Here is a 230,686-nt window from a genome sequence, read left to right as displayed (position 1 = left end):
ATACGCGGCGATCACGAGGACACAGGCACCGGCCGTCCACGCGAGGATCTGTCTGCGCGACTTCGCAGAGAATGCCCGCTCGACCGCATCGGCCGGCGGCTCACCAGGGGCCACCCGGGGGCGCCCACCTTGCAGAGCAGCCGCGAGTGCGATCGCCGCGATCACGACTGCGAAAACAGCAATGACGATCAGTGCCCGAGTGGCACCCGTTCCCGGCTCGGGAGCGCTTCTCCCGGCATCCGAGGCGGGCACCACTCGTACGGCAAGCGTGACCGTCGCTACGGCCGCGAGCAGCGCGGCCGTGTAGATCGCTGCACCCGTCACACGGCGGTTCGACATACCCCATCACTCCCGAAGTACTTCCCATCGTCGCACGCAGGCGCCGGAACGGCAGGCATTCCTCCCGGATTCGGCGGGGCCGTGCGGCCGCTGGTCGAGTCGCAGAGATCGTCAACTTGCCGCGAGACGGTCACGTGGGAGAGACAATGACGTATGTCAGAACCAGCGGCCCTCGGCTCCCGGCCGAACCGCTGATCCTTCACCGCGAGGGCGTACTCCTGACCGTGATCTGTTGACCCTGCGACGCAAAGGATCGACTCATGATTCGATTTCTCCTCCGGGCCGTCATCTTCCTCGGCTCGGCAGCGATCGGCCTTCTCGCGGCGGTGTGGCTTCTGCCCGAGGTATCGATCACCGTCGCAGGATTCATCGGCACTGTGGTGCTCTTCGCGTTGGCGCAAAGCATCCTCGCGCCCTTCATCACCAAAGTGGCCGAACGAAACGCTCCTGCTTTCCTCGGGGGAATCGGTTTGGTATCCACCTTCGTCTCACTGGTGTTGGTCAACCTGTTCGGTGCCATGTCCATCTCCGGGTGGCAGTCGTGGGTTTTCGCCACACTGATCGTGTGGCTCGTCACCGCCATCGCCACGCTCGTCCTCCCGCTCATCTTCTTGCGCAACAGAGTCGAAGAAGCGAAACACTAGTCTTCGTGCGATTTCGAGCTGTGGGTGCGACCATGGGTCATGGCCCTTCACATGCTGCTCGCCAAAGCTGCCTCCACCGTGGTCACCGGCGCTGTCGGTGTCGCCGCGTACAACGCGGCCCGCAAAGCGGTCGCGAAGGCGCCCTTCCACGAGACTGCGGTCACCGTGACCGCGTGGGGACTGCGCGGGACCCGGAAGGCGGAGGAGGGCGCGGAGTCGGCAAGGCTGAAGGTGGCCGACGTCATCGCCGAGGCCAAGGGCAGGATCGGCGAGGAAGTTCCCCCGCCGGCGGAGCCGGACACCGGTCACGGTCACACACACTGACATGTCCGCCGAGCCGGCCACGCACATCTCGCACGATGTCGCAGTCCTGTCGGATGCGGCGGGCAGAATCCGCGTGCATCTGCCGTGGCTCCGCGCGAGTGTGGGACGGGCCGTCGCCCTGGAAGATTCGATAGAAAAGCTCGCCGGGGTGCGTGCCGTGCACGCCTATCCGCGGACCGCGTCGGTGGTGGTCTGGTATTCGCCGAAACGGCTCGATCGCACCGAGTTGCTCGACACCATCGCTGCAGGCGAGGAGACGCCCTGGGCGCTGGTCCCGGACCGTTCCCCTCGCTCGGCCGACGTCGGTAACGCCGACATCGTGCGGATGGCCATCGGCGGCGCCGCCCTGCTCGTGCTCGGAGTCCGCCGATACGGACTGCGCCGCGCACCTCTACTCGGCCCGACCAGCCGCGTGTTCGCCACCGGCGCGACCATCTTCACCGGCTACCCCTTCCTCAAAGGAGCACTCCGCACTCTGACCGGAAACCGCACGGCGGGCACCGACGCTCTGGTCTCCGCCGCGACGGTGGCCAGCCTGGTTCTCCGGGAGAACGTGGTGGCCCTGACGGTGCTGTGGTTGCTCAACATCGGTGAGTACCTCCAAGAACTCACCCTGCGCCGCACCCGGCGCGCCATCTCCGATCTCCTCAAGGGCACTCAGGACACCGCGTGGATTCGTCTGGCCGACCGCACCGAGGTTTCGGTGGACGTCGATTCGCTGCAGGTGGGGGACGAAGTCGTGGTCCACGATCACGTCGCGATACCCGTGGATGGTGTCGTGGTGGAGGGTGAGGCGATCGTCGACCAGTCCGCGATCACCGGTGAAACACTGCCGATCGCCACTTCGGCCGAACACCTCGTGCACGCGGGTTCGGTGGTGCTGCGCGGACGGCTCGTCATCCGGGCCACCGCGGTGGGCAACGAAACGACGATCGGACGCATCATTTCGCAGGTCGAGCAGGCTCAGGAGCACCGCGCCCCGATCCAGACCGTCGGTGAAAATTTCTCCCGCCGTTTCGTGCCGGCATCTTTCGCCTTGTCCGCGCTGACCCTCGTCCTGACCCGTGATGTCCGCCGCGCCATGACGATGCTGTTGATCGCGTGCCCGTGCGCGGTCGGTTTGTCGACGCCGACGGCGATCAGCGCCGCCATCGGCAACGGTGCCCGGCGCGGCATCCTGATCAAGGGCGGATCGCACCTCGAGCAGGCCGGATGCGTCGACGCGATGGTCTTCGACAAGACCGGCACTCTGACCATCGGTCGCCCCATCGTGACGAATGTGGTTGCCTTCGCCAAGGATTGGGAGCCGGAACGGGTCCTTGCCTATGCGGCGAGCTCGGAAATTCATTCCCGGCATCCACTCGCCGAGGCGGTGATCCGCTCGACCGAGGAACGGCACATCGTGATCCCGCCGCACGAAGAGTGCGAGGTCCTCGTCGGCCTCGGTATGCGCACGTGGGCGGACGGGCGGACGCTGCTCCTGGGCAGCGAAGGATTGCTGCGCGACGAGAATGTGCGCGTGTCGAAGCGCGCCGCCGACTGGGTACGCAAACTCCAGCAGCGGGCCGAGACGCCGCTGCTGTTGGCGGTCGACGGCAAGCTGGTGGGGCTGATCAGTCTCCGTGACGAGGTGCGGCCCGAGGCGCTCGAGGTGTTGTCACGGTTACGGGCGGACGGTATCCGAAGGATCGTGATGCTCACCGGCGACCATCCGATGACGGCCGCGGCGGTGGCTTCGGAACTGGGCATCGACGAGTGGCAGGCCGAGGTGATGCCGGAAGACAAACTCGACGCGGTTCGCCGTTTGCAGGACGACGGGTACACCGTCGCGATGGTCGGTGACGGCACCAACGACGCGCCGGCGCTCGCCGCCGCGAACATCGGGATCGCCATGGGCCTGGCCGGTACCGACGTCGCCGTCGAAACCGCCGATGTGGCGCTGGCGAGCGACGACCTGCGCCGCCTCCTCGATGTCCGCGACCTCGGTGCCCACGCGGTCGCATTGGTTCAGCAGAACTACGCGATGTCCATCGCGGTCAATGCGATCGGCCTACTCGTCAGCGCCGGCGGCGCCTTGTCTCCCGTCCTCGCCGCCATTCTGCACAACGCCTCCTCCGTCGCCGTCGTCGCCAACAGCTCCCGCCTGATCACCTACGAGCTGCAACCTACCCGCCCCGGAGTCGGCAGCAAGTCCGCTTCCTAGCCACCCGATCGACGAGGTCGGTCACCGTTCACCGTCCGATGCACCCTGCCGCACCGCATCCGTCATGTCGACCACGTCGTCGGCAATCGCGTCCACGACTGCCGCGTCGTGGCTGATGACCAGCAGAGAGAGGTCGTGTGATCGGGTGAGGCTCGTGAGAATGTCGAGCACCCGACGCTGTGCGACGGGGTCGAGTCCTGTCGTCACCTCGTCGCAGATCAGCACTGACGGCTCGGCAGCGAGGGCACGTGCGAGGGCGGCGCGCTGCGCTTCTCCACCGGAGAGTGCAGACGGACGTTCTCGGGCGATCTGCTCGTCGAGTCCCACCTGTTCCAGCGCGGCGTGCGCTGCCGCTGCTGCCGCAACTTCGGTGGCACCGCACAGCCGCACGGCCCCGCGCACGATCTGGTCCCACACGGTCCGGTACGGGTCGAAAGCCGATTTGGCGTCCTGGAACACATAGGCGATCGCGGCAGCGTGCTGCTGCGATCGCCGCTGCGTCGTTCCGGCCACCGGCCGGCCGTCGAGAAGTATCCGGCCGGCGGTCGGCGGGTGCAGTCCGGCCAGCACGCGGGCCACGGTGGTCTTACCGCACCCGGACGGGCCGACCAGCGCTACACACTCGCCCGAATCCACCGAGAGGCAAAAATTCCGCAGCACCGGTGTCCTGCGGTAGCCGGCCGAGACGTCATCCATCACCAATCGACTACCGGTCCGGACAACGGGCCGGTCGGCCGAGCTGTGCCGGTCCGTTCTCGAGTGCGCCTCGATCAGCGCCCGGGTCTGCCCGCGCGCCGGTGCCTGCAGTACCCCGATATCACCGGTCTCGACCACGGACCCGCCGGACATGACGACCACGTGCCGGGCCACCTGAGAGACGGCGTTCAGGTCGTGCGTCAGCAGGAGAATCGTCAGGCCCTCCGCGGCGAGCCGGGTGATCTCGCCCAGGACGGTCGCTCGATTGGCCGGATCCTGCCCCGTGGTCGGTTCGTCCATGATCAGGCAGGTGGGATCGGTCAGCAGGGCTTGCGCGATGACGAGGCGTTGCTGTTGCCCGCCCGACAGTTGGTGCGGGTAACGGCGAAGCAATAGCGGGTCGGTTGGGAACCCGGCGCGCCGCAACGCGTCGGTCACGGACACCTGATGTCCGGCACGGCGAGCGGCACGTTCGACGTCGCGGAGGACTGTGCCGATCCGGAGGGCGGGATCGAGTACCGAAGACGGCTGCTGCGGAACATAGCCGAACCGCACCCCCTCCGCTTGTCGCTGCTCCATCGTCAATGTCACCCCCGCGCGGGCTTCGCCCATCAGGGCCAGTGCCAACGTGGTCTTGCCGCTGCCGGAGCTACCGACGATCGCGGTGACCCCACCTTCCGGAATGTCGAGGTCGACGCTGTCGACGAGAATCCGATCCCCGGTTTCGGCGGTCACTCCCCGCACTCGAATGGCGCTTCGCCTGCCGGGTTCGACACGCGCTACCGGCATCGTCTCGGTCATCTCGAGCTCCTCGAAGCAAATTCCCGCGTCGCCGAACGAGCACCCGCGTCGAACAACACATTCACGCCTATCGCCAGCGCGACGATCATCACCGCCGGAACGAGCACACCCCAGGGCACCAGGGTGATACCGCTGCGATTGCGGTCGATCATGACGGCCCAGTCGGTTCCGGTGGAGTCCGCGGTGAGACCGAGAAAGCTCGCGGACGCGACCAGGTAGATGGCACCGACGAAGCGAAGTCCGGCGTCGGCGGCGAGTACCGGAAGCAACGACCGCCCCAGGTAGCCGATGTTCCGACGCCACCACGTTTCGCGCTGCAGCCGTAGCGCCTGCATGGCCGGAGTGTGCGCAGCGTGCAGGGCCGCGGCCCGCACCAGGCGAGCCGCGTCCGGGAACTGCAGCACCGCCACCGTCACCGTCAGGATGAACACGTTGGCTTCGCTGAGGGCGACCACCAGGAGCAGCAGCATCATCGACGGAATCGAGAGCAGTAGATCCAGAGGGCGCATCAATGTCTCATCCACCGCCCGACGTCGCGAGGCCGCCGCCGCCACACCCCACGGCACGGCGAGCAGGTACGTCAGCACTACCGCCGCGATGGCGACCAGTACCAGGGAGCGGCCGCCGAGCAGCAGCTGGGTCAGCACGTCACGGCCCTCGGAATCGGTGCCGAGGAGCCAGCGCTCGCCCTCGGTGAACGCGGGACCGCGGCCCTCCTCGCGGGCGAACAGCGGACCGAGGAGAGCGAGAAGGACAGGAATCGCGGTGAGCGCCGCACCGAGAAGTACTCGGAAGGAGACGAATCGAAAGAAGGACGTCTTCGCAGTGAAAATCACGCCGTTGCACCTGCCGTGCGATTGAGCCGGAAGGCCACGATGTCTGCGATCGTGTTCACGGTGACGGTGATCGAACCGAACAGCGCCACCAAGCCCATCAACAACGGAATGTCACGGCTACTGACCGCGCTGACCAGAACCTGTCCGAGGCCGCCGAGGGCGAAGACCGACTCGACGACGACAACCCCGCCGAGGAGCCAGTCCGTCACCCGGGCGAGATGCTGGGTGGCCGGGGTGAGCGAACCGGGCAGGGCGTGCCGCCACACGACGCGGCGCAGCGGCACACCGAGGCGCAGGGTGTGCCGGGTGGGCTCGGATTCGAGTGCGGTGATCATCGACGAGCGGACCAGCCGCGCCAGCGAGCACACCGGGCGGATCACCAACACCACCACGGGCAACACCCACAACTCCGGCTGCATCAGCAGTGGCCCGCTCGCCCCGACCGCGGTGGGTGCGAACAACCCCAGCCCCACCGCGAATACCGCCACCAGGATGATCGCCAGGGCGAACTCGGGCGCCGCGTAGAAGGCCACAGCCACGCCTGAGATCACGCGGTCCATTCGTCGTCCCCTGCCGACCGCGGCGGCCACGCCCAGCGCCACGGCCAGTGGAATCAGCACAAGCAAAGCAAGAATCGCCAACGTGAGCGTAGGTCCCAGTGCCGAGGCCAACATGTCCGCGACCGGGCGGCCGGAGATCGCGGACGTACCCAGGTCTCCGCGGATCAGCCCGGTCAGCCAGTCGCCGAACTGGGTGAGCAACGGTCGATCGAGCCCGAGAGTTTCGCGCAACTGCGCGATCCTTCCCGGGTCGGCGTCGTCCGCGGCGATCACCACCGCAGCGTCGCCGGGCAGCACCGAAGCGACAACGAAGACTATGCCGAGCACCCCGAGGACTTGAGCCAGTCCCAGGCCGACCCGCACCCCGGCGTACCGAATCAAGACAGCCAGGCCTTGTCGAAGCGGGCGTAACCCAGGGTGTTGCTGGGTGCGTTCTGTGCCATTCCGGCCACATTCGGCGCCAAGCCGTGCAGGCCGTCGGAAAAGCCCCACACCAGCAGGCCGCCTTCGGTGTACAGCTGTGACTGCATCTGCTTGTATGCGCGGGCGCGCAGCTCCTCATCGGTGGTTTCACTGGCGGTCGCGAACAAAGTGTCGAACTCGGGCCGCCGCCACTGGGTGTAGTTCTTCGACGAGGTCGACAGCATCCTCTGCGCGACGTGCGTTTCGATGGGCATGGCCCCCGACCGGAAACTGGACAGGACACCCTCGTCCAGGGTGCGGGTCCAATAGGTCGAACCCTCCCCGACTTTGACGTCGATGCGCAGTCCTGCGCGTCCGGCCTGTTCGGCGAAGATATTCGCCGCCTCGACGAACCCGTTGGTGGCGCCTGTGGTTTGCAGTTCGATGGTCAGGTTTTCGGCACCGGCCTTGCGAATCAGCGACTTCGCCTCGTCCAGGTCGAGGCGGCGCTGCGGCAGATCACCGGCGTAGTACTTGGCGTCCTTGCCGAAAAGGTCGTTACCCACCACACCCGAACTGCCCAGCACAGTGGAGACCAGCTCTTCGCGGTCGACCAGCGCGAACATCGCCCGGCGCAGATTCAGGTCGTCGAACGGTGGGCGATCCACCTTCATCGCGAAACCCGACATGGAGCTGCGAGGTGAGCGCAGAATCTGCACGCGCGCATCGGTTTCGTAGGTTCGGGCGGAGGTGACCCCGAGGTCGTCGGCGTACTGCACCTGCCCACCGAGTAGTGAGTTGATTCTGGCCGTCTCGTCCGGGGCAGTAAGGATTTCGAGCTCCGTCAGGTGCGGCGCGCCGTCCCAGTATTCGTCGAATCGTCCGGCGACAAAGGACCGGCCCGGCTCGAACGAGACGAAAGTGAACGGGCCGGAGCCGATCGGCGCAGTGAAGTCGGTGGTGCCCTCCGGAATGATGTAGGCGCCGAAAGCGGCCAGCACATTAGCCAGGTCGCCGCAGGGACGGGCGCACACGAACTCGATGGTGCGGTCCCCGACCGCCCTGGAGCGGGCAATGTCGATCACCTCCAGAGAGGCCCGGGGCCGCAGGGCGTTCTTCGGGTCGAGGATCCGTTGGTAGGAATACAGCACGTCCGCGGCCCGCACCGGCCGGCCGTCGTGGAACACCGCGGGGCGCAGCTCCACCGTCCAGATGGTGGCGTCTCCGTTCGGACGCCAGGCGGTCGCGAGCCGCGGGACCGGGCCGAGGTCGTCCCCGTACTCGACGAGCTTGTCGTACAGTGCATTCGAGCGCGCCACATCCGCGTACAGATTGGTCTTGTGGGGGTCGAGAACCTCCTGAGCGCCACCACCCGCGAAGACCGCCCGCAACCGGCCACCGTCGCGTGGAATCGAGGTCGCCGAGGTGGCGGTCTCCCCCGAACCGCAGGCTCCCAGCAGCATGACACCGGCGGCGGCAGCACCGAGGCCGAGGAAGGTCCGCCTGCTGAGGCCAGGTGTCGAGGACAGGATCGATCGGTGGACCGGATTCATCGGTACTTCTCCTTGGAATTCTGCTGAGGGTCTGGGTGTGGTGTGTTGGAGGGGTCAGATTGCTTGCGCGATCACATGCATCCGGTCACCGGACATCGCGCCCTCCCCGATTCGGGCCACGCCGTCACACCCCGATGGGGGTGGCCAGCCGCCGGCGGCACGCGGACCGGGGGTGTCGAACATCGCGCGGACCTCGAAGCCCGCACGGCGCAGATGCCCTCCAAGTTCGAGCGGAAAAAGCAACCGCCATGCCGACGTCTGGACGAGCTCTTCCCCGGAGTCGGGGAGGTGCCAATTCCTGCGGCGGCGCAGCAATTGGGCGGCGTGGTCGATCCAGAGGGTGGTCTCGGCCTGCCAGATGCGGCCCTCCCATTCAACGGACGAGTGGGTCGGGCCGTCGAGTAGTTCCTTGTTGCCCAGGAAGAAAGCGCCGTTGCGCATCTCCGCGACCAGTAGTCCCCCGTCGTGCAGGTGGGCGCGGCAGCACCGAAGGCACGATTCGAGTTCCTCGTCGGTGTGGCAGTACAGCAGGGAGCTGTCCAGGCAGATCACCGCGTCGAACCGCTCACCGACCTCGAAGTCCCGCAGGTCGCCCAGCGCAGCGCTCACCCCGGGATAGTGCCGGCGCGCGTAGTCGACCATCACCGTGGACCGATCCAGTCCGACACAGCGGTAGCCCTGGTCGGCCAGATAACCGAGGTCACGGCCCGTTCCGCAGCCGAGATCCAGCACTGCGGCAGTCTGCGCTCGACGAGGATCGAGACGGCGTGGCAGGTACGCGTGCAGGACGTCGTCGACGAATCGAGCGGCGATGTGGTCGGGGTCGGGGAACCGCGCCTCGTACAGTGCCGGGTTGTCGGTGAGCAGGTTGCTGGTCTCCGCAGCGGTCATGCCTTCACCCCCGTCGGATCGGCGAGCATGTGTCGACGCTGCAGCAGCCAGATACCGACCGCCGATCCCATCCCGAGTGCGATACACACCACTGCACCGGGCCAGCCGTTGCCGATCTCGATGCCGTAGCCGATGAGCGCGTTCCCGCCGGCGGCCGCGACACCGGACACGAGGTAGAACATTCCGAACAGGGTGCCCGAAATGCTGGAATTCCCATACGACGGAATCATTTCCATCACGAAAGGCTGTGCAATCATGATGCCGGCCTCGAGTACCAGGGCGGAAACCACCAGCGGCACCATCGCCAACGTCACCTGCGCCGCAGTGCTCCCGGGGTCGGCCCACAGAGCAGGGAGCATCACCACGAACGCGCCGCCCATCAGGGCCAGACCCGTGGTGATCGCGGTACCGCGGCTGGTTCTGGCACCGAACCACCGGGTGAACCGCACTTGGAACAGCAGGCTGAAAATGGTGGTGCTCAGAAAGAGCACCGCCACCACACCTTCCCAATCCGTGATCCGACCGGCCAGCACCGGATACACCAGATACATCTGGGTCTGCAGGGCGAACATGCCGAGCATGGCGAGTGTGAACAGTACGAATCGGCGGTTTGCCAAGACCGAACCCCCAGCCGCCGAGGACCGTCGTCGTAGACGGTTCGACGGTGTGGGGGGGGCAGGAACCGCAGCTGCGCCAGGGTGAGGGCGGCGAAGATCACCGCCGCAGCGATCGCGACGGTTCGGAAGTCCACTGCCAGCAGAGCACTGCCGATCAAGGGCCCGGAGAGGGCACCTGCCTGCGCGAAGACGTTGAACACCGCGAACGCCTCAGCGCGCCGGGTCGGCTCGGCGACCGCGATGTAGGAACGCACCGCCGGATTGAACAACGCGCCCGCCAGTCCCGACAGGATCGACGCGGCGAGAAGCGCCGGCACGCTTGTGCCGAACGCGAACACAGCGAAGCCCACCGACCGCAGGGCACAGCCCGCAATGATGACACGATGGGGTCCCAGCCGATCGGCGGCGGTGCCGCCGATCAGGAAGAGTCCCTGTTGGCTGAGGGTGCGGACACCGAGGACCAGACCGGTGATCGTCAAAGACAGGCCGAGGTTCCCGGTCAGGTGAAGTGACAGATACGGCACAAGCATGTAGAAGCCGGTGTTGACACCGTACTGGTTCAGCACCAGTAGCTGAACAGACAGCGGAAAGCTGCGCAGCAGCGCGAACGTTCCTGCGGATGATCGTTTTTCGCTCATCGATCGTTTCCTGTGCGGAGCTGTACGCCGAGGCCGGCGCCGTCGTGCGGGCGCAAGGTGCCGTCTGCACCACCCAGCCCGGTCCACGGATCCCATGCGAGTAACAGGTGCCCGTCCAGGTCGCACCACCGGGCGAGCGAGGCGAGATGGACTGCCGGCGCGATGCCCAGTGAGCTGCACACGAGGCACCCGAGCATCACGTCCATTCCGCGTTCGCGAGCCGCGTCCGCGATCTCGCGGGCGTGGTAGACCCCACCGCACTTGGCGAGTTTGATGTTCACGGCATCCGCGAGGCCGACGAGCTCGTCAAGATCGGCACGCGTATGGATGGCCTCGTCCGCGATCACCGGAATACCGGTGCGGCTGCGCAGTTCTCGAAGTCCGTGACGCTCGGACGTCGGCAGCGGCTGTTCGAGGCCCACCACCGGCAAATCCTGGGTGTCCTCGAGCACCTGCAAAGCCGTCGCCAGAGTCCACGATTCGTTCGGATCCACGATCATGTCGTTGTAGGGTGCAGCGCCTGCCACCGCAGCTAGTCGCCGGACCGACTCGGCCCCGTCGGCGTCGGTCTTGACCTTGAGAAGCCGGACACCGCGCCCGGCCACTTCGGCGGCCTCGGCGGCCATTGCCCGTGGCGTTCCGATGCCGAGGGTGCGCGAAATGGGAACTTCCGCTGGAAGCGGCAGACCGAGATGAGCGGCAACCGATCGCTCCTCCGTCAGTGCCCGGAGTTCGGCGACGGCTGACCACACCGCGGCAGCCACCGCCGGGTGTACGGCAGCGAGGACACGGGTCAGCGAAGCCTCGTCTCCGCAGCGCTCCCGGACCCTGCACAACTGTGCTTCGATACGTCCGGCGTCCAGTTCCGCGTACACCGAGCTGACAACCTCTCCGGAGCCGACGAGGTGAGGTGCTGAGCCTGTCACGGTGACCGTGACCGCATCGCGAGCGGACATTACCGAGCGGCTGATTCGGAACGGCCGTGCCAGCTCGAGCGTGCGCGTAGTCCACTGCAGTTTCATGTCGTGACCACCTCCGATCGGTCGCCGCCGCGTCCGCGCGGTGACCGCACCGACTGACATCGGGTCCAGCACAACGTGGGGTCTTCGCAGTCGTCGATCTCGTGCGGCCGCGTGTGCGGTGGGTCCAGCAAGTGATGCCGACGGCACCAGTCGTCGTCGAAGATTGTGCCTAGGTAGCGATCCGGTCCATCGGGAAAGATCGTGATCACGGTGCCCGGCCACGCGGCCGCCGCCCAGCCGGCCACTGTCGCGGCGGCGCCGGTAGACCATCCGCCGGTATGGAAGCCGTCCCGGGCCAGGCTGCGGCAGGCGTGCACGGCTTCGCGGGGACCGACCCAGTGCACTTCGTCGAACATGTCGTACTGAACGTTGCCGGGGTGCACACTGCTACCGAGACCGCGCATGACGCGGCGGGTCGCAGGCTGGCCGAAAATCTTCGACCCCAGCGCGTCGACGCCGATGATGCGCAAATCCGGCCACAGTTGCCGCAACCGGACGCCGACTCCACTGCTGTGCCCACCCGTGCCCACGCTGCACACCAGAACGTCGGCCCGGTCGATCCCTGCCGCAGAGAGCCCGGTGACGATCTCGTCGGCGAGACCGTGATAGCCCGCGGCGTTGTCGGGGTTGTCGTACTGATTGGGCCAATAGGTGTTTTCGTCGTTTGCCAGAATCTGGTGCAGGGCGTCGAGCCGAGCCTGTTGCCAGCCGCCTTCCGGGTGGGGGTCGTCCACGATCTCCAAGGTGGCCCCCAACGCCCGCAACAGGTTCCGCATCGCTGGTTCGAGTTCGCTGTCGACCACCAGCGTCAAAGGGTGCCCGAGCGATTGAGCCACGTACGCGAGCCCAACACCCAATGTGCCGCTGGTCGATTCGACGATTCGCGCACCGTCACGCAACTCCCCACGCCCGCGCGCTCCCACGAGCATAGAGAGTGCAGAACGGGCCTTGAGCCCGCCGAACCCCAGCGCCTCGATTTTCGCGAAGTACCCGGGATGCCGTTGCGGCACGGGCGCTTCGATGCGCACGAGTGGGCTGCGTCCGACTCGTGCGAGCGGCTCGATGACGGTCGTCACGGACACGCCCGATACAGGTGAAGGACGCTGGCGTCACCGGTGAGCCAGAAGAAGGGATACGGTTCGGCCGAGAGGGAATCGACCCCGCGGCCGAGCAGTTCCCGGGCCACCGCCGCTCCGCTCTGCGCGAACAGCGTGACCGGAACCGGCCGTCGTGTCTTCGCTGTCAGCTCGAGCAACCGGTCGAGGGAGCCGTTGCCGAGCATCATTCCGCTGGCCAGCACAGCATCGCAGTCATCGACCCAGGCAGTGAAGTCGGTGACGATCGACTCACCCCATTCGGTGAAGCCGCCCTTGAAGTCGCACGGTACATACTGCACACCGCGCTCGCGGAGGCACGCCAGCAACGAGTTGACCACCCCGATCACCAGCACACGTCCATCCAGAGGCGCATCGACCAGCCCGGTCACGAATCGGGCCCGGGCCATCGAACGCTGCAGCGAAGTCCCCGGTTCCAGCTGTACCGTCTCGGCGCGGGCGTCGGAGGCGTGCGGTCGACGATTGGTCAGGTAGGCATCGAGTGCAGCGACCCGAATGGCGAGTTCCTCATGCTCGAGCAACTCGGCCACATGCATTCCGGCGCAGGCGTACACGACCCTCGGATCAAGTGAATCCGGCTCGACCGCGCACGAGCCCGTCGCCGCACCCACCCGGAGGCTGACCACCTGATTTCGGTAGCCGCCGCTGCGTCCGCTGTGCCGAGCAGCCTGAGACGTGATGAAGGCCACCGAGACCGTGGCGCTGTCCGGAGAGGACAAGTCGGGATCGTTACGGTAGCGGTCGAGGAGCTCGCTGACGGGACCTGACTTGGCCGCGGGGGTCTGTGCAGTCACCGTCACGGCGACACCTCCTCGCCGTAGGTAACGCGGATCGACGACACCAGTCTCTCGGCCAGCGTCCGCGCACCGAACTGCTCGGGCGAGACGGTGATCACGCTGCCGAGGTAGCTGTTGTTGTCCATTCCGGCAGTCGCTCGATGCCCGGGCGACTTGAATGATGACGTAACCACCGAAGGATGGTCCGCGACCGCTTCTGCGCCGTCGATCCTGGCGAGGACACCCTCCTCGGCCGGAACCAACATGCTCACCGCCGCGCTCAGAGGTCGTCGCCCGTCCGGCAGCGTGTCCGTCCGCTGCGCAGAATGCGGAATCCGCCCGAGCGCGAGCTCTACCGCAATGGTCGGTAGGTCGACTCCGGTGACGTGCCTGATCAGCTCGGTGATCTGGTTACCCGCCGGCCGCGGATTGATTTCGATGATGCGCGGTCCTGCTGCCGTGAACCGGAGCTCGGTGTGCACCACACCATGGTCGAGCCCCACCGCACGGATCGCGGTTTCCGCGGTGGTGACCAGATGCGCGCGAGCTTCCCCCTCGAGAGCGGCAGGGAACATGTGCCCGGTTTCGACGAAACCCGATGCACCGCCCAGGCATTTGTCGGTCACTCCGACCGTGTGAATTTCTCCATCGCGAATCCAGCTCTCGACGCTGAACTCCGGTCCGTCGAGAAACTCCTCGAGCAGGACCACAGGATCACGCCGCTGCCCACGCGCATTGACAGCGAACCGACTCAGTTCGCCCGCAGCGGCTTCGAGAGTTTCCCAGTTGTCGGCGCGTCGCACGAACATCCCCGCGCAGAGATCAGTCGGTTTGACGACCAGCGGGTACCCCACTGCCTCCGCGGCAGCACGAAGTCGGGCCGGGTCATCGACCGGCGCAGTAGCGTGGCGAGGTTCCGCAAGACCGAAGCGATCCAGGGCAGCCCGGGTGAGCGCCTTGTTGCATGCGACCCCCACCGCTTCTGGCTCCGGACCCGGTAAGCCCAATGCACCGGCGATCTTCGCGGCGGTGGGAAGGTAGTAGTCACAGCTCGTGAGGACACCATCGATCGGCGTGTCGGCATGGATACGACGAGCTGCATCGAGTGCGGAGGCCAGGTCGTTGGTCTCGGCCTTCACGACCGCACGCCCGAGGCGCAGCGGGTGCGGCGACCCGTCGGGTGTGAACTCCGGGTAGTGCTCCGGTCGCCGGGTCAAGAAGGTGAATTCCGCCCCCAGTTCGGTAATCGACCTGGGCAGCAGAGTTCCCATCGCCCCGACCCAGCTCTCCACCAGCAGTAGGTGCGCCACGGTGACCTCTCCCTCCCTCCTCGGTTCGAACCAGGCCTCACTGATTCAAACCAGGCGAACAATAATGACAATCGTTATCAATAGCAAGAGGAGAACGAGACCGTTCGCTACACGAGAGTGAGATCCGCCGGGTCGATATCTGCCGCCGCACGATCGACGGCGAGCAGCCCGAGAAAAATCGCTGCCACAACCCCTTGCCGCACACTGGAGCGTTTGCTATAACGAACCTACAGCTTCTGCTGTAGGTAACCTGTCAGCAACGAGGGTTCCCGGAGGTCGACGCAATGCTGTGCAGCGAACGCCGATGGTGCGATATCGACTACGACCTGTCGATCGCCGACTCCGATCGACTTCTCGCCGAGGCGCTGACGCCACGCGCCGTGGTGTCGCTGGTACGAGTCGCGATCCGCGCCGAGCGCGTTCCCCCTGCAGGCCGAGTCCTCTCTACGCGAACGGAACTGGCTGCGCAGGCCACGGGAGCGGAAGTCGACGCGACGCAGCGCTCCCCTCCGCGCGGATGGTGACCGCTCGACGAAAAGGGAACACGGAGTCGAAAGGATGGTGATGCCCTAGCGTGAACTTACTTCCCGAGGGCGTTGCTGCCCCGCCCGCAATTTCTTCGCAACCGGCCGGCGCGTGGAGCGGCCCGAATGCCGCAAAAATCCGCCCTGCCACCACTGTGGCGACGACGAGAAGCGGGCCGGGCAGCAACTGACCCTCCTCTCCATATCCTTCACCGTCATCGAACCCCGGCCCGTTTCCCCTGGGCCGGGGTTCTTTCGGGGCAGGAGTTCGGGTCGGCCACTCCTCGCGATGCCGGCATTTCTGCCAAGATCGTGCTGTGAATCCCCAGTACCTCAGCCGGCTCCCGGACAGCGGCTTCGACCGCGTCGACGCCCTCCTCGGGTCCGTCGACACCTCCCTTGCACAACACTTTCCGGGTGATCGTCCGCAGTCTCAGCCCATCCACACCGTCTATGTGAGTGCGGCGGATGCGCGCCCCGACACCCCGCGGCGCTGGTCGGAACAGGCGGTTGCGCTGCTGGACCGCTATGCCGATGCGCTCGAATCCGTCGGAACCACCGGCGCTCTGCCCGATGTCCGCACGGTGTTGCAGAACCGTCCGGTCATGGACTTGCGCATCGACTTCGAGGACGGGTACGGATGGCGGAGCGATGACATCGAGGACGCCGCCGCGCTCGACGCGGGGCGCACACTGCGCCTGCTCTCGTCCGACCCCGACGGCCCGCGATTCCTCGGGATTCGCGCCAAAGGATTGGCGCCCCACGAACGCCGCCGCGGGATCCGCACTCTCGAACTCGTCCTCGAAGGTGCGGGCGGCGTTCCGAACGGTTTCGTATTCACCGTCCCGAAGCTGCGCGCCGCGGCGCAGGTCACCGCTGTCGTGGCACTGTGCGAGGAACTCGAACGCGCCTACGGGTTGCCGGACGGGTCACTGCACTTCGAATTGCAGATCGAGAGCCCCCAGGCCGTCATCGGCCCGGACGGCACCGTCACCGTCGCCAAGGCAATTCATCTCGCGGACGGGCGGTGCACCGGATTGCACTACGGCACTTACGACTACAGCGCGGCCTGCGGTATCGCGTCTCGCTTCCAATCGCTCGAGCATCCGGTGGCCGACCACGCGAAGTCCGTGATGCTGGTGGCGGCGGCCCAGACCGGGGTGTGGGTCTGCGACGGCTCCACCCAGGTCGTCCCGCAGGGCAGCGACGACGACGTCCGCGCCGCACTGTCCCGGCACTACCGGCTCGTCACCCGGTCGCTCGAGCGCGGTTACTACCAGGGCTGGGACATGCATCCCGGGCACCTGATCACCCGCTGGCTCGCCACCTTCGACTTCTACCGGGGTGCCTTGCCCGCCGCGGCCACGCGCCTGCAGGCCTACCTCGATCGGCAGGGCGGTGGCGTGGTGGACGAACCGGCCACGGCACAAGCCCTCGCCACCGTCGTTCTCCGCGGGCTCGCCTGCGGCGCGTTCGACGAGGACGTGGTACTGGCGCAAGCCCCCGGATGCACGGTCGACGTCCTCCACAACCTCGTCGCCCGCGCGGTAGTCCCGGGTACCTGAGCGGCCGGACCCGGTCCGCGACGCTCCGGCGGCATCGCCGACGCCCTACACTTGCTCCACGCCCGATCAGGAGGTACTCCATCGTGACTCCGAACACTCCTGCCCCGCCCAGCTTTCGCAGTCTCCCGGACTTGGCCGTCCGCACGCTCGGCGGCGCGGTCGTGTGGGCGAACGACGAATTGTTCGCCGAGCGTGAGAATCTGATCCGCCCGACAGCCGCCGTGTACCAGCCGGCCACGTTCGGGCACAAGGGCCAGATCTACGACGGCTGGGAGACGCGTCGGCGCCGGATCGCGGGCACCGACGAGGCCATCGTGCGCCTCGGGGTTCCCGGTGTGATTCGGGGCGTGGTGGTCGACACCGCATGGTTCACGGGCAACTATCCACCGGAGATTTCCGTCGAAGCCGCGGCGATCGACGGGTACCCGTCGGCCGACGAAGTGGTCGGCGCACAGTGGACCACCATCGTCGGCCGCAGCCCAGTTCGAGGGGACACCGAGAATCCCTTTCCGGTGGACTCCGAGCGGCGGTGGACGCACGTCAAACTGACCCTGTACCCGGACGGTGGGGTGGCCCGGTTGCGCGTGCACGGCGAAGGCCGTCCGGATCTTCACTTCCTCGACGCCGGACCGGTGGATCTCGCTGCCCTGGAGAACGGGGCGCGAGTGACGTGCTGCTCCAACATGTTCTACGGATCGCCACAGAACATGCTGCTCCCCGGATCGGCTCGCGTCATGGGCGACGGCTGGGAAACCTCTCGGCGCCGAGACGACAACAACGATTGGGTGGAGATTCTTCTCGCCGCTCAGGGCATCGTGTCGCTGGCCGAACTCGACACCTCGTACTTCCTCGGCAATGCTCCCGGTGAGGCGAGTATTCAGGGTCGCGACGGCGACGGCGACTGGGTGGAGCTCCTCCCCCGGACACGCCTGCAGCCGGACACCCGGCATCGGTTCGTCGTCGACAGCGATCAGCCGGTCACGCAGGCCCGGCTCGACATCTTTCCGGACGGTGGCATGGCACGGCTGCGGCTGTGGGGTTCCCTGACCGAAGCCGGTCGGGCAGGGTTGCGGTCATGACCCACGGATTCGACTCCGAATATCCCCGTGACCTGGTCGGGTACGGGCCGAAGCCCCCCGACCCGCAGTGGCCGGGCGGCGCGAAGATCGCCGTCCAGTTCGTCCTCAACTACGAGGAGGGCGCCGAGAGCAACGTCCTCCACGGAGACGGGGCGTCGGAGACGTTCCTGTCCGAGATGGTGGGGGCACAGCCGTTCCCGAACCGGCACATGAGCATGGAGTCGGTATACGAGTACGGTTCCCGCGCCGGACTGTGGCGTGTGCTTCGGGTGTTCGAGCGGCGAGGACTGCCGCTGACGATTTTCGCGGTGGCCAAGGCCATGCAGCGAAACCCCGAAGCCGTCAGCGCCTTTCGTGAACTCGGCCACGAGATCGCCAGCCACGGTCTGTGGTGGAAGTCGTATCAGCTTTCCGACGAGGACGCCGAACGCAAGGACATGGCGGAGGCGGTCGACATCCTGCGCGATCTGACCGGTGAGGCGCCGCTGGGCTGGTACACCGGCCGCGACTCCCCTCGCACCCGGGAACTTGTGGTCGAACACGGCGGCTTCCTCTACGACTCCGACTCGTACGCCGACGACCTGCCGTACTGGGTGAAGGTGGATTCGCCAGGCAAGGGGCTGGTCGACCACCTGGTGGTGCCGTACACCCTCGACACGAACGACATGCGGTTCGCCTCGCCGGGAGGTTTTCCCAGCGGTGAGCAGTTCTTCGCTCATCTACGGGACGCCTTCGACGTGCTCTACGCGGAGGGCGCCGAGGGGGCGCCGAAGATGCTGTCCGTGGGTCTGCACTGCCGCATCGTTGGCAGGCCCGCGCGCACCGCCGCGCTGGAACGATTCCTCGACCACGTGCAGTCCCACGAAAAAGTGTGGGTAGCCAGGCGGATCGAGATCGCCCGCCACTGGCGCAACACGCACCCGGTGGCTCCCAGACGGTGATTCAGTGTGGGTCGACACGGCGGCGGTGACGCGCGCGAGATCCGTTACCGCTCGAACTCCGTCCCTGATGCGCTCGAGCTTGACGTCGTTGCGGAGGTCTCTGCGAGCGGCACGGTCAGACGCCGGCGTAACTTCGCCTGCTGAGCGTCGTCCTTGTACCTGAGGGATTTGCCTGCCTTGGCCACCCGACGTCCGGCGACGGTCAGCATCGGGCGTGGAATCCCGATACCCATTACCGGCACGCCCGTCACATAATTCTCCTTGAAGAGGAACATCGAGGCGTCGGCCACTTCGTCGTTGGTGAGCTTCGTGGCCACCCAGCCGACTTCTGCTCCGATGGCATCCGCGTCCAGGATCGGACTCCGATATCCCTCCGTTGTCTTCGCGAGAAGCCAACGCAGAACAGCGTCACGAACCGCCCACTGACGATCGGTAGCTGCGTTCACATTTCGGTCCTCCAAGTAGATGCGACTAGTGCTGCCATGCACCATAGCCGTGGGTGAGGAATAAGCAAGTCACGTGAAATTTACTGCGCGCCTTGCACCTCGGAGTCACCGACGATCCGTCGTCACGAAGAGCTGAACTGGACTTAATTCTTGTGTTGGGTATGGTCGAGGTCAGTTCGCGGTTGCCGATTCGGAAAGGACCGACAATGGCTGACAAGTCCACCGTCAGAAGTTCGAAACAGTCCGCACGTGCCCTCAAAGAGCGTCGGGGCGGAGAAACGAGAGAAGGCGCTCGAGTCGACTCAGATCGTCCGAAAGCGGAAAAAATGAAGAGCTTGTGACGTCAGCACCGGCCGTCGCATCACCGCCCGGCGGGTCTTATCGGTCGATCTCCATTCTCGAAGCGTGATGCACGGCGTCGGCCAAGTGTGTGGCGAGGAGTGGGCCGATCACACTGACTGCGGAAGGTTCGGTCATCTGCCAATGATTCGCACTCACAGAATGATTCGTGATCCGCCCGTTCACCCAGGGACGCCAGGTGCCGACCGCACGCCGCAGCGTCGGATCGTCGTGCGCCGCCGTGAAGAACAGCACGTCGCCGTCGAACAACCCGGGCCGGTAGTCGCGCATGAGGGTGGCGTTGTGGTGCGCGGCCGCGGTCAGGCGATGCAGGTGCTCGGGGCTCAGGGCCGACAGCACGTCCGCCGTGTCCTCCTCGCGAACCGCCGCCTCACCGCTGCCCTGCGACTGCTGCGTTTCCGCGAAGCTGTCGAGCATGACGAGTGAACCCACCACCTGGCCGGTCTCCTGCAGTCGCACCGCCATCGCATGGGCAATGACGCCACCGATCGACCAGCCGGCCAGATCATAGGGGCCTTCGGGCTGGATCCGCTGCACCTCGGCGAGATACCGGTCGGCAAGTTCCTCGATCGAGCCGGGCAGCACCTCTCCCACGACGGCCGGGGTCTGAATGCCGAAGACGGGGCGGTTTTCGTCGATGTGTTCGGCGAATCCCGTGTAGCACCAGGACAATCCGCTGATCGGATGAATCCAGAACACCGGCGTCCCCGCCCCACCCGCGCGGATCGGGAAGACCACGTCGAGCGCGGGGTCCTCGGTGTCGGCGTCGGCCGCGTCCATGCGGGCCGCGATCGCGGCGGGTGTCGGCTCGGTCATCAGCCATTGCAGCGACACGGTCACGTCGCTGCCGGCCCGTAGACGGCTCACCGCCCGCATCGCGGACAGCGATGTGCCACCGAGGTCGAAGAAGTTGTCCTCGGCGCCGACCCTGTCGACTCCCAGGACTTCGGCGAACACCGCCGCGACCGTGCTCTCGTACCCCTCGTTCGGCCGACGATATTCGGCAGCAACGAAATCGGGGCGCGGCAGCGCATCTACGTCGAGCTTCCCGGTGTGGGTGAGCGGGACGGAATCGATGCACACCACCGCCGACGGCACCATGTGCGTCGGCAGAAACTCCGATACAAATGCGCGCACCCGAGCGGAGTCTGGCGCGGACCCCGCGGCGGGGACCACGTAGGACACCAGCACGGTGTCACCCGACGGGCCGCGACGGCCGAGAGTGATCGCGTAGTCGACGTCCGGGTGTTCCAGTACGGCGGCATCGATTTCACCGAGTTCGATGCGGTAACCCCGGATCTTGACCTGGTGATCCGAGCGGCCGCTGTACTCGAGTTCACCCGTTGCGGTCCAGCGGACGATGTCGCCGGTGCGGTACATGCGCTCGCCGGGTGCGCCGTAGGGGTTGGCGACGAACCGTTCGGCGGTGAGGCCGTGCCGGGCATGGTAGCCACGCGCCAATGCCGGTCCCGCGACATACAGCTCACCGGAAACACCGGCAGGAACAGGGCGCAAGCGGGTGTCGAGAACCATGACCTCGAATCCACGCACCGGATGCCCGATCGTGACAGGCGCACCAGCCACGAGGTCGCCGACGGTCGAGATATCGGTCGCCTCGGTCGGTCCATAACCGTTGAGCATGATGCGTCCCGGCTGCCAGCGGGCCACCAGTTCCGGAGTGCACGCCTCACCACCGACACCGAGGACGCGCAGTACCTCCAGCCCCTCAGGGTCGATCGAAGACAGCATCGCCGGGGTGATGAGCGCATGCGTCACGTGCTCGTCCCGGACGAAGGCGGCCAATTCGTCCCCGCCGATCACGCTCGGTGGAGTGATCACCAGGGTCGCTGCGGCGGAGAGGGCGGACATCATTTCGCCCACCGCCATGTCGAAGCTGGGCGAGGTGTTGTGCAGGAACCGGGACGACTGCTCGACGCGGTAGTGCTCACGGCGTTCGGCGGCGAGGTTCGCAAGGCCGCCATGGGTGACGACGACACCCTTCGGCCGTCCTGTCGAACCGGACGTGTAAATCATGTACGCGGGGTTCTCGATACGCACAGGCCGTGCGCGTTCCGCTTCGGTCACCGGGGTGGCCCGGGTGGCGTCGAGCGCGTCTGTGATCTCGTCGAGATGGAGCCAGGAGGTATTGTCCGGCAATCCATCCCGATCCGCAGCGACGGTGATGCCGATGCGGGCGCCGGAGTCGAACAGCATGTGGTCGATGCGCTCCATCGGATAGGTGGGATCGACGGGGAGGTAGGCGGCACCCGTTTTAGCCACCGCCCATACCGACAGCACCGATTCCACCGACCGCGACAACGCCACAGCGACGAACGTTTCGGGTCCGACACCCTGCGCGAGCAGCAACCGGGCCAGACGGTTCGACCAGGCATCGGCCTCGCGGTACGTCCAGTCTCGCCCCTTCCAGGACAGCGCGACCCGTTCCGGGGCGGTACGTGCGGCGGCGTCGATGATCCCGGCGAGGGTGGTCGGCGCCGCGGCCGGTAGACCGCACACAGGCGCGAGGGCCGCGTGCTCGTCGGGGTCGAGGATTTCGATCCGGCCGATCGGTGCGGCGGGGTCGGCCACCAGTGCGGAGAGAACCCTCAGCAGCCGTGTGCGGAGCGCGGTCACGTACGTCTCGTCGAACACATCGGCGCGATACCTGAGCGTGAACCGCAATCCGTCGTCGGCGAACACCGTGAGAGTGAGCGGGTAGTGGGTGGCTTCCTCGCCGGACACACCGAGGACGGTCAGGCCGTCGATCGACGTCACCTCGGCCAGTGCTTCGGTGTCCACGGGATACGACTCGAACACCGTCAGCGTGTCGAACAGGGCGCCGCTGCCGGCGGTCTGCTGGACATCGCTCAGGCCGAGGTAGTGGTGATCGAGCAAAGTCGCCTGTTCACGCTGCACTCGGATCAGGAGGCCGGCCGCCGATTCGTCCGGGTCGATGCGCACCCGCACGGGCAGGGTGTTGATGAACAGGCCGACCATCGACTCGACGCCCTCGAGTTCGGCGGGGCGGCCCGACACCGTCGCCCCGAACACCACGTCGTCGCGGCCGAGCATGCGGGACAGCAGAATTCCCCATGCGGTCTGGACGAGCGTGTTGAGCGTGACACCGAGTTCCGCCCCGAGTGCGGTAAGCCGGGTCGACAGTTCAGGTCCGGCGTCTGCGTCCACCGCCGTCACTGCGGTCGGTCCCGGCTGTCCGGAACCGTCGGAGGCGACGAGAGTCGGCTGCTCCATACCGGCGAGAGCCTCGGCCCACGCGTCCCGGGAGGCGGCACGGTCGCGCGATGCCAGCCACGACAGGAACGTGCGGTACGACGGCACCCGCGGCAACACGGACGCGTCACCTCGGGTGGCGTACAGAACGAGGAGTTCCTTCAACAGCAACGGCATGGACCAGCCGTCGACGAGGATGTGGTGCAGGGTCACGGCCAGGACGTGGTGCCCGTCGCCGCCGTCGAACAGCGTGAACCGCAGGAGCGGCGGCTCAGCGAGGTCGAACCGGCGCTCGCGGTCGGCGGTGAGCGCCGCGTCCCGCGCAGCGGCTCGAGCGGACTTGTCCACGGACCCGAGATCGATGGTGCGCCAGGGGATCTCCACGCTGTCGAGGACCACCTGCACGAGTTCTCCGGTACTCGCGCCGACGAACGCTGTGCGCAGGTTCGCGTGCCGGTCGAGCAGGGCGGAGATCGCTGCACGCATCCGGTCGGCGTCCACGACGCCACCGAGTTCGAGCACCGTCTGCGTCGTATAGACGTCCACCGTGTCCTGCGCGAGCTGCGCATGGAAGGCGAGCCCGTGCTGCAGCGGCGACAGCGACCAGACGTCGGACAGTGCCGGGTACTGCTCTTCCCACAGTTCGAGGTCCCGCTGCCCCACCGCGACGAGGGGCACGTCCGACGGCGTGAGCCCGCCCGCCGTTCCGCTGTCCACATGCGCCGCGACCGTGATGAGCGCACTGGTCCACAGGTCCGCAAGGTCCCGGACGTCGGCCGCCGACAGTAGTTCCCGGGGATACGAGAAGGTGGCCGTCAACCTGGACTCGCCGTCCACACCGGTGACGATCGCGTTGATGTCGAGAACGGCGGCGGCGGGCATGTCGTCGTTGCCGACGCCCCCGAGGTCGCCGAAGTCAGTGGTGGGCGTCCAGCCCAGGTGCGCGAACTCCTCCGGAATGTCCGCCTCCGATACCCGGCCCAAGTAGTTGAAGCTGACCTGAGGGGTGGGGAGGTTGTCCAGCGCCGCGGCGGTCTCGGAGTTGAGATGGCGCAGCAGCCCGAAGCTCAGCCCTCGGACAGGTAGTGCCAGCAGGTTTTCCTTGACGGCCTTGACGGCGCGGGACGTGTCGGCTGTCCCGGCCAGGGCGGCGACGGCGTCGATTCCACCGAGGTCGATCCGAACCGGATACACGCTGGTGAACCATCCGACCGTACGGGATAGGTCGGCGCCGGGCGCCGCCTCCGCCTCGCGTCCGTGGCCCTCCAGTTGCAGGAGAAGTGAAGACTCGTCGATTCCCCGGCGACGCCTCCAGGCGCTCACGGCCAGCGCGAACGCGGCGATCAGCCCGTCGCCGACGCCGCCCCGGAAGGCAGCGGGAACGGACGTCACCAGTGATCGCGTCACCGCCGCGTCGAGTTCGACACGCACGTGGTCGACCGTGGCCAGGACGTCGATGGCGGTGTCGAACGGCCGGGACCCGAGCGTCGGGTCCGGACCGTCGAGAATCCCCTGCCAGAGCGGCAATTCGGCAACACGCTCCGGGCTGTGCGCGTCCTCGGTCAGGGCGTGCGCCCACCGGCGCATCGACGTGCCGACCGGCGGGAGCGTCGCAGCCTCACCGGACGAAATCTGCGCCCACGCGGCGATCAGATCCGGAATCAGAATGCGCCAGGACACGCCGTCGACCACGAGGTGGTGGGCGGAGACGATCAGACGGCCGCTCCGTCCGGGCACGCCCACCGGGTCGAGCCAGACGCACTGCAGCATGATGCCGGCCCGCGGGTTCAGGCGGTCCAGCGCCGAATCCAGTTCACGCCGAGCCGGTTCGGTCGGATCCGTCCGCGGATCCCAGTCGATCCGGTGCACGAGAGAGGCGACATCGACGGCGCCTGCCGGTGCCACCTCGAGCGTGTCGTCACCGACGAGGCGGGCACGGAGGATGTCGTGGTGCTCGATCACGGCCGACAGGGTCGCGATCAGACCCGCCCGGTCGATGCCCACCGGCAACTCCAGTGCGACCGACTGCGAATAGCGGTCGAGAGTGCCACCGCGTTCGGTGACCAGACGCATCACCGGAGTGAGCGGCATCCGGCCGACACCGCCGCCCGGAAGTTCCTCCAGCACGACGGGTTCGGTGTCGGTGGCGTGGGCCGCCACCTGTGCGAGAGCCGCAACGGTCTTGTGCTCGAACACGTCCCGGGGCGAGATGATCAATCCGTGTGCCTTCGCCCTCGACGCGAGCTGGATCGACGCGATGCTGTCGCCACCCAGGCCGAAGAACGAATCGTCCACACCGACCGTCGGGACGCCCAGCAGCTCGGCAAACACGCCCGCCAGGACCTTCTCATTGTCGGTGACCGGCGCCCGGAAACGCGCGGTCGCGGTGACGAAGACCGGTTCGGGCAGGGCTTCTCGGTCGAGCTTCCCGTTCACCGTCACCGGCAGCGCCTCGATCACCATGTATGCGTCCGGGATCATGGGCGCAGGCAGGGCGTCCTCGAGGTGGCGCCGGATCGCGTCCGTGTCGAGTGTGTGACCGGGGGCTGGCACGAGGTAGGCCGCGAGACGCTGCCCCGACGGAGTGTCGTGGACGACGACGGCGGCCTGGCTCACCGTGTCGTGCCGGGTCGCCGCGGACTCGATCTCCCCCAGCTCGATCCGGTTGCCCCGAATCTTCACCTGACTGTCGCCGCGGCCGAAGTACTCGATTCCGTGCGTTCCGGTCCAGCGGACGATGTCGCCGGTGCGGTACATGCGCTCGCCGGGTGCGCCGTAGGGGTTGGCGACGAACCGTTCGGCGGTGAGGCCGTGCCGGGCATGGTAGCCACGCGCCAATGCCGGTCCCGCGACATACAGCTCACCGGAAACACCGGCAGGAACGGGCCGCAAGCGGGTGTCGAGAACCATGACCTCGAATCCACGCACCGGATGCCCGATCGTGACAGGCGCACCAGCCACGAGGTCGCCGACGGTCGAGATGTCGGTCGCCTCGGTCGGTCCATAACCGTTGAGCATGATGCGTCCCGGCTGCCAACGGGCCACCAGTTCCGGAGTGCACGCCTCACCACCGACACCGAGGAGCCGCAACTGCGGGTGTCCCGCCGGGTCCATCGTGGCCAGCACCGCCGGGGTGATCAACGCATGGGTGACCTGCTGACGGTCCAGAAGCTCGGACAGTTCGTCGCCGCCCACGATCTCGGTCGGCGTGATCACCAAGGTAGCGGCGGCGCTCAGCGCCGACACCATCTCGCCGACGGCCATGTCGAAGCTGGGCGACGCCTTGTGCAGGAAGCGTGACGACCGCTCGATTCGGTAATGCTCGCGACGTTCGGCGGCGAGGTTCGCAAGGCCGCCGTGCGTGACCACGACACCCTTGGGCAGACCCGTCGAGCCGGACGTATAGATCATGTATGCCGGATTCTCGACGCGGACCGGGCGGATCCGGTCTGCGTCGGTGATCGGCTCGGCGCTAGCCGACTGGTGTCGGGCGGTGACATCCTCGGTGTCGAGGGTCAGCCAGACGACGGTGTCCGGCAGCGCGCCCCGTTCACCGGACAGCGTGACACCGAGGGCGGCGCCGGAGTCGGTGAGGATGTGCGCGATGCGATCCGCGGGGTATGTCGGGTCCACGGGCACGTACGCCGCACCGGTCTTGGCGACCGCCCACACGGCCAGCACCGATTCGAGCGACCGCGGAAGGGCGAGGGCCACGAAGGATTCCGGTCCCACGCCGTGCTCGAGCAGTAGCCAGGCCAGGCGCGTGGACCACTCGTCCGCCTCGCGATATGTGTACTCGCGACCGTTCCAGCTCAGCGCGGGCGCGTTCGGGTCGGTCCGGACAGCGACATCGACCAGGCCGGCGAGGGTCGTCGCGCTCGCCGACGGCGCACCCCGTACGCACACCGCCGCCCACTCGCTCGGATCGAGGAGGTCGATGTCGCCGACGATCGCGCCCGAATCGGCCACCACTGCGTCGAGGACACGGACGAATCGCCGGGCGAGGTCCTCGGCGGTCGCCCGGTCGAAGAGGTCGGTAGCGAATCGCAACGCGCCCGACAATGCACTCGCCGAATCGCCTTCGGTCAGGACCAACGCCAGGTCGAACTGCGCGGTGTCCGCCTCGAACGGAACGGGTTCCACCGTCACTCCAGGCAATTCGAAGCGGGTGAGACCGCGGTGCTCGAACGACAGCGCCACCTGGAACAGGGGTGTGTGGGCCTGGGTGCGGACGGGAGTGAGGACGTCGACGAGCCGCTCGAACGGAATGTCCGCGTGCCCGTACGCACCGAGGTCGGTGTCGCGCACCCGTGTCAGGAGTTCAGTGAAGCTTTCGTGCGCAGCGACGTGCGTACGCAGGACCAGGGTGTTGACGAACATTCCGACCAGGTCGTCGAGGTGCTGCTCACCGCGACCGCTGACCGGGGTGCCGACGGCGATGTCGGACGTCGCCGACAACCGCGACAGCACGACCGCCAGCGCCGCGTGCAGCACCATGAACACGGAGGCTCCGTGATCGCGGGCCGTCTGCTCGAGCGCCAGAGCGGTGTCCACCGGAACGTCGAACCGCACGGTGTCGCCGCGCTGCGACGGCACGGCCGGGCGGGGCCGATCGGTGGGCAACTCGAGCACGTCCGGCAGCCCGGACAGCGTCTCGGTCCAGTACCGGATCTGCTGTGCGGCCAGTGATTCGGGATCGGACTCGGCGCCCAGTGCCGCGTGCTGCCAGATCGCGAAATCGGCGTACTGCATCGGAAGCGGTGACCAGTTCGGGGCGTGTCCCGCACTTCGGGCGGTATAGGCGACCATGACATCGCGAGCGAGCGGACCCATGGACACGGCGTCGCCGCTGATGTGGTGCACGACGATGACGAGGACATGCTTGTCGACGGCGGTGCGCAGAAGTCGCCCGCGAAGGGGTATTCCCGCGGTCACGTCGAAGCCGCCGTGCAGGACGCTGGTCACCTCGCCCACAAGTTCGTCGGGGGTCACGTCGACCGGGGTGAGATCGAGGTCGACCCGGTCGGCGGGCAGGATTACCTGCACGGGGCCGTCACCGTTGTCGGGGAAGACCGTGCGCAGCGACTCGTGCCGTTCCAGCACGTCGTGGACGGCGGTGTGGAGGGCCGCGACGTTCAGCGTCCCCGTCAGCCGGATCGCGAGCGGAAGGTTGTACGCCGCCGACTCCGGATCGAAGCGATTGAGGAACCACATCCGATTCTGCGCCGACGACAACGGGATTCGCTCAGGACGCGGAGCGGCCACGAGTGCCGTTCCGCCGCCCGTCCCAGCGAGGACGGCAACGCGCGCTGCGAGTGCCTCGACGGTAGGGGCGTCGAACAGCTCCCGCACGGGGACTCTGCTGTCGAGTGCACGGCCGAGTCGGGCGGCGACCTGGGTGGCGATCAGCGAGTTACCGCCGAGGGCGAAGAAGTCGTCGTCAAGGCCGACCCGCTCGACACCCAGGACGTCGGCGAACACTTCGGCGACAACGCTTTCGGCGGCAGTGGCCGGCGCCCGGAAAACACGGGCCTCGAAAATGGGTGCGGGCAGGGCTTTCCGGTCGAGTTTGCCGGACGTGCCGAGGGGGAAACTGTCGAGAATCAAGATAGTTTCGGGCAGCATGTAGCTGGGCAGCTTTCGTGCGATCGCGGTGCGCAATTCGTCGACGTCGACGTCCGAACCCGCGGTCGGAACGGCATAGCCCACGAGATGATCACCGGTGCTGGTCGGGACGACCAGCACCGCCGCCTGCGACACCTGAGCATGGGCGAGCAGCGCGGTCTCGATCTCACCGAGCTCGATGCGCTGGCCGCGGAACTTGACCTGGAAGTCGGTGCGCCCGATGTATACGAGTTCGCCGGTGGTGGTCCAGCGGACGAGGTCCCCGGTGCGGTACATCCGCTCCCCTGCCCTGGTGAAGGGGTCTGCGACGAAGCGGTCGGCGGTGAGGTCGACACGGCAGTGGTAACCACGCGCCAACTGCACACCGGCGAGATACAGCTCGCCCGGAACGCCCACGGGCACCGGGTGCAACCTCGAGTCGAGGACGTAGACGCGGCTGTTCCACTCGGGTGTACCGATCGACACCGCACCACCCTCAGGGGTGTCGGTGACATCGGCGTAGGTGATCGACACCGCGGCCTCGGTCGGCCCATACAGGTTGTGGACCCGGGCCGTCGAAATCTCGGTGAAGTCGCGAACGGTCGCAGCGGGCAGAGCCTCACCGATCACGAACACGTGCCGCAGCGTGGTCAGCACCTCACGTCCGACACCGTCGGCGAAGACAGACAACATGGACGGCACGAAGTCGGTGACCGTCACCCGGTGCTCTCGAATGGTGTCGGCGAGATACTGCGGGTCGCGGTGCCCATCGGGTGCCGCGACCACGAGGGTGGCACCGACCCGGAGCGGCAGGAAGAAGCCCCACAGGGACACGTCGAACGTGGTCGCGGTCTTCTGCAGATACACGTCACCGGGGCCCAGCGGATACTGGTTCGTCATCCAGGCGATCTGGTTCACGATCGCCCGGTGGGTGACCGCGACACCCTTGGGCTTTCCGGTCGAGCCGGACGTGAAGATCACATAGGCGACACCATCCGGGTGCACCGCCGAATTCGTCAGCGGTGCCGACGAAACGCCGTCGACGTCGAGGGTGTCGACAAGGATGACGGACCGATCACTCGCAAAAGCGTCGCGGGACGTCGACAGGACACAGATCGGGTCGGCCGCATCGAGGATGTACCCGATGCGATCGGCCGGATGGTCCGGATCCACGGGAACATAACCGCCGCCCGCGGTCAGGACCGCGTACATCCCGACGACCAGGTCGACGGATCGGCGCATCGCCAACGCCACCAACGTTTCCGGACCCACGCCCTCGGAGATCAGGACCCGCGCCAACCGGTTCACCCGACCCGCGAACTCCCGGTAGGTCAACGATTCACCCTCGAAGACGAGTGCCGGCGCATCCGGGGCCCGGCGTACCTGGTCCGCGAAGGCGTCGAGCAGCCGGGCCTCGGGCAGCGGATGGTCCGTCCGGTTGCGAATGTCGACCAGCTCTGTGCGTTCCGACGCGTCGAGCAGGGCAACGTCACCGACTGGTGTCGACGGGTCGGTGGCCACGGCCCGCAGGATGCGGGTGAATTGTTCGGCGAAAGCGGCGACGGTCGACGCGTCGAACAGGTCGGTGGCGTAGGTGAAGGACGCGTGGATTCCGCCGTCAGCCTGCTCGGTGAGGGTCAGATGGAGATCGAACTCGGCGGTCTGCAGCTCCGCCGGGACGGTTGAGACCACCAGTCCCGGCAGGTCGAACGTGGCGGGGGTCAGGTTCTGGAAGGACAGGGCGACCTGGAACAGAGGGTGCCGACCCTGGGAGCGAACCGGATCGAGAACTTCTACCAGCCGCTCGAACGGCACGTCGGCATGCGAGAACGCACCCAGGTCGGCTTCGCGGGTGCGCTCCACCAACTCGTCGAACGTGGCCTCCGGCGCGACGTGGACCCGCAGGACGAGGGTGTTGACGAACATGCCCACGAGGTCGTCGAGGGCCTGCTCGCCCCGGCCGGCAACGGGAGTTCCGACCACGATGTCGGCCGAGTTCGAGAGCCGGCTCAGAAACACCGCGTAGGCGGCGTGCACGGTCATGAACAGGCTGGCGTCGCGGGCAGCCGCGAGTTCACGCAGCAATTCGTGGGTGTGGGCGTCGACATCGAATGTCAGCTCGCTGCCGCGGTGTGACTGTCGGCGTGGACGCGGCCGATCGGTGGGCAGGGTGAGCTCGTCCGGCAACTCTGCGAGAGTGCGCACCCAGTACTCGGTTTGGCGGGATACCAGCGACGCGGGGTCGTCCTCGTTGCCGAGCAGTTCGCGGTGCCAGAGGCTGTAGTCGGCGTACTGGACCGGGAGCGGCGACCACCCGGGCTCGTCCTGTTGCGCACGTGCGGTGTACGCGAGCATCACGTCGCGGGCCAGCGGCGCGAGCGAGAAGCCGTCGGCGGCGATGTGATGGACCACGACGACGAGAAGGTGCTCGTTCTCGGAGACCGCGAACAGGCCTGCGCGCAGGGGTGGTTCCACGGTGAGGTCGAATCCCGTGGTCGCGAACTCCACGGCCCGCTGCAGCGCCTCGTTCTCGGTCACCTCGAGCACGGTGAGGTCCGGGAGCGCCGACTCGATGGAGACCAGGACCTGGTGTGGGCCGGTGGGTGAGTCGGGGTAGATCGTGCGCAGTGCCTCGTGCCGTTCGAGGACGTCGCTGAGCGCTGCCTGCAGAGCGGGGACGTCGAGCGTCCCGGTCAGGCGGAGGGCGAGCGGCAGGATGTCGACGGTGGAACCCGGGTCGAAACGGTTGAGGAACCACACCCGCGCCTGCGCCGGAGACAGCGGAATCCGATCCGGTCTCGGACGTGCCTCCAGGACCGGGCGGTCGGACCGTCCGGCGGTGTCCACGGCGGCGGCCAGCGCCGCGACTGTGGGTGCGTCGAACAGTGACCGGACTGACAGGGACGTGCCGCTGGCCGCGCGCAGGCGGGCGATCACCTGCGTGGCGGACAGAGAGTTGCCGCCGATCTCGAAGAAGCTGTCGTCGGCCCCCACCCTGTCGACGTCGAGAATCTCCGTGAACACCCGCGCGACAAGCAGTTCGGAGGGGGTCGACGGCGCCCGGAACACCGTCCGCGCCGCAAATGTCGGGGCGGGCAGCGCCGGGCGGTCGATCTTCCCGGCCGGGGTGAGCGGAAGGGCGTCGAGCAGTGTGACGGTTGCCGGCACGAGCGCGCGGGGCAGCAGTTCGCTCGCGGCCGACAGGATGTCGGAGACGTCGGGGCTGGTTCCCTGCGCAGGCACGACGTAGCCGACGAGCTGATCGCCGAGCCGGGGGTGGTGATGGACGGACGCTGCCGCGGCCACCACGTCGCCGTGCCGGGACAGCGCGGCCTCGACCTCACCGAGCTCGAGGCGCAGGCCCCGCAGTTTCACCTGGGAGTCGGCGCGGCCCAGATAGGTGAGCTGCCCGTCGGATCGCAGCCGCACCAGGTCACCGGTCCGGTACATCCGGCTGCCCTGGGATCCAGAGGGATTGGCGACGAACCGTTCCGATGTGAGTCCATATCGGGCGTGGTATCCGCGGGCGAGGCCGGGGCCGGACAGGTACAACTCACCCGTGACACCGCGCGGCACGGGCCGCAGCCGGGAGTCGAGGACCAGCGCCTGCGCGCCGTCGAGTGGGCTGCCGATGGTGATGTCGGCGCCCGGGGTGAGCGGTTCACCGATGGTGACGACGATGGTCGTTTCGGTGGGACCGTAACTGTTGAAGAAACGCCGCCCCGGGGAGAACTTATCGACCAGCTGCGGTGGGCACACCTCACCCCCGACGACGACGGTGCGCAGATCACCGAGTGCGCTCGCATCGACGGTGCTCAATGCGGCTGGCGCAGTGAGCACGTGGGTGACGCGCTGGTCGCGGAGAAGGGCGGTGAGGTCTTCGCCGCCGACCACCGACGGCGGTGCGATCACCAGGGTGGCCCCGGCGCTGAACGCCTGAATCATCTCGAAGACGGAGGCGTCGAAGCTTGCGGACGACAACCGGAGCACGCGGGAGCGCGACGTAGTGCCCAGTTCCGGGCGTGCCTCCGCCGTGAAGGCGCTCAATCCCGTATGAGTGACCGTGACGCCCTTGGGTGTTCCGGTGGAGCCGGACGTATAGATGAGATACGCCGGATGCTCGAGGCGCAACGGCATAGTGCGGTCGCGATCGGTGACCGGTGCGGCCGACGTGACGTGTGCGACGTCGTCCAGCAGCAGCCACTCGGTGCCGCCGGGCAGCCCCGCCGCGGTGGCGGTGTCGGTCAACCCGAGCGCCGCACCCGAGTCGGAGAGCATGTGCTCGATGCGTTCGCACGGATAGCTCGGATCGACGGGCACGAACGCGGCGCCCGTTTTGGTCACCGCCCACACGGCGAGGGCGGCCTGGGCGGTCCGCGGAAGTGCCAGCGCCACCACCCTTTCCGGACCCACACCGTGCGCGATGAGTACACGCGCCAACTGGTTCGATTCTGCGTCGAGGTCCGCGTAGGAGAGTTCCCCCTGCTCCGACACGAGTGCGATCCCGCCGCGCCCGGCACCGCTCGTGAAGATGTCCGGCAACGTGCGCGCCGCCACGGCAGACGCTTCGGGTGGCGCGGTCAGTGTGGCGTGTTCGTCGGCGGTCAGCAGGTCCAGGTCGCCGACCGCGCATCTCGGATCGGTGATCCCCTGCCGCAGAATTTTCTCGAAGCGGACGGAAAACGAGTCGATCGTGTCGCGGTCGAACAGATCGGTGGCGAAAATCCAGGACGCCGCCATTGCGGCACCGTCGGTGCGGAGGGTCAACTGCAGATCGAACTTCGCCGGCACCACACCGAGATCCAGTGCCGACACCGACAGACCGGGAAGCGTGAGTTGGTTGACGCTCTGATCCTCGAGCGACAGCGCAACCTGGAAGATCGGCGAATATGCCTGGGAGCGTCCCGGTTGCAGTAGGTCGATCAACCGCTCGAACGGCAGGTCCGCGTTGCCGTACGCCGCAAGATCGGTCTCCCGGACGTGCCCGAGCACCTCCGCGAACGAGGACGCCGGGTCGATGTGTGTCCGCAACGCGAGCGTGCCGACGAACATCCCCACCAGGTCGTCGAGGGCCTGCTCGCCGCGTCCCGCGACCGGAGTGCCCACCACCACGTCTGTGGTCGCGGCGAGGCGCGCGAGCAGTGTGGCCAGGGCCGCGTGCACCACCATGAAGAGGGTGGCGCCGTGGCTGCGTCCGAACGCCGTGGCTTGTTCGACGAGTGCGCTGTCGAGGCGGAACGTCGAGATCTCCCCGCGCAGTGACGCCACCGCCGGCCGACGCCGGTCGGTGGGCAGCTCGAGCAGGTCCGGGGCGCCGCGCAGTTGCTGACGCCAGTACGCAGCCTGGCGTGCGGCAACACTTCCCTCTTCGGACTCGGAGCCGAGGAGCTGCCGCTGCCAGACGCTGTAGTCGGCGTACTGGACGGCGAGCGGTGTCCAGTCCGGTACCCGGTTGCCGACGCGGCTGGTGTACGCCAACATCAGGTCACGGGCGAGCGGCCCCATCGACGCGCCGTCCGCACTGATGTGATGCACCACCACGACGAGAACGTGTTCGTCCGGTGACAGCTCGAATACGCTGCTGAGCAACGGGACCGATGCCATCACGTCGAAGCCGGTGGACAGCTCTGCGGTCAGCACTGCGAACAGCTGTTCTTCGTCGTCGACGCGGCGCGGTTCGAGGTCCAGCGCGAGGTCGTCGAGGGGGACGATCCGCTGATACGGGCCGTCGGCAGAGTCGGGATACACGGTCCGCAGCGCCTCGTGGCGCTCCAGGACGTCCCGCAGCGCCGCCCGGAGGGCAGCGGTGTCGAGGTCGCCGGACAGCCGCAGTACGAGCGGAATGTTGTAGGCCACCGACTCGGGGTTGTAGCGGTTGAGGATCCACATCCGGGACTGCGCAGCGGACAGGGGAATACGATCCGGTCGTTCGATTCCCACCAGCGCCGGGCGATCCCCGCGCTCGGCGGCGTCGACCACCGCGGCGAGCGCCGCGACGCCCGGTGCCTCGAAGATCACCCGCACGGCCAACGACTTGCCTGCCGACTCGTTGACCCGGCCGATCACCCGGGTGGCACTCAGCGAGTCGCCACCCAGATCGAAGAAATCGTCCTCGGCCCCGACCACGCCGGCACCGAGCACACCGGCGTAGGCGGCCGCGACCAGCCGTTCGGTGTCGGTGCGCGGGGCCACATACTCGCGGACCGCGTAAACCGGTTCGGGTAGGGCTTCGCGATCCACCTTGCCCGCCGGGGTGAGCGGAACCCGGTCGAGCTCCATCACGGTGGACGGCACCATGTAGCTGGGCAGGAGGCGGGCGGCGTGCGCGGCGAGCGCGGCGTGATCGAAACGCGAATCCGGCCGAATTCGCACGTAAGACACCAACACCGAGGTGCCGCCCTCACGTTCCCGCACGGCGGACACCGCGAAGTCCACCGACTCGTGCCCCGACAGCACCGCATCGATTTCACCGAGTTCGATGCGCAGTCCGTGCAGCTGTACCTGGAAGTCGCTGCGCCCCACATACTCGAGGACGGGTTCCTCGCCGCGGCTCCACCGCACGAGGTCGCCGGTGCGGTACAGGCGGTTACCGCCGCCTACGGGGAACGGGTCGGCGACGAATCGCGATGCCGTCAGTCCCGAACGGCCGTGATAGCCCTCGGCGAGCCCGGGGCCCCCGAGATACAGCTCCCCGGTCACCCCGCGCGGCACCGGCCGCAGCCAGCGGTCCAGGACGACAGCTCGTGCGCCCTGCATCGGGCCGCCGATCGTGATCCCGGCGGGGTCGGTCTGCGGACCCGTCATGGTGATCACGATGGTCGACTCGGTGGGGCCGTAGCTGTTGTAGAGGCGGCAGCGGCTGCCGAACCGCTCGACGAGATCCGGCGGGCACACGTCGCCACCGACGACCACGGCCTCGAGCGAGTCGAGGCCGGCGGCGTCCACGGTTCCCAATACCGCGGGTGCACTGATGATGTGGGTGACCCGCTGCGAACGAAGGAGAGCCGTGAGTTCGTCGCCGCCGTACACGCCCGGTGGCACGATCACCATCGTCGAGCCCGCGCTGAACGCCTGCACCATCTCGAACACGGACGCATCGAAGCTCGACGAGGAGAAGCGCAGCACCCGCGAGTCGCGCGTCACGCCGAGCTCGGGCAGGGCCCACGCGGCGAACGCGGCCAGGCCGGTGTGCGTGACCACCACACCTTTCGGCGTGCCCGTGGAACCCGAGGTGTAGATCATGTACGCCGGATAGCGGGGTGTCAGTGGTATCGGACGATCGGCGTCCGTCACCGGTGCGACTGACAGCTTCGCGCAGGCAGACGTGAGCGCGGAGTCGTCGAGGGCGAGCCATTCGACACCGGTTCCCTCGAGCAGGTCCCGGTGCGCGGTGGCCGTCAGACCGAGGGTCACGCCCGAATCGGACAACATGTGGGCGATGCGCTCGGCCGGGTAGGCCGGGTCGACGGGGACGAACGCCGCCCCCGACTTCGCCACGGCCCACACCGCCACGACGGAGTCGACGGACCGGGTGAACGACACCGCCACGAAGTCACCGGGTCCCACTCCGCGGGTCAGCAGCAGTCGTGCGATCGCGGTGCTGCGCTCGTCGAGTTCGCGGTAGCCGGTCGTTGCTCCATCGAGAATCAGTGCCGTGCCGTCGGGGTTCGCCCGGACCCCGGCTTCGAACAGGTCGACCAGCAGCAACGGGTCGGGTGCCGCCGGGCCGGCGGCAGGCACGAGTTGTGCGTGCTCGTCCGCCGTCAGCACGTCCAGGTGTGCAACCGGGGTGTCCGGGTCCGCGTCGGCGAACCGGGCCAGCAGGTCGAGGAACCGCGCGTGGTGTCCGGCAAGTTCCTCGGCCCCGTACAGGGCGGGGTTCGCCTCGAAATCGATGCGCGACGTACTTCCCGCCACGCTCGGGTACAGGTTGACGGAGAGGTCCTCGACGGGTCCGGTCGACAGGACGTGGAACCGACCGGTGAGCTCGGCGAGGGTGATTTCGGAATGGAAGTTCATGATGTTGATCGCGGGACCGAAGAAGCCCCGCTGATCCTGGGCGGCGCCGGAGTCGCGGCGGATGTCCTCGCTGCGGTAGCGCTGGTGGCGCAACGCACCGGTGAGCTCGAGCTGGACGGCGGAGACCAGCGCGGCGACCGTCGTGTCCGGGGTGATCGACACCCGCAACGGCACCACATTGGACACCATGCCGCCCGATCGACGCAGCACGGCGTTGGTGCGGGCCGACACGGGCAGACTGAGAACGACGTCGTCCGAACCCGTCATCCGGGCGACGAAAGCTGCGGTCGCGGCCACGGCGACAGCCGCGAAGGCAGAGTTGAGACGCGAGGTCGCCCCGTCCACCGACCGGGCGACGTCGGTGGGCACCTGTCCGCCGTGCCAGCGGGACCGAGCCTGCGCCGGGGCAGTGCGGCCCGCGAGGCTGACCGGGACGGGGAGGTTCCGGGATCGGGTCGCCCAGTAGTCGCGGTCGGTGAGGTACCGGGAAGAACCGATGTACGCGTCCTCGGCGGCCGAAACCTCTCGGAGGTCACCCGCCACCGACGGCGGCGGCTCCACAGCCCGGATCTCGGCCGTGTACAACTCGGCGGCGCGGCTCATGAACTTCATGGCGCCGTAGCCGTCGAGAGCGATGTGGTGGATGCGGCAGTACCAGAGATGGTGGTGATCGCCGATCTGCAGGGTGGCGGCCCGGATCAGCCGGTCCGAGAGCAGATCGAGCGGTGCGGTGTAGTCGGCGCGCATCCACTCGAGTGCGGCAGCGTGGGGGTCCGGTTCCGCCCGGAAGTCGTGGTGTCCCACCCCGTCGTCGAGAGTGAGGTCGACCGTCTGGAGTGGTTCGCCGTCGATCTCTACGATGCGGAGCATCCCGCTACCGATCTCGCGGGCAGCGACCTGACCTGCACGTCGAAAAGCATCGACATCCAGAGCGCCCTCGACGTCGATGTACTGCGCAATCGTGATCGGCACTTCGCCCATGAGGTGCTGGGCATACCAGATACCGCGCTGAGCGGCGGTGAGGGCGAAGTAGTGCGAATCATTCTCGTTGACACTCGTGTCAACGCGGGCGGACGTACCAGCCGCGAACTCTGCCGGTTCCACGAATCGTTCTCTTATCTACTAGGAGCGGCGAGAGACGACTCTTGCTCCGGTGACCGACTACTGTGCCCTGCGGTGGTTGCACCCCGTGGGACAACTTACGTAGGGTTGCATAACCTACATAAAGTCGTCAAATCGCTCGGGTGTAACTAGATCGGTAAGTCGACGCGCCACCTGTGCGCCTTTGTGGTAGCCAGATGTACCAGAAAGGCTCACGGGAGGAGCACCGATGACCGAACCGCCCGGCCTGAGCACAGTGAACGAGTGGAGCGACGAGCAGGCCGTCGCCTTACTGACCGAGTGTTGTTCGTCGACGGTGTGGGCGCGCCGGGTGGCCGCCGCGCGGCCGTTCCGCACGGCCGAAGAGCTCTATACCCGCGCCGACGAGGTTCTCGCCGAACTCACCGAAGCCGAGATCGACGAGGCCTTGGCCGGGCATCCGCGCATCGGCGACCGCCCCGACAACGCGTCGTCGGCGCGTGAGCAGTCCGCAGTCGCTTCCGCCGACCGCGAGTTGCGGGCGAAACTTCGCGCGGGAAACGAGGAGTACGAGACAAAGTTCGGGCACGTCTACCTCGTGTGCGCGTCCGGACGTTCCGCGCAGGAACTGCTCGACGTGCTACACCGACGCCTCGACAACGACAGCAGCACCGAGCGCAGGGTTCTACGGGCGGAACTCGCCGCGATCAACCGGCTGCGTCTCGTACGGTTGCTGAACCACTCCACCGAAGGAGGACGTTGATGACCAGAATCCTCAGCACGCACGTGCTGGACGCAACGACCGGTGACCCGGCAGCAGGACTGCACGTGCGGCTCGAATCCCTCGAGGGTGAACCGATCGCCTCAGCGATGACCGACGCCGACGGCCGCATCCCCGAGATCGCACCCGAGGGCCTGATCGCGGAGACGTATTGCCTCGTGTTCGACACCGGTGACTATTTCGGTCGGCGCGGCCAGGACACCTTCTACCCGGTGGTGACCGTCACCTTCGAGTTGAGATATCCCCAGCGTGGCTACCACGTTCCGTTGTTGTTGTCCCCCTACGGCTATTCCACCTATCGCGGGAGCTGAACGTGAGTAATCCGAACAACGGCCCCCACCTCGGGGGCAAGATCGTCCTGGGTAAGAACCAGTATGGGAAGGCCGAGAATCGGATCGTCCGGATCTACCGCGAGAGCCCGCGGCACGAGATCCGGGACGTGAGCGTCTCCACCTGTCTCCGAGGTGATTTCTCCGCCGCGCACCTCGAGGGTGATCAGAGCACCGTGCTGCCCACGGATAGTCAGAAGCAGACCGCCTTCTCCTACGCGAAGGAGAAGGGACTCGATGCCATCGAGGAATACGGGCTGGCGTTGGCGCGGCATTTCGTGAACGACGTCGAACCGGTCGAGGGCGCGCGCATCGAGATCGAGGAGTACTCGTGGGCGCGGGCCGTGGTCGAGGGTGCCGAGCACGATCACACCTGGGTGCGGAAGGGCGAGGAAGTGCGTACCGCGGCCGTCACGGTCGACGCCGACGGAACATGGGTGGTCGGGGGCCTGAAGGATCTGGTGATTCTGAAATCCACGGGCAGCGAGTTCTTCGGGTTCCTGAAGGACGAGTACACCGTCCTCGAAGAGACCCACGACCGGGTGATGGCCACGTCACTCGTCGTGCAATGGCGGTTCGTCACCACCGAGGTCGACTGGAACAGCGTGTACACCGACATCAAGGAACAGATCGTGTCCACATTCGCGACGGTGCATTCGTTGGCCCTGCAGCAGACACTCTACGAAATCGGAAAGGCAGTCCTCGAGCGCTGTCCTTTGCTCGCGGAGGTGCGTCTGTCTGCGCCCAACAAGCATCACTTCGCGCACGACCTCGGGCGCTTTGGTGTGGAGAACGACAACGAGGTGTTTCACGCCGCCGACCGCCCCTACGGCCTGATCCAGGCGACGGTTCAGCGTTCCGACGCTCCGGACCCCGGGCCGGCGTGGTCTGCCTACGCAGGTTGGCTGAGTTGACGCCGAACGGCCGCCCGAGGAACAGCTCGTCGACGGGCGCCCGGTGGTCGAGCGTGGGAGGGTGACACCGTGGACCTCTCGTTCGTCACCGACATCGCCACACCGCGCACGCGCGCGGAACTTCCCGTGCCGGAACCGGGATCGGCGTACCTGGCCGGCGGAACCTGGTTGTACTCGGAACCGCAACCGGGCCTCACCCACCTGGTAGATCTCACTACTCTGGGCTGGCAGGCAGTCACGGTGCACCCCGACGAGCTCGAGGTGGCCGCCACGTGCACCATCGAAACACTCTGCCACACCGCATATCCCGATCAATGGATCGGAACAAGCCTGTTCCGCCCGTGCGCCGAAGCGCTCGTCGCGTCGTGGAAGATCTGGCACACCGCCACCGTCGGGGGAAATCTCGCGCTCGGACTGCCGGCAGGCGCCATGATCACCGCATGCTGCGCACTCGACGCCGAGGTGCTGCTCTGGGCATCCGAGGGGCGCGAACGGCGAATCCCGGTGCTCGAGTTGGTTACCGGCGCCGGGTGCACCCTGCTGAATCCGGGCGAACTGATCCGCAGCATTCATTTCCCGGGATCGGCACTCCGGAGCCGCACGACGCTCCGCAAGATCGCCTATTCGCCGCTCGGCCGGTCCGGCGCACTCCTGGCGGGACGACTCGGACCGGACGGATTCACGCTCGTCGTCACCGCGTCGACCCTGCGCCCGTTCGTACTGCGCTTCCCCGACGTTCCCGACCCTCACGCACTCGACACTGCACTGACGGAACATATTCCACTCGAGGCGTACTTCACGGACGCACACGGTGTCGTCGACTGGCGGCGCCATGTCACCGCCGTCCTCGCGGAGGAGATCAGGGAGGGACTGACATGAAGTTCACCGTCGACGGGCAGCCGGTGAACGCCGACCCGCGGCCCGGTCAGTGCCTGCGCACGCTGTTGCGGGACCACGACGTTTTCGCGGTCAAGAAGGGGTGCGACGCCGGTGATTGCGGCGCCTGCACAGTGTTGCTCGACGGCCACCCCGTGCATTCGTGCGTCATTCCGGCGCACCGTGCCGAGGGCCTCGAGGTGACGACGGCCGCGGGGCTGGGGAGCCCCGAACGACTACATCCCGTCCAGGAGCAGTTCGTCGCTGCGGCCGGCTTCCAGTGCGGATTCTGCACTCCGGGAATGGTAGTCACTGCTTCTGCGCTCACCGCCGATCAACGGGCCGACCTTCCCCGCACCCTGAAGGGAAACTTGTGCCGCTGCACAGGTTACCGCGCGATCCGGGATGCAGTCGGCGGAATCTGCACCACCGAGGACGACTCGAGCGGTCACTCCTCCGGCCGTTCGATTCCTGCCCCCGCCGCCACCCGGGTGGTGTGCGGGGCCGAACCGTACACCCTCGATGTCAGGGTCCAGGGATTGCTCCACGTCCACGTCCTCGGCAGCCCGCACGCCCATGCGCGGATCACCCGCATCGACACCGCCGCAGCGGAGGGAGTGCCCGGCGTCCACGCGGTACTCACCCACCGAGACAGCCCGGACATCGCCTTCTCCACCGCACGCCACGAACTCCGCACCGACGACCCGGACGACACCTACGTCTTCGACACCGTGCTGCGGTTCGTCGGGCAGCGTGTCGCGGCGGTGGTCGCCGACTCGGTCGACATTGCCCGCCACGCAGCGGAATTGATCGACGTCGACTACGATATTCTGGAGCCTGTGTTCGACCCGGACCTGGCACACCGGGCAGGCGCGCCCCTCCTCCACTCCGACAAGGGCGCCGAGTCGCGCATCGCGGATCCCACCCGGAATCTGGTGGCAGAGTTACACGGTGAGGTCGGCGACGTCGACTCGGGACTCGAGGCGGCCCGGGCGTCGGGCGCGGTGGTCGAGGGGACGTGGCAGACGCAGCGCGTGCAACACGTCCATCTGGAGACGCATTCCGCCATCGGCTGGCTCGACGACGAGGGGCGACTGACCCTCCGGAGCAGCACTCAGGTTCCCTTTCTCATACGCGACGAACTGGCACGACTCTTCACGCTGGACCGTTCCGGGGTCCGGGTGTTCACCGCCCGAATCGGTGGTGGATTCGGTGCCAAACAAGAAATGCTCGTCGAGGACCTCGTCGCGCTTGCGGTCTTGCGCACCGGTAAGCCCGTGCAGTACGAATTCACCCGCTCGGACCAGTTCACCACCGCGCCGTGCCGCCATCCCATGCGGGTCGCGGTGCGGGCCGGGGCCGATGGAGACGGAAGGCTGACCGCGCTCGCCGTGGACGTGCTGTCGGACGCCGGAGCCTACGGGAATCATTCCGCGGGGGTGATGTTCCACAGCTGTGGAGAGTCCGTCGCACTGTACCGCTCCCCCAACAAGCGGGTCGATGCCCGCGCCGTGTACACCAACAACTTGCCGTCGGGCGCCTTCCGCGGATACGGGCTCGGACAGGTCATTTTCGGTATCGAGTCGGCGTTGGACGAGCTTGCCCGAAAGCTGGGCATCGACCCCTTCGACTTCCGCCGCCGCAACGTGATCGTTCCGGGGGACGACTTCGTCGAAGCCGAGGTGGCGCACGACGACCTCACCTACGGGAGCTACGGGCTCGACCAGTGCCTCGATCTCGCCGAGGCAGCCCTGCGCCGGGGCAATGGAGTTACCCCACCGAAGGGCCCGCGATGGAAAGTCGGCGAGGGCATGGCGGCGTCCATGATCGCAACCATTCCGCCGCGTGGGCACTTCGCGGAAGCGTCCTGCACTCTCGTCGCGGGCGGCCACTACGAAGTGCGGGTAGGAACCGCCGAATTCGGCAACGGAACCACGACCGTGCACGCGCAGCTCGCGGCAACCGCGCTCGGCACCACCACCGATCGAATCATCATCCGCCAGTCCGACACCGACTTCACGGGGCACGACACGGGAGCGTTCGGGTCGGCCGGAAGTGTGGTTGCCGGAAAGGCAGTCGATCAGGCGTGCAGCAGTCTGCGCGCACTTCTGTCCGGAACCGCGCGCCGCATCGCCGGTGTCGCCGAGGACGCGGAATGCTCGCTGACACCGGAGGGCGTCCGGATCGGCACCCAAGTGATCGAATGGGACAAGCTCGCGGCCGAGGGCGTGCTTCGAGCCGAGGGTCGGCACGACGGCACTCCCCGCTCGGTGGTCTTCAACGTGCATGCATTCCGGGTCGCCGTCGACACGGTCACCGGTGAGGTACGAATTCTGCAGTCGGTTCAATCCGCCGACGCAGGGACCGTCCTCAATCCGCAGCAGTGCCGTGGGCAGGTCGAGGGAGGCGTAGCTCAGGCGATCGGCAGTGCGCTGTATGAAGAGATCCGCCTCGACGGCGCCGGAACGGTTCTGGGACCTCAGCTGAGGAACTATCACATCCCCCAACTGGCCGATATCCCCGAGACCGAAGTGTATTTCGCGGACACCTACGACCAATTAGGTCCGCGGGGCGCCAAATCCATGAGCGAGTCGCCGTACAACCCGGTGGCCCCGGCCTTGGCCAACGCCATTGCCGACGCCACCGGCGTTCGCTTGCGACGGTTGCCGATGACTCCGGCACGGGTGTGGCGAGAGATGACCACGGCCCGTGTCGGTCACCTCGAGGCCCCGTAGCCCGTCCCGGTTGTGTACTTGCACCTGTTCGTACGGTCGAGTGCTCGGTCTGTTTCGCCACGATATGGGTCGGATCGGTGGCATTGTGAGTACTGGCCGCTACTGGACGGGAGTTCATCACATGGCAACGCACATCCACCTCGGGCACATCTTCCACATCGCCGGCGCACCGACAGTGACCGAAGCCGCGGCCGCTCTCGTATCGATTCCCGACGGCGCACTGGTCCTGGACGATTCCGGGCGAATCGCGTTCTGCGGCGACCGAACCGAGATTCCGTCGGAATATGAGTCCGGCACCGTGCACGACCACCGGCCCGGGTTCTTGTTGCCGGGGTTCGTGGACACCCACATCCATTTTCCGCAGACCTACGCCGGCGACTCCTACGGCGGCGGACAACTGCTGGAATGGCTGACCCTGTGCATGTTCCCGTCGGAAACGAAGTTCGCCGATCCGGAGTTCGCGCAGCAAGCGGCCGTCGAGTTCACCCACCGTCGCATCTCGGCGGGCACTACGGCCGCGATGGTGTTCGGGTCGGCGTTTCCGCATGCACAGGACGCCCTGTTCACCGAGACGAAGAAGGCCGGTCTGCGTATCGTCAGCGGTCGCGGCATTCAGACTGTCGGTGTCGGCACCGCCCAGCCACTGATGACATCCGAAGAGGACGCCATCCGGCTGACCCGCGAAGAGATCGACAAGTGGCACGGCGCGGATACCGGTGATGTCGCCACCGCGCTGTTGCATGTGGCTATCGTCCCTCGGTTCTCGTTGTCGGTGACGACCGAGACCCTGAAAAACCTCGGGGAACTGTACGACGAAGTGCGGGACCGCGGGGTGTATGTGCACTCGCATCTCAACGAGAACAATCGCCCGGGAACCGGAGAGGTGGACTCGACCAAAGAGGTGTACCAGGTGAATTCATACCTGGACACCTACGACGGGAAGTTCCTGCCCGGCTCCCAGGTGGGCGGGAAGAGCCTGCTGGGCCGACGAACCATCCTCGCGCACTGCGTGCACTGCCAGGACGTCGAGCTCGAACGGATGGCCGAGACCGGTACGTCCGTCTCGCACTGTCCGGTCTCGCAGCTGTTCCTGGGATCCGGAACGATGCCGTGGAAGCGGACGGTCGCCTCGGGTGTCAACATCTCCGCGGGCACAGATTTCGGCGGCGGCGACGAATGGTTGATCCCGCGGGTGCTCGGCGATGCGTTCAAAGTGCACATCAACGAACCCGGGGACGACGGAGTATCGATGCATCCGGCCGAAATGCTGTTCATCGGTACCCTCGGCGGTGCCAGAGCCTTGGACATGGAGAACCGATTCGGTAACTTCGACGTCGGTAAGGAAGCCGACTTCGTCGTCGTCGATCCGTCCGGCACCCCGGCGCTCGACGGACTACTGCGCCATGGCATCCGCGCCGCCGACCCCGACCTGGCCCGCGATCAGACCCTGTTCGCGCTCTTGATGGGGATACGCGATACCTCCATCGCCGAGGTCTATGTCGCGGGCCGGCGGGCCGGGGCGTCCTGAGTTCTAGGCCGCCCGGTCCAGCTCGTTCGAGTCGGCAGGTTCGATCTCCTGCGCGTAGTGGAAGTGCGGGCGCCGATGACCGAGGAACGATCCACACCACGACATCACTGCCACGTAGCGGTTCCGGAATCCGACCAGGTAGACGAGGTGGACGGCAAGCCATAGGAACCAGGCGAGTACACCGGTCAACTCGATCTTGCCGACGCGGGTGATCGCGCGGAACCGGTTGATGATCGCCATGCTGCCCTTGTCCCGATAGGTGAAGGGTGTTCCGGCCGCCCGCTTTCCGTTGATGATCGCCGCGACGTGACGGCCACCCTGCATCGCGAACGGCGACTGAGCCGGGAGGTTGTTCAGCGAAGCCATGTCGCCGATGGCATAGATGTCGTCGTAGCGGCCCACAGTGAGGTCCTCGTCGACCAGCAGTCGACCGCCGCGGCCGGTCTCACACCCGGTCCGTTCCGCGAGCACCGCCGCGAAGTCGTTGGCCTGAATGCCGGCCGACCAGATGATCGTCTCCGCCGTCAGTCGCTTCTCGAACCCGTTACCGGGCGACGACAAGGTGGCACCGTGCTCGTCGATATCGGTGACCATGGTGCCGAGGACCACCTCGACCCCTGCACGCTCGAGGGAGTCCTGCGTGTACTTGCTGAGCTTGCCGCCGAACACGGGCAGCGTCTCCCCCGCACCCTCGACGAGGGTCACGGTGACGTCCTCGGCGGTGACGTCCCGCAGCGACTTCTCGAAGTAACGTCCCGCCAGTTCCTTGATCTGACCTGCCAGTTCGACCCCGGTGGGCCCCGCGCCGATCACGATGAAGTGGAGCAGATCCCGACGACGTTCCGGGTCCGACGTGGTGTGCGCCTCTTCGAAGCAGCGGACGATCTGGCGGCGCAACCGGTCGGCGTCGGCGACCGTCTTGAGGGCGTACGTGACCTCGGCGAACTCGTCGCGGCCGAAGTACGCCTGACGAGCACCCGTCGCGGCGATCAGAGTGTCGTAGCCGAGGGTGTGGCGGATCCCGCCTGCCTCGTAGACCACCTCACGCTTGTCCGGGTCGACGTCGACGACACGGCCGAGCCGGACGTCACCACTGGGATACTTGGCGAGGATGGCGCGGATGGACGGCGCGATCTCGCCGGGCGAGAGCACACCCGTGGCCACCTGGTAGAGCAGTGGCTGGAAGAGGTGCTCGGTGGTCTCGGAAATCAGCACGAACGGCGTGCCTGCCTTGCCGAGCTTCTTCGCCGCCGCGAGGGCGCCGAAACCCGATCCCACGATGACGACCTGTGTGCGATCCACCGAAAACCTCCTCTGCCAGCGTTCCTGTGCTTAGCGTTGCGTATGAGCCCACCTTATGGATCCGATGAGCCTGATTGCCAATAACCTGGGGAAATCGAAATTGTGTTATCTCGATCGCTCATAAATGCTCGTCGGCGCGGTAGCCTGGGGTCATGGAGTTCCGGCAGTTGCGCTACTTCCTCGCGGTCGGTGAAGAAGGCAGTTTTTCCCGAGCGGCGGAGCGATGCTTCATCTCGCAGTCGGCGATCAGCCACCAGATAGCCAAGCTCGAGCACGAACTCGGCACGGCCCTACTCGAACGGTCCACCCGTGCGACGCGCCTGACCGCGGCCGGCGAACGCCTCATGCCGATCGCGGCAGAAATGATGAGCCTCGAGGCGCGCGCACTCTCGGTGGGACTCGACCCCCGCAATCGGCTGCGAATCAGCGCCAGCATGAGCTTCGCCACCCAAAGCCTGGAGGCGATATCCCTTGTGCGCGAGGAGTTCCCACAGCTCGACATCGAATTCGTCATCAAGGATTTCACCGACCGCATGACCGCGGTGGCGTCCGGTGATGCAGACCTGGCCCTGATCCGCGGCGGCGTCGACAGACCAGGACTCGAAACAATCGAATTCGGCCTCGAAGATCTGGTGATCGTCACCTCGGCTCAACATCCGCTGTCCAAGTTTTCGACCGTCGACCTCAGCGAACTGGCGCCCTATCCGCTACTGCTGCCGCCGCGCAGTAGTCAGGTGCTGATCCACACCGTGGTCGAGGACGCCTTCCGGCAGGTCGGGCAACGCGTAAAGCTCGGGCCCTCGATTCCCAGCGACCACACGGCCACCCTCGACGTCCTCACCACTCCCCTGTCGTGGACCGTGTTGTACGCCGACACCGCCGACGCGACTCCCCGGCGCGGGCTCAGTTTCATGCGCGAGTCGCACGACCTCCTGCGCATCCCGGTGTGCGGGGTAGTCCGCAGCGGAACGGCAACCCGCCCCGAACTCACTCATTTGTTCCGCGCCCTCGCGCAGTCGATCGCAGGATCACGGGGAGCTGCCGACGCCGAACCCCCAGCCGACAGTTAGGCCGCCAGGATCGGCGCGCGATCTACTGGCCGAGGAGGAATATTCCGGCGATCAGGAGGGCGAGCACCTTCACCGACTCCAATCCGACATACGCCCAGTGTGCGCGAGAGCGCGGAGCTTCTTCACCGGCAAGGATCCGGTCGGACCGACGCGTCAGCCTGGGCCGGACAACGGCCAACTGCACGACGAGCACCGCGACCGCCGCCATCGCCACGACTATGACATGGACGGGTGGGGCGTCGACGACGATCGCGGCCACCAGTGCTGCCGCCCAAAGCATTTCGATGGAATTGAGAGCGCGGAAGACGAGCCGCCCGATACCCAGTCCCACTCGCACCGTGACCCCGGGGTGCCCGGAACTTCAGCGGCGCCTCCACGAACGAGATCGCCACCACCATTCCGAGCCATACGAAGGTCACGGCGATTGCTACGGCGTGCGCGGTAGTCATCTGATGTCCTTTCCGGTGCAGTCGAACTCACCCGCCACGAGACGGCTGCGCACCCTGCTCGTGTACCGAGGCGTGCCGGTGAAGTGCTCATGCAGGGGCGGCCGCCCAGCTGTCCGGGCCGAAAACCTCGTAATGAATGTTCTCGGCCGCAACATCTTTCTCGAGCAAGGCTTCGCGCATGCCCAGCATGAAGGGCAGCGGCCCACAGAGATAGGCCCGGGTGCCGGGGGCGACGGTGATCTCCCCGAGGTCGGCTCGCCCCTTCCGCAGGTCCCCCTCGGGGGCGACGCGCGCCGAGGTCCTCGTACCAGCGGTGCATGACCGCGAACGGCAACCGCTCGACGAGTTCGGTCAACTCCGCCCGGTGGGCGTGGTTACTGGGCGAGCGGTCGGCGTGCAGCACCGAGATCGGGCGGGTGTCCTCGGTGTCGGCGAGGTGGCTGAGCATGCCCATCATCGGCGTGCACCCGATGCCGGCCGAAATCAGCAGCAGCGGCGCGTCGTCGTCCTGCAGAACCAGGTCACCGAACGGGGTGGTCACGTCCAGCAGGTCATGCTCGAAAACATTGCGGTACAGAAAGTTCGACACTTCTCCCGCAGGCGAGTGCGATCCATCGGACAGCATCTGCCCGTCTACCCGTTTGACGGTGATTCGCCAATCCTCGTGCGACGGAGCGGACGAGAGGCTGTACTGGCGGATCTGCCGGGCGCCGTCGGAAAGGTGAACCCCCACCGACAGATACTGCCCCGGCGCGAAGGCGGGCAGGGACACACCGTCCACCGAGGTAAGCACGAAGGAGACGGTGTCGGCGGACTCGTGGCGGCGCTCACGGACACGTACCTGCCGCCAGACGTCACCAGGCGCGACCCCTGCTGCGCGGTAGAGACCGGCTTCCATCGCGATCAGGGTCTCGGCCATCATCCAGTACACCTCGTCCCAGGCGGCGGCCACCTCCGGAGTGACGGCGTCACCGAGCACCTCGACGATGGCGTCGAACAGATGGGTGTGCACGATCGCGTACTGGGCGGGCTCGATTCCCAGCGAGGCATGTTTGTTCGCGATCCGCGAGAGGATCAAATCGACGCGAGCCTGATCGGGTTCCAGCTGCAGAGCCGCGAACGCGGCGATCGCCCCCGCCAACGCTTTCTGCTGACCACCCTGCTTCTGGTTGCCCCGGTTGAACAGGTCGCGTTCGAGGTCGGGGTGGGCGGCAAACATTCTGCGGTAGAACAGGCTAGTGATGTCGCCGATGGCGGCACCGACCACGGGCAGCGTGGCGCGGATGATTTCCGTGGAAGTGGGCGAGAGCATGTCATTCTCCGATCGCGGAAGAGAACTGGAAATTTGTGTCGGCCGGCCGGGGCAGTCCGAGCAGGACGGCGCGGGTCGGTGATTGAGTGAGGTCGTCGATGGTGACAGTGTCGAGCGACGCGAAAAACGCTTCCTGCGCACGGCGCAGCGCCGACCGCAGCCGGCAACCCGATCGCAGCGGACACGGCTGGGCGCCGTCGCATTCGACCACCTCCCCGTCTCCCTCGAGGCGGCGGGCGAGCCACCCGACCGAGGCGGTGCGGCCGAGTTCGGTAATGGCAAGGCCGCCCCCGCGGCCGCGGCGCGCGTCGACGATGCCGAGTTCAGCGAGCCGGGTGATCACTTTTGTCGCGTGCGTGTAGGACACCGCCAATTCCTCGGCGACCTGACGGCTCCCCGGACGGTCCCCCTCTGCCGCGACGGCCAGGCGCATGACGACCCGCAAGCCGAGGTCGGTGAACCGGGTGAGCTGCATGATCTGAAAATACGTTAATTCGCATTCGATATGCGAGTTATGTGAGTGAGGTTACGTGCCGGCTGCCGGCGACACCCGGACGGGAGCGACGACGCTAGACGAGCCCGTGCCGGTCGATCCAGGTCAGCACGTGGTCGAGTACCGCGTCCGGCATCTCGAGTTGTGGGGTGTGCCCGACTCCGGGCAGTACGACGGTGTCCCACCGCGGGTTGTCGGCAGCGACCTTGCGCGCCGCGGCGACCGGAACCAGGCGGTCGCGGTCACCGTGGAGCAGGAGAACCGGTTGTTCGAGGGCGCGCATGGCCTGCAGGTAACGCTGCGGACGCGCCATCACCCGCATCAGTGACCGGCTCGCCTGCAGGAACGCGGCATCTTGCGAGGGCTGCTCGCGCCGGTACTTCGCCAGCTCGGTCGCTGCCTCGAGGACGTCCTCGGAGGCCCGTGCGGGATCGGCGAAGCACAGGTCGATGACCCGCTCGACCAGCTGACGGTCGGTCATCCGCCGGCTCGAATACTGGAGGTAACGCTCCCCGACGAAGGGCGTCATGTACATCGCGAACTGCGCAGCGATCCGCGGATGCGGCATCCGCTGCGCCGCAGGAAGCGCCGGGTCGACGAGCACGAGTGCAGCAACAGTGTCGGGGTGGGCGGACGCCTCGAACATCGAAATCATGCCGCCCATGGAATTGCCCATCAGGATCACCGGTCCACCCACCACCTCGGTGAGGAAGCGGTGAAGTACGGCCACGTTGGCGGGGATCCCCGTCTGACGTTTCCCCGCCGGGCTGAGTCCGAAACCGGGGAGATCCACCGTCAGAACCCGCGTCCGTTCCGCCAACGCCGGGGCCACCCGAACCCAGTTGAGATGGGACCCACCGAGGCCGTGCACCATCACCACCGGCAGCGACCCTGCTTCCGGATCGCCGTACTCGACCCAGTGGACGGGTCCGTCGATGTCGATGACACTGCCCGAGCCACCCCACGACCGCGCGAACGTCCGACCGGCCGGCGAGCCGCCTCGTTTCGGATCGAGCATGCGTCCATCCCCTTCGATGCGTCGTCTCGGCGTCGCGCCTCTCACTGTGCGGAGGCCGGTGCCGGTCAGTCTACGACCGATGTTCCTCCAGGCCCCGGAGCCAACTTCTCGAAGGAGAAGTAGCGTGAACGCGTGCCGTACTTGCCTCCGAGTTCCGAGAACGCCGACAGCGAGCCGATCGCGGTGTCGACGGCCGAACGGGCCGCGGTCGTCCAGCCGTGACGATCGGGGGCATGCTGCTCGCCGCGGGAGGCGGCTCGCGGATGGGTATGCCCAAGGCGCTCGTCGTCGGCGTCGACGGAGAACCGTGGCTGGGGCGTGGCGTCCGCATTCTTGCGGAGGCCGGATGCCGTCCCGTCCTCGTAGTCCTCGGCGCCCGCGCCGACGAGGCAGAGAGTCTGCTACCCGACGGCGTACCGGTCGTCGTGGGTGTGGCGAAAGACTGGCAGCAGGGCATGTCGGCGTCGCTGCGACGAGGTTTGGAGGTTGCGGAGACGTTCGACAACGTCGACGCCATCGTCATCACCCTCGTCGATCTGCCCGACCTGGACGCCGACGCTGTACGCCGCATCGCCTCCGTTCCGCCGGGCAGCGCACGAGCGGCCTTGCGGCAAGCCCGTTACACCGACGCACCCGGACATCCCGTCCTCATCGGCCGCGACCACTGGGAAGCTCTACGTCACAGCCTCACCGGCGACACCGGCGCGAGGCAGTACCTCGCCGCTCACGGAGCCGAGATGGTCGACTGCTCCGACCTCGGAACCGGCCGGGACGTCGATTCCCGCGATTAATTGCAGCCCCGTGGCCCTTCCCCCTGTACGAACGGGACGTTCGTTCGATCCAACGCAACGAGCGTCCCGTTGATGCATCAGAGCAGCGACGGTCACCGGGAGCAGCGGCAGCCGGCGACACGTCAGCGGCTGACCGCCTTCTTGTAACGCCGGATCGCGAACGGAACGAAGATGACGAGCAGTACCGCCGTCCATGCCAGCGACGCGATCACGGGATTTTGCAATGGCCAGGCGTCGGGAACTGCCATGGCGGGGTTCGTGTTTCCGAACAATTCGCGCACGGCCTGGGTGAGTGCGGACACCGGGTTCCACTCCGCGATCACTTTGAGCGGTCCCGGCAGGTTGGTGGTTTCGACGAACGTGTTCGCGACGAAGGACAACGGGAAGATGACGATGAAGCTGGCATTGTTGAACACTTCGGGCGTGCGGATCCACAGCCCCACCACGGCCATCACCCACGACAGCGCATAGGCGAACAGCAGCAGAAGCAGGTAGCCCAGTACGGCCTCACCCACACTCGAGTGGATACGCCATCCGATGACGAGACCCGTCAGCGACATCACCACGAGACTGACGATGTTGATCAGCACGTCGGTGGACGTCCGTCCCAGGAGAACCGCTGAGGGCGCCATCGGAAGCGATCGAAACCGGTCGATGATCCCTTTCTGCACATCCTCGACCATGCCGAGTCCGGTCCACGTCGCCCCGAAGATGACCGTCTGGGTGAAGATTCCGGCGATCAGGAACTCGCGATACGACATCCCGGGAACTTCGATGGCACTTCCGAATACGTATGCGAACAGCAGCACGAACATGATCGGCGACAGCGTGGTGAAGACGATGAGGTCGGGCACGCGTTTGATCTTGATCATGTTGCGCTTGGCGATGGTGAGACCGTCGGCGAGTGCGGTGTGCATCGGGGCGGTGGTTGGTGGTGCGGTCATGAGACTTGCTCCTCCTCGGCCTCGTGCCCGGTGAGGGTGAGGAACACGTCGTCGAGCGTGGGCCGGCGCAACCCGACGTCGAATACCTTCACCCCACGATCGGACAGCCGGCCCAGGGCCTCGACCAGTGCGTCCGAACCCCCGGACACCGGGACGGTGACCCGGCGGACGTTGTCTTCGATGGTGATCGGGCCGGCGGCCAGGGGTGTGAGTTCGTTTCGCACCACCTCGAGATCGGCACCTTCCCGGACGGTCAGTTCGATGCGCTCACCACCGACGCGATCCTTCAGCTCGTCGGCGGTCCCACGTGCGATCACGCTGCCGCGGTCGATGACGGCGATCTGATCGGCGAGCCGCTCCGCCTCTTCCATGTACTGGGTGGTGAGCAGCAGGGTGGTGCCCTTGGCCACGAGGCCGTCGATGACGTCCCACAATCCGAGTCTGGCCCGGGGATCCAGTCCGGTGGTGGGTTCGTCGAGGAAAAGGACCTCCGGCTCTGCCACCAGGGCGCCCGCCAGGTCGAGGCGGCGTCTCATGCCGCCGGAGTACCCCTTCACGGGCCGGTCCCCGGCTTCCACCAGATCGAACTGTTCGAGCAACTCGCGGGCCCGGGCTTTGCTTCGCTTGGCACCGAGGTGGTAGAGCCTGCCCACCATCTCGAGGTTCTCGAAACCGGTGAGGTATTCGTCGACCGCTGCGTACTGGCCGGACGCACCGATCCGCGACCGAAGAGCCCGGGCGTCGTGGATGACGTCGAGACCCGCCACCCGGGCCCATCCTTCGTCCGGGACGAGAAGGGTAGTGAAGACGCGTACCGCGGTGGTCTTGCCTGCACCGTTCGGCCCAAGCAGGGCCATGACGCTTCCCGCGCGGACCGCGAGATCTACACCGCCGAGCGCGGTGACCTTTCCGTACCGTTTCACCAGCCCCTCGGCTGCGATCGCGTCGACCATCAGAACTCCCCGTTCCTCGGCGTGTGAACCCAGTGTGACTCGAGGCGCCGACAGGGTGCAGGGAATATAGGCCCCCGCCTCCTGGTCTGCGGACCAGAACCCGTCTTCAGGCGCGATGCAACGACTCCACAGCGACCACGCGAGGGCAGCGAGGGCAGCGAGGGCAGCGAGGGCAGCGAGGGCAGCGAGCGCGGCGGTAATCTGGATGCGAGCGCCTCCACAACACTGCGAAACCGGCAGGAGAAGGTGATGTCCGACGACACGTCGGCGCTCCGGACCGGCCGCGAGGCCTACACCCGGCAAGACTGGAGCGTCGCCTATACCCAACTGTCGAACGCCGATCGGCAGGAACCGCTCGGGGGTACGGATCTCGAGCGACTCGCGGTCGCTGCCTATCTGATCGGTGAGGACGACGCCGCTACCGAGTTCTGGACGCGGGCCGTGAACCAGTGGGGACGCAGCAGCGATCCCGTGAGCGCGGCGCGCTGCGCATTCTGGCTCGGACTCGCCCTGTCCCTCAGAGGTGAGCAGGTTCGCGGTGGCGGCTGGTTGGGCAGGGCACAGAAGCTACTGGACACCACGGGTGTCGACTGCCCCGAACGCGGCTACCTCCTGGTCCCCCTGGGACTCCAGCGCCTGGCCGAGGGAGACGGCGCCGCAGCGCGGGAGGTGTTCTCCACCGCAGCAGTCATCGGTGAACGGTTCGCCGATCCCGACCTCATCTCGCTGGGCGCGCTCGGGACGGGCCATGCGCTGATCGTGCTGGGGCGCCACCTCGACGGCGTTGCGGCCTTCGACGAGGCCATGATCCGGGTGACGTCCGAGGAGGTGTCTCCCATCGTCACCGGAATCGTGTATTGCGCTGTGATCGAGCAGTGCCAGCGCATTTTCGACCTCCGCCGCTCGCAGGAATGGACTGCCGCACTGACGCGGTGGTGTTCGGCGCAGCCGGACCTGGTGCCCTACCGCGGCCAATGCCTCGTCCACCGTGCCGAGATCCTGCAACTGCAGGGCGCGTGGGCGGAATCCATGGAGGCGGCCCGGCGTGCACACCGAAGACTCACCCAGCCGACGGTGCACGCCGCCGTGGGGTCCGCCAGCTATCTGATGGCTGAGCTCCATCGACTGCGCGGTGAGTTCGCGCAGGCCGAAAAGCTGTACACGGAAGCGAACAAGTGGGGTAGGCCGCCGCGGCCCGGGCTTGCCCTGCTGCGAATGATGCAGGGCCGGGTCGGCAGCGCGGTGGCCTGCATCCGGCGTGAGGTGGACGAGACGCTCGATCCACTCGAGCAGGCACGACTCCTCCCGGCATGCGTCGAGATCATGCTCGCCGCGCACGACGTCGCATCGGCCCGCGCCGCCGCAGCAGCACTCGAAACCCTCGCCGCACGCCTCGACATCCCTTACCTCCACGCCGTGGCCGCGCAGGCGTCGGGGTCGGTTCTGCTCGCGGAATCCCAGGCTCAGAACGCAGTGGCCGTCCTCCGCGAGGCGTGGGAACGGTGGAACCTGATCGGGGCGCCGTACGAGGCGGCACGCGTGCGGGAGCTGATCGGGCGGGCGTGCCGCGAGCTCGGCGACGTGGACACCGCGCGGATGGAGTTCGATCTCGCCGCCGCGACCTACCGCGACCTGGCCGCTGCTCCCGATCTGGAACGGGTACGGACGGAAGTCGGAACCGAATCCTCGGCTTCGCCCCTGACTCCCCGTGAGCTGAATGTGCTCCGCCTCGTGGCCGCGGGGAAGACGAATCGCGCCGTCGCCGAGGACCTGTTCCTCAGCGAGAAGACGGTGGCCCGGCATCTGAGCAACATCTTCCTCAAACTGGGAATCTCTTCCCGCTCCGCTGCGACCGCGTATGCCTACGAGCATCGTCTCGTGGAGCCGTCTGCATAGAACTACCCATGCCGGGTGGAGAATTCTGCATCATTCTCCCGAAGCCCCCCGGCCGGGTGCGGTCATAGCGTCGTAGCTGACGATTTCCACCCTCGACGAAGAGGCAATGACCATGACTACAGAACAGTTCGACACGATCGTGATCGGCGCCGGGCAGGCCGGTCTCGCGACCGGATACCACCTCGCCAGGCGCAAGCAACGGTTCGTCATTCTCGACGCCCACGACCGGGTGGGTGACGTGTGGCGGGAGCGGTTCGACTCGCTCCGTCTCTACAGCCCAGCCAAATACGACGGCCTGCCCGGTTGGGGCATTCCCGCACGTTCGTGGACATGGCCCGGCAAAGACGAGGTGGCCGACTACTTCGAGGCGTATGCGGGCAGGTTTTCCCTCCCCGTTCGCACCGGTGTCACGGTGGACGGACTTTCGCGGGGCGGCGACGGGTACGTCGTCACAGCCGGGGCCCAGACTTTCGAGGCCACCAATGTCGTGGTCGCGTCCGGCACCTGGCAGACACCTGTCATCCCGGATCTCGCCGAGCAACTCGACCCCCGGATCAGGCAACTGCACTCCAGCGACTACCGCAACCCCGCCCAGTTGCAGGACGGACCCGTGCTGGTGGTCGGGTGCAGCCACTCCGGCGCGGACATCGCGTTGGAGGTTTCTCGAGCACATCGGACCACGATCTGCGGCCCTGTCCGCGGCGAGGTGCCGTTCGACATCGAGGGACGCGCCGCGCACATCGCGATCCCGATCATGTGGTTCATGGCCAATCACATTCTCACGGAACGCACTCCGATGGGACGGAAGATGCGACCGCACGTCCGGTCCGGCGGCGGCCCACTCCTACGGGTCAAGCGAGCCGACCTTGCCGATGCCGGGGTAGAACACTTCCCCGCGAAAGTCACGGGCGTGCGCGATGGCAGGCCCGTCCTCGACGACGGAACCGAGTTGGACGTCCGAAACATTATCTGGTGCACGGGTTTCACCAAGGACACCTCGTGGATCCGGATCCCGGTGACCGGCGCCGACGGATGGCCCGAGCAATCCCGCGGGGTCTCGCCGGACCATCCCGGACTGTACTTCGTGGGTCTCCCGTTCCTCCGGGCGTTCGCCTCGATGCTCACCGGCGGTGTCGGCAGAGATGCCGAGTACGTCGCGAAACACATTGCGCGGCGGAGTAACAGGCCGGAGGTCAGGCCGTCAGCACCAGACCTGACGTCGGGACACCCGTCCCCGCGGTGACGAGCACGTGCTGCACGTCCTTCACCTGGTTCACCGACGTGCCGCGGATCTGCCGGACGCCCTCGGCGATGCCGTTCATCCCGTGGATGTAGGCCTCGCCGAGCTGGCCGCCGTGAGTGTTGAGGGGTAGCCGGCCGCCGATGTCGATGGCACCGTCGGCGATGAAGTCCTTGGCCTCTCCGCGACCGCAGAACCCGAGTTCCTCGAGCTGCATCAATACGTAGGGAGTGAAGTGGTCGTAGAGCACCGCCATATCGATGTCCTGCGGCCCGAGCCCCGCCTGTTCCCACAGCTGCCTGCCCACCAGTGCCATTTCCGGTAATCCCGCGAGTTCGGGCCGGTAATAGCTCGTCATGATGTACTGGTCGCTGCCGCTCCCCTGCGCTGCTGCCGCGATCACAGCGGGTTTCTGCCTCAAATTCCTGGCTCGCTCGGGCGAGGTGACGACAATCGCGATGCCGCCGTCGGACTCCTGACAGCAGTCGAGGAGGTGCAGGGGTTCGGCGATGAACCGGGAGTTCTGGTGATCCTCGAGGGTGATCGGTTTGCCGTAGAAGAAGGCCTGCGGGTTGTTGGCCGCGTGCTTCCGGTCGGTGACGGCGATCCGGCCGAAGTCGGCACTCGTCGCGCCGTACTCGTGCATGTAGCGCTGGGCCACCATCGCGACGAATGCGGCCGGAGTGGACAGGCCGTGCGGGTACGAGAACGCGTTGTCGGTCCCCGAGGAATTCACCTGCTGCACCAGACCCGAATTCACCTGGCCGAACCGCATTCCGGAACGCTCGTTGAATGCCCGGTACGCCACCACCACGTCGGCGACCCCGGTCGCCACGGCCATCGCAGCCTGCTGCACGGTCGCACACGCCGCTCCGCCGCCGTAGTGGATGCGGCTGAAGAATTTCAGGTCCGGGATCCCGACCGAACGGGCCACGGCCGCCTCGGTATTGGTGTCCATGGTGAACGAGGTGAGCCCGTCGACGTCGGCCGGTGTCAGGCCGGCGTCGTCCAGTGCCGCGAGCACGGCCTCGGCCGCCAACCGCAATTCGCTGCGTCCGGAATCCTTCGAGAAATCGGTGGCGCCGATGCCGGCGATGACAGCCTTCCCCGACAATCCCTTCATGCCCCGGCTCCGTTCGTGGTTCCGTTCAGCACGAGCGTCACCTGCGACGTGATGTGGTAACCGAGCGAGTTCCTGCCGAGCACGTCGAGGCTGACGACACCTTCGTCGATCGCGGCCACTGTTCCGCTGAGCGTCAAGGTGTCGTAGGCGTACCACGGAACTCCGAGCCGGAGCGCGATCGACTTGATGACGGCGGTCGGACCTGCCCAGTCGGTCACGAACCGCTGCACCAGACCGGTGTCGGTGAGGATGTTCACGAAGATGTCCTTCGACCCTCGCTTCTGCGCCAGATCGCGGTCGTGGTGGACGTCCTGAAAATCGCGGGTGGCCAGCGCGGACGACACCACGAACGTGGGATCGCCTGCAATCGCGAGCTCCGGCAGGGTGGTGCCGACCGTGACGTCGAGAGTAGAGGTCATCAGTGCTCCTTCGTCGCAGGCTGCCACGCGTACAGGGTCCACGGCGCCCCACCGGTGTCGTCGTCGCCGGGAAAGTCGAGGTAGATCGCCTCCACGGGCATTCCCACGCTCACCGCGGACGACTCCATGCCGCGCAGTTCACCGAGCATGCGGACACCCTCCTCGAGTTCGACGAGGGCCACCACGAAGGGCAGTGAGCGCCCCGGCACTTTCGGCCCGTGATGAACGACGAAACTGAACACGGTGCCGCGGCCGGAGGCCACGAGGTAGTCCGTCGACTCCGCCTTGTCCTTCCACAGCGCCGGTACCGGCGGATGCTGCAGGGACCCGTCCGCCCGCTTCTGGATACGCAATTCGTGCGCGGCGACACCGTCCCAGAAGAATTGGGTGTCCTGAGATGCGCTGGGCCGCATCATCTTCGATGGGTCCAGGTCGTCGAAGGACGCGCTCTGACCGTTCGCCGAAGGTGCCACCGGTTCAGCGGGTTTCGGGGCGAACTTCAGGATGCGGAAAAGCATCTCGGCCACGACCTCGTCGGCGCCCTCGTCGTCCGCGACCGTCCACCGGCTGCGGGTGGTGAAGAACCACCCCTCGCCGAGGCCCGTCTTCTTCGGTCCCACGACGTCTTCGAGCGTCGTGGAGATGGTGACCTCCTCACCGACCTTCAGGTAGCGGTGGTAGGTCTGATCGCAGTTGGTGGCGACGACGGACGTGTACCCGGCCTCGTCGAGGATGGTCGTCATGCGGCCCAGCGGGTCGTCGGGCTGGCGTTCGGCGTGCAGCCCCTGCATGGTCCATACCTGCGCCATCGCCGGTGGGGCGACGATACCGTCGTGACCTGCGGCCCGCGCGGCGTCCTCGTCGACGTAGATGGGGTTCCGGTCGCCGATCGCCTCTACCCAGTTGCGAATCATCGGTAGGTTGACCGGGTCCCGTCCGGGCCGCGGTGCGCTGGGACCGGCGGATCGGACCTTCTCGGCTGCAACGAGGATCTGTTCGGCACTCATGATGCGCGGCGCTCCTATCGCGGTACTCGGGGAAGCTTCAGGCCTGCCGTCGCGATCAGTTCGCGCATCACCTCGTTGACTCCCCCACCGAAGGTGATGACCAGGTTTCGCTTCGTCTGCATGTCGAGCCAGGTCATCAGGTGGGCCGTATCCGGGTCGGACGGGTCACCGTAGCGTCCGATGATCTCCTCCACGAGCCTTCCGATGCGCTGGATCCGCTCGGTGGCAAACACTTTCGTTGCCGAAGCATCGGCAATGTCGATCGCCTCCGCGTCACTCGAGGCGACCTGCCAGTTGAGCAGTTCGTTCAGCCGATACGTTGCGTGGATCTCTCCGAGCGCACGCCGCACGTCGGGCTCGGCGAGCAGACCGTGGGCGACCACCCAGTCGCGAATGCGGTCGTAGAGGCCACCCACGCGGCCCGCCGGCCCCAGCATGACCCGCTCGTGGTTGAGCTGGGTCGTGATCAGCCGCCACCCCTGGTTCTCCTCACCCACAAGCATATTCACCGGTACTCGAACATCGGAGTAGTAGGTGGCGTTGACGTGATGGGCTCCGTCGCAGGTGATGATCGGTGTCCAGCTGTAGCCCGGATCCTTCGTATCCATGATCAGGATCGAGATCCCGCGGTGACGCGAATCCGCCGAACCCGTCCGGACGGCGAGCCACAGGTAGTCGGCGTCGTGACCCCCCGTGGTGAAAATTTTCTGGCCGTTCACGATGTATTCGTCGCCCACCCGGACGGCCGTGGTCCGCAGAGCCGCGAGGTCGGTGCCGGCCTCGGGTTCGGTATAACCGATCGCGAAATGCACTTCGCCTGCGAGGATTGCCGGGAGGAACTTGCGCTTCTGCTCGTCCGTTCCGTACTTCTGGAGGGTCGGGCCCACTGTTTGCAAGGTGACCGCCGGAAGTGGAATGTCCGCGCGCGTAGCCTCGTTCACGAAAATCTGCTGTTCGATCTCGCCGAATCCCCGGCCGCCGAATTCCACCGGCCAGCCCACGCCGAGCCAGCCGTCCTTGCCCATCCGCCGGATCACCTCACGGTAGGTGGGGCCGTGCCGTTCGGTGCGCATGATCTCGGCCTCGGCAGGCGTGACGAGGCCCGAGAAGTAACGCCGTAGTTCCGCTTGCAACTCTCGTTGCTCGTCGGTCAGATCGATGAACACCGGGCCCCCACGAGGTCGAGTCGGTACGAGGCGCCGCCGACGAGACGCGCCAGATCTTTGGCAGTCGAGTAGTAGCGGTGCAGCGGATAGGTGACGTCGACGCCGATTCCGCCGTGGAGGTGGTGCAGCACCTGCATGGCTGCGGGAACCTCCGCGGCGATCCAGTACGCCATCACATCGAGGTCGTCCTGAGCGTCGAGCCCCTGCGACACCCGCCACGATGCCGACAGTGCGGACACGTGCAAGGTGCGGGAGGTGACATAGACGTCGGCGATCTGCTGGGCGACCGCCTGGAACGTCGCCAACGGCTTGCCGAACTGCTGCCGGGTGGCGAGATGCCCACCCGCCAGAAGTGTTGCTCCCGAGAGCAACCCGTCGGCCACGGCACCGATGGAGGCGAGGGCGATCCGATAGAGCTGCTGGACCGCTTCCGGTCCACCGGCGAGGAGTTCACCCCGCGCTCCGTCGAAGGTGACGGCGAATTCGGGACTGCCGGACGACGAGGGTGTGGGAGTCAACGACACCCCGTCCGACCCCGGCTGCACCAGCACGACGCCGACGTCGGTCGGCACGAGGATGCGGTGGGCACCTTCGGCATAGGGGACGGCCACGACGCATCCGGTGACGAGGTAGTCGCTCCCCTCCGCCACCGCGGTCACCGACGGCGGCGCCGGGAACGGCCTCCCGGGCTCGGCGAGCGCCGCGGTGAAGGTTCGTCCGTCCGCAAGCCCGCTCAGCAACTCGCCCTGTTGCCTCTCGTCACCGAGTGCAACGAGGGGCAGCACCCCGAAACCCAGCGTCGCGAGGGCGGGGATGACCGCCGCACTGCGCCCGACCTCGGTGAGCAGCGCACCGACGTCGGTGACCGAGAGGCCCTCCCCACCGAGACGTTCGGGTAACGCGAGTGTGAGCAGGTCGGCCTCGGCAAAGGCGCGCCACAGAGCGTCGCCCTCGAGGTCGCGGTCCAGAAGTCCCGTCGCAACCTGGGCGATCGCCTCCTGAGTCTCGTCTCGGGTGAAGTCCACCTGGCATTCCCACTTTCGATTTAGAACGTGTTCTAGTTGTATCACCATCGCGGAACTCGCGAAAGGCCATCGCGGGAGGTGCTCAGGATCGGGGCAGTCCGAGAATGCGTTCCGCCGCGACGGTCAGAAGAATCTGCGTCGTGCCGCCGGCGATGGACAAGCATCGTGTGTTGAGGAACTCGCGCGAGAGCGGACTTTCCACCCAGCCGTCGACGCCGCCGAGTTCCATGGCGAATTCCGCCACTTCCTGGCGCTGGCGGACACCCACCAGCTTGCGCACGCTCGACTCCGCTCCAGGATCCTGGCCGTCGAGCTGCCGAAGGGTGGTGCGCAGTTCGAGCACGGACCCGACGAGCGCGCCTGCGATCAATCGGCCGAGCCGATCGTCCGTCACCGGATCGCCTTCACCTGCGAGTGTCAGCAGCTCTTCCATTGCCGCGCCCAGCGACGACCCCCCGCCCATCGCGACTCGCTCGTTGGCCAGGGTGGTGCGGGCCAGCTTCCAGCCGTCACCGAGATTGCCGACCACGAGATCGTCGGGTACGAACACGTCTTCCAGATAGACCTCGTTGAACAGGGCGTCGCCGGTGATCTCGCGAAGCGGTGAAATCGTGATTCCCGGGCTTGTCATATCGACGAGAAAGTAAGTGATGCCCTTGTGTTTCGGCGCATCACGGTCGGTGCGGGCGAGGCAGATCGCCCAGTCCGCCTCGTGAGCCCGCGAGGTCCACACCTTCTGGCCCGACAGTGTCCATCCGCCGTCGACCTTCACGGCGGACGTGCGCAGGGCCGCCAGGTCCGAACCGGCCCCCGGCTCACTGAACAGCTGGCACCAGATGATGTCGCCGCGCAGAGTGGGCATCGCGAATCGCTCGATCTGCTCCGGACTTCCGTGCTCGAGAATGGTGGGCACCGCCCACCACCCGATCACCAGGTCCGGCCGTGTCACACCGACTGCGGCCAGCTCCTGCTCGATGAGGATCTGTTCGGCGGCCCGCGCTCCTCGCCCGTACGGTTCGGGCCAGTGCGGCGCAAGGTAGCCCGACTCGGCGAGTGCGGCGCGACGCTCGGAGTCGGGCAGCGCGACCAGTTCAGTCACCTCGGCCCGGATCCGGGCCCGCTCGTCGGCGAGTTCCGAGAGATCGAGGGACAGGTGCCTGCGGGCGCCGCCACGGGTGAGTTCGGCTACCCTCGCGCGCCACCTCGTCGACCCACCGAGCAACTGTCGCAGCGACGTCGACCGGCGCAGATAGAAGTGGGCGTCGTGTTCCCAGGTAAAGCCGATCCCGCCGAGCACCTGGATGCAGTCCTTGGCGGTCTCCACCGCGGCGTCGAGTGTGACCGCCGCAGCGACGGAAGCGGCGATGGGCAGTTCACCGCCGTCTGCGTCCCACGCGCCTTCGGCCGCCACCGCGGCGTCCCAGGCCGCGGCACTCGACGCTTCGACGCGGCACAGCATCTCGGCGCACAGGTGTTTGATCGCCTGAAACGAGCCGATGGGTTTACCGAACTGCTCGCGAATCTTGGCGTAGTCCACCGCGGTGCGCAGGCACCAGCGCGCGACCCCCGACGCCTCCGCCGCAGCCAGCGTGGCCGCGAGATCCCGGACCAGCCCCTCCCGCAGCCCGGTGATCACGCGGTCCGGTGCGACGGCAACGCCTGTGCACCGGATGCGGGCGAGCGGCCGGCTCTTGTCGATCGTGTCGGCGGGAGCCACCTCGAGTCCGGCGGACTCGCCGTCGACCAGGCACCACACGACGCCGTCGCCGGGGTCGGCCGCCAGCAGCACCGACATTCCAGAGTCGGCACCGATCGCGAAACCGGCGTCTCCGGTGATCACCAGCCCCCCGTCGTCGGCGAGGGTGGCGTTCACCGGCGGACTGCCGAGAGCGACCGCGCACGGAATCTTCCCGTCGGCGAGATTTTCGGACCAGGTCTTCGCGGCCGCGCCGGAGCTGCGCCCGACGACCAGAGCCGCCAGCGCGGTGGGCAGAACAGGACCCGGGACGAGTTCAGTTGCAGCCTGCTCGATCATCGCGGCGAGGTCGACGATCTCCGCGCCCGAGCCACCGACCGCATCGGGTACGGCAACGGAGAAGATCCCGAGCGACGCGAAGGACGACCAGGACGTGCGCCACGAATCCGCTGGTCCCTGGCGTACTGTGACGAGCGGGTCCGTGGACCGCGCCCACGCCTGGATCGAACCCGCTGCAGCCCTCTGTTCCTCGGTGGTGGCGATAGTCACAACGGGTTTCCGCCTCTCCTGAATGACACATTCGTCTAGAACGTGTTCTAATATGTCACCTGGCCATGAGTCAAGGCGCGAAGGAAAACAGGTATGACGACCAGCTCTCGATCCCGTCCCACGACAGTCGCTGCGGCGACGCTGGGCGAGGACGATCTCAGTTCCAACGCGCAGAAGGAACGGCGCAAGCGGATCCTCGACGCCACCCTGGCCCTCGCCTCCAAGGGCGGATACGAAGCCGTGCAGATGCGAGCGGTCGCGGAACGCGCGGACGTTGCGGTCGGGACCCTGTACCGCTACTTCCCATCCAAGGTGCACCTGCTGGTCTCGGCACTGGCGCGCGAGTTCGAGCGCATCGATTCGCGGGGCAAGAATCCGCCGGGCAGCAATCCGCTCGAGCGCATGCAGCTCATCCTCAGCCAGATCACTCGCGCGATGCAGCGTGACCCGCTGCTGACCGAGGCGATGACACGGGCGTTCATGTTCGCCGACGCCTCCGCCGCCGCCGAGGTCGATCAGGTGGGCAAGCTCATGGACCGGCTGTTCGCGCGGGCCATGACCGACACCGAGCCCACCGAGGACCAGCTGGCCGTCGCTCGCGTCATCTCCGACGTCTGGTTGTCGAATCTGGTGGCCTGGCTCACACGCCGTTCCTCTGCCACAGATGTGGCGAATCGGCTGGAACTCACCGTCGAACTGCTCCTCGGTGACGGAAGCCGCAGACCCGAATAAGGGACGAACCGCGCACATCCGGAAGCGACAATGCGCTCTCCGCCGCTGCATCACCTAGATTTGAACGCGTGAGCGCTCAAGATCTGCCCATCGAACTCCGTCGTGCCCTCTCCCGGGTCGCGAGGACGCCTCGCCTCCTCGTGGCCTCCGACTACGACGGCACGATGGCCCCCATCGTGTCCGACCCCGAAAGAGCATTTCCGCACGCCGAATCGGTGCGAGCCCTCCGAGGTCTCGCCGGCCTGGCAGGAACGACGGCGGCCGTCATCTCAGGTCGGGCGCTGAAGGATCTCGCGGCGCTGTCCCGCCTGCCCGCCGAGGTTCAGCTCGTCGGCAGTCACGGATCGGAATTCGATATCGGATTCATCCACGCCATCGACGCCGACGCGCGCCAATTGCTCGCCGAGATCACCGAGGATCTGCGACAGATCTCCCAACTGCATCCCGGCACCGGGGTGGAGACCAAGCCTGCCAGCGTGGCACTGCACGTCCGTAATGCCGACCCCGAGCACGGCGAGAAGGCACTGGCCGCCGTCCGCGCCGACGCCGCGCAGCGGGTGGGCGTGCAGGTGACCGAAGGCAAGTCGGTGATCGAACTGGCCGTGGTCGCCACCGACAAGGGGCACGCCCTCGACCTGATCCGCCATCAGGAAGGTGCCACCGCCGCCGTCTTCGTGGGCGACGACGTCACCGACGAGAAAGCGTTCTCGCGACTACAGGGCCCCGACGTCGGCGTCAAGGTCGGGGCGGGCGACAGCCTCGCCGAGTTCCGGGTAGACACCACCGAAGAGGTCGCGACCGCCCTCGCGTTCCTGCTCGAGGAGCGTCGCACCTGGCTGTCGGGCGCGCATGCCCCACCGATCGAGCGGCTCACCATGCTCGCCAGCCCACGGACCGTCGCCCTCGTCACCCCGGATGCGACCCTCACCTGGCTGTGCCACCCCGAACCCGACTCCGCCTCCGTTTTCGCGCATTTGCTCGGCGGACCGGAAGCCGGCCACTTCAGTGTCGGCCCGCACCGCAGCGCCCTGCCGCTGAGCCAGCGCTACGTCGACAGCACCATGACGGTGCAGACACGGTGGGCCAGCCTCTCGGTCACCGACTACCTGCCGCACGACGTGTGTCCCGGTCGCACCGATCTGACCCGGGTGATCAGTGGACAGGCGGCCGCAGTCGTCACATTCGCACCGCGGCCCGAGTTCGGCCAGGGTCAGGTGATCCTCGAGGCGGTCGCCGAAGGATTGCGCGTGCACGGCACCAACGAGCCGATCGTCCTGCGCTCGCCGGGCGTGCGGTGGAACGTGACCTCTGACGGGAATCAGCAGACGGCCCACGCCGTCGTCGACCCGTCCGAAGGTGACGTCGTTCTGGAACTGCGGTGTGGCACCGAGGACATCGGCCCGTCGCACACACCGGAAGAGGAACGCCGCGCCGCGTCAGAAGCGTACTGGTCGGACTGGGCGAAGGGGCTGACCCTGCCCACACTGAAGCCCGATCTGATGAAGCGCTCGGCGCTGACCCTGCGCGGTCTGGTCCACGTCGATTCGGGATCCATCATGGCTGCGGCCACCACCTCGTTGCCGGAGGAAATCGGTGGCGTCCGCAACTGGGACTACCGCTACTGCTGGCTCCGCGACGCCGCGCTCACCGCGTCCGCACTGGTCAGCCTCGGCTCGCTGAGCGAAGCCGAGGGTTTCCTGGACTGGGTGCACGACGTGCTGGAGACCATTCCCGGCCCCGAGCGTCTGCATCCGCTCTACACCCTCCACGGCACCGGACTTCCTCCCGAGGCCGTGATCGACTCACTGCCCGGGTATGCCGGGTCGCGGCCGGTGCGCATCGGCAACGCGGCCAATCAGCAGGTCCAGCTCGACGTGTTCGGTCCCATCGTCGAATTGATCGCCGATCTGTCGCATGCCCGCGAGAAGCAGGGCGTCGCGGTGGCGTTGAACGATCGCGACTGGGAACTGGTGTGCGCGATGGTCGCGGCCGTCGAGCGCCGATGGTTCGAACCGGACCACGGCATCTGGGAGATCCGCGACAACCCGCGCCATCACGTGTACTCGAAGGTGATGGGCTGGGTGACCGTCGACCGGGCGGTGGCGCTGGCGAAGCACTTCGGCCGCCCCATCGAACCGGGGTGGACGCCGTTGCGGGACAAGATCGCGGACGAGGTGCGCGAGAAGGGGTGGAAGGACGAGGTCCGCTCGTACACCGCCGCCTACGACGGCACCGACCTCGATGCCGCCACACTGCACATCGGGCTGTCCGGGCTGATCGACCCGCACGACGAGCGGTTCGCCGCCACCGTCACGGCCACCGAAGCGGAACTGCGCAGCGGTTCGACGGTGTACCGGTACCACCACGACGACGGCTTGCCGGGCACCGAGGGCGGGTTCCATCTCTGCGCGGCGTGGCTGGTGGAGGCCTACCTGCTGATCGGTCAGCGATCACAGGCGGAGGCCTTGTTCGCACAGCTCGTCGACGTGGCGGGACCGACGGGGCTTCTCAGCGAGGAGTACGACCCCGTCGCGGAACGCTCGCTCGGCAACCACCCGCAGGCATACAGCCACCTCGGTCTGCTCCGCTGCGCACAACTGTTGGCGTGAGCAGGCCGTAGGGCCGCCTCAGCGAGGTGCGGGGCCGGCGGTGGATCCGCGCGACAGCTCGGTGTAGAGCATTTCGACCGTTGCGACGCCGGAGTGCGACGGAGACATCAGCAGGGCGCCGGCGCGCCTGCCCTTGTCTTCCTGAGGCTGCCGCACGGTGGTGATTCCCTCGCGGAGCGCTTCGCCGACGCCGTCGAATCCGGTGATCGACAGTTGGCCGGGAACGTCGATACCTTGCCAGCGCGCCCAGTCCACGGCGCCGAGCGCCAGCACGTCGGTGGTGCAGACGAGGGCGGTGATGTTCGGATTCGCGCCGAGCGCTTGGGCGGCGGCTGCGTGACCGGATCGTCCGGTGTGCTCGAAACGCTCGACGACGGTGAGCGTCTCCGGGTTCAGGCCGGCATCGGACATCGCGTCGCGAACTCCACCGATGCGCTCGCGCTGCACATGGAAGTTCGGCGAGCGCAACCGTTCCGCATCGGCGATCCCATCCGAGCGGTCGCGGCCCAACCGCATGCTGAGCACCCCGAAGTCGCGGTGCCCGAGCCCGATGAGGTAGTCGGTGAGCGCCCGCATCGCGGCCCGATCGTCGATTCCCACGAGTGATGCTCCCGGTATCTCCCGGGGCTGATCGCAGATCACAACGGGGAGGTGCCTCTCGCACACCGCCGCGAGGTACGGATCGTCGTCCGCCACCGAGTAGACGACGAACCCGTCGACACCGGCCTGCTGCACGACGGCCGCGGCGTCGGCGTCGTCACGCCCCGGCCCGGCCGGGATCAGAAGCAGGCCTTGCCCCGCCGACTCACACGACTCCGCGAGCCCGGACAGGAAGCTCATCGCCGCCGGGTCACGGAAGGAATAGCTGAGCGCCTCGGTCAGCAGGAGCCCCACAGCACCCGCCTTACGTGTGCGCAATGAACGAGCCACCGGATCCGGCCCCGGATAGCCGCGGCGTTTCGCGGCTTGCAGTACCCGGTCGCGGAGTTCCGCGGAAAGTTGGTCCGGCCTGTTGTAGGCGTTGGACACCGTCGTTCGCGAGATATTGAGCTCGGCCGCGAGCGACGCCAGCGTGGCTTGGCGGCGCGGCTGTCGAGACCTGGGCATAGGGGGACGTTAGTACCCGAAGTGTTGGACGGTTCGGCGGGGCTCGGCCGAAAGTGCACTACCAGGGACGTATCCGCTAAAGTGCAACGGTAACGGTTTCCAATAGCATTTAGCTCGTCTTCTGTCAGGAGTTTTCTGTGCGCGCTTCCTCAGGCTTTCGTGTCGCAACGGTCGCCGTCGGGCTGTCCTTCGCCGCTGCCCTCACCCTCACTGCGTGCAGCTCCGAAACGTCGAGCGATGGCGCCTTGACAGTCGTCGCGTCGACGAACGTGTGGGGCAGCGTCGCGCAGGCAGTTGCCGGCGACAAGGTCGAGGTGAGCTCGATCATCACCGAGCCGTCCTCGGATCCGCATTCCTTCGAGGCGAGCCCCACCGACGCGGCCAAGCTCACCGACGCGTCCCTCATCGTCTACAACGGCGGCGGATACGACCACTTCGTCGATGACATCATCAACACCGGCAACGGCGAACAGCTCTCGGTCAACGCATTCGAACTCTTCGGAGCCGGTGCACACGCAGGCGAGACCGGACACGAAGGTGAAGAGGCCGGACACGAAGGTGAAGAGGCCGGACACGAAGGTGAAGAGGCCGGACACGCAGGCGAAGAGGCCGGACACGAAGGCGACGTTCACGAACACGGCGAGGTGAACGAGCACGTCTGGTACGACGTCGCGACCGTCGACGCGACCGCACATGCCATCGCGGAGAAGCTCGGCCAACTCGACCCCGACAACGCCGACGTCTACACGGCGAATGCCGAAACCTTCCACGGCCGGCTCGCGGAAATTACTGCTGTCACCGACGGCATCGCGGCCGCACACAAGGACGCGCCGATCGCCCAGACCGAGCCCATCGCGCATTACCTCGTCGAGTCGGCGGCATTGAACGACGTCACCCCCGCCGACTTCACCAGTGCCATCGAGAACGGCAACGATCCCGCACCCGCCGCTATCGCAGCCACGCGCCAGTTGATCACCGACAAGCAGGTGAAGGCCGTCGTCTACAACACCCAGACACAGGACAAGGTCACCGAGGACGTGAGGGCCACCGCGGAGGCCGCAGGCGTCCCCGTCGTCGAGGTAACCGAAACCCTGCCGGAGGGGTTGGACTACATTCAGTGGCAGACCAACACCGCCCAGGCCCTCGCCAAGGCGCTGCAATAGAACTGATCGGCTTGTGACGGAACTCTCTTCGACGAACACCGAACACAGCAGTCGCATCCCCGCAGTCGAACTGACGGGGGCGCGACTGTCTTTCGGCGCACGCACTTTGTGGCAGCATCTCGATCTCACCGTCGAGCCCGGCGAGTTCGTCGCCGTCCTCGGACCCAACGGCTCCGGCAAGACGTCACTGCTCAAGGTGTTGCTCGGGCAGCTGGGCCTCGATTCCGGGACTGCGAGGATCGCGGGATCACCGGCCCGAGCCGGAAACTCGAACGTCGGGTACATCCCGCAGCAGAAGTCGCTCGACGACGGGCTTCCCCTCCGGGGACGTGACCTCGTCGGTCTCGGTGTCGACGGCCACCGTTGGGGAACCGGGCTGCTGCGCCGGGGACAGCGCCGGGCGATCGTGGACGCGGCGATTGCCGAGGTCGGTGCCGAAAGTTACGCCGACGCACCCGTCGGCTCGCTGTCCGGCGGCGAGCAGCAGCGGTTACGCATCGCTCAGGCACTCGTCGGAGATCCGCAGATACTGCTGTGCGACGAACCTCTCCTCAGTTTGGACCTGGCCAATCAGAGTCTCGTGTCGAGCCTCATCGATCGGCGGCGACGCACGCACGACACCGCGGTGTTGTTCGTCACCCACGAAATCAATCCCATTCTGCCGCTGGTCGACCGGGTGCTGTACCTCGTCGACGGCCAATTCCGAATCGGCACACCGGACGAGGTGATGACCTCCGAGGTGCTGTCCGAGCTGTATCGCACCGAAGTCGAGGTCCTGCACGTGCGGGGACGTCTCATCGTGATCGGCACCGGCGACGCCATCGACGCACTCGGCAGCGCCGGCGGACTTCGCCCCGGCGAAGGTGTGCATCACACGTGCGAGGAACACGCATGAGCAACAAGTTCACCGATGCGATGTCGCACCTGTTCGATGTGTCCGCCACCATCGACCTCTTGCAGTACGACTTCGTTCAGCAGGCATTGATCGCCGGCGCCATCCTCGGTTTGCTGGCAGGCGTCATCGGGCCCCTGATCGTGAGCAGGCAGATGTCGTTCGCGGTTCACGGGACCAGCGAGCTGTCGCTGACCGGTGCGTCGGCCGCACTGCTCGTCGGTATCAGTGTGGGTGCGGGCGCCATCGTCGGTTCCGTCGTGGCTGCGATCTTGTTCGGCTTACTCGGAGCGAAGGCACGCGACCGCGACTCGGTGATCGGCGTGATCATGGCCTTCGGTCTGGGCCTGTCCGTGCTGTTCATCTGGTCGTACGAAGGTCGTACCGGCACGAGCTTCTCTTTGCTGATCGGTCAGATCGTGGCGCCCGGAAACAGTGGGCTTGCGCTGCTGCTGCTCTGCGCTGTCGTGGTGATCGGGGTTCTCGCCCTCATCTACCGGCCTCTACTGTTCGCCAGCACTGACCCCGACGTCGCCGAGGCGCGCGGGGTGCCGGTGCGTGCACTGTCGATCGTGTTCGCCGTGCTCGTCGGCATCACCGCGGCCCTCGGCGTGCAGATCGTCGGGGCGTTGCTCGTGATGGCTCTGCTCATCACGCCCGCGGCGGCTGCCGCCTTCGTCACGGCGAGCCCGGTGAAAGCGACCATTCTGTCGATCGTCTTCGCGGAACTCGCGGCAGTGGGCGGCATTCTGCTGTCCCTGGCCCCCGGAGTCCCCGTCTCGAGTTTCGTGACGACAATCTCCTTCGTGATTTACCTGATCTGCCGCCTCGGTGGCTCCAGGCGTCGGAAGAACACGGGACGCGTCGCCGCGCACACGCACTGAGCCGCCACTCCCCGCGCCTCGACGGCCGAATCGGCCCTCACAGGTCGACGAGTGGCGCCTCAGTACAGTGCGGCCTACAGGTGGTCGGGGAAATACGGCGCCAGCGTCGTCGCCACCTTCGTCGCCTGATCACACGCAGCGTCGACGGTCGTGAAATCCTCCAACTCGCTGTACCCGATCATGAACTCGAGAATCCCCGGCTCGATCGCCACCGACACCGTGCACGCACTCCCACCACGGAAATCCGACACCAGCGCCGGGCGGCCGCCAATCGTCGTCTCACTCAGGACGGTGAAGCGGTCGTCACTCGCGACACCGCTGAAGGGTGCACCGATCGCGGAGACGACAGCGACGTAATAGGGGTCTCGCGACAAAAATCCGCACGCATGATTCGGCGGGTTATTTCGATTCGGCATCCGGTCGGGCGGAGCCGCGTCGATTCCCGCCGTGGCGAGTGCTTCGGGCGAGAAGTCGTCGCATGGCTGGTAGGCGATCTCGATAGCAGGCTCTCCGGCGGGCTCCCCGTCAACCGGCTGCGAGCATGCGACGACGCCGACCACCGAAAGCACACTGAGCGCTCCCACTGTTGCGCAGTCCGCGAAACCCCTCACAGTTGCACACCGACGGATCCCAATCGCGCTGCTGTTGCAGCGTCCTGCTCTCTGTAACGCGCCAAGACAGCCTCGAACATCGACTTCATATCCGACGCGTAGGTCTCGTGAGCCAGAAACAAGCCCACGGCCGTGTTCGCAAACTCGATGTCATCTCCGCCGATCGCCTTCTCATCGAACTTTCGTGCAAGCTGCTTTGCCGACTCGATGTCCTGCTCCCCCAATCCGAGATTCGAAGCGCGAAGTTCTCGGCGGGCTCTGCCTCCGAGGAGTCTCATCCGATCAGCATGCTCCTGACACAGCTTGATGCACTGCTCGATGCCGGCGGGGTCCAGTTCGAGCCTGCCACCCCCGACCACGTTCTCGGTGAAAGCCTTCCATCCGGCTTCCGGTGCGTCCGGACCAGCCATGTTCGTGTCCCCCTTGGTTGTCGTCCCCACCCTGCACGTCGTGGCAAATCTACCAACCGCGGGCGGTCGTCGAGCCTGCTCGCTGGGTGGCACCGACTCGGATCAGGGTGTCGAGCGCCGATACGAGTTCACGAGGTCCTGCCGGGTTGGCTGCGCCGGGATCGTGTGGGCCGATGGCATAGCGTCCGTCGCCCGCGATGTCGATCCAGTGCAGAACTCCGATGTCCCTGCCGGCGCCGTAGCGGGGACCGCGGAAGACTCGGATCTTGCCGCGGCCCGCGTATCCCTTCTGCACGGCGGTTTCGAGTCGGGCGGGGGCCACCCGATTGACGTCCTGCAAGATTCCTTGCGAGAAGTGGGTGCCTTCGTCGTCGCGCCGCTGGAATCGGCGGCGGCCGGCGGCGTTCGGTGGGATGAGGCCGATCAGCTGGGCGCCCAGTTGCCCCGCCGCGCCGGTCCCGATCACCACGTCGCCACCGACCTGCGGGGCCCGGCCGGCGAGTTGTGTCGCGATCACCGACCATTGTCGGCGCTGCGCGCCGATGATTCGGATCGGCGCCTCGTGGGCGGTGGAACCGGAGACCTCGACATACACGTCGGGTTCGGCAAGCATCTCCAACGCCGCGCGCACATCGTCGTGCTCTGCTCCCCCGAATGCTTCTCGTATCCGGTTCTGCTCTGCGACATATGCTTTGAGTCCGGCATGTGGGCTGACAATCCGAAACGGGTAGGGCATGCGGTCCTGCCCGGTACCGGACCACAGTGCGTCGAAAAGCTCCGGTCGCAGCTGCCAATTGCGCATGCTCATGCACATATCACCGGCGGTGACACGAGGGGCAGCTTGCCGATCAACTCGTTGCCGTTGTCGAGTGTGATCAGGTAGTCGGGGGTCTTGTGCTCCTTGTCCTCGCCGGTGCCCCTGGCTCCTCCGGCTCCCCGCCCATCATCCCGGCGCCCATCGGCCCGGTGCCACGCACACCGGAACCGGCGCGCCCGCTACCGGCGACCCCAGCGACACCTGGTTTTCCACCCGCCCCCGCGACCGAACCCGATCGTCCACCGCCCGCGCTACTGCCGCCCAGTCCGCCGGACCCGACCCCGAGAGCGCCACCCGCGCCACTGCCGCCCACACCACCTGCTCGCGAGCCACCGCCCGAGGACGAATCGACACCGTGCGGCATACCCGTCCGGCTCTGCGCCTGATCACCCGTCGCGGAGGCCGGGGCCGTCGTGGCCGGTGCTGTGGCCGCTGTCGGCGCGGTTGCCGCATTCTGCTCAGTGCCATCTGCGGTGGGTGCGCTGTCCGCAGCGGTGGATTCGCCCGCGGGAGCCTCGCCGGAAAGCGGCTGCACTTCGCTCGGTCCACCAATCCGATCGCTCGAATTCGGGGCACTGCTTCCGTGGTCGACACCGGGACCGGACGGACCCGAGGGGACGTCGACCCTGCTTTCCGGTTTCGTGAACTCGGGCACGGAGCCGTCCGAGGTGGCGAGGCCCGGGTTGTAGACGGTGGCCATCGCGTCCCGCGCTTCACCTTCGCGGCGGTAGACCTCGTCTTCCGTATCGGTATCCCACGGTGTCAGCTTGTCCCAGAGCCCGGTGCCCACCGTCTGAGGCACTCTGCCGCGAAGAGCCGTGACGGTGTCGATGAGCGGAGTCAGCGCGCCCGCAACACCGTGTAGTTGGTCGCGCGCCTCAGGTGCGGAGCCGGCGTAACGCTCCGTTTCGGCGTACGCCGCGGAGGCCGCGGCGCCCTGCCAACTCTCGCGAATCTGTTTCTTGACGGCGTCACTGAAGGCGACAATGGTTTCGCCTGCTGCCGAACCCAATTCGGTCCATGCCCGGGCGACGGCACTGATCTGATTTCCGTCCATGCCGGCGACGGCATTCGCGATGCGTGCGTGGTCCCATCCGTCGGAGTGAAAATTCTCCGGGTCTTTGATGCACTCCGGATCAGCCACGAGTCCCCTCCCGATCAGCACACTGCCGAACACACTTATTTGTTTCGACGCAGCAGGACCCACATCGGTTCCACCCGCCCCCGCCAGAGAATCTACAAGACGGGGGCGAGAACCCTAGTATCAAATATGTGCCGGCCATCGATCTGAACAGTGATCTCGGCGAGAGTTTCGGGGCGTGGACTCTCGGCGACGACCTCGCGATGTTGAAACTCGTGACCAGTGCAAACGTGGCGTGTGGTTTCCATGCCGGTGACCCCACGACGCTGCTGTCCACGTGCAGATCGGCGGCCGACCTGACCGTGCGTATCGGCGCGCAGGTCGGTTACCGCGATCTCGCCGGCTTCGGACGACGATTCATCGACGTCGCACCCCGCGACCTCACCGCCGACGTCGTCTATCAGATCGGCGCCCTGGACGGGCTCGCGCAGGTGTGCGGTTCGGCGGTGGCGTATGTGAAACCGCACGGCGCGCTGTACAACGCGATCGTCCATCATCGTGAGCAGGCGCGCGCGGTGGTCGCCGCAATCCGTGCCTACGACGACACTCTCCCGGTCCTCGGCCTGCCCGGTTCGGTATTCCTGGAGGAAGCGGAGGCCGCTGGCCTGCGGACCGTCGCCGAGGCCTTCGCCGACCGTGCCTACACACCCGAGGGCACGCTGGTACCGCGCACGACAGCTGGGTCCGTCCTTCACGATCCGGCGGTCGTTGCCGAGCGGGTACGCCGGTTGGCGCTCGACTCCACACTCGAAGCCGTCGACGGCACCCTGCTGGCGATCGCACCGGAATCCGTCTGCGTACACGGCGACACTCCCGCGGCCGTGGAGATGGCCGCGTCCATCCGGCAGTTGCTCGATGCCGAGGGCATCACAGTGGAACCGTTCGTCTGATGCGGGTACTCGACGTCGGAGATGCTGCGGTCCTGGCCGAGTTCGAAGACCTCGACACCGTCCTCGCCCATTTCCGTGCCCTCGACGAGGCCCGGCCGCCGGGGGTCGGCGAGATCGTTCCGGCCGCCCGCACCATCCTCGTCAGATTCGATCGTGCCGCAACGAGCCGCGACCGCGTCGTCCGATGGTTGCGGACCACCGAACCGCGAACGGGCTCACCCGAGGACACGTCGGAGCACCTACAGATCAGCGTCCGCTACGACGGGCCCGACCTCGAGGAGGTGGCCGAGCTGACCGGCCTCGGGGTCGACGGGGTGATCGAGGCGCATACCGGCACACCCTGGACGGTGGCCTTCTCGGGGTTCGCGCCGGGATTCGGCTACCTCACCGGAGGTGCGCCCGAGTTACACGTTCCCCGGCGATCCACGCCGCGAACGTCCGTTCCAGCCGGTGCTGTCGGCCTCGCCGGTGAGTTCACGGGGATTTATCCGCGAAACTCTCCCGGCGGGTGGCAGCTCATCGGCAGCACGGACGAGCGCATCTGGGATGCTCAGCGGAGTCCCCCCGCGCTCCTGAGGCCCGGGGTCGTTGTGCACTTCGCGCCCGTGAGTACTTCTTAACCACCCCTTGTTAATAAGTACTCACGGGGGGTGGTGGTGCGAGACAATCGGCCCATGGCTTGGCTCGAGGTTGTGCGCACCGGACCCTTCACCACCGTGCAGGATCGGGGCAGGCCCGGATACGCCTCGGTGGGAGTCGGTGAGTCCGGCGCTGCCGACCGCGTCGCCCACGACTGCGCAAACCGGCTCGTAGGCAACAGGTCCGGGGCCGCCACTCTGGAAATCACGCTGGGCGGCCTCGCCGTGCGCGTCGCGGGCACCGTGTCGGTCGCGGTCACCGGTGCGCGTGCGCCCGTCACCGTCAACTCACGACCGCAGCCCGACTACACGATGCTGCACCTCGAGTCCGGTGATCTGCTCGAGGTGGCGTACGCGTCGGAAGGTCTGCGTAGCTACCTCGCGGTGCGCGGGGGTGTCGATGTTCCGCCGGTGATGGGCAGCCGCTCGAGAGACACGCTGTCGGATCTCGGCCCGGACCCGGTGGCCGAGGGTGATCGAATACTGGTCGGAGCGGATTGCACCGACTGGCCTGCCGACGAATTCGCGCCCCCGCCCGCAGCTCCCGAGGATCCGTTGATGATGCGGGTTCGACTGGGACCCCGCGACGACTGGTTCACCAAGGCATCGGTCGACGCGCTCCTGCGGGAAACCTGGACGGTGAGCTCCGACACCAACCGCGTGGGCGCACGTCTCTCCGGGCCGGGACCTCTGCATCGAGCGATTACCCGTGAACTGCCGAGTGAGGCGATGGTGGCGGGAGCCTTGCAGGTGCCGCCCGACGGCCGGCCGATCCTGTTCCTCGCCGATCATCCCGTCACGGGTGGGTATCCCGTGATCGCGGTCGTCGTCGAGGACGACCTGCCGATGGCCGCACAATTGCGCCCCGGCCACCGAATGCGCTTCCACCGGATGGTCGCGCCGACGATCCCACGATGACCCTCACGAGTGTCACACAGTTACGGCGGCCGGAGCCCACGACACTTCGGTGTTCGTGTCCCGGCTAGCTCCGGCGGCGACGCGCGATGTCGGCGAGTACGACGCCTGCGGCGACGGAAGCGTTGAGCGACTCGACGGGCCCAGCCATGGGAATGCTCAGGATGGCGTCGCAGTTCTCCCGAACCAGACGCGACAGGCCCTTGCCCTCCGAGCCGACCACGACCACGACGGGACCGCTGCCGTCGAAGTCGTCGAGAGTGGTGTCACCGCCCGCGTCGAGACCGACGACCTGTACACCCTTGGATGCCCAATCCTTCAGCGTACGAGTCAGATTGGTGGCGCGGGCGATCGGCAGCCGGGCCGCCGCTCCCGCACTCGTCCGCCAGGCCACCGCGGTCACCGCTGCGCTACGGCGCTCCGGGATCACCACACCGTGTCCGCCGAACGCAGCCACCGATCGAACGACGGCACCGAGGTTGCGCGGATCGGTGATGTTGTCGAGGGCCACGAGCAACGGCGCCTCTTGATGCTTACGGGCCTCCGCGAGGAGATCGTCGGGGTGCGCGTAACGGTACGGCGGCACCTGCAACGCGATTCCCTGGTGCAGGCCGTTGGCGCTGAGCCGGTCGAGATCGGTTCGCGGAACCTCGAGGATGGAAATGCCGGCGTCGGCCGCCCGCTGCACCGATTCCTTCAAACGGTCGTCGCTCTCGGTGCCGACCGCGACATACAGTGCGGTCGCCGGGACACCGGCGCGCAGGCACTCGACGACCGGATTGCGGCCCAGCACGGTTTCGGGTCCGTCGAGGACCTTGCGCCCGGCGGTCTGCCTGCCGCGACCCGGCTGCTTTTCGGCCTCACGACTGGCCCTGGCTGCCCGCTTGGCCGCGGGATGTTTGGTGCGAGCCTCGGCGGGCGGAGTGGCGCCCCGTCCCTCGAGTCCCCTGCGACGCTGGCCACCGGAACCGGCGACCTGCCCCTTCTTCGTACCCGACTTGCGGACGGCTCCGCGCCTGCTCGAATTTCCAGCCATTACTACTGTCCTGCCTTGAGAGACCACTCGGGCCCGTTGGGGGTATCGGTGACCTCGATGCCCGCCCGGATGAGGCGGTCACGCACCTCGTCGGCCACAGCCCAGTTCTTCTCGGCCCGGGCACTCTGCCTGCGCTCGAGTTCGGCCCGGACCAGTACGTCCAGGGCGTCGGTTGCCGCGGACGCATCCGCGGTGTCCTGAGTCCAGTGCGGATCGAGGGGGTCCACACCGAGAATTCCCATCATGGCCCGCACCTGCGACGCGATCTCGCGGGCACCCTCGAGGTCTCCACCTTCGAGAGCGATGTTGCCCTCACGCACACGGCCGTGTACGTCGGCGAGCGCGGCCGGGACGGCGAGATCGTCATCGAGAGCACGACCGAACGCCTCCGTCCAACGACCGACGGGGACCTCACCGGCACGCTCACAGGTCCGGTTCACGAATGATTCGACCCGGCGGAACGCCGCGGCCCCCTCGTCGAGAGCGGTGTCGGAGTACTCGAGCATCGACCGGTAGTGGGCGCTGCCGAGGTAGTACCGAAGTTCCTGCGGCCGAACCTTGTTCAGCACGTTCGGCACGGAGAGCACGTTGCCGAGCGACTTCGACATCTTCTCGCCACCCATGGTGACCCAGCCGTTGTGCAACCAGTACTGCGCGAAACCGTCGCCGGCGCACTTGGCCTGTGCGATCTCGTTCTCGTGGTGAGGGAAGACGAGGTCGAGTCCGCCGCAGTGAATATCGAACTCGGCACCGAGGTAGAACTCGGCCATTGCCGAGCACTCGAGGTGCCATCCCGGGCGGCCACGACCCCACGGCGTCGGCCACGACGGCTCACCAGGCTTGGCCGCTTTCCACAGCGTGAAGTCACGGGGATCCCGCTTGCATTCGCCGGCACTCTCGCCTTGGTGCACGTCGTCGAGCTTGTGCCCGGACAGGCTGCCGTAGCTCGCGTAGCTGCGCACGTCGAAGTAGACGTCACCCCCCGAGGCGTACGCGTGACCGTTGTCGATCAGTCGCTGCATCATCTCGACCATTTGGGTGACGTGCCCGGTAGCCCGTGGCTCGATCGACGGCGGAAGGACTCCGAGCTGCTGATACGCCCAGGTGAAGGATCGCTCGAATGTGGCGGCCCATTCCCACCAGGGGCGCCCGGCTTCGGCGGCCTTGTTCAGGATCTTGTCGTCGATATCGGTGACGTTGCGCACGAACGCCACGTCGAAGTCGTGGGCGAGTAACCAGCGTCGCAGTACGTCGAAGGCGACGCCACTGCGCACGTGCCCGATATGGGGGTCGCCCTGCACCGTGGCTCCACACAGATACACCGATGCGTGTCCAGGGGCCAGCGGAACGAAGTCACGCATGGCCCGCGTCTCGGTGTCGAATAGGCGCAGGGTCACGACCAGCGATCTTACCTGGCGCTTTGAGTAGAGATGACCAACGCGGTGGCCACCGCGGCGATCCCCTCGCCCCGCCCAGTGAGTCCGAGACCGTCCGTGGTGGTCGCGGACACCGAAACCGGTGCGCCCAGAATGTCACTCAACACCTTTTGCGCTTCGTCTCTGCGCGGGCCGATCTTCGGCCGATTCCCGATCACCTGGACGGCGGCATTGGCGACACCGAATTCTTCCTCGCCGAGGAGTCGTCGCACCTCGGCGAGCATTGCGGCGCCACTCACTCCCGACCATTCCGGCCTGCCCGTGCCGAAAACCGAACCCAGGTCACCGAGCCCCGCGGCCGACAGCAATGCGTCACACAGTGCGTGGACCGCGACATCGCCGTCCGAGTGACCGGCGCACCCGTCCTCGCCCTCGAACAGAAGACCGGCCATCCAGCACGGCCGTCCCTGCTCGATCGGATGGACGTCCGTACCGATGCCGACGCGCACTAGTTCACTCCCTCTTCCACCAGCGCGCGGGCCAGCACGAGATCCAGCGGTGTGGTGATTTTGAATGCTGTGGGTTCTCCGACGATGCTGCGAACCTGCTCACCCAGGCGCTCCACCAGGCCGGCATCGTCGGTCGCGATGCCATCCGCGGCGGCGTAAGCACGCCGGAGCAGTGGTGCGACGAAGCCCTGTGGCGTCTGGACCGCCCGCAGTTCGGAGCGTTCGGGTGTTCCGGTCACCGCCCCGAGAACGTCGACGGTCTTGATCGTGTCCGTCACCGGGAGGACGGGGATGACGGCGCTGCGCCCGCAGCGCAGTTCCGCAACGACCCGGGCAATGAGCGACGGGGGCGTGAGCGCACGCGCAGCATCGTGGACGAGCACGTATTCTGCGTCGTCCGCGACAGCGAGGCCCGCGCGCACCGAATCTGTGCGTTCGCTGCCGCCGGGCACGACGACGACTCCATCAGGCAGAGTGCCGCGCGTGGAATCGACGAGCTCTTCCGGCACGATCACGACGACGCGGTCGACAGCCCCCGACTGGAGGAGCCCGTCGACCGCGCGTACAAGCATGGTCTTCCCACCGAGATCAACGAATGCCTTGGGCGTCATCTCGCCCAGACGCACTCCTTGACCAGCGGCGGGAACCAGCGCGACTACAGGACCTCGGTCTTCGGTCACTGCGACGTCGCGGCTGTCTAGGACGCGGCCGCGAGGACCTCGTCGAGGATTGTCTCGGCCTTGTCGCTGTCGGTACCTTCGGCCAACGCCAGCTCTCCGACAAGAATCTGCCGGGCCTTCGCGAGCATGCGCTTCTCCCCCGCGGACAGGCCGCGGTCCTGCTCGCGACGCCACAGGTCACGAACGACCTCGGCGACCTTGTTCACGTCACCCGACGCGAGCTTTTCGAGATTCGCCTTGTAGCGGCGAGACCAGTTGGTGGGTTCTTCGGTGTGCGGTGCCCGCAAGACCTGGAAGACCTTGTCGAGGCCTTCCTGACCGACTACGTCACGTACGCCTACATACTCTGCGTTGTCTGCGGGAACCCGTACGGTGAGATCGCCCTGAGCAACCTTGAGAACGAGATATTCCTTCTGCTCACCCTTGATGGTGCGGATTTCGATAGCTTCGATCAGCGCCGCACCGTGATGGGGGTATACGACGGTGTCTCCGACCTTAAAAATCATCTGTCCCGTGCCCCTTTCGATCTTTCGAGTTTAACACGTGACCGGTTCCAGGTCGCATCAACGGTGCAGGTCAGGGGCACCGAGGCCTGATCGTAGGGGTTGACAGCGCCTGCGATACGTGCATCTCACGGGCTCCGAACTGGCAGTTCTTCGAGGCCGAAAGTGCACGCAGACAACCATTGTGAGTACCCAGCGACCGGGCCGTACGAGGGAACTACTACTCTGCCTAGTTGGAGTGCGAACCTGACACTGGAGGACAACCCGTGACTGCTCTCGACAAGCCGACTCGCCGAGTCGCGACCGCCGTTGCTCTTGCTGCCGGCGTGGCCCTCACGCTGTCCGCTTGCGGTGCGGGACAGATCACCCAGACCTCGAGTCAGGTCGCCGCGGTCAACGGCAACGGCGCCGACCTCGGATCGATCGCTCTGCGCAACGTGCACGTCGTGTACCCCAACTCGGACGAGTACAGCATCGAGGCCGGCGGAAAAGCGGTCCTCGCGTTCACCGCGATCAACAACAACGAAGATGCCGCCGACAAGCTGACCAAGATCAGCACCGACGTCGCCGAGACCGTCACCATTCGTGATGCTGCCGGCGGCCAGGAGATTCCCCCGCAGACGGCGCTCGTAGCCGGAGACGTCGCGCAGGACGCTGTGGAGGGTGGTCATGCCGAGCAAGAGCGTGACCAGGCCGCCGAGGTTCCGAGCGATGTCGTCCTGGTCACGCTGGACGATCTGAAGGAGGGTGTGCGCCCCGGCCTCACCTTCCCCGTCACCTTCACGTTCGAGAAGGCCGGTGAGGTCACGGTGTCCGTTCCCGTCGACGCCGGTCACGAAACCGAGCGTCACGTGTCCGACAAGTCCGCGGGCACGCAGGCCGAAGGCGGCGGCGGGCACTGACAGCCGCCCGGGGCCGGTCTGTCGGACCGGCTCTCTAGGCTGCGTCGGTGGCCAAACTCAAGTCCAGTTTCCGGTGTTCGTCGTGTCAGTGCACCGTGCCCAAATGGGTCGGCCGCTGTCCCGAGTGCGGCAGCTGGGGATCGATGGATGAGGCTCCGATCCTCGCGCCGGTGGCGAGTCGTCCGGGCGCCTCGCTCGCGAAGGCCGGGCGGGGGCCGTTCTCCCGTCCACGCCGGCGACCCCCATCACGAAGATCGACAGCACGTCCACTCGGGCCAAACCCACCGGAATCGGTGAACTCGATCGCGTCCTCGGCGGTGGCGTGGTCCCCGGGTCGGTTGTTCTCCTCGCGGGCGAACCAGGCGTCGGCAAGTCAACGCTTCTTCTCGAGGTCGTACACCAGTGGGCGCGGCGGGGCCCGGACGACCGATCGCTCTACGTCACGGGTGAAGAGTCCGCCGGTCAGGTACGGCTACGTGCCGACCGGACGGGCGCGGTGCACGAGCGGGTCTATCTCGCCGCCGAATCCGACCTCGCGACCATCCTCGGTCACGTCGAACAGGTACGTCCCACCCTGCTGATCGTCGACAGCGTGCAGACCATGCTTGCCGCGGACGTCGACGGTGTCGTCGGCGGCGTCACCCAGGTCAAGGCCGTCACCAGTGCGCTCACCTCGCTCGCGAAAGCCAGCGGTGTCCCGGTGCTGCTGATCGGCCACGTCACGAAAGACGGCGCCGTCGCGGGTCCGCGTTCGCTCGAACACCTCGTGGACGTGGTCCTGCACTTCGAGGGCGACAAGCACTCCACACTCCGCATGGTGCGCGGGGTCAAGAACCGCTTCGGTGCTGCCGACGAGGTGGGATGCTTCGAACTCCGGGAAGACGGCATCGCCGGCATCAGCGACCCGTCCGGACTGTTCTTGCACCACCGCGCCGAAGCCGTGCCCGGTACCGCGGTCACGGTCATGATGGATGGCAAGCGGCCCTTGCTCGGCGAGGTCCAGGCGCTCGTGGCCGCAACATCCATGCCCGCACCCCGGCGCGCGGTGAGCGGGCTCGACAGCGCACGTGTGGCCATGGTGCTGGCCGTGCTGGATCGCCGGTGCGGAGTGCCGATCGCCAAGAACGACGTCTACGCGGCTACGGTCGGCGGCATGCGGATGACCGAACCGTCCGCAGACCTGGCGCTGGCACTCGCCGTCGCCTCCGCGGTCAAGGACAAGCCCGTTCCCGACGGGCTGGTGATCCTCGGCGAAGTCGGGCTGGCAGGTGAGGTCCGGCGGGTTCCCGGTGTCGGGCGCCGGCTCGCCGAAGCGGCCCGACTCGGATTCAACCGGGCCCTCGTTCCCCTCGACTCCGGCGCGGCCCCTCCCGGAATGAAGGTCACCGAGGTCGGGAATCTCGGAGCGGCCATCGCTTCCCTGCGTATTTAGACAACTAGATCGACGACGTGCCGAACGGCATGTCGGGAACCCCGTCCACGAAGGTTTTGGTCTTCTCGAAGTGTTCGGCCGTGACGGTGAGGAACAACCCCCGCGACGTGGCCACTACCACGTCGGGGTCAGCATTCGGCCCCTCGACGATGCGCGCCTCCGCACTGGCGTAGACCTTGCGGCGGATCGTTCCGTCGATGCGCGCGTGAAATTCGAGCACCGAGCCCAGCGGAATGGGCCGCGCGAAGTCGATCTCCAGATGACCGGTCACCACCGGACCGTCCACGGTCGCCCGACACGCCATGCCCAGCGCCTCGTCGAACGCCGTCGACAGGATGCCGCCGTGGATAACTCCCGGACCGCCCTGATAGCGAGGGGCCACCTCGAGACGTCCCCACACCTCGAGGTTCTCCCCGGCGGTGAAGCTCATGGACATACCGGCCGGCGACTGGTCGCCGCATCCAAAGCACCGACTCCAGTGCCGCGGCACGGGCTGACCTGCAGCGGGGAAGGTGCCGACCGGTTCCGGCAGGGTCAGGTCGTCGGGCAAAGTCCAGGTACTACTCATGGATAGGTAATCTAAACGCGGGTCCGGGCCCTATTCCCCGACGGCCCTGTACAAAGTGACGTCTACCTCAGCGGGGAGTGTTTCGCGATGAACGATGCAGAGTCGTCGTCTGCGCTGCGCGAAACCATTGCAAGGCTGGCTCCTGGAACGGCGCTCCGGGACGGCCTCGAACGTATTCTCCGCGGCCGCACGGGCGCACTGATCGTCCTCGGTTACGACGAGCAGATGGAAGAAATCTGCGACGGCGGCTTCGAGCTCGACGTCGAGTTCGCTCCCACCCGGCTGCGTGAGCTGTCGAAGATGGACGGCGCCGTGGTCCTGTCCACGGACGGTTCGCGCATCGTCCGCGCCAACGTCCAGCTGGTTCCCGACCACAAGATTCCCACCGTCGAGTCCGGCACCCGGCACCGCGCCGCCGAACGCACGGCGATGCAGACGGGATATCCCGTGGTGTCGGTGAGCCAGTCGATGAGCATCGTCAGCGTGTACGTCGGCGGAATACGCCACGTCATCGACGGGTCTGCCACCATCTTGTCCCGGGCCAATCAGGCGGTGGCCACCCTCGAGCGGTACAAGGCGCGCCTCGACGAGGTCACCCGTCAGTTGTCGGTCGTCGAGATCGAGGATTTCGTCACCCTCCGCGACGCGCTCACCGTGGTGCAGCGGCTCGAGATGGTGCGCCGCGTGTCTGTGGAGATCGAGCAGGACGTACTCGAACTGGGCACCGACGGCCGACAGCTCGCCCTCCAACTCGAAGAGCTCGTCGGCGACAACGATGTGGCACGGGAATTGATCGTCCGCGACTATCTCGCCGGTTCGGGACCCGCCCCTGCACCCGATGTCGAGAAGTCGTTGACTGCCCTCGACAAGATCACCGACGCCGACCTGCTGGACCTGACGACTCTGGCTCGCGCGTTCGGATACCCGGGAACGATCGAAGCGCTCGAGGCTCCCATGAGTCCACGTGGTTATCGCGTTCTCACCCGAGTTCCCCGCTTGCAGTTCAACCAAATTCACCGGCTCGTCGGCTCGTTCGGGACTCTGCAGTCGCTGCTTGCCGCAACGGCCGCCGACCTGCAGTCGGTGGAGGGGATCGGCGGCTTGTGGGCTCGACACATCAGGGAGGGCCTGTCCAGGCTCGCCGAAACGTCGATTTCCGGTCCCTACGACTAGTTTTCGCCCGACCGGAACGTACGAGCCGAACTACCTCCTACGATCGATCCGCCGAATAGGACTCGCCGACAACGGATTCCAGTGCGACACGCACGGCATCGAGGTGTTCCGCCATGGCCTTGGCGGCCACGTCGTAGCTCCTGGACTCGATCCCGTCGACTATCCGGTCGTGCTCGTCGTTCGACCTCCGCTGCCGGCCGGCGACCAGGTTGAGCGTTTCCGACTGCCGGGTCAGCGCTTCACGAATATCGACGACGACCGACTCGAACACACGATTGCGACTGGTCCGGGCGATCAGCGCGTGGAACTGGGCGTCCAGGGACACCCACACCAAGGGGTCGTCCTCGTCGCGCATCTGACCGGCCAAGCCGCGCAATGCGGCAAGATCCTCGGCAGAGTGCCGCTGCGCCGCCCATCCGGCAGCGGGGATCTCCACATGAGGGCGCGCCTCGACGAGCTCGTTGGCGGCGTAGTTCCCGAAGTCGAGGTCGCGCGCGATCGAATCACTGATGACGAACGTGCCCAGACCCGATTTGGTCTCGGTCAGACCCAGCGCATGACACGACCGCAGGGCCTCGCGGATGACCGAACGACTGACCCCGTGCCGCGTCGCCAACGACGCTTCCGACGGGAGCCGCTCACCGACCGCCAACTCACCCGAGGTGATGGCGGCGCGCAGGTCCGCGAGAACAGCTTCGGCGGCGCTGACCCGCGCGGTCACGGGACGCTTGGCTGCCCAGCTGTCTGACAGGTTCATGGCAATATTCTTCTCACGACCAGGCAAATGCGTCAACCTGCGCGAATCGAGGGGTTGACGACCGCAAGTGAGCCACGTAACAATGTCACCTGTCTGACAGCCTGGCAGGCAGGTAGGTGGGCAGGTCTACCGACTGCCTCTCCGAGCGCCGCGGGACCACTGCTAGCGCGAATCCACGTGAGGAATGAAGTCAAGTGCTCGAAACGAGAACAGAACACGACCTACTCGGGGACCGCCAGGTGCCCGCAGAGTCGTACTGGGGGATTCACACGCTCCGTGCGGTGGAGAACTTCCCGATCACCGGTCGGCCGATCTCGACGAACCCCTCGTTGATTCGCGGACTCGCCTTCGTCAAATGGGCGGCATCGAGCGCCAACGAGAAGCTGGGCATTCTCGACCACCGCCGCGCCGAGGCGATCGGCCAGGCCTGCCGCGAAATTGTCGAGGGCCGCTGGCACGAGCAGTTCGTCGTCGATGTGATCCAGGGTGGCGCCGGGACGTCGACCAACATGAACGCCAACGAGGTCATTGCCAACCGGGCGCTCGAAATTCTCGGTTACGATCGCGGCGAGTACCAGCACCTGCACCCCAACGAGCACGTCAACCTCAGCCAATCGACCAACGACGTCTATCCCACGGCAGTCAACATCGCCACGATCCTGACGATCGAGGATCTGCTCGACGCCCTGCGGGTCCTGCAGGAGGCATTCGGTTCGAAGGCCGTCGAGTTCGCCGGCACGGTGAAGATGGGCCGCACCCAACTTCAGGATGCGGTCCCGATGACACTCGGACAGGAATTCGCCACCTACTCGGTGATGATCGACGAGGACCGCGCACGACTCGGGGAAGCAGCGCTTCTGGTCCACGAGATCAATCTCGGAGCCACCGCAATCGGGACCGGTCTCAACGCCCCCGCCGGGTACGCCGAGGCCGCGTGCGACAAGCTGCGCGAACTCACCGGGCTTCCCCTCGTTCTCGCCACCGACCTGGTGGAGGCTACCCAGGATGTGGGCCAGTTCGTGCACCTGTCCGGCGTCCTGAAGAGGATCGCGGTGAAGTTGTCGAAGGTCTGCAACGACCTTCGTCTCCTGTCCTCCGGTCCGCGGGCGGGACTCAACGAGATCAATCTGCCGCCGGTGCAGGCGGGATCTTCGATCATGCCCGGCAAGGTCAATCCCGTGATTCCGGAAGTGCTCAACCAGGTGGCCTACGAGGTCATCGGTCATGACGTCACCATCACGATGGCCGCCGAATCCGGCCAGCTGCAACTCAACGCCTTCGAACCGATCATCGTGCATTCGCTGTCGGACGGAATGCGGCATCTGGCCGCCGCCTGCCGCATCCTGGCCGACAAGTGCGTTCTCGGGATCACCGCCAACACCGAACTTCTGCGTGCCCGGGTCGAAGACTCGATCGGACTCGTCACCGCGCTCAATCCGTACATCGGCTATACCGCGTCGACCCGTATCGCGCAGGAAGCGCTGGTGTCCGGTCGTAGGGTCGCCGACCTCGTGATCGATGCGGGACTGCTCGACCGAGACGAACTCGATCGACTACTCAGTCCGGAGCACCTCGCTAACCTGAGGGCCGGTACGGCAACTCAGGCTCCCGTTCCGACGACCGCTGGAGTGGTGTCATGACGATCGAAAAAGACGGCCCGAGTCAGACACACGACATCTTCGTCGAGGAAGATCTGGGGTATCGAAAGACCCTCGGCCCTCGACAGATTCAGATGATCGCCATCGGTGGTGCGATCGGCACCGGTCTGTTCATGGGCGCCGGTGGACGCCTTCATCAAGCAGGACCCGCCCTTGTTCTCGTCTACGCCCTCTGCGGATTTTTCGCCTTCCTGATTCTGCGGGCACTGGGCGAGCTGGTGATGCACCGTCCCACGTCGGGTTCGTTCGTCTCGTACTCGCGCGAATTCTTCGGCGAGAAGATGGCGTTCGCCGCCGGCTGGCTCTACTGGCTGAACTGGGCGATGACCGCGGTCGTCGACGTCACTGCAGTAGCGCTCTACATGAACTTCTTCAAGAAATACTGGGCGCCGCTGGGGGACGTCGACCAATGGGTATTCGCCTTGGCGGCAGTAGCGCTCGTTTTGACACTGAACATGGTATCGGTACGCGTGTTCGGTGAATTGGAATTCTGGTTCGCGCTCATCAAAGTCGTGGCGCTGGCCGCATTCCTCTGCTTCGGGGTCTACTTCGTCTTGTTCGGTACCCCCATCGAGGGCCACACCTCCGGCTTCAACATGATCTCCGACAACGGCGGGTGGTTCCCCAACGGCATCCTGCCCGCAATCGTGGTGATTCAGGGCGTCGTATTCGCCTACGCATCCATCGAATTGGTCGGTACCACGGCCGGGGAAACCAAGAATCCGGAGAAGGTAATCCCCAAGGCGATCAACACGGTGATCCTCCGGATTCTCGTTTTCTACGTCGGATCCGTCCTGTTACTGGCGCTGCTTCTCCCCTACATGGAATATCACGCCGGCGAAAGCCCGTTCGTTACCTTCTTCGGAACGATCAACGTCGAAGGCGCAGACGCGATCATGAATCTCGTCGTACTCACCGCCGCACTGTCCTCACTCAATGCCGGACTGTATTCGACCGGACGAATACTGCACTCGATGGCCATGGCGGGGTCGGCGCCCGCGTTCGCGGCGAGGATGAACAAGGCGGGCGTCCCCTACGGCGGCATCGCTCTCACGGGATTCGTCATCCTCCTCGGTGTCGGACTCAATGCGATCGTTCCCACTCAGGCGTTCGAGATCGTCCTCAACCTGGCCGCCCTCGGGATCATCAGCGCCTGGGCCGTGATCGTGTTGTGCCAGTTGAAACTCTGGAAGTTCGCGAAGGAGGGGCGCCTCGTACGGCCAAGTTTCCGGATGTTCGGCGCCCCCTACACCGGCCTTCTGACGTTGGCGTTCCTCGTCGGCGTAGTCGTGCTGATGGCTTTCGACCACCCCGTCGGAACGTGGACCGTCGGATCGATCGCCATCATCGCCCCGCTCCTGGTGATCGGCTGGTACGCCTGCAGAAACCGCATCCGCGACCTGGCCGCCGCACGAGATGACAGCATGTCCACCGATGACTACCCGACCGCCTCGCAGGGAGGACAGTAAGTGCCTACAGTCGCCGTCGTCACCACCGGGGGCACCATCGCGAGCCGACGCGGCGAGGACGGTGTGAGCCGTCCCGTCGTCACCGGCCCGGATCTGCTCGCGACCGGAGCCGAGCGGGCGGCCACCGAGGTCCGCGTCACCGATGTCCTGTCGAAGGACAGCTCGTGTATGACCTTCGCCGACATGGATCGGGTACGCGAGGCAATCGCAGCGGAACTCCGCGACCCCACTGTCGCCGGGGTGGTCGTTCTCCACGGAACCGACACCATGGAGGAAACCGCGTTTCTGGTGGATCTGCATCACGCCGATCCCCGGCCGGTCGTCTTCACCGGGGCACAACGCACCTTCGATCATCCCGAGTCGGACGCGCAGGCCAACCTCTCGGCCGCATTGTCGGCCGCAACCGATCCGGCCATGCGTGGACTGGGAGTGTTGATTTCCTTCGGCGGAAAGCTTCATCCGGTTCCGGGGGTCCGCAAGGCGGACACGACCGCGCTCGATGCGTTCCGGTCCGTCCGCACCCCGATGCACCGCCACCGGCCCGAGCCACTGCCCTGGCGTCCGATCTCCGGCGTCCGTGTCGACGTCGTCGCGATCTACCCTGGCACGGATCGTGTGCAGTTCGACGCGTGCCGGAGCACCGGCGCGCACGGCTTGGTTCTCGATGCGCTCGGATCCGGCAACGCGAACCCCGGAATCGTCGAGGCGGTACGCGAATCCGTCGCGGCGGGTGTGCCGGTCGCCGTATCCACCCGCGTTCCGTTCGGGTCGATCTCCCCCACTTACGGCGGAGGTGGAGGCGGCTCCGATCTCATCGCGGCCGGGGCCCTCTTCTCGACCGACCTCAGAGCCGGACAGGCCCGCATTCTTCTCGCGGCACTGCTCGCCGACCCTGACCAGACCGGCCTGGAGAAGGAATTCGATCGCCGGTCCCGGATCGAGCTGTAGTCCGGTCAGCTCAGGTTGAACGGTTCCGGCGCACTACGCAGCTGTCCCAGCTGCCCCACCACGGTGTATGCGCCGGGACCCACCGGATCGCGCTGCGGTTCCGGTTGGGTGAGGCAATCCGGTGCGGACGTCTTGGCAGACCACTTCACCGTGAACTGAGCCTGCTCGCCGGGGGCGAGGGTGCGCAGGTCGGCCGCGGACTGCGGGAAGCAGTCGATGTTGGACCACAGCCGGACGCTGCCGTCGATCGTGTACACCAGCACCTGCTGCAGGCTGCTACCGAGGTCGCGCTGGCACGACGTGGTGCCGATGTTGGTGATGACCGTCGTGAAACTCGGCTCTTCCCCAGGAAGGTATGTCGGCTTGTCGGCAGCGACTTTGATGGCCAGGGATTGGTCCGGGCACTGGCCGGCCGCAACAGTCTGACCGCTGACCGCTGCACTCGTCGACCCGGCACTGCTCGATGCTCCACTGGTCGAGGAGCCCGAGGCACTTGCCGTGCCGGACCCTTCATCGCCGGCCGCGGCAGCTCCGCCGCCCCCACCCGAGCCGCCGGAACCACCACTCGACGGCGAACCCGAGGCAGTCGGTGAAATCGACACCGGCGTGGTCAACGACGAGCTGGCTGCCGCGGGGTCGGTCTCGGAATCGTCCCCACCGCGGAGGGAACTGATCAACCAGACCACCAAGAGCAGCACGACGATGGCGCCGCCGATCGCCAGCGCCCTGCGGCGCCAGTAAATCTCGGGGGGCAACGGTCCATTCGGTTCCAGCACGACGTCAACGGTAGTTCGGCAGCGTGCGGGTACGGCTCAGCGGGTGCGGCGTGTCGCGGTCAGTCCGTGAGCTCACCGATGTCTCCGACGGCGCCCTGCAGGTGGGTGCGGCCGTCGGACAGCTTGTACGTGACACCGGCGATGGCGCACGCGCCGCTCTCCACCTTCTCCGCGATGATGCGCGACCGCTGCATGAGCAGCGCACCGGTCTCCACCACATGGCGACCTTCGAGTTCGTCGACGGTACTGAGGCCCTCGCGGCGTCCCTTCAGGATCGACGGCGCCACACGTTCGACGATGCTGCGGATGAATCCGGGGGGGATGTTGCCGTCGTCGAGGGCGTCGAGCGTCGCCTTGACGGCGCCACAGCTGTCGTGACCGAGCACGACGATGAGCGGCACGTTGAGCACCCCGACGGCGTACTCGATCGACCCGAGAACCGCGTCGTCGAGGACGTGGCCTGCGGTGCGGACGACGAACATGTCGCCGAGCCCCTGGTCGAAGATGATCTCGGCGGCGACGCGGGAGTCTCCGCATCCGAACAGGACGGCCGTGGGGTGCTGGCCGCCGACGAGCTTCGCGCGATCGGCGACGCCCTGGCTGGGATGGAGCGAGGTGCCGTTGACGAACCGCTCGTTACCCTGGCGTAGGGACTTCCATGCAGAAACCGGGTTGGAGTTAGGCATGAGCATATTGTGCACCCCTCCTGTTGCACCGGCTCTGCGGGAGCATTACGTCGACGGAAATTCCGGTTGGCACTGCGGCGAAGGGACTTGTGAGAAGAAGTGACCGTGGACTCGTCTGCGCTGATCAGGTGGTACGACGCCGAGGCCAGGGATTTGCCGTGGCGTCGCGAGGGTGTGACCGCCTGGCACATTCTGATGAGCGAGATCATGCTGCAGCAGACACCCGTCGTCCGCGTTGCTCCCATCTGGGAGCAATGGGTGCAGCGCTGGCCCGTCCCGTCCCTGATGGCGGCGTCGAGCCAGGCCGACGTCTTGCGCGCGTGGGGAAAGCTCGGTTATCCGCGGCGAGCGCTGCGACTGCACCAGTGTTCCGAAGTGCTGGCCACCCAGCACGGTGACGTGGTCCCGAGCGACGTCGACACCCTCCTCGGGCTTCCCGGGATCGGCGCGTACACCGCTCGCGCAGTGGCGTGCTTCGCCTACGGGCAGCGTGTCCCCGTCGTCGACACCAATGTTCGACGGGTGGTGGCGCGCGCTGTGCACGGCAACGCGGAGCCCGGCAACCCGTCGACGGTGCGCGACCTGGCGGACGTGTCCGCGCTGCTGCCCCGGACCCGCGCCCGCGCCGCCACGTTCTCTGCGGCACTCATGGAACTCGGTGCGACGATCTGCACCGCACGCTCCCCCGAATGCTCGCGGTGTCCGCTGCCGAGTTGCGCCTGGATGGACGCTGGGCGACCAGCGCACACCGGTGAACGCAGGAAGGTGCAGAAGTTTGCGGGCACGGACCGTCAGGTTCGCGGCAAGCTCATGGCGGTGTTGCGCGACAGTTCGCGTCCGGTCGAGCGGGTTCGCCTCGACCAGGTGTGGCTCGACGACCCCGGTCAGCGTGATCGTGCTCTGCACTCGTTACTGCTCGACGGCTTGGTGGAGCAGACCGACGACGGCCTCTTCGCCCTCGCGGGTGAGGGAAGCTAGGTGCCCTCACGATCGGGCACAGACGCTGAGAAGATTGCTGGAAACCTCCACGATTGCGTCCGCAGCTGACAAACCTCTGCGCAACCGTGCGCTCAGGTCAGTTCGTGCAGGAATTCCTCGACCACTTTCCGGTACTGCTCGGGCTGATCGTCGTGGACGAGGTGCCCGGCTTCCTCGATGCGGACGTATTCGGCGTGGGGATGCCGCTCTGCCATCTTCCGCATCTGCCCCTCGGGGGTGATGGTGTACTCGCCCTCGATCAGCAGCGCCGGCACCGTGATCGAGGCCCACTGAGCCCAGAAGTGCCGGTCACCCCACTCGGCGGAGATGGCGCGGAACGTTTCGACCTCGCCATGCAGGTACCAGCCGTCGTCTCGCTGCTCGAACGAGTCGAGGAAGTACTGACCCGCGACAGGTCCGAAGTACTCGACCAAGGCCTTACGCGTCTCGAACGGTTGCGGCCAGTTCGAGATCATCGCCGCCCAGTCGTCGGCGGTACGGCCACGAAAATCAGGCGCCATGTCTTCGAGAACGAGAGCGGCGACCTTCTCCGGGAACTCGGCGGCCAGGCACCACGCGTGCAAGGCGCCCATCGAATGCCCGATGACGACCAGCGGCTCGGCGACCGGACTCAATGCCGCCGCCAGGTCTTCGACGAATGCTTCCGTCGACAGCACGGGCGGGGCGGGACGGCCGTGGCCTGCAGCGTCGAACGTGTAGACGTGGCCGTGTTCGCGCAGCCACGGAACCTGCCTGCGCCACGTCCGCGCACTGCCCATCAACCCGTGCAGCAGCAGAATCGGTCGTCCGGTGCCGCCCTCGTCGTGCAACGCACTCTCACCCACCACGACTGCGACGCTAGCGGAGTACCCTCCCCAAGCATGGCAGTGGTGAAGATCAATGCAATCGAAGTTCCCGAGGGTGCGGGCCCCGAACTGGAGAAGCGCTTCGCAGGACGCGCGCATGCCGTCGAGAATTCCCCAGGCTTTCTCGGGTTCCAGCTTCTGCGCCCGGTCAAGGGCGAGAACCGCTACTTCGTCGTCACCCAGTGGGAGAGCGAAGAGGCGTTCGAGGCGTGGCGCGACGGCCCTGCACGGGAAGCGCACGCTGGTGAGCGGCAGAAGCCGGTGGCGTCCGGCGCGTCTCTGCTCGAGTTCGAGGTGGTTCTCGACGTCTCGGCAGCGGCCGACCGTTGAGGACCTGCTCGACACAAACCTCGAGGCGAACATTGACACGGCGGCCCGCCGGGTGCGAAAGTTCGCAAGACAAAGCGATGGTTCGGCAGGAATCCGGTGCAAAACCGGAGCGGTCGCGCCACTGTAAATCGGAGTAGTCCCTCAGCTAGGCCACGGCAAGATGCGGGAACCACCTCGACAGCCAGATACTGCGGCCATCGCATGAACCTAGGGGACGCGACATCCCAGGAGGAACCATGGCACTCGTCTACGCACCCGGCGCATCGGTCGATTCGACCCGGCTCGCCGTCATCTCGTTCGCGATCGTACTTTTCGCGATGCTTGCTCTCTACCTCGTGGGATTCGACCAGGGCGCGATTTCGCGCAGTGGCATGTACATGCACGAACTGATGCATGACGGGCGCCACCTGCTGGGCCTGCCGTGCCACTGAACGAGTCGTCCGCGAACATGACACTGAGCGAGTCCTTCGGGAAGTTACTGATTCGCGGTCTGCTTGCAGGGTTGATTGCCGGAATCCTCGCCGGCGGCGTGGCATTCGTCCTCGGCGAATCGCACATCGACGCCGCCATCGCGATCGAGGAAGCGGGCAGCGCCGACCACTCGCACGGGGCGGAATCGAGTGCACCGGCTGGCCATTCGCACGACGAGGAAGAAGCCCTGGTCAGTCGCAACGGACAGCGGTTCGGTCTGTTCCTCGCGACGTCACTCGCCGGACTGGCGCTCGGGGCGATATTTGCCGTCGTCGCGCACTACGCGCGCAGGGTGACCACGCTTTCGGGTCCGGTGCTCGGTATGGTGCTCGCGTCACTCGGGTGGCTGGCGATCGAAGCCGTTCCGTTCTTCAAGTACCCGGCCAATCCGCCGGCCGTCGGCGATCCCGAGACCATCACCAGTCGCACCTGGCTGTGGCTCGCCGTGGTGGTGCTGGGTCTGCTCGCCGTGGTCGCGTCGGTATTCGCGGCGAAGGCGGTAGCTGCTCAGGAATTCCTGTCGACGCGCATCGCGGCCCCGGTGGCCGCATTCCTGGTCGTGGTCACGGTCGGATATCTGATTCTGCCTACCGTCGACGAGGTGGGCGACGACTTCCCGGCCGGCCTGCTGTGGGATTTCCGCCTCGCATCCCTCGCCACCCAGGCAACCCTCTGGCTCGCTCTCGGTCTCGTGTTCGCCTTCCTCACCGAGCGTGCCAGCCGGGCGCAGGCGCCCGCGTCGGCGAACGCCGGCTGACCCGCCTTTCAGGGCGTCAACGGAATTTGTCCCATCGGGCCGGGTCCGCCTCCAGGGCGGCCCGGTCCCAGCCACCCAGTTCGGCAGCCGCGTCGTAGGTGCTGTGCAGGAACGTCAGCAGTGCCAGATCCGGATCGTCTGCAGTTCGCACGGCCTCATACGGCAGCAAGAATTGCCGGAACTCTCCGCTGTAGAGGGCTCCGTCGGGCCCGACCGGGTAGTCGGCGAAGCCATCCGGTTCCGGGTAGGCGTACGCATAGAACGCGCCTTCGGCGCCACCACCGGGCCAGAAACCGCAGCTGCTCAGCTCGTGCGAGTAGCCCTCGACCATCACCCAGTCTCCGCAGTTCGGCGCTCCCCCAGGGTGAGTGGGCGCGGTTTTCCCGGAGAACCGGGTGCAGGCCAGGTCGAGCGCACCCCAAAAAAAGTGCACGGGACTGACCTTACCGATGAAATGCGAACGGAACTCGTGCAACACCCGGTCCGCCTGCACGAGCTGTCGCCAAAACCGGTACACCGACTCACCGTCGTACGAGCAGTGTTGGGTGTCCTCCGCGAACGGGACGGCTGGGTTCACCTCGTTGGGCCGGGCCCGAATGGTGGTCGCCACACCCAGTTCGGCCAGCGTGTCCATCGTCTCTGTGTAGAAGTCGGCCACCGACTTCGGTTCGAGGGCAACCGTCCCGCTGCCGCCCGTGCTCGTGCGGATCACCAGTCGATGGTCGGCGAAGTCGAATTCGATATCGAAGCAGTCGGTGCCGTACGGGACTGTCGACGTCGTGAGACCGCGGGGGCTGACGTACAGCGGGACCTGCCACCAGTGGTTGATCAACGGTGCGTGGGCCAAGCGGATCTTCCCGACTATCTGCGTCCACATGTGCAGGGTGTCCCGTGTCGAGGTCCAGTCCTCCACTTTCAACGCAGCCCATGTGTCTCTGGATCGTGTCTGCTCGCGCACAGTGCCTCCCTGCCGATGACGTGCATTTCAATGTGCTCTTCGGCCAAGGCGATGGCAAGCGCGTCGCACCGACACCCGGGTAGGGGCGGACCCCACTGCGCGGACACCGGAGTCGTCAGTCCACCGACGCTGCGCTCGCCTGTGTCAGCAGCTGAAGAAACACATCTTTCGGTTGAGCACCCGACACCGCGATTCGGCGGTCTGCGACGAAGAACGGCACCGCCGATACCTGCAACTGTCGTGCAGTGTCGAGGTCGGCGCGTACGGCATCCGCGCCGACGTCGGAGTCCAGCTGCTTCCGCACGACATCAGGGTCGAGACCGGTACTCGATGCGATGTCGACCAGAACCGCCCGATCGTCGATCACCGCGCCCTCACGGAAGTGCGCGCGGAACAGCGCCTCCACCACCGCGTCGCGCGAGTCGCCCGCGAGGTGAATCAGACGGTGCGCGTCGAACGTGTTGGCGGCGATCACGGTGTCGAAGTCAAGCCTGAGCCCTTCCTCTGCGGCAGTACGCGACACGTGTTCGAACATCTGACGCACCTGTTCTGCGGGCAGACCTTTGCTCTGTACGAGGGCGTCGAGCTCGCTGCGACGCTCCCCTGCCGGTGTTTCCGGCGACAGCTGATACGCCCGCCACGTCACCCGCACCCGCACCCGCACCCGCTCACGCTCCTCGAAGTCCGAGAGGGCATCGAGGAAGCGGTGCCTGCCGATGTAACACCACGGGCACGCCACGTCCGACCAGATTTCGATCTCGATGGTACGAGCGGAGTCGTCGAGTTGTGTCGTCACAGTTCGGAAAACAGTTCGAAGCCGCTTTCTGTTCCGTGACGTCGACCTCAGAAGTTGGGTTTGTCTTGGTCCGCCGCGCCGCATTTGCGCACCCGGGATTCGGCCCGCCGGGACAGTAGTCGGTCTTCGGTACCGGGAGTAACGTCGAAACGGTCGTGCCGCTGATCGAGGGGCGCTCGCCGCAATGCCCGGATGATCGGCAGTGGACGTAGTTCTCGAACCCGCACTCATTCAGGGGAAATCATGGTGTACGTCGCTTCGCCGGGCAGGACTGTCGAAACTCTCGGAGTCGTGTCGATGACCGTCGGAGTCGTCCTTCTTTCCCTCCTCATGCTCTACCTGGTCGGGTTCGACCAGGGCGTGATCTCTCGAAGTGGCATGTACCTGCACGAACTGATGCACGACGGACGCCACCTACTGGGACTTCCCTGCCACTAGTTCCACCAGGACCGGAGCCGGAGATGAACCCTAGAGCGGAATTCGAAGCACAGGCCAATCGCGTAGCCGAATTCACACCAGTCCACCACGCCGAAATGGATTCGCCCTATTACCTTTCCAACGCTGCCTTCGACGCGTTACGGCATGTTCTACACGATGTCGGCGGCCAGCCCGCTCTTCCCGTTCCGTACGAGGAGAAGGTGGAAGAAGACTGGGAGATGCGCACCTACGTCACTTGTGAATGCCTCGGATGGCGGGGTGTGTGGAATTCGGAAGAGCGCCGTCGTGCCGAGAACGACCTGGGTGCAACGCTCTATTTCGGTCTGCCGTACTACGCCCGGTGGATCACGGTGGCGGCCAAGACACTGATCAACAAAGGCCTCATCACCCCTGACGAACTCTCCGCGAAGATCGACGAGGTTCGCCGGCGGTCGAGTGACCAACGAGCAGGTGGGAGTCCGTCGTGAGTAAGTTCCGGATCGGCGATCGGGTCACCGTCCGGGACGCGACGTCGATGTTCCACACCAGAACTCAAGCGTTCATCCGCGGGCACACCGGCGTGATCGTCGAATATCGACCGGAATGGGTGATACCCGAAGACGAGGCGTGGGGAAGGGTGGACGACGGACGAACGGAACCGTTCTATGTAGTGCGTTTCAAGCAGACCGACCTGTGGCCTCGCTACACCGGCTTCGACGTCGACACTTTGGAAACCGAATGCTCCGAGCGCTGGCTCGAGCTTGCAGGGGAGGCTGAGACATGACGCATTCGCACGACGACCACACCCCGATCCAAGCGTCGGAAGAGATCAGCGAATTCGAGATCCTCGAAACGGCGATCCGCGAACTGTCCATCGAGCACGGCCTGTTCTCCCATGAGGACCATCGCAGATTCTCGGAGTGGGCCGAATCCGTCGGGCCCTCCGGAGGGTCCAAGCTCGTCGCCAAGGCATGGGTCGACCCGGAATTCAAGAAGCGGCTGTTGGCCGACGGAACCGAGACGTGCAAGGAAGTCGGAATCGACTGGCGCGATCCGACCGGGTCCGGGACACCGAGCGACTACACCTACTTCTATGTGCTGGAAAACACGCCGAAGGTGCACAACGTCATCGTTTGCACGCTGTGTTCCTGCTACCCGCGGCCCGTTCTGGGCATGTCACCCGATTGGTACCGCACGCCCAACTACCGGCGCCGGATGGTCCGCTGGCCCCGGGAAGTCATAGCAGAGTTCGGCTTGCACTTTCCGCCCGATGTGGAAGTGCGCGTCCACGACTCGAATCAGAAGTCCCGGTTCATGGTGATGCCGATGCGGCCGTCCGGAACCGAGGATTGGAGTGAAGAGCAACTCGCATCGATCGTTACCCGCGACACCATGATCGGGGTCGCAGTACCTCAGGTGGACTGGACGGCGACCACGCCACCCTCGGTTGGAGGCCCACAGTGATGACTGAAAGAGGCTACGAAGTACTCCTGAACACGTTGACACCCTCCACGACCCGTGACGATGCCACGCTTCCCGACCTCGACCGTAAACCCGACCCCTGGGAATCGAGAATGCAGGCCACGGCTGAATGCCTGTCCTGGCGTGGCGCCTTCGACAATCTCGAGAGGCGCCACACCGAGGACGAGCTGGGCGAGACCGTCTACCGCGACTTCCCGGTCCGCAGCCGCTCCGTCATCGCGACTGCCCATGCGCTGATGGACAGGGGCGTGATCAGTCAAGAGGAGCTGCAGGCCAAGATGGAAGAGATCCGCGCCCGATTCAACCGGCAGTGACGCGGCTCAGGACTCGAGGGCCGCGTCGAGCGTGATCTCGACACCGGTCAACGCCTTGCTGACAGGACACGACTCCTTGGCCGCCTGTGCGGCTTTGGCGAACCCGTCGGCGTCCAGGCCTTCCACTTCACCTCGCACGGTGAGAAGGATGCCGGTCAGCTTGAAACCCGGAGTGTCCGGACCCAGGGACACATCGGCTTTCACCTCGAGACTCTGCGGAGTTCCGCCTGCCTCCGCGATCAGCGCGGACAACTGCATCGCGAAGCAGGACGAGTGCGCTGCGGCGATCAACTCTTCGGGGCTGGTGGTTCCGTCCGCGTTGTCGGCCGCTCGCTTGGGGAACGACACGTCGAACGTGGCAACTCCCGAGCTGGTGAGTTCGACTTGCCCCCCTCCCTGTTCGAGCGTTCCGTTCCAGGCGGTGCGTGCGGTACGTGTCGGCATGCCGATCCTCTCGTGTGACGTCAGTTCTCCTCGAACCTACTCGTACCGTGCGAGCATCCGCATCGCTCTGGACCGCAGTTCTGTCCGCAGATCCGGAGGTTCCAGGACCTCGACATCGTCGCCCATCGCCCAGAGCACACCGTGCGCATGGGCACGGTCGCCGAACACCACCTCGACGCGAACCCGACTACGGTCGAACACGGACTGGGAGCGCACACCGAACACCCGTTCCACGAGATCGTCCCGGCGGGCCACACGCACGAGTACGTCCGCGACAACCGGTTCCGTTCTCGCCCGGAACGCTGCGCGGCGACGCTGCCAGATGGCGGCGAGGTCGATGTCGGCCGGCCGGTGCGCAGGTTCCTCCAGTTCCACTGCCTCCTCGATGCGCTCGAGTCGGTACATCCTCTCCCTGCCGGCATCCATGGCGACGAGGTACCACCGTCCGGACGCGTAAATGAGTCCCAGCGGGTCGACAATTCTCCGGACCGCCGCCGCGCCTCTCGACGCGTACAGAATGCTCAGGCGACGTCCGACGAACACGGCCTGCTGGATCAGACCGAGATATTCGTCGGCTTGGTCCGGGTCCGACAACCAGGTTCCTTGAGTGACGAAAATTCGTTCGGCAACCTTGGTGGCCGCTGCGCGGTGTGCGTCGGGCATCGCCGCCACCACCTTGCGCATCGCCGACGCAAAGGCCGGAGCCATGCCCAGTGACTGCGAGGTGGCGGCGGAACCGGCCGCCAGCAGAGCCTTCGCCTCGTCGAGGGTCAGACCGGTGAGGTCCGTCGTGAATCCGGGGAGCAGTTCGAAGCCGCCGTCCCGGCCACGCTCGGCATACACCGGTATCCCCGCCGACGACAGAGCGTCGATGTCACGCAGCACGGTACGCGGTGATACCTCGAGCTCGCGGGCAAGCGCCGACGCCGACATCCGACCACGGTTTCGGAGCAGCAGCACCAGCGACAGCAGACGGTCGGCACGCATGGGAAAAGTTTCGCAGAAATACATGACAGGAGATGTCATGTTTCGCGGCGATAGTTGCCGCATGACGACACAAACCACCGATCCCCGTCCCCTCTACCGCGAGGCACTCGCCTGGACAACCGGCCTCATCGACAAGGTCAGCGAAGACCAGCTGGCGGCGTCCACCCCGTGCGCCGACTTCGACGTCCGCACCCTTCTCGGCCATCTGGTGGCCACCGTGGAACGTGCCCGGGTCATCGGCGAAGGCGGGGATCCGGGCACGATCCCCCTCGTCGTCACCGAATTCTCCGACGGGGACTACGCAGCCGCCTATCGGTCCGCGATCGAACGGATGTGGCCGGCCTGGGGCGACGACCGGTTGGACGCCGACGTTCGAGCGCCGTGGGGGACGGTGCCCGGCCGTGCGGCCGTGTGGGGATACATCAACGAGACACTGGTCCACGGCTGGGACATCGCTGTCGCCACCGGTCAGCACTCCGAAGCTCGGCCCGCGCTCGCCGAAGCGGCGCTCGCCGTCGCCCGCCAGGCGATTCCGGCCGAAGTCCGCGGTGGACAGGTTCCATTCGCCGAAGTGGTCGATCCCAAGCCTGCCGCGGGCCCGACCGAGCGCCTGGCCAACTGGTCCGGACGCAAGAGCTTCTGACCCCGCATGCGACGAACGGGCCGCCGGTGGAAATCCACCGGCGGCCCGTTCGTGTGATAGTTACCTACTCCGAGTCGGACGCGCCCGACTTGGCCAGGTCGATCGGAACCTCATCGGGCACCGTGACCGGCTTGGTCTCGCCACGGAACGTGAACTTCGCGTCCTCGCCCGCACCCTCGCCGTCCCAGTTCTCGACGTCGACGTACACGATCTGACCGGGGCCGACCTCGCCGAAGAGGATCTTCTCCGACAGCTGGTCCTCGATCTCGCGCTGGATGGTGCGACGCAGCGGCCGTGCACCCAGGACCGGATCGAAGCCACGCTTGGCCAGAAGCGACTTGGCCTTGTCGGTGACCGCCATGGTCATATCCTTGTTCTTCAGCGCCACCTCGACGCGTGCCACCATCAGGTCCACCATCTTGACGATCTGCTCGGTGGTGAGCTGGTGGAAGACGACGATGTCGTCGATGCGGTTGAGGAACTCGGGCCGGAAGTGCTTCTTCAGCTCGTCGTTGACCTTGAGCTTCATCCGCTCGTAGTTCGACTCGTCGCCCTTGCCCGACGTGAATCCGAGGCCCACCGCCTTGGAGATGTCCGAGGTTCCGAGGTTCGAAGTGAAGATGAGCACCGTGTTCTTGAAGTCCACGGTCCGGCCCTGGCCGTCGGTGAGACGGCCGTCTTCGAGCACCTGCAGGAGGGTGTTGTAGATCTCCTGGTGTGCCTTCTCGATCTCGTCGAACAGCACCACGCTGAACGGCTTGCGGCGCACCTTTTCGGTGAGCTGGCCGCCCTCTTCGTAACCGACGTAGCCGGGAGGGGCACCGAACAGCCGCGACGCGGTGAAGCGGTCATGGAACTCACCCATGTCGATCTGGATGAGAGCGTCGTCCTCGCCGAACAGGAAGTTGGCGAGAGACTTGGCCAGCTCGGTCTTACCGACACCGGACGGGCCGGCGAAGATGAACGAACCGGACGGACGCTTCGGATCCTTCAGGCCGGCGCGGGTACGACGGATCGCCTTGGCGACAGCCTTGACCGCGTCTTCCTGACCGATGATCCGCTTGTGCAGCTCCTCCTCCATGCGGAGCAGACGCGTGGTCTCCTCCTCGGTGAGCTTGAACACGGGGATGCCGGTCCAGTTGCCCAGAACCTCGGCGATCTGCTCGTCGTCGACCTCGGCGATGACGTCCAGGTCACCGGAACGCCACTGCTTCTCCCGCTCCGCGCGCTGCGCGACGAGGGTCTTCTCCTTGTCCCGCAGGTTCGCGGCCTTCTCGAAGTCCTGCGCGTCGATCGCAGATTCCTTCTCACGGCGGGCATCGGCGATCTTGTCGTCGAATTCGCGCAGGTCCGGCGGTGCGGTCATCCGGCGGATACGCATCCGGGCTCCGGCCTCGTCGATGAGGTCGATCGCCTTGTCTGGCAGGAAGCGGTCGTTGATGTAGCGGTCGGCCAGCGTGGCGGCAGCAACGAGTGCACCATCCGTGATGGACACGCGGTGATGCGCCTCGTAGCGGTCGCGAAGACCCTTCAGGATCTCGATGGTGTGTTCCACTGTCGGCTCGCCGACCTGCACCGGCTGGAACCGGCGCTCGAGTGCGGCGTCCTTCTCGATGTACTTGCGGTACTCGTCGAGGGTGGTGGCACCGATGGTCTGCAGTTCACCGCGAGCGAGCTTGGGCTTGAGGATCGAGGCCGCGTCGATGGCGCCCTCGGCCGCGCCGGCACCCACGAGGGTGTGCAGCTCGTCGATGAACAGGATGATGTCGCCGCGGGTGTTGATCTCCTTGAGGACCTTCTTCAGGCGTTCCTCGAAGTCACCGCGGTAGCGGCTGCCGGCCACGAGCGACCCGAGGTCGAGCGTGTACAGCTGCTTGTCCTTGAGCGTCTCGGGGACCTCGCCGTTGACGATGGCCTGGGCCAGACCTTCCACGACGGCGGTCTTACCGACACCGGGCTCGCCGATCAGCACGGGGTTGTTCTTGGTACGGCGCGACAGCACCTGCATGACACGCTCGATTTCCTTCGAGCGGCCGATGACGGGGTCGAGCTTGCCTTCGAGGGCTGCCTGGGTGAGGTTGCGACCGAACTGGTCGAGCACCAGCGACGTCGACGGGGTGCCCGCCTCGCCGCGAGTGCCGCCCGCTTCGGCCGGCTCCTTGCCCTGGTAACCGGACAGCAGCTGGATGACCTGCTGGCGCACGCGATTGAGATCGGCACCGAGCTTGACCAGCACCTGCGCCGCGACACCTTCACCCTCGCGGATGAGGCCGAGCAGGATGTGCTCCGTACCGATGTAGTTGTGTCCGAGCTGCAGCGCCTCGCGCAGGCTGAGCTCCAGGACCTTTTTGGCACGCGGGGTGAAGGGGATGTGGCCGGACGGGGCCTGCTGGCCCTGGCCGATGATCTCCTCGACCTGGCTGCGCACTCCTTCGAGGGAGATGCCCAACGACTCCAGCGACTTGGCAGCGACACCTTCGCCCTCGTGAATGAGGCCGAGCAGGATGTGCTCCGTACCGATGTAGTTGTGGTTGAGCATCCTGGCTTCTTCTTGAGCCAGGACAACAACGCGCCGTGCGCGATCGGTGAACCTCTCGAACATCGCTCTCCCTCACACTTTCCGACGAGCAGTCACGAGACCGGGTGTCTCGTCCCTGTTCGCCGCGTTTCGCTCCGGCACAACAAGCAGATCGCCACCGCCTGCTCGAACGCCTCAGCCCTGAATTGGCCTCAGCCCTGAACCGACGAAGGTTCCACGACCCCATCTCATACTCTAGTTGGCTGCCGATCGACCTGCTGCCCCTCCACCCCTTTAGGTGAGCGGGCGAGCCTGCTTATCGTATTCAACGCCCCAGCTCCGGCATTCGTTTCGCTTCCCTGTACGCCTGGAGCGAACAGGGAAGGCGAGGCCGACGAGGCCACCGTTTCGTAGCCGCCGGGGTGGGCTCGAACAGATACTTCTGTCCAGTTGTTCGTCGCAAGGACGTTGCCGGATGGGTCGACCACAGTTCCCACAGCTGTCGCGAAGTCCGCGACCCGCACGCAGTCGTTTCCGTCGCAGCGTTGCCGCACGAACAGAAAGCCTGCCAGTCCGGCCTGTCCCGACAGGGTATGTCGATGACCTGTGTGTTCGCCACCCACTCCCTGCCGACGCAGTCCCCCGACACGACTGAGGGCAGAGCAGATCCTGCGGCGCCTCGAGGACGCATCCGAAAGCTCGCAGGAAACCGGCGGTGGCGATGGGGCCGGAAAGTCGCGTCCGGCGACACGGCCGGAGGTCGGCGAGCACACGAGGGTTCAGGTCGGTGTGGGCGAGAGCATCTGTGTTGTCGCTTCGCGCAGCACACTGGACAGGGAAGATTCCGCTCCCGGAAGGGGCTGTTACGCCGAGGTCGGTCCCCTGTCGGCCTACAGCCCGAACGCCAGGAACAGAATTGCCGAATCCGCACGCAACGAGGCGTGGCCAGTCCACATTAACCGATTATCCGATCAGTCGTGGACCGTAACAGCCGAGAAGGCTCCCGGGGACCGATTCAGCGAATTCTGTTCCCAGCCGACATTCAGTTCGCTTTGTTGTACGCGTCGATAATTTCGGCGGAGATCCGTCCGCGTGCAGAAACCTTTTTGTTGTTCTTGCGCGCCCATTCACGGATGGCGGCGCTCTGTTCCCGGTCGACAGAAACGCGGGACTTGGTAGCGGCCGGGGCTGCCGCCACGGTCTTGCCACGCTTGCGCGAACTGACCTTTCGGGCATGCGAAACCCACACGTCGAGCTGCTCGCGCAATTTAGCCGCATTCTCCGAGGAAAGGTCGATCTCGTACTGGACACCGTCGAGTCCGAACTCGACGGTCTCATCAGCAGATGCCTCTTGATCGACATCGTCGATCAGGGTGACGGTAACCTTCTTGGCCATGGGATGAATTTCCTCTCGAATGAAGCGAACGTGTCATCGTCAACGCGAGCTACTACCCGGAGGTAACCATACCCTTGATTCGTCGTCTCGGAATACGGAGAATGGACTTATCTTATTTGCACGATTTCGTCGAGGTGAATCAGCGGGACGAGGGGCGAACAATGGGAAAGAGGATTGTTTCCCGGATTCCCAATCCCGTCAATGCCATGAGCAGTCGATCGATTCCCATTCCGGTACCGGTGGTGGGAGGCATTCCCTGCTCCATCGCGGCGAGGAACTCCTCGTCGAGGACCATCGCCTCGTCGTCACCGGCCGAGGCCAGCCGGGCCTGATCGACGAAACGCTCACGCTGAATCACCGGATCGACCAATTCCGAATAGCCGGTGGCCAACTCGAAGCCGCGCACGTACAGGTCCCACTTCTCCGTGATTCCCGGTTCGGTCCGGTGGTCCCGTGTGAGCGGAGACGTCTCGACCGGGAAGTTCCGAACGAATGTGGGCTCGTACAACTGGTCGCCGCACTGGTGCTCCCATAGTTCTTCCACTAGCTTTCCGTGCCCGTACCCCTTGTCCTTGGGTACCTCGAGGCCTACCTTCTGAGCGAGCGCAAGCAATTCGTCGACGGTGGTCGCGGGGGTCACCTCGACACCGATCGCCTGTGACAGCGACGGGTACATCTCGAGGGTCTTCCATTCGCCACCGAAGTCGTATTCGGTGCCGTCCGCAAGTGTCACCACGGTCGACCCGAAAGCCGCCTCGGCGACTTCCTGAACCAGTTCACGGATCATGACGGCGGAATCGTCGTACGTGCCGTAGGCCTCGTAGGTCTCGAGCATCGCGAATTCCGGCGAATGGGTGGAATCGACGCCCTCGTTCCGGAAATTGCGATTGATTTCGAAAACCTTCTCGATACCGCCGACGACGCACCTCTTCAGGAACAGTTCCGGCGCAATACGCAGATAGAGGTCGATGTCGAGGGCATTGGAATGAGTGACGAAGGGCCGGGCCGCGGCGCCACCGTGGAGCGTCTGCAACATCGGTGTCTCGACCTCGAGGAATCCGCGGCGTTCGAGACCATTGCGCAGTTCTCGTACTACGGCCACCCGCTTGCGCGCATTCTCGCGCGCCTCCGCTCGCACGATCAGGTCGGCGTAACGCTGCCGGACGCGCGATTCCTCGCTCATCTCCTTGTGCGCTACCGGCAACGGACGAAGCGACTTCGCGGCGATCTGCCACGAATCGGCCATCACGCTCAACTCGCCACGACGGGAGCTGATCACCTCACCGTGGACGAACACGAAATCACCGAGATCGACATCGGCCTTCCAGGACGCGAGCGCGTCCTCCCCGACAGAGGCGAGGCTGATCATCGCCTGCAGCTGGGTGCCGTCGCCTTCCTGCAGCGTCGCGAAGCACAACTTGCCCGTGTTGCGGACGAAGATGACACGACCCGCGACACCGACCACGTCACCTGTCGTGGTGTCGGGCGCCAGCTCCGGATACTTCGCGCGGATCTCCGACAGCGTGTGGGTGCGCGCAACCGACACCGGGTACGCCTCGCGCCCCTCCGCGAGGATCCGCGCACGCTTCTCCTGACGGATCCGGAGCTGCTCGGGGGTGTCGTCGACTGGCTGGTCTGCTGCTTCACTCACGGGTCACCAGCCTAATCGACCGCCCGCGGCGCCCCTATTCAGGAGTCTTCGGGCGTCGGCCGGCTTCGGTCAATGGGCCGACACGGTGGCCAGCTCGCGCGCGCAGTGCCGCGAGCCGATGAGCGCTCCCAGAAGTCCCGCCGCCTTGATCGCTTTGTACCCGCCGACAAGGTCGGTCGCCTTGTGCAGGCCAAGTTGTTGCAATGACGCGGCAGCGAGACTCGACGTGTAGCCCTCGGAGCAGACGATGATCCACTCCACATCGTGGTTGACTGCCAATGCCAGGTGCGCCGAGCTGGTGGGGTCGAGGCGCCACTCGAGCACGTTCCGTTCGATGGCCAGAGCGCCGGGCAGTGTGCCTTCGACGGCCCGCTGCGCCTGCGGTCGGATATCCACGACGATCGCACCGCGCGCCACCGCCTCGGGCAGCTCGAACGCGTACATCCGGTCGATCTGCGTGCGAGCCTCTTCGAGCATCTGATCGATGGTCATTTCGAACCGCCCTCGGGGAGATCGGTGAGTTCACTGCGGGTGCGGCGCAGGGTGCCGTGCTCGGTGACCTCGTAGTAGGACATGGCCGTCAGCGGCGGCGAGTAGGCGTGCACGCTGAGAGTCGGCGTCGAAACACTCGCTCCGGGCACGTCCTGGGCGCGCACGACGTCGTGAACCCATCCGAGCGGGAAGGAAGCCTGATCGCCTGCTTCCAACGTCCGGTGACGCAGGCGGTCACCCGCCCAGCGAAACTCGGAGAGGGCCCCACTGAGAACGGTGAGCGCCCCGAAAGAGCCTGCGTGGTCGTGCAATTCGGTGTTTCGATCCAGAACCCAGCTGATCAGCCAGACATCGATGTCGTCGTCGCTGTACAGCCGCGAGGACCAGCGTTCATCGGCCGGCCATCGATGTGGGAGGAGGTTGTCGTGCCGGCCGTCGAGGACCTCGGCAGCACCTTGATCGGTGATGCGCAGCAGATCGGCCGGACGAAGACGGGTGGGTACAGCTGCAGAAGAATAGGTTGCGAGCACGAGAGAGACTCCAGAAGTGTGAATTGGTCAAGGCAGCGTTCAGCCTCGACAACACTCCTGAGCACTCGCGCAGCGATTCACGCCGACCATTGTGGCACATCTTCCGGGCGGACGGAACCCGTCAGTCGAGCGGACTCCGACGGGACGCCCCACGACGGGCCTGATTCCGCTCGTACACCAGCCGCAGGCCTTCGAGGGTGAGGTCCGGTTCGTGCTCGTCGATGGTCTCCGTCTCGGGCATGATCAGCGGCGCGCGATCACCGGTCGCGATCACCACCACATCGGAGCCCGCGAAGGCCGGCAGCTCCTTGCGGACCCGACGTACCAAACCGTCGACGAGACCCGCGAAACCGAACACCGCACCCGACTGCATGCATTCGACGGTGTTCTTGCCGACTACCGAGCGGGGGCGGAGCAGCTCCACCTTGCGCAACGCCGCCGACTGCGACGCCAGTGCGTCCGACGAAATCTCGAGCCCGGGGGCGATAGCCCCACCGAGGAACTCGCCCTTACCCGACACGACGTCGACACAGGTGGACGTGCCGAAATCGACGACGATGCACGGCGCCCCGTACAGATGGTGCGCCGCAAGACTGTTGACTATCCGGTCGGCGCCGACTTCCTTCGGGTTGTCCACGAGCAGTGGGACACCGGTTCGGACTCCCGGTTCCACCAGCACGTGCGGAACGTGACCCCAGTACCGCGTCAACATCACCCGAATCTCCCGCAACACGGACGGGACCGTCGACAACGCGGCCACACCGGTGATCTGGTCGACGTGCACGCCGAGCAGTCCGCGGAAGATCAGCGCCAGCTCATCTGCCGTCATCCTCTGGTCGGTACGCATCCGCCAGTCCTGCACCAGCTTCGAGTGTTCGCCGGATCCGGTGAACAGCCCGAGAACGATGTTCGTGTTCCGGACGTCGACGGTAAGAAGCACCGGTTACACCAGGCTGGATTCACGCTCGGCGTCGAGCGACCCGAGCATGCGGGGAGTGATGAGGCCGGAACCTTCCGGTGCGTGCGCCGGGTCGCTGCCGAGCTCGATGGGCTTGTTGACTGCATCGACGAAGACGACGTGCGGCTGGTAGTCCCGCACCTCCTCCTCGTTCATGACTCCGTACGCAATGAGGATGACGAGGTGACCAGGCTTGACCAGATGTGCTGCCGCCCCGTTGATTCCGATCACACCACTACCGCGTGCGCCGGCGATGACATAGGTCTCGAGCCGCGCACCGTTGTCGATGTCGACGATGCACACCTGCTCCCCTTCGAGAAGGTCGGCGGCGTCCATCAGATCCTGGTCCACCGTGACCGAACCGACGTAGTGGAGATCGGCGTGCGTCACGGTGGCGCGGTGGATCTTCGACTTCATCATGGTGCGAAACATGTTCTGGTCCTTACTCTTCCACAGACGGAAGATTCGACGCTTTTCTATCGGGAGGTGAGCTCTTCGGAGACAGCCGTGCCGGACGGCGGTTCCGTTGCACGTTCGAGAAAACCGGTGCCGACCGCGACCCCGACGTTGTCGATCAGCCGGGTGGACCCCACCCGGGCGGCGACGAGCAGGCGACCGTCCCCCCGTTCGGGAGCGGGACCGAGATCGACGCCCCGCACTTCGAGGTAGTCGACATCTACTTCGGGCGCCGACGCCAGCACCTCACGGGCGGTGGCGACAATCGCTTCGGCTCCGCCGGCAGCGGCATGGGCGCCGGCGATGAGAGCCGCGGACAACGTTGTCGCCGCAGCACGCTGTTCCTCGTCGAGGTACCGGTTACGTGAGGACAACGCCAAACCGTCGTGCTCGCGGACCGTCGGCACGCCCAGGATCCTGACGTCGAAGTCGAGGTCGGTGACCATCTGCCGGATCAGCGTGAGCTGCTGGTAGTCCTTCTCACCGAAGTACGCAACGTGCGGCGCGGCAATCTGGAGCAGCTTGGCAACGACGGTCAGCATGCCCGCGAAATGCGTCGGCCTGGCCGCTCCTTCGAGTTCGGCGCCGAGCGGGCCCGGGTGGATCATAGTCCGCTGACCGGCCGGGTACATCGCGGCCGCAGTGGGCACGAATGCCAATTCGACCCCGGCCTCTCGCAGCAACTCGAGGTCGGCATCAAGCGTGCGCGGATAAGAATCGAGATCTTCCCCGGCGCCGAACTGCAGTGGGTTGACGAAGATCGACACGATCACCACCGCGCCCGTCAACTTGGCCTGCCGCACCAACTCCAGGTGTCCGGCATGGAGGGCTCCCATGGTCGGCACCAGTGCGACCTGCCGACCGACGCCCCGAAGCGCCTTCGAGACCCTGGTCAGGACCTTGGGGTCGTGGTGCACGGTGAGTTCCCCGCGCTTGTATCCGCCTTGCAGTTCGCTCACGGAACTCACCTCCGCTCTTCCAGGATGTCGAGTAGTTCAGGTGTAGCGCCTGCCCGCTGGGCCGACCGAAGCGACAACGCCCGGTACCCCGCGGCGATCCGAGGATCGACCTCTTCGAGTACCCGCAGGTGCGTGGCCACAGCTTCCGAATCTCCCCGTGCCACCGGACCGGTGAGGGCGGCCGGGCCGCGGCGGAGCGCGTTGTCGAGGGCAGCGGACAACAGGGGTTGGAGAACTCGTTCCGCAACGCCGTTCGGCTCGTTGCCGATCAGCTCCTGCCCCAGGAGCTCCTGCCCTTCGAGCGCGACACGCAGGGCGGCGACGGCGTCGACGACCAGCGTGACCAGGTGATTACTGCCGTGCGCGAGAGCCGCGTGGTAGAGCGGTCGCATGTCCTCGCGAACCCGCACCGGCTCGCCGCCGATCTCCAGCACCAGCGACTGCGCGATGGCATAACCGATGTCGTCGGCCGCGGTGAGCCCGAAACATGCCGACGCGAGGCGTACGGTGTCCTCGTCGTGACCGGTGAATGTCATAGCCGGATGAATCGCGAGGGGAACCACGCCCTGCCGGGCAAGGGGATCGAGGATGCCGATGCCGTTGGCCCCCGAGGTGTGGGCGACGATCGTGCGATTCGGCACCGCATCGGTGGAGGCCAGCCCCGCCACCAGCGAAGCGAGTTCCGCGTCGGGAACGGCCAGAATCAGCAGCTCGGAGCGGGCAGCGACATCGGCAACCGGGAGAATTTCCGTGTCGGGCAGACGGGTGCGCGCTCGATGACGGGACACGTCGGACACCGCCGAACAGGCAACAACGACGTGACCTGCCCGCTCGAGCGCCGCCCCGATAGCTGTACCGACCCGGCCGGCGGAGACAATTCCTACCGACAATCGCGCAGGCGCAGGGCCATTAGTGATCCCGAAAGAGGTCACCTTCGTCCTCTCGTTCGTTCCAGTCCCGCTCGGCGGGTACCAGACGTTCTCGAGTGAGAATAGCCCGCTTCCAGTTCACCCCGCCATGCGCCGGCGAAGTGATCTGTGCCTCATTACTCGGCTTCGCGACGCCGTCGACGTCCGGTGCCCTGCGCAGTGCCCGCCGTCGTATGCATGTTGGCCATGATCTCGGCCACGGACAAACCACTCGCGTGTGCGCCGGTAGGTTCGTCGTCCTCGGATGCCCGTCGACGAGCACGCCGCGACCCCGGCACCGGCTCGGGCTCGTCCTGAGCTTCTACCTCCGGTTGAGGTGCCGCCTCCGGCTCTTTCTCGGGCTCGGTCTCCGGCTGCGCTTCTACCTCCGGCTGGGCTTCCGCCTCCGGCTCTTGCTCCGGCTGGGCTTCCGCCTCCGGCTCTTGCTCCGGCTGGGCTTCCGCCTCCGGCTCTTGCTCCGGCTGGGCTTCCGACTCGGGCTGGGCCTCGGGCTCCGGCTCGACCTCGATTTCCGCCTCCGCGTAGCCCCGGTTATCGGGGGCGACGATGGAGGTCTCGGCGGTGACCGGCTCGTCGTCGGGATTCGCGAAGTGGTGTTGCGGCCCGCCGCTCTGCTGCCCCTGGTGACCGGAGTGTCCCGCCCCGGGGATATAGAGTCCGGACGCCGCCGGTTGGTAGCTGCTGTACGACCCGCCCGCGAGTTCCTGAACCCGCGTGGAGTCGGCACGCAGCGCGATCCTTTCGGTCGGCATGGCGCCGTCGAACAATGCTTCGAGGCTCTTCCGCAGCGAAGACAGCTCGGCCCGTAGAGCCGCAAGTTCCTCGGCGTCGGCGCGCACCTCGCTGCGTACCCGCTTCTCGACGGTCAGCTCGTATTCACGCCTCGCGGAGATCTCCCGTTCGAGCTGGAGCTCGTAGACGGTTTGCAGATCGTTGACCTTCGCCTTGTCGAGAGCGGACTCGCGCCGGTACTTCGTCATCGCGATAGCACCGAGAGTTGCCGCCCAGAGTGCCACGACCACGCCAACTCTCAGCAGTGGCACGCTCTCGCTGAAGATCAGGAAAAGGGACGCGACCACGGCCAGCGCGAGCAACGCCGCAACGATCATCTGGCTCGCGCTGCGCTGGTTGCGGCGCGCAGACTTGAGGCGACCAGGATTCGTCATGCTTGCCAGGGTACTTGGCCGTCAGCGGTGCACTGCGCATTCGCAGGACACGTCCGGCGATCCCCCCACGTGCTAGTGCGCCGGCTCGTCGGACGGGTCGTCCGGGGTGCGGCAACAGTGCTCCAACCACAGGGCAGCGCCGACGAGCGCCAGGGCGGCTACCAACCCGACCCAGGCACCCGGCGTGTCCGACACTGCGGCCCGCAACACCGAACGCTGTGGGAGGAGGTAGAGCAGGAAGCCGCCCCACACTCCGGCGGTCGCGGCACCGACCAACGCGGAGGCCTTGGCCAAGGCGGCAACCCGGGCTGCGGTGATCGGATGCAGCTGACGCGGACCGTCACCGACCTGGTGGTTGCTGACCCTGGACCGGACCATGAACGCGAGAATCACCTCGATCACCGCTACCGGATACAACGACGCCCCCGCGTACACGGGAATGGGCGGAAAGGAGCCGTAGAAGACCCGGACCAGAATCCAAGTGGCCGCCACGGCCAGGGCCGCCAGGAACAGCAGGTCCCAGATCCGAGTGGGCTTCATCGTGCCGGTCGGTTCCGGTTTCATCGCGACCGCCGGTTCAGGGCGAACTCCGTACGACGCACACCCTCGCGTTCACCCTCGTCAAGAGATGCCAGGAGTTCGTCGACCCGGTGCGACTCCCCTCCGACGGGCAGGACTGCGTCGGGATCCGCGTCGAGCCACGGGATGAGGACGAAGGCGCGTTCGTGCGCCCTCGGATGCGGCAGGGTCAGGTGGGGATCGTCACTACGGACGCCGTCGCAGACGATGACGTCGACATCCAACGTCCGCGGGCCCCATCGCTGCGTCCGTACGCGGTCCGCGGCCGCCTCGATCTGCTGTCCCCGTCGCAACCATCCGGCGGCGTCGAGGGCCGGATCATCTACCACCAGCACCGCATTGAGAAAGTCCTGCTGCTCGACCCCGCCCCACGGCGCGGTCGAATACACCGGCGAGACCGCCACCACACTGCTTCCCAGCGCATCCAGAACGGATTGCAGGTGGGCGACGCTGTCGCCGACGTTCGACCCGATGGACAGCACGGCGCGGCTCATGGCCGTGACCTGTGCGCAACGACCGCCACGTCCGCGAAGGTCAACGGAATCGGCGCGGACGGCTTGTGCAGCACCACCTCGGTGCGTTGCACGCGAGGATCCGTCATGACCCCGTCGGCGATCTCTGCGGCCACGGTCTCGATCAGGTCCCGGGACGGCCCGGCGACGATCGCCGCGGCCCGCTCCGCCAGTCCGCCGTAGTCCAGAGTGTCCTCGAGAGCGTCCGACGCTGCCGCCGGCGCGAGATCGATCCACACGGTGATGTCGACGTAGAAGTCCTGGCCGTCCCGCTTCTCGTGCTCGAAGACCCCGTGATTACCGCGAACCTTCAACCCGCGCAATTCGATTCGGTCACTCACCGGCGACGCCACCTCGTGCCCACGCCTCGGCCACCGCGATGGCGTCGAGCGAACCCTGCGCGTCGTGCACCCGCACACCCCACGCTCCGTACGTGGCGGCGAGTGCTGAGACGACCGCGGTCGCGACCTCGCGTCCCGCCGGTGGCCGACTCGTGCCGTCGGGTTCCGCCAGCAGCGAACCCAGGAATCTCTTGCGCGAGGCACCGATGAGGACGGGGAATCCCAGGGCGGTGAACTCCGGCAATGCTTTGAGAAGCGCCCAATTGTGGGCGGCATTCTTCGCGAAGCCGAGTCCCGGGTCCAGCACCAGTGAACTCGCCGAGACACCGGCTTCGACCGCTAGGTCCACCTGCGTCATCAGTTCGTCTCGAACCTCACGCACCACGTCTTCGTAATCGTCCGCGTTGCCTCGGTGAACGTAGTCACCGGCCGATCGCCAGTGCATCAGAATCCACGGAACACCGGCGTCTGCCACGACGGATGCCATCTTCGCGTCAGCGCGCCCTCCGGCGACGTCGTTGACGATGGAAGCGCCCGCCTCGATTGCCACTTCGGCGACGGAGGCCCGCATGGTGTCAACACTGACGCAGATGCCTTCGGCCACCAAATCTGCGATGACCGGAGCCACACGCCCCGCCTCTACCTCGGGGGCGACCCGCGCCGACCCCGGACGAGTCGATTCGCCGCCCACATCGACGATGTCCACCCCGAGACGCTTCAGTTCCAGTCCGCGAGCCAGGGCCGCGTCTCGATCCAGAAACCGACCCCCGTCCGAAAACGAATCGGTGGTGACGTTGAGGACACCCATCACCACGGTCCGGCCGGGCGAGGGCAGCTCGATTGCGGTCACTTGCGCAGAATAAGGTCCAGAGCCTCGGAACGTGAGGCCGCGCTGGACTGGAGAAGTCCCCGCACCGCCGAGGTGGTGGTGCTGGCTCCCGGCTTACGGATGCCCCGCATCGCCATACACAGATGCTCGGCCTCGATGACGACGATCGCTCCGCGCGGATCGAGCTTGCGCATCACTGCATCGGCGATCTGACTGGTCAGGCGCTCCTGGACCTGCGGACGCTTGGCATACAGGTCGACCACGCGAGCCAGTTTCGACAGACCCGTCACCTTGCCGGTCGTCCCGGGGATGTAACCGACATGGGCGACCCCGTGGAAGGAGACGAGATGATGCTCACACGTCGAGTACAGCGGAATGTCCCGAACGAGCACCAGTTCCTGGTGGCCCTCGTCGAATGTGGTGTTCAAGACACTGTCGGGGTCGGTGTAGAGGCCTGCGAAGACCTCGCGATACGACCGGGCAACCCGGGCAGGAGTGTCCATGAGGCCAGGCCGGTCCGGATCTTCGCCGATCGCGATCAGCAACTCGCGCACAGCAGCTTCAGCCCGGGGCTGATCGAACACCCGTCCCGTTTCGAGTGCCACGGGTTCACTATCGAGATGATCTACCGACAACCGAAACTCCTCCACTATCGGGAACGTGTGTCCCGAAACATCAGCCTAGTTCGCGCAGATCAGTTCGATCCGTCCGGTCCTCGCCAGGGCCGCGTCTGCGGATCCTCGTCCCCGCTGGGACGCTGCTCGTGCGGAGGGTTCCACTCGTTGCCCGGGTTCGGGGTGCCGGAGTACCGGCCTTCCTGGCCCTGCGCACCCGAATCACGCGGCGGCCATCCCGGAGCCGACCATCCCGCGGGTGCGCCGTAGTCCGGGCGCGGCTGTGCGATCCCGCCCTGCGGTCGCGAGGGGCCCGGCTGCGGGTATCCATTTGCCGGGGCCGCCGGCTGCGGGTACTGCTGCTGCGGCTGGGCTTGCTGCGACGACTGCTGATGAGCGAACACCGGCTCCGGCTGGTGCTGGGGCAAGGGCTCGCCGCGCTCGACCGCAAGCTCCCTCGGGGTCTTGACGGGCGGCTTGTCGGAGGGCGTCCGGTGGCCGAAGTCGTTGAATGCCGTGATGCGCGGACGCTTCTCCACGCTGTGGAAGATCTTCTCGAGGTCCTTACGGGTGAGAGTCTCACGCTCGAGAAGCTCGGTGGCCAGGATGTCGAGGACGTCCCGGTACTCGTTGAGAATGGCCCACGCCTCGGTGTGCGCCGCCTCGATGAGGTTTCGGACCTCTTCGTCGATCTCCCGCGCGACCTCGTGCGAATAGTCGGACTGCTGACCCATCGACCGGCCGAGGAACGGGTCGCCGCCCTCCTGTCCGTAACGGACCGCACCCAGCTTGGCGCTCATGCCGTACTCGGTGACCATCGAGCGGGCGATCTTCGTCGCCATGTCGATGTCGGAAGACGCGCCGGTGGTCGGCTCGTGGAACACCAATTCCTCGGCGGCACGGCCACCCATCGCCATCACGAGTCGGGCAATCATCTCGGACCGCGTCATCAGGCCCTTGTCGTCCTCGGGAACCGTCATCGCGTGACCGCCGGTGCGGCCGCGAGCGAGGATGGTGACCTTGTAGACGGGTTCGATGTCGGGCATTGCCCACGCGGCCAGCGTGTGCCCACCCTCGTGGTACGCGGTGATCTTCTTCTCGTGCTCGCTGATGATGCGGCTCTTGCGGCGGGGACCGCCGACCACGCGATCGACCGACTCCTCGAGAGCGGCCTCGGTGATGACCGTCCCGTTCTCGCGGGCGGTGAGCAACGCGGCCTCGTTGATGACGTTGGCGAGGTCGGCACCCGACATTCCGACGGTGCGCTTGGCCAGACCTTCGAGGTCGGCATGCTGATCGATCGGCTTGCCCTGCGAATGGACCTTGAGAATCGCGCGGCGACCGGCGAGGTCGGGAGCACCGACCGGGATCTGGCGGTCGAAACGTCCGGGACGCAGCAGCGCAGGATCGAGGATGTCGGGGCGGTTGGTGGCGGCGATGAGAATGACGCCGGTCCGATCGCCGAATCCGTCCATCTCCACCAGCAACTGGTTGAGGGTCTGCTCGCGTTCGTCGTGGCCACCGCCCAGACCCGCACCGCGCTGCCTGCCTACGGCGTCGATCTCGTCGACGAAGATGATGCACGGGCTGTTCTGCTTGGCCTGCTCGAACATGTCGCGGACACGGGAGGCGCCGACACCGACGAACATCTCGACGAAATCCGAGCCGGAAATTGTGAAGAACGGGACGCCGGCCTCGCCTGCGACCGCACGGGCGAGGAGGGTTTTACCGGTTCCGGGAGGCCCGTACAGCAGCACACCGCGCGGGATCTTCGCGCCCAGCGACTGGTAGCGCATCGGGTTCTGCAGGAAGTCCTTGATCTCGTACAGCTCTTCGACCGCTTCGTCGGCACCCGCGACGTCGGCGAAGGTCGTCTTCGGCATGTCTTTGTTCAGCTGCTTGGCCTTCGACTTGCCGAAGCCCATCACGCCGCCGCGGCCGCCGCCCTGCATTCGGCTCATCACGAAGAAGAAGATGCCCAGCAGAATCACCATCGGCAGCACGAACAGCAGGATCGACGTGAGCCAGCTCTCCTGCGTGACCGTGGTGTTGTAGCTCGCCAGGCCCTTGTCGGAGATCTCGGTGAAGATCTGCTCCGATGCCGCCTCGGGATACTTCGCGAGGATCTCGGTCTCACCGCCGGTGGCGTCGTTGCCGTCCTTGAGCCACAGGCGCAGCTGCTGCTCGCGGTCGTCGATCTGCGCCTTCTCGACGTTGTTCGCGTCGAGTTGCGCGATGGCCACGGACGTATCGACACCCTTGAATCCGCGCGTGTCGTTGCCGAAGTAGCTGAAGGCATAGATCACCAGCAGGATGCCGGCAACTATCGCCAGGTTACGAAACACTGTCTTACGGTTCATACAGGTCGGCCGAAGTGGCCGGTCCTTTCGAGAGTGCGGGTCTACCGAGTGCGCCTTCCGGCTGCCAACCGGACAATCCAGGTTACCGCGACGGCACGCCGGCGACTCCAGGTAGCAGCCAACCGCCCGTGGGGACGGTATCTCTACGTCAACGCATGCGAGCGCCCCCAGGTTCCCTCAACCCCGTCGGCGCGCGGACCATTGCCGTCGTTCACCGTGCAGGCGCCACTCTCGGCCAGGCTGCGACACGTTCGATGTGGGCGGCGAGTGCCAGAATGCGTGCCTCGCCTCCCGGTGGCGCGGCGATCTGCACCGCGAGCGGGGTGCCCGACTGCGGATGCGTGCCCACCGGGACGCTTGCCGCCGGCCACCCGACGAGGTTCCAGAGCGCCGTGAACGGGGCGTACCGGACGTTGGCGACGATATTCGACGTCCAGGATCGCTCGCTCCAGGCCGCGGCGGCCAGCGGTGGCTGGGCGAGTGTGGGCGTGATCACGACGTCGTAGTCCGCGAAGAAGGCGAACATCGTCTGCTCGAGCCGGACTACCTGCTGTGAACGGACCACTCGTCGGAGCCCTCGGCCGACGGCCACGTGTCGCCGGGTGCGGCGCTGCAGTTGCCGAAAGTCGAGTTCCTCCGCGTCGGCTGCCGTTCCGGCAGTCCACCGGGCGAGGACGGGGAGGAGGTTCACCGGGTACGGCAGCTTCGCCGACTCCACGCGATGGCCGGAGCCGGCCAGTTCCGTGCCGGCCCGCTCGGTTGCCGCCCGCCAGTGCGGATCCACGACGGACAGGTGGGTCGGCGACCCCGGCGCCACTGCGATCCGCAGGGGTGCGGGCTCTGCGAGTTGCGCTAGTTCCGGTCGATCCGCCAGTACGGACAGCATCAAGGCGGCATCAGCCACCGTCGTCGCCAGCGGGCCGTTCTCCGCCATGCCGAACCAGGACGTCGCACCGAGTTCCGAGGGCACCACCCCACGACCCGGTTTGATACCGAACACGCCGCAATTCGCGGCCGGGATCCGTATGGAACCCAGACCGTCGGTCCCGTGGGCGATCGGGACCATTCCGGCAGCGACCGCCGCAGCCGACCCCCCGGACGAGCCACCGCACGTGCGCGAGAGGTTCCATGGATTGCGGGTGATGACGCCGGGAGCGTCGGTCGTGCCCCACACGGCAAGTTCGGGAAGGGCGGTCAGCCCGACCACGACGGCTCCCGCTGCTCGCAGCCTGGCCACGACAGAATGGTCGGAGGCCTTCGGCTCGGCGCTCGTCGCGCGCGATCCTTCTCTCATCGGCTGGCCGGCGACCGGAATGTCGTCCTTGATCGCGACAGGCACGCCCGCGAGCGGCAGCGAGGACAGATCGGCACGATGGGTGAGGGCGAGAGCGTCGGCGCGGGCCTGCTCGGCGAGGACGCTGGCGAAGGCGCGGATCTTCGGGTCTCGTTCCGCGATGACGGCCAAGGCCGACTCCACGGCCTCGACCGGACTCGACATGCCGGAGCGCACACGGTCGGCGATGCCGATGGCCGAGGAGAGCGGGTGATCGCCCATCATTCGAGTATAGGTTTCAGCGACTCGATCATTTCGACTATTCGCGCTGGATACGGTAGGTCCGCGGGGTTACCATTCGCTTGTCCCAGGACGGGGCTCGCTACACCCGCCCAGTAGAACCTCGAAGCGCTATGACCAGAGGAAACGGGTCGGGCAGAGACAGATCAGCCGCTGAATCAACCTCTGCCGAAGAGACCGTCGGAGTCCAGAACTCCGACCACGAGAGCAGTGAAGCGACGGTCGCGGCCGGCCCGTCGCCAGTGAGCGGTGAGCGAACCATGTCTGCACAGCTCGGCGGTGAGCGAACCGTTTCTGGACAGCTGGGCGGTGAGCGAACGGCGGCTGCTCCGACGATTGACGGTGAGCGAACGGCTGCTGCTCCGACACTGGGCGCCGAGCGGCCGAGCGAGGGTAGTCGCACTGTCACCGCCGTTCCCGTCGACACCCTGATCACCAGACCGCCGACCCGAGAGACCCTCGACGATGTCGAGGTCGGCCAGCAGGTCGACGACTTCGATCTGCTGATGGGTTTGGGCAGCGGCGCGTTCGGCCGGGTGTTCCTGGCCCGGCAGCGTTCGATGCAACGCCTCGTTGCGGTGAAGATCTCGCACGATCACGGCAACGAACCGCAAACTCTCGCGCAACTCGACCACGACTACATCGTGCGGGTGTTCGATCAGCGACTACTCGAGGACCGCAAGCTCCGCCTGCTCTATATGCAGTACCTACCGGGTGGGACGCTGCTGCGGGTGCTGCGGCGCGTCCGCGTCACACCCGAACGCGAGCGGAACGGCAGCCTCCTGCTCGAGGTAGTGGACGAGGAAATGCGGGAGAAGGGTGAGATTCGACCCACCGATTCGAGTGTCCGGGCGGAGATAGCGTCGTTGACCTGGCCGGAAACGATCGCGTGGCTGGGCAGGCGGCTGGCGGACGCCCTCGACTACGCCGGCAAACGTGGGGTTCTGCACCGCGACATCAAACCGGCCAACATCCTGCTCACGGCCGAGGGTGTGCCCAAGCTTGCCGACTTCAACATCAGTTTCAGCGACTCCGTCTCGGGAGCGTCACCGCTGGCCTACTTCGGTGGATCCCTCGCCTACATGTCGCCCGAGCAGCTCGAAGCGTGTCATCGCGGCATGCCGGGCACCGCGGCCGATCTGGACACCCGCAGCGACATCTTCGCGCTGGGTGTAATGCTGTGGGAGTTGATGTGCGGGCGACGCCCCTTCCCCGACGAGGACGTGTCGAGTGAGTCGCTGGTCGGGCTCGAGGCGATGCTCGATCACCGCAGTCGCGCCATCGATCCCGAGTTCCTCGACCACCTGCCCTACGACTGCCCCGCATCGTTGCGACGCGTGTTGCTGACCTGCCTGTCGCCGAAGCCCGAAGGGCGCTGGTCGAGCGGAGCGGAGCTGGCCAAGCAGTTCGACCTCTGCCTCAATCCGCGCGCCCGCGACCTCGTCGACCCGCCGCCACACAGTTGGCGCATGCGGTTGCGCCGCTGGGCCCTGCCGATCCTCGTTGTCGGTATCGCGGCGCCGAACGCTCTGGCCGGAATCTACAACTATCACCACAACAAGATGCTGATCATCAGTGCGCTGACTCCGGAGGTGCAGCGTTCCTTCGAGCAGATACAGCTGGTGATCAACTCGATTGCGTTTCCGCTGGGCGCGATCCTGCTGCTGTACTGGTGCCGCTATCCCCTATTGGTGCCGCGCGGGCTGCGCAAGGGGCGCACGTACGACCGGCACACTCTCACCCGCGCGCGCACCGACACCCTCCTGCTCGGCGACCGCGTCGTGCTGGTCGTGTTCGGGTTGTGGTTCGTCGCGGGGGTCGCTTATCCGATTTCCCTGCAGCTGGCGGCCGGGGGCGTTCCGCCGGGCGCATACGTCCACTTCATCGCGTCACTGATCGTGTGCGGCGCGGTGTCGGTGGCGTACCCGTTCTTCGTCGTCGCCTTCTTCGCGGTGCGCTGCATCTATCCCAGCCTGCTACCGCAGGACATCGCCAGTAGTGCCGATGCGCAGAAACTTCGGGGCTTGGATCGACGCAGCACCCTGTATCTCGCGGTGGCCGCGTCGGTTCCGCTCGCCGGTGTGGCCGGCGTGACCTTCCTGTCGCCTGACGAGATCACTCTGGTGATCATCGCGGTCCGCATTCTGTGCCTCGGCGGGATCGTCGCGTTCGTCGGTGTCTACTGGCTGTTCCGCCAACTGGAGGAGGACCTGCGGGCACTCGAACCCGTCGTGTCCCACGAGTCCGTGCGCTAGCGGCTGCTCAGCCGCCGTAGACGGAAGGCTCGAGAGTTCCGATATAGGGCAGGTCGCGGTACCGCTCGGCGTAGTCGAGTCCGTATCCGACCACGAACTCGTTGGGGATGTCGAAGCCGACATTCGCGACGTTGACGTCGACCTTGATGGCATCAGGCTTGCGGAGCAACGTGACCACCTCGAGCGATGCCGGATTGCGGCTCGACAGGTTACGCATCAGCCAGGACAGCGTCAGCCCGGAGTCGATGATGTCCTCGACGATGAGCACGTGCCGACCGGCGATGTCCTTGTCGAGATCCTTGAGGATGCGGACGACGCCCGAGGACGATGTCGACGATCCGTAGGAGCTGACGGCCATGAATTCCATCTGCGTGGGGATGGGCAGTGCCCGCGCAAAGTCGGTCATGAAGAAGATGGCGCCCTTCAGGACACCGACCAGGAGTAAATCCCCTTCAGGGGTTCCCTCCGGGTATCGCTTCGCGATTTCCTCGGCCAGCTCGACGGTGCGTCGACGAATCTCGTCTTCGGAGATCAGTACCGATGCGATGTCGCCTTCGTACACGCGGTCAAACCCTTCGTCGGTCGTCCAATCCGACGTTCAGCCTGCCACGTCGTCGGCAGACCACCAACCTGGCGTCCGGTGTCCCGCCGCCGACTGCGACCGGACCCTGCCCACGCCACTGCACGACGAGGTCGTCGACGGCCCGTAACTGTTTGTCACCGAGCGCCCGCGCGCCCGCCGCGAGAAGCCACGTCCGCAACACCCGCCGGCGTATCGGCGGTGCGACATCCGCCAGGGCTGCGACGTCGAGCTCTCCGTCGACCACGGCACGCGCACCGACCGTGTCCGCGGCCGAATCGAGGACGGCGCCCTCTTCGCGCAACTGCTCGCCGGTGCGGGCGAGCGCACCCGCGACACCGCCGCCGAGGACGTCCTCGAGCAGCGGCAGTACCTCCGTGCGCAAGCGGACCCTGGTGAAGTCCGGGGATGCGTTGTGCGGGTCCTCGTGCGGGAGGAGTCCGAGTTCGCTGCACGCCTGGTGGGTGACAGCTCGTCGGACGCCGAGCAGTGGGCGTCCCCACGGGCTGTCGTAGGCGCTCATTCCCCAGATGGATCGGCCGCCCGATCCTCTGGCCAGGCCCAGCAGCACGGTCTCGGCCTGATCGTCCAGGGTGTGGCCCAGCAACACCGGATCGCTCCGACGGGCCGAGTCGAGAGCACGGTAGCGGGCGTCCCGGGCGGCCGCCTCGAGTCCGCCGGAACCGGTCACGTCGACGCCCAGCACCTCGGCGGACACGCACCCGAGTGCGCGGGCGCGGGCGGCTGCTTCCTGTGCCACGTCGGCGGAACCGGTCTGCAGCCGGTGATCGACCACCAGGGCGCGGACCGTGCGCGCTTCCGCCGCCGCTGCGGCCGTCAATGCCAGTGAGTCGGCACCACCGGACAGCGCCACCGCGACCACACCGCCGGGACAGTGCTGTACGAGCCAGCGTCGCACTGCGTGGCGCACCTCCAGAATCGCCGGCTCCTCGGGAAGCAGCACTGCGAGTCTCAGCCCAGTACCCGCGACACCCAGTCGGCCGGGCGATCGATCTCGGCCAGCCGGGGCAGGGTGTCGGGGCCGGTCCAGATCACGTTGAATCGGTCCATGCCGACTTCGCCGACGACGGTGTCGACGAACGCCTTGCCGCGGACGTATTGCGCCATCTTCGCGTCCATCCCGAGCAGCGCCCGGATCAGACGCTGCACCGGGTTGCTCTTGCGGCGGCGCCGGTTGTCGAATGCAGCGCGGATCGTGGTGACCGACGGGACCACGGCCGGCCCGACCGCGTCCATCACGTGATCGGCGTGCCCCTCGAGGAGGGTGCCGAGAACCAGGAGACGGTCGAGGGCCTCGCGTTGCGGTTCGGCCTGGGTGGCGCGCAGCAGTCCGACGATTCCACCGGGGGCACCGGACGCATCCGGGTCCGGGCGCCCGCGGTCACGCACCGCGGCCGACAGCCGTCCGACGACATCGGCCACCGACTCGTCGTCGGAGGTTCCCAGAGTGTCGACCGCATCCTGCATGTACTGCGTCAGCCAGGGCGAGGACGAGAACTGGACCCGATGGGTCACCTCGTGCAGGCACACCCACAACCGGAAGTCGCTCGGGTTCACGCGCAGTGCCCGCTCGACTGTCACCACGTTCGGCGCCACCAGCAGTAGGGTTCCGTTGTCCCCGGTGAAGGGGTCGTACTGGCCGAGGATCGCCGAGGACAGGTAGGCGAGCATGGCACCGGCCTGGATACCGGCCGGCTTTCCCAGGAGGAGTCCGGGTGCGGAGTCGCCGCCGGTGAGCTGCGACATCGAATGGGCAGCGGCGTGAATCCACCCCGCCCGGTCGAGGATCTGGGCCGTCGGTACGGGCAGTCCGTCAGCCAGGCCGGTCACTTCCCGAACCGGCAGTTCCGCGCGCATGGACGCGTCGGCCAACTCCGCGACGACGGCCTCGGCCGTGTACCGCGAGGTGGCCGGACCGCTCCGGGCCAGCTTCACCCCCGTCCGGGCAGCGAGTTTCCAGTCGACGACTCCACTGAACGCATTCGTGTCGGGGGCCATCACTGGCACCCGCACGTGCGGAGGGCGGCCGCCAGTGCGTCGAGAGCGGGGCGACTGATCTCCGGGGGCCGGTCGTTGGACATCAGCGCGAAGGTCAGCACCCGGCCGTTCTGGTCAACGACGTACCCGGCGAGCGCGCTCGCAGTGGACAGCGTGCCGGTTTTCGCGCGCACCCACCCGGCACCGGTGCGGTTGCCCGACGCGTAGCGGTCCGAGAGACTTCCCGTCGCTCCGGCCACGGGCAAGTAGTCGAGCATGGGCCGCAGCGCGGGCGTGCCGTCTCCCGCGGCAGCGGTCAGAACCTGGTCGAGCAGTTGGGGTGCGATGCGGTTGTCGACGGACAACCCGCTGGCGTCGTGCAGCGTGAGGCCCGACATGTCGAATCCGGCCTCGAACAGCTTCTGGCCGATAGTGGCGACGGCTCCCGCGAACGAAGCGTCTGCGCCGGCATTCATGGCAACCTCCCGCCCGATCGCTTCGGCAAGCACATTGTCCGAGTGTTCCATCATTTGCCGCAACCGGTCACGAAGCGGCGCAGAGTCCACGGAAGCGATGGTGGCCGCACCCGGTGCCGCGACACCGGTCGTGACCGCGGACGGGCTCACCCCGAGCGCGCTTGCCAGCGCCCGCCCGGCGTCCAGCGCCGGCGTGGTGGTTCGCGGCGACTCGTCCACCAGAGGATCTGCCCGCCCGCCGTCGATCATGAGCGGTTCGGTGGGGGTGATGAAGCCGGCGCCGACATCAGCCGGGAACCAGCCCTGCGCCATGGTCCCGCCCGTATAGACGCCGGTGTCGACCACGATGTCGGTGGCGGCGACGCCCGCCGCCCGGATCTGATCCACCAACTGGGACAGATGCGCCGCGCCGGGGTAATAGCCGTTCTCGCCCACCGGTTTCGCGGTGATCGTGGGGTCACCCCCTGCGACGAGCACGATTTCTCCGGGCTTCGCGCCCTGAACAACCTTGGTGGTCACCCGGTGATCGGACGGCAACGACAGCAGCGCCGCCGCCGCCGTCAACACCTTGGTGGTGGAGGCGGGCGTCATCGGCGTCTGCGGGGCGACGCTCCACAACACCTGCCCGGTGACGGCATCGGCCACCGTGCCGCTGAACTTTCCGAGCGCCGGGTCGGCGGACGCCGGGCCGAGTGCCGCGGCGATTCCCCGCGGCGTCGGCAACGGCGCGTCGTCCGGAACGGGTGTGACCTGCGGCGCCGCGGTGATCGGCGCAGGGACCGGCGCGATAGTCAGCTCGCCGCGGCTCGCCGAGGCGCCTTGCGTGCTGACGGCGATCACGAGGACGGCGGCCACGGCGAGCACCGCCACGACTACCGCTGCGAGGAGCATCCGCATGTTCAGACGGTGACGTCCCGCTAACGAGCCCATCTTCTTCTTTCCCTGGCCCGGCAACGCGCCTCCGTGTTCTTCACTTGCATCTCGTGGGTGGTCAGCACACCAACCTTATCCTCGACCCGATATCCTTCCCCGGAATCATCACCGACACGACAGCGAGGAATCGGCGTGGAGTTCGACGTCACCATCGAGATCCCCAAGGGTCAGCGAAACAAGTACGAGGTCGACCACGAGACCGGTCGCGTAAAGCTGGACCGTTACCTCTACACGGCATTCGGCTATCCGGCCGACTACGGCTTCATCGAGAACACGCTCGGCGAGGACGGCGACCCGCTGGACGCGCTTGTGCTGCTTCCTGAGTCGGTGTTCCCCGGCGTGATCGTCGAGGCGCGCCCGGTCGGTATGTTCAAGATGGTCGACGAGGCCGGCGGCGACGACAAGGTGCTGTGCGTGCCCGCGGGTGACCCGCGCTGGGATCACATTCAGGACATCGGCGACGTTCCCCAGTTCGAGCTGGACGCCATCAAGCACTTCTTCGTCCACTACAAGGACCTCGAGCCCGGCAAGCACGTCGAGGCCGCCGACTGGGTGGGGCTGTCCGAGGCCAAGGCCGAGGTCGAGGCGTCGTTCAAGCGTCTGAAGGACACCGGCGGGCACTGACCGATCCGACCAACGCACGGCGCCCATCCCCTGCGGGGTGGGCGCCGTTGTCGTCTCACACCTCCGCTTCGCCCCGCGCCGCTGCCTGAAGTCCGGACTCGCTGCGGAGCGGTACTTCCTTCCACAGGACGGTGAGGACGAAGGCGACGACGGCGAGCATCGACACGCTGAGGAAGACGGATCCGATGGCGTCGGCGAATCCCTCCCGGAAGGGCAGGGCCAGAACTTCGTCGAGTTTTCCGATCACCGAACTGTCCGTGAGGACGCCGCTCACGCCGGCGTGGTCGGGGCTGAGCATTCCCTGGCCCATGGCGGCCTCGGCGGGGTCGTTGCTCTGCGCGGCCGCGGCGACGGCTCGACGGAAGTCGGGTGTGCCGGCTGCGGCGGTCACTCGTTCGCCGATGGCCGGGGTGAGGCGGGAGAAGAGGATCGACAGGAAGATCGCGACGCCGGCGGTGCCGCCGATCTGCCGAAAGAACGTGGCCGCTCCGGTCGACACCCCCATGTCCTGTGGGGGTAGCGCGTTCTGAATGGCCAGGGTGAGCGGCTGCATCAGGTTTCCTAGACCGAGTCCCAGAATCAGCATGAATGCCATCACGACGGGCATCGGGGTGTCGGCGGCCAGCGTGTGCAGAAGGAACGCGCCTACCGCGATCAGGGCGGTACCCAGGATCGGGAAATACCGGTACCGGCCGGTCCGCGAGATCATTTGACCGCTGACCACCGATCCGGCCATCAGACCGAGGACCATCGGGAGGATCTGGAAACCGGCGAGGGTCGGGCTCGAGCCCTTCACCACCTGGAGATACTGAGGTAGGAGGGTGATGCCGCCGAACATGACGGCGCCCACGACGAGACTGATCACGACGCCGAGCGCGAACGTGCTGTTGCGGAAGAAGCGCATCGGGATGAGGGCGTCGTCCTTCATCGCCAGCTCCACGAGCACGAAGGCCAGCACTCCGGTGACGCCGATGACGTAGCACGCCAACGACTTCGAGCTGTCCCATCCCCAGCTGCGCCCCTGTTCGGCGACCACGAGCAACGGCACCACACCCACCGCGAGAGCGATCGCACCCCACCAGTCGATCCGTCGGCTTCCGCTCGGTCGCCGCGGCAGGTGCAGCACCCGGGATACGACGGTGAGCGCGACGAGTCCCACCGGCACGTTGACGAGGAAAACCCAACGCCAGCCGTCGATTCCGAGGAGCTCGTCCTGTCCGGCGAACACCCCGCCGAGGACCGGTCCGAGGACGCTGGACGTGCCGAACACGGCCAGGAAGTAGCCCTGGTACTTGGCCCGTTCACGCGGGGAGACGATGTCGCCGATGATGGTGAGCGCCAACGAGAACAGACCGCCGGCGCCGAGTCCCTGAACTGCACGGAAGGCGGCGAGCATGTACATCGACGTCGAGAACGTGCACAGGACCGAGCCGATCACGAACACCGTGATCGCGAACATGAAGAACGGCTTGCGGCCGTAGATGTCGGACAGTTTGCCGTAGAGCGGCGTCGCCAGGGTTGCGGTGACGAGGTACGCGGTGGTCGCCCACGCCTGCAGTGAATACCCGTCGAGGTCGTCGGCGATGGTCCGGATCGCCGTCGCCACGATCGTCTGGTCGAGCGCGGCCAGGAACATGCCGAGCATCAACCCACTGAGTACAGCCAAGATCTGCCGGTGGGTGTAGGCCACCGGCGTTTCGACCGAATTCGACACTGTTTCCTCGCTGCGCTGTCGTTTACTTGTAGTCCGCAAGTATGCGAGCGCGGCGAGGTTCCGGGCAACTGATGAACTGGGCTTTACCTGCGGATAAGTGTCTGTGAACGCAACAGCCGCACCCCGGAGGGTGCGGCTGTGTCAGCGAACGGGCTATTCGCCCGTGAACTCGGGCTCCCGCTTCTCGAAGACGGCGGTGATCGCCTCGGTCAGGTCCTGCGATGGGAGGAAGGCTGCGTTCCAGGCGGCGACGTAACGCAGGCTGTCGTTGACCGCGGCCGAGCGGGAGTGGTCGAGAACGTCCTTGATCCCCTGCACCACCAGCGGTGGGTTCGCCGCGATTTCGGTGGCGGTGGCGTGCGCCGCCGCGAGCACGGCGTCCGCGTCCTCGTACACGTCGTTAATCAATCCGATCTTCTCGGCGCGTGCCGAATCGATGTCCTTGCCGGTGAGTGCGAGTTCGCGCAAGTGTCCGTCACCGATGATCGCGGGAAGCCTGGCGAAGCTACCCATGTCTGCGACGATCGCGACCTTCACTTCGCGGATGCTGAACCGCGCGTCAGCGCTGGCGTAGCGGATGTCGGCCGCCGAGATCAGATCGACGCCGCCGCCGATGCACCAGCCGTGAACTGCAGCGATAACAGGCTTGCGGCAGTCGGCCACCGCGTTGATGCCGGACTGCATGCGCTTGATCGTGTCGTGGAAGGCCGTCCGTGGGCCGGCTTGGGCTTTGTCCGCCAGGACGGCTCCGAAGCTCCCGCTCATGGCCGGTAGGTCGAGGCCGAAGGAGAAGTGCTTGCCCGAACCGGCGATGACGACGGCGCGCACCTCCGGGTCGGCGTCCAGCTCACCGAAGATTTCGGGGAGTTCACTCCAGAAATCGGGGCCCATCGCGTTGCCCTTCCCGGGCCCGATGAGTGTCACCCGCGCGACGCGGTCCTTCCGCTCGACGGTGAACGCGTTCCAGGTCTTCGATTCGGTCATTACTCAAGGGTAACCATCGCTCCGAAGCGCGACGGTCGATGTCCGCGAGAAGTCGAACTAACTGTATGTTGTCGTCACAGTTATCTGATCTCGGATCGGCATCACCACGAGAGGACCCCCGTGCTCGACATCGCCTGGACCCCCACCCTCGACACGCTCACCCGCAACGCGTGGCGACTGTCCTTCGGTGGTGGTATCGCGCCGGTGGAGCGCACACCCTCGACCTTGATCGCGGAAGGTCCCCATCGAGACCTCTACCGCTTCGACGGCAACTCGATCAGCGACGACCGCCCCGTCCTTCTCGTCCCCCCGTTGGCCGCGCCCGCGCAGTGCTTCGACCTCCGGCCGGGACAGAGCCTGGCCGCGCACCTCGTCGACTCCGGCAAGGCGACGTACCTCCTGGACTACGGGTCGATGGGCTACGCCGACCGCGGCCTCGGGTTCGAGGACTGGATCGAAGACATCATCCCCACCGCACTCGAGCAGGTGTCCCGTTTCCACGACGAAGCTCCCGTCGACCTGATCGGATGGAGCCTCGGCGGAACCCTGTCGTTGTTGACGGCCGCTGGCCGCGGCGACCTTCCCATCGGTTCGGTCACCGCGATCGGAACACCGATCGACTACCGCGCCGTCTCGATGATCGCGCCGTTGCGGACCGTGGGCCGTTTCACCGGAGACCGGCCGCTCACCGCCGTGACCGGGATGATGGGCGGCCTTCCGGCGCCACTCGTCCAGGCGAGTTATCGATTCACCGCACTGCAGCGGGAACTCACCAAGCCATGGTTCATCGCGCGCAATCTGCACGACACGGAGACCCTCGCCCGCATGGAGTCCATCGACCGGTTCATGGCAGATATGCCGGGTTACCCCGCACGATTCTTCCAGCAGGTCTGCACGCAGTTGATCCTCGGGAACGCCCTCGTCGCAGGCAAGTTCGAGACGCGGAACGGGCCGTTGTCACTGGCGGACATCAGCGTTCCGGTGCTCGCGATCGGCGGCACCGAGGACGTCATCGCCCCCGTCGCCTCTGTCCGGGCCGCTACCGAAGTGCTGACGGGATCGCCGTCGGCGCGGTACGAGTCGGCTCCCGGTAGTCACCTGGGCCTGGTGGCCGGACCGACTGCGCGCACGACCACCTGGGCACACATCGACGCGTTCCTCGACGACGCCGTCGCGCGCATCGCATGAGGGGTCAAGCCCGGCCGGCGCCTGCGACAGCACCAGCGAACAGCGCTGTGACGGCCGCTCCCATCGTCGTCTGATCCACCTCTTCGGGATCGACCGAGTGCTCGAGCACCAAGCCCGAGATCAGTGCCATCAGAGAAATGGCCGTGGTTCGCACGTCGAGGGTGTCTTCGACTCCCCATTCGCGGGCACGCTCACCGATCAGCTCGACGAGCCGCGACCGTAGGTGTCGTCGTTCGCGAAGGTAGGCCTGCGCGATCTGTGGATCCCGTGCAGCGAGTACGCCGAACTCGAGCACCAACAACGACCACCCCGGCTCGCGCATCATCCACGAAGCGATCGCCTCGCCGCCTTTCCCGACTGCGGCCGACGGATTCAGCCCCGCTATTTCGGCGAGGACACGGCCGGCGAGTTCGAGTGAACGCTGGGCGAAAAGTTCGGCGAACAGGTCCTGTTTCGACTCGAAGTTCGAGTAAACGGCACCCTTGGTAAATCCCGCGCGCCGCGCAACCTCGGTGAGACGCGCGGCGTTGAAGCCCCGTTCCGCGAACTCGTCCGCCGCCGCGTCGAGCAGTCGTTGCCGCACGACATCACGTCCCGGACGCGTCGTCGGCGTCCACTCGGTGTGACGACTGTCGTGTTGACCATGTTCGGACACGATACCTACGGTATTGAATACCCGAGGTATCGACAAGGACGAGGATTACTGATGACCACGACCGAGACCGAACACGCCCCTTTCTCGCCGCAACACCCGGACGGCCCCGCGTCCAGGTACGGCACACCGAAGGTCATGGTGGCACTCGTTCTCGGTGTTCTCGTGCTGCAGCTCGGTTTCATCCTCAGCTATGTGGCCGCATTCCATCAGCCCACTCCCCGCGGTATCGAGATTGCGGTCGTGGCCGCACCCGGACTGCCGCCCGGCGTCGACCAACAGGTCGCCGACCGGCTCAATGGGATCGACGGACGCCCGCTCGACGCGCGCATCGTGTCCGACACGGCGCAGGCGCGGCGGCTCTTGCATGCCCGCGAGATTCAGGGCGCCTACGTGATCGAACCAGTCGGTGCGGACACGCTGATCACGGCGAGCGCCGGTGGAAGTTCTATCTCCTCTGCCCTCGAGTCGGTGTTCACACAGGTCGACAACGCGCAGGGACGGCAGTTCACGGTTCGTGACGAGATCCCGGTGGGCGTCCACGACAATCGCGGACTGTCCGGCTTCTACCTGTCGGTCGGCTGGGTGGTCGGCGGCTACCTCCTTGCGGCCGCGATCGGGCTGTTCATCGGAGCACCTACGTCGCTGCGGCAGGCGGCGGCACACGTCGGCGTTCTCTTCGGATACGCCGTGATCTCCGGCGCTCTGGGTGCACTGATCACCACGCACGTGCTGGGCACCTTCGCCGGCCACTGGTTTCCCCTCTGGCTCCTCGGTACCGGGGTCGTCTTCGGGACAGCCGTGTTCACGTTGGGACTGCGGGCGGCGATCGGAGTCCTTGCCGTGCCGCTCGCCATCGCCGTGTTCGTGATCCTCGGCAACCCGAGTGCGGGCGGTGCTTTCGGTTCCAACGTCATCCCCACCTTCTACGCGGCGATCGGACGGTGGATCACCCCGGGTGCGGGGACGGAGGGGGTCCGCAGCATCGTTTACTTCGACGATGTGGGTGCGGGTGCGCCTGCGCTGACTCTGGCGCTCTACGCCCTGCTCGGACTTGCGTTGCTCTTCGGCTTCACCGCCCGCCGGGTTTCCAGGCCGGAATAGACCACGCCCCGTGTCGATGTCGTCTCGGACGACGCGTCCTCGTGTCGTTCCGGAGTTATGGCCCTACTCTTGGTTCATGCCGACGCCCCTGCACCCCCACGCCGCGCATGTCGCCGAAACTCTGATCGCGCGAGGACACCACGGGGTCATCGTCACCCAGCCGGAATCCGTTCACACCGCCGACGAGGCAGCGAAGGCTTTGGGTGTGGACATCGGGGCCATCACCAAGTCGTTGGTGTTCCTTCTGGACGACGACCCGATCCTGCTCCTGGTGTCGGGGGCACACGAGGTCGACCTCGCGAACACCGGCAAACGACTGCAGGGAAACCTGACGCGGGCACCGCTCGAGATGGTGCGGATCGCCACCGGACAGCCGATCGGCGGCATCGCCCCGCTCGGGCACCCCACGAACCTGCCGACCTACGTGGACAACGCACTGGCCAAGCATTCGGAGTTGTGGGCCGCCGCCGGACACCCCGACACCGTGTTCCGCACGTCTTTCTCCGAGCTGGTGCGCATTACCGCGGGCCTCGCCATCGACGTCGACTGATTCTCACGATCGGCCACCCGCCTATAGTTGACGCCATCATGGCGAAGAACACCGATTCCGTCCGCGCCGCGGGCGGCGAGGCCGAGGCCGAACTTGCTACCGGGATCAGCGCCGAGGACTACCGCGCCGCGCTGCGGCGTCATCCGGCGGGAGTCACTATCGTGACGCTCGATTCCGAGGCCGGGCCGGTGGGGTTCACGGCCACGTCCTTTGCGTCCGTCTCCCTGAATCCGCCGCTGGTGTCGTTCAACATCGCGCATTCCTCGTCCAGCATCGGCGCGCTGCATTCCGCCGATTCCCTGGTGATCCACCTGCTCGGCGAACATCAGCAGCATCTGGCGCAGCGATTCGCACGCAGCGCCGATCAACGATTCGCGGACCGGTCGCTCTGGGCTCGGCTCGACACCGGTGAGCCGGTGCTGCACGGGACCCCGAGCTGGCTCCGGGTCACCGTGGACCAGTTGATTCCGGTCGGTGATCACACGCTGGTCATCGGGCTGGTCACGCGGGTTCACGCCGAGGACGACGACGAGTCCGCCGCCGCACCCCTTCTGTATCACGAGGGGCGGTACTACCGGCCGACCCCGCTCGACAACTGACATCGCACGACGCCGTGGGCCCGGAATCCTGAGATTCCCGGCCCACGGCGTCGTATGCGACTGCGCGTCGAAACCTCAGGAAGCGAGTACACGCTGTCGGCGCGGAAGGTCGAAACGCCGCAAGGCCTCGTCGACAGCTTCCGCGGACGTGACGAGCCCGCGCTGCTCCAACCACGGCAATGTGCCGTCGACCAGCTGCTCGAGCACCCTGGGCAGAGTCAGCGGTAGCAGGGTCACACCGTCGGCCACCCCGGCAGCCTGGATGTCGGCGATCAGCCCGGCGAGCCCCACCGGAGTCCCGACGTACTGCAGCGACTCGGGGGTTCGTGGGCTTTCCAGTGCGCTGTCGAGGAGTGCCAGCTCCTTGCGCGCTGTGCGAGCTTCCGCGGCGATGAGCACCTCGAGATCGACCAGCACTGTGACGCTGTCGGGATCGCGCCCCGCGGCGAGAGTTTCGGCGCGCACCCGGGAGCGCTCCTGCTGCGCTCCCCGCAGATCGGTGGCGCGAATCCGGACCACGTCGGGCGGGAAGGAGGTCAGGTCGAGCGGGTCCACCGAATCAGCGGTGAGCTCCACCCAGTAGTCCGCACCGCTGATGGGCCGCGTGCCTGCGGCCCCGATGGCTGCCGGATGGTGCCCCGATCCGGTCAGCTCGACGGCGACGCGGAGGGTACGGGAGGACAAAACGTTGCCTGAAGACATGTGGGATTTCCTCGGAGAATGTGTGTGCCGATGTCAGGAGCCGAAAAGAACGGTCAGCTCGAACACATACCCGAGGCGGTTCGGCACAGATCGACGTGCCGACGGCACCAGTGAGCAATCATTGCGCTCCCAGCCTGCGATGCCATGCGCTCATAGTAGCGCGTCGTGCGAAAAACGGGTCTCCGGCACTGGATTCCACTGACCGTCGGTCTTGGCATAGCCCCAGCTGCGACGACCGGCCACCAATGCGGCGACCGCGTCCACCAGCCGATCCACATCAGCGGAGGAACTGCCGAGACCGAGGCTGACCCGAACTGCTCCGTCTGGCCGGCCGAGTCGCGTCAGCAGCGGGTGCGCGCAGAACCGCCCGTCACGCACTCCGATTCCGTGCTCGGCAGACAGGTAGGCGGCGATCTCCCCGGGCTCGTACCCGTCGATCGTGAACGCCACGATTCCCACGGTGTCCGGCGCGTCCGACCACAGCCGCAAAAATTCCACACCGTCCACATCTGCGAGGCCGGACAGAAGTCGGGACGTCAACGCCGCTTCGTGCTCGGCGACCCTGCCGAAGTCCAACTCGGCCAGCGCGTCGCATGCCGCAGCGAGGGCTGCGGCGCCGAGGACGTTGGGAGTGCCGGCCTCGTGCCGGGCCGGAGCCGGTGCCCACTCGGTGGATTCGACGGTCACGTTGCGCACCGCCCCACCACCGGCGAGGTACGGTTCCGCCGCATCGAGCCAGTCACGCTTTCCTACCAGCACGCCCGACCCGAAGGGTGCGTACAACTTGTGCCCGGAGAACGCCAGGTAGTCGACGCCCCATGCCTCCAGATCGATACGCCTGTGCGGCGCGAGTTGCGCCCCATCGACGAGAATCCTTGCACCGCAACGGTGCGCGACATCCGCCAGAACCGCGATGGGCAGCACCTCACCGGTGACATTGGATGCACCGGTGACAGCGAGAAGGGCAGTGGGCTTCGAGCACAATTCCGCCACGAGCAACCGAACGGTTTCAGCGAGGGTGTCAGCTGCCCGGACAACACGGGAGTTCCTCCAGGGCAACAGATTAGCGTGGTGCTCGATGTCGAGCACCACCGTACTGCCAGGAACGCACCCCGCCAACAGGTTGAGGGAATCGGTGGTGTTCCGGGTGAATACCACCACCTGGTCGTCACAAGCTGCCACGAACTGTGCAACCGAGACGCGCGCCTTCTCGTAGCACGCGGTCGACACCCGGGATGCGTACCCGGCCCCGCGGTGCACGCTCGAGTACGTCGGCAGCAACGCACTGATTCGATCAGTCACCTGCGCCAGTGCGGGTGCGCTTGCCGCGTAGTCGAAGTTGACGTAAGTGCAGTCACCTCCCTGCACCAGCGGAACCCGCAGGTCGGGGCCCGAAACCGGGGCAAGGGGGGCTACGCACACATCAGCGGTCAATACAGCAGTCATCACGACATCCCTCGTACTCAGGGGACTCGTCACAGGGATAGCCCTCGGAGTCCGCGCTTGCCGGGTCCGGTATGAACCTCAGCCTGGTCGTCACCCGGAGCACCCCACCGCGGTGGAGGGTTGCCGACCAGCTAGCCGGGGCTTGACGCTGGTACTCGTGACCTGATTCGAAGATTGCAGGATCGACGCGAAGTTGTCAACCCACTATCTCGGGCTCACCCCCAGAAGTGGTGCGAGCTGAGTCGCAATCGGGTTGAGGTTCAAACGATTCGGGTCCTTCTTCGGCTTGGAATCCCACGGCTGGACCGTTGCGGGGTCACCGAGAACGATCCGGTTGGCGCTTCGCACACCGGTCACGCTTCCCTGCGGCGTTTCGCAGTTCGCCGACGTGTTCTGAGGAAAGTCCTGCTGGGTGTCGTCGAAGTCGGGATCCTGGCGCTTCATTTCCTCGAGTATCGCCTGCGTGCCCTCGTAACCGACCGTGCACGGAGGTGGGTTGTTCACCTCGCCCACCAATCCCAGGTGCACGGTGCCGTCTCCGGGGGCGATGGTGGAGGATGCCGCGGCAATTCCCGGCAAGTATACGAACAGGGTGCGAAGGGCGTCCGCCTGAACCGAGAGCGTCCCGACGGTCATGCCGAGGTTGGTGAGGTTCCTGGTCACCGCCCCTCCGGATTCGCTGACGAGCGCGCCCACTTCATCACTGGCCGCCGTTCCGTTCTCGATCAGGGCCCGCACGTCGGGGTCGGATGCGCGCAGCTGTACTGCGAGAGCGTCGAGGTCGGTGCTGAATTGCTCGATGGCCGAGGACTGTTCGGACTGCGTCGCCAGCACAGGCCGGCCGTCGCGCAGCAGCGCCAGTGTCTCGTCGAGCGACTCGGAGCCCGACTGCGACAGTCCCGCCAGCGCATCCGCGAGGACTTGAATGTCCTCGCCTCTACCGTTGAACGCCACCCCGAGTTCGGTCACGACCGTACGCAGCGCATCGACCGGGACCGAGTCGGCCAATTCTTTTGTTCCGGCGAGCAGTTCCTCGACCGGGACGGGAGTTGCCGTGCTGCCCACTGTGATTACGGATCCATCTTCGAGAAACGGCCCACGATCGGTGTCGGGCTGGAGGTCGACGTATTGCTCGCCGATCGCCGACCTGTTGGCCACGACGGCCTTCGCGGACGCAGGGATGGCAGGCGCGCTCTTGTCGATCTTCAACTCGACATCGACACCGTCCGAGGTCAGCGACATCTCACCCACGCGGCCTACGGGAACTCCCCGGTACGTGACCTCGGCATTGCTGAAAATCCCCCCGGAATTCGCGAGCTCGACGCTGACGGTGTATTCGCCGAACCCGAGAAGATTGTCGAGACGCACATACTGGGCGCCGACGTACACCAGACCGGCCAGGGCGATGAGAATCAGCCCGGCCAGCTGCCACTTGACGAGTGCGGAGGTCATCGCTTGGCAACGCTCGCGCTCTTGTGCTGCACATGCTCGGCGCAGGCTGTCTCGATAATGGCAGTCACAGGGCACTCCGGGAGGTATTTTTATGTGGGACGAGCAGTCACATATATAACTAGCCGGAAGGCTTCGGCTGTGCAAACCCCGCGTCGGGCCCTGGGCGCCAGAGCGGGCAGCGCGCGTCGCTGCATGGCCGACTGATGACGAAACCCGCAGGTCAGCGCACACGTTCTGTTGCGCACGGTGACCGTAATCACTACCTGGCGGAATAGTGATGTCCGCTGCTTCCGGCCTGACGGGGTTCCTCACGGCTCGCGGCTCACCTCAGCTTCCACGAAGGAAATCTGGGACTGCTTCATTCGCCGCCCGCCCGACATTCGCCGGAAATCGCCGGGGTGAAGAATGACCACGGGCGCCCGACAGCGAGCACCCACTGTTCACCAACTGGCTACTTGATCGTGAGATAACGAGCAGTACGCATCAACCGCCCGCTCAGAGAAGGAATCCTGGTTTGTCTCTCCAGTCACCGACGGATTCGGATCGCTCGCTCCGCATACCCCAGGAATTCCTTCGCCGCGAGTTCGCACCGGCGCCGCGCACCCTCCTCGACGTTCTGTACGCCACCGCAGACGAGTATCCCGACGCCGCAGCGATCGACGACGGCACGACGTCGTTGACCTACCGGGAACTGCTCGAGGAAATCGGCCGCGGCGCGGAGCAATTGGCCGAGTCCGGAGTCGGGGCAGGCGACCGGGTCGGCATCCGTATGCCTTCGGGGTCGTGCGCTCTGTATGTCACCATTTTGTCGACGCTGGCGATCGGCGCCGCGTACGTTCCCGTCGACGCGGACGATCCCGAGGAGCGCGCCGCCCTCGTGTTCGGCGAGGCTCGGGTGCGCTGTGTGGTGACGGGCGCCGGCATCACGCCGGGAACCGCCTCCGAGCGGTCGGAGCTTCCGGCCGCCCGCCCACCGAGGGTCGACGACGACGCGTGGATCATCTTCACCTCCGGATCTACCGGCACACCGAAGGGCGTCGCGGTCAGTCATCTCAATGCCGCGGCATTCGTGGATGCCGAGGCACGAATGTTCCTGCAGGACGAACCCATCGGGCCCGGCGACCGGGTACTCGCCGGATTGTCGGTGGCATTCGACGCGTCCTGTGAGGAGATGTGGCTGGCGTGGCGACACGGAGCCTGCCTGGTTCCCGCACCGCGATCGCTCGTGCGCAGCGGTATGGACCTCGGTCCTTGGCTGGTGGCCCGAGACGTCAGCATCGTGTCGACGGTGCCGACGCTCGCATCGCTGTGGCCGGCGGAGGCGCTCGAGGCGGTCCGTCTCCTCATCTTCGGGGGCGAGGCATGCCCACCCGAACTTGCGGAGCGCCTGGCCGTCGACGGACGAGAAGTCTGGAACACGTACGGGCCCACCGAGGCCACGGTCGTCGCGTGCGGTGCGCTGATGGACGGACGGAGCCCTGTCAGCATCGGCCTTCCCTTGGACGGCTGGGATCTCGCGGTAGTCGACGGCTCCGGGGAGCCGGTGTCCGAGGGCGAGGTGGGCGAACTGGTGATCGGTGGTGTCGGTCTGGCCCGCTATCTCGACCCTGCGAAGGATGCGGAGAAGTACGCGCCCATGCCGACCCTCGGATGGGATCGCGCCTATCGCAGCGGTGATCTCGTCCGCCTGGATCGGCGCGGACTGCTGTTCCAGGGACGCGCCGACGATCAGGTGAAACTCGGTGGCCGGCGTATCGAACTGGGCGAGGTCGACAATGCCCTCCAGAATCTTCCGGGAGTCGGCGGTGCAGCCGCGGCCGTACGCAGGACCGGCGCCGGTCATCAGATTCTCGTCGGCTATCTCGCCAGCACGGATCCCGACTTCGATCTGAAAGCAGCCCACGCGACGCTCGCCGAGCAACTACCGGCCGCGCTGGTGCCCCGGCTGGTTCTGGTCGGCGAGCTTCCCACTCGCACGTCCGGCAAAGTAGACCGAAATGCACTGCCCTGGCCGCCGCCCGGAATCGACGACTCGGCGGAGGACCTCGGACTCGACGGCACATCGGCGTGGGTGGCGGAGCTGTGGACGTCGATTCTCGGCGCGCAGATTACTGGCCCTGCCGACGACTTCTTCGAGCTTGGCGGCGGTTCCCTCGCGGCCGCCCAGCTGGTCACTGCGCTACGAGAGCGGTTCCCCGAAGTCACCGTGGCGCAACTCTACGACCATCCGCGGCTCGGCTCGCTGGCGGATTATCTCGACGAACTCGCACCCATCGATGCCGTAGAACCCCGTCTCGTCACCCCCACTCCGCGTCGCAGCCAACTGCTGCAGATCGCGGCCACCGTTCCGCTCACTACCCTCACCGGTCTGCAGTGGGTCACCTGGCTTGCCATCGCCAACAACGTCTTCGCGTACGTCGCGGACGCGTCGTGGGCGCCCACCGTCTCGTGGTGGTGGGTCCTGGCCGCATTCGTCGTGTTCATCAGCCCGGTGGGCCGGATGGCGATCTCGGTGATCGGCTCGCGGATCCTTCTCCGGAGGCTCGAGCCGGGCACGTATCCCCGCGGGGGCAGTGAACACCTCCGGCTGTGGGTGGCACTGAGACTCACCGAGGCCAGCGGCGCGGCCAACCTGTCGGGCGCACCGTGGATGCTTTATTACGCCCGGGCCTTGGGCGCCACCGTCGGGAAGGGCGTCGACCTGCACACACTTCCACCCGTCACCGGCATGCTCGAACTCGGTGACGGCTGTTCGGTAGAGCCGGAAGTGGATCTGTCCGGTCACTGGGTGGACGGTGACGTCGTGCACATCGGCGAGATCAAGATCGGTCCAGGGGCCACCGTCGGTGCCCGGTCCACGTTGCTGCCCGGCGCCCGCATCGGACGAGGCGCGGAGATCGAGGCCGGGTCGGCGGTGTTCGGACGGGTCAAGGCGGGTCAGCATTGGGCGGGTTCACCCGCCGTCAAGGTCGGTAAGGCCGCACACCCGTGGCCCGAAGAAACCCCGCGACGCGCGTCGTACTGGGTGCCTGTGTTCGGGGTCACGTCGATGCTGATTGCCGGACTCCCGATCTTCGCCCTTCTGTCCGGCATCGCCCTGATCGGCTGGCGGATCCGCGATGCCGGGACGATCGGATCCGCCGTACGGCAGTCGCTGATCGTTCTCCCGATCGCCACTGTTCTCAGCCTTGCGGTGTTCGCCGTTCTCACCGTGATCGCCGTTCGGCTGTTGTCGATCCGGTTGCGAGAGGGGTACCACCCGGTCCGCAGTCGCACCGGATGGCAGGTGTGGGCCACCGAGCGGCTCATGGATTCAGCCCGGACGTTCCTGTTTCCCTTGTACGCGAGCCTGTTGACACCCGGCTGGCTGCGGTTGCTGGGCGCCCGGATCGGCAAGAATGTCGAAGCCTCGACAGTGCTGCTGCTGCCGAAGTTCACCACGGTCGCGGACGGCGCGTTCCTGGCCGACGACACGATGGTCGCGAGTTACGAGCTCGGCGGCGGTTGGATGCACATCGAGGACGCAAAAATCGGCAAGCGGGCGTTCCTCGGCAACTCCGGAATGACCGGCCCGGGACGACGGGTGCCCAAGAACGGGCTCGTCGCGGTGCTGTCGGCGGCGCCCTCCAAGGCCAAGTCCGGTTCTTCTTGGCTGGGAAGCCCACCAGTCCGCCTGCGCAGGGCCCCGGGCGACACCGACGCCGCACGCACTTTCCATCCGCCGTTCCGGCTGAAGGTCGCCCGGGCGATCGTGGAGACGTGCCGTTTGATCCCAGTGATGGTGACGTTCGGAATAGGGCTCGGGGTGCTGTTCACGCTCGAGGTGATGGCAGACCTGATCGGCTTCTGGCTGGCCGCCCTGGCCAGTGGCGTGGTCCTCCTCGGCGCAGGCGCCGTGGCCGGATCGATATCCGTAGCCGCCAAGTGGCTGGTGGTGGGGCGCATCGGAAAGGTCGAGCATCCCCTGTGGAGTTCATTCGTCTGGCGAAACGAGGTGTCGGACGCGTTCGTCGAGACCGTCGCCGCACCGTGGTTCGCGCGCGCCGCCACGGGCACCGCCGTACTCAACATGTGGCTGCGCGGCCTCGGCGCGACCATCGGCAAGGGTGTGTGGTGTGAAACCTATTGGCTCCCCGAAGCCGATCTGGTGACCCTCGGCGACGGCGCCACCGTGGAACGGGGGTGCGTCGTGCAGACTCACCTGTTCCATGATCGGATCATGTCCATGGACACCGTCACGTTGGGAGCCGGCGCCACCCTCGGCCCGCACTGCGTCGCGCTGCCCGCCGCCGGAATCGGTGCAGGCGCCACGGTCGGACCTGCGTCACTGGTCATGCGCGGCGACACCGTTCCGCCCTCTACCAGGTGGCAGGGCAACCCCATCGCACCGTGGGCGGCGACGTGAAGCCCGGTAAAGAGCTCGACGAACCCCTCGACCCGTATCTCCCTCAGAACGGCAACCGAGGCTATCGGGTGTCACGGTACGAACTCGACCTCACCTACAAGGTCCACAGCAACCGGCTTACCGGGAAGGCCACGATCACCGCTGTCACCACCGAGGCGCGGTCCCGGTTCGCGCTCGACCTGGCGTCCGACCTTCACGTCACCAAGGTTGCTGCCAACGGCGCACGGAACACCAAATGGGTTCATCGGAACGGCAAGCTCGTCGTCACCCCTGCGCAGAAGATCCCGGCGGGCGGTGCACTGGTATTCACGGTGCAATACGGCGGTTCCCCGAAGCCGATCCGCAGCATGTGGGGCGAGGTCGGCTGGGAGGAACTGACCGAGGGCAGTCTCGTCGCCAGTCAGCCGAATGGCGCGGCATCCTGGTTTCCGTGTGACGATCACCCGAGCTCGAAGGCCAGCTACCGTATGTCCATCACCACCGATTCGCCGTACTACACGGTGGCCAACGGTGCGTTGGTGAGCAAGCAGACCCGGGCCAGCCAGACCACGTGGGTGTACGAGCAGGCCGAGCCGATGTCGAGCTATCTGGCCACGATTCAGATCGGCCCGTACGAACGACGACGAGTGAATTCGGGAGGCGTCAAGATCTTCGCCGTGCACCCGCCGCGACTTCGCTCGTCGTTCGATGTCGATTTCGGACGCCAACCCGAAATGATAGATGTGTTCGGCAGATTGTTCGGCCCGTACCCGTTTGCCGATTACACGGTCGTCGTCACCGACGACGACCTGGAGATTCCGGTCGAGGCGCAGGGACTGTCGATCTTCGGCGCCAACCACTGCACGGGCAGCCGCGCCTTCGAACGACTGGTGGCCCACGAGCTCGCCCACCAGTGGTTCGGTAACAGCCTCACGTTGCGTCAATGGCGGGACATCTGGCTGCACGAAGGATTCGCCTGTTACGCCGAATGGCTCTGGTCGGAGAATTCCGGCGGACCCGCAGCGCATCAACTCGCGTTACAGGCCCACCAGGGTCTGTCCCGGAAACCGCAGGATCTGGTTGTCGCGGATCCTGGGCCGCAGTTGATGTTCGACGACCGCATCTACAAGCGCGGCGCAATCACTCTCCACGCTCTGCGAATTCGGCTGGGTGACGAACGGTTTTTCGCATTGCTGCAGCACTGGACCCGGTCGCACAGCCACTCCAGCGTCAGCGCGGAACAGTTCACCGATCTCGCCGCGCGGTACACCGATGAGTCGCTACGAACCCTCTGGGACACCTGGCTGGGTGAAAAAGCGCTGCCACCTCTCTAGAGACGCCGACGATCACGCACCGTCTCGCCACACGACGGCGGAGACGCGCTTGGCGACGTCCGTCATCTGCGGGCCGGACTTCACCCCGTTGAGCGCCCCGAATTCGACCGTTTCGGTGTCGAAGGTGCCTGCAAAGGCGTACACGTCATAGGTTCCGTTCGGGGCGTCTGCCGACACGGCGTAACTGATCGGCTCTTCGTATACCTCCCCGGGAGCCAGGTCGACGTCGATCGGCCCGAAGATCGGATCACTGATCCCGCCGTCCGGCGGCGTCACGCTTGCCCATACCTGCCCCGCATAGGGCTGATCCTCGGGTGCCGCCACCACCATCGTCGCCGCGATGGTTCCCCCGTTCTCGGGCAGGGTCGTCGAGTCGTCCGCGGTCAGCGACACCCGCACCGGAAGGTCGGTGTCGGGTAGCTGGGGTCGCGTCGAGGAAGGCGAGCCGTCACCGACGTCGGGCCAGTCGTCGGCCCAGACGATCCGGTCGATCATGCCTTCGCGGCGCTGAGCTCCACTGGGCAGTGTGACGTCGTCGCGCGGAATGGCGTGGTAGACGATCCAATCGTTCCCGGCGTCGTCCGTCACCACGGTGTTGTGTCCGGGTCCGGCCCACGGGTCGCTGCCCGCGAGGATGAGCGCGCCGCCCCCCTCGTTGAGGTCTTGCCCCTTGCGGTCGAGGTAGGGCCCGGTCAGCGATCTGGACCTGCCGACCACCACGCGGTACGCGGTGTCCCCGCCGTTGCAGCAGTTCCCGGCGGACAGAAACAGGTGGTAGTAGCCGTTGCGGAAAGTGATGAAGGGGCCTTCGAACCGGTCGTCCGCGATCTGCACCGGTTCGCCCACCGGCGCCGCACCGTCCCCGTCCAGCGGAATTGCGTAGATGCCGCGGAAGTTGCCGACGACCATCGTCTTCGATGTTCCGTCGTCCCACACGAAGGGGTCGATCGTGCCCTCGATGCCCACGTCCTGCGCACAGAACACCGGGCGACCCAGATCGGTCCACGGCCCGGTCGGGCCCGGAGCCGTCGCGAGTCCGATACACGGATTCGACTCGTCGTAGAGCGAGTAGTAGAGGCTGTATCCGCCGCCCGATTCCAGGACGTGCGGGGCCCAGGCAAGTTTTCCCTCCGGATGCCACTCGGGCAGGTCCGGGAACACGTCGCCCACATACATCCAGTCCATGAGATCGAAGGACTTGAACATCGACATGTTGTGCATGCCCTGGCCGTCGCCCCAGTCGTCCGCGGTGGTGTACATGTAGTACATACCGTCGGCCGCACGGACCACGCTGGGGTCTGCGGCAACAGGCTCCACGACGGGGTTCGCCGCAACCGGGGACGCGGGCACCATCATCAAAGCGAGCAGCGACAGCGTCGTCACGATCCATCCCCGTCGCGGCAGTCTTCGCCGTCCCATGGGTGGCCGCACGCATGACTCCGCCTCGACGCCATCAGATTTCTGCACGTTGCTCCCTACCGTGGACCCCAGCCGAGCGGAATGTGGCAAATGTATACGGCTGAGGCTCAGGTTAAGAGTTGAGTTCTCCGATGCGTCGAACCGAAACCAAACTGTGCCCTTCCGCGTGCGCCCCACCGACCGATTCGGTGGCGCACGCTGTTACGAGCTTTCGCGGGCAGACGGCAGATGCGAGCGCCAGTGGACGACGGCGAGGAGGAGACATCCCGCGGCCGCGATGGCGCCGAAAGTGAACATTCGCGGGTAGGTCACCGCGGCGAAGTTCTCGGTGAGAAATGCCATTGCCGCAGGCATCGCGAAGCCCAGATAGGTGAGCGAGTAGAACACCGCGGTCAGGCCGGCCAGATCGTCCGGTCCGGCAATGCGCTGAATTTCCTGCAGCCCAGATACCAAGGCCATGCCGTATCCGCAACCCAACACCACCGCAGCGACGAGTGCGAGCGGAACGGTCAACGCGGAAGACGCGGCCGCTGCCATCCCCATCCCAGCCATGACGAAGACGAGGGCAACGACGACTGCTCGCGTATTGCGAGGCGTATCGATCTTGCGGCCCAGCGCCTGGATCGCGAAGCCGGACCCTAAGCCCACCATGCACATCAGTGCCGAGAACGCGAGGGGCACCCCACCGCCATGCTGGGACATGAGCGCCGGAAGTACCGCATACGCGGCGGCCGCAGTCCCGAATACCCAGGGGGCGAGGGGTGCGATGACGAGAAGGAAACGCCGGTGTGCCGCCGAGGGAATCGCCAGATCCCGAGCGAGCGACACCCGGTCGGAGAGCGGTTGAGCTGCACGGGTTTCCGGTGCACGCAACAATGCGATGGCCGCGGCGATCGCAATTCCGCTGTGGACGAGGTACGACAGGACACTGGGCAGTGGTGCCCATTGCGCAAGGACGCCGGCGACCCCGGCGCCCAGACCGAACCCACCGGTGAGGCTCATCGCGGCCCGTCTGGCACCGGCTCCTTCCGTCGCGGTGGGATCCCACGGCGCGGTCGACAGCTCCTTCACCCAGCTTCCCCCCACTGCCATTCCGAGCCCGAGCGCGACGCCGCACAGGATTCGGCCTGCGATCAGCATGGCCGCGGAGTCCGCGCCGAGTGCGAGGAGTACCGAACCTGCCACCGTCAGCACCGGGGCGGGCAACAGAATCGGACGCCTGCCGAGCCGGTCGGACAGGGGCCCGCCCAGGAGGAGGGCGGGAACGATCCCGAGAACGTAGGCGAACAAGAAGAGGTCGACGGTCACCGGCGAGAAACCGTGGTCGGCGCGGTACATGCCCAGGAGCGGCGTGAATTCGTTGCCTCCCCACGCGACCGCGAACATCGTCGCGGCGACCTGCAACCACGCCCGCGTGGACACCACGGTGTCGGGCAGGGCCGCTTGCGACTCGCGCACGGAGGTCATCGAGCCACTCCCCTCGGATTCAGAGCGTGAACTCGACGCATGTGGGCGAGCACCGCTGCCTCGAACCCGTCCGCGTCACCGTCGTTCACCAGATCGGTCAGCTGCTCGTGTTCCGCGAGAATCCTCGGCAGTTGCCCGGGGTCGCGGGTGATCGAGTGGGCGGTCATCCGGCGCTGCCGCTCCCGGAGGCTCGAGTAGAACGTCGCGAGCAGTGGATTCTCCGCGGCATCGACGATCAGGCGATGAAAGTCGGCATCCGACGCACTGAAGGCGGCCACATCGCCTCTTGCGGCGATCTGCCGCTGTTCCTCGAGATTGGCGCGCAGCCGAGCGACGAGCACCTCACGTGCGTGCGGCCGCTCCGCCAGGATCCGAACGGCGTGTGTCTCGACGAGCTGTCGCGCGTCGACGATGTGCTCGGCTTCCCCCTCGGCCACCGCGACGACGAGAGCGCCCCGCTTCGGATACAACCGCATCCACCCCTCGGCCTCGAGACGAAGAAAGGCCTCGCGGACGGGTGTGCGACTGAGACCCATGCGCTCCGCGATCTCGCCTTCGCTGATCAGCTCACCACCGGGCAGCCCACCCGACAGGATGAGCTCCTTCACCTCGCGGTATACCTGCTCCGCTGCCGAATACAACATAGACACAAGATGTATTTATACGCCCTCGCTGCCCGAGCGGGGCATCGGCCCCCGGCTCAGTCGGCCAGCACAGCCTTGAGGAACGTCTTGGTTCGCTCGTGTTTCGGTGCGGAGAACATGGTTACGGGATCCCCCTCTTCCACGATTCGGCCGGCGTCGAACATCATCACCCGGTTTGATACGTCGCGTGCGAATTGCATCTCATGTGTGACGATGAGCATCGTGATGTCCGTGGTGAGGGCCACGTTCCTCAGCACGTCCAGGACGTCCGCCACCAACTCCGGATCGAGGGCCGACGTCACCTCGTCGAGCAGCAGGATGTCGGGATCCATCGCCAGCGCTCGGGCGATCGCAACTCGCTGCTGTTGGCCACCGGACAGCTGCGTCGGATGCGCAGTCTCCTTGTCCGACAGCCCTACTGTGTCGAGCAGTTGACGGGCGCGCTTTACTGCCGCCGCCTTGTCGAGCCCGAGGACGTGGATGGGCGCCTCGGTAATGTTCTCGATCACGTTCATGTTGGGGAACAGGTTGAATTGCTGAAAAACCATCCCGATCCGGCGCCGTATGCGACGAACGTACTTCTCCGACGCCGGGACGAGTTTGCCTCCCCGCTCCTCGTGGGTGAGGCGCGCCCCGTCGACCCAGATGATGCCGTCATTCACCTTTTCGAGGGTCATGAGCAATCGCAGAATCGTCGTCTTACCCGAACCGCTCGGGCCGATCAACGTGACCCGGTCGCCACGCTCCACCTGGAAGTCGAGGTGATCGAGCACGACGTGGTCGCCGAACCGCTTCACGACGTCGTCGAACCTGATCATCGGGGTGCCTGAGTTCGCTTTATCCGGCAAGACGCTTCTCCAATCGCCGTATGAGCAGGGAGGTCGGGTAACTGGCGATCAGGAAGATCACACCGGCGAGGGTCAACGGCTCGAGGTACTGAAAATGCCGGGCCCCGAATTGCTGGGCCGCCGTCACCATTTCGATCACCGTGATCGCAAACAGCAAAGGGGTGTCCTTGAACATCGACACGGCATAGTTCCCGAGAGCCGGAACTACCCGGCGGATTGCCTGCGGCAGGATGATCGCCCGCCACGTGCGGGCCGGCGCAATGGACAGTGCTCTCGCTGCCTCCCACTGGCCGACGGGTACCGCCTCGATCCCTGCCCGATACACCTCCGCCATGTAGGTCGAGTAGTGGATGCCGAGGACCACTACCCCGATCTGCAAGGGTGACAGTGCCGTAAACGTGTAATAGACGAACAGCAGCTGCACGACGAGGGGTGTGAGACGGATGAATTCGCTCACCGCCCGCACCGGCATTGCGATCCAGCGCGGAGCGGCCTGCCGGATCAGCGCGATGACCAGCCCGAGCACCACGGATATAAGGAAGCCCAATACGGTTGCGACGAGGGTGATCTTGAATCCCTCGAGCAACACGGGTAGCGCCTCGAACGCGCGATCCCAACTCCACTGGACACTCATTTTTCAGCAGCCTCCAGTCCGCGCGGGTCCGAGGGCGCGAGCGAGAAGATCTCCCGCAAGGAGGGACCGGTACCCAGCCTGTTCTTCGCCCGCACTTCGAGCGCATTCATCAACAGCGTCAGCACGTAACCGATGACGAAGTAGATGACGAGCCCGACCCCGAACGCGAAGAGCGTGTTGCCCGTCGTACGCCGAAGCTGATCTATCTCGAACGTCAGGTCCTGCAGAAGGATGTAACTAGCCAGAGCAGTGCCCTTGAGCAGTTGGATCAGAAGATTCGTGAGGGGAGGGATCATCTCGGCCCAGGCCTGTGGAAACACCACCCGGCGAAGCCTCTGCCAGTGCGTGAAATCCAACGCCGTGGCAGCTTCCCATTGCGACTGCGGTACCGAATTGATCGCCCCCCGCACAACTTCCGCTCCGTAGGCGCCGTAGTTGAGTCCGAGGGCGAGTATCCCGCACAGTACGGGGTCGATGAGATATCCGAACAGCGGGACCACGTAGAAAAGCCAGAACAACTGCACCAGCAGTGATGTGCCGCGGAAGAACTCGATGAAAACCCGCGCAGAACCCCTGACGATTACCTGGTGTGAACGAGCCGCCAACCCGAGCACCACTGCAAGCACGAAAGCAAGAAGAGCACCTCCCGCAGTGAGTTCGAGGGTGATGATGATTCCCTCTTGAATGCCCGGCCAGGCATCGAAGAGGGCATCGAAATCCTCCTTCACAACAGAGTCCCGTCCGACTCAGCTCTCCCCTTCGCACAGCTTCGCCGTGGTCAGTTGCGGATCGGGAAGCTCTGCCTCGGTGAATCCGAAGGGACCGACGATAGAGAGGTACTTGTCCTTGTCCGCCGTGATCTTTGCCAGTTCGGCGTTGTAGGCGTCCCTCAGCTCGGTGTCCTCCTTACGGAAGACGGTGCCGCCGGCGCCTACCTGGGGGACCCCGTTGATTTCTGCGACAAAGGAATCAGTCACCTCCACAGGCACTTGCGGGTTGTTCTGCGCCAGCCAGTTCAGCGAGATTCCCGTCAGTGCGAAGACGTCGGCGCGGCCATTGGCAATGGCATCCATGCCATCCTGCGGGGACGCCACCTGTGTGGCCTCGATGCCGAGGTCCTGTGCGTAGTCCGACTCGATTGCGCCGGTCATGGCGGCCATCCGGACGCCGCTGTCTTTGACCGACTGCATGTCGGTGAGCTTCGCCGGATTACCCTTGGGCACCATCAGCGCTGTCGTGTAGTTGAACTCGGGCTCGCTGAACGCTGCTTGTTCGCAGCGCTGCGGAAGGATGGACATTCCAGCACTGACAACGTCGAATCGGCGCGCCTGCAGTCCTGGAATGAGGGCTCCGAAGTCGGTGCTGACGCCTTCGACATTGTCTATTCCGAGGTTCTTGAAAATCTCCCGGTGCAGGGCCACGGTGGCGCCGGTCAGCTTCCCGTCCTCCTCGAAGCTGTACGGGGCCTCGCCGGCGAATCCCACGGTCACCGTTCCCTCGGAACGGAGCTGTTCCAGTAGTGATTCGCCGCTGCTCGAGTCGGTCTTCGTGCACCCTGCGACCGAGCCCGCTGCTACGACGAGTCCCGCCATTGCGACAGCGGCGCGGACCGTAGGACGTCGTTTCGAGTTGGTGCTGCTCACCACAGATTCCCTTCGTTGCCTGGGGTGATCCGGCCGGGCGCACCACGTGGCACGATCCGACTGGATCTGCCCGGGTCACGTTACGCAGGCGAACGAGTCATTGCGTGCTAAACGACGGAATTTTCCGCGGCGCGATCAACGTCGGCGAAAGGAACTGTTGTGGAATGCCGGAAGCCCCCCAACAGGTGTTGGGGGGCTTCCGGTAACGGATGTTCGGCGGTGTCCTACTCTCCCACACCCTGTCGAGTGCAGTACCATCGGCGCTGGAGGGCTTAGCTTCCGGGTTCGGAATGGGGCCGGGCGTTTCCCCTCCGCTATGGCCGCCGTAACTCTATGAAACTGTCACACACCCATCTTTCCTTTTTCCGGTTCCCCGCCGTGGCCACGCACCCGGGTGGGTGCGGAACTGTCCAGGGGGTTCAGTGAAAGGAAAAAAAGGGGGTATCTGTGTGTTGTTTCAGATACTGCACAGTGGACGCGTAGCTTCTTTGTGGTAAGTCCTCGGCCTATTAGTACCAGTCACCTACACCCATTACTGGGCTTCCAGTTCTGGCCTATCAACCCGGTGGTCTGCCGGGGGCCTTACCCCCTCGAGGGGGTGAGAAACCTCATCTTGGAACAGGCTTCCCGCTTAGATGCTTTCAGCGGTTATCCCTTCCGAACGTAGCTAACCAGCGGTGCTCCTGGTGGAACAACTGGCACACCAGAGGTTCGTCCGTCCCGGTCCTCTCGTACTAGGGACAGCCTTCCTCAAGTTTCTAACGCGCGCGGCGGATAGAGACCGAACTGTCTCACGACGTTCTAAACCCAGCTCGCGTGCCGCTTTAATGGGCGAACAGCCCAACCCTTGGGACCTACTCCAGCCCCAGGATGCGACGAGCCGACATCGAGGTGCCAAACCATCCCGTCGATATGGACTCTTGGGGAAGATCAGCCTGTTATCCCCGGGGTACCTTTTATCCGTTGAGCGACACCGCTTCCACTTGCCGGTGCCGGATCACTAGTCCCGACTTTCGTCCCTGCTCGACTTGTCAGTCTCACAGTCAAGCTCCCTTGTGCACTTGCACTCGACACCTGATTGCCAACCAGGCTGAGGGAACCTTTGGGCGCCTCCGTTACATTTTGGGAGGCAACCGCCCCAGTTAAACTACCCACCAGGCACTGTCCCTGAACCAGATCATGGTCCGAGGTTAGAGGTCCAATACGATCAGAGTGGTATTTCAACAACGACTCCACACTCACTGGCGTGAGCGCTTCACAGTCTCCCACCTATCCTACACAAACCGAACCGAACACCAATACCAAGCTGTAGTGAAGGTCCGGGGTCTTTTCGTCCTGCCGCGCGTAACGAGCATCTTTACTCGTAATGCAATTTCGCCGAGTCTATGGTTGAGACAGCTGAGAAGTCGTTACGCCATTCGTGCAGGTCGGAACTTACCCGACAAGGAATTTCGCTACCTTAGGATGGTTATAGTTACCACCGCCGTTTACTGGGGCTTAAATTCTCAGCTTCGCCACCGAAATGGCTAACCGGTCCTCTTAACCTTCCAGCACCGGGCAGGCGTCAGTCCGTATACATCGTCTTACGACTTCGCACGGACCTGTGTTTTTAGTAAACAGTCGCTTCTCACTGGTCTCTGCGGCCCACCCAGCTCACACTGCAAGAGTGATCACCAGACGAGGCCCCCCTTCTCCCGAAGTTACGGGGGCATTTTGCCGAGTTCCTTAACCATAGTTATCTCGATCGCCTTAGTATTCTCTACCTGACCACCTGTGTCGGTTTGGGGTACGGGCCGTGTGAAAGCTCGCTAGAGGCTTTTCTCGGCAGCATAGGATCACTGAATTCGCCTCATTCGGCTATGCGTCACCTCTCAGGATATGTGTGACCCGGATTTGCCTAGGTCACTCCCTACAGGCTTACACCAGTATTACCACTGACTGGCTCAGCTACCTTCCTGCGTCACCCCATCGCTTGGCTACTACCAGATCAGGTCCCACGCATCCGCCACCTACGAACCCGAAGGTTCACAAGCGGTTTCAGGGTGGTTAGTATCACTGATTCACCAGGGGCGCGTTCACACGGGTACGGGAATATCAACCCGTTGTCCATCGGCTACGCCTGTCGGCCTCGTCTTAGGTCCCGACTCACCCTGGGCGGATTAACCTGGCCCAGGAACCCTTGGTCATTCGGCGGACGAGTTTCTCACTCGTCTTTCGCTACTCATGCCTGCATTCTCACTCGTGTGGCCTCCACGGCTGGGTCACCCCGCCGCTTCCATGGCCACACGACGCTCCCCTACCCATCCACACCACTGCCCACCCTCCGCAGGAAAATGGGGGTGCATTGTGTGAATGCCGCAGCTTCGGTGGTGTACTTGAGCCCCGCTACATTGTCGGCGCAGGATCACTTGACCAGTGAGCTATTACGCACTCTTTCAAGGGTGGCTGCTTCTAAGCCAACCTCCTGGTTGTCTTCGCGACCCCACATCCTTTTCCACTTAGTACACGCTTAGGGACCTTAGCTGGCGATCTGGGCTGTTTCCCTCTCGACTACGAACCTTATCGCCCGCAGTCTCACTGCCGCGCTCTCACTCACCGGCATTCGGAGTTTGGCTGATTTCGGTAAGCTTGTGGGCCCCTAGACCATCCAGTAGCTCTACCTCCGATGAGAAACACGCGACGCTGCACCTAAATGCATTTCGGGGAGAACCAGCTATCACGGAGTTTGATTGGCCTTTCACCCCTACCCACAACTCATCCCTCAGTTTTCAACCTAAGTGGGTTCGGTCCTCCACGACGTCTTACCGTCGCTTCAACCTGGCCATGGGTAGATCACTCCGCTTCGGGTCTAGAACATGCCACTATAAACGCCCTATTCGGACTCGCTTTCGCTACGGCTACCCCACACGGGTTAACCTCGCGACATGCCACTAACTCGCAGGCTCATTCTTCAAAAGGCACGCCATCACCCCAGCGACAAGTCACTCGAAGGCTTTGACGGATTGTAAGCGCACGGTTTCAGGTACTATTTCACTCCCTCCCGGGGTACTTTTCACCTTTCCCTCACGGTACTAGTCCGCTATCGGTCACCAGGGAGTATTCAGGCTTATCGGGTGGTCCCGACAGATTCACACCAGATTTCACGGGCCCGGTGCTACTTGGGTTTCCATCACGACAGTCACAATGTTTTCGTGTACGGGATTCTCACCCTCTACGACAGGCCGTTCCAGACCACTTCCACTAACACCATGATTTCTTACTGTCGGCCAACACGGCAGCATTGACAAGATGAACCCCACAACCCCACGAATGCAACGCCTGCCGGCTATCACACATCCATGGTTTAGCCTCTTCCGCTTTCGCTCGCCACTACTCACGGAATCACTATTGTTTTCTCTTCCTGTGGGTACTGAGATGTTTCACTTCCCCACGTTCCCTCCACACACCCTATATATTCAGATGCGGGTAACACGACATCACTCGTGCTGGGTTTCCCCATTCGGACATCCTCGGATCTCAGCTCGGTTGACAGCTCCCCGAGGCTTATCGCAGCCTCCTACGTCCTTCATCGGCTCCTGGTGCCAAGGCATCCACCGTACGCTCTTCATTACTTACAACAAAGATGCTCGCGTCCACTGTGCAGTTCTCAAACAACACACCCGCCTCGAACTCCCGCCAGCACCATGCCCACCACCAAAAGTGATGCGGTCTGCCTGACATCCGAACCGGATCGTCACTTTCCTGAAAGAAAAAACACTCACGTGTTCCCTCAGGACCCAACAGTATGTCGATATAATTCGCCCTCCCACCAGCACACAGGCCGGCAGTTGAGAACCAATACTTGTCAGCGATCCACCCATGAGCAACCACCGGATAACATACGCATCCGAAATGGCCTCTGCCAGACCATCATCCACTGACTGTTCAGCGGTACATGACTGGAGATGCTCCTTAGAAAGGAGGTGATCCAGCCGCACCTTCCGGTACGGCTACCTTGTTACGACTTCGTCCCAATCGCCGATCCCACCTTCGACGGCTCCCTCCCACAAGGGGTTAGGCCACCGGCTTCGGGTGTTACCGACTTTCATGACGTGACGGGCGGTGTGTACAAGGCCCGGGAACGTATTCACCGCAGCGTTGCTGATCTGCGATTACTAGCGACTCCGACTTCACGGGGTCGAGTTGCAGACCCCGATCCGAACTGAGACCAGCTTTAAGGGATTCGCTCCACCTCACGGTCTCGCAGCCCTCTGTACTGGCCATTGTAGCATGTGTGAAGCCCTGGACATAAGGGGCATGATGACTTGACGTCGTCCCCACCTTCCTCCGAGTTGACCCCGGCAGTCTCTTACGAGTCCCCACCATTACGTGCTGGCAACATAAGACAAGGGTTGCGCTCGTTGCGGGACTTAACCCAACATCTCACGACACGAGCTGACGACAGCCATGCACCACCTGTATACCGACCACAAGGGGGGCCGTATCTCTACGGCTTTCCGGTATATGTCAAACCCAGGTAAGGTTCTTCGCGTTGCATCGAATTAATCCACATGCTCCGCCGCTTGTGCGGGCCCCGTCAATTCCTTTGAGTTTTAGCCTTGCGGCCGTACTCCCCAGGCGGGGCGCTTAATGCGTTAGCTACGGCACAGATTCCGTGGAAGGAACCCACACCTAGCGCCCACCGTTTACGGCGTGGACTACCAGGGTATCTAATCCTGTTCGCTACCCACGCTTTCGTTCCTCAGCGTCAGTTACTGCCCAGAGACCCGCCTTCGCCACCGGTGTTCCTCCTGATATCTGCGCATTTCACCGCTACACCAGGAATTCCAGTCTCCCCTGCAGTACTCAAGTCTGCCCGTATCGCCTGCAAGCTCACAGTTGAGCTGTGAGTTTTCACAAACGACGCGACAAACCGCCTACGAACTCTTTACGCCCAGTAATTCCGGACAACGCTTGCACCCTACGTATTACCGCGGCTGCTGGCACGTAGTTAGCCGGTGCTTCTTCTGCAGGTACCGTCACTTCCGCTTCGTCCCTGCTGAAAGAGGTTTACAACCCGAAGGCCTTCATCCCTCACGCGGCGTCGCTGCATCAGGCTTTCGCCCATTGTGCAATATTCCCCACTGCTGCCTCCCGTAGGAGTCTGGGCCGTGTCTCAGTCCCAGTGTGGCCGGTCACCCTCTCAGGTCGGCTACCCGTCGTCGCCTTGGTAGGCCATTACCCCACCAACAAGCTGATAGGCCGCGGGCCCATCCTGCACCAGTAAACCTTTCCACCCCAGCCATGCAGCCGAAGGTCGTATCCGGTATTAGACCCAGTTTCCCGGGCTTATCCCGAAGTGCAGGGCAGATCACCCACGTGTTACTCACCCGTTCGCCGCTCGTGTACCCCGAAGGGCCTTACCGCTCGACTTGCATGTGTTAAGCACGCCGCCAGCGTTCGTCCTGAGCCAGGATCAAACTCTCCGTTGAAGACTCTAGAAAGAGGCGAACCCCAATCAGTCATAGACATCGAGTCAAATCACTAGCGATCAAAAACTCAAACTAGCTCAATCAAACACTGACCCCCCTCCGACGGAAGAAGGAGAAGAGCCAGCAAATACCCACACCACTCACAACCAAACCAAAAGGCCCAGTTGATCATCCGTGATGCGGAGTACCAAAACAATTTGGCACTGACATTCATCGACACACTGTTGAGTTCTCAAAGAACACGCACACACCATCACCACCAGCAACACTCGCTAGCCGCTCCGGGGCAACCGTTCCACCCTATCTCCCCGGACGCACCAGCGCAAACCAGTACTCCATGAAAACAATCCGGGGAAGAAGCACAACCATACACGATGGCCGACTTCGAAATTTTCGCCAGGCACTCCGTACAACCTCGTGTCCCAGCCCCTGCGGGCGGAGTCGGTGTCCGTGTCGCTCTGACTTCGAATAAGTTACGCGACAGGGGCGTACATTCCAAATCGCCAGGTCGCACGCGGATTATGACCTTCTGAGAGCTCTCGGCCCCGATGCGGAACCCGAACTCGCCAGTTTCATCCGTACTCTGGCCGAAGCTGGTCGAGCCGGCCAAGGCAACCATCCAGCCCGCCGGTGGAGCGGGACTGATCGGACGACATGGTCACCCTCAACAACGAGCCGAGAGCGATCGACACCGCTACAGCTCTTCGGCCTCGGGGCGGCCCAGCCCACGCGAGCGGGTAGACGTGAATGCAACGCGGGGGCTCAGTCTTCATCTTCGGCGGCAGTCAGAAGGAGGCCGCCGAAGATGACCGAGCGCCCTTCGATACACCCAACCGAATCCAGTGAGGTGTGGACAAGCATGGAGTCCGCACTCCTGAGGTGAGTACGGGAATCACCAATCGCCGGAATGCCGGCTCATTGAGCGCGACAGGGTCTGACGCCTAGCGAAGTAGCGCGGGCAGACCCTCGCTGCAGTCACGCTGCCCGCATGTCGGCGTCTGCTCTCAGCGTGGCGACTGAGATAACGCACCCTGTGACCGCGGCAAAGGACCAGGGGCGAGGAGGCACGCCAACCTACCAATGCGGCGAAGCAGACCTTAGTTCCCGCCTTCCGGAGGAGCCAGCGCCTCCAGCGTTGCGGCCGCTGGTAACTCGGCCCAAGCCGCCGATGATTGCGCCGATTCCGACACCCCGGCCGTGCAGGTGACCGTGCCGTTGGTCGGCGCCGACCTGGAGGAACCAGTCATGAGCGCAGACGTCTTCGCGTCATAAACTTCTGGGCGTTCTCGGCCTTCCGAGGAGACTTCTCGGCACGCACGGCCAACCGGTGGTGACGACGAGGAGTCGGCAGGAGCGTTTGAACCGCGCCACCTCAACGACCGTAGACAAAGAGACTTTTCGATCTCAGGACATGAAGTCGCCGAGAACTGTTGCCCGATAGTTTGATTGGTTACTCTCGGAGGAAACGCCGTCGCCTCCAGAGCGCCGGCGCGATACACGAGACGGGTGAGTCCCGAGGCACGTGCAACCAAGGAGGGCGCGGACGCCGACGAAGCTACCGGTCCGGACGGTGGCCTGTGGCTATCGGGGTGCTGGCACATACCCGCGGCGCCGAGAACCCGTTCGCGGGCTGGTGGCAGTGTGATTAAGAGCCTCGGTACGGTACCCAGGGTGCTGGTGCGGGATGGCGAAGGCGCGAGCCGGTGGTGTCGGCACACGCAAAACGCGAACCGACCCAGGCAGGGTTTCCGCGGCAATGAATCGAACGCCGACCAGGGCTTCGATGCTCGCCCTGCCCACGGTCCCCCAGCCACCGCGGAAAGCAGTTGACCCGGTTGGCCGCGATCACTACATCCGCCTCGACTCCAACGGCGACACCACAAACACCTGCAACCCTGATCATGTGGAAGCCACTGCGGCACTAGGCCGGGACCGCATCGCATTGGTCTACCGACCGGACCGGACCACCGAGATGGAACGCGACGACGACGGAGCGGTGGCTTACTGACCGCGATACCAGAACGTCGGATCGGGACCTGACAGCGGGGTTGAGGCTCCTCACCCGCGCTCTGAAAGAGCCGACCTTGCGTGGCGCTGCCGGCCGATTGATCGAGCGGGCCCGTCCGAGAACTGGACCCACGAAGTATTCCTGGTCGTATGCCTGCAGCGGGAGGTCCCGGCCATGGAAGCCACGACGGTGCATCGCGGATGCGGGCGGCGCGATGCACCGCCCGCATCCCGTTGAAGGAATTGGACTTCGACTTCGATTACGCCCGCAGCCTCGAGCGGGACACCTTCACGCACCGGGAACCCTCGACTTCGTGACCGCAAAAGGCAACGTGGTCTTCGGACCTCCCGGCACCAGTAAGACTCTTCTGGCGATCGGCTCGCGATCCGCGCCTTCCCAGGGTGAGCACCGCTCGATCACCACCGAGCAATAATCAAAACCTGTGGATCACCCTCGGCGGGTGACCTGAAGCGGGCGCACCTCCCGAGCGAGATAGATGCTCGCGGCGGCACTGCAGACCGAGGTCGCCGCGGTGATGCCGCTGCTGTACCTGCATGGCTTGTCGTCCTCGGACTTCGGCCCGGCATTGGGGCAGTTCCTTGGCAGCAGCAGCGGCCTGTTGCGGCCACCATCACCCGGACGACCAAGCACTGGCAGGAGGAGGCTAAGGCGTTCAACATGCGCTCGCTGACGGACACCGACTTCGTCTACATGTGGGGGTCGACGGGATCCACCCGAGATCCGACTCGAGCAGGACAGGCGTGCCTGCTGGTCATCGTCGAGTGCGGGCTGACGGCACCAAGAAACTGGTCGCCTTCGACGACGGACACCGCGAATTTCGGAGTCCTGGCTCGACCTGCTCCGCTCGTGCATGCGTCGCAGGTTGCAGGCCCCGATGCTCGCATCGGCGTCGTCTCGGGCTCTGGGTTGCCCTGCGGCAGGTGCTCCCCGACCCCCGCGAGCAGCGGTGTTGGTTCCACAAGATCGCCAACGTGCTCAACGCGCTGCCCAGGTCCGCCCAGCCTGGCGCGAAGGCTGCACTAGCCGAGATCTGGAACGCCAAAGAAAAGGAGCACGCCCGGGCCGCGGCGAAGACGTTCGCCGCCGACTACGCCTCCAAGTGTCCCAAGGCGACCGCAAAGGTCACCTACGACCTCGAGGTGCTGCTCGCCTTCTCTTCTATGACTACCGGCCGAGCACTGATCCACCTGCACACCACCCGATCGAGTCGACCTTCACCACCGTGCGGCTCCGGCACTGAGTCACCAAGGGACCCGGCACCCGCGCGGCCGGTATCGCGAAGGCGTTCACACTCATGAGCCCACCCATCCGGATGACGTGCCGTGAACGCACCCCACCTCGTCGCCCTCGCCCGCGCCGACGCGAAGTTCGAGAAGGGCGTCCTCGTCGGAAACCCGACGACCACGAATCAGGAGGTCATCGGCAAGCCGCGTGACACGACTGGTTGCGCGATGGTCAACTCACCATGAAGTCGAATCCGTTACTGAGGGGAGTTCCTGATGCGCAGCGTGACCTACTCGATGGCCGTGTCGCTGGACGGCTACGTCGTCGGGCCCGACGAGTCCTTCGACTGGAGCTCACCCGACCAAGAGGTCTTCAACCTCGCCACTGACGAGGTACGCCGGGTCGGCGTCCATCTGCTCGGACGACGGCTGTACGAGACCATGCTGTACTGGGAGACCGCCGACCAGAACCCGTCGCTCGACTACTCAACGCTCGAATTCGCCGCGCTTTGGATGGGGCTCCCGAAGTTGGTCTTCTCCACCACGCTGTCGGCGGTGCAGGGAAACGCCCGCCTGGCGTCCAGCAGTCTGGCGGATGAGATCGAGCGATTGCGAGCCGAACCGGCGGAGGGCGACATCGCGATCGGCGGAGCGACTCTCGCCGCCGAGGCGGCCGCGTTGGGTCTCATCGACGAGTACCGGGCCAGGGTCTACCCAGTGCTGCTGGGGGGCGGCCGCACCTTCTTTCCCCAACGCGAGCATCGGGTGAACCTCGATCTCATCGAGTCCCGCACCCTCAATTCGAAAGTGGTCTACCTCCGCTACCGCGTAGCCCGCTAGCCGACTCGTCCCTCCGAGCACATGAGGGACACGCCAGCCCGCGGCAAATCGATCCACGGGTCTTTTTTATTGCTCTCATCACCACGAACAATCCCTTCGGCCGCTGGGTGAGGCCTTCGGTGACGAGGCCGTCGCAGCAGCGATGATCGCCCGCGTCGTCCACCACTCTGTCGTCATCCCTCAAAGGCGACAGCTACCCGCCTCGAGGGACGCGACCTCGTCGCGCACCCACAGGCCGAACCACCGAGGACTAACCACCGACCAACCCAGGGGCCAATTTTCGGTTGCCGGAACGAAGTCAGTTTCAGATGCCGCTGGCACTCTCGGCGGTAGCGAAGCTGAGCGCGGAGCTATCGCGTCGCAGATGACTGGGGCAAATCCCTCTTCGCTCGCGATTCAAAAGTATGCCGCTGGACGAGATTCACCTCATGGTCTTTCCTGCGCCGCGGATTCCGGCTGCGGCCGAGGCCCGGAACTCTTTGTAGGTCCGGTATGGGTCTGGTCGGCACCACGGTGTCGTGCGCGATCGGTACTGGTGCAATGTAGACATTGTCGTAGTACGACAACGGTTTCGGCCGGCCGCGTCGACTGATGATGCCGGTGACCGCGCATTTACGCCCGAAGGCAGCATCGAATACGACCGTGACCAAGACCGCAATTGAACAGAGCCGGCGCACTCGTACGTAACAAACTATCGCCGACAAATCACTGTCTGGCACAACCCCAGATGTCCACAAGACGTGGTCTCAATCGGTGCAGTTATTCCACGAGCAACATCGAATCCATTGATCAAGCGAAACCGGGATTCGAATTGGAAACCATCCCTTGACCGCCCGCGATATATCAAATCCGTCCGGATGCGGCGCGCTCACATACTGGATTTGTTGTGGAATGCCGGAAGCCCCCCAACAGGTGTTGGGGGGCTTCCGGTAACGGATGTTCGGCGGTGTCCTACTCTCCCACACCCTGTCGAGTGCAGTACCATCGGCGCTGGAGGGCTTAGCTTCCGGGTTCGGAATGGGGCCGGGCGTTTCCCCTCCGCTATGGCCGCCGTAACTCTATGAAACTGTCACACACCCATCTTTCCTTTTTCCGGTTCCCCGCCGTGGCCACGCACCCGGGTGGGTGCGGAACTGTCCAGGGGGTTCAGTGAAAGGAAAAAAAGGGGGTATCTGTGTGTTGTTTCAGATACTGCACAGTGGACGCGTAGCTTCTTTGTGGTAAGTCCTCGGCCTATTAGTACCAGTCACCTACACCCATTACTGGGCTTCCAGTTCTGGCCTATCAACCCGGTGGTCTGCCGGGGGCCTTACCCCCTCGAGGGGGTGAGAAACCTCATCTTGGAACAGGCTTCCCGCTTAGATGCTTTCAGCGGTTATCCCTTCCGAACGTAGCTAACCAGCGGTGCTCCTGGTGGAACAACTGGCACACCAGAGGTTCGTCCGTCCCGGTCCTCTCGTACTAGGGACAGCCTTCCTCAAGTTTCTAACGCGCGCGGCGGATAGAGACCGAACTGTCTCACGACGTTCTAAACCCAGCTCGCGTGCCGCTTTAATGGGCGAACAGCCCAACCCTTGGGACCTACTCCAGCCCCAGGATGCGACGAGCCGACATCGAGGTGCCAAACCATCCCGTCGATATGGACTCTTGGGGAAGATCAGCCTGTTATCCCCGGGGTACCTTTTATCCGTTGAGCGACACCGCTTCCACTTGCCGGTGCCGGATCACTAGTCCCGACTTTCGTCCCTGCTCGACTTGTCAGTCTCACAGTCAAGCTCCCTTGTGCACTTGCACTCGACACCTGATTGCCAACCAGGCTGAGGGAACCTTTGGGCGCCTCCGTTACATTTTGGGAGGCAACCGCCCAGTTAAACTACCCACCAGGCACTGTCCCTGAACCAGATCATGGTCCGAGGTTAGAGGTCCAATACGATCAGAGTGGTATTTCAACAACGACTCCACACTCACTGGCGTGAGCGCTTCACAGTCTCCCACCTATCCTACACAAACCGAACCGAACACCAATACCAAGCTGTAGTGAAGGTCCCGGGTCTTTTCGTCCTGCCGCGCGTAACGAGCATCTTTACTCGTAATGCAATTTCGCCGAGTCTATGGTTGAGACAGCTGAGAAGTCGTTACGCCATTCGTGCAGGTCGGAACTTACCCGACAAGGAATTTCGCTACCTTAGGATGGTTATAGTTACCACCGCCGTTTACTGGGCTTAAATTCTCAGCTTCGCCACCGAAATGGCTAACCGGTCCTCTTAACCTTCCAGCACCGGGCAGGCGTCAGTCCGTATACATCGTCTTACGACTTCGCACGGACCTGTGTTTTTAGTAAACAGTCGCTTCTCACTGGTCTCTGCGGCCCCACCCAGCTCACACTGCAAGAGTGATCACCAGACGAGGCCCCCCTTCTCCCGAAGTTACGGGGCATTTTGCCGAGTTCCTTAACCATAGTTATCTCGATCGCCTTAGTATTCTCTACCTGACCACCTGTGTCGGTTTGGGGTACGGGCCGTGTGAAAGCTCGCTAGAGGCTTTTCTCGGCAGCATAGGATCACTGAATTCGCCTCATTCGGCTATGCGTCACCTCTCAGGATATGTGTGACCCGGATTTGCCTAGGTCACTCCCTACAGGCTTACACCAGTATTACCACTGACTGGCTCAGCTACCTTCCTGCGTCACCCATCGCTTGGCTACTACCAGATCAGGTCCCACGCATCCGCCACCTACGAACCCGAAGGTTCACAAGCGGTTTCAGGGTGGTTAGTATCACTGATTCACCAGGGGCGCGTTCACACGGGTACGGGAATATCAACCCGTTGTCCATCGGCTACGCCTGTCGGCCTCGTCTTAGGTCCCGACTCACCCTGGCGGATTAACCTGGCCCAGGAACCCTTGGTCATTCGGCGGACGAGTTTCTCACTCGTCTTTCGCTACTCATGCCTGCATTCTCACTCGTGTGGCCTCCACGGCTGGGTCACCCCGCCGCTTCCATGGCCACACGACGCTCCCTACCCATCCACACCACTGCCCACCCTCCCGCAGGAAAATGGGGTGCATTGTGTGAATGCCGCAGCTTCGGTGGTGTACTTGAGCCCGCTACATTGTCGGCGCAGGATCACTTGACCAGTGAGCTATTACGCACTCTTTCAAGGGTGGCTGCTTCTAAGCCAACCTCCTGGTTGTCTTCGCGACCCACATCCTTTTCCACTTAGTACACGCTTAGGGACCTTAGCTGGCGATCTGGGCTGTTTCCCTCTCGACTACGAACCTTATCGCCCGCAGTCTCACTGCCGCGCTCTCACTCACCGGCATTCGGAGTTTGGCTGATTTCGGTAAGCTTGTGGGCCCCTAGACCATCCAGTAGCTCTACCTCCGATGAGAAACACGCGACGCTGCACCTAAATGCATTTCGGGAGAACCAGCTATCACGGAGTTTGATTGGCCTTTCACCCCTACCACAACTCATCCCCTCAGTTTTCAACCTAAGTGGGTTCGGTCCTCCACGACGTCTTACCGTCGCTTCAACCTGGCATGGGTAGATCACTCCGCTTCGGGTCTAGAACATGCCACTATAAACGCCCTATTCGGACTCGCTTTCGCTACGGCTACCCCACACGGGTTAACCTCGCGACATGCCACTAACTCGCAGGCTCATTCTTCAAAAGGCACGCCATCACCCCAGCGACAAGTCACTCGAAGGCTTTGACGGATTGTAAGCGCACGGTTTCAGGTACTATTTCACTCCCTCCCGGGTACTTTTCACCTTTCCCTCACGGTACTAGTCCGCTATCGGTCACCAGGGAGTATTCAGGCTTATCGGGTGGTCCGACAGATTCACACCAGATTTCACGGGCCCGGTGCTACTTGGGTTTCCATCACGACAGTCACAATGTTTTCGTGTACGGATTCTCACCCTCTACGACAGGCCGTTCCAGACCACTTCCACTAACACCATGATTTCTTACTGTCGGCCAACACGGCAGCATTGACAAGATGAACCCACAACCCACGAATGCAACGCCTGCCGGCTATCACACATCCATGGTTTAGCCTCTTCCGCTTTCGCTCGCCACTACTCACGGAATCACTATTGTTTTCTCTTCCTGTGGGTACTGAGATGTTTCACTTCCCACGTTCCCTCCACACACCCTATATATTCAGATGCGGGTAACACGACATCACTCGTGCTGGGTTTCCCCATTCGGACATCCTCGGATCTCAGCTCGGTTGACAGCTCCCGAGGCTTATCGCAGCCTCCTACGTCCTTCATCGGCTCCTGGTGCCAAGGCATCCACCGTACGCTCTTCATTACTTACAACAAAGATGCTCGCGTCCACTGTGCAGTTCTCAAACAACACACCCGCCTCGAACTCCCGCCAGCACCATGCCCACCACCAAAAGTGATGCGGTCTGCCTGACATCCGAACCGGATCGTCACTTTCCTGAAAGAAAAAACACTCACGTGTTCCTCAGGACCCAACAGTATGTCGATATAATTCGCCCTCCCACCAGCACACAGGCCGGCAGTTGAGAACCAATACTTGTCAGCGATCCACCCATGAGCAACCACCGGATAACATACGCATCCGAAATGGCCTCTGCCAGACCATCATCCACTGACTGTTCAGCGGTACATGACTGGAGATGCTCCTTAGAAAGGAGGTGATCCAGCCGCACCTTCCGGTACGGCTACCTTGTTACGACTTCGTCCAATCGCCGATCCCACCTTCGACGGCTCCCTCCCACAAGGGTTAGGCCACCGGCTTCGGGTGTTACCGACTTTCATGACGTGACGGGCGGTGTGTACAAGGCCGGGAACGTATTCACCGCAGCGTTGCTGATCTGCGATTACTAGCGACTCCGACTTCACGGGTCGAGTTGCAGACCCCGATCCGAACTGAGACCAGCTTTAAGGGATTCGCTCCACCTCACGGTCTCGCAGCCCTCTGTACTGGCCATTGTAGCATGTGTGAAGCCCTGGACATAAGGGGCATGATGACTTGACGTCGTCCCCACCTTCCTCCGAGTTGACCCGGCAGTCTCTTACGAGTCCCCACCATTACGTGCTGGCAACATAAGACAAGGGTTGCGCTCGTTGCGGGACTTAACCCAACATCTCACGACACGAGCTGACGACAGCCATGCACCACCTGTATACCGACCACAAGGGGGGCCGTATCTCTACGGCTTTCCGGTATATGTCAAACCCAGGTAAGGTTCTTCGCGTTGCATCGAATTAATCCACATGCTCCGCCGCTTGTGCGGGCCCCCGTCAATTCCTTTGAGTTTTAGCCTTGCGGCCGTACTCCCAGGCGGGCGCTTAATGCGTTAGCTACGGCACAGATTCCGTGGAAGGAACCCACACCTAGCGCCCACCGTTTACGGCGTGGACTACCAGGGTATCTAATCCTGTTCGCTACCCACGCTTTCGTTCCTCAGCGTCAGTTACTGCCCAGAGACCCGCCTTCGCCACCGGTGTTCCTCCTGATATCTGCGCATTTCACCGCTACACCAGGAATTCCAGTCTCCCCTGCAGTACTCAAGTCTGCCCGTATCGCCTGCAAGCTCACAGTTGAGCTGTGAGTTTTCACAAACGACGCGACAAACCGCCTACGAACTCTTTACGCCCAGTAATTCCGGACAACGCTTGCACCCTACGTATTACCGCGGCTGCTGGCACGTAGTTAGCCGGTGCTTCTTCTGCAGGTACCGTCACTTCCGCTTCGTCCCTGCTGAAAGAGGTTTACAACCCGAAGGCCTTCATCCCTCACGCGGCGTCGCTGCATCAGGCTTTCGCCCATTGTGCAATATTCCCCACTGCTGCCTCCCGTAGGAGTCTGGGCCGTGTCTCAGTCCCAGTGTGGCCGGTCACCCTCTCAGGTCGGCTACCCGTCGTCGCCTTGGTAGGCCATTACCCCACCAACAAGCTGATAGGCCGCGGGCCCATCCTGCACCAGTAAACCTTTCCACCCCAGCCATGCAGCCGAAGGTCGTATCCGGTATTAGACCCAGTTTCCCGGGCTTATCCCGAAGTGCAGGGCAGATCACCCACGTGTTACTCACCCGTTCGCCGCTCGTGTACCCCGAAGGGCCTTACCGCTCGACTTGCATGTGTTAAGCACGCCGCCAGCGTTCGTCCTGAGCCAGGATCAAACTCTCCGTTGAAGACTCTAGAAAGAGGCGAACCCCAATCAGTCATAGACATCGAGTCAAATCACTAGCGATCAAAAACTCAAACTAGCTCAATCAAACACTGACCCCCCTCCGACGGAAGAAGGAGAAGAGCCAGCAAATACCCACACCACTCACAACCAAACCAAAAGGCCCAGTTGATCATCCGTGATGCGGAGTACCAAAACAATTTGGCACTGACATTCATCGACACACTGTTGAGTTCTCAAAGAACACGCACACACCATCACCACCAGCAACACTCGCTAGCCGCTCCGGGGCAACCGTTCCAGCCTAACTCCTGTCACCTCCCGATGCAAACGGGAACTTCCAGGACATCTCGAACACACCAATCACGATCAGCGTCTTCGGGAAGTTCAGGCGCCTTCGTCCAACCTCGTGTCCCCCGCCTTCCGGCCGGAGTCGGTGTCCGTGTCGCTCTGACTTCGAATAAGTTACGCGACGAACACCCGCTACGCCAAATTGCCTGGTCAGGCTGCTGGAGCGCCTTCTTACGGAACCCAGTACTTCGCGGCAAGTTCCTCGACGACCACATCGCCGTCGGCTGCCTGCTCCAGCGCGGCAAGATCCGCATCGATCGAAACGAGCCGGGGATCGTCTCCTTCTGCCTCCTGGACCGGGTGGCCCCCGTCTTCGGCGAGCTGGCGGAGCAACTTCTCCCGGACCCGGTCCTTCAGCGAATCACTCATACACGAATCATGACCGTGGGGCGGAGGGTTGTCGAGAGCAGCGCCCGGTCACTCTTCGGCGTCATCGGGTGCCTTCACGTTGTCGCTCTTACCGAAGACTCGGAGCGCTGTCGGAATGAGCACTATCAATGCTCCGAGGATCGCAATCAACGAGAAAACCTGCATTGCCATCTGTGAACCGACTCTCTGTTTCAATGCCGGCGGCGACCGTCGTCAAGCCGGCGCCAGCCAGCTTCCCCAAGATGTATTCCTCGTGACCGTAAACGCCGCGAGAGCGATCAGCACACCCACCATCACATATGGACGGATGACGATCGATCGAGCGCGCGCTCCCGCCCAGCGGCGCTGCGCCCACCGCACCCACAGGTACACCGAGACAGCGAGCAGCGGAACGATCAAGGCGTTGCTCGACAACGCGGCCCCGATGTCCAGATCGGTGAGGTCGTGGACAGCCCGAAGGCCCCCGCAGGCCGGACACCACCAGCCCGTCAATGCGTACACGGGGCAGAATCCGTACGCGCCCGACTGATGTGGATCGCGAAAGTGCAGGAGAGCGACGGCGGCGGCGGTCCCTGCGGCAACCGTCGCCGGCGCACCGAGCGCACGTAGACCCGCCACCTGTGAGGTACGGGTTCGATTCTCGATGTCCACGCTTCCAGTCTTCCGGATCTTTCCCCGCCGCGGCGGGTCGGGACTGCGAACGACACAGATCCCCGTCCTCGACGTGTCGGATCCGAATACGACTCTCGCCCTCCCCGAGGAATCAGGGAGGGCCAGAGTACCGCTGAGCTGCCTGAGAGAATCGAACTCTCGACCTTTTCATTACGAGTGAAATGCTCTACCGACTGAGCTAAGGCAGCGGTGCCTTTCGGCGGTGGCGAGTCTAGCGCCTCAACCCCGAGTATGCGAAAACGGCTCCCTGAACGCGTCGCCGAGGCTGGCCACCATGGCATCGACAGCCCACTGTGGTTTGACGTTGACAGCGATCGCCTCACGGCACTCGAGTACCGCTTCGATGCACTTCAGCAGGCCTTCCGGCGAGGTTCTCGACGCGAGTTCCGCAGCCCGGTCGGCCATGTCGGGATGGTTTGCAGCGGCTGCCGATCCCCACGTGGCGGCGAGGGCGTCGCGGTAGAGACCCGCGAGATCGATGAGAGCGCGATCCAGCGCATCACGACCTGTGCGGGTAGCCCTCGACTTCTGCCGCTTCTCCAGATCCTTGAGTACACCGGCCGATCCTCGGATGGCCCCGGCAGCGCCCTTGCCGGTGCCTCCTGCACCGAGGGCGGTGCGCAACTCTTCCGTCTCCTGCTCGTCTCGCGCCGCACTCATCTCTTTCGCTTCGGCGTCGGCTGAGCGCACCAACTCCTCGGCAGCCGCGAACGCAGTCGCGGGTCGCAATGCCGCGACCGCAAGGTCCAGGGCCTCCTTGCGACGAATGCGGGAATTCAGGTCGGTCGCCAGTCGCCGTGCCCTCCCGACATGACCGCCACTGATCGACGCCGCAAGGCGCGCCTCTTCGGGCTCCACACCATCCCTCTCGCGCAGAACCTGAGCGATCGCGTCCGCCGACGGAGTGACAAGGGCGACGTGCCGGCAGCGCGACCGCAGGGTCACCGAGATGTCTTGAGGATCGACGGAAGGGGCGCACAGCAAGAACACGGTGCGATCCGGCGGCTCCTCGACAACCTTGAGGAGAGCGTTGGCCGCGCCCTCGGTGAGACGGTCTGCGTCCTCCACGACGACGATCTGCCAGCGACCGGTACTGGGCCTGCGGGAGGCCGTCTGCACGATGGCCCGCATCTCCCTCACGCTGATGCTCAGCCCTTCGGGAACCACCCGCCGCACATCACCGTGGGTGCCTGCCATTGCAGTGGTGCAGGAGTGGCACGCACCGCAACCAGGGACGCCGTCACTGGTGCATTGCAAGGCCGCGGCGAAGCACTGCGCGGCCACCGACCTGCCCGAGCCCGGGGGGCCCGTGAAAAGCCACGAATGCGTCATCGACGACCCCATTGAGCCGAGTCCGAGACGGGCCGCCGTAGCAGCGGCTGTCAGTTCGGCCTCGACATCTGCCTGGCCCACCAACCGGTCGAATACGGTCACGACGTCAGACTATCCCGCACCTGCGACACCCCCGAGGCCCCGCCGCACCGGCTCACGCCTTCTTGTCCGAGGCCTTCTTCGCAGCAGCCTTCTTCGCCGGTGCCTTCTTGGCAGCAGTCTTCTTCGCCGCAGCCTTCTTGGCCGGTGCCTTCTTGGCGGGAGCCTTCTTCTTGACAGGTCCGCGCGCCCGACGCTCCGCCAGCAGTTCCGACGCCCGAGCGTCGGTGATGCTTTCCACTTCATCGCCCTTGCGAAGGCTGGCGTTGGTTTCGCCGTCCGTTACATACGGTCCGAACCGGCCGTCCTTGATCACCATCGGCTTCTCACTGACCGAGTCGACGCCCAGCTCCCGCAGGGGCGGCGTCGCCGACGCCTGCCGTCCGCGACGCTTGGGCTCCGCGTAGATCTTCAAGGCCTCTTCCAGCGTGACCGTGAACATCTGGTCCTCGGTGGCGAGTGACCGCGAATCGGTGCCCTTCTTGAGGTAGGGACCGTATCGGCCGTTCTGGGCGGTGATCTCTTCCTTCGATTCGGGATCGATACCCACCACACGCGGCAACGACAGCAACTTCAGGGCGTCGTCGAGGGTGACCGTGGCCAAATCCATGGACTTGAGAAGCGAACCGGTTCTCGGCTTGGGACCCGCTGCCTTCTTCGCCGTCTTCTTGGCAGGGGCTTTCTTCGCTGCCGTCTTGGTCTTGGTGGTGCCCTCGGCGGGCTCCGGCTCGGCGACCGGCACCACGGCCGGTTCGGGCTCGGGTTCCGGCTCGGGAAGGATCTCCGTGACGTAAGGGCCGAACCGGCCCTCCTTCGCCACGATCTCGTGCCCGGTCAGTGGATCGACACCGAGCTTGCGGCCCTCCTGGGGCGTCGAGAACAGCTTCTCGGCGTACTCGGGTGTCAGCTCGTCCGGCGGAAGGTCGTCGGGCAGGTTTGCACGCTGCGAGATGAGGTCGCCCTCGGGGTCGTCCGGGTTGCGAACCATCCGCTCGAGGTAAGGACCGAAGCGTCCGACACGGACATGAACTTCGCGGCCTTCGGCGTCATCGAAGAGCCGGATGGAGTTGACCTCGCGAGCGTCGATCTCCTCGAGATTGACACCGACCATCTTCTTCAGGCCACCCTCTCGGGCGACGGAACCCTCGGCGCCGTGATCACCGCCGAAGTAGAAACTGCTCAGCCAGTTGCCGCGCTGTTCCCGGCCACCGGCGATTGCGTCGAGGTCATCCTCCATCCCGGCGGTGAAGTCGAAGTCGACCAGCCGACCGAAGTGCATCTCGAGGAGACCGATGACGGCGAACGCGACCCAGGACGGCACCAACGCACTACCGCGCTTGTAGACGTATCCGCGGTCGAGGATGGTCTTGATGATCGACGAATAGGTGGACGGCCGACCGATGCCCAGCTCTTCGAGGGTCTTGATCAGGCTCGCCTCGGTGTACCGAGCCGGTGGATTGGTGGTGTGGCCGTCCGGATCGAGTTTGGTCGCGGTGACCGCCTGGCCCTCGACGAGCACCGGCAGGCGCGACTCGGCGTCGTCGGACTGGCCGCCGGCTTCTTCGTCGACACTTTCGACGTATGCCTTCAGGAAGCCGGCGAACGTGATAGTGCGGCCCGACGCGGAGAACGTGCATTCTTCGCCCGTACCTGCCGTACCCGAGATCCGCAGGGTGAGCGTGGTGCCGCGGGCATCGGCCATCTGGGACGCCACGGTGCGCTGCCAGATCAATTCGTAGAGCCGGAACTCGTCGGTATCGAGCCGCGAGTGCAGCTGCCCCGGAGTCTGGAAGACGTCGCCCGCAGGACGGATCGCCTCATGCGCTTCCTGGGCGTTCTTCACCTTGCGGGTGTACTGGCGCGGCGACGCGTGAACGTACTCTGCGCCGTACAACTCGGTGGCCTGCGCGCGCGCTGCGGCGATGGCCGATGCAGACAACGTCGTCGAGTCGGTACGCATGTAGGTGATGTAGCCGTTTTCGTACAACCGCTGGGCGATGCGCATCGTCCGCTCCGACGTGAATCGGAGCTTGCGTCCCGCTTCCTGCTGGAGCGTCGACGTCATGAACGGTGGGTAGGGCTTGCGCGTGTACGGCTTGCTCTCCGCGGACGACACGGTGAGGTCGACACCGGCGAGGGATTCGGCGAGCCTCTGTGCACGGGCTTCGTCGAGCACCGTGACCGTGCCGGTCTTCAGCTGGCCGTCCGAGCCGAAATCGCGACCCGACGCGACCCGTGAACCGTCGACACTCACCAGACGTGCCCCGAAGCTGCGCGGGCTCGCGTCGGCGCCTGCGTCGAGGGTGGCCGAGATGTCCCAGTAGGACGCGGATCGGAATGCCATCCGCTCGCGTTCACGCTGAACGATGACCCGGGTGGCGACGGACTGCACACGGCCCGCCGACAACTTCGGCATGACCTTCTTCCACAGGACCGGGCTGACCTCGTAACCGTAGAGACGGTCGAGGATGCGCCGAGTTTCCTGGGCGTCCACCAGGTCGGTGTCGAGTTCGCGGGTGTCGTCGGCAGCCGCTCGGATGGCCGGCTCGGTGATCTCGTGGAAGACCATCCGCCGAACCGGAATCTTCGGCTTCAGAGTTTCGAGCAGGTGCCAGGCGATGGCCTCGCCCTCACGGTCGGGGTCGGTGGCGAGGAATAGTTCGTCGGCGTCCTTGAGGAGGCCCTTCAGTTCCGTGACCTTGGACTTCTTCTCTGGACTGACCACGTACAGCGGCTCGAAATCATGATCGACGTCGACACCGAGTCGGGCCCACGGCTCACCTTTGTACTTGGCCGGAACATCGGCGGCGCCCCGAGGAAGGTCACGAATGTGCCCCACCGACGCCTCGACGACGTAGTTCTTTCCGAGGTACGGAGCTATCTTGCGGGCCTTGGTCGGCGACTCGACGATCACGAGGCGGCGAGGCTGGCCGGACGCTCCCGCCGCATCCTGTGCACTGCCGTTGTCACCTTTTGCCACCTGTTGCCCGAGCCTTCCTGAAGTCGATCGCTGCCACCCGACAGTTGTGCAGACAAACCGTTTATACCGGGTTCGCCTATTACTAGAGTGACATACCCGCGACCCGTCCTCGCAGATCAGTACTGCCTACGCGGTCCTACACGTGGGGCCAACCGGTACGATCGTCCATGTTTGCGGGTGCTTCGCCGATACTCTCGACGAGTCTGCCGAGCCTACGCCGACCCGATATTCGAAGGCCGGGACCCGACCCGCGCGTGCCGATCAACGTCGGCGCCATACCCACCCTCATCAAGGCCTGAGCCAGTGGCGCGTGGGTGTCCGGGGCGTGCGAATCGAGTCCGAGAACGAAGCGTTCCCCGTCGGCTTCGCCGTGGCCAGCAGCCAGAGCCCAGAACCGCAGCTGCCTTCCGGACGGCACCCAGCCCGGCGGCACCGCCTTCACCGCGCCCCTCGTCCACTGCTCCGCGAGGGGCCGCAAGTCGACTACCGAAGCGGTGCGCACGAGCGGGCTGCCCTCGTCGCTCCGGGTGATCTCGGCTTCCAGCCCCGCCTCGGCGATCAGCTCGGCGATTCCTTCCGCGCGCCACAGCGCATCCACCACGATGGAAATCCGCGCGCGGCCGCCGGAGACCACCTGGCCCGACGCTGCGAGAAGCCCACCCAGATCCGCAACCGCCGGTGGAAGTGCCTCGGCAGAGAAGAAGGAGAGCTGACTCATCGACTTACCCCCTTCTGCCACGTCACTGTGGCCACCAGCATGGAAAACGAATCGTCCCCCACCGCCTCGGGCGATGGGGGACGATTCGGACGGAATCGCGAGATCCCGCCTATCTGATTTTCGTGTCCACGGAATGGACGGCAGAATCAGACTGCGCGAACGCCGGTTGCCTGGGGGCCCTTGGTGCCCTGGCCGACCTCGAACTCCACGCGCTGGTTCTCCTCGAGGGTGCGGAAACCGCTGCCCTGGATCTCGGAGTAGTGAACGAAGACGTCAGCGGAGCCGTCCTCGGGTGCGATGAAGCCGAAGCCCTTTTCCGCGTTGAACCACTTCACAGTGCCCTGTGCCATGCTTTTCCTTCTCTTTCTAACACCGGATTCGGCGGACAGCACGTACAGTCCGCCGGGCCGGTTCCGACCGCTGTACTTCTTGATTTCCCCCTCAGGAAAAGCAGAGCACCGCGTTCGCAACATCGATCCTGCGAACGCTCACTCTTTCAAGCCCACGAACACAGAAGCTGCGACCAAGATGTAGTCAACCATGAACTCCGCGAACGCAACAGTCGAAAACGGAACAATTCACACAAAATGTTGATCTTGTAGCGAACAGCCGCGAATCGACGCATCCGGTCGGCACGTGCCGTACCCCCGGGAACATCCCGGGGAGTCGACTCGCTATCATCATATATGCAGGTCGTGGCGGTGTAGAAGCTCCTCGCCCCGCTCCATCGACAGCCCGGAGAGATCAGTGAGCACACCGTTTTCGCCCCGTGACGACAGTGGAAATACTGGCGAAACATACGGTCGCGAGTTGCTCGACAGGGTGCTCGACGGCGTCCCGCCGAACGAAACGCCATTGACATTTGCCGCCGAAATGCCTGCTCGGACGTCGGCACTGACGGATTGGCCCACGTGGGCGCACCCCTCGGTCGTCTCGGCCCTCCAGCAGAACGGGATCGCCCGGCCGTGGAGCCATCAAGCGGCTGCCGCCGATTTTGCCCACCAGGGCACGAACGTGGTGGTGTCGACCGGAACGGCATCGGGAAAGTCGCTCGCCTACCAGCTACCGGTACTCACCACTCTGGCAATGGATCCGCGGGCGACCGCCCTATACCTGTCACCAACCAAAGCCCTGGGCGCAGACCAGTTGCGGGCGGTGACCTCGATCATCGACGCTACGGACGACCTTCGGGGCGCTTGCCCTTGCATGTTCGACGGTGACACACCGACGGAGGTGCGTCAGTGGGCGCGCGAGAACTCACGGTGGCTCTTCACCAACCCCGATATGCTGCACATCTCCCTTCTCCGGACCCATCAACGGTGGTCGCACTTCTTCCGCAATCTGGCGTTTGTCGTAATCGACGAATGCCACTCCTACCGTGGTGTCTTCGGCTCCAATGTGGCTCTCGTCCTGCGCCGACTCCGACGCATCGCGGCGCGATACGGCGCCGACCCTGTCTTCGTCCTCGCCTCCGCCACCACCGCCGAACCCGGCTCCGCCGCGTCCCGCCTCATCGGGGCCCCGTGCGCCGAGATAGTGGACGACGGGTCGCCCCACGGCCCGCGAACCATCGCCCTCTGGGAGCCACCCCTCATGCGGGAGGTGACGGGAGAGAACGGGAGTCCGGTCCGCAGGCCTGCAGGTTCGGAGGCCGCACGCATCATGGCCACCCTGATGACCGAAGGGGCACGTACTCTCACCTTCGTCCGTTCACGGCGCGGCGCCGAACTGACTGCCATGGCCACCAAACGCCTACTCGCGGAGGTCGATCCCGAACTTGCTACGCGGGTCGCGTCGTACCGCGCCGGCTACCTGGCCGAAGACAGACGCGAACTCGAGGCTGCCCTCGCCGACGGCACGCTGCTCGGTGCGGCAACGACGAACGCGCTCGAACTCGGAGTCGACATCGCCGGACTCGACGCCGTGGTGGTGGCGGGATTTCCCGGGACGGTCGCCTCGTTCTGGCAGCAGGGAGGCCGCTCCGGTCGGCGTGGTGAAGGATCGCTCGTCGTCCTGGTAGCCCGCGACGATCCGCTGGACACCTACTTCGTGCACCACCCGTCCGCACTCTTGGACAAGCCGGTGGAGGCCACCGTCACCGACCCGTCCAATCCGTACGTCCTCGGTCCACAATTGCTGTGCGCAGCAATGGAGTTGCCGCTTTCCGATGCCGAAGCAGAAAAATTCGGCGGTCTCGACGTCCTCGCAAAGCTGTCCGAACAGGGTCTGATTCGCAGACGCGCCCACGGCTGGTTCGTGACTGCGGGAACAAATCCGCATGGCGCACTGGATATCCGGGGTGGAATCGGAACGCAAGTAGCAATAGTGGTGTCGGAAACCGGACGTCTGCTGGGAACCGTCGACACCGGTCGCGCCCCTGCGACCGTCCATCCCGGCGCCGTGCACATCCATCAGGGGGAGTCGTATGTCATCGACGAACTCGATCTCGATCAGGGTCTTGCCCTGGTTCACGCCGAGGACCCCGATTGGACGACCTCGGCCCGGGAAACCACCGAGATCACCGTGACAGCTGTGCTGGAGCAGAAACTTTTCGGTGACGTCGAAGTGGCACTCGCCGAGGTAGAGGTAACGCACCAGGTGATCGGGTACCTGCGCCGACTGCCGTCCGGTGAAGTACTCGACTCGGTGGAGTTGGACATGCCGGAGCAGACCCTCTGTACCCGTGCCGTGATGTACACGATGACCCCGGAGCTGCTCTCCCTAGCCGGTGTCGCGGCCGAACGAGTGCCCGGATCTCTCCACGCCGCTGAGCACGCAGCCATCGGACTCCTACCCCTGGTCGCGGTGTGCGATCGCGAGGACGTCGGCGGCGTCTCGACGGCGTTGCATGCCGACACCGGCTTGCCCACCGTGTTCGTCTACGACGGACACGCCGGCGGTGCCGGATTCGCCGACCGGGGCCACGCCGAGCTCGCGCGGTGGCTGGGCGCGACCCGGGACGCGATCACTTCCTGCGAGTGCACCTCCGGTTGCCCTTCTTGTGTGTACTCACCGAAATGTGGAAACGGAAACGACCCCCTCGACAAGGACGGTGCTATCCGAGTCCTCGCGGCGGTGCTCGACGCGCTCGGATGAACGGCCGTCTCATTCCGCAGGTCCGGCCCGAGCCACTGCCCGGGCATCTCGAATGCCCAGCGAGGACAGCAACATCGGGGCCGTGACCGTCACCACCACATCCCAGTCGTCGACTGTGCAGTCGACCACCTCGGCGTGCATCCGCTCCGCCACGGCACGCGCCGCAGCGCACGCGGACTCGCCGCCCCGGTCGAGTCCCACTCCGGCGGCCAGGGCCGCAAGATCCGCCGCGGACTGAGCCCGGTGCCGCACCGAGACCGCCGAACCGAGGTGCAGCAGAGTCGCCGTTATCACCACCAGCGCCGCGAGCCCGAAACATGTCAGCACTGTGGCGGAACCACGCTCGTCGCGAGCATTCATCGCCCACCCCACCCTGCGGCGGTGGGCTCGCGTACCGCGACAGCTTCGGCCGAGATATGCACGAGCGGAAGGAGCGGACTGCGGGCGCGTACGGTGGCGACGACGAGATCCCCCTCCTCGCGCAACACCACGTCGGCGCCGTCAGGAGCCACCCTCGCTGCTGCGGACATCGCCGACTCCCGATCCCCACGAGCAGCGAGACGAGCCGCTTCACGGGCCGAGTCGACACAACGAACATGGAGCGTCGCCGCCGTGATCGCTCCGATGCACAGGACGACCACCACCACGATGGACGCGATCGCAATGGCCGCCTCCACCGTGACCGCCCCCGCATCCGAGCGCCGCAGCCCCCTCGACTGTGTCATCAGACCGCGGTACTCAGCGCTTTGTCGATGATATTCGTCAGCGCGGTCACAATGCTGTCACCGGTGACCACCGAATAGAGCACCGCACCGAACGCCGCCGCGGCGATCGTGCCGATTGCGTACTCGGCGGTCGACATCCCGTCCTCCTCGACCGCAAGCAGTGTCAGGCGAGCCGTCAGAGCGCGCATCGTGTTCACCATCATGTTTCCCCCTTGTTGTACCGGCGCAGTGGATCTGCACCGGGAGTGTGAAGTCAGAGCAGTCCGCCACCGAGAACCCGGGAGGCGAGACCGACGACGACGGGAATGATCCCGAGGCAGATGAAGGCCGGCAGGAAACACAGACCCAGCGGACCGCTGATCAGCACACCGGCGCGTTCGGCCGAAGCCGCCGCCGAATCCGCGGCCTGGGAGCGACTTTCGGTAGCCAACTCGGTCATCGAACCCGCCAACGACGATCCTGACCTGGCCGAGCGACGAGCCATTCGGGCAAGTGATTCGGTGGCCGGATCCGACGCCGCCGACTCCCATGCGGTGGCCGCGTCCGCTCCCAGGGACAGTAGATCCGCCGCTCGGCGCAACGACTCCGACAACGGTGCCGGGGCCGTGAGCGACACCGCCTCGGCGGCGACCGCGACAGGGAGCCCCGAACGTAGGCACGCGGCCAGCAGGTCGAAGGTGGCAGCGACGGCGAGCGGGTCCTCGCGCCGGTGTCGATCGTCGCCGTCGTTCTGCACGACCGGGCCACGCTCGCCCTGCAGGCGCGCGCGTGAAGGCCGGCGACCCGGAAGGATGAGAAGTGCACCGGCCATGAGCGACAGATGATCCAGGTCATTGTGTTACCTGCGCGGTGATGCGATCGGTCCACAGCAGTCCCGCACACACCAAGCCCGTCCCCAGCACGGCCAGACCACCGCCCAGTCCGCCGCCGAGCAACACTTCGAGTGGCGCAGCACCCATCATGTGGCCGAGGCCGATGCCCAGGACCGGAAGAGCGGCCAGCACGCTCGCCGTTGCCCTCGCGCCCGCCAGCCCCGCCTCGGTGCGCCCACGAAATCGCCGCCGACCGAGCAGATCAGCGCGCGCCGCCTCGAGTAACTCGGCGAGCGCAAGACCGTGCTTCTCCGCGACGTCCCAGATGTCGGCAATGCGCGCCAGCTCCACTCCGACTCGGGAGTCGTTGATACGCAGTCCATCTGCTGCGGTACCCCCGAGACGCGCGCGTGCCGATGCGGACCGGAAGGCCACCGACACGACACCGGAACCCTCGTCTGCGGCCGTGTCACACGCCGTCGCAGGATGCGCACCGACGCGAAGTTCGGCAGTCACCACCTCGAGACTCGACAGGATCACGCGCAGGTCGGCATCTCTCGCCCGAGCCGCTCGTCGCCGCATATATCTGAAACGAACTGTGGCGCACGCAATCATCGCCGCGAGTACGACGGCGACACCGCCCAGTTCGTAGGAAACGGGAAGGACGAGGAGAGCAGCCGGAATCATGCCGGACACCCTGGCGCGCCTCCGCGGTGGCCGCCGCCCGACAACCGCGAGCAACCGAGTACGGGACAACGCCGAGGGCATCGCGAGGACAGCGCAGGCCAGCACCAAGAGACTTGCGATCACGTCGCCACCACACGTTCGGCAGATTCTTCTCCGATGCGGCGGGCACAGAGTTGCTGCAGGATCGCGGCGCCCGCGTCCGACCCGGTGCCGAAAGTCCAAGCCGGGACGATGGAGACGTATCCCCGGTCGTCACTGGTGACCACACCGATCTGCATCAGCTTCCGAGTTCCATTCGAGGACCGATGCACGTGCAAGATCACTTGGACCGCAGCGGCCAGCTGACTGTGCAGGGCGCTGCGGTCCATTCCGCCCAGCGCGGCGAGGGCTTCGAGCCGGGCGGGCACTTCCTCGGGCGAGTTGGCATGGACGGTTCCCGCACCGCCGTCGTGGCCGGTATTGAGAGCCGTGAGAAGGTCGACGACCTCCGCGCCGCGCACCTCCCCCACAACAATTCGATCAGGACGCATGCGCAGGGACTGGCGCACCAGATCCCGGACGGTCACCTCGCCGACTCCTTCGACGTTGGCCGCCCGCGCCACCAGCCGGACCACGTGCGGATGTCTGGGCGCCAGCTCGGCGGCGTCTTCGACACAGATGATGCGTTCGGCCGGATCGACGGCGCCGAGCAGCGCGGCGAGCAGCGTGGTCTTTCCGGCGCCCGTGCCCCCGGTGACCAGAAAGGCGAGCCGCGCGCGCACCACTGTTCCCAGCAGCGCGTGGGCCTCTTCGGTGAGCGCACCACCCGACAGCAGGGCGTCGAGGCCCTGAGTGGCCGGCCGCAGCACACGCAGCGACAGGCAGGTTCCACCGTGCGCCACGGGGGCGAGCACGGCGTGGAGCCGCACTCCGAACGAGCCATTGCCCACCCCGCGCAGGCGCCCGTCGACCCAGGGCTGCGCGTCGTCGAGCCGGCGACCTGCTGACAGGGCGAGGCGTTGAGCGAGTCTGCGTACCCCCGCCTCGTCGGCGAACCGCACGTCGGTGCGTTCGAGACCGCGACCCTGATCGACCCACACCTCGTCGGGAGCGGTGACGAGGACATCCGCGACGCCGGGACGCGTGAGCAGGGACTCGAGGGGACCGGCACCCGTCAGCTCGGTCATCAGCACACGCAACGCACCGAGAAGATCCGTGTCACCCAGTACACCACCGGACTCGGTCCGGATGGCGGCAGCGACCGTTGCCGGGGTCGGCTCCCCCGAGGTGTGGGCGAGGCGTTCACGGACCCGGTCGAGGAGGTCGGGCGTGACGAGGGAACTCACGCCGCCCACTCCCGCGAACGCGGCCTCTCGGCCGCCGTGTCGAGGATCGCCGATGCTGCAGCGATGAGCGCTGAGCGTCGGCCGGGTTTCAAGCCGCCGTGTTCGAGCATTGCGGTGAGGGAGCGCTCGGCGCGCATGGACGCGATCAGGGGCAGTTCGAGCACCTCCGCCACATCCGCGCCACGCAGACCTCCCGGCGCCGGGCCGCGCACCACGACACCCTGGTTCGGGTTTCGCTCGGCAATCCACTGCGCGACCTTGCCGGCAGCGATGCAAGCACGGACGGTCGCCGGCACGACAAGGACTACCAGATCTGCCAGTTCGAGGACCGTTTCGGTGACCGGTCCGGGAGATCTCGACACGTCGCATACGACGAGATTCCCGGCGTACCGACTCGCCTCGATCACCGCGCGTGCCGCTGCCGGCGTGGGCCCCGAGCTTCCGTGGCCGCTACGACTGCAGGACAGAACCCGTAAGTGCTCGCCGCGTGCGGGGAGCGCCTCTCGGAGTGCATCGGACGAAATCCGTCCACCCTCGATCGACAGGCCCGACCACCTCAGGCCGGGAACGTCCTCGAGACCGAGGAGCACGTCCAGACCCGACCCCCACGCGTCGGTGTCGACCAGCAGTGTCGTTTCCGCTTGTGCACCGGTGGCGGCACACAGGGCTACCGCCGTTGCCATGGTGGACGTACCGGCACCACCGCAGCCTCCGACGACAGCGACGACGCTGCCGTCCGCCTCCGGCTTCTGAGGCTGCTCACCGAGCACCGTGACCAGAGTGGCTTCGTCCTCCGGTACCGCGAGGACGTGCTCCGCACCGATCGCGGTCGCGATCCGCCATTCGTCGATCCCCGGCGTTCCGTCACACAGCAACACCACCCGACGTCGGCGAGGGAGGCGGTGACACGCGATGGCGGCCCGGGTGTCGAGTACGACGAGGGGAGCACTCCCCCAGGTGTGGTGCGCATCGGCGACCTCGGCTTCGTCGATCCTGCGGTCCGCCGCGGCGGCGACCCGCCGAATGCTGTGCAGCAGTGCAGGGTCTTCGATCAGAACCAGCACTTCGCCACCGATGTCTGTGTCCATGCAGTGAGCGTGCCCGGCACCGCATACCCGTGAAAAGGGGCACAGAGCGATCTGTGGACAACTTCGACCCTGTGGATAGAAATAGGTACGTCCGTACCATTTCGAGGGTATGGAGGAGGCCGAGGATCCGACCTACGTCTGCCGCGCAGAACCGCACCTGCCGCACACAGAGGACGACCCTCGCCAGGGGGGGAGGAGGCGAGGGTCGTCGGTGTTCAGCCCCGGGGGGTCGGGCTGAACATGTCCGAATCAAATCCGGACATCTTTGATAGTACACCTCCCTGGATGTGTATTTGCAAGTTCAACTGTCGAACGATTGTGCCGTGTCCCACGAATCTTTCGGGGCCACTCGCGGTGGGGTCCGGAACACAGCTTCCCTCCCGAACAGCGCATATCCTGGCAGCTGTGACCGTGAAGCCACAGATAAGTGCAAAGACAGGTCGACACACCGAGATGGGTCGAGTGGCCGCATTTTTCGACCTCGACAAGACGATCATCGCCAAATCCAGCACCCTTGCGTTCAGCAGGCCGTTCTTCGACCAAGGTCTCATCAACCGGCGGTCCGTCCTCAAGAGCAGCTACGCCCAGTTCCTGTTCCTTCTGTCCGGGGCCGACCACGATCAGATGGAGCGCATGCGCGCCTACCTGACGAGCATGTGCACGGGGTGGAATGTGGAACAGGTCCGGGCCGTCGTCGCCGAGACACTGCACGACATCGTCGACCCCCTCGTGTTCGCCGAGGCCGCCGACCTCATGGCGGATCACAAGCTGCGGGGCCACGACGTGGTCGTGGTGTCGGCGTCGGGCGAGGAGGTGGTGACACCGATCGCCGAAGCGTTGGGAGCTACCCGCAGCATCGCCACGCGCATGGCCGTGAAGGAAGGGCTCTACACGGGCGAGGTGGAGTTCTACTGCTACGGCGAAGGAAAAGTGGAAGCCATCGTCGAACTGGCCGAGAAGAACGGCTATGACCTGTCGTCCTGTTACGCCTATTCCGACTCCGTCACCGACCTCCCCATGTTGACGGCGGTGGGGCACCCGACCGCTGTCAATCCCGACCGTGCCCTACGAAAAGTAGCGGCCGGAAACGGTTGGCCCATACTGACTTTCTCCAATCCGGTGTCCCTCCGGGCACGCCTCCAGTCGCCGTCGGCGACGACAGTCGCCACCACCGCAGCGGTCAGCATCGGCGCCCTCGTCGCTGGCGCGTTCACCTACGGAGTAATGCGCCGCAAGCGCTGACGGGTGACAACACCCGACACGGCCACAAACCGAATTTGACACTTGCTGTGAGGTGGGTCACGGGGTACAAAGGAGTTACGGAAGAACGGAAGGCCAAGATCGACCCGGAAGAGAAGGATCGATCTCCCGACCGCGATTCCCGGCACGGGCACTAGGTACCCACGCGGAGCACAAGCCACTATAAGGGCAGAAGTGTTGTGGGCCTGCGAGACTCGCGTTTCATCGGCAAGGACCCTGCACCGGTTGCAGGGACGACCCGACGATCGTCGAACTCTCGCCGAGGCCATCCACACAACCCACCGAGCACGCTTGGTAACCGGTAGTCCGCGCTGACGGGCGGCGAAGTCGACGAGAGTCGGCAGCGCCGCCCGTTTCGTGTGGCGCTCGGGTCAGGTCGCTGCCGCCTCCGCGATGGACATCGCCTCCCGCGCACCTGCCTCCAGCGCCCCACAGCACAGGATCACCCAGCTGCCGACCCCCTCCGCGGCACCGGATGCGAAGGCGCCGATCCCGTTGCGGTACGCCTGCTGGCGGCGAAACCAGCTCACTTCCGGCACACCGAGGTTGTGGGGGTCGAGGCCGCTGGACACGCACACCAACCGTGATGCCGCTCGGGCGACGACACCGTCGCCGACACCGAAGGGCTTCAACGCCAACAGTTCGCCGTGCACTACCGCGGCAAGGACCGGTGCCGGCGCCGTGGTCCCTCCGGTGACGAGTTGCGCGAGACCGTCCAACCGTTCTGCCACGCCGGCGGCCGGGCGGGGCCTGCCCAGTAGCTCCGGATCCTCCACGAGGTCTGCGGCGGCGAGGAGGTGAAGCCTCGCGAGCGCTTGCAGCGGAGCGCGCTGCCACGTCGACTGCAGTAGACCCAGAGCATCCCCGTCGAGCGCCTGACCGACACGCAGTGCACCCGACAGGATCGGATCCGCGACCTCGCCCGGCGCCGGCAGTTCCGTGCGTCCACCGTCGAGTGAGGCCGACGCGCGAGCAGCCCGGACGGCTGCCTCCGCCGCCGTGGTCGGCCAACCACGCCGGTTGGTCTTGTGGCGATGCACCTCCCCGAGCGCGTCGCGCGCACGGTCGGCGGCGTCGCGGACTCCGGGAAGGTCGACGAGGGGTTGCAACGGGTCACTCACGTCTGAGAACGCTACCCGCCGCCGCGTCGTCCTCAGGCGCCGAGCCGGATCGATCCACCCGGGATGGCAGCGAGCAGTTTCCGCGTATAGGCCTCCTTGGGCGAGCAGAACACCTCGTCGGTAGTGGCCTTCTCGACGATGGCACCCGCCGACATGACCACGACGTCGTCGGCGATCTGCCGCACCACCGCGAGGTCGTGAGTGATGAACAGGTACGTCAACCCCAGTTCTGCCTGCAGGTCGTTGAGCAGGGTGAGGATCTGATCCTGCACCAGCACGTCCAGTGCCGACACCGCCTCGTCACACACCACCATCTCGGGTTGCAGCGCCAACGCGCGGGCGATCGCCACACGCTGGCGCTGCCCGCCGGAAAGCTCGTTCGGGAATCTCCGCATCACCGACGCAGGCAACGCGACCTTGTCCAGCAAGTCCCGTACCCGGGCCTCCCGTTCCTTGCGGGTACCCACCTTGTGCGTGCGCAGAGGTTCTTCGATGGTGCGGAAGATGGAGAACATCGGGTCGAGGGTGCCGTACGGATTCTGGAAGATGGGTTGGACGCGGCGCCGGAAAGCCAGCGTCTCCCTCCGGTCGAGAGTCGCGACATCCTTACCGTCGAAGAGCACTTGTCCCGACGTCGGGGCCAACAGTCCGAGCACCATGTGCGCCACGGTCGACTTGCCCGACCCGGACTCACCGACCAGGGCGGTCGTCGTTCCCCGGCGGACCGCGAACGAGACGTCGTCGACGGCCTTGAACTCGGTGGATCTCCGTAAGCCGTGACGGATGGTGAAGACTTTGGTCAGTCGGGTCACCACCACCACATCATCGGTGACCTCACCGAACTCGCCCGCGAGCGCACCGTGCTGCTCCGCCTCACCGACCACCTCGAGTGCCTGATCCCGGATGTCGGCCCGCGCCAGCGAAGAGCTGCGTCGCTGGGAGGCCAGCGAGGGCGCTGCGGTGACGAGTTTCTGCGTATAGGGGTGTTGCGGGCGCTGCAGGATCTCGAGGGCAGGCCCGGACTCCACGACGCGGCCCTTGCTCATCACGACGAGATGCTCCGCCCGCTCGGCCGCGAGACCGAGGTCGTGGGTGATGAGGAGTACTGCCGTCCCCAGCTCACTGGTGAGCCCGTCCAGGTGATCGAGTATCTGTCGCTGGACGGTGACGTCGAGGGCCGACGTCGGTTCGTCGGCAATGAGCAACTGCGGGCGGGCCGACAGTCCGATGGCGATGAGCGCCCGTTGTCGCATGCCACCCGAGAACTCGTGCGGATACTGGCCCAACCGGTCTTCGGCATCGGCGAGCCCGGCCTCTTCGAGGAGTTCGGCCGCGCGGATCCTCGCGGCCTTCCCCTGTGCGATCCCATTGGCCGACAGTGCCTCCCGGATCTGGAAGCCCACTTTCCACACCGGATTGAGGTTGGACATCGGGTCCTGCGGAACGAGGCCGATCTTCTGTCCACGCAAGGCGACGAAGTCTCGCTCCGGGGCACCCGCGAGGTCACGTCCTGCGAAGAGAATCTGGCCGCCGGTGACCTTCCCCGTACCGGGCAGCAGATCGATGACGGCGTGAGCAATCGTGGACTTTCCCGACCCCGACTCACCGACGATCGCCACGGTCTGCCCCGGATACACGGTGAGACTCACCCCCCGCACCGCCGGAACCGAACCCGAACGGGACGCGAACGTGACCTCCAGGTCTCGGATATCGAGAAGCGGCGCCTCGTCGGCCGTAGCCATCGGTCCGGTGGTTTCGTTCGGGGACATCACGCTCACCGCTTCCGCGCCCTGGGGTCGAGCGCGTCCCGGAGAGCGTCGCCCATCATGATGAAGCCGAGCACCGTAATCGCCAGCGCGGCAGCCGGGTAGAACAGAATCACCGACCCTTGACGGAGTGTCACCTGCGCAGTGCTGATATCTCCGCCCCACGAGATCTCGGAGGACGGGAGACCGATACCCAGGAACGACAGCGTGGCCTCGGCCACGATGTAGACACCCAGCGAGATGGTCGCGATGACGATGATCGGCGCCAGGGAATTCGGCAGGATATGACGTAGCAGCGTCCGGAAGTTCGAGACGCCGAGCGCCCTCGACGCCACGACATAGTCGTTGTTCTTGGCCGAGAGGACCGCCCCGCGAGCAATTCTCGCCATTTGAGGCCAGCCGAAGAGGGCGAGTACGACGATCAGCGTCCAGATACTGCGATTCGCGAACAACTGCATGAGAACGATCGCCGCAAGAATGAGCGGGACACCGAAGAAGATGTCGGCTACCCGCGACAGCAACGAATCAGCCCAGCCTCCGTAATATCCGGCGAGGGAGCCGAATACGACGCCGACGAGTAAGACGATCGTGGTGACCCCCACGCCGACCAGCACCGACGCGCGGGCCCCGTAGATGGTGCGGGAATAGATGTCACATCCCTGCTTGTCGTAACCGAACCAGTGGCCGGAGGACGGGCCGCGCATGCTGAACGCGAGGTCGCAGAAGCGTGGGTCGGTGCCGGTGAACAGGCTCGGGAAGGCGGCTACGGCGATGACGACGAGAATGATGACGGACGCCACCACGAACAAGGGACGTCGACGAAGATCGCGCCAGGCATCCGACCACACACTCGTGGGCGGCTGATCGAGGGACACGGTGTCGGTCTCCCCCGTCGGCGCGACCTCCTCGGGAGCGACGAAGTGTGATTGGCGAATCTTCCGGTCTCCGGTCCGGGGCGACTCGTCGTTGACCACTTTCTCAGACATAACGGATCCTCGGATCGAGTGCGGCGTACAGGAGATCGACGATCAGGTTGGCCAGCAGGTAGATGACGATCAAGACGGTGACGAACGAAACGACCGTGGGCGCCTCCCCCCGGGTGACCGCCTGGTAGATCGTGCCGCCGACTCCGTTGATGTTGAAGATGCCCTCGGTGACGATCGCCCCACCCATCAAGGTGGCGAGGTCGGCGCCCAGGAAGGTCACGACAGGGATGAGCGAGTTCCGCAATACATGCACTTGCACGACTCTGCGCCGCGAAAGCCCCTTGGCGGTGGCTGTTCTCACGTAGTCGGCCGTCAGATTCTCGGCCACCGAGGTGCGCGTGAGCCGCAGCACGTACGCGAAAGACACCGATCCGAGGACGAAGGCCGGGAGCAGAAGATTGACGAAGCTGGTATTGCCCCCCACCGTCGGCGGTACCCATCCCCACTTCACCCCGATGAAGAACTGGGCAAGGAACCCGATGACGAAGATCGGGACCGCGATGATCACGAGGCTGACCAGCAACACGGTGCTGTCGAAGAGGCCGCCCTTGTGCAGTCCCGCAAACAGCCCGAAGCCGATTCCGAAGAGCCCTTCGATGGCCAGTGCCATCAGAGACAGCTTGATGGTGATCGGAAATGCCTGCGCCAGAACCTCACTGACCGGACGACCCGAGAAGGATGTGCCGAAGTCGAGCGTGAAGATGCCTTCGAGATAGAGGAAGTACTGCATCAGGAACGGTTGATCGAGGTGGTACCGGGCGCGGAGCTGGGCTGTGACGGCGGGACTCAGCGCCTTGTCGCCGGCCAGCGCGGCGATCGGGTCACCGGGCAGGAGAAACACCATCGCGTAGATCAGGAAGGTCGACCCGAGGAACACAGGAATCATCTGGAGCACACGGCGGCCGATGTACCAGAGCATCGGGTCCCTTCCTCTCCGCAGGCCGGTGACGGCGGAAGCTCGCCCCACCCCGTCGGCGACTCCGGTGTCAGTTCTTCTCGATGTCCGAATACATCGGGATTCCCTTCCAGTCGATCGTCACGTTCGACACGTTCTCCGACCAGCCGCTCGCGGCATTGCGGTACCACGTGGGAACGGCGGGAAGATCCCTCAGAAGAACTTCCTGCGCCTGGTCGAGCAGATCCTGAGCCTTACCCGGATCGACCTCGCCGGCCGATGCGCGCAGCAGCCGGTCGAACTCCGGATTGGAGTAGTCGCCGTCGTTCGAGCTGCCGCCTGTCTGGTAGTTCTGCGCAAGGAAGCCGTACTGCTGTGGGTAGTCGCCCTGCCATCCCGAACGGAATGCGGACGGGATCGTGCGGTTGGTGGCCTCGGTCCGGATTTGAGCGAAGGTCGGGTATTCCTTGCCCTTCGCGTCGATGCCCAGCGTGTTGCGGATGCTGTTGACCGTGGCATCCACCCATTCCCTGTGCCCGCCGTCGCCGTTGTACGCGATCTCGAAACTGCCGGTCCACGGCGCAATGGCGTCGGCCTGCGCCCACAGTCTTTTCGCAGCCTCGGGGTCGAACTTCAGATTGCCGTTACCGGCGAGCGAATCCGACCAACCCTCGATGGCGGGACTGGTGAAGTCGAGAGCCGGAGTACGGGTGTTGTTGTAGATCTGTTCCGTGATCTGGTCGCGGTTGATCGCCATCGAGATGGCCTGACGACGGAGGGTGCCTTCTTCACCGCTGAAGTGCGGCAGGCGCCCCGGAATGGTGAAGGTTTCGATGGTCGCGGACGGCTGGTTCACGGTGCGACCCCGCAGATCCGACTCGAAGGTAGTAACTGCGCTCGGCGGAACCTGGTCGAGGACATCGACGTTGCCGGCCAGCAGATCGGTGTAGGCGGTGTCGAGGCTGTTGTACATGATGAAGTCGACACCGTCGTTCTTCGGCTTCCGATTGCCGTCGTAATCGGGGTTGGTGACGGTGTCGATCCGCACGTTGTGCTGCCAAGCACCGGGTCCGGCCAGCTTGTACGGCCCGTTTCCGACCGGGTTCTCACCGAACGCTGCCATGTCCTCGAACGCCACCTGGGGCAGGGGGAAGTACGCGGCGAATCCGAGTCGATCGGGGAACGCCGACTCCGGTTGCTTCAGTTCGATCGTGAAGGTGCTGTCGTCCACCACCTTCAGTCCGGACATCGTCTGGGCCGTCGGGTTCTCGGCCGCCACCTCGTCGTAGCCCTCGATCGGGTCGAAGAAGGATGCCTGGATCTGCGCATTGGTGGACAGCGCGCCGTAGTTCCATGCGTCGACGAACGACGATGCCGTGACGGGTGACCCGTCCGTGAAGGTCCAGCCGTCCTTCAGCGTCACGGTGAATGTCTTACCGTCCGTGGTGTCGATGGACTCGGCCACCTCATTGGTGATTGCACCGTGGGCGTCATACGAGACGAGGCCGGCGAACAGGGCATCGATGACGCGGCCGCCCTGATTCTCACTCGTATTGGTGGGGACCAGAGGATTCTGCGGCTCACCAGCCCAAGCATTGACGATCCCGCTTCCTCCTCCGCCCGACGATTCGCCGGACGAGCAGGCGGACAGCATTCCCGCTGTCAAGCCCACCGCCAGAACAGCAGTTGCCACGCGTGTCCTACGCACAACGTTCCTCCAGCCCCGGTGGAATGATGGGACGACGATAGTCACGTTACGGCTCCGCGGGGCCGGAGGCGCAGAATCTCGTCGAAATGCCGTCTCGGCGAATCTTCGACCGGGACAGTTCGGCCGTTCGGCCGCCGAGGAATACCGTCCGGCGCGCCGAAAGGACCGATCGTCGCAGAACACGCGCATGCAACCTCGTGCAACGGTGCGCTCACGAGCCCTTGTGACTACCCTCACACGTGCTAGAACTGCCGTTTTCGAGACTGGAAAGAAGGCCGGGCCACAATGACCAGTGCAGCACAGGCGAACGGATCGACGGAGAAATCCGCACAGCCGGATGCCGTCCCGCAGGTGTACCCGCCGAGCCCCGAGTTCACCGCGACCGCGAACGCCGGACCCGAACTCCAGGCCGAGGCAGATGCCGATCGACTCGCATTCTGGGCGAAACAGGCGCAGCGACTGCACTGGCACGCACCCTTCACCGAAGTCCTCGACTGGTCCGACGCCCCCGTCGCGAAGTGGTTCGTCGGCGGCCGACTCAACGTCGCATTCAACTGCGTCGACCGCCACGTCCTCGAAGGCAACGGCGACCGCGTCGCCATCCACTTCGAGGGCGAACCCGGCGATACCCGCGACCTCACCTACCACGACCTCCTCACCGAAGTGAGCAAGGCGGCCAACACCTTCAGCGACCTCGGACTGGTCCCGGGCGACCGCGTCGCGATCTACATGCCGATGATCCCCGAGGCCATCGTCACCATGCTCGCCTGTGCACGCCTGGGCCTGACCCACTCCGTCGTCTTCGCCGGCTTCTCCGCCAGCGCCCTGCGCTCCCGCATCGACGACGCCGAAGCCAAACTCGTCGTCACCGTCGACGGCCAATGGCGCCGAGGCCAGGCGGCCCCCCTCAAACCCTCGGTCGACGACGCTGTCGAGGGCGCCGAATCCGTCAGGAACGTGCTCGTCGTCAAACGCACCGGCATCGACGTCGACATGGCCGAGGGCCGGGACCTGTGGTGGCACGACACCGTCGAAAAAGCCTCCGACACCCACGAGCCGAAGCCGTTCGACTCCGAACATCCCCTGTTCATCCTCTACACCTCCGGCACCACCGGAAAGCCCAAGGGCATCATCCACACCTCCGGCGGCTACCTCACCCAGGCCTCCTACACCCACCACAACGTCTTCGACCACAAAGTCGGACAGGACGTGTACTGGTGCACCGCCGACATCGGCTGGGTCACCGGGCACAGCTACATCGTCTACGGACCGCTGTCCAACGGTGTCACCCAGGTGGTCTACGAAGGCACCCCCAACTCCCCCGACGAGCACCGCCACTTCCAGATCATCGAAAAGTACGGTGTCAGCATCTACTACACCGCTCCCACCCTGGTGCGTACCTTCATGAAGTGGGGCCGGGAGATCCCCGACGCCCACGACCTGTCCTCGATCCGACTCCTCGGCAGCGTCGGCGAACCCATCAACCCCGAGGCGTGGAAGTGGTTCCGAGAGGTGATCGGCGGAAACACGGCACCGATCGTCGACACCTGGTGGCAGACCGAGACCGGGGCGATCATGATCTCCCCGCTCCCCGGCATCACCGCCACCAAACCCGGATCCGCCATGGCACCGCTGCCCGGCATCTCCGCCAAGATCGTCGACGACGACGCCAAGGAACTCGGCAACGGCGAATCCGGCTACCTGGTGCTCGACAAGCCGTGGCCGGCGATGCTGCGCGGTATCTGGGGCGACATGGACCGCTACCGCGACACCTACTGGTCCCGCTACCCCGAACAAGGCTGGTACTTCGCCGGTGACGGCGCCAAATACGACGAAGACGGCGCCCTGTGGGTCCTCGGCCGCGTCGACGACGTCATGAACGTTTCCGGCCACCGCATCTCCACCTCCGAGGTCGAATCCGCCCTCGTCGGACACCACGGAGTCGCCGAAGCCGCCGTCGTCGGAGCCGCCGACGAGACCACCGGCCAGGGCATCGTCGCGTTCGTCATCCTCCGCGAAGGCGTCGAGAACACCGGCGACGACCTGATCGCCGAACTCAAAGCCGAGGTCGCACGGGAAATCAGCCCCATCGCGAAGCCGCGGCAGATCACCGTCGTCCCGGAACTACCCAAGACCCGCTCCGGCAAAATCATGCGAAGACTACTCAAGGACATCGCCGAAGGCCGCGACCTCGGCGACACCTCCACCCTCGTCGACCCCAAAGTCTTCGACGCCATCCGCGGCAAGTAGGGCGCTTCGCGCCCCGTGCGCCTTTTGGTCGCTCCCACTACCAGAAAGGCGCACGGGCGGCGGAGCCGCTTACACCCGGGCAGCCCACTGACCGCTAGCCTTCTCGTAGCGAATCTCGCAAACGCGAGAATCGGTGACGGCAGCACGGCCGACATGGTGAAGGTCGGGCTGCTCGTGACATCGTCGGCAGTTACTGTGACGACGATGTCGGGCACACATGGCCAGAACGAAGACTCGGACGTGCAAGAGCTACCTGGAGGGGTCGACAAGTGAGCATCACTCACGGCAAGGGAGACAGCCCGCGTTACACGGGAGACGGGGTGCCGAACACGGTGTCGTCGATCCCGCTCACCGACGCGGACATTTCACCGTCCGGCGAGGTGACCCTCGGCACACTGGTCAAGCACGCAACCGCGCAGGTGTCCACGCTCGTGCGCGCCGAGGTGGAGCTCGCGAAGGCCGAGGTGACGGGCGAGGTCAAGAAGGGTCTGCAGGGCAGTCTGTTCTTCATTCTCGCGTTCACCGTGCTGCTGTTCAGCTCGTTCTTCTTCTTCTTTTTCCTCGCCGAACTCCTCGACGTATGGATCGCACGCTGGTTGGCCTTCCTCATCGTCTTCCTGATCATGGTCGTCGTCACTGCGATTCTGGGTCTGCTCGGCTATCTGCGGGTCCGCAAACTACGTGCACCGGAAAAGACCATCGATTCCCTCAAGCAGGCCAGATCCGTGCTCCCGACGTCGTACTCCGATGCGGAGGCCCACCTCGCGTCTCCCAGCGGACGACACGCACGATAGTTCCGTCCGGTGGCACCACCCGATCCGTCAACCGTCCGTTTCGACGGCCCGTGGATTCACCGTGACATCCATGCCAACGGAATCCGTTTCCACACCGTCGAGGTCGGCGCATCCGCACCGGATGCGCCGCTCGTCGTCCTGCTGCACGGATTCGCGGACTTCTGGTGGTCGTGGCGACATCAGCTGATCGCCTTGTCCGACGAGGGTGTCCGCGCCGTGGCCGTCGACCTCCGCGGTTACGGCGACTCCGACAAACCTCCCCGCGGCTATGACGGCTGGACCCTGGCCGGCGACATCGCGGGCCTGATCCGTGCGATGGGCTACAGCGAGGCCACGCTGGTGGGGCACGCCGACGGCGGCTTGGTCTGCTGGGCTACCGCGGTGCTCCACGCGCGTCTGGTGCGGTCGATCGCACTGATCAGCTCCCCACACCCGATCGCCCTGAAGCAGGCCGTTGTCCGCGACCGTCACCAACGCAAGGCCGTTCTGCCCCCGTTTGTGTCCTACCAGTTGCCGTGGCGGCCCGAACGACGGCTCACGCGTGACGGTGGGGCCGAAGTCGAGCGTGTGATCGTCGAACGGTCGGGACCGGCGTGGCCGAAGTCTCCGGAATTCGACCTCGTGATGTCCCGGATGCGGTCGGCGATCCAGATTCCCGGCACCGCGCACTGCACGCTGGAATATCAGCGATGGGCGTTCCGTAGCCAGTTCCGCCCGGACGGCCGCCGGTTCATGGCCTCGATGGATCAGACGCTGCGGATACCCGTACTCCACCTCCACGGTGACCTCGACCCCTACGTGCTCGCCGACACCGTGCGGCGCAGCCGTCGCTTCGCCCCCACACAGCAGCTCGACACGATTCCCGGTGTCGGGCACTACGCGCACTGGGAAGCGCCCGAGCGGGTGAACTCCGCCCTGCAGGGGCTGGTCTCGACGCGCCGCGTGTAGGGCTCGCTCAGAGAATGCAGCCCCCGGTGTCCACTGCGGCGGTCGCGCCGGACGCCGTCTCCAGCTGACGCGACACCTCGACGGCGGTGAGAACGAAACCGGTGTCACTGTTGTCGACCGCGGCGCCGAAGACCACCCCGAGCACCATGCCCTCACGGTCGACGAGCGGTCCACCCGAGTTGCCCTGCCGGATGGAACCGCGCACCGTGTACACCTCGCGCTGAACCGTTCCGGCCCGGTAGATGTCGGGACCGCTGAGGTCGAGGATCTCGCGTATCCGCGCGGCACTGGCCGTGTAGGACCCGCCGCCCGGGTATCCGAGAACCAGCGCACTGTCACCTGTTCGTCCCCGCTCCGGCGCGAAGTTCAGCACCGGAGCGTCGAGGCCCGGTACCTCGAGAACGGCCACGTCAGTCGACGGGTCGAACAGCACCACCTCAGCGTCCAAGGGTCCGTCCGCGGTGTCCACGACGATTCCCGCCGTGCCCGCCACGACGTGCGCGTTGGTCATCACCCGTTCCGGCGCGACCACGAAGCCGGAACCCTCGAGCGCACGCTGACAACTGGGCGCCACACCCCGGATACGGAGCACGCTGGACTGCAGAGACGACGCCACCGGGCTCGCGAGAACACCGGCGTCGGGCGGATCGACCGTGGTGATCGGGGTGCGTCCGAACGGACCGATGACGTCCGGAAGTCCGGAGGTGTCGAGTAGCGCGGAGAACTCGGTGGGGAGTTGGCGCATCCACGCCGGTGCAAGGTTGTCGACGGTCTCGAGCACGCTCGACCCGCGCACCGCGGCTGCGAGTTGCGGTTGAGACGAGGACGTCAGCGGGATGGCCAACAGCCACGCCGCCACGAATACCGCGACCGCCTGCACACAGGCACCGATGACGCTGTCGACGGAGCGCGCCGCCGGACTGTGCATGCTCCCGCGGGCGGCACGGCCCAGGACCATGCCCGCCACTTCCCCGATGATCACCAGCACCACGATCAACGCAATTCCGACGAGCACCCGGCCGCGTCCCTCGTCGACGTGCACCAGCACGTGCGGGGCGATGAGGATGCCTGCGACCGCACCGAGCAGCACACCGACGAAGGCGAGGACCGACGCCACCGCACCCTGTCGCCAGCCGGAGCTGGCCGCTATGAGCGCGATCAACACGATCGCGAGATCGATCCAGCGCGACCCCGTCATCGCTCACCCACCCGATGTCCGTGCTTGTGAGGCAGATGGTCGTCGTCGATGTCATTCTCCATTTCGGCCAGGACGGTGTCGAGGTCCCGGATGTCCCGGCGGTCCCACTCCTGTTCCCAGCCCGAGATCGCGAACAACGCCGCAAGGATGCCCGCCGTGAATCCCCACACCAGCATGCCGTCGGCCGAAAATGCCGGACCCTGGTAACCGGCGGGGTGGTGCACCTGGAACCGGTTCCGCGGGTCGATCAGGGTGTGCAGCGGAACCCGTGCCACCCGCGCCGCCTCCGCCGGATCGACGACTCCCACTGCGCTCGGCTTCTCCCAGTACGCAAGAACCGGGGTGACCTCGAAGCCGGACGGTGGGACGAAAATCTGTTCCAGAACGGCGAGCGGCTGCACCCCGGCCGGATCCAGCCCCGTCTCCTCCTGCGCCTCGCGCAGAGCGGTCGCGATGGGACCGTCGTCGCCGGGATCGCTGGCACCGCCCGGAAACGCGACTTGCCCGCTGTGCTGACGCATGGTGGCCGCGCGCTGGGTGAGCAAAACGTCGGCGCCCGCGGGCAGTCCCCCGGACATCAGGGGGTCTGCCTCGGCAGGACCGCCGAACAACACGAGTACCGCGGCCTCGCGCGTGGTCGCGCCGCTGGGGGCACGCCGATTCAGAACCGGATTGATGCGATGCGGGTCGGCCGGTGTGCGCCGCACGACCTCACGCAACCAGGTCGGAACGGCGGCGCCGTCGACGGACGCGGTCATGCCGCAACCCCCAGGTTCTGCTCGACGGCGGCGGCGATCTCCTCGACACTGCGGAACGGCTGGGGCAGGATCTTCGCCACGCTGCCGTCGGGCCGGATCAGCACGGACACCGGCAGGACCGCGGGTGCCCCCACCGCGGCGGCGACCCGCCCGTCAGCGTCCTGCACACCGGGCAAGGTGACGGAGTAGTCGACGAGCCGCGCCAATGCGCTGGCCTGCTGGGGATCGGTGTGCACGGTAAGGACGGTAACGGCGTCACCGGCCCGATCGGAAAACTGCTGCATGTAGGGCAGCTCCTCCGCGCAGGGACCACACCAGTACGCCCACAGGTTCAGTAGCGCGGGCCGGCCGGCGAGAGCGGATGCGAGATCGACCCCGCTGCCGTCGCCCACGCATTCGAGCGTGATGCCGGCCAATACCGAGTCGGCAGCGGGCGCCGAGGAGGGCGCGGGACAGGGCTCGAGCGCCGCATCCGCACGCAACGCGGAGAGGGCGCCGGGATCGGCGCCGACGGACATCGGCGTACTCCCGCCCGGACCGAAACGGTCCTCGTACGACGGCGCCTGCGCATCGTTCCCGCGCGGCCAGATCGCGACGACGAGAGCTGCAACAACGACGAGGGCGGCCACACTCCACCGCGCTGCACTAGACACTCGTATCGATCCTCACCGGCCGGCCAGACGAAGCAGATGCTCGGTCTCCGGTCCGCGCACCAACTCGGCAGCGACGTCGGGGTCGACCGGGCCCAGACCGTACGACGGACAGTCCTTGGCCAGAACACACACGCCACATGCCGGCTTCCGGGCATGGCAGACGCGCCGACCGTGGAAAATCACCCGGTGGGACAACAGAGTCCATTCCTTGCGTTCGATGATTGCCCCGACCGCGTGCTCGACCTTGACGGGATCCTCCTCGTCGGTCCATTGCCAGCGCCGGACCAGCCGACCGAAATGAGTGTCGACGGTGATGCCCGGGACATCGAAGGCGTTGCCCAGAATCACGTTGGCGGTCTTGCGTCCGATACCGGGAAGCTTCACCAGTTCCTTCAGGGTATTCGGAACCTCTCCGTCGTGATGCTCGAGGAGAGCCTGCCCGAGGCCGATCAGCGACGTCGCCTTGTTGCGGTAGAAACCGGTGGACCGGATGTACTCCTCGAGCTCCGTGCGTTCGGCTTCCGCATACGCCTTCGCATCCGGGTAGCGGGCGAACAACGCCGGCGTCGTCATGTTGACCCGGACATCGGTGCACTGTGCGGAGAGGATGGTCGCGACCGCGAGTTCCAGTGGAGTTGTGAAGTCGAGCTCGCAATAGACGTGTGGGAAAGCCTCCGCGAGGCGGCGGTTCATCCTCCGGGCGCGTCGCACGAGGCCGAGCCGGGATTCCTCCTGATTCGCGGCCCGGGAACGGGCGCGTCCACGCAGACTGGAGCCGTCACTGGGGGTCACATGCACGGGTCCAACTCTACGGACCCGGCCGCGATCCGAATCGCCGCTGTGTCGCATCTGAGACATTCGCAGTGTTTACTACCCGGTATGCAAGGTCTCGCTGTGGTCCTCTTCCCAGTGCTGCTGATGCTGTTTGCGCTGGCCATGGAACGTGTGGAGTTCCGGCTCCGCCGGCTCACCGTTCGGCAGCAAGAGGTGGAAGAGTTTCTCGACCAGGCAAGTCACGACGAAGTGGCCACCCTGGCACACGAGGGATTCCCGCATGCCCTTGCCCGCTTCCACCGGCGGCGCAGAGGGCACTCGCGGTTCGACAGCGACGACGCTGCGGTGACGGAAGTCGGCTCACGTCGCGCCAGCTGACCACCGGATAATGTGTTTCGGAGCACGTACGTACGGTTAACTTTTCCGACTTGCGTGGTATCGGTCACTCAGACCGAGCCGTCTCAACGTAGACTTCAGAGCCGAACCTGTTGCACAGCGACACGCCGCCGATGACCGGGGCGCCGTCGACGTGCAGCAAATCGCGCACAATATGACTACAGACGAACGAATATTCCCAAGGAGCGCACGTGGACGACGTCCTGGCAAGAGCCGGCATCTTCCAAGGAGTCGAGCCCTCAGCAGTAGCGGCGCTGACGAAGCAGCTGCAGCCTGTCGACTTCCCCCGCGGACATGTCATCTTCAACGAAGGTGAGCCCGGTGACCGCCTGTACATCATCGTCTCGGGCAAGGTGAAGATCGGCCGCCGCTCACCGGACGGCCGCGAGAACCTGCTCACGATCATGGGGCCGTCGGACATGTTCGGCGAACTGTCCATCTTCGACCCCGGCCCGCGTACGTCCACCGCGACCACGGTGACCGAGGTTCGCGCCGTGAGCATGGATCGCGAAGCACTCAAGGCGTGGATCGACCATCGTCCCGAGATCGCCGAACAGCTCCTCCGGGTGCTCGCGCGACGTCTGCGGCGCACCAACAACAACCTGGCCGACCTGATCTTCACGGATGTTCCCGGCCGTGTCGCCAAGGCCCTGCTGCAGCTCGCTCAGCGGTTCGGCACGCAGGAAGCCGGTTCGCTGCGCGTCACGCACGACCTCACGCAGGAGGAGATCGCCCAGCTCGTCGGCGCCTCCCGCGAGACGGTCAACAAGGCGCTCGCGGACTTCGCACACCGCGGCTGGCTGCGTCTCGAAGGCAAGAGCGTGCTGATCTCCGACTCCGAGCGTCTGGCGCGTCGCGCCCGATAGCTTTCGCGCTCGACAACGCTTCGGCCACCCCTGCGACCAGGGGTGGCCGAAGCTTTTCTCAGTTGGGTGCCCGCAAGTACGCGAGCTGCACGTTGACCGACTTCTCGGCCGCCGGCCACAGCTGCGGATCGACGTCCGAGTACACGTGCTCGACCACCTCCCTGGCCGTGGCTTCCTCGCCCAGGTCCGCGATCGCTGCCTGAACCTGAGCGAGACGCTCCTCACGATGATCGAGGTACTGCCGGGCGACGGTGTGCAAGTCGGGCAACTCGGGTCCGTGGCCGGGCATGACGCGGTGACCCGGCCCGAGGTCGAGTAGACGACGCAGCGAAGACAGATAGTCGCCGAGGTCGCCGTCCGAGTCGTCGAGGACTGTGGTGCCGCGCCCGAGGATCGTGTCCCCGGTCAGGACCGTGCCTTCGCCTTCCACCGTGAAGGACACCGAGTCACGAGTATGACCCGGTGTCGCGACAACACTGATGGTGAGCCCGGCGACGTCGATGATCTCGCCGTCGACGAGCGGCTCCCCGCCTCCGCGGAGGAACTCGGGGTCGACCGAACGTACCGCGGCTCCGGTCAGTTCGAAGAAACGCTGCACCCCGCCGGTGTGATCGACGTGACGATGGGTGATCAACGTCATGGCGACGGGACCGAGGGCGGCGATCCGGGCGAGGTGCTCTTCGTCCTGATCGCCCGGATCCACCACCACACACTCGTCCCGACCCGGTGCTCGCAGTATCCAGGTGTTGGTGCCGTCGAGCGTCATCATGCCGGGATTGTTCTCGAGCACGACCGAGACGATCGGGGTGACCGCACGGACCTGCCCGTAGGCGGGATGAGCAAGCGTCATCGCGTTACGCTTCCGTCCGCACTTCGGCGATGACTTCCACCTCGACAGGTGCACCGAGGGGCAGCTCCGCGACACCGACAGCGGACCGGGCGTGCGCGCCGGCCTCACCGAAGATCTCACCGAAGAACTCGGACGCGCCGTTCACGACACCGGGCTGACCGGTGAATCCCTCGGCGGACGCGACGAAGCCGACGACCTTGACGATGCGCACCACGGAGTCGATGCCGACCAGCGCGTCGATTGCCGCCAGCGCATTGAGTGCACAGGTGCGCGCTCCCGCTTTGGCATCGTCTTCCGACACGTCGGCGCCGACCTTGCCCTTGGTGGTCAGCTTGCCGTCGACGATCGGCAGCTGTCCCGAGGTGTACACGTAGTTGCCGGTGCGCAGGGCCGGGACGTAGGCGGCTACCGGTGGCACGACGGGCGGCAGCGTCACGCCCAGCTCGGTCAGGCGGGCCGACCAGTTCTGTGTTTCCGTCACGCTCTCAGCCCTTCGGACGCTTCAGGTACGCAACGTGCTGCTCACCGGTGGGTCCGGGGAGAACCGTGACCAGTTCCCAGCCGTCGGTTCCCCACTGGTCGAGGATCTGCTTGGTGGCGTGTGTGAGCAGCGGAACGGTGGCGTACTCCCAGGAAGTCAATTCACTCATGCCGGTGAGCCTATCCCCCGCACATCCCGGCTCCCAGACTTATAGGCTCGACGCGTGGTTGCATCCCCAGAGCAGTTCACCCCGACATGGCCAGAGAAGGCGGCGCGCGCGCGGCTGCACTTCGTGTCCGGAAAAGGTGGCACCGGAAAGTCCACGGTCGCCGCCGCGTTGGCCCTCGCCCTGGCGGAGGGCGGGCGTCGTGTGCTGTTGGTCGAAGTCGAGGGCAGGCAGGGCATCGCCCAGCTCTTCGACGTGCCTCCACTGCCGCCGCAGGAGACGAAGGTCGCGGCGGCCGAAGGAGGCGGCGAGGTGATGGCGCTGGCCATCGACATCGAAACCGCCTTCCTCGAGTACCTCGAAATGTTCTACAACCTCGGCTTCGCCGGCAGGGCGATGCGCAGATTCGGCGCCATCGAATTCGCCACCACCATCGCGCCCGGACTTCGCGACGTGCTGCTGACGGGCAAGATCAAGGAATGCGTCGTGCGCACCGACAATTCCGGACGGCGGGTCTACGACGCCGTGGTCGTCGACGCCCCCCCGACGGGTCGCATCAGCAATTTCCTCGACGTCACCAAGGCAATGGCGGATCTCGCGAAGGGCGGCCCGGTTCGCTCGCAGAGCGAAGGCGTCGTGCGGCTGCTTCATTCGGACGACACCGTGGTGCATCTGGTCGCGCTGCTCGAGGCACTGCCTGTGCAGGAGACGGCGGATGCGGCCGAAGAACTCGCCCGGGCCGATCTCCGCTTGGGAACCATCATCGTGAACCGGACGAGCCCGCAGTTCCTTCCGGACGAGACCTTGGCCGAGGTCGCGAAGGGACGCATCGACGCGGACGCCGTTCGTGCAGGGCTGGAGAAGAGCGGAATTACGGTGAACGAGGAGGACTTTGCCGGACTGCTGACCGAGACCATCGAGCACGCCTCGGTACTCGAAGCCCAGCAGGAGAGTGCCGGACAGCTCGGCGAGGTGGACGGGGCGCGCCTGCACCTTCCCTCCCTCGCCGACGGTGTGGACCTGGGCGGGTTGTACGAACTCGCCGAATTTCTGACGGAACAGGGTGTCCGATGACCCAGACGATGGAACACGAGCGGCGTCGAACCGCTCCCGCCCTCGACATGGCCGGCATTCTCGAGAGCCCGGCCACCCGGATCGTGGTGTGCTGCGGAGCCGGTGGGGTCGGCAAGACCACGACGGCTGCTTCGCTGGCGCTGCGGGCGGCGGAACGCGGAAGGAAGGTGGTCGTGCTGACCATCGATCCGGCCCGCAGGCTCGCCCAGGCTCTCGGGGTTCAGGAACTCGACAACTCGCCGCAGCCGGTGCAGCTCGGACCCGGTGCCACGGGCGAACTCCACGCGATGATGCTCAACATGCGCCGCACGTTCGACGAGATGGTGATCGAGCATTCCACGCCGGAAAAGGCGCAGCAGATTCTCGCCAATCCCTTTTATCAGACCGTCGCCACCTCGTTCTCGGGAACGCAGGAGTACATGGCAATGGAGAAGCTGGGCCAGCTCGCGTCCAGCAAGGAATGGGACCTCGTGGTGGTCGACACCCCGCCGTCCCGCAACGCGCTGGACTTCCTCGACGCCCCACAGCGCCTCGGCGCCTTCCTCGACGGTCGTATGATCCGGTTGCTGACCGCACCCGGACGCGGCCTCACCCGGCTCGTGACCGGCGCGATGGGGCTGGCGCTACGCGGCGTGTCCACCATCGTCGGTAGTCAGATGCTGTCCGACGCATCGAGTTTCGTGCAATCACTCGACTCTATGTTCGGCGGTTTCCGCGAAAGGGCAACGCGTACTTACGAGTTGCTCCGACAGCCCGGCACCAGTTTTCTGGTGATCGCAGCGGCCGAGCCGGATGCCCTGAGGGAGGCGGCGTTCTTCGTGGACCGGCTCGGGGGCGACGGCATGCCGCTCGCGGGCCTGGTCCTGAATCGGACGCATCCCACCCTCAGTTCCCTGCCCGCCGATCACGCGGTCACTGCCGCCGATCAACTGGGGGAACAGGATCCCCTCACCTCGGCTGTCCTGCGGATTCATGCCCACCGAGCAGTGATAGCGAAGCGAGAGGTACAACTACTGAGCCGGTTCACGGCCGCCCACCCTCGGGTGCCGATCGTCGGCGTTCCCTCATTGCCGTTCGAGGTGTCGGATCTCGAGGCGCTGAGAGCGGTGGGTGATCAGCTCACCCGCAGGAGCTGATCAGCTCCGCCGGAGAAACGGCTCACCCACCTAGCGATTTTCTTCCGTCAGCCCACCCGAAGCGGAAGGTCAGACGGCGGACTGGTGTTGCCGCTGCGCTTCGAAGAAGTCGGACCACGACTCGACCTCGGGATGCTGCTTGAGCAACGCCCGACGCTGACGTTCCGTCATGCCGCCCCACACCCCGAACTCGACCCGATTGTCGAGAGCATCGGCTCCACACTGCATCAACACCGGGCAATGCCGGCAAATCGTCGCAGCCTTGCGCTGCGCTGCGCCACGTACAAAAAGTTGATCGGGATCGACTTCCCGGCAACGGGCCTGCGTAACCCAGGCGATTCGGGCTTCTGCTTGCTCGACGTCCAGACGGCTGGTTGGGGTGGTCATGTGCATTCGTTTCCCCTTTTCGAGTCTGCGCAGCCCAGCACTTATCACGGAAGAGCTGCACCACATTCGCAATAGAGTGTTACCTCCATCACACTGTTCCAACAACTTAAGTAAAGAAACCGCAACGCGCAAGACGGGGAAGACGCTTTTTTGGTACGCCCGTCCATACCCCGTGCTCAGGGCAGTTTCTTCGTCGAAATCCGCGCCCAACCAGGGCACCCGCGGAGCCCACGTAGTCTGTAGATCGTGTCGATTGCAAAAACAGTGGGGAAGCTCGCCGGATCCTCCGCCCTGGCAGGTGTACTGCTCGCCGGCGTGATGTTCCCGCTCGCCGGCGGCTTCGGTTTCATGTCCAACCGAGCGGCTGACACCGTCGACAACGTCTCCGCCGAATTGGTCGAGGGCACCGTGCCGGCCGTCTCGACGATGGTCGACTCCGCGGGCAACCCCATCGCCTGGCTGTACGAGCAGCGACGGTTCGAAGTCCCGAGCGAGAAGATCTCCAACGAGATGAAGCTCGCAATCGTCTCGGTCGAGGACCGCCGATTCCCCGAGCACAAGGGCGTCGACTGGCAGGGCACCATGCGCGCCTTCCTCACCAATACGACCAGTGGTGAGGTGCAGCAGGGCGCGTCCACGCTCGACCAGCAGTATGTGAAGAACTACCAGCTGCTCGTCGTCGCGAAGACGGACGCCGAACGCCGCGCCGCAATCGAGACCACTCCGGCGCGCAAGATCCGGGAGATCCGGATGGCGCTCACGCTCGACAAGGAGCTCACCAAGGACGAGATCCTCACCCGGTATCTCAACCTGGTCCCCTTCGGCAACGCCTCGTTCGGAATTCAGGACGCCGCGCAGACGTACTTCGGCATCGATGCATCCGAACTGAACGCCGGCCAAGCCGCGATGCTCGCGGGCATGGTGCAGTCGAGCTCGGCGCTCAACCCGTACACCAATCCGGAGGGCGTGCTCGAGCGCCGCAACGTCGTCCTCGACACGATGATTGCCAACATCCCCGACCGCGCCTCGGAGTTCCGGGCCCTCAAGGAGACCCCACTCGGGGTGCTGCCCGAGCCCAACCGGTTGCCGCGGGGATGCATCGCCGCGGGTGATCGCGGCTTCTTCTGCGATTACGCCCTGCAGTATCTGGCCAACGCCGGAATCAGTCGCGAGCAGATCGACAAGGGCGGCTACCTGATCAAGACCACGCTCGACCCGGCCGTGCAGGCGTCGACCAAGGCAGCGCTCACCGCGAATGCCAGGCCGAACCTCGACGGCATCGCCAACGTGATGAACGTCGTCCAGCCCGGACAGGACTCGCATCGGATCCTGGCAATGGGCAGTAGCCGCACCTACGGGCTCGACGCCAACGCCAGTGAGACCGTCCAGGCGCAGCCGTACTCACTGGCCGGTCACGGCGCCGGATCGATCTTCAAGATCTTCACGACGGCCGCCGCCATGGAGAAGGGCCTCGGCACCAGTGCCGTCCTGGACGTTCCCGGTCGATTCGAGGCCCGCGGCATGGGTAGCGGTGGCGCCCGAGGGTGCCCTGCGGCCACCTACTGCGTCGAGAATGCGGGCCGGTATCCGGCGGCACTGTCGGTGACCGATGCGCTGGCGCAGTCGCCGAACACGGCGTTCGTGAAGTTGATCCAGGCCACCGGCGTTGCCCCGACCGTCGACATGGCGGTGCGTCTGGGATTGCGCTCCTACGCCCAGCCCGGCACTTCCGGCTTCGACGAGCGCAGCATGGCCGATTTCCAGAAGGATCAGAATCTGGGGTCGTTCACCCTCGGGCCCACCTGGATCAACCCCCTCGAACTGTCGAATGTCGCCGCGACGCTCGCCTCGCACGGCAAGTGGTGCCCGCCCACCCCGATCGACTCGGTGTTCGACCGCGAAGGCAAGCCCGTTTCGGTGACCCAGCAGGCCTGTGAGCAAGTCGTGGAGCCAGGACTGGCCGATACCCTCACCAACGCGATGAGCAAGGACGACAAGCCCGGTGGCACCTCTGCCGCCGCGGCGGGCAGCGTCGGCTGGACGCTCCCTATGGCGGGTAAGACCGGCACCACGGAATCGCACATGTCCTCGGGCTTCCTCGGGTTCACCAACAACCTCGCGGCAGCCGTGTACGTGTTCGGTGACTCCCCTACACCGGGCGAGATCTGCTCGAGCCCGCTGCGTCCCTGCGGTGACGGCAACCTCTTCGGTGGTAACGAACCGGCCCGCACGTGGTACGCGGCAATGAACCCGATCGTCAACAACTTCGGCCCGACGACCCTGCCGCCGGTCGACCAGAAATATGTGCGGGGATCCCAGAACGGCCAGGTTCCGGATGTCGTCGGACTCAGCCAGTCGGCCGCCACCTCGCGGCTGCAGGCAGCAGGCTTCACCGTCAACGCCGTGACCACGCAGGCTCAGGCGGCCAAGGGAACGGTGACGGGCGCCTCGCCCTCCGGATCGGCCATCCCCGGTTCGACCATCACGATCTATGTCAGCGACGGATCGGTGCGGGCGGCGCCGCAGCAGGTACCCGGGCAGGGCATCCCCCTACCGCCCATCCAGTTGCCCGGCCTGCCGCCGATTCAGCTGCCGCCCATACCGCGCTGACCATGCGTGCGTGGGAAGTGCGCACACACTTCCCACGCACGTAGGTTCAGAGGCGCGACTTGACGGCGTGGGACAACCTCGAGCCATCGGCCTTGCCGCCGGCGAGTGCGGTGGCCGCCTTCATGACCTGACCCATCTGGCGTATGCCGGGGCGCTCCCCGATCTCCTCCGCCACCTGAGCGATGGCCGTGTCGACGACGTCCACGAGTTCCGCGTCGTTGAGCGGGGTCGGCAGGTATTCGTCGATGATCTGGGCCTCGGCGCGTTCCTGCGCCGCCAGTTCCCCGCGGCCGTTCTCGGTGTAGATCTCGGCGGACTCTCCGCGCTTCTTCGACTCCTTCGCGAGGACCTTCAGCACCTCGTCGTCGGTGAGTTCACGGGCTTCCTTGCCGGAGACCTCCTCGGTCTGCACGGCGGCCATGAGCATGCGAATAGTGGCGGTGCGCAGCGAATCCTTCGCCTTCATGGCGGCCGTCATGTCGGAGCGCAGTCTTGCTTTCAGTGAATCTGGCATGGCCGAAACGCTACGCGCTCGCACGCACGAGAATGCCGCGTCCCACGCACGGGAATGCGGAGCATCACTTTGTACCCTGCACCTCGATCGCACGCACCCGTATCCTGAAAGGGTGTCCAACGAGTTCCGCACCACCCTGACCCGTGCCGCGCTGGGTACAGCGGGCGCCGCCGCCCTCGGTGTCGGCTACGCCTCCCTCATCGAACGCAACGCGTTTGCGCTCCGTGAGGTAACGATGCCGGTGCTGGCGCCCGGGTCGTCCACACTGCGGGTGCTACACATCAGCGACCTGCACATGATGCCCGGACAGCGCCTGAAGCAGAACTGGCTGCGTGAGCTGGACAACCTCGAACCCGACCTGGTGGTGAACACCGGAGACAATCTGTCCCATCAGCGGGCCGTCCCCGCGGTGGTCCAGGCGCTGGGGAATCTGCTCGCACGCCCGGGCCTGTTCGTGTTCGGCAGCAACGACTACTTCGCGCCCAAGCCGAAGAATCCGATGAAGTACTTCCGCAGGGAGCACAAGCGCGTCTTGGGTGACCCCTTGCCGTGGGGCGATCTCCGCGCTGCCTTCACCGAGCGGGGTTGGTTCGACGTCACACACGTGCGCCGCGACCTCGAGGTGTCGGGGGTCCGGATCGCGTCGGCCGGGGTGGACGATCCCCACTTGCAACGCGACCGTTACGACACCATCGCCGGGCCGCCGAATCCGTTGGCGGATCTACGTCTGGGCCTCACCCACTCCCCCGAACCGCGGGTGCTCGACCGGTTCGCGGACGACGGGTACGACCTGGTGCTGGCGGGTCACACCCACGGCGGTCAGCTGTGTCTGCCGTTCTACGGGGCACTGGTCACCAATTGCCAGATCGACCGTTCTCGGGTCAAGGGTCCGTCGAAGTGGGGTGCCCACACCCGATTGCACGTGTCCGCTGGTATCGGCACGTCGCCGTGGGCTCCGGCCCGCTTCTGCTGCCGTCCCGAGGCGACGCTGCTGACGTTGGTACCTGCCAAGCGTGGCGGGTCGGACAGCGGTGCAGGCGAAGGCCGGACGCAGCCGTCGGAAAGCTCGGTTATACGCCGCTGAACTGCGGATTTAATCGCGGCTGACTCTGTGCTGTAAGCTAGCCGAGGTTCGACACGGGGTGTGGCGCAGCTTGGTAGCGCGCTTCGTTCGGGACGAAGAGGTCGTGGGTTCAAATCCCGCCACCCCGACAGTGTGGGATTGATGTGAGACCCCTTCCGCTCAGGCGGAGGGGGTCTTTCTCTTTCCCGGACCCGGGGCCAACGACTCCCGGACGCCGGCCGCCAAGTCGGTAGGCTAGCCTGCCCTCATGTCTACGAGGTCTCCCCTGAAGGCCGGGCTCGTCGCCCTGGCCACCGTCTTTCTCGCCGCCTGCGGCACCACCGACACCGGGTCCAGTTCCGGCAATACCGACGTCGCCACCGGCGGACGGCTGTTCGCCACCGCTGACGAGGAGACCGCCAAACTGGGTAGTGATGCCGAACAGGGCGCATTCCCGCGCACCGTCACGCACGCACTGGGCGAGACGGTCATCGAGAAGAAGCCGGAACGGGTCGTGGTCCTCGACGGCGGCGAACTCGACGACGTCCTGTCGCTGGGAATCACGCCCGTGGGATTGGCGAGTCCGGAGAGCGCGGCGGGTCAGCCGTCGTATCTGGCCGACAAGCTGGCGGGTGTGCCCGACGTGGGAACGACCAACAACCTGAACATCGAAGCGATCACCGCATTGCAGCCCGATCTGATCCTCGGCAGCAAGCTGCGGGCCGACAAGCTCTACCCGCAGCTCTCCTCGATCGCACCGACGGTGTTCAGTATCCGTCCCGGCTTCCCGTGGAAGGAGAACTTCCTCCTGGCCGCCGACGCGCTAGGTGAGGAAGCGCAGGCCGAAGAAGTGCTCAACGCATATCAGACCCGGGCCGGGGAGGTCCGCGACGCGATTACCGGCGAGCCCACGATCTCGCTGGTGCGCTTCATGTCCGGCAAGATCCGGCTGTACGGCAACCTGTCGTTCATCGGCGTCATACTCGAGGATGTGGGGCTGCCCCGCCCGCAGGTGCAGGACGTCGACGAACTCGCGGTCGAGGTCAGCCAGGAGACCATCTCGCAGGCCGATGGTGACCGAATCTTCTACTCCAGCTATGGCGCGCCCGAGACGACCGACGAGTCCGCTGTGGTCGGTGGACCGCTGTGGAACCAGCTTCAGGCGGTCAAGGACGGCCACGCCGTGCACGTCAGCGACGAAACCTGGTTCCTGGCGCTCGGTCCCACCGGTGCCATGCTGGTACTCGACGACCTCGAGAAGATGCTCGCAGCCTGACGCGTCCTACTGGGTTACGGGCATGAACGCGTCGTAGATCGCCTCCGGTGCACCGTCGACTGCCCAGATCATCATCAGCCCGACGGCGATGGTGAGGGCGGGCCCGAGAACGAGTTTCTCGAAGGGCCCGCCCGCCCGGATGGAGAGGAAGGACGGCAGCCGGAACTCCCACCACCGCTCTCTGCCCAGCGGCAGGAACGGGGCGAGGAAGGGCACGCCTTCCTTGGTGATGGCATCGCCGAGGCAGTGGGTGGCGCAGCCGAGCGCCACCGCGACTCCGAGCCCGGTGGAACCGGCCTCGGTGGGATACGACTGCCAGGTGAGCGCCGACAGCACCGCGGCCACGGCCGAAACGGCCAGCCAGCCTTTCTCTTTGGCGAACTCACCGGCGAGGCCGCGGAGTGCCAGCCCCAGGCAGAGAAACAGCGTGGCGATGATGGCCGGCTTGCCGAACTGCACTACGAGCGCCGACACGCCTGCTCCGAGCCCGGCGGCAAACAACGCTGTGTGCGTGAGCGTGCGGTGCCCGCCGCGGCGCTTACCGTCTCGTTTGCCCTTGGTCACCGTGTAGAAGCCGAGCGACACCGCGTCGACTCCCTTGGCAGCGATGCTGCTCACGGGGCCGAAGGACCGCGAAACGGTCGACTGGCTGGTGTCGAGGTCGGGTAGCAACGCCGCGCCTGCGCATACGGCCGCGAAGGTGAACGTCTCGGCCGTCGAGGTAGGCCCACCCCATTCCAGCGGGAGCAGATCTGCCGTCGCCAAACCGACGGCAGCACCGGACATTGCGTGGGTGGGACCCATCACCATGGAAGAACGCACCTTTCGAACCCGACCCGGGACACGGTCATCCGAGCCGGTGTCCTGACACCGCTCAACCTAGCAACACCATCCGACACTCCAGTCACACGCCGGACGTACTCCGGCACCGTCGGCGGCGACGAAGTACGTCCGGACCCGAAGTGCTCAGACGCCCTGCGCCTGCCACATCCAATGCAACTGCTCGAGCCGCGCGGTGATGGAGATCAGCAGGTCCTGCGTCACCGGGTCGGCCGTTTCGGTGGCCGCGATACGCTCGCGGAGGCGGTCTATCAGGGCGGCGAGGTTACCGACGATCGACGCGGTGATCTCGGCATCCTTGGTCCACCCTTCGCCGATGCCCTTGGCCCCGGAATCCTGTGCGACCGTGGCTGCGCGGCCGTCGGGACTGACGCCGATCGCGGTCGCGCGTTCCGCCGCCTCGTCGGTGAAGTCGCGGGCCGCGCTCACGAGCTCGTCGAGCGCGAGATGCACCGACCGGAAGTTCTGGCCGATCACATTCCAGTGCGCCTGTTTGGCGATGAGGGTGAGGTCGATCAGATCCACGACGGTGGCCTGTAGTGCGTCGCCGGCAGTCTTCTGCTGCGCGGGATCCAACGTGCTGGTGATGGGATTACTCATGATGTAGTTCCTCACTGGTCGTGTTTCGTTGCGGGCGCATCGACACCGACGCCGGCGGTGCGCCTCAGGCTTTGTTCTGTCCTTCGCGGACACCGATTTCCACGCGCTTGCCGAGGTCGGCGTCGACGTTCTTCCAGTACTCGAAGACGCGCAGCAGAACCGGTTCGCTGACGCCATCGAGCGCGTGCCCGACGATGTTGTTCACCAACCGCTCGCGTTCGTCGTCACCGAGAACCTCACGTACGAGCGTGCCGGCCTGGGTGAAGTCGCCGTCCTCGGAGTGCTGGATGTAGCCGGCGCGCACCGACTCTCCGTCGAAGGCCCACAGGCCCTCGTCCCCGGCGAGGGACGCGTCCGCGTGGGGACCGCCGTACGAGTTGGGCGCGTACACCGGCGTTTCCGGCGAGTTGGTCGCGTACCGCATCGCCCCGTCCTGCGAGTAGGAGTTGACCTGGTTCTTCGGTGCGTTGACCGGCAATTGGGCGTAGTTCGCGCCGATCCGGTACCTGTGTGCGTCGGCGTAGGAGAAGACACGCCCGAGCAGCATCTTGTCGGGCGAGAAGCCGATTCCCGGAACCACATTCGACGGCTCGAACGAGGCCTGCTCGATCTGCGCGAAGAAGTTGTCGGGGTTGCGGTTCAGGGTCCACTTGCCGACCTCGATCAGCGGGTAGTCCTTCTGGGACCACACCTTGGTGAGATCGAACGGGTTGAATCGGTACCCCTCCGCCTCGGCGACCGGCATGACCTGCACTTTCAGCGTCCAGCTGGGGAACTCGCCGCGGGTGATCGAGTCGTACAGGTCGGCGCGGTGGTGGTCGGGCGACGTGCCGGCCAGCTCGTCGGCCTCCGCCTGGGTGAGGAACTCGATGCCCTGGTCGGTCTTGAAGTGGTACTTCACCCAGAACCGCTCACCCTCGGCGTTCACCCACTGATAGGTGTGGGAGCCGAAACCGTCCATGTGACGCCACGTCTTCGGAATTCCGCGATCACCCATCAGCCAGGTGACCTGGTGTGCCGACTCGGGTCGCAGGGTCCAGAAGTCCCACTGCATGTTGTGGTCGCGCAGGCCGGAACCCGGCAGACGCTTCTGCGAGTGGATGAAGTCGGGGAACTTGATGGGGTCCTTGATGAAGAAGACCGGCGTGTTGTTGCCGACGAGGTCGTAGTTGCCGTCCTCGGTGTAGAACTTCACCGCGAATCCGCGGGGGTCACGCCACGTGTCGGGACTGCCCTGCTCGCCCGCGACCGTGGAGAAGCGCACGAGCGACTCGGTCTTCGCTCCCGGCTGGAAGAGCTTCGCCTTCGTGTACCGGCTCACGTCGTGCGTGACCACCAGCTCACCGAAGGCACCGCCGCCCTTGGCATGGACCACCCGCTCCGGGACACGCTCGCGGTTGAACTGGGCGAGCTTTTCGACGAGATAATGGTCGTGCAGAAGGATGGGGCCCTGCGGTCCCGCGGTGAGCGATTCGTTGTCGCTGACGACAGGAATTCCGGCGTTGGTGGTGGTAGCGCGCTGTGTTTCAGGCATGGCAAAGCCTCCAGAGTGCTCAGTGTGAGGGTGGTAGGGAAGACAGGTCAGGACTGGGGTGCCGTCGACCCGGGCCGGCACTGTTCGCACAGCCCCCAGAAGACGACTTCGGCCTCGTCGATCTGGAAACCGTGCGATTGCGACGGCTCCAGGCACGGCGCCTCGCCGACGGCGCAATCGACGTCTGCAACGGTGCCGCACGATCGACACACGAGGTGGTGGTGATTGTCTCCGGTTCGCGTCTCGAACCGTGCCGGCGACCCCGCAGGTTCGATACGGCGAAGGAGACCGGCGGCCGTGCACGCTTTCAGCACGTCGTACACGGCTTGCGTGGACACCGAACCCAACTGGTCGCGCACCACGGCAGCGATGTCGTCGACGTCGGAATGCGGCTGCGCGGCAACCGCATTCAACACCGCCACCCGGGGTGCAGTGACACGGAGGCCCACGTCACGCAATTGCGCTCGGGGATCGTGGTCGTGTCGCATGTGGTCCAGTATGACCCTTTTTTGGAATTAGTCAAGAAAGCGATCGCTCAGCGCAGCTTTGCAGGCCCGGTAGTCATACGGCCGTCCGTGATCACGACACCATGATGAGTTCCGGCCACCAGCCAGTCGGCCAGAGTGGGACCCACTGCCCGAACGCTCACACGGGCGTACCGGAAGTGCCCGCGCAGCCGGGCCGACGCCGTCACCAGGCGTCCACCCGACTCTGCAGGCTGAGCGAACCCCAAGGCGCCCGCGATCGGCAGCCGCGGACCGCGCGGGTGCGCCGTCGTCGACACACGCCACTGGCCTCCCGATGACGACACGGATGACGCCTCGAACACACCGTGGACGTCGCCGTCGAACGCGGCTGGGACCTTGGGCAGGCTCCAGTGCACGCGTCCGCCGTGGACGGACGGTTCCGAGTCGACCGCGATGAACGGCACGGCCATGCGCGGCATCGGACCGCTGCGACGACCGGGCGCCCGCAGCACCGGGCTTGCCAGGATCTCGCGATACGGCCCGACGGGCGAGTCGAGGTAGTCGACCATCATGGCGAGGGTCACCGGCAGCACCGCACCCTCGGGTCCGAGTTCACGGGCGGCGGCGGTCGCGCGATGCCACCACAGCGTTGCACGCACCCCGGCCGGCCACGGCGGCGGCGCGCTCTCGGGCCATTCGGTGCGGTCGGTGGTCGATTCAGGCACGCTCCACATCGACGGCCTCCTTTCGGGTCGTCACGGTGAGCGGAAGCCGCAGGGCTCCCGGCGCGTCGGCCGGTACCACCGGGAAGCGCGGCGGCGTCGGATCGATACGTACGTATGGCTCGCCCGGATCAGGTCTGGGGTCCAGCTCTCCCTTGTTCGGCCACAACGCGAACGCCCGCTCCGCTTGCGCGGTGATGGTGAGCGACGGATTGACGCCCAGGTTCGCGCTGACCACGGATCCGTCCGCCACGTGGAGTCCGTCGTGCCCGTAGGCCCGCAGGTACGGGTCGACGACTCCGGTGTCGGGCGAGTCGCCGATCGCGCAGCCACCCAGGAAGTGGGCGGTCATCGGGATGTTCACCACGTCGCCCAGCGAGCCACCGGGGTCACCGTCGATCTTGTCGGCGACCTTGCGGATGGCCGTGTGCCCCTGAGGTATCCACTCCGGCGGCGGAGCGCCGGGACCGGGCCGACTGGTGACCGCACGCCCGAAGCGTCCCCGCCCCTTGGTGAGTTCCAACGAATTGTCGTCGGTCTGCATCACCAGCGCGATGACCGTCCGCTCGGACCAGTGCCGCACCGACAGACTGCGCAGGAAGGCGTCGGGTCGGCGCAGTGCGACACCGACGGTCTTCAGCAGTCGAGGTGTCCGGCCGCCGCCATCACTGAGGACGGTCTGCAGCAGACCGATCGCATTGCTGCCCTTGCCGTATCGGACAGGTTCGATGTGAGTGTGGTCGTCGGGGTGGAATGAGGACGTGATGGCGATGCCGCGCGTGAAGTCGGTGCTCCGGTTCTTGGCGGTGGCCGCGAGTACGGCCTCCGAATTGGTCCGGACGACCGTTCCGAGCCGCGGCGACAACCGCGCCAAGGTTCCGGCCTCCTTCATCGCGAGTAACAGCCGGGCGGTTCCGTACGTGCCGGCAGCCACGACCACCTGGTCGGCGGTGAAGGTGCTCTCCCGCTTACGGATACCGTTCGTTCGACGAGTACGCACCTCGTATCCGCCGCCCTGACGTGGACGTAGTTCCTTCACCGTGGTGAGCGGGTGGATCCGCGCACCGGCCTGTTCCGCCAGGTACAGGTAGTTCTTGACCAGTGTGTTCTTGGCGCCCACGCGGCAGCCGGTCATGCAGCCACCGCACTCGGTGCAGCCGGCCCGATCAGGCCCCTTGCCCCCGAAGTACGGGTCCGCGACCGCGACTCCGGGCTCGCCGAAGAAGACACCGACCGGCGTGGATGTGAACGTCTCACCGACCCCCATCTCTTCCGCCACCTCACGCATGATCGCGTCGGCCGGGGTGAACAGTGGGTTGGTCCGCACGCCCAGCATCCTCTTGGCCTGCTCGTAGTACGGCGCCAACTCCGACTGCCAGTCGGTGATGTGCGCCCACTGCTTGTCTTCGAAGAAGCGCCGGGGCGGCTGATACAGGGTATTGGCATAATTGAGCGATCCACCGCCGACACCGGCACCCGCCATCACGAGCACATCGGGAAGTAGGTGGATACGTTGCATGCCATAGCAACCCATCCACGGAGCCCACAGATAGCGTCGCAATCTCCAGCTGGTCTCCGGCATCTCGTCGTCGGCGAAACGCCGTCCCGCCTCCAGCACTCCGACCTTGTAGCCCTTCTCGGTGAGCCGCAGCGCAGCCACACTGCCGCCGAAACCCGAACCGACCACCACCACGTCGTAGTGCGTCACGCGACGGCCTCCTGCTCCGACTTCCGACGCGCCACGTAATTCTCCCGGTCGAAGCGCTGCAGTTGCGAGCGGAATCTGAAGGTGAACGTCGGCCACTGCACCGAGTTACGGCCCTCCGCATCGTAATACCAGCTCGAACAACCACCCTTGTTCCAGACGGTGCTCTGCAAGCCGGATTGAATCCGCGCATTGTACCGTCGCTGCGCCTCCTCGGTGACCTCGAACGCCGCGATGTCGTTGTCGCGCATGGCATCGAGCGCGTCGGTGATGTACGCAGACTGCGATTCGAGCATGTACACGATGGAGCTGTGCCCGAGGTTGGTGTTGGGTCCGTACATCAGGAAGAGGTTGGGGAATCCGGTGACCGTGGTCCCCTTGTAGGCGTGCGGACTGCCCTTCCAGTGCTCGGCCAGCGTGTGCCCGTCGGTGCCCCGGAGCGCGTGCGCGACAGGCGGTTCCGTAGGAGTGAAACCGGTGGCGAAGATGATGGTGTCGACCTTGTGTTCGTTGCCGACCGCGTCGACCACACCATCCTCGGTGATACCCGCCAGGCCTGCGTCGACGAGCGTGACGTCCGGCCGGTCGAGCGTCCGCAACCAGTCGTTCGACAACAACATCCGCTTGCAGCCGATCGTGAAATCGGGGGTGAGCTTCCGTCGCAGTTCCGGGTCGCGCACCTGCCGACGCAGATGCGCCTTGGCCACCATTTCGAACAACGGCAGCAGTCCGGTGGCATGGGCCAGAACTCCGCCGAGCGCTTCCCGGAAACTGTAGACAGAACCACGGACAGCTTTCTGCACCAACGGCATCCGTCGATACAGACGCTTTTCGGGATCGGAGAGCACTCGGTCGAGCCGCGGGATGACCCACGCCGGCGTGCGCTGAAAGACCGTCACATGCTTCGCGCGGGGCGCGATTTCCGGAACGAACTGTACCGCCGAGGCCCCCGTGCCGATGACGGCCACCCGTTCACCGGTGAGGTCGTGATCGTGATTCCATGTCGCGGAGTGAAACGTGGTGCCGCCGAACGTGTCGAGTCCCGGCATATCCGGGATACTCGGGGTCGACAGGGCGCCGGTGGCCGCCACCACCACATCGGCGGTCAACGAGCCACGGCTCGTGCGCACATGCCACACCGCCTTGGCGTCGTCCCAGTCCGCCTGCTCCAGGGCGCAGTCGGTCACGACCCGCGACAGGATGCCGGTGTCGGCAGCGACCTTCTTCAGGTACCGGTAGATCTCCGGTTGCCGGGCGAAGGTGTGACTCCAGTCGGCGCTGGGCGCAAAGGAGAACGAGTACAGCGACGTCGGGACATCGCACGCACACCCCGGGTAGGTGTTGTCGCGCCACGTTCCGCCGACATCGTGGCCGCGCTCGATGATCAGGACGTCGGCCTCCGGACCGGACCGCAGGATCCGCGCCGCGAGACCCATTCCTGCGAAACCGGCTCCCACGACCAGCGTGTGTACATGTTGCGGAAGACTCACGACTTCTTCACCTTCGATTCCCACGCCGGCAGCAGCCGCGCGCGTAGTGAGCGATCGGCCTCGGGCGTCCGGAACAATGCCGACACCGCGAGACCGCGAACCAATTCGATACCGATCTCGATGGTGTCGGCGTCGTACCGATCGCCGAACACCTCCGCCGACCCCTGCCGCAGGGCCTCGGTGACCTTCCGCTCCAGCGGAACCATCGCCTCGAACAACGCGGAGTCGGTGCGGGCGGCCACCCACAACTCGAGTGCCGCATAGAACAACGGGCCGGAGAAGGCGTCGGCCAGCACGTCGATGCCGCGGTCGGTGTCCACCTCGGCGGCGAGAATCTCCGCCATCCGCTTGTCGACGAGGTACTCCACTGCCGCCACCACCAGCGACTCCTTGGTGGGGAAATGGTGTAGCTGGGCTCCCCGCGACACACCCGCCCGGCGGGCGATGCCCTGGGTGGTGGTGCCCGCGTAGCCGAGCTCGACCAGCGAGTCGACCGCAGCCTCGAGCAATCGTGTGCGCATCGCGGCGGTGCGCTCGGCCTGGGTACGGGTCGATTTGGCGACTGCTATGTCGGAGGTCACATCTGCACTGTAGGCCGAAAAATCAAAACAGTCCAGACTGCTTTTAAATTGCCCAAGCGCCTGTGAGTGCTTATTAACAACGGGAGGTTAAGAAGTACTCACGGGGCGAGGCGGTACTTCAGCATCATGTCGTGGTCCTCGTGATCGAGCATGTGGCAGTGCCAGACGTAGCCCCGCAGAGGTTGGGGTGCCTGCCCGGTGTGTCCACCCGAGTGGTCCGTCGCATGGGCCGACATGCCGAAGGTCGCATCGGGATCGAAGCCCAGTTCCTCGGCTGTCGGAAACCGCACGACCACCCGGGTGACGGAATTGGCATCGGCGATCACGGTGTCCTTGAAACCGGACTCCCACGGCTGCGGCGACAGCACCGGTCCCCGGGTGAACGGATCCGGAGACGGCGTCCACCGTGTCCCGACCGCGGGGAGCGGCGACGCCGACATCAGTGCGGCCGTATCGACCGCCTGCCGCCCGAGTACGCGGAACCTCACGAGATGCAGATGAATCGGGTGCGGCTCCGGGGTGGCGTTGACGATGTTCCACTGTTCGACCGTGCCCTGGCGCGGCATTTCGATGTCGTCGGTGGTGTAGCGCAGGTTGTTGAGGGACATCAGCGGTGACGGTTGCCCGAGGCCCTGTCCGACCTGCAGTACCGAGACGTTGCGCACCACCTGAGGTTGCGCGACCGGCGCCAGCAGAGGCGGCTGCCGGCGGCCGCCGCGCAGGGTCTGCGGCACCGGGCCGGTGTACCCCGCCGCAGCTCCCACACGGAAACGGCAGAAACGCGGCATGGGCAGGACCCCGCGCTGCGCCACCTGGTCGGGGATCGCTTCGTCGTTGCGCAGCTCGACGGTCGCGCCGGGCGCCAGAGCGCCGAAGTCGACGAGCAGGTCGGCGCGCTCACCCGGTCCGAGGCGAACATGGTCGACGGGGACCGGGGCGTCGAACAATCCGCCTTCGGCGCCGATGACCCAGAACCGCATTCGATTGTCGAAGAAGAGGTTCCACATGCTGAACGAGGCGGCGTTCACCATGCGCAGGCGGTACAGCCCGCGCGCAACGGCCATCTCCGGCCACACCTTGCCGTTCACCACGCCGGTGTCGCCGGGGGTCGCCGCTTCCCAGCTGCCCTGCGGGTTCAGCGGGTTGGAGCGGACGCTCTGCCTGCCGTCCTCCGTGAAATTCTTGTCCTGCAGAATCAGCGGAACCTCGAACTCGCCGGCGGGCAGCCCGAGCGGATTGCCCGCGGTACCGGTGTCGAACTCGTCGCGGAGCAGGTACAGACCGGCCAGTCCAGCGAAGATGTTGAGCCGGGTGACCCCCATCGCGTGGTCGTGATACCAGAGTGTGCACGCGTCCTGCTGATTCGGAAACTCGTACACCAGCCCTTGCCCGCGCCGCAGCGTGTGCTCGGGGTGCCCGTCGAACTCGGGCGGATTGGACCCCCCGTGCAGGTGCAGCGCGGTCGCCACGTCGGTGCGGTCCGCTTCGGTCACGCCGTGCAACCTCGTGTCCACATCGGCGGCGAGGGGATTACTCACGATGTCGTTGCGGTAGACGAGCGATGTCCGTTCGCCGACCCGAGCCTCGATCGTCGGTCCCAGGTAGTCGACACCGCCGTACGCGAGCGCCGGGGAGGCGGGAAGGTCGGAGTGGAACGTGTGCATCGTGCTGCTCGCGTGTACCTCGACGGAAGTGCCACCGAGTGTCGGCAGCAGGGGAAGTGGGTCCCGAAACGGTTCGAGTGGCGGTGACCGGAAAACGAAGGGCCGCAGGGGGTCGATGCCGAAGGGGAACGCACTCGCTGAGCCGACCCCTACCGCGCCCAGCCCGGCCGTCAGTGCCAGACCACGAACGAACGACCTGCGCGGAATCCGTCCATCCATTCGCCGGCGCCCCCTGCACGATGAATATCCTGTTGCGACTCGGAAAGCCGACGGTACCTCGAGTGGGGTACCCCTCAGCCCGGTTTCAGCACCGGGGATTCTGTCGCACCCGCGCGCCGACCGTGCCACGCTGGCCCCATGACTCGAGCGGTACCGAAGAACATGGCATGGATCCCGGGTGGCACGTTCTGGATGGGGTCGGAGGACTTCTATCCCGAGGAGCGCCCGGTCCACCAGGTGACGGTCGACGGGTTCTGGATGGACTCGCACCCGGTAACCGTCGCCGAGTTCCGGCGGTTCGTGAAAGACACCGGTCACGTCACCACCGCCGAGGTCGCCCCCGACCCCGCGCAGTACCCGGACGCGGACCCGTCGTTGCTGGTCCCCGGCTCGCTCGTGTTCACCCCGACACCGGGACCGGTGCCGCTCGACGACTACACCCGCTGGTGGTCGTTCACGCCGGGAGCGGACTGGCGTCATCCGGAGGGTCCGGGCAGCAACGTCGGCGGACGTGAACGCCATCCCGTCACCCATGTGTCGTGGTTCGATGCCCGCGCGTACGCGGAGTGGGCAGGCAAAGATCTGCCGACGGAAGCGGAGTGGGAATTCGCGGCGCGAGGCGGACTGGACCGGCAACCGTTCGTGTGGGGTGACGAGCACGAGCCGGGTGGCAGGCCCGGCGGAAATGTCTGGCAGGGCCGGTTCCCCTGGGAGAACCTGCTCGCGGACGGCTTCGCTCGCACGTCGCCGGTGGGTCACTTCCGGCCCAACGGATACGAACTCAGCGACATGGCCGGCAACGTGTGGGAGTGGACCACCGACCACTTCACAGCTGATCATTCCGCGAGCGGGAAAAATGTCGCGCCGACCAGTTCCTGCTGCATTCCGACCAACCCGCGCGTCGACACCGCGCACGCCGAGAACCCCGGCGAACCCTATGCGCGGCGAGTGATCAAGGGTGGTTCACACCTCTGCGCACCGAATTACTGCCTCCGATACCGGCCGTCGGCTCGGCAAGGCGACACCGAGGAGACGTCGACCTGCCACATCGGTTTCCGATGCGTCGTCCGCGAGTGAACGCGTGCCGGACTCACCTGACGGGGATGAAGACAGACCGCGTTCACTGCGGTTGAGTAAGTAAGGTGCGGTCGACCAAGTTGTCAGTGATGCTGGCTCGGGAAGCTCTCGCGGCGCGGACCGAATCGGCCAACGGCTGGATGCAGGGCACTCCTCCGGGCCGCACGGTTCGACGGGTCATCGACGGGCTGATCGAGATCGAACTCGTCGACCGGTCGATGACGCTCGCCGCGCGGATCTTCACGTCGGTGCTGCCCGTGATGATTGCAGCCTCGACGTTGAGCAGTTGGCACGTGACCGCCCGCACCATCAAGACCCAGTTCGGTTTCGACCCCACGGAGTTGTCCTCCACCTCCGGCGCCGTGGACACCACGGACCCGTCGTTCGCGGCCTTCGGGGTGGTCGGCCTGCTGATGATCGCGATCAGCGGCACGTCGTTTGCCCGGGCCCTCGCCCGGATCTACGGGAAGATCTGGAACGTCCCGTCGATCAATCTCCGGGACGCCTGGCGGTGGCTCGTGGTCCTGTTCGTCGTTGCGTTGTCGAGTACAGCGATCGGCCTGGCGAGTGAGCTCACGAGCGTCCGGTTCATCGGACCACCGCTCGCAGTCGCCGGGGAGTTCGCGGTGTGGATGGCCGTCTGGACGCTCAGCCCGTATCTGCTGACGATGGGCACCCTCGAGGGCCGCGTGCTCTGGGCCACCGGGGCGCTGACCGCCGCAGCGCTGACCACTCTCCACGTCGGCGGACGTATCCTTCTCCCCCGGATCACCGCCTCGGCACAGCATCAATTCGGGTCACTCGGCCTGGTATTCACCGCGATCAGCTGGCTTTTCGTGATGTCAGTCGTCATCGTGGGAGCAGCGGTGATCACCAAGGCGCTCGCACTGGACGAGGCCTACATCGGGCGGTACCTCCGCGGGCCCGACGCGGTCGCGTCAGAACGCTCCGCCGAATCCCTTCCCGAGAACGACGGCTCCCATCACCAGTAGCAGCACGCTCATCACCGCGGCGTTGTTGGCCTGCAACCAGACCTTCAGGTTGTCGAGGGTGCCGTGCATCTTGTCGGCGGCGACTGCGTAGGCGACCACGGGAACGATCACCGTCGACCCGGCCAGCACGGTGAACACCGCCAGCGCGATCGCCTGCTCACCGCCACTCACACCGGACGAGCCGATCACCACGCCCGCGGAGACACACAGCAGAAGGTTCTTCGGGTTGATTGCCGCCAGGACGAATCCGAGTCCGATCGACTTGACGATGTTCAAGTCATCGATTGCCCGCATCCACTTCGGCTGTTCCGCGTCGGCATTGCGACTTCTCCACTGCCGTCCGGCGAGCACGAGCAGGAGCACGCCGAGGACGATCTTGACCCATGACGTGGTCGCCGACGGACCGTCGGAGTCGGTGGCGTCGATACCGCCGGCGAAGAGCACGACGAGGCCGGTAGCCACAAGAATTCCGGCGATCCACCCCACACCGAAGCCCGCACTCGCACCGCCGGCGCGCTTCGACAACAACATCAGGATGACCGCGATGATCGGGATCGGTGAAATGGCGACACCGACTGCGAGCGGGAGCATTTCTCCGAGAACCGAGCCCATGTCCGAACCCTAGGGTCGGCGAACTCGTGTGCGCCTCGCACGTGCCGGGTGAACCGCACGTGAGTGGCAGAGCGTGCTCTGCCACTCACGTGGGGAGATCACACCAGCAGTTCGGCGATCTGAATGGTGTTGAGCGCGGCACCCTTACGCAGGTTGTCGCCCGACACGAACAGCGCCAGACCGCGGCCCTCGGGGACACCCGGATCCTGGCGGATGCGCCCGACCAGCGACGGATCGCTGCCCGCAGCCTGCAGCGGGGTGGGCACGTCGACGAGCTGCACCCCGGGAGCCTTCGACAGAATCTCCTGCGCGCGTTCCACCGACAGCGGACGCTCGAACTCGGCGTTGATCGACAGCGAATGCCCGGTGACGACGGGGACGCGGACACACGTACCCGACACCAGGAGGTCGGGCAGGCCGAGGATCTTGCGGCTCTCGTTGCGGAGCTTCTGATCCTCGTCCGTCTCACCGCTGCCGTCGTCGACGAGAGAGCCGGCGAGCGGCAGCACGTTGAACGCGATGGGCGCGACGTACTTGTTCGGGGCGGGGAAGTCGACGGCGCTGCCGTCGTGGACCAGCTTCTCCGCATTGTCGATGACGGCGCGCGCCTGGCTCACCAGTTCCTCGACGCCGGCGATACCGCTGCCCGACACCGCCTGGTAGCTGGACACGATGAGGCGCTGCAGTCCGGCCTCGTCGTGCAGCACCTTCAGGACCGGCATCGCGGCCATCGTGGTGCAGTTGGGGTTGGCGATGATGCCCTTCGGCGGATTTTTCGCCTGCTCCGGGTTGACCTCGCTGACGACCAGGGGAACGTCGGGGTCCTTGCGGAACGCGGACGAGTTGTCGACCACGACGGCGCCTGCAGCGGCGAACCGTGGGGCCTGCTCGCGCGAGAGCGTCGCACCGGCCGAGAAAAGCGCGATGTCGATGCCCTTCAGGTCCTCGTCGGAGGTGGCGGACGCATCTTCGACGACGATTTCCTCACCGCGGAACGGCAGCTTCTTGCCCGCCGACCGCGCGGAGGCGAAGAACCGCACCGTGTCCGCGGGAAAGTTTCGTTCCTCGAGGAGAGTGCGCATGACGATGCCCACCTGACCGGTGGCACCGACGACAGCGATGGTGGTCATGATTTACCGTCCCGTTCCTGCGTGCACGACAGCTTCTTCGTCGCCACCGAGTTCGAATGCGTCGTGGATCGCCTTCACAGCCTTGTCCAGATCGGTGTCCTTGACGAGCACCGAGATGCGAATTTCGGACGTGGAGATGAGGTCGATGTTGATCCCGGCCTCGGCGAGCGCCTCACAGAAGGTGGCGGTGACGCCGGGGTGGCTCTTCATGCCGGCTCCGACCAGGGACACCTTGCCGATGTGATCGTCGAAGACGATCTGGGTGAAACCAACCTCGCCCTGCAGCTTGGACAGCTTCTCGACGGCCCGCGGCCCGTCGGCCGTCGGCAGGGTGAACGTGATGTCCGTCTTCCCGGTCTCGACCTTGGAAATGTTCTGCAGCACCATGTCGATGTTGATCTCCGCGTCGGCGACCGCCCGGAAGATCTGCGCGGCATAACCCGGGGTGTCGGGGAGGCCGACGACGGTGACCTTGGACTCGCTGCGGTCGTGCGCGACTCCGGTGAGAATTGCTTCTTCCACGGGGATGTCCTCCATCGATCCGGACACGATGGTGCCCGGCTTGGTCGTGTATGACGAGCGGACGTGCACAGGCACGTTGTAACGGCGGGCGTACTCGACGCAGCGCAGCATCAGCACCTTTGCGCCGCACGCCGCGAGTTCGAGCATCTCCTCGAACGACACCGTCTCGAGACGCTGCGCGTCGGGAACGATGCGCGGGTCCGCGCTGAAGATGCCGTCGACGTCGGTGTAGATCTCGCAGACGTCCGCCTTCAAGGCAGCCGCGAGAGCCACGGCGGTGGTGTCGGAACCGCCGCGTCCGAGCGTCGTCACATCCTTGCTGTCCTGGCTGACGCCCTGGAATCCGGCGACGAGGACGATCGAACCCTCGTCGAGCGCGTCGCGAACGCGACCGGGTGTGACGTCGATGATTTTGGCGTTGCCGTGCGCACCGGTGGTGATGACACCTGCCTGCGAGCCCGTGAACGAACGGGCTTCGGCACCGAGCGAATGGATCGCCATCGCGACGAGAGAGTTGGAGATGCGCTCACCTGAGGTCAGCAGCATGTCCATTTCGCGGGCGGGTGGGGCAGGGCACACCTGCTGAGCCAGATCGAGCAGCTCATCGGTGGTGTCCCCCATCGCTGAAACCACGACGACGACATCGTTGCCGGCCTTCTTGGTCTCGACGATCCGTTCAGCCACTCGTCGGATTCGCTCGGCGGTTGCCACCGAGGATCCGCCGTACTTCTGGACGACGAGAGCCACGCGTTTCTACCTCCAGGTCGAAGAATCTGTACTGGTCCAGCTGTCGAGCTTACCGGCGCAGTCCAATGTGATCCCGGGTGAGTCCGTCAGGCCGTCTATCCGAACACCGTGGTCGCGGCCTCCGCGACCCTGGCGACTGCGGTGCAGTTCGGCCCGTGAACAGTGACGACTGCACCAGCGGAACCGAGCCTGCGGGTGAACTGGTCGACCTCGGCTCCGGGTCGCGTGATGTCGATCGGCTCACCCATCGGGCTCGTCCAACGGCACCGGTCGCCGATCGTCTCCGGTCCGGTGGGAACGAGTGGTCGGTTTTCCTTGACCGGCGACACGGTGAACGACACGGTCACCTCACTTCCGGGCACCCGATTCGGGTCCGGAAACAGGACGCAGTCGAACGGTGTCGGCGGTGCGTCCGGATCGACGACGCGTCCGCCGGCGTTGCCCAGCACGTCGAGGACTTCGCACGGGTCGTGGACCGCGAGTGCCACTTGATTCCGGGCCGCGGCGTCACGGGCGGGCAGTCCCGACCGCATGCTGTCGATCGCGGAGTCCAGCACCACGTCGGCCAGCGGGCAGGCGTCCTCCCCGGCGACGGTTCCGACGCGGACGGTCGCGAACTGGGGGTTCGCGCGTTCCCCCAGTGTTCCGAGGTTCAGCTGGAAGACGCGTTCACACGTCCCGCGCGCGAGGTCCGCGCCCGGACCGCGGTAGACAGTGACCCCGTCGACCGTGTCCGGCCGGGTCAGCGCTGAGTCCGACAGCATCGATGGCAGCAGAGACACGTCCACGTAGGTCGTCGCGCCGCCGGGCCGGGCAATCAGCGCCGAACACACCGGCAACTGCACAGCGGATCCGAATTGCTGAACCGTCCCGAACTGCCGCACCACGGCCTCGTCCAGAAGTCCGCACGGATCGGCAGCGCGTAGGGCGTCCTCTACGTCGATGTGACGTTGCTGCCCTGGACTCAACTCGTCCAGCGGAGACGCCCCCGCAGTCCCCGACACGTTGTGCGCACACCCGGACGTGATGACGGCGCACAGGAGCACCCCGGCAATTCTCTTCAAAAGCCCCCCTCGGCCCGAACAGTACCGGCGGCTCCGCCACCCGTGAGTGGTTAACGAGTCCCTGCACTCGTTAACCACTCACGGGCGCGGAGCGCCCGGGGGACTCACCACTCCCTCGTCCTAGTACGTGGTGGTGTCGTACTTGCTGGTGTCCCAGGTGGTGACTGCCCAGATCACGACCACGTCGAGGGCGATGATGAGAATCGACCACAGCGGGTAGTAGGGAAGCCACAGGAAGTTCGCGAGGATGGACAGTGCAGCAATACAGACGGCCACGATTCGTGCCCAGGTAGCGCCCGTCATCAGACCTACGGCACTGGCGATCAGCACGACGCCCAGCACGATGTGAATCCACCCCCACGTGGTGGTGTCGAACTGATAGGTGTATTCGACGCCGATGACCAGCAGGTCGTCGGAAGCGACTGCGGCAATTCCCTGGAAGAACGAAATCACGCCGACTGTCAGCAGCAGAATCGCCGCTGCCAGAGACGTTCCTGCTGCAAAACCCTGCTTTACAGGGCTGTTCGTTCTGGACTCGGGATTGGTCGTCATGTCCATGCCCTTCTCGAAAGTGTATTTGCGAACAGTTGAATGGTCCGGCCTCGTTCGGCCGTGGACATCATCCGCGCCGGGTGATCCTCATCTGCAACGGATGATGTGCGTCGGCGCACCGAATGCGAGAGTCGATGCGGCCGAACCTTTGCGAAGGGGACACGCGATGACAGAACCTCAGGACCGGTCCGGTAAACCGGCCGACACCCAATGGTCGATGCCGCGTGGCCTGATCGTCATTCTCGGGCTGGCCGCGCTCGTCGTCACCGTGGCGGGGATCCAGGTAGCTGCGTCGATTGTCGGCCCCATCTTCCTCGCTCTCATGCTGACCGTCGCAGTCCACCCGCTGCCCGAATGGCTCTACAGAAAAGGTGTCCCGGGTTGGCTCGCGACAATCGCGGCGATCGTGGTGGTCAACAGCATTCTTCTCGTCCTCGTGCTGTCGTTGGCCTTGTCCGTCGCGCAACTCGCCACGCTCCTACCGGAATACGCGGACGACTTCACGAACCTGATCGATGACGCCCAGAGTTTCCTGAACAGCAACGGGGTGAACTCCACCGACGCCCAGACGCTGCTGTCCCAGGTGGATTACGGCAACGTCTTCGGACTGGTCGAGGGGATTCTGCAGGCAATGCTGGGTATCTTCTCGAACCTGCTGTTCGTCCTCGCACTCCTGCTGTTCATGGCCGTCGACGGCAGCTCCTACGGTTCGCGGATGTCCATCGTCACGCAGATGCGCCCCGACATCGCCACCGCCCTCACCGCCTTCTCGGCCGGTACGCGCAAGTATCTGATCGTGTCCACGGTGTTCGGATTGATCGTCGCGGTCATCGACACCGCGGCGCTGTGGGCGTTGGGGATTCCGCTGCCGATCCTGTGGGGACTGCTGTCGTTCATCACCAACTACGTCCCGAACGTCGGCTTCGTCCTCGGGCTCGTTCCACCGGCTCTGCTCGCGTTGCTCGAGGGCGGTCCAGGACTGATGCTGACGGTCATCGTCGTGTACAGCGTCATCAACGTCATCATCCAGTCGGTGATCCAACCGAAGTTCGTCGGCGACGCGGTCGGCCTGTCGGTGACCTTCACCTTCCTGTCGCTGGTCTTCTGGACGTGGATACTCGGTCCCCTCGGCGCGATTCTCGCGATTCCGCTGACACTGATGGCGAAGGCGCTTCTGATCGATATCGACCCGTCCACGAGGTGGGTGAACACAATTCTCAGCGACGCTCCCCCGCCTCTGGAACCGGCCGCATCCCCCGACCCACCGCGCCACGAGAAGAAATAGGCTCGAACAGGCCTTTCAGGCCCTGCCGTTCACCCACACGAACAGCGCTTTCTCGCTAAAATCACCACACCGGCCCACGGCGTCGGAGATTGGCGTTTGTCGAAGATCGTTTCTCGGTGCAGCGAGAATTGGGGGTCGGCGTGACGGCAGTACATTTCGGCGAGTTCCATTCGAGCATCCGAATACCTTCGGGTGCGGTGGGCCGAACGGTCACCCGCACCAGATTGCACAACCTCCTAACAGATGCCCTGACCAGCGAAGTTCACCCCTATCCCGTCGTCCTCGTGTGTGCGCCCGCCGGATCGGGCAAGACCCGACTGGCCGCCGACTGGGCATCCGAAGTTCTGGCGGGCGTGGATTCCCCGACCATCGCCTGGATCACGATCGAAGAACGCTACAACGACATCGGCGTCATCCACCGCGCCATTCTGCGGGCACTGAACGAAACCGGAAATCCTCGGCTGCGCGCGTTGTGTGACCGCCTCGACCCCGATTCATCCGACCTCGGTGCGCACATGTCCGCGGATCTCGGTGAACTCGGGGAGAACCTTTGGATGGTGATCGACGACGCTCATCTGCTCCTCGACACCGACATACTGAACGACCTCGAGTCGTTCATGCGTTGGCAACCGCCGATGCTCCGGACAATCATTTGCGGACGATTCGAGCCCCCACTCGCGTTGCAGCGACTTCGGCTGGACGGCAAGCTTTTCACCGTCACGGCACGCGATCTCGCCTTCACCGCCGAGGAGGCTGCCGCGATGCTCACCGAGCACGATGTGCGGCTCGATCCCGGCGACCTCGACGCCCTGATGGAGCGCACCGAGGGTTGGGCAGCCGGAATCCGTTTAGCAGGAATGTCTTTGGAAGGTCATTCCGATCCCAGTCGGTTGATCGCCGAGTTCTCCGGTAATCGACGAGCGGTCGCCGACTATCTCATCGAGGAAGTTCTCGCCGGCCAGACCGACGAGATGCGCGACTTCCTTCTCCGCACCTCCGTGCCCGCATCGTTCACAACCCACTTCGCGGAGATCCTCACCGGCTGCACCGACGCGCACGACAAGGTGGATTGGCTCGAACACCACAACTTTCTGATCAACCGAATCGACGGCTCCCCGACGGAGTATCGGTACCACCCGCTGCTGCGTAGCTATCTGCGGGCGGAGATCAGCCGCGTCGGACACGTCGAGGTGGAGCATCTCGAACTCACCGCCGCGCACTGGCACGCGGAGTTCGGGGATGCGCTGGTGGCGCTCGAACATGCGGTCAACTCGGGCGACCACGATGCGATTGTCGCGCTGCTCTCCCGGACGTCGCTGTCGCTGATCGTCGGGGGTCACGGTGAGGCGGTCGATCGTCTCCTCACGCGGGCGCCGCGAACCACCCAGGAGCATCCGTCGGCGCGCTTGATCCGCGCGGCGGCGGCGCTGGCCGCGGGCAACGTTCCCGTGGCGCGGTCCACGCTCGACGTTCTCGACCGCACACGGACAGAGGCGGTGATTGACAAAACGGATCCGCGACGGCACCTGCTGCTTCGGGAGTCGCTCCGCGTGCAGACCGCCGTTCAGACCGGCGACATCGACGACGCGCTGACCCGGCTGCGGTCGGTGGGACCGGAATCGACCGGCGAATCAGAACTGGACGCGTTCGTACTTCTTCAGGAAGGCAGGGCGCTACTGTTCCTCGGCCGAACCGAGGAGTCGGAGCACGTGCTCGGGAAGGCGCTGGCTCATGCCCGCCTCGCCGATGCGTCGCTCACCGTCATGTACTGCCTCGGCTCTCTCGCGGCCCTCGCCATGTCGAGAGGTGAGGTAGTTCGTGCCGCCGCCCTCGTGAGCGAGTCGCTCAGAATCGGAGCGGAGCAGTCCGCCACAGACAATCCGACGTTCCACCTGGTGCGATTGGTCGATTCATGGTGCCGTTATGTCCGTCTCGACGACGACGCCGCGCGGATCGCCGCCGAATCGGCCGTAGTTCTGCACCGCGAGAACGCCGGAACCGCAACGTTCGCGGACGGCGCCGCGGTGTTGTTCGGACTGGACGGGTCGGACCATCGACACAGTGCGGTGACCACGCTCCATGCGCACAGCCCTGTCTCGTCGTCGATCCCCGTGCCGCCGGGTATCCGGGCGGTGTTGCTGCCGGCGTTCCAGTACGCGTACCTCACCGCCGGCGAGGTCGGGTGGGCACACGAGCTCGCGGCGGACGCGCGGACCCTGATCGGATCGACCGGTGACACGGCGGTCCTCGACGCCATCGTTCATGTCCACTCCCACCGTCTCGATCAGGCCCGCAAAACCCTGCAACCCGTGCTGGACGGCACAGTGGTGTGCGCGGCGGGCACCAATCTGATTGCGGCGTGGCTGGTCGACACGGCAATAGCGCTTGCCCGCAAGCATGATTCGCGGGCGCACAGTGCCCTCACCGAGGCGCTCCGCCTGGCCGAGCCCGATTCGGTGCTGCGTCCGTTCCACGACTGCGGACCACAGATCCGAGAATTACTGATCCGGAGCACCGGGCGGTTCGGGGTGCTCGAGACTTTCGCGGAGCGGCTACGCGCGTCGTTTCCACGGTCCGGAACCGCGGCGTCCGACATGCTGACTCCCCGCGAACTGGAACTGCTCGTGGAGCTTCCGTCGTGGCGCACGGCGGAGCAGATCGCCACCGACCTGTGCGTGTCCGTGAACACCGTGAAGACACACCTGCGCGGGATCTACCGCAAATTCGGGGTCACCTCGCGACGTGACGCCATCGCGGCAGCGCAACAGGCCGGCTTGCTCTGAGCGCGATTCACCACTTGCGGGTGAGGCGCGTCGCTGTCTTTCGAGTCACCCTTGATTCACTGGCTGACCGGTTGTCGAAGGACTGCCCATCCGCGAATGAAGGAGCCGCCGTGGAGCAATCGACCTGGCCCGACAACGTCAGGTACGCCTTCCTGATCAGCGGCACCTTGTCCGAGCGGGTCATCGCGGCTTTCCCGGAGTTGGACGTATCGGGTGTGACAACCGGTGACACCACGCTGTACGGCCGGGTCGACAGCCCGACGGACCTGCGGGGGATGCTGGCCCGTTTCGACGCGCTGGGATTGACCGTCATCGAGATGCGGCGGCTACCGGACTGACCCGGGGTCGGGGTTCAATGGGTGGAGGGACCCGGGAGGCGGTGAAGCCGATGTGAGTGGCGAGTTCGAACCGGGCACGGTATTTGCCGGCTACGTGATCGAACGGGTTCTGGGACGAGGCGGCATGGGCACCGTATACCTCGCTCAGCATCCGAACCTGCCACGCAAGGTCGCCCTCAAATTGTTGGACTCGGTGTGGGCGAGCGACGAGTACGTTCGCTCACGCTTCGAGTCGGAGGCCGACCACGCCGCAAAACTCGAACACCCGAACATCGTGACGATTCACGACCGCGGCCGGGAGCGTGGCCGGTTGTGGATCGCGATGCAGTACGTTCCCGGCGTCGATGCGCGGAAAGCCCTCGCGTCCGGCGGACTGGATGTCGCGCGGGCGATGCGCATCGTGTCCGAAACCGGGAACGCCCTCGACCATGCACACAGGGCCGGGATTTTGCATCGCGATGTGAAGCCCGCCAACATCCTGCTTGCCGAAGGTGATCCCGAACGGATCCTGCTGGCCGATTTCGGCACCGCGAAGGCGCTGGACGAAACACATCAGCTGACCCGGACAGGGATGCTCGTCGCGACGTTGCATTACGCCGCACCCGAGCAGATCGAGGGTGCGAGACTCGATCACCGGGTCGACATCTACGCGCTGGGATGCACGTTCTTCCACCTTCTGACCAACGAACCGCCGTATCCGGGCACCACGGCCTCCGCAGTGATGCACGGTCATCTGAACGGTCCGATCCCGAAGCCGAGCAGGGTGCGGCCGGACCTGCCCGCCGGATTCGACGATGTCGTCGCGCGGGCGATGGCCAAGGACCGTGACGACCGGTATTCGAGTTGCCGTGAGTTCAGCGACGCGATCGACGCCGCATCACGCAGCGCACCCGCCCTCGCCCCCGGCCCGTCCCGGCCCGTCGATCCTGCGGCAACCACCCATGTCAGCGGCGGGACGCTCACCGAGACCGTCCCGGCGCCGCGGGGCCGGCCGTGGTGGCGCAAACCGGTGGCGGTGACCGCGGCCCTGGCCGGCGCCGTGCTCCTGGCCGGTGTCGCCTTCTTCGCATGGCCGGACGAACAGCCGACGAGCCCGCAGGTGGTCCTTCCGATCACCGGCCTGGCAAGTCCTGCGGGGCTCGCGGTCAGCGACGCCGGGGACCTGTACATCGCGGACAGCTCGGCCAAGCAGGTTGTGCGGGTGCACGCCGGCTCCGGACAGCAGACCGTCCTCCCGTTCACCGGACTCGCGGTGCCGCAGGGCGTCGCCGTCAGTGCTTCCGGTGACGTGTACGTCTCCGATCTGGTGACCAACACGGTGACACTGCTGCACGACGACACCGCGTTGCCGCTGCCGTTCACCGGTCTGAACCAGCCGTTCGGCGTCGCGGTGGGGCCGGACGGAACCGTGTATGTCGCCGACACGCTGAACAACCGGGTGGTGTCACTGCACGACGTCACGGCGAGCCCCGCCGAGGTACCGCTCACGGTGATCGGCCCGTTCACCGTGGCCGTCGACAAGCAGGGTGACCTCTATGTGGGCACCCCGAACAAGGTTCTGGCGTGGAACGCGGCCACCCGCGCGCAAAGCTTTCTGCCCCTCACCGACCTGCAGAGCGTGGGCGGGGTGGCCGTCGACGACAACGGGACGGTGTACGCCATCGACCAGAACCACCACCGCGTGCTGCGACTTCGGGCCGGCTCGGACGAACAGGAAGTTCTGCCGTTCACCGGACTCAGTGAACCCGAGGGCATCGCCGTGTCGAACCGTGGCGACGTCTATGTCGCGGATACCGACAACGGCCGGGTACTCATGCTTCCGGCCGGCAACTGAGGCCGAAGAGCATTAGGCGTGGCGCTTAAGATCGAACGGCATCAGGCGTGGCGCGCCAGATCGAGGCCGAACGATTCTGCGACGGCGTCGTCCACCCGGCCCTGGTGGTTGGCGAGGAGTTCTTCGCGTTCGTGCGCGGCGAGCCCACCCCAGATTCCATACGGTTCACCCACCCTGAGTGCATGCTCGCGGCACTCGACCAGCACCGGACAGCCGCGGCAGGTTTGTTTGGCGCGGAAATCACGCAGTTCGCGTGCCCGGCCGCGTTCACGGTCGGGGTGGAAGAAGTGTGACGATTCGTAGCCGCGGCACGCGGCATCTCGTTGCCAGTCCCACACTTCGGCGACCGGAACGGGAAGACTCAGCCGATTGGACATTGCACTCCTCCAGATACTTGTGAGCCGTCATGAGCGAGCCCGAGCAGGTGCTCGCGAGCCAGGTCGGCGGCGCCGACGATGCCGACGTTCGCGCCGAGTTCGGCCAGCCGGACTTCGGCGACAGGCCGGTGTGCGCGTCCGGTCAGGCGGTTCTCGAACGCGGCTGCAGCAGGGGCCCGAAGTAGTTCGCCTGCTTCACACACCCCACCGCCGATGATGAAGAGGTCGGGATCGAAGAACGCGGCGATGTCCGCCATGCCGTGTCCCAGCCAGGAGCCGATCTCCCGAAAACACGCGAGCGCCGCTGCGTCGCCGTGCTGTGCTGCGGCGGTCACGTGGTGTCCGGTGATGGCCTCGGCGCGTCCACCTGCGCGGGCCAGGAGTTCCGCGGCGAATGCGGGTGAGACCACCGCGAGGTCCTGCGCCTCCCGCACGAGCGCACGCCCGCTGGCGTAGCGCTCCCAGCATCCGTTGTTTCCGCAACCGCAGCGGCGGCCGTGCGGTTCGACATTGAGGTGACCGAACTCCGCAGCCACTCCGAAGCGTCCGCGGTGCAGAACGCCGTCCACGACGATGCCGCCGCCGATTCCGGTTCCGACCGTGAGCACGACAACGGTGCGACCGGTGCGTCCGGCCCCGAATCGCGCCTCGCCCCAGGCTGCGGCGTTGGCGTCGTTCTCGACGATGGTCGGCAGTCCGCAGGAGGCCTGGACGACTTCACCCAGAGGCTCGTTGCGCCAGGCGAGGTTCGGGGCGAAGAGCACGGTGCTGAGGTCGGCGGCCACGAAACCGGCCGCGCCGATACCGACCGCCTGCACGGGATACGTGGCCGCCAGTTCGCGGACGAGCTCGGCGATGGCGTTTTCGACCTCCCGCGCATCGTGGGACGGGGTGTGCCGGCGCTCCATCCGGTGGATGGCTCCGTCGCCGTCCACGACTCCGGCCGCGATTTTCGTGCCACCCACGTCGATGCCGATCGTCAGAGCCATGGTTCCTGTCCTCCATACGAGTGAGCGGTGTCACGCTGACAGTAGAGGAACTTACGACCGACATCAATACATACTTTCGTCTTTCTACGAACAAAGCGGGTTCAGCCCGACTTCCGCGCTTTCCTACGAAGTGGCACCATTCATCCGTGACCTTCGCCCATCGTCTGCGTCCGCGCCTCGTCCAGGAGCGCGAGTCGGTTTCGACGCTCGAGCTGTTCTTCGACCTCGTGTTCGTGTTCGCGATCACTCGCGTCACCGATTTCATGGCGGACGACCCCACTGGGGTCAATCTGCTGCGCGGCTCGCTGGTGATCGCCGTTCTGTGGTGGAGCTGGGTCGGATACGCGTGGATCTGCAACCTCGTGCGTGCCGACGAAGGGGTCGTACGGGTGGTGATGTTCGGTGCGATGGGTGGCGTCTTCATCACCGCGCTGACCATCCCCGAAGCATTCGACGATCTGGCCGGTGGGCTGGACGGCCCCGTCGTCTTCGCCCTCGGCTACTTCGTGGTGCGGGCCTTACATCTGTTGATGTTCTGGGTGATCAGCCGCGACGATCCCCAGCTCCGCGGACAGGTGCTCCGATTCACGCCGAGCATGCTGATCGGCACCACATGCCTCCTGATCGCCTCGCAGCTCACCGGGACCGCGCAGACAGTGATGTGGTTCCTGGCCCTCGCCGGTGACTACATCGGCACCCTCATCGGGGGAACCGGGTGGCGGCTGCGATCGGTCGCCCATTTCGCGGAACGGCACGGACTCATCATCATCGTCGCTCTGGGTGAATCAATCGTGTCGATCGGCATCGGCGTCGCGGACCTCCCGATCTCCTGGGCCATCATCGTGGCGTCGCTGCTCGGCCTCGCGGTGTCGGGGCTGCTGTGGTGGTCGTATTTCGATGTAACGTCCCTGGCCGTGGAGCACGCGTTCGAACGAGCCACAGGTGCCCGTCAGATCCAGATCGCCCGCAACTGCTACAGCTTCCTACACCTTCCGATGGTGATCGGCGTCGTCATGCTGTCGCTGGGACTGAAGAAGATCCTGTCGTACGTCGGCGACGGCAACCATCACCGGCTGACAGACCCTCTGTACGGCTGGCCGCTGATCGCACTGTTCGGTGGCGCCGCGCTCTACCTGCTCGCGCTGGTGTGGTTCAAGGCGTACGCCACCGGGTCGGTGACGGTGCCCCGGGTGGTCGCGGCGGTCATCCTGCTCGCACTGATCCCGCTCGCCTGGCACGTTCCCGCCCTCGCGACGCTGGGGATTCTCACCGCGGTCCTGCTCGCGCTGATCGGTTTCGAGATGATCCGCTACGACGAGCCCCGGGACCGGATTCGTCACGCCCACCCGTGAGCACTTGTTAACACTCCGCGGTGGATATGTACGCACGGGCTGTCACCAGTTCGTGAAGAACAGATGATTGACGGCCAGTGCGCCGAGGGCCTGTAGCGCAAGCCAAAACCGGTGACTGCGCTGGGGCAACAGCGCGGGGGCGGCGAGCAGCCACACCGCGAACGGCAGCCAGATGCGTTCGGTTTCGGCTTTGCTCAGCGCGCTGAGGTCCGCGATCACCACGGCAAGCAGGGCGGCGACCACCAGCACGTTGACCGGGGACAGCTCCTTCAGCTGCGGCCACGTGAACACCCGAGGGAGGGCGGCAGGTACCGCCACTCCGACGGCGCACACGAGGGAGGCGAAGTTCGCCCATGCCCAGTACCGGAATGGCCGATCCGACGCGATGCCCTGGTAGTAACGTTCCTGCACCAATACATAGCCGTCGAACCACCAGAAGCCGTACGCAGTGAACGCTGCCGCCACCGCAAGGGCACCGACCAACGCGCCGGCCAGCGGCCTCGCCGTGCGGGCGATCACCAGGACGGCCACCGCGGGCAGCGCCATCAGAACCAGCCCGTAACTGAGATAGATCCCGAATCCGAGCAGCACACCGCCACCGACCGCGGCTGTGGCCGGGAACCGGACCGCGCGCCGGGCCGACAGGGCGAGCAAGGCGATCCCCCACGCCACCACTCCCGCGAACAAGGCGTCCGCGGATACCGCCACCCAGATCGCGGTGGGCGCGAGCATGAGGAACGGGGCAGCGCGCCGAGCCATCGACTCGTCGCCCAGCGCCCGGATGGTGACGATCACGGCAGCGGCCGCGCTCGCCCCGACCACGACACACAACGCCGAGGCCCAGGTGCCGCCGGCGAGGCCGATCCGGTCGAGCCAGACGAGCGTCAGGAGCGCACCCGGCGGATGCCCCGACACGTGGGTGGTCCACGAGTCGGGTTGGTCGTCCAGAATCCGTTCGGTGAAGCCGCGCAGCGTCGCCGGGATGTCGGTGATCCGGGGAACCTCGTGCAGATACTCGTCCTCGGACGTCAATCTGCGAACGAACCCGCGCTGCCAGCCGTCCACCATCGCCAGCGACATCGCCCATGCGGCGGAGACGAGCCACGCTCCCAGCGTGAGGTGCCGCCACGACAGCCGCGAGGCCAGGCCGGGACCCCACACCGCGACCGCCACCGCGACCACGATCGCGACCGGGGTCCCCCAGCCGACGTGCACGTCGCGGAACCCGAACAGCGGAGCGGCGTCCGCGAAGTCCCGCACGCTCTCCGCCGACCGGTGAACAATCGCTGTCATCGTCTCGTTGCCCAGGCGCGGGACCACGAACGCCGCGGCGACGAGAAGCAGCGCGAGCCCGGCAGCCGTCAGATCCCGGTACGCGAAGCGCCGTCCCGCTGCTCGCTGCTCGGGTCCGATGACGTCATCTCCTTCGGCGAAAGTCGCACTCGCGCCCAGCATAACGACGGAGGATGTCTCTATGACCGCAATGAGTTCCACCGAACGCCCGCGTGCGGAGGTTGCCGTCATCGGCGGTAGTGGCTTCTATTCCTTTTTCGACGAAGGAGCAGCGGAAGTCGAGCTCGTCACCCCCTATGGCAGCCCGAGCGCCCCCATCACGGTAGGCGAAGTGGACGGCAGGCGGGTTGCCTTCCTGCCGCGGCACGGTCGGCGTCACGAGTTCGCTCCCCACGCGATCCCGTATCGCGCCAATCTGTGGGCGCTGCGCACACTGGGTGTGCAGCGGGTGTTCGCGCCGTGCGCCGCCGGGAGCCTCCTCACAGACTGGGGTCCCGGAACGCTGGTGATCCCGGACCAGCTGGTCGACCGCACGAGTGGCCGCACCCAGACGTACTTCGATGGCGGCGGCATTCACGTGCAGTTCGCC

Annotated in this window: 193 protein-coding genes, 2 tRNA genes, 6 rRNA genes, 5 pseudogenes and 2 riboswitches (2 of these 208 only partly in view); of the genes and pseudogenes, 74 read left to right on the top strand and 132 right to left on the bottom strand. The window is 65.6% G+C overall.

What is annotated here, in order from left to right:
* Positions 1-339 carry the start of a DUF4129 domain-containing protein gene (locus tag CBI38_RS04135; protein WP_109326644.1) on the bottom strand. Its footprint begins 660 nt before the window's first position, so the window shows 339 of its 999 coding nt (coding positions 1-339); it begins with the start codon at positions 337-339; its stop codon lies off the left edge, out of view.
* A 260-nt stretch (positions 340-599) separates the two neighbouring features.
* Here CBI38_RS04135 and CBI38_RS04130 point away from each other — a divergent pair, with 260 nt between their 5' ends.
* Genes CBI38_RS04130 through CBI38_RS04120 form a run of 3 tightly spaced genes read left to right on the top strand, consistent with a single transcriptional unit; the run spans position 600 to position 3,510 of the window.
* Positions 600-983 carry a hypothetical protein gene (locus CBI38_RS04130; RefSeq protein WP_109326643.1) on the top strand — a complete coding sequence of 128 codons (384 nt, stop codon included), beginning with the start codon at positions 600-602 and terminating at the stop codon, positions 981-983.
* A gap of 39 nt (positions 984-1,022) precedes the next feature.
* Positions 1,023-1,307: a DUF1490 family protein gene (locus tag CBI38_RS04125; protein WP_109326642.1), complete on the top strand. Its 285-nt coding sequence runs from the start codon at positions 1,023-1,025 to the stop codon at positions 1,305-1,307.
* A 1-nt stretch (position 1,308) separates the two neighbouring features.
* A complete protein-coding gene (locus CBI38_RS04120) occupies positions 1,309-3,510 on the top strand; it encodes a heavy metal translocating P-type ATPase (RefSeq protein WP_109326641.1) in 2,202 nt (733 codons plus the stop codon).
* 21 nt (positions 3,511-3,531) lie between these two features.
* Here CBI38_RS04120 and CBI38_RS04115 read toward each other — a convergent pair whose 3' ends face one another.
* Genes CBI38_RS04115 through CBI38_RS04070 form a run of 11 tightly spaced genes read right to left on the bottom strand, consistent with a single transcriptional unit; the run spans position 3,532 to position 14,727 of the window.
* On the bottom strand, positions 3,532-5,007 hold the full coding sequence (locus tag CBI38_RS04115) for an ABC transporter ATP-binding protein (RefSeq protein ID WP_109326640.1): 1,476 nt from the start codon (positions 5,005-5,007) through the stop codon (positions 3,532-3,534).
* Positions 5,004-5,843 carry an ABC transporter permease subunit gene (locus CBI38_RS04110; protein ID WP_230990081.1) on the bottom strand — a complete coding sequence of 280 codons (840 nt, stop codon included), beginning with the start codon at positions 5,841-5,843 and terminating at the stop codon, positions 5,004-5,006. Before CBI38_RS04110 ends, CBI38_RS04115 begins: the two co-directional genes overlap by 4 nt.
* A complete protein-coding gene (locus CBI38_RS04105) occupies positions 5,840-6,784 on the bottom strand; it encodes an ABC transporter permease (protein WP_230990080.1) in 945 nt (314 codons plus the stop codon). The genes CBI38_RS04110 and CBI38_RS04105 overlap by 4 nt, the downstream gene beginning before the upstream one ends.
* Positions 6,781-8,358: an ABC transporter substrate-binding protein gene (locus tag CBI38_RS04100; RefSeq protein WP_109326639.1), complete on the bottom strand. Its 1,578-nt coding sequence runs from the start codon at positions 8,356-8,358 to the stop codon at positions 6,781-6,783. Before CBI38_RS04100 ends, CBI38_RS04105 begins: the two co-directional genes overlap by 4 nt.
* Positions 8,359-8,412: 54 nt before the next feature.
* Positions 8,413-9,249 (bottom strand): class I SAM-dependent methyltransferase, encoded by an 837-nt coding sequence (locus CBI38_RS04095; RefSeq protein ID WP_109326633.1) that lies wholly within the window; start codon positions 9,247-9,249, stop codon positions 8,413-8,415.
* Complete coding sequence (locus CBI38_RS38815; RefSeq protein WP_230990079.1) at positions 9,246-9,740, bottom strand: MFS transporter; 495 nt, start codon at positions 9,738-9,740, stop codon at positions 9,246-9,248. The genes CBI38_RS04095 and CBI38_RS38815 overlap by 4 nt, the downstream gene beginning before the upstream one ends.
* Positions 9,728-10,504: an MFS transporter gene (locus CBI38_RS38810; protein WP_230990078.1), complete on the bottom strand. Its 777-nt coding sequence runs from the start codon at positions 10,502-10,504 to the stop codon at positions 9,728-9,730. The genes CBI38_RS38815 and CBI38_RS38810 overlap by 13 nt, the downstream gene beginning before the upstream one ends.
* Positions 10,501-11,526 carry an enolase C-terminal domain-like protein gene (locus tag CBI38_RS04085; RefSeq protein WP_109334842.1) on the bottom strand — a complete coding sequence of 342 codons (1,026 nt, stop codon included), beginning with the start codon at positions 11,524-11,526 and terminating at the stop codon, positions 10,501-10,503. The genes CBI38_RS38810 and CBI38_RS04085 overlap by 4 nt, the downstream gene beginning before the upstream one ends.
* Positions 11,523-12,602, bottom strand: coding sequence for a pyridoxal-phosphate dependent enzyme (locus tag CBI38_RS04080; protein ID WP_109334841.1), 1,080 nt, complete (start codon positions 12,600-12,602; stop codon positions 11,523-11,525). Before CBI38_RS04080 ends, CBI38_RS04085 begins: the two co-directional genes overlap by 4 nt.
* Positions 12,599-13,441 (bottom strand): hypothetical protein, encoded by an 843-nt coding sequence (locus CBI38_RS04075; protein WP_109326630.1) that lies wholly within the window; start codon positions 13,439-13,441, stop codon positions 12,599-12,601. Before CBI38_RS04075 ends, CBI38_RS04080 begins: the two co-directional genes overlap by 4 nt.
* Positions 13,438-14,727 carry an ATP-grasp domain-containing protein gene (locus tag CBI38_RS04070; protein WP_230990077.1) on the bottom strand — a complete coding sequence of 430 codons (1,290 nt, stop codon included), beginning with the start codon at positions 14,725-14,727 and terminating at the stop codon, positions 13,438-13,440. Before CBI38_RS04070 ends, CBI38_RS04075 begins: the two co-directional genes overlap by 4 nt.
* Positions 14,728-15,011: 284 nt before the next feature.
* Here CBI38_RS04070 and CBI38_RS04065 point away from each other — a divergent pair, with 284 nt between their 5' ends.
* From CBI38_RS04065 to puuE, 4 genes are all read left to right on the top strand, one after another.
* On the top strand, positions 15,012-15,251 hold the full coding sequence (locus CBI38_RS04065; RefSeq protein ID WP_109326629.1) for a hypothetical protein: 240 nt from the start codon (positions 15,012-15,014) through the stop codon (positions 15,249-15,251).
* Between the two features lie 317 nt (positions 15,252-15,568).
* A complete protein-coding gene (locus CBI38_RS04060; protein WP_109326628.1) occupies positions 15,569-16,816 on the top strand; it encodes a DUF6986 family protein in 1,248 nt (415 codons plus the stop codon).
* Positions 16,817-16,899: 83 nt separating this feature from the next.
* Positions 16,900-17,895, top strand: coding sequence for an allantoicase (gene alc / locus CBI38_RS04055; RefSeq protein ID WP_230990076.1), 996 nt, complete (start codon positions 16,900-16,902; stop codon positions 17,893-17,895).
* Positions 17,892-18,836: an allantoinase PuuE gene (gene puuE, locus CBI38_RS04050; protein WP_109326624.1), complete on the top strand. Its 945-nt coding sequence runs from the start codon at positions 17,892-17,894 to the stop codon at positions 18,834-18,836. The genes alc and puuE overlap by 4 nt, the downstream gene beginning before the upstream one ends.
* A gap of 44 nt (positions 18,837-18,880) precedes the next feature.
* Here the strand turns inward: puuE and CBI38_RS04045 are convergent, their stop codons facing one another.
* Both CBI38_RS04045 and CBI38_RS04040 read right to left on the bottom strand, forming a co-directional pair.
* Positions 18,881-19,282, bottom strand: coding sequence for a serine recombinase (locus CBI38_RS04045; protein ID WP_109326623.1), 402 nt, complete (start codon positions 19,280-19,282; stop codon positions 18,881-18,883).
* A gap of 378 nt (positions 19,283-19,660) precedes the next feature.
* Positions 19,661-37,600 carry a non-ribosomal peptide synthetase gene (locus CBI38_RS04040; RefSeq protein ID WP_109326613.1) on the bottom strand — a complete coding sequence of 5,980 codons (17,940 nt, stop codon included), beginning with the start codon at positions 37,598-37,600 and terminating at the stop codon, positions 19,661-19,663.
* Positions 37,601-37,826: 226 nt separating this feature from the next.
* Here CBI38_RS04040 and uraD point away from each other — a divergent pair, with 226 nt between their 5' ends.
* The 6 genes from uraD to CBI38_RS04010 all read left to right on the top strand — a co-directional run bounded on the left by uraD (position 37,827) and on the right by CBI38_RS04010 (position 44,739).
* Positions 37,827-38,339, top strand: coding sequence for a 2-oxo-4-hydroxy-4-carboxy-5-ureidoimidazoline decarboxylase (uraD, locus tag CBI38_RS04035; protein ID WP_109326611.1), 513 nt, complete (start codon positions 37,827-37,829; stop codon positions 38,337-38,339).
* Positions 38,339-38,668 carry a hydroxyisourate hydrolase gene (gene uraH, locus CBI38_RS04030; RefSeq protein ID WP_109326610.1) on the top strand — a complete coding sequence of 110 codons (330 nt, stop codon included), beginning with the start codon at positions 38,339-38,341 and terminating at the stop codon, positions 38,666-38,668. The genes uraD and uraH overlap by 1 nt, the downstream gene beginning before the upstream one ends.
* A 2-nt stretch (positions 38,669-38,670) precedes the next feature.
* Positions 38,671-39,600 (top strand): factor-independent urate hydroxylase, encoded by a 930-nt coding sequence (gene pucL / locus CBI38_RS04025; protein WP_162603179.1) that lies wholly within the window; start codon positions 38,671-38,673, stop codon positions 39,598-39,600.
* Positions 39,601-39,669: 69 nt separating this feature from the next.
* Positions 39,670-40,479 (top strand): FAD binding domain-containing protein, encoded by an 810-nt coding sequence (locus CBI38_RS04020; RefSeq protein ID WP_109326609.1) that lies wholly within the window; start codon positions 39,670-39,672, stop codon positions 40,477-40,479.
* Positions 40,476-43,211, top strand: coding sequence for a molybdopterin-dependent oxidoreductase (locus tag CBI38_RS04015; protein ID WP_109326608.1), 2,736 nt, complete (start codon positions 40,476-40,478; stop codon positions 43,209-43,211). Before CBI38_RS04020 ends, CBI38_RS04015 begins: the two co-directional genes overlap by 4 nt.
* A gap of 121 nt (positions 43,212-43,332) precedes the next feature.
* A complete protein-coding gene (locus CBI38_RS04010) occupies positions 43,333-44,739 on the top strand; it encodes a guanine deaminase (RefSeq protein WP_109326607.1) in 1,407 nt (468 codons plus the stop codon).
* Positions 44,740-44,742: 3 nt separating this feature from the next.
* Here the strand turns inward: CBI38_RS04010 and CBI38_RS04005 are convergent, their stop codons facing one another.
* Positions 44,743-46,041, bottom strand: coding sequence for an NAD(P)/FAD-dependent oxidoreductase (locus CBI38_RS04005; protein ID WP_109326606.1), 1,299 nt, complete (start codon positions 46,039-46,041; stop codon positions 44,743-44,745).
* A gap of 152 nt (positions 46,042-46,193) precedes the next feature.
* On the opposite strand from CBI38_RS04005, the gene CBI38_RS04000 reads away from it, so the two are divergent.
* The gene (locus CBI38_RS04000; RefSeq protein ID WP_109326600.1) at positions 46,194-47,111 is read left to right on the top strand and encodes a LysR family transcriptional regulator; all 918 of its coding nucleotides are present in this window, start codon (positions 46,194-46,196) and stop codon (positions 47,109-47,111) included.
* A gap of 22 nt (positions 47,112-47,133) precedes the next feature.
* Here the strand turns inward: CBI38_RS04000 and CBI38_RS03995 are convergent.
* The 4 genes and pseudogenes from CBI38_RS03995 to CBI38_RS03980 form a co-directional block, all read right to left on the bottom strand.
* Positions 47,134-47,560, bottom strand: a pseudogene (locus CBI38_RS03995) (hypothetical protein).
* An 87-nt stretch (positions 47,561-47,647) separates the two neighbouring features.
* Positions 47,648-48,872 (bottom strand): annotated as a pseudogene (locus tag CBI38_RS03990) (globin domain-containing protein).
* A 1-nt stretch (position 48,873) separates the two neighbouring features.
* Positions 48,874-49,347, bottom strand: coding sequence for an RrF2 family transcriptional regulator (locus CBI38_RS03985; protein ID WP_109326599.1), 474 nt, complete (start codon positions 49,345-49,347; stop codon positions 48,874-48,876).
* A gap of 94 nt (positions 49,348-49,441) precedes the next feature.
* A complete protein-coding gene (locus tag CBI38_RS03980; RefSeq protein WP_109326577.1) occupies positions 49,442-50,383 on the bottom strand; it encodes an alpha/beta fold hydrolase in 942 nt (313 codons plus the stop codon).
* Between the two features lie 218 nt (positions 50,384-50,601).
* Between CBI38_RS03980 and CBI38_RS03975 the strand changes: the two genes are divergently transcribed.
* A complete protein-coding gene (locus CBI38_RS03975) occupies positions 50,602-51,174 on the top strand; it encodes a nucleotidyltransferase family protein (protein WP_109326576.1) in 573 nt (190 codons plus the stop codon).
* A gap of 122 nt (positions 51,175-51,296) precedes the next feature.
* On the opposite strand, the gene CBI38_RS03970 is transcribed toward CBI38_RS03975, so the two are convergent.
* Positions 51,297-52,118 carry an ABC transporter permease gene (locus CBI38_RS03970; protein WP_374436226.1) on the bottom strand — a complete coding sequence of 274 codons (822 nt, stop codon included), beginning with the start codon at positions 52,116-52,118 and terminating at the stop codon, positions 51,297-51,299.
* The gene (locus CBI38_RS03965; RefSeq protein WP_109334837.1) at positions 52,115-53,071 is read right to left on the bottom strand and encodes an ATP-binding cassette domain-containing protein; all 957 of its coding nucleotides are present in this window, start codon (positions 53,069-53,071) and stop codon (positions 52,115-52,117) included. The genes CBI38_RS03970 and CBI38_RS03965 overlap by 4 nt, the downstream gene beginning before the upstream one ends.
* A gap of 249 nt (positions 53,072-53,320) precedes the next feature.
* On the opposite strand from CBI38_RS03965, the gene CBI38_RS03960 reads away from it, so the two are divergent.
* Both CBI38_RS03960 and CBI38_RS03955 read left to right on the top strand, forming a co-directional pair.
* The gene (locus tag CBI38_RS03960; protein WP_109326568.1) at positions 53,321-54,967 is read left to right on the top strand and encodes a helix-turn-helix transcriptional regulator; all 1,647 of its coding nucleotides are present in this window, start codon (positions 53,321-53,323) and stop codon (positions 54,965-54,967) included.
* Positions 54,968-55,079: 112 nt separating this feature from the next.
* Complete coding sequence (locus CBI38_RS03955; RefSeq protein ID WP_109334836.1) at positions 55,080-56,210, top strand: flavin-containing monooxygenase; 1,131 nt, start codon at positions 55,080-55,082, stop codon at positions 56,208-56,210.
* Here CBI38_RS03955 and CBI38_RS03950 read toward each other — a convergent pair.
* The 6 genes from CBI38_RS03950 to CBI38_RS03925 all read right to left on the bottom strand — a co-directional run bounded on the left by CBI38_RS03950 (position 56,161) and on the right by CBI38_RS03925 (position 63,192).
* Entirely contained in the window at positions 56,161-57,330 is a 1,170-nt protein-coding gene (locus CBI38_RS03950) for a lipid-transfer protein (protein ID WP_109326562.1), read from the bottom strand. The genes CBI38_RS03955 and CBI38_RS03950 overlap by 50 nt on opposite strands.
* Positions 57,327-57,749, bottom strand: a complete 423-nt coding sequence (locus CBI38_RS03945) for a MaoC family dehydratase (RefSeq protein ID WP_109326561.1) — start codon at positions 57,747-57,749, stop codon at positions 57,327-57,329. The genes CBI38_RS03950 and CBI38_RS03945 overlap by 4 nt, the downstream gene beginning before the upstream one ends.
* A complete protein-coding gene (locus CBI38_RS03940; RefSeq protein WP_109326546.1) occupies positions 57,749-58,756 on the bottom strand; it encodes a bifunctional MaoC family dehydratase N-terminal/OB-fold nucleic acid binding domain-containing protein in 1,008 nt (335 codons plus the stop codon). Before CBI38_RS03940 ends, CBI38_RS03945 begins: the two co-directional genes overlap by 1 nt.
* A gap of 14 nt (positions 58,757-58,770) precedes the next feature.
* Entirely contained in the window at positions 58,771-59,922 is a 1,152-nt protein-coding gene (locus tag CBI38_RS03935; RefSeq protein WP_109326545.1) for an acyl-CoA dehydrogenase family protein, read from the bottom strand.
* Positions 59,907-60,947, bottom strand: a complete 1,041-nt coding sequence (locus CBI38_RS03930; RefSeq protein WP_109326544.1) for an acyl-CoA dehydrogenase family protein — start codon at positions 60,945-60,947, stop codon at positions 59,907-59,909. Before CBI38_RS03930 ends, CBI38_RS03935 begins: the two co-directional genes overlap by 16 nt.
* An 82-nt stretch (positions 60,948-61,029) precedes the next feature.
* Entirely contained in the window at positions 61,030-63,192 is a 2,163-nt protein-coding gene (locus tag CBI38_RS03925; protein WP_109326541.1) for an acyl-CoA dehydrogenase, read from the bottom strand.
* Positions 63,193-63,285: 93 nt separating this feature from the next.
* Here CBI38_RS03925 and kstR point away from each other — a divergent pair, with 93 nt between their 5' ends.
* Positions 63,286-63,924 (top strand): cholesterol catabolism transcriptional regulator KstR, encoded by a 639-nt coding sequence (kstR, locus tag CBI38_RS03920; protein WP_109326538.1) that lies wholly within the window; start codon positions 63,286-63,288, stop codon positions 63,922-63,924.
* Between the two features lie 68 nt (positions 63,925-63,992).
* Positions 63,993-66,533 carry a trehalose-phosphatase gene (gene otsB, locus CBI38_RS03915; RefSeq protein ID WP_109326537.1) on the top strand — a complete coding sequence of 847 codons (2,541 nt, stop codon included), beginning with the start codon at positions 63,993-63,995 and terminating at the stop codon, positions 66,531-66,533.
* Between the two features lie 18 nt (positions 66,534-66,551).
* On the opposite strand, the gene CBI38_RS03910 is transcribed toward otsB, so the two are convergent.
* Entirely contained in the window at positions 66,552-67,640 is a 1,089-nt protein-coding gene (locus tag CBI38_RS03910) for a LacI family DNA-binding transcriptional regulator (RefSeq protein WP_109326534.1), read from the bottom strand.
* A gap of 137 nt (positions 67,641-67,777) precedes the next feature.
* Here CBI38_RS03910 and CBI38_RS03905 point away from each other — a divergent pair, with 137 nt between their 5' ends.
* From CBI38_RS03905 to CBI38_RS03895, 3 genes are read left to right on the top strand one after another with little or no spacing between them, the layout of a single operon-like run.
* Positions 67,778-68,803 carry a metal ABC transporter solute-binding protein, Zn/Mn family gene (locus CBI38_RS03905; protein WP_109326533.1) on the top strand — a complete coding sequence of 342 codons (1,026 nt, stop codon included), beginning with the start codon at positions 67,778-67,780 and terminating at the stop codon, positions 68,801-68,803.
* Between the two features lie 13 nt (positions 68,804-68,816).
* Positions 68,817-69,698 carry a metal ABC transporter ATP-binding protein gene (locus CBI38_RS03900; RefSeq protein ID WP_109326532.1) on the top strand — a complete coding sequence of 294 codons (882 nt, stop codon included), beginning with the start codon at positions 68,817-68,819 and terminating at the stop codon, positions 69,696-69,698.
* Complete coding sequence (locus CBI38_RS03895) at positions 69,695-70,579, top strand: metal ABC transporter permease (RefSeq protein ID WP_109326527.1); 885 nt, start codon at positions 69,695-69,697, stop codon at positions 70,577-70,579. Before CBI38_RS03900 ends, CBI38_RS03895 begins: the two co-directional genes overlap by 4 nt.
* 74 nt (positions 70,580-70,653) lie before the next feature.
* Here CBI38_RS03895 and CBI38_RS03890 read toward each other — a convergent pair whose 3' ends face one another.
* From CBI38_RS03890 to CBI38_RS03875, 4 genes are all read right to left on the bottom strand, one after another.
* A complete protein-coding gene (locus CBI38_RS03890; RefSeq protein WP_204164871.1) occupies positions 70,654-71,163 on the bottom strand; it encodes a DUF3558 family protein in 510 nt (169 codons plus the stop codon).
* 23 nt (positions 71,164-71,186) lie between these two features.
* The gene (locus tag CBI38_RS03885) at positions 71,187-71,600 is read right to left on the bottom strand and encodes a hypothetical protein (RefSeq protein WP_109326525.1); all 414 of its coding nucleotides are present in this window, start codon (positions 71,598-71,600) and stop codon (positions 71,187-71,189) included.
* Positions 71,601-71,649: 49 nt separating this feature from the next.
* On the bottom strand, positions 71,650-72,408 hold the full coding sequence (locus tag CBI38_RS03880; RefSeq protein WP_109326524.1) for an ESX secretion-associated protein EspG: 759 nt from the start codon (positions 72,406-72,408) through the stop codon (positions 71,650-71,652).
* A 67-nt stretch (positions 72,409-72,475) separates the two neighbouring features.
* Positions 72,476-73,561, bottom strand: a complete 1,086-nt coding sequence (locus CBI38_RS03875) for a hypothetical protein (protein ID WP_230990075.1) — start codon at positions 73,559-73,561, stop codon at positions 72,476-72,478.
* 128 nt (positions 73,562-73,689) lie between these two features.
* On the opposite strand from CBI38_RS03875, the gene CBI38_RS03870 reads away from it, so the two are divergent.
* Genes CBI38_RS03870 through CBI38_RS03860 form a run of 3 tightly spaced genes read left to right on the top strand, consistent with a single transcriptional unit; the run spans position 73,690 to position 76,004 of the window.
* Positions 73,690-74,448, top strand: coding sequence for a LamB/YcsF family protein (locus CBI38_RS03870; RefSeq protein WP_109326523.1), 759 nt, complete (start codon positions 73,690-73,692; stop codon positions 74,446-74,448).
* Positions 74,448-75,068: a 5-oxoprolinase subunit B family protein gene (locus CBI38_RS03865; protein ID WP_109326522.1), complete on the top strand. Its 621-nt coding sequence runs from the start codon at positions 74,448-74,450 to the stop codon at positions 75,066-75,068. The genes CBI38_RS03870 and CBI38_RS03865 overlap by 1 nt, the downstream gene beginning before the upstream one ends.
* A 54-nt stretch (positions 75,069-75,122) precedes the next feature.
* Entirely contained in the window at positions 75,123-76,004 is an 882-nt protein-coding gene (locus CBI38_RS03860; protein WP_109326521.1) for a 5-oxoprolinase subunit C family protein, read from the top strand.
* 64 nt (positions 76,005-76,068) lie between these two features.
* Here the strand turns inward: CBI38_RS03860 and rlmB are convergent, their stop codons facing one another.
* From rlmB to carD, 5 genes are read right to left on the bottom strand one after another with little or no spacing between them, the layout of a single operon-like run.
* Positions 76,069-77,037: a 23S rRNA (guanosine(2251)-2'-O)-methyltransferase RlmB gene (gene rlmB / locus CBI38_RS03855; RefSeq protein WP_109326520.1), complete on the bottom strand. Its 969-nt coding sequence runs from the start codon at positions 77,035-77,037 to the stop codon at positions 76,069-76,071.
* Between the two features lie 2 nt (positions 77,038-77,039).
* Entirely contained in the window at positions 77,040-78,434 is a 1,395-nt protein-coding gene (cysS, locus tag CBI38_RS03850; RefSeq protein WP_109326519.1) for a cysteine--tRNA ligase, read from the bottom strand.
* An 11-nt stretch (positions 78,435-78,445) separates the two neighbouring features.
* A complete protein-coding gene (gene ispF, locus CBI38_RS03845) occupies positions 78,446-78,922 on the bottom strand; it encodes a 2-C-methyl-D-erythritol 2,4-cyclodiphosphate synthase (protein ID WP_109326518.1) in 477 nt (158 codons plus the stop codon).
* On the bottom strand, positions 78,922-79,602 hold the full coding sequence (ispD, locus tag CBI38_RS03840) for a 2-C-methyl-D-erythritol 4-phosphate cytidylyltransferase (RefSeq protein WP_109326517.1): 681 nt from the start codon (positions 79,600-79,602) through the stop codon (positions 78,922-78,924). Before ispD ends, ispF begins: the two co-directional genes overlap by 1 nt.
* Positions 79,603-79,619: 17 nt before the next feature.
* Positions 79,620-80,108: an RNA polymerase-binding transcription factor CarD gene (gene carD, locus CBI38_RS03835; protein ID WP_109326516.1), complete on the bottom strand. Its 489-nt coding sequence runs from the start codon at positions 80,106-80,108 to the stop codon at positions 79,620-79,622.
* Positions 80,109-80,371: 263 nt separating this feature from the next.
* Here carD and CBI38_RS03830 point away from each other — a divergent pair, with 263 nt between their 5' ends.
* Positions 80,372-81,007, top strand: a complete 636-nt coding sequence (locus CBI38_RS03830; protein WP_109326515.1) for a copper chaperone PCu(A)C domain-containing protein — start codon at positions 80,372-80,374, stop codon at positions 81,005-81,007.
* Between the two features lie 47 nt (positions 81,008-81,054).
* Positions 81,055-82,439: pseudogene (radA, locus tag CBI38_RS03825) on the top strand (DNA repair protein RadA).
* A 4-nt stretch (positions 82,440-82,443) separates the two neighbouring features.
* Here radA and CBI38_RS03820 read toward each other — a convergent pair.
* Positions 82,444-83,007, bottom strand: coding sequence for a PaaI family thioesterase (locus tag CBI38_RS03820; protein ID WP_109326514.1), 564 nt, complete (start codon positions 83,005-83,007; stop codon positions 82,444-82,446).
* A gap of 87 nt (positions 83,008-83,094) precedes the next feature.
* Here CBI38_RS03820 and disA point away from each other — a divergent pair, with 87 nt between their 5' ends.
* Positions 83,095-84,180 (top strand): DNA integrity scanning diadenylate cyclase DisA, encoded by a 1,086-nt coding sequence (disA, locus tag CBI38_RS03815; RefSeq protein ID WP_109326508.1) that lies wholly within the window; start codon positions 83,095-83,097, stop codon positions 84,178-84,180.
* A 37-nt stretch (positions 84,181-84,217) separates the two neighbouring features.
* Here the strand turns inward: disA and CBI38_RS03810 are convergent, their stop codons facing one another.
* Positions 84,218-84,937, bottom strand: coding sequence for a FadR/GntR family transcriptional regulator (locus tag CBI38_RS03810; protein ID WP_109326506.1), 720 nt, complete (start codon positions 84,935-84,937; stop codon positions 84,218-84,220).
* Between the two features lie 194 nt (positions 84,938-85,131).
* On the opposite strand from CBI38_RS03810, the gene CBI38_RS03805 reads away from it, so the two are divergent.
* From CBI38_RS03805 to CBI38_RS03795, 3 genes are read left to right on the top strand one after another with little or no spacing between them, the layout of a single operon-like run.
* A complete protein-coding gene (locus tag CBI38_RS03805; protein ID WP_109326504.1) occupies positions 85,132-86,577 on the top strand; it encodes an aspartate ammonia-lyase in 1,446 nt (481 codons plus the stop codon).
* Positions 86,574-88,064, top strand: coding sequence for an amino acid permease (locus tag CBI38_RS03800; protein ID WP_109326503.1), 1,491 nt, complete (start codon positions 86,574-86,576; stop codon positions 88,062-88,064). The genes CBI38_RS03805 and CBI38_RS03800 overlap by 4 nt, the downstream gene beginning before the upstream one ends.
* A complete protein-coding gene (locus CBI38_RS03795) occupies positions 88,065-89,012 on the top strand; it encodes an asparaginase (protein ID WP_109326501.1) in 948 nt (315 codons plus the stop codon).
* A gap of 5 nt (positions 89,013-89,017) precedes the next feature.
* Here the strand turns inward: CBI38_RS03795 and CBI38_RS03790 are convergent, their stop codons facing one another.
* Complete coding sequence (locus tag CBI38_RS03790) at positions 89,018-89,788, bottom strand: hypothetical protein (protein ID WP_109326500.1); 771 nt, start codon at positions 89,786-89,788, stop codon at positions 89,018-89,020.
* A 59-nt stretch (positions 89,789-89,847) separates the two neighbouring features.
* A complete protein-coding gene (locus CBI38_RS03785) occupies positions 89,848-90,474 on the bottom strand; it encodes a carbonic anhydrase (protein WP_109334835.1) in 627 nt (208 codons plus the stop codon).
* A 99-nt stretch (positions 90,475-90,573) separates the two neighbouring features.
* On the opposite strand from CBI38_RS03785, the gene CBI38_RS03780 reads away from it, so the two are divergent.
* On the top strand, positions 90,574-91,452 hold the full coding sequence (locus CBI38_RS03780; protein ID WP_109326497.1) for an HhH-GPD family protein: 879 nt from the start codon (positions 90,574-90,576) through the stop codon (positions 91,450-91,452).
* Between the two features lie 92 nt (positions 91,453-91,544).
* Here the strand turns inward: CBI38_RS03780 and CBI38_RS03775 are convergent, their stop codons facing one another.
* Positions 91,545-92,300 carry an alpha/beta fold hydrolase gene (locus CBI38_RS03775; protein WP_230990074.1) on the bottom strand — a complete coding sequence of 252 codons (756 nt, stop codon included), beginning with the start codon at positions 92,298-92,300 and terminating at the stop codon, positions 91,545-91,547.
* A gap of 33 nt (positions 92,301-92,333) precedes the next feature.
* Between CBI38_RS03775 and mhuD the strand changes: the two genes are divergently transcribed.
* The 3 genes from mhuD (at position 92,334) to CBI38_RS03760 (ending at position 93,876) form a co-directional block, all read left to right on the top strand.
* Positions 92,334-92,648, top strand: coding sequence for a mycobilin-forming heme oxygenase MhuD (mhuD, locus tag CBI38_RS03770; protein WP_109326490.1), 315 nt, complete (start codon positions 92,334-92,336; stop codon positions 92,646-92,648).
* Between the two features lie 61 nt (positions 92,649-92,709).
* Positions 92,710-92,861: riboswitch (cobalamin riboswitch) on the top strand.
* A gap of 23 nt (positions 92,862-92,884) precedes the next feature.
* Positions 92,885-93,079: a CbtB domain-containing protein gene (locus CBI38_RS03765; RefSeq protein ID WP_109326489.1), complete on the top strand. Its 195-nt coding sequence runs from the start codon at positions 92,885-92,887 to the stop codon at positions 93,077-93,079.
* A 17-nt stretch (positions 93,080-93,096) separates the two neighbouring features.
* Positions 93,097-93,876, top strand: a complete 780-nt coding sequence (locus CBI38_RS03760; protein WP_109326488.1) for a CbtA family protein — start codon at positions 93,097-93,099, stop codon at positions 93,874-93,876.
* 16 nt (positions 93,877-93,892) lie between these two features.
* Here CBI38_RS03760 and CBI38_RS03755 read toward each other — a convergent pair whose 3' ends face one another.
* A complete protein-coding gene (locus tag CBI38_RS03755; protein WP_109326487.1) occupies positions 93,893-94,834 on the bottom strand; it encodes a DUF5996 family protein in 942 nt (313 codons plus the stop codon).
* A gap of 115 nt (positions 94,835-94,949) precedes the next feature.
* Positions 94,950-95,630, bottom strand: coding sequence for a DsbA family oxidoreductase (locus tag CBI38_RS03750; protein ID WP_109326486.1), 681 nt, complete (start codon positions 95,628-95,630; stop codon positions 94,950-94,952).
* Positions 95,631-95,873: 243 nt separating this feature from the next.
* On the opposite strand from CBI38_RS03750, the gene CBI38_RS03745 reads away from it, so the two are divergent.
* Genes CBI38_RS03745 through CBI38_RS03725 form a run of 5 tightly spaced genes read left to right on the top strand, consistent with a single transcriptional unit; the run spans position 95,874 to position 97,843 of the window.
* Positions 95,874-96,068: a CbtB domain-containing protein gene (locus CBI38_RS03745; protein ID WP_109326485.1), complete on the top strand. Its 195-nt coding sequence runs from the start codon at positions 95,874-95,876 to the stop codon at positions 96,066-96,068.
* 23 nt (positions 96,069-96,091) lie between these two features.
* Entirely contained in the window at positions 96,092-96,535 is a 444-nt protein-coding gene (locus CBI38_RS40000; protein ID WP_109326484.1) for an SH3-like domain-containing protein, read from the top strand.
* A complete protein-coding gene (locus tag CBI38_RS39995; RefSeq protein ID WP_109326481.1) occupies positions 96,532-96,831 on the top strand; it encodes an SH3-like domain-containing protein in 300 nt (99 codons plus the stop codon). Before CBI38_RS40000 ends, CBI38_RS39995 begins: the two co-directional genes overlap by 4 nt.
* Positions 96,828-97,511, top strand: a complete 684-nt coding sequence (gene scnC, locus CBI38_RS03730; RefSeq protein WP_109326480.1) for a thiocyanate hydrolase subunit gamma — start codon at positions 96,828-96,830, stop codon at positions 97,509-97,511. Before CBI38_RS39995 ends, scnC begins: the two co-directional genes overlap by 4 nt.
* Positions 97,511-97,843, top strand: a complete 333-nt coding sequence (locus tag CBI38_RS03725) for a ScnB (RefSeq protein WP_418328310.1) — start codon at positions 97,511-97,513, stop codon at positions 97,841-97,843. Before scnC ends, CBI38_RS03725 begins: the two co-directional genes overlap by 1 nt.
* A 6-nt stretch (positions 97,844-97,849) precedes the next feature.
* Here the strand turns inward: CBI38_RS03725 and CBI38_RS03720 are convergent, their stop codons facing one another.
* Together CBI38_RS03720 and CBI38_RS03715 are read right to left on the bottom strand one after the other, a co-directional pair.
* Positions 97,850-98,287 carry an OsmC family protein gene (locus CBI38_RS03720; protein ID WP_109326478.1) on the bottom strand — a complete coding sequence of 146 codons (438 nt, stop codon included), beginning with the start codon at positions 98,285-98,287 and terminating at the stop codon, positions 97,850-97,852.
* A gap of 36 nt (positions 98,288-98,323) precedes the next feature.
* Positions 98,324-99,274: a helix-turn-helix transcriptional regulator gene (locus CBI38_RS03715; RefSeq protein ID WP_109326477.1), complete on the bottom strand. Its 951-nt coding sequence runs from the start codon at positions 99,272-99,274 to the stop codon at positions 98,324-98,326.
* A gap of 37 nt (positions 99,275-99,311) precedes the next feature.
* Between CBI38_RS03715 and CBI38_RS03710 the strand changes: the two genes are divergently transcribed.
* Positions 99,312-99,917 carry a TIGR03086 family metal-binding protein gene (locus tag CBI38_RS03710; protein ID WP_109326473.1) on the top strand — a complete coding sequence of 202 codons (606 nt, stop codon included), beginning with the start codon at positions 99,312-99,314 and terminating at the stop codon, positions 99,915-99,917.
* Between the two features lie 64 nt (positions 99,918-99,981).
* On the opposite strand, the gene CBI38_RS03705 is transcribed toward CBI38_RS03710, so the two are convergent.
* The 17 genes from CBI38_RS03705 to CBI38_RS03625 form a co-directional block, all read right to left on the bottom strand.
* Positions 99,982-102,519 (bottom strand): ATP-dependent Clp protease ATP-binding subunit, encoded by a 2,538-nt coding sequence (locus CBI38_RS03705; RefSeq protein WP_109326470.1) that lies wholly within the window; start codon positions 102,517-102,519, stop codon positions 99,982-99,984.
* Between the two features lie 958 nt (positions 102,520-103,477).
* Positions 103,478-103,831, bottom strand: a complete 354-nt coding sequence (locus CBI38_RS03700) for a histone-like nucleoid-structuring protein Lsr2 (RefSeq protein ID WP_109326469.1) — start codon at positions 103,829-103,831, stop codon at positions 103,478-103,480.
* A 139-nt stretch (positions 103,832-103,970) separates the two neighbouring features.
* Positions 103,971-105,482, bottom strand: coding sequence for a lysine--tRNA ligase (gene lysS, locus CBI38_RS03695; protein ID WP_109326468.1), 1,512 nt, complete (start codon positions 105,480-105,482; stop codon positions 103,971-103,973).
* Positions 105,483-105,551: 69 nt separating this feature from the next.
* Complete coding sequence (locus CBI38_RS03690; RefSeq protein WP_109326466.1) at positions 105,552-105,974, bottom strand: rhodanese-like domain-containing protein; 423 nt, start codon at positions 105,972-105,974, stop codon at positions 105,552-105,554.
* Positions 105,971-106,504 (bottom strand): cupin domain-containing protein, encoded by a 534-nt coding sequence (locus CBI38_RS03685; RefSeq protein ID WP_109326465.1) that lies wholly within the window; start codon positions 106,502-106,504, stop codon positions 105,971-105,973. The genes CBI38_RS03690 and CBI38_RS03685 overlap by 4 nt, the downstream gene beginning before the upstream one ends.
* Positions 106,505-106,625: 121 nt before the next feature.
* Positions 106,626-107,444 (bottom strand): type III pantothenate kinase, encoded by an 819-nt coding sequence (locus CBI38_RS03680; RefSeq protein ID WP_109326464.1) that lies wholly within the window; start codon positions 107,442-107,444, stop codon positions 106,626-106,628.
* A 3-nt stretch (positions 107,445-107,447) separates the two neighbouring features.
* Complete coding sequence (gene panD / locus CBI38_RS03675) at positions 107,448-107,894, bottom strand: aspartate 1-decarboxylase (RefSeq protein WP_109326463.1); 447 nt, start codon at positions 107,892-107,894, stop codon at positions 107,448-107,450.
* 44 nt (positions 107,895-107,938) lie between these two features.
* Positions 107,939-108,877 carry a pantoate--beta-alanine ligase gene (gene panC, locus CBI38_RS03670; RefSeq protein WP_109334834.1) on the bottom strand — a complete coding sequence of 313 codons (939 nt, stop codon included), beginning with the start codon at positions 108,875-108,877 and terminating at the stop codon, positions 107,939-107,941.
* Positions 108,878-108,882: 5 nt separating this feature from the next.
* The gene (locus CBI38_RS03665; RefSeq protein ID WP_109326462.1) at positions 108,883-109,809 is read right to left on the bottom strand and encodes a Rossmann-like and DUF2520 domain-containing protein; all 927 of its coding nucleotides are present in this window, start codon (positions 109,807-109,809) and stop codon (positions 108,883-108,885) included.
* A gap of 113 nt (positions 109,810-109,922) precedes the next feature.
* Complete coding sequence (locus CBI38_RS03660) at positions 109,923-110,972, bottom strand: DUF6779 domain-containing protein (RefSeq protein WP_204164869.1); 1,050 nt, start codon at positions 110,970-110,972, stop codon at positions 109,923-109,925.
* A 72-nt stretch (positions 110,973-111,044) separates the two neighbouring features.
* Positions 111,045-111,512 carry a DUF3180 domain-containing protein gene (locus CBI38_RS03655; RefSeq protein ID WP_201453587.1) on the bottom strand — a complete coding sequence of 156 codons (468 nt, stop codon included), beginning with the start codon at positions 111,510-111,512 and terminating at the stop codon, positions 111,045-111,047.
* Positions 111,513-111,532: 20 nt separating this feature from the next.
* On the bottom strand, positions 111,533-112,045 hold the full coding sequence (gene folK, locus CBI38_RS03650) for a 2-amino-4-hydroxy-6-hydroxymethyldihydropteridine diphosphokinase (RefSeq protein ID WP_109326457.1): 513 nt from the start codon (positions 112,043-112,045) through the stop codon (positions 111,533-111,535).
* Positions 112,042-112,404, bottom strand: a complete 363-nt coding sequence (folB, locus tag CBI38_RS03645; RefSeq protein WP_109326456.1) for a dihydroneopterin aldolase — start codon at positions 112,402-112,404, stop codon at positions 112,042-112,044. The genes folK and folB overlap by 4 nt, the downstream gene beginning before the upstream one ends.
* Positions 112,397-113,254 (bottom strand): dihydropteroate synthase, encoded by an 858-nt coding sequence (gene folP, locus CBI38_RS03640; RefSeq protein WP_109326455.1) that lies wholly within the window; start codon positions 113,252-113,254, stop codon positions 112,397-112,399. Before folP ends, folB begins: the two co-directional genes overlap by 8 nt.
* Complete coding sequence (folE, locus tag CBI38_RS03635) at positions 113,251-113,868, bottom strand: GTP cyclohydrolase I FolE (protein ID WP_109334833.1); 618 nt, start codon at positions 113,866-113,868, stop codon at positions 113,251-113,253. Before folE ends, folP begins: the two co-directional genes overlap by 4 nt.
* Positions 113,869-113,927: 59 nt before the next feature.
* On the bottom strand, positions 113,928-116,207 hold the full coding sequence (gene ftsH, locus CBI38_RS03630) for an ATP-dependent zinc metalloprotease FtsH (protein ID WP_109326454.1): 2,280 nt from the start codon (positions 116,205-116,207) through the stop codon (positions 113,928-113,930).
* A 211-nt stretch (positions 116,208-116,418) separates the two neighbouring features.
* A complete protein-coding gene (locus CBI38_RS03625; RefSeq protein WP_109334832.1) occupies positions 116,419-117,762 on the bottom strand; it encodes an amidase in 1,344 nt (447 codons plus the stop codon).
* Between the two features lie 131 nt (positions 117,763-117,893).
* Here CBI38_RS03625 and CBI38_RS03620 point away from each other — a divergent pair, with 131 nt between their 5' ends.
* Positions 117,894-120,035 carry a serine/threonine-protein kinase gene (locus tag CBI38_RS03620; protein ID WP_109326453.1) on the top strand — a complete coding sequence of 714 codons (2,142 nt, stop codon included), beginning with the start codon at positions 117,894-117,896 and terminating at the stop codon, positions 120,033-120,035.
* Positions 120,036-120,042: 7 nt separating this feature from the next.
* On the opposite strand, the gene hpt is transcribed toward CBI38_RS03620, so the two are convergent.
* From hpt to dacB, 4 genes are read right to left on the bottom strand one after another with little or no spacing between them, the layout of a single operon-like run.
* The gene (gene hpt, locus CBI38_RS03615) at positions 120,043-120,597 is read right to left on the bottom strand and encodes a hypoxanthine phosphoribosyltransferase (RefSeq protein WP_109326452.1); all 555 of its coding nucleotides are present in this window, start codon (positions 120,595-120,597) and stop codon (positions 120,043-120,045) included.
* A 4-nt stretch (positions 120,598-120,601) separates the two neighbouring features.
* Positions 120,602-121,579, bottom strand: a complete 978-nt coding sequence (gene tilS / locus CBI38_RS03610; protein WP_109326448.1) for a tRNA lysidine(34) synthetase TilS — start codon at positions 121,577-121,579, stop codon at positions 120,602-120,604.
* 8 nt (positions 121,580-121,587) lie between these two features.
* Positions 121,588-122,634: a zinc-dependent metalloprotease gene (locus tag CBI38_RS03605; RefSeq protein ID WP_109326447.1), complete on the bottom strand. Its 1,047-nt coding sequence runs from the start codon at positions 122,632-122,634 to the stop codon at positions 121,588-121,590.
* Positions 122,634-124,019, bottom strand: coding sequence for a D-alanyl-D-alanine carboxypeptidase/D-alanyl-D-alanine endopeptidase (gene dacB / locus CBI38_RS03600; RefSeq protein WP_109326439.1), 1,386 nt, complete (start codon positions 124,017-124,019; stop codon positions 122,634-122,636). Before dacB ends, CBI38_RS03605 begins: the two co-directional genes overlap by 1 nt.
* Before the next feature lie 135 nt (positions 124,020-124,154).
* On the opposite strand from dacB, the gene CBI38_RS03595 reads away from it, so the two are divergent.
* Complete coding sequence (locus tag CBI38_RS03595; protein WP_109326430.1) at positions 124,155-124,646, top strand: inorganic diphosphatase; 492 nt, start codon at positions 124,155-124,157, stop codon at positions 124,644-124,646.
* Between the two features lie 55 nt (positions 124,647-124,701).
* Here CBI38_RS03595 and CBI38_RS03590 read toward each other — a convergent pair whose 3' ends face one another.
* Together CBI38_RS03590 and CBI38_RS03585 are read right to left on the bottom strand one after the other, a co-directional pair.
* Positions 124,702-126,399 (bottom strand): MDR family MFS transporter, encoded by a 1,698-nt coding sequence (locus tag CBI38_RS03590; protein ID WP_109326426.1) that lies wholly within the window; start codon positions 126,397-126,399, stop codon positions 124,702-124,704.
* Between the two features lie 114 nt (positions 126,400-126,513).
* Complete coding sequence (locus CBI38_RS03585; protein WP_109326425.1) at positions 126,514-127,344, bottom strand: crotonase/enoyl-CoA hydratase family protein; 831 nt, start codon at positions 127,342-127,344, stop codon at positions 126,514-126,516.
* Positions 127,345-127,464: 120 nt separating this feature from the next.
* Here CBI38_RS03585 and CBI38_RS03580 point away from each other — a divergent pair, with 120 nt between their 5' ends.
* On the top strand, positions 127,465-128,532 hold the full coding sequence (locus CBI38_RS03580) for an alpha/beta fold hydrolase (protein WP_109326424.1): 1,068 nt from the start codon (positions 127,465-127,467) through the stop codon (positions 128,530-128,532).
* A 4-nt stretch (positions 128,533-128,536) separates the two neighbouring features.
* Here the strand turns inward: CBI38_RS03580 and CBI38_RS03575 are convergent, their stop codons facing one another.
* The gene (locus CBI38_RS03575; protein WP_109326420.1) at positions 128,537-129,115 is read right to left on the bottom strand and encodes a TetR/AcrR family transcriptional regulator; all 579 of its coding nucleotides are present in this window, start codon (positions 129,113-129,115) and stop codon (positions 128,537-128,539) included.
* A gap of 123 nt (positions 129,116-129,238) precedes the next feature.
* On the opposite strand from CBI38_RS03575, the gene CBI38_RS03570 reads away from it, so the two are divergent.
* The 3 genes from CBI38_RS03570 to CBI38_RS03560 all read left to right on the top strand — a co-directional run bounded on the left by CBI38_RS03570 (position 129,239) and on the right by CBI38_RS03560 (position 131,437).
* Positions 129,239-130,288 carry a hypothetical protein gene (locus CBI38_RS03570; RefSeq protein ID WP_109326419.1) on the top strand — a complete coding sequence of 350 codons (1,050 nt, stop codon included), beginning with the start codon at positions 129,239-129,241 and terminating at the stop codon, positions 130,286-130,288.
* Between the two features lie 76 nt (positions 130,289-130,364).
* Positions 130,365-130,838, top strand: coding sequence for a YbaK/EbsC family protein (locus CBI38_RS03565; RefSeq protein WP_109326418.1), 474 nt, complete (start codon positions 130,365-130,367; stop codon positions 130,836-130,838).
* Between the two features lie 38 nt (positions 130,839-130,876).
* Complete coding sequence (locus CBI38_RS03560; RefSeq protein ID WP_109326417.1) at positions 130,877-131,437, top strand: flavin reductase family protein; 561 nt, start codon at positions 130,877-130,879, stop codon at positions 131,435-131,437.
* Positions 131,438-131,512: 75 nt separating this feature from the next.
* Here CBI38_RS03560 and CBI38_RS03555 read toward each other — a convergent pair whose 3' ends face one another.
* The 3 genes from CBI38_RS03555 to CBI38_RS03545 all read right to left on the bottom strand — a co-directional run bounded on the left by CBI38_RS03555 (position 131,513) and on the right by CBI38_RS03545 (position 135,037).
* Positions 131,513-132,139, bottom strand: coding sequence for an LLM class oxidoreductase (locus tag CBI38_RS03555; RefSeq protein WP_109326408.1), 627 nt, complete (start codon positions 132,137-132,139; stop codon positions 131,513-131,515).
* A 150-nt stretch (positions 132,140-132,289) separates the two neighbouring features.
* A complete protein-coding gene (locus CBI38_RS03550; protein ID WP_109326406.1) occupies positions 132,290-133,585 on the bottom strand; it encodes an aminotransferase class V-fold PLP-dependent enzyme in 1,296 nt (431 codons plus the stop codon).
* Between the two features lie 48 nt (positions 133,586-133,633).
* Positions 133,634-133,748: riboswitch (SAM riboswitch) on the bottom strand.
* Between the two features lie 41 nt (positions 133,749-133,789).
* Entirely contained in the window at positions 133,790-135,037 is a 1,248-nt protein-coding gene (locus tag CBI38_RS03545) for an MCE family protein (protein WP_109326405.1), read from the bottom strand.
* A gap of 514 nt (positions 135,038-135,551) precedes the next feature.
* Between CBI38_RS03545 and CBI38_RS03540 the strand changes: the two genes are divergently transcribed.
* Entirely contained in the window at positions 135,552-139,442 is a 3,891-nt protein-coding gene (locus CBI38_RS03540) for a Pls/PosA family non-ribosomal peptide synthetase (RefSeq protein ID WP_109326404.1), read from the top strand.
* The gene (locus CBI38_RS03535) at positions 139,427-140,755 is read left to right on the top strand and encodes a M1 family metallopeptidase (protein WP_418328309.1); all 1,329 of its coding nucleotides are present in this window, start codon (positions 139,427-139,429) and stop codon (positions 140,753-140,755) included. The genes CBI38_RS03540 and CBI38_RS03535 overlap by 16 nt, the downstream gene beginning before the upstream one ends.
* A gap of 12 nt (positions 140,756-140,767) precedes the next feature.
* Here the strand turns inward: CBI38_RS03535 and CBI38_RS03530 are convergent, their stop codons facing one another.
* The 10 genes from CBI38_RS03530 to CBI38_RS03485 all read right to left on the bottom strand — a co-directional run bounded on the left by CBI38_RS03530 (position 140,768) and on the right by CBI38_RS03485 (position 152,881).
* Positions 140,768-142,174 (bottom strand): family 43 glycosylhydrolase, encoded by a 1,407-nt coding sequence (locus tag CBI38_RS03530; protein ID WP_109326403.1) that lies wholly within the window; start codon positions 142,172-142,174, stop codon positions 140,768-140,770.
* Between the two features lie 201 nt (positions 142,175-142,375).
* Positions 142,376-143,641, bottom strand: a complete 1,266-nt coding sequence (locus CBI38_RS03525) for an MFS transporter (protein WP_109326402.1) — start codon at positions 143,639-143,641, stop codon at positions 142,376-142,378.
* Positions 143,638-144,285: a GntR family transcriptional regulator gene (locus tag CBI38_RS03520; protein ID WP_109326401.1), complete on the bottom strand. Its 648-nt coding sequence runs from the start codon at positions 144,283-144,285 to the stop codon at positions 143,638-143,640. Before CBI38_RS03520 ends, CBI38_RS03525 begins: the two co-directional genes overlap by 4 nt.
* Positions 144,286-144,341: 56 nt before the next feature.
* On the bottom strand, positions 144,342-145,103 hold the full coding sequence (gene ehuA / locus CBI38_RS03515) for an ectoine/hydroxyectoine ABC transporter ATP-binding protein EhuA (RefSeq protein WP_109326400.1): 762 nt from the start codon (positions 145,101-145,103) through the stop codon (positions 144,342-144,344).
* Positions 145,104-145,122: 19 nt separating this feature from the next.
* Positions 145,123-145,767 (bottom strand): ectoine/hydroxyectoine ABC transporter permease subunit EhuD, encoded by a 645-nt coding sequence (ehuD, locus tag CBI38_RS03510; RefSeq protein WP_109326399.1) that lies wholly within the window; start codon positions 145,765-145,767, stop codon positions 145,123-145,125.
* On the bottom strand, positions 145,764-146,495 hold the full coding sequence (gene ehuC / locus CBI38_RS03505; protein WP_109326398.1) for an ectoine/hydroxyectoine ABC transporter permease subunit EhuC: 732 nt from the start codon (positions 146,493-146,495) through the stop codon (positions 145,764-145,766). Before ehuC ends, ehuD begins: the two co-directional genes overlap by 4 nt.
* Before the next feature lie 18 nt (positions 146,496-146,513).
* Positions 146,514-147,359, bottom strand: coding sequence for an ectoine/hydroxyectoine ABC transporter substrate-binding protein EhuB (ehuB, locus tag CBI38_RS03500; protein ID WP_109326397.1), 846 nt, complete (start codon positions 147,357-147,359; stop codon positions 146,514-146,516).
* Between the two features lie 262 nt (positions 147,360-147,621).
* A 5S ribosomal RNA gene (rrf, locus tag CBI38_RS03495) occupies positions 147,622-147,738 on the bottom strand.
* 161 nt (positions 147,739-147,899) lie between these two features.
* A 23S ribosomal RNA gene (locus tag CBI38_RS03490) occupies positions 147,900-151,027 on the bottom strand.
* Between the two features lie 338 nt (positions 151,028-151,365).
* A 16S ribosomal RNA gene (locus tag CBI38_RS03485) occupies positions 151,366-152,881 on the bottom strand.
* The 16S, 23S and 5S rRNA genes sit together here, the layout of an rRNA operon.
* A gap of 1,756 nt (positions 152,882-154,637) precedes the next feature.
* On the opposite strand from CBI38_RS03485, the gene CBI38_RS03480 reads away from it, so the two are divergent.
* From CBI38_RS03480 to CBI38_RS03470, 4 genes and pseudogenes are all read left to right on the top strand, one after another.
* A complete protein-coding gene (locus CBI38_RS03480) occupies positions 154,638-154,889 on the top strand; it encodes a hypothetical protein (protein WP_162603178.1) in 252 nt (83 codons plus the stop codon).
* Between the two features lie 28 nt (positions 154,890-154,917).
* Positions 154,918-155,208: pseudogene (locus tag CBI38_RS38800) on the top strand (P-loop NTPase family protein); the annotation flags it as partial.
* Between the two features lie 213 nt (positions 155,209-155,421).
* Positions 155,422-156,379 (top strand): annotated as a pseudogene (locus CBI38_RS40520) (IS256 family transposase); the annotation flags it as partial.
* Positions 156,380-156,409: 30 nt separating this feature from the next.
* Positions 156,410-156,973: a dihydrofolate reductase family protein gene (locus CBI38_RS03470; protein WP_109326393.1), complete on the top strand. Its 564-nt coding sequence runs from the start codon at positions 156,410-156,412 to the stop codon at positions 156,971-156,973.
* Positions 156,974-157,911: 938 nt separating this feature from the next.
* Here CBI38_RS03470 and rrf (CBI38_RS03465) read toward each other — a convergent pair.
* The 11 genes from rrf (CBI38_RS03465) to CBI38_RS03420 all read right to left on the bottom strand — a co-directional run bounded on the left by rrf (CBI38_RS03465) (position 157,912) and on the right by CBI38_RS03420 (position 170,015).
* Positions 157,912-158,028, bottom strand: a 5S ribosomal RNA gene (gene rrf, locus CBI38_RS03465).
* Positions 158,029-158,189: 161 nt separating this feature from the next.
* A 23S ribosomal RNA gene (locus tag CBI38_RS03460) occupies positions 158,190-161,301 on the bottom strand.
* A 337-nt stretch (positions 161,302-161,638) separates the two neighbouring features.
* Positions 161,639-163,148: ribosomal RNA gene (locus CBI38_RS03455) — 16S ribosomal RNA — on the bottom strand.
* Between the two features lie 518 nt (positions 163,149-163,666).
* Entirely contained in the window at positions 163,667-163,864 is a 198-nt protein-coding gene (locus CBI38_RS03450; protein ID WP_109326392.1) for a hypothetical protein, read from the bottom strand.
* Positions 163,865-163,912: 48 nt separating this feature from the next.
* Positions 163,913-164,035: a hypothetical protein gene (locus CBI38_RS40070; protein WP_257792467.1), complete on the bottom strand. Its 123-nt coding sequence runs from the start codon at positions 164,033-164,035 to the stop codon at positions 163,913-163,915.
* Between the two features lie 42 nt (positions 164,036-164,077).
* The gene (locus CBI38_RS03445; RefSeq protein WP_109326391.1) at positions 164,078-164,515 is read right to left on the bottom strand and encodes a DUF2752 domain-containing protein; all 438 of its coding nucleotides are present in this window, start codon (positions 164,513-164,515) and stop codon (positions 164,078-164,080) included.
* 136 nt (positions 164,516-164,651) lie between these two features.
* Positions 164,652-164,724, bottom strand: a tRNA-Thr gene (locus tag CBI38_RS03440).
* Positions 164,725-164,755: 31 nt separating this feature from the next.
* Positions 164,756-165,970 carry a DNA polymerase III subunit delta' gene (locus tag CBI38_RS03435; RefSeq protein ID WP_109326390.1) on the bottom strand — a complete coding sequence of 405 codons (1,215 nt, stop codon included), beginning with the start codon at positions 165,968-165,970 and terminating at the stop codon, positions 164,756-164,758.
* Positions 165,971-166,022: 52 nt separating this feature from the next.
* Positions 166,023-168,947 carry a type I DNA topoisomerase gene (gene topA / locus CBI38_RS03430; RefSeq protein ID WP_109326387.1) on the bottom strand — a complete coding sequence of 975 codons (2,925 nt, stop codon included), beginning with the start codon at positions 168,945-168,947 and terminating at the stop codon, positions 166,023-166,025.
* Positions 168,948-169,083: 136 nt separating this feature from the next.
* Positions 169,084-169,665 (bottom strand): hypothetical protein, encoded by a 582-nt coding sequence (locus tag CBI38_RS03425; protein ID WP_109334830.1) that lies wholly within the window; start codon positions 169,663-169,665, stop codon positions 169,084-169,086.
* Between the two features lie 146 nt (positions 169,666-169,811).
* A complete protein-coding gene (locus CBI38_RS03420; RefSeq protein WP_005248460.1) occupies positions 169,812-170,015 on the bottom strand; it encodes a cold-shock protein in 204 nt (67 codons plus the stop codon).
* A gap of 397 nt (positions 170,016-170,412) precedes the next feature.
* Here CBI38_RS03420 and CBI38_RS03415 point away from each other — a divergent pair, with 397 nt between their 5' ends.
* The gene (locus tag CBI38_RS03415) at positions 170,413-172,761 is read left to right on the top strand and encodes a DEAD/DEAH box helicase (RefSeq protein ID WP_109326386.1); all 2,349 of its coding nucleotides are present in this window, start codon (positions 170,413-170,415) and stop codon (positions 172,759-172,761) included.
* A 9-nt stretch (positions 172,762-172,770) separates the two neighbouring features.
* Here the strand turns inward: CBI38_RS03415 and CBI38_RS03410 are convergent, their stop codons facing one another.
* The 7 genes from CBI38_RS03410 to ssd are packed head-to-tail and all read right to left on the bottom strand — an operon-like array spanning position 172,771 to position 177,398.
* A complete protein-coding gene (locus CBI38_RS03410; RefSeq protein ID WP_109334829.1) occupies positions 172,771-173,121 on the bottom strand; it encodes an Rv3654c family TadE-like protein in 351 nt (116 codons plus the stop codon).
* Positions 173,118-173,486, bottom strand: a complete 369-nt coding sequence (locus CBI38_RS03405) for a TadE family type IV pilus minor pilin (RefSeq protein ID WP_109326385.1) — start codon at positions 173,484-173,486, stop codon at positions 173,118-173,120. The genes CBI38_RS03410 and CBI38_RS03405 overlap by 4 nt, the downstream gene beginning before the upstream one ends.
* Positions 173,486-173,689, bottom strand: coding sequence for a DUF4244 domain-containing protein (locus tag CBI38_RS03400; protein ID WP_109326382.1), 204 nt, complete (start codon positions 173,687-173,689; stop codon positions 173,486-173,488). The genes CBI38_RS03405 and CBI38_RS03400 overlap by 1 nt, the downstream gene beginning before the upstream one ends.
* Before the next feature lie 50 nt (positions 173,690-173,739).
* Positions 173,740-174,297 carry a type II secretion system F family protein gene (locus CBI38_RS03395; RefSeq protein ID WP_109326378.1) on the bottom strand — a complete coding sequence of 186 codons (558 nt, stop codon included), beginning with the start codon at positions 174,295-174,297 and terminating at the stop codon, positions 173,740-173,742.
* 19 nt (positions 174,298-174,316) lie between these two features.
* Positions 174,317-175,108, bottom strand: coding sequence for a type II secretion system F family protein (locus CBI38_RS03390; protein WP_230990072.1), 792 nt, complete (start codon positions 175,106-175,108; stop codon positions 174,317-174,319).
* Positions 175,105-176,310, bottom strand: a complete 1,206-nt coding sequence (locus CBI38_RS03385; RefSeq protein WP_418328308.1) for a TadA family conjugal transfer-associated ATPase — start codon at positions 176,308-176,310, stop codon at positions 175,105-175,107. The genes CBI38_RS03390 and CBI38_RS03385 overlap by 4 nt, the downstream gene beginning before the upstream one ends.
* Positions 176,307-177,398: a septum site-determining protein Ssd gene (ssd, locus tag CBI38_RS03380; protein WP_109326372.1), complete on the bottom strand. Its 1,092-nt coding sequence runs from the start codon at positions 177,396-177,398 to the stop codon at positions 176,307-176,309. Before ssd ends, CBI38_RS03385 begins: the two co-directional genes overlap by 4 nt.
* A gap of 405 nt (positions 177,399-177,803) precedes the next feature.
* Between ssd and CBI38_RS03375 the strand changes: the two genes are divergently transcribed.
* The gene (locus CBI38_RS03375) at positions 177,804-178,640 is read left to right on the top strand and encodes an HAD family hydrolase (protein WP_204164868.1); all 837 of its coding nucleotides are present in this window, start codon (positions 177,804-177,806) and stop codon (positions 178,638-178,640) included.
* Positions 178,641-179,029: 389 nt separating this feature from the next.
* Here CBI38_RS03375 and CBI38_RS03370 read toward each other — a convergent pair whose 3' ends face one another.
* The 5 genes from CBI38_RS03370 to CBI38_RS03350 form a co-directional block, all read right to left on the bottom strand.
* The gene (locus tag CBI38_RS03370; RefSeq protein ID WP_109326370.1) at positions 179,030-179,779 is read right to left on the bottom strand and encodes a Fic family protein; all 750 of its coding nucleotides are present in this window, start codon (positions 179,777-179,779) and stop codon (positions 179,030-179,032) included.
* 32 nt (positions 179,780-179,811) lie between these two features.
* A complete protein-coding gene (locus CBI38_RS03365; RefSeq protein WP_109326369.1) occupies positions 179,812-181,557 on the bottom strand; it encodes a dipeptide ABC transporter ATP-binding protein in 1,746 nt (581 codons plus the stop codon).
* Positions 181,554-182,531, bottom strand: a complete 978-nt coding sequence (locus tag CBI38_RS03360) for an ABC transporter permease (RefSeq protein ID WP_109326368.1) — start codon at positions 182,529-182,531, stop codon at positions 181,554-181,556. The genes CBI38_RS03365 and CBI38_RS03360 overlap by 4 nt, the downstream gene beginning before the upstream one ends.
* Entirely contained in the window at positions 182,524-183,450 is a 927-nt protein-coding gene (locus tag CBI38_RS03355; RefSeq protein ID WP_109326367.1) for an ABC transporter permease, read from the bottom strand. Before CBI38_RS03355 ends, CBI38_RS03360 begins: the two co-directional genes overlap by 8 nt.
* 67 nt (positions 183,451-183,517) lie before the next feature.
* Entirely contained in the window at positions 183,518-185,134 is a 1,617-nt protein-coding gene (locus tag CBI38_RS03350) for a peptide ABC transporter substrate-binding protein (protein WP_109326366.1), read from the bottom strand.
* A gap of 285 nt (positions 185,135-185,419) precedes the next feature.
* On the opposite strand from CBI38_RS03350, the gene acs reads away from it, so the two are divergent.
* The 3 genes from acs (at position 185,420) to CBI38_RS03335 (ending at position 189,126) form a co-directional block, all read left to right on the top strand.
* Positions 185,420-187,384, top strand: a complete 1,965-nt coding sequence (acs, locus tag CBI38_RS03345) for an acetate--CoA ligase (protein WP_109326365.1) — start codon at positions 185,420-185,422, stop codon at positions 187,382-187,384.
* A 269-nt stretch (positions 187,385-187,653) separates the two neighbouring features.
* Positions 187,654-188,178 (top strand): phage holin family protein, encoded by a 525-nt coding sequence (locus CBI38_RS03340; protein ID WP_109326364.1) that lies wholly within the window; start codon positions 187,654-187,656, stop codon positions 188,176-188,178.
* Positions 188,179-188,187: 9 nt separating this feature from the next.
* Entirely contained in the window at positions 188,188-189,126 is a 939-nt protein-coding gene (locus CBI38_RS03335; protein WP_109326363.1) for an alpha/beta fold hydrolase, read from the top strand.
* A gap of 7 nt (positions 189,127-189,133) precedes the next feature.
* Here CBI38_RS03335 and CBI38_RS03330 read toward each other — a convergent pair whose 3' ends face one another.
* From CBI38_RS03330 to nth, 4 genes are read right to left on the bottom strand one after another with little or no spacing between them, the layout of a single operon-like run.
* A complete protein-coding gene (locus tag CBI38_RS03330; RefSeq protein WP_109326362.1) occupies positions 189,134-190,324 on the bottom strand; it encodes a MarP family serine protease in 1,191 nt (396 codons plus the stop codon).
* Positions 190,321-191,082 carry an NUDIX hydrolase gene (locus CBI38_RS03325; RefSeq protein WP_109326361.1) on the bottom strand — a complete coding sequence of 254 codons (762 nt, stop codon included), beginning with the start codon at positions 191,080-191,082 and terminating at the stop codon, positions 190,321-190,323. Before CBI38_RS03325 ends, CBI38_RS03330 begins: the two co-directional genes overlap by 4 nt.
* Positions 191,079-191,735 carry a TlpA family protein disulfide reductase gene (locus CBI38_RS03320; RefSeq protein ID WP_109326359.1) on the bottom strand — a complete coding sequence of 219 codons (657 nt, stop codon included), beginning with the start codon at positions 191,733-191,735 and terminating at the stop codon, positions 191,079-191,081. The genes CBI38_RS03325 and CBI38_RS03320 overlap by 4 nt, the downstream gene beginning before the upstream one ends.
* Before the next feature lie 12 nt (positions 191,736-191,747).
* Positions 191,748-192,533: an endonuclease III gene (nth, locus tag CBI38_RS03315; protein WP_109326358.1), complete on the bottom strand. Its 786-nt coding sequence runs from the start codon at positions 192,531-192,533 to the stop codon at positions 191,748-191,750.
* An 81-nt stretch (positions 192,534-192,614) separates the two neighbouring features.
* Here nth and CBI38_RS03310 point away from each other — a divergent pair, with 81 nt between their 5' ends.
* Both CBI38_RS03310 and CBI38_RS03305 read left to right on the top strand, forming a co-directional pair.
* Positions 192,615-192,887, top strand: coding sequence for a hypothetical protein (locus CBI38_RS03310; protein ID WP_109334827.1), 273 nt, complete (start codon positions 192,615-192,617; stop codon positions 192,885-192,887).
* A 209-nt stretch (positions 192,888-193,096) separates the two neighbouring features.
* On the top strand, positions 193,097-193,771 hold the full coding sequence (locus CBI38_RS03305; RefSeq protein ID WP_005256089.1) for a Crp/Fnr family transcriptional regulator: 675 nt from the start codon (positions 193,097-193,099) through the stop codon (positions 193,769-193,771).
* Between the two features lie 58 nt (positions 193,772-193,829).
* Here CBI38_RS03305 and CBI38_RS03300 read toward each other — a convergent pair whose 3' ends face one another.
* The 3 genes from CBI38_RS03300 to CBI38_RS03290 are packed head-to-tail and all read right to left on the bottom strand — an operon-like array spanning position 193,830 to position 195,271.
* The gene (locus tag CBI38_RS03300) at positions 193,830-194,621 is read right to left on the bottom strand and encodes an MBL fold metallo-hydrolase (RefSeq protein WP_109326357.1); all 792 of its coding nucleotides are present in this window, start codon (positions 194,619-194,621) and stop codon (positions 193,830-193,832) included.
* Positions 194,622-194,625: 4 nt separating this feature from the next.
* Positions 194,626-195,102: a RidA family protein gene (locus CBI38_RS03295; RefSeq protein WP_109326352.1), complete on the bottom strand. Its 477-nt coding sequence runs from the start codon at positions 195,100-195,102 to the stop codon at positions 194,626-194,628.
* Positions 195,103-195,106: 4 nt separating this feature from the next.
* Positions 195,107-195,271: a DUF4177 domain-containing protein gene (locus CBI38_RS03290; RefSeq protein WP_005248493.1), complete on the bottom strand. Its 165-nt coding sequence runs from the start codon at positions 195,269-195,271 to the stop codon at positions 195,107-195,109.
* A gap of 54 nt (positions 195,272-195,325) precedes the next feature.
* On the opposite strand from CBI38_RS03290, the gene bagA reads away from it, so the two are divergent.
* Both bagA and bagB read left to right on the top strand, forming a co-directional pair.
* Positions 195,326-196,342: an ATPase BagA gene (bagA, locus tag CBI38_RS03285; protein ID WP_109326351.1), complete on the top strand. Its 1,017-nt coding sequence runs from the start codon at positions 195,326-195,328 to the stop codon at positions 196,340-196,342.
* Positions 196,339-197,478 carry an ATPase BagB gene (bagB, locus tag CBI38_RS03280; RefSeq protein ID WP_109326350.1) on the top strand — a complete coding sequence of 380 codons (1,140 nt, stop codon included), beginning with the start codon at positions 196,339-196,341 and terminating at the stop codon, positions 197,476-197,478. The genes bagA and bagB overlap by 4 nt, the downstream gene beginning before the upstream one ends.
* A gap of 69 nt (positions 197,479-197,547) precedes the next feature.
* On the opposite strand, the gene CBI38_RS03275 is transcribed toward bagB, so the two are convergent.
* Positions 197,548-197,871, bottom strand: a complete 324-nt coding sequence (locus CBI38_RS03275; protein WP_005248496.1) for a WhiB family transcriptional regulator — start codon at positions 197,869-197,871, stop codon at positions 197,548-197,550.
* A gap of 258 nt (positions 197,872-198,129) precedes the next feature.
* Here CBI38_RS03275 and CBI38_RS03270 point away from each other — a divergent pair, with 258 nt between their 5' ends.
* A complete protein-coding gene (locus CBI38_RS03270) occupies positions 198,130-200,475 on the top strand; it encodes a penicillin-binding protein (protein WP_109326349.1) in 2,346 nt (781 codons plus the stop codon).
* 46 nt (positions 200,476-200,521) lie between these two features.
* Here the strand turns inward: CBI38_RS03270 and CBI38_RS03265 are convergent, their stop codons facing one another.
* On the bottom strand, positions 200,522-200,989 hold the full coding sequence (locus CBI38_RS03265; RefSeq protein WP_109326348.1) for a GatB/YqeY domain-containing protein: 468 nt from the start codon (positions 200,987-200,989) through the stop codon (positions 200,522-200,524).
* Between the two features lie 112 nt (positions 200,990-201,101).
* Between CBI38_RS03265 and CBI38_RS03260 the strand changes: the two genes are divergently transcribed.
* The 3 genes from CBI38_RS03260 to CBI38_RS03250 all read left to right on the top strand — a co-directional run bounded on the left by CBI38_RS03260 (position 201,102) and on the right by CBI38_RS03250 (position 203,328).
* Positions 201,102-202,073, top strand: coding sequence for a metallophosphoesterase (locus tag CBI38_RS03260; protein ID WP_109326344.1), 972 nt, complete (start codon positions 201,102-201,104; stop codon positions 202,071-202,073).
* Positions 202,074-202,127: 54 nt separating this feature from the next.
* Positions 202,128-202,201 (top strand) — tRNA-Pro (locus tag CBI38_RS03255).
* A gap of 119 nt (positions 202,202-202,320) precedes the next feature.
* Entirely contained in the window at positions 202,321-203,328 is a 1,008-nt protein-coding gene (locus tag CBI38_RS03250; protein WP_109326339.1) for an ABC transporter substrate-binding protein, read from the top strand.
* A 6-nt stretch (positions 203,329-203,334) separates the two neighbouring features.
* Here the strand turns inward: CBI38_RS03250 and CBI38_RS03245 are convergent, their stop codons facing one another.
* From CBI38_RS03245 to CBI38_RS03205, 9 genes are all read right to left on the bottom strand, one after another.
* Positions 203,335-204,138 carry a metal-dependent hydrolase gene (locus CBI38_RS03245; protein ID WP_109326338.1) on the bottom strand — a complete coding sequence of 268 codons (804 nt, stop codon included), beginning with the start codon at positions 204,136-204,138 and terminating at the stop codon, positions 203,335-203,337.
* A 156-nt stretch (positions 204,139-204,294) separates the two neighbouring features.
* Positions 204,295-204,768 (bottom strand): Dps family protein, encoded by a 474-nt coding sequence (locus tag CBI38_RS03240; RefSeq protein WP_109334826.1) that lies wholly within the window; start codon positions 204,766-204,768, stop codon positions 204,295-204,297.
* Between the two features lie 64 nt (positions 204,769-204,832).
* Positions 204,833-206,302: a catalase gene (locus CBI38_RS03235; protein WP_109326337.1), complete on the bottom strand. Its 1,470-nt coding sequence runs from the start codon at positions 206,300-206,302 to the stop codon at positions 204,833-204,835.
* A 47-nt stretch (positions 206,303-206,349) separates the two neighbouring features.
* Positions 206,350-206,790 carry a Fur family transcriptional regulator gene (locus tag CBI38_RS03230; protein WP_109326336.1) on the bottom strand — a complete coding sequence of 147 codons (441 nt, stop codon included), beginning with the start codon at positions 206,788-206,790 and terminating at the stop codon, positions 206,350-206,352.
* A gap of 47 nt (positions 206,791-206,837) precedes the next feature.
* On the bottom strand, positions 206,838-207,503 hold the full coding sequence (locus tag CBI38_RS03225; RefSeq protein ID WP_109326335.1) for a hypothetical protein: 666 nt from the start codon (positions 207,501-207,503) through the stop codon (positions 206,838-206,840).
* Positions 207,487-209,199, bottom strand: coding sequence for a GMC family oxidoreductase (locus CBI38_RS03220; protein ID WP_109326334.1), 1,713 nt, complete (start codon positions 209,197-209,199; stop codon positions 207,487-207,489). The genes CBI38_RS03225 and CBI38_RS03220 overlap by 17 nt, the downstream gene beginning before the upstream one ends.
* Entirely contained in the window at positions 209,196-210,686 is a 1,491-nt protein-coding gene (locus CBI38_RS03215; protein ID WP_109326333.1) for a flavin-containing monooxygenase, read from the bottom strand. Before CBI38_RS03215 ends, CBI38_RS03220 begins: the two co-directional genes overlap by 4 nt.
* Complete coding sequence (locus tag CBI38_RS03210; protein WP_109334825.1) at positions 210,683-211,207, bottom strand: TetR/AcrR family transcriptional regulator; 525 nt, start codon at positions 211,205-211,207, stop codon at positions 210,683-210,685. Before CBI38_RS03210 ends, CBI38_RS03215 begins: the two co-directional genes overlap by 4 nt.
* A gap of 158 nt (positions 211,208-211,365) precedes the next feature.
* The gene (locus CBI38_RS03205; RefSeq protein WP_109326327.1) at positions 211,366-213,150 is read right to left on the bottom strand and encodes a multicopper oxidase family protein; all 1,785 of its coding nucleotides are present in this window, start codon (positions 213,148-213,150) and stop codon (positions 211,366-211,368) included.
* Between the two features lie 138 nt (positions 213,151-213,288).
* On the opposite strand from CBI38_RS03205, the gene CBI38_RS03200 reads away from it, so the two are divergent.
* The gene (locus CBI38_RS03200; protein WP_109326326.1) at positions 213,289-214,227 is read left to right on the top strand and encodes a formylglycine-generating enzyme family protein; all 939 of its coding nucleotides are present in this window, start codon (positions 213,289-213,291) and stop codon (positions 214,225-214,227) included.
* An 86-nt stretch (positions 214,228-214,313) separates the two neighbouring features.
* Positions 214,314-215,219 (top strand): hypothetical protein, encoded by a 906-nt coding sequence (locus CBI38_RS03195; RefSeq protein ID WP_109334824.1) that lies wholly within the window; start codon positions 214,314-214,316, stop codon positions 215,217-215,219.
* Here CBI38_RS03195 and CBI38_RS03190 read toward each other — a convergent pair.
* The 5 genes from CBI38_RS03190 to CBI38_RS03170 all read right to left on the bottom strand — a co-directional run bounded on the left by CBI38_RS03190 (position 215,166) and on the right by CBI38_RS03170 (position 219,852).
* Positions 215,166-215,831, bottom strand: coding sequence for a GAP family protein (locus CBI38_RS03190; protein ID WP_109326325.1), 666 nt, complete (start codon positions 215,829-215,831; stop codon positions 215,166-215,168). The genes CBI38_RS03195 and CBI38_RS03190 overlap by 54 nt on opposite strands.
* A 98-nt stretch (positions 215,832-215,929) precedes the next feature.
* Positions 215,930-216,961 (bottom strand): aspartate-semialdehyde dehydrogenase, encoded by a 1,032-nt coding sequence (locus CBI38_RS03185; RefSeq protein ID WP_109326324.1) that lies wholly within the window; start codon positions 216,959-216,961, stop codon positions 215,930-215,932.
* 3 nt (positions 216,962-216,964) lie between these two features.
* Entirely contained in the window at positions 216,965-218,230 is a 1,266-nt protein-coding gene (locus CBI38_RS03180; RefSeq protein WP_109326323.1) for an aspartate kinase, read from the bottom strand.
* Between the two features lie 95 nt (positions 218,231-218,325).
* On the bottom strand, positions 218,326-219,294 hold the full coding sequence (locus CBI38_RS03175; RefSeq protein ID WP_109326322.1) for a hypothetical protein: 969 nt from the start codon (positions 219,292-219,294) through the stop codon (positions 218,326-218,328).
* Positions 219,295-219,414: 120 nt separating this feature from the next.
* Positions 219,415-219,852 (bottom strand): DUF7144 family membrane protein, encoded by a 438-nt coding sequence (locus CBI38_RS03170; protein WP_109326314.1) that lies wholly within the window; start codon positions 219,850-219,852, stop codon positions 219,415-219,417.
* Positions 219,853-220,012: 160 nt separating this feature from the next.
* Here CBI38_RS03170 and CBI38_RS03165 point away from each other — a divergent pair, with 160 nt between their 5' ends.
* The 4 genes from CBI38_RS03165 (at position 220,013) to CBI38_RS03150 (ending at position 226,086) form a co-directional block, all read left to right on the top strand.
* On the top strand, positions 220,013-221,131 hold the full coding sequence (locus CBI38_RS03165; protein ID WP_109326313.1) for an AI-2E family transporter: 1,119 nt from the start codon (positions 220,013-220,015) through the stop codon (positions 221,129-221,131).
* A gap of 140 nt (positions 221,132-221,271) precedes the next feature.
* Positions 221,272-223,914, top strand: a complete 2,643-nt coding sequence (locus CBI38_RS03160; RefSeq protein WP_109334823.1) for a winged helix-turn-helix domain-containing protein — start codon at positions 221,272-221,274, stop codon at positions 223,912-223,914.
* 110 nt (positions 223,915-224,024) lie between these two features.
* On the top strand, positions 224,025-224,252 hold the full coding sequence (locus tag CBI38_RS03155) for a hypothetical protein (RefSeq protein ID WP_109326312.1): 228 nt from the start codon (positions 224,025-224,027) through the stop codon (positions 224,250-224,252).
* Between the two features lie 52 nt (positions 224,253-224,304).
* A complete protein-coding gene (locus CBI38_RS03150; protein ID WP_109326307.1) occupies positions 224,305-226,086 on the top strand; it encodes a serine/threonine-protein kinase PknD in 1,782 nt (593 codons plus the stop codon).
* Positions 226,087-226,127: 41 nt separating this feature from the next.
* Here CBI38_RS03150 and CBI38_RS03145 read toward each other — a convergent pair whose 3' ends face one another.
* Together CBI38_RS03145 and CBI38_RS03140 are read right to left on the bottom strand one after the other, a co-directional pair.
* Positions 226,128-226,463 carry a WhiB family transcriptional regulator gene (locus tag CBI38_RS03145; RefSeq protein ID WP_109326306.1) on the bottom strand — a complete coding sequence of 112 codons (336 nt, stop codon included), beginning with the start codon at positions 226,461-226,463 and terminating at the stop codon, positions 226,128-226,130.
* On the bottom strand, positions 226,448-227,452 hold the full coding sequence (locus CBI38_RS03140) for an ROK family glucokinase (protein WP_109326304.1): 1,005 nt from the start codon (positions 227,450-227,452) through the stop codon (positions 226,448-226,450). Before CBI38_RS03140 ends, CBI38_RS03145 begins: the two co-directional genes overlap by 16 nt.
* Positions 227,453-227,598: 146 nt before the next feature.
* On the opposite strand from CBI38_RS03140, the gene CBI38_RS03135 reads away from it, so the two are divergent.
* Entirely contained in the window at positions 227,599-228,804 is a 1,206-nt protein-coding gene (locus CBI38_RS03135) for a low temperature requirement protein A (RefSeq protein WP_109326303.1), read from the top strand.
* A gap of 42 nt (positions 228,805-228,846) precedes the next feature.
* Here CBI38_RS03135 and CBI38_RS03130 read toward each other — a convergent pair whose 3' ends face one another.
* The gene (locus CBI38_RS03130) at positions 228,847-230,259 is read right to left on the bottom strand and encodes a hypothetical protein (protein WP_109326302.1); all 1,413 of its coding nucleotides are present in this window, start codon (positions 230,257-230,259) and stop codon (positions 228,847-228,849) included.
* Positions 230,260-230,278: 19 nt separating this feature from the next.
* Here CBI38_RS03130 and CBI38_RS03125 point away from each other — a divergent pair, with 19 nt between their 5' ends.
* On the top strand, positions 230,279-230,686 hold the 5' portion of the coding sequence (locus CBI38_RS03125) for an S-methyl-5'-thioadenosine phosphorylase (protein WP_109326301.1). It continues 399 nt past the right edge of the window; 408 of the gene's 807 nt are visible here — the first part of the coding sequence; it begins with the start codon at positions 230,279-230,281; its stop codon lies beyond the right edge, outside the window.

Origin of the sequence: Rhodococcus oxybenzonivorans (assembly GCF_003130705.1) — a bacterium.
GTDB lineage: Bacteria > Actinomycetota > Actinomycetes > Mycobacteriales > Mycobacteriaceae > Rhodococcus_F > Rhodococcus_F oxybenzonivorans.
The sequence above is the reverse complement of the archived record's forward strand: the minus strand, read 5'-3'. Positions and strand labels throughout refer to the sequence as shown.

Bases quoted from the DNA above. Each gene is read 5' to 3' on its own strand.
- CBI38_RS04130 (WP_109326643.1), top strand. From the start codon at position 600: ATGATTCGATTTCTCCTCCGGGCCGTCATCTTCCTCGGCTCGGCAGCG.
- CBI38_RS04125 (WP_109326642.1), top strand. From the start codon at position 1,023: ATGGCCCTTCACATGCTGCTCGCCAAAGCTGCCTCCACCGTGGTCACC.
- CBI38_RS04120 (WP_109326641.1), top strand. From the start codon at position 1,309: ATGTCCGCCGAGCCGGCCACGCACATCTCGCACGATGTCGCAGTCCTG.
- CBI38_RS04115 (WP_109326640.1), bottom strand. From the start codon at position 5,007: ATGACCGAGACGATGCCGGTAGCGCGTGTCGAACCCGGCAGGCGAAGC.
- CBI38_RS04100 (WP_109326639.1), bottom strand. From the start codon at position 8,358: ATGAATCCGGTCCACCGATCGATCCTGTCCTCGACACCTGGCCTCAGC.
- CBI38_RS04095 (WP_109326633.1), bottom strand. From the start codon at position 9,249: ATGACCGCTGCGGAGACCAGCAACCTGCTCACCGACAACCCGGCACTG.
- CBI38_RS38810 (WP_230990078.1), bottom strand. From the start codon at position 10,504: ATGAGCGAAAAACGATCATCCGCAGGAACGTTCGCGCTGCTGCGCAGC.
- CBI38_RS04085 (WP_109334842.1), bottom strand. From the start codon at position 11,526: ATGAAACTGCAGTGGACTACGCGCACGCTCGAGCTGGCACGGCCGTTC.
- CBI38_RS04065 (WP_109326629.1), top strand. From the start codon at position 15,012: ATGCTGTGCAGCGAACGCCGATGGTGCGATATCGACTACGACCTGTCG.
- puuE (WP_109326624.1), top strand. From the start codon at position 17,892: ATGACCCACGGATTCGACTCCGAATATCCCCGTGACCTGGTCGGGTAC.
- uraD (WP_109326611.1), top strand. From the start codon at position 37,827: ATGACCGAACCGCCCGGCCTGAGCACAGTGAACGAGTGGAGCGACGAG.
- uraH (WP_109326610.1), top strand. From the start codon at position 38,339: ATGACCAGAATCCTCAGCACGCACGTGCTGGACGCAACGACCGGTGAC.
- CBI38_RS04015 (WP_109326608.1), top strand. From the start codon at position 40,476: ATGAAGTTCACCGTCGACGGGCAGCCGGTGAACGCCGACCCGCGGCCC.
- CBI38_RS04010 (WP_109326607.1), top strand. From the start codon at position 43,333: ATGGCAACGCACATCCACCTCGGGCACATCTTCCACATCGCCGGCGCA.
- CBI38_RS04000 (WP_109326600.1), top strand. From the start codon at position 46,194: ATGGAGTTCCGGCAGTTGCGCTACTTCCTCGCGGTCGGTGAAGAAGGC.
- CBI38_RS03985 (WP_109326599.1), bottom strand. From the start codon at position 49,347: ATGCAGCTCACCCGGTTCACCGACCTCGGCTTGCGGGTCGTCATGCGC.
- CBI38_RS03980 (WP_109326577.1), bottom strand. From the start codon at position 50,383: ATGCTCGATCCGAAACGAGGCGGCTCGCCGGCCGGTCGGACGTTCGCG.
- CBI38_RS03970 (WP_374436226.1), bottom strand. From the start codon at position 52,118: ATGACCGCACCACCAACCACCGCCCCGATGCACACCGCACTCGCCGAC.
- CBI38_RS03965 (WP_109334837.1), bottom strand. From the start codon at position 53,071: ATGGTCGACGCGATCGCAGCCGAGGGGCTGGTGAAACGGTACGGAAAG.
- CBI38_RS03960 (WP_109326568.1), top strand. From the start codon at position 53,321: ATGTCCGACGACACGTCGGCGCTCCGGACCGGCCGCGAGGCCTACACC.
- CBI38_RS03955 (WP_109334836.1), top strand. From the start codon at position 55,080: ATGACTACAGAACAGTTCGACACGATCGTGATCGGCGCCGGGCAGGCC.
- CBI38_RS03950 (WP_109326562.1), bottom strand. From the start codon at position 57,330: ATGAAGGGATTGTCGGGGAAGGCTGTCATCGCCGGCATCGGCGCCACC.
- CBI38_RS03945 (WP_109326561.1), bottom strand. From the start codon at position 57,749: ATGACCTCTACTCTCGACGTCACGGTCGGCACCACCCTGCCGGAGCTC.
- CBI38_RS03940 (WP_109326546.1), bottom strand. From the start codon at position 58,756: ATGAGTGCCGAACAGATCCTCGTTGCAGCCGAGAAGGTCCGATCCGCC.
- kstR (WP_109326538.1), top strand. From the start codon at position 63,286: ATGACGACCAGCTCTCGATCCCGTCCCACGACAGTCGCTGCGGCGACG.
- CBI38_RS03910 (WP_109326534.1), bottom strand. From the start codon at position 67,640: ATGCCCAGGTCTCGACAGCCGCGCCGCCAAGCCACGCTGGCGTCGCTC.
- CBI38_RS03895 (WP_109326527.1), top strand. From the start codon at position 69,695: ATGAGCAACAAGTTCACCGATGCGATGTCGCACCTGTTCGATGTGTCC.
- CBI38_RS03885 (WP_109326525.1), bottom strand. From the start codon at position 71,600: ATGGCTGGTCCGGACGCACCGGAAGCCGGATGGAAGGCTTTCACCGAG.
- CBI38_RS03880 (WP_109326524.1), bottom strand. From the start codon at position 72,408: ATGAGCATGCGCAATTGGCAGCTGCGACCGGAGCTTTTCGACGCACTG.
- CBI38_RS03865 (WP_109326522.1), top strand. From the start codon at position 74,448: ATGCGGGTACTCGACGTCGGAGATGCTGCGGTCCTGGCCGAGTTCGAA.
- CBI38_RS03860 (WP_109326521.1), top strand. From the start codon at position 75,123: ATGGCTTGGCTCGAGGTTGTGCGCACCGGACCCTTCACCACCGTGCAG.
- rlmB (WP_109326520.1), bottom strand. From the start codon at position 77,037: ATGGCTGGAAATTCGAGCAGGCGCGGAGCCGTCCGCAAGTCGGGTACG.
- carD (WP_109326516.1), bottom strand. From the start codon at position 80,108: ATGATTTTTAAGGTCGGAGACACCGTCGTATACCCCCATCACGGTGCG.
- CBI38_RS03820 (WP_109326514.1), bottom strand. From the start codon at position 83,007: ATGAGTAGTACCTGGACTTTGCCCGACGACCTGACCCTGCCGGAACCG.
- disA (WP_109326508.1), top strand. From the start codon at position 83,095: ATGAACGATGCAGAGTCGTCGTCTGCGCTGCGCGAAACCATTGCAAGG.
- CBI38_RS03810 (WP_109326506.1), bottom strand. From the start codon at position 84,937: ATGAACCTGTCAGACAGCTGGGCAGCCAAGCGTCCCGTGACCGCGCGG.
- CBI38_RS03800 (WP_109326503.1), top strand. From the start codon at position 86,574: ATGACGATCGAAAAAGACGGCCCGAGTCAGACACACGACATCTTCGTC.
- CBI38_RS03785 (WP_109334835.1), bottom strand. From the start codon at position 90,474: ATGCCTAACTCCAACCCGGTTTCTGCATGGAAGTCCCTACGCCAGGGT.
- mhuD (WP_109326490.1), top strand. From the start codon at position 92,334: ATGGCAGTGGTGAAGATCAATGCAATCGAAGTTCCCGAGGGTGCGGGC.
- CBI38_RS03765 (WP_109326489.1), top strand. From the start codon at position 92,885: ATGGCACTCGTCTACGCACCCGGCGCATCGGTCGATTCGACCCGGCTC.
- CBI38_RS03760 (WP_109326488.1), top strand. From the start codon at position 93,097: ATGACACTGAGCGAGTCCTTCGGGAAGTTACTGATTCGCGGTCTGCTT.
- CBI38_RS03745 (WP_109326485.1), top strand. From the start codon at position 95,874: ATGGTGTACGTCGCTTCGCCGGGCAGGACTGTCGAAACTCTCGGAGTC.
- CBI38_RS40000 (WP_109326484.1), top strand. From the start codon at position 96,092: ATGAACCCTAGAGCGGAATTCGAAGCACAGGCCAATCGCGTAGCCGAA.
- scnC (WP_109326480.1), top strand. From the start codon at position 96,828: ATGACGCATTCGCACGACGACCACACCCCGATCCAAGCGTCGGAAGAG.
- CBI38_RS03725 (WP_418328310.1), top strand. From the start codon at position 97,511: ATGACTGAAAGAGGCTACGAAGTACTCCTGAACACGTTGACACCCTCC.
- CBI38_RS03720 (WP_109326478.1), bottom strand. From the start codon at position 98,287: ATGCCGACACGTACCGCACGCACCGCCTGGAACGGAACGCTCGAACAG.
- CBI38_RS03715 (WP_109326477.1), bottom strand. From the start codon at position 99,274: ATGCGTGCCGACCGTCTGCTGTCGCTGGTGCTGCTGCTCCGAAACCGT.
- CBI38_RS03710 (WP_109326473.1), top strand. From the start codon at position 99,312: ATGTTTCGCGGCGATAGTTGCCGCATGACGACACAAACCACCGATCCC.
- CBI38_RS03705 (WP_109326470.1), bottom strand. From the start codon at position 102,519: ATGTTCGAGAGGTTCACCGATCGCGCACGGCGCGTTGTTGTCCTGGCT.
- CBI38_RS03700 (WP_109326469.1), bottom strand. From the start codon at position 103,831: ATGGCCAAGAAGGTTACCGTCACCCTGATCGACGATGTCGATCAAGAG.
- CBI38_RS03690 (WP_109326466.1), bottom strand. From the start codon at position 105,974: ATGACCATCGATCAGATGCTCGAAGAGGCTCGCACGCAGATCGACCGG.
- panD (WP_109326463.1), bottom strand. From the start codon at position 107,894: ATGTTTCGCACCATGATGAAGTCGAAGATCCACCGCGCCACCGTGACG.
- CBI38_RS03660 (WP_204164869.1), bottom strand. From the start codon at position 110,972: ATGACGAATCCTGGTCGCCTCAAGTCTGCGCGCCGCAACCAGCGCAGC.
- CBI38_RS03655 (WP_201453587.1), bottom strand. From the start codon at position 111,512: ATGAAGCCCACTCGGATCTGGGACCTGCTGTTCCTGGCGGCCCTGGCC.
- folK (WP_109326457.1), bottom strand. From the start codon at position 112,045: ATGAGCCGCGCCGTGCTGTCCATCGGGTCGAACGTCGGCGACAGCGTC.
- ftsH (WP_109326454.1), bottom strand. From the start codon at position 116,207: ATGAACCGTAAGACAGTGTTTCGTAACCTGGCGATAGTTGCCGGCATC.
- CBI38_RS03625 (WP_109334832.1), bottom strand. From the start codon at position 117,762: ATGGGCGATCACCCGCTCTCCTCGGCCATCGGCATCGCCGACCGTGTG.
- CBI38_RS03620 (WP_109326453.1), top strand. From the start codon at position 117,894: ATGACCAGAGGAAACGGGTCGGGCAGAGACAGATCAGCCGCTGAATCA.
- CBI38_RS03605 (WP_109326447.1), bottom strand. From the start codon at position 122,634: ATGGCCCCCGACACGAATGCGTTCAGTGGAGTCGTCGACTGGAAACTC.
- dacB (WP_109326439.1), bottom strand. From the start codon at position 124,019: ATGGGCTCGTTAGCGGGACGTCACCGTCTGAACATGCGGATGCTCCTC.
- CBI38_RS03585 (WP_109326425.1), bottom strand. From the start codon at position 127,344: ATGACCGAATCGAAGACCTGGAACGCGTTCACCGTCGAGCGGAAGGAC.
- CBI38_RS03570 (WP_109326419.1), top strand. From the start codon at position 129,239: ATGACCACGACCGAGACCGAACACGCCCCTTTCTCGCCGCAACACCCG.
- CBI38_RS03565 (WP_109326418.1), top strand. From the start codon at position 130,365: ATGCCGACGCCCCTGCACCCCCACGCCGCGCATGTCGCCGAAACTCTG.
- CBI38_RS03560 (WP_109326417.1), top strand. From the start codon at position 130,877: ATGGCGAAGAACACCGATTCCGTCCGCGCCGCGGGCGGCGAGGCCGAG.
- CBI38_RS03555 (WP_109326408.1), bottom strand. From the start codon at position 132,139: ATGTCTTCAGGCAACGTTTTGTCCTCCCGTACCCTCCGCGTCGCCGTC.
- CBI38_RS03550 (WP_109326406.1), bottom strand. From the start codon at position 133,585: ATGACTGCTGTATTGACCGCTGATGTGTGCGTAGCCCCCCTTGCCCCG.
- CBI38_RS03545 (WP_109326405.1), bottom strand. From the start codon at position 135,037: ATGACCTCCGCACTCGTCAAGTGGCAGCTGGCCGGGCTGATTCTCATC.
- CBI38_RS03530 (WP_109326403.1), bottom strand. From the start codon at position 142,174: ATGGGACGGCGAAGACTGCCGCGACGGGGATGGATCGTGACGACGCTG.
- CBI38_RS03525 (WP_109326402.1), bottom strand. From the start codon at position 143,641: ATGACCTCCGTGCGCGAGTCGCAAGCGGCCCTGCCCGACACCGTGGTG.
- CBI38_RS03520 (WP_109326401.1), bottom strand. From the start codon at position 144,285: ATGTTGTATTCGGCAGCGGAGCAGGTATACCGCGAGGTGAAGGAGCTC.
- ehuA (WP_109326400.1), bottom strand. From the start codon at position 145,103: ATGATCAGGTTCGACGACGTCGTGAAGCGGTTCGGCGACCACGTCGTG.
- ehuD (WP_109326399.1), bottom strand. From the start codon at position 145,767: ATGAGTGTCCAGTGGAGTTGGGATCGCGCGTTCGAGGCGCTACCCGTG.
- ehuB (WP_109326397.1), bottom strand. From the start codon at position 147,359: ATGGCGGGACTCGTCGTAGCAGCGGGCTCGGTCGCAGGGTGCACGAAG.
- CBI38_RS03480 (WP_162603178.1), top strand. From the start codon at position 154,638: ATGAATCGAACGCCGACCAGGGCTTCGATGCTCGCCCTGCCCACGGTC.
- CBI38_RS03470 (WP_109326393.1), top strand. From the start codon at position 156,410: ATGCGCAGCGTGACCTACTCGATGGCCGTGTCGCTGGACGGCTACGTC.
- CBI38_RS03450 (WP_109326392.1), bottom strand. From the start codon at position 163,864: ATGAGTGATTCGCTGAAGGACCGGGTCCGGGAGAAGTTGCTCCGCCAG.
- CBI38_RS40070 (WP_257792467.1), bottom strand. From the start codon at position 164,035: ATGGCAATGCAGGTTTTCTCGTTGATTGCGATCCTCGGAGCATTGATA.
- CBI38_RS03425 (WP_109334830.1), bottom strand. From the start codon at position 169,665: ATGAGTCAGCTCTCCTTCTTCTCTGCCGAGGCACTTCCACCGGCGGTT.
- CBI38_RS03420 (WP_005248460.1), bottom strand. From the start codon at position 170,015: ATGGCACAGGGCACTGTGAAGTGGTTCAACGCGGAAAAGGGCTTCGGC.
- CBI38_RS03410 (WP_109334829.1), bottom strand. From the start codon at position 173,121: ATGAATGCTCGCGACGAGCGTGGTTCCGCCACAGTGCTGACATGTTTC.
- CBI38_RS03405 (WP_109326385.1), bottom strand. From the start codon at position 173,486: ATGACACAGTCGAGGGGGCTGCGGCGCTCGGATGCGGGGGCGGTCACG.
- CBI38_RS03400 (WP_109326382.1), bottom strand. From the start codon at position 173,689: ATGATGGTGAACACGATGCGCGCTCTGACGGCTCGCCTGACACTGCTT.
- CBI38_RS03395 (WP_109326378.1), bottom strand. From the start codon at position 174,297: ATGGCCGGTGCACTTCTCATCCTTCCGGGTCGCCGGCCTTCACGCGCG.
- ssd (WP_109326372.1), bottom strand. From the start codon at position 177,398: ATGGACACAGACATCGGTGGCGAAGTGCTGGTTCTGATCGAAGACCCT.
- CBI38_RS03360 (WP_109326368.1), bottom strand. From the start codon at position 182,531: ATGTCTGAGAAAGTGGTCAACGACGAGTCGCCCCGGACCGGAGACCGG.
- CBI38_RS03355 (WP_109326367.1), bottom strand. From the start codon at position 183,450: ATGCTCTGGTACATCGGCCGCCGTGTGCTCCAGATGATTCCTGTGTTC.
- acs (WP_109326365.1), top strand. From the start codon at position 185,420: ATGACCAGTGCAGCACAGGCGAACGGATCGACGGAGAAATCCGCACAG.
- CBI38_RS03330 (WP_109326362.1), bottom strand. From the start codon at position 190,324: ATGACGGGGTCGCGCTGGATCGATCTCGCGATCGTGTTGATCGCGCTC.
- CBI38_RS03325 (WP_109326361.1), bottom strand. From the start codon at position 191,082: ATGACCGCGTCCGTCGACGGCGCCGCCGTTCCGACCTGGTTGCGTGAG.
- CBI38_RS03310 (WP_109334827.1), top strand. From the start codon at position 192,615: ATGCAAGGTCTCGCTGTGGTCCTCTTCCCAGTGCTGCTGATGCTGTTT.
- CBI38_RS03300 (WP_109326357.1), bottom strand. From the start codon at position 194,621: ATGACGCTTGCTCATCCCGCCTACGGGCAGGTCCGTGCGGTCACCCCG.
- CBI38_RS03290 (WP_005248493.1), bottom strand. From the start codon at position 195,271: ATGAGTGAATTGACTTCCTGGGAGTACGCCACCGTTCCGCTGCTCACA.
- bagB (WP_109326350.1), top strand. From the start codon at position 196,339: ATGACCCAGACGATGGAACACGAGCGGCGTCGAACCGCTCCCGCCCTC.
- CBI38_RS03275 (WP_005248496.1), bottom strand. From the start codon at position 197,871: ATGCACATGACCACCCCAACCAGCCGTCTGGACGTCGAGCAAGCAGAA.
- CBI38_RS03265 (WP_109326348.1), bottom strand. From the start codon at position 200,989: ATGCCAGATTCACTGAAAGCAAGACTGCGCTCCGACATGACGGCCGCC.
- CBI38_RS03250 (WP_109326339.1), top strand. From the start codon at position 202,321: ATGTCTACGAGGTCTCCCCTGAAGGCCGGGCTCGTCGCCCTGGCCACC.
- CBI38_RS03245 (WP_109326338.1), bottom strand. From the start codon at position 204,138: ATGGTGATGGGTCCCACCCACGCAATGTCCGGTGCTGCCGTCGGTTTG.
- CBI38_RS03240 (WP_109334826.1), bottom strand. From the start codon at position 204,768: ATGAGTAATCCCATCACCAGCACGTTGGATCCCGCGCAGCAGAAGACT.
- CBI38_RS03235 (WP_109326337.1), bottom strand. From the start codon at position 206,302: ATGCCTGAAACACAGCGCGCTACCACCACCAACGCCGGAATTCCTGTC.
- CBI38_RS03230 (WP_109326336.1), bottom strand. From the start codon at position 206,790: ATGCGACACGACCACGATCCCCGAGCGCAATTGCGTGACGTGGGCCTC.
- CBI38_RS03225 (WP_109326335.1), bottom strand. From the start codon at position 207,503: ATGTGGAGCGTGCCTGAATCGACCACCGACCGCACCGAATGGCCCGAG.
- CBI38_RS03210 (WP_109334825.1), bottom strand. From the start codon at position 211,207: ATGCGCACACGATTGCTCGAGGCTGCGGTCGACTCGCTGGTCGAGCTC.
- CBI38_RS03205 (WP_109326327.1), bottom strand. From the start codon at position 213,150: ATGGATGGACGGATTCCGCGCAGGTCGTTCGTTCGTGGTCTGGCACTG.
- CBI38_RS03200 (WP_109326326.1), top strand. From the start codon at position 213,289: ATGACTCGAGCGGTACCGAAGAACATGGCATGGATCCCGGGTGGCACG.
- CBI38_RS03190 (WP_109326325.1), bottom strand. From the start codon at position 215,831: ATGGGCTCGGTTCTCGGAGAAATGCTCCCGCTCGCAGTCGGTGTCGCC.
- CBI38_RS03185 (WP_109326324.1), bottom strand. From the start codon at position 216,961: ATGACCACCATCGCTGTCGTCGGTGCCACCGGTCAGGTGGGCATCGTC.
- CBI38_RS03170 (WP_109326314.1), bottom strand. From the start codon at position 219,852: ATGGACATGACGACCAATCCCGAGTCCAGAACGAACAGCCCTGTAAAG.
- CBI38_RS03165 (WP_109326313.1), top strand. From the start codon at position 220,013: ATGACAGAACCTCAGGACCGGTCCGGTAAACCGGCCGACACCCAATGG.
- CBI38_RS03145 (WP_109326306.1), bottom strand. From the start codon at position 226,463: ATGTCCAATCGGCTGAGTCTTCCCGTTCCGGTCGCCGAAGTGTGGGAC.
- CBI38_RS03140 (WP_109326304.1), bottom strand. From the start codon at position 227,452: ATGGCTCTGACGATCGGCATCGACGTGGGTGGCACGAAAATCGCGGCC.
- CBI38_RS03130 (WP_109326302.1), bottom strand. From the start codon at position 230,259: ATGCTGGGCGCGAGTGCGACTTTCGCCGAAGGAGATGACGTCATCGGA.